Genomic DNA, 218,512 nt, shown 5'->3' with positions numbered 1-218,512 from the left:
CACCTCTTCCCATTCCGCACAGAGCAGTTAAGCCCTACCGCGCCGATGGTACTGCCGTAACAGGTGGGAGAGTAGGTCATTGCCAACCTTATTAATGTAGCAAATGCTTTAGCAGAAGCTATAAACAAAAGCTCAGTTAGCACATGATGTTAACTGAGCTTTTTTTTATACCCAATATTTAGCCTTTCTAACTTATCTTTCGTTTACTTTTGTAATAAGAAGCTGTTCTTCATGAACTTAGAAATAGATAGATTTTTATATATAAAGATATTCTCTTAAATTATTAGTAGGATTTTATCTTATTTAAATAAAGACTGATCGAGTTATGTGGAAAGTGCCTTTTCCATTAAAAACTCATGAACTGTAAAATACTCGATTAGTTATAGGAATAACCCACTTCGAAACCACAAATACTATCTATACATAACGACCGATAAACATTAATAACATGGTAACACAACAACAAGAAACCCAGCAAATGATCGCTCAAATGGTGCGTGATTTTGCAGAACTACACATTACTCCCTATCGTGATGAGTGGGATGAAAAAGAACATTTTCCTAAATCAGTTTTTCAGAAAATTGGAGAGTTAGGCCTCATGGGAGTTTTAGTACCTTCGGAGTATGGCGGCTCTGACTTTGGCTATCATGAATATGTAACTGCCATTGTAGAACTTTCGAAGGCTGATCCTGGAGTAGGACTTTCAATGGCTGCTCATAATTCATTGTGCACGGGCCATATTCTAAATTTTGGCTCTGAAGAACAGAAAAAAAAGTGGCTGCCAAAGTTAGCTTCAGGTGAATGGATTGGAGCTTGGGGACTAACAGAACCTAACACAGGCTCTGATGCAGGTAATATGCTTACAACAGCTAAACAAGATGGAGACTATTGGATCTTAAATGGTGCTAAGAATTTCATTACTCACGGTATAAGTGCTGAAGTAGCTGTTGTCATCGCAAGAACGGGAGAGAAAGGTGATGCGCATGGAATGACTGCTTTTGTAGTTGAAAGAGGAATGGAAGGTTTCAGAGGGGGAAGAAAAGAAACAAAGTTAGGCATGAGGTCTTCGGAAACATCAGAAATGATTTTTGAAGATTGTAGAATTCCTAATGAAAATGTTTTAGGAAGTGTTGGAGCTGGTTTTGTTCAAGCTTTAAAAATTCTTGATGGAGGACGTATTTCAATTGCGGCTCTAAGTTTAGGAATAGCTCAAGGTGCTTATGAGGCTGCTTTAGCTTATTCTCAAGAGCGAAAGCAATTCAATAAACCAATATCTTCATTTCAAGGAATCTCTTTTAAATTAGCAGATATGGCTACTGAGATTGAAGCGGCAAGGCTATTAATTAAAAATGCTGCAGAGTTAAAAAATCAAGGTGTATCAGTTAATAGGGAATCAGCTATGGCGAAGTATTATGCTTCTGAAGTTGCTGTGAAGGTCTCTAATGATGCAGTTCAGATTTTTGGAGGATATGGCTATACGAAAGATTACCCTGTAGAGAAGTATTATAGGGATAGTAAATTGTGTACGATTGGAGAAGGAACGTCTGAAATTCAAAAGCTGGTTATTGCAAGGTCAATTTTAAAAGGATAAAAAGAGTAATCTTGATATAGTAAAAGAGTAAGTCATTAGGCTTACTCTTTTTTTTTGAGACAAAATGACACTAAAATAGCTTTTTAAAAATACAAACAAGACAAAATGACACTTTATGATTAAGCGTTATGACAAATAATCTATCAAATACATAAAAAAATCTGTTGGTATGGCTCTTGTCTATTCCTATTCGAATTCACGAAGTACTTCAGTAATCAAATTAATTAAGAACGAAAAACAGATAATTATTATGTATACTTTAAATGCCAATTTCCCTCAGTTTGTAAACGAAGTTTTAGCAACAGAAAAAAGAGTTTTAAATGCTAGACCAGCAGTAAATATTCGTGAAAATGATACTGCATTTTTCTTAGAACTAGCGGCTCCTGGTTTACTAAAAGAAGATTTTGATATTCAATCTGAGAATGGAGTTTTATCAATTTCAGTTGACAAAAAGCAAGAAGAAGAAGTAAAATACTTCAAGCAAGAATTTGAATTCAATACTTTCAAAAGATCATTTAAACTTCCTAATAATGTAGATCTAGTAAAGATTCAGGCTTCTTATAAAGATGGTATCCTCGTGGTAAATTTGCCAAAGCGTGAAGAACTAAAAGCGAAAAAAGTAGAAGTATTAGTCGGATAATTATTTCTATTAAAATATAGGTAACCCAGTAAATCGTATTAATCAGTTAGTGTCAAAAAATATAATAAATCATGTATACTTCAACAATTCCAACATTTATAGATGAAATATTTAATACAGGAAAGAAATATGTAAGCAACCCATTTCCTGCGGTAAATATAAAAGAAAGTGAGACTGGCTTTACATTAGAAATTGCCGCTCCTGGTCTAGAAAAAGAAGACTTCAATATTAAGGTTGAAGAGAATACACTTCAAGTTTCTACTGAAAAGAAAGAAGAAGCTGATGTGAAGTTTTATAGAAAAGAATTCTCATATGATGCTTTTAAAAGATCATTTAAGCTACCAAGAAATGTAGATACTGAACAAATTAGTGCGAGCTACATAAACGGTATTCTTACTTTAGAACTACCTAAGAAAGAAGAAATGAAAGCTCGTAAAGTTGAAGTTCAAGTAGACTAAGTATAGTTTTTAAGTTTTAAAGATTCATTGCCCCATTAGATATCGTCTAATGGGGCTTTTTTTATTCTTCAAACCCTTTAAGAATGATATCAGGAGTTTCAACAATGTTACTAACATTCTTAGCTCGATCTGCTATCTGAATTTCAAATTTTAATGTATCCCCACTGATAAAAGGCGAGTCAAATACTCCAATGTCAAGTCGAAGTCTTCGCGTAAGGTTTCCTTCTACAGGGCTTTCACTTCCTTCTCCAACCCTTGGGAAGCGAGCGTCAAATTCAACGCCATCGGGTAGCTCAATCTTTGAATAAGTTTCTCCTTCTTTTTTCATCATTCTGATGTAAAAGTTGTTGAAAAAAGGATTCGGAGTACCATCTGTATTTTCAGCTCCAAAGTCTGGTTCACTATCAGAATTATCTAGCCCTAAATTTCCATCACCATCTTGAAAGCTCACTGTGATGATGACAGAGTCTAAAGAATTGAAAGATTTGTGTACAATACTTTCAAATTTGATGGCAGGCTCTTTGGCAAATTCGGGTTCTCCTACACACGAACTTCCGAAGAATGGTATAAAAAAGAATGCAAGTAAGGACAAAGGATGGAAGCGCATATTATGAACAGTTTTATATCTCTATATTTGTGACCGTAAAAGTAGAATATGGGAGTATCTAGTCTGATAGACTTTGTTTAGAAGTTAGATAAATCCTTGAAGGGAGTACAGTTAAAGTACAAAAAGCTGTATTGGATTCATGTAAGATCACAATTTTGAATTCTTTATGCCTAATCGTACAAAACTGCAACTCGAAAAATGGAGAGTGTATGAGATTTCAAGAGCGTATAAAGGAATATATTTTTAGCATTTCAACAGAGGAAGAATTTGAGAGCTGTGCCTTAGAAGTTTTTAAATTTCAAGCAGAACATAATAAGGTTTATAGTGATTATCTGAAATATCTTAAAGTTGATCCTTTGAGCGTTCAATCTATTTCTGAGATACCTTTTTTGCCTATCCGATTTTTCAAAAGTCAGGAAGTAGTTTCTACAGTTGAACCCACTCAAGTCATTTTTAGGAGTAGTGGAACAACAGGGAGTATAACAAGTAAGCATTTGGTTTCTGATCCTGTATTTTATCAGAAAGCATCGAAATATATTTTTGAATCTTTTTATGGAGATTTGAAGGATTTTGAGATTTTAGCTCTTTTACCTTCATATTTAGAAAGAGGCAACTCTTCGCTAGTTTATATGGTAGAGCATTTTCTTCCTTATTCGGGAGAGTACTCGGGCTTTTATCTAGATAATGTAAAAGAATTACAACAACGATTAGAATACTTACTTTCAAATAGTAATAAGAAAATCCTCTTGATTGGAGTAACTTTTGCTTTATTGGATTTGGCTGAAGAAATGAAAATCAGTCTTGATGATCGAGTAATTGTGATGGAAACTGGAGGAATGAAAGGTCGAAGAAAGGAAATGCTTCGATCTGAAGTTCATGAAGTTTTACAAAATGCTTGGGACTTACGTAATGTTCACTCTGAATATGGCATGACTGAATTACTTTCTCAGGCCTATTCGAAAGGTAATGAAGTGTTTGACCTGCCTCCTTGGATGCGTATTAGATTTAGAGAAATCAATGACCCCTTCAGCTTTTGGGATGGAAATACGAAGATGAGAAGTGGTGGAATTAATGTAATCGACCTAGCAAACGTAGATAGTTGTTCTTTTATTGAGACGCAAGATATTGGTCAACCAGTTGGAATTAAGAGCTTTAAAGTTTTGGGTAGATTCGATAATTCAGATATTAGAGGGTGCAACTTATTGGTAAATTAATCCAACATTTAACGTAAAATATAAATACAATTCCTTAATTTAGGAAAATTGACATTTTTAAAGTTTTCTACAGAAAAAACTATAAAGAAATGAAATTAAAATTGTTAGTAGGTTTACTTTGCTTATTGTTTTTTGGGGCTTGTCGTACAACATATAGAACGTGCCCTACTTACTCAAAAAACACTGTAGAAAAGAATGCAGATAACAAAGTTTCTAATACCACTTATAGAAATCAATTCTAAGTTACCGATTTTTAGGTACAGAAAAGCCCTCCAATTATATTGATATATAATGAAGGGCTTTTGTATTTTTAGAACTTTTTGAATTCTATTTATCCCTTTTTATGAGCCAATTTGCAAAAGAAATGATGAGTTCACGCTTTTCTGATGGAAGGTTTAATTCATCTAACTTTTGGAATGCCAATTGGTAATATTCTTCCATTTTTTGACCAGCAAGCTGACGAATACCAAGGTTTTCATAAATAGCAGTTACAGCTTTTACCTTTTCATCCTTGTCATATTCTTTTTGCTCAAGCCAAAACTGTAAATCCTCTTTGTCTTTTCCTTCGGCAAGTTCGATCGCTTTTAGGAGCATATACGTTTTCTTGTTTTCAAGAATATCTCCACCAATCTGCTTTCCTACTTTTGCTTGCTCTCCAAAAACATCTAAAAGATCATCTTGAAGCTGGAAACCAATACCAAGGTTTACACCAAAATCTCTTAATGTTTTAGCTTCTTGTTCTGTAGCATTCCCGATCAATGCGCCAAGTTCGAAAGCAAAACCTACTAGAACAGCTGTTTTAAGCTTAATCATCTCAATGTATTCAGCTTCAGAGACAGTTTCTCTATCTTCAAAGTTCATGTCGAGTTGTTGACCTTCACAAACTTCGGCTGCACAAGTATTGAAAAGTTTGATAATTTCCTTCAGTTTGTCAGAAGGGCTTTCTAGGAGTAAATCGTAAGCTCTTACAAGCATTACATCTCCCGAAAGGATCGCAATATTCGGATTCCATTTTTCGTGTACTGTAGCTTTTCCTCTACGAAGAGGAGCATTGTCCATAATATCATCATGAATCAGACTGAAATTATGGAAAATTTCTACAGCCAAAGCAGGCATGGTAGCCTTTTTATAATCATCATCAAAGGCATAGCAGCCCAATAATGCTACCAAAGGTCTTAGTCTTTTCCCTCCTAAAGAGAGAATATAGTAAAGCGGATCATAAAGCTCGGCAGGACGGTTTCCTAGTTCAAGCTTCGCTATCTCTTCGTTAAGTCGATTTATCTCTGACTTTATTTCAAACATTCTGATTCCGTTTATCTTCTTGTTAGTCTAAAGTTTCTTCTTCTATTTTTCCCATTTTCTACTACCAAGTGTAAGGGCAGTAAGTGAAAGCATCACTGTGATTACACTCAAGAAATATAGGATGTTACGTGAATCAATCAGTCCTTTACTGACTGATTGGTAATGGTGGTCGATACCCCATTGGCTGATTGTGTAGGAGTAGCCAGACCATATATTGATAGATGCTAAAGAAGAAATCCCGTCATAAATGGCAAAACAAGCAAATACAGCCAAAAGAAAGGCGATGATTTGATTGTTGGTAATTGCTGACGAGAATATTCCGATAGCTGTAAAAGTTGCAGATAGAAAAACAAGTCCGATGTAAGAGCCGATGATGGCTGCCGTGTCTAAATTTCCTTGTGGCATCCCTAATTGATAAACTGTGTAGTAGTAGATCAGTGTAGGAAGTAAGGCAAAAAGTACAAGGATAAGCGCAGCCCAATATTTTCCTAAAATGATATGGAAATCTGCCAACGGACGAGTGAAAAGTAACTCCATAGTTCCTGCTTTTTTCTCTTCTGCAAATGAGCGCATGGTGATGGCAGGAATAAGAAACATGAAAATATAAGGAGAAATAGAAAACAGCGGGTCAAGATTGGCATAAGCAGACCCTAGAATACTTGTTTGAGGAAATACCCAACAAAATAAGCCCATAGTCACTAAAAATACGACCATAACCACATAGGCGATCAAAGAGCTAAAATATGTACTTAATTCTTTTCGAAAGATTTGAATCACTTTAGAAGTAAGTTTTAACCAGAAATCTATTTCTAAGTGCCAATTTCAACTAAAAATAACGCAAATCCAATTTTGACTTTATTGTTAATGTTTTTTGTAGTTCAAGAGTTTTTTCTACATTTGTAATGGGTCGGTTGGACACGTATTTGAAAAATTCAACACTAAATAAAATAAGGCGTACTATCGTTTGAAGAGCAGGCCTCAACCTTGCAAAAGGTCATCCATACGGATGTTAACAGTGGAAGGTCGACATGTGATAGGAAACCTAAACTTGTCTTTTAAAAGGAGTTTTTCTTTTTCTTCCGACCCTTCTTTTTTCGCAACAATTTGAAACAGACATCGGCGGTCTGTTTTTTTTGTTTTAGGCTTCCTAACACTTCCAATATTCTATTTTACAACTCCCTTAAAATACTGCATACTTACACAGTGCAATGATCCGTGCTGTCTGATAAGTGCTTCGCAGTTGATCGCCACAATTTCATGTTCAGGAAAACAATCTTCCAAAGCAGTTATTGCTTTTTGGTCAAGTTCCTCATCTCCATAAACAGGCAAGAGTACAGCTCCATTTATAATAAGGAAATTGGCATAGGTAGAAGGTAATCGGTAGCCTTCTTCAGGTTTAAATCTTTTAGGAGCCATAGGCAAAGCAACCAATCGGTAAGCTTCTCCATTCAAGTTTTTGAATGTTTTCAGTTCAGCTTCCATTTTTTGTAATGCCTCAAAATGTTCATCTGTTTCGTCAGTACATTGTACATAGGCTATGGTGTTATTGGGGCAGAAACGGGCTAAGGTGTCTATGTGAGAGTCTGTGTCGTCTCCTGCCAAATAACCGTTTTCTAAAACTAATATTTGCTCAGAGCCAAAGTATTCTTTCATCATAGAAAGAATTTCTTCTTCTGTTTTTCCAGCATTTCTATTGTAGGAATAAATACAGTGGGCTGTGGTCATTAGGGTGTCTTCTCCGTCAGATTCTATTCCTCCACCTTCCAATACAAATCCTGTAGTGTGCATCGGGACATTGAAAACTCCATTATCCAAAAGCTGTTGACTAATTTGGTTGTCTTTATCGGAAGCAAACTTGAGTCCCCAGCCATTAAATGTGAAATCTAGGAGTTTAAGTTCTCCATTTTCTTGAATAGTAATAGCTCCATGATCTCTAGCCCAACTATCATTTGACGGAATGTGCTGATAGATAATATTTTCTTGTGGGCATTCTTTAAGCCATTCTTTCGCTTCATCTAAATCTGTACAAACCGCAATCAGTTTTTGTCTTGAACTGATTTCGTAAGCTATTTTCTGAAAACAGGCTTTGACATTTTCCATATCATCAGCCCAGTCTGTATCTGCATGAGGGAGTGTGAGCTGTACCGCATCTTGGGCTTCCCACTCTGCAGGGAGTCTTCTTTTTATGTTCATAGATGTACCTCAAAATTTGAGCGCGCAATATTACATAAAGCTATAACAAGTTTGACGCTGGAAAACTTAATTTTTTGAGGCAATTTCTAATAGTTTTTTAACGGTCTTCCAATTACGAGTAGTGGCTTCTACTTTTAGCTTCTTTTCAAAGAACTGATTGCTCAACTTGCTCTGACTGTATTTGCCTTCGAGAAGTAAGAAAACATCTTTACCAACAATACTGAGTTGGTCATTCCCTCTTTCAAAAGCTTCAGCTAGTTCGATATTTTCTTGTTTTGGAGTTTCTTTCAAGAAAGTAAGATGCATACGCTCGATACCTTCATTTTCTGAAGATAAAAATGGATTTGTTGAAATGCTTTTTTCCCATTCATTCAGACTACGAACAATGGTAGGAACTTCAAAGCCGTATTTTTCTTGAATAGCTTTCTTTATTAGATGTTCTAATTTGTCTGATGTTGGGGCTTTAAAAACGACATTCCCACTTTGGATATAAGTCTCGATGTCTGCAAATCCTAAGTCTTGGAAGAGGAGCTTTAAGTCAGCCATCAATATTTTTCTTTTTCCACCAACATTAATTCCTCTGAGAATAGCAATATGAGTTTTCATGTTCTAAAAAATGAAGATTAAATGCTTAAAAATAACATTGGAAGTTAGTCTAAATAAGTTCATCAACCAATCCGATGTAGAACTTGTTATGGCATTTAGAAAATGTATTTCTTGATTCAAATCAATGGGAAAGGAATACCGCTGATCTAGTTTTGTAGAAATACATAAATCATTCATCGACTATGAAATTCCAACACTTCAGAAATGCAACGCTCGTTATAGAAGCGGGAGATAAAGTTATTTTGGTAGATCCTATGCTTGGAGATAAGGGGACTCAGCCTACTTTTACTTTATTCAGATTTAAGGCTCAGAAAAATCCAATAGTACCGCTTCCTGAAAACTGCTTTCCCGTTTTGGAGCGGGTGACACACTGTTTGATTACGCATCAGCATCCAGATCATATTGATAAGGCAGCAGAAGAATGGCTCATCCGAAAGAATATTCCTGTGATCTGTTCTGAAAAAGATGAGAAACATTTTAGGAAGAAAGGTTTGGCTGTTTCTCAAGTGATCAAGTATTGGGAAACTGCGGATTTCTTAGGTGGTTCAATTATGGGTATTCCAGCTACGCACGGTTATGGTTTTGTGGCAAAGCCAATGGGAAATGTGATGGGCTATTTTATAGAACTTCCTGATCAGCCATCAATTTACATCAGTGCAGATACTGTTTATACGCCAGATGTGGATAAGGCTTTAAGAGAGTTTCAGCCCGATATTACAGTGGCAGCTTGTGGAACGGCTCAGTTAGATCTTTTCAAACCTCTTTTAATGACGCCAGATGAGATTGTGAAGTTTATCCAAAACTCACCTAAGAAAGTGATCTGTAATCATATGGAAGCCGTAAATCACTGTCCTACCACAAGAGCAAAGCTTAAAGCTCGATTGGAAAAAGAAGGCCTTTTAGATAAGGTGTATATTCCAGAGGATGGAGATACTTTTGAAGTGACTTTTTAGAAAAATACTTTCTTATAAATAAAGGCTTGTAAAGGATGGATTCTTAATGGATTTCAACTTTACAAGCTTTTTCTTTTTGAGTAAAAAAGGCATAAAAAAATGAGCCATTAAAATGACTCATCTTTAATATCACAACCAAATAAACTTTTCCTCATGGCCTTTGACACAATTTTGTTTAAAGGACACATTTCAAAAGTAGCAACTTGCAATTTTAAAAGCGTTCAACTCGTAAAACCGCACTAGAAATACGTACAAATGGCTCTTTTTAAGTTTAATCTGTACGTTTTGATTTATGTTCATTTATAAAAGGTAAGGGAGTCAAGAGAGATTATTTAAGTACTAGGACAAAAGAAAATGAGTAATACTATCCTTAGAGTTAGCGGAGCGATCTAAGGATTTATCTATGAAAGCAAGAGTCTTTTAGACTCTAAATGGTATAAAAAAGAGTCTGAAGAACTGCGTCCGCCTCTGTATCCATTTATGAGTTCTTAGAGTAACTCTAAGAACAGTAAAGTTTTATATCAAAAATATATGTCCTACTACTTTAGAATGATCAATTAAGATAAATGAAGCTTTGGAGAGTAGAGCTTAAGAAGACTGTGGTTTAAAACTATGGGAAATGGCTATCTGATAAAGAGAAATAAAAAAAGTGGGTCTCATAAAAAATGACCCACTAGAAAAATTTTTTCGCTAAAAAAATAACAAGCAAATAAACGTATATCATTGTCTTCTGAGTACGCCTATTCAGAAGACAATACGAAAGTAGTGGATCGGTTTGAGGAATGCGTTCGAATAATGAATCCGCACCAAATAGACGTTTAACTCCGTTTTTTTAGGACTAAAAAGGCTTAAATTGAACGTGTTTTATCTAATATTAGATAAAGTGAAGTGTGGAAATGGTAATTGGTAAAAAGGAAAGCAATAAAAAAGGCAAACCGTAAAATTACAGTTTGCCCAAATGGGGAAAAGTATCTTTTCTATTTGTAAAAGCCGTAATCCATATTATCAGGCTCGATGAACAATCTTGTCCCATCATTTACCCAACGTAGTTCGGCCATATCTTCATCACTCAATTCAAAATCGAAAACTTGAATGTTCTCTTCAATTCTTGAAGGAGTTACTGATTTTGGAAGCACGATAATATCTCTTTGGATCAACCAACGCAATGCAATCTGAGTTGGTGTTTTTCCATACTTTTCAGCCAATTTGCTCACAACATCTATGTTGGCAAGTTCACCGACTTTCCAACTCATCATTGGAGCATATGCTTGTAGTGTAATGTTGTGTGAGTTACAGAATTCGTTAAGGAATTGATTCTGATATTTCACGTGACATTCTACTTGATTGACAACAGGAGTGACTTTACAGTCTTTCATCAACTCATTAAGGTGGTGAACATTGAAGTTAGAAACCCCAATTGCTTTTACTTTTCCTTGCTCATAAAGCTCTTCCATAGCTCTGTAGACTTCCTTGAATCTTGCGTAAGGGCCAGGCCAGTGGATAAGATAAAGGTCGAGATAGCTTGTTTGTAATTTCTGAATAGAATCTTCAAAAGCTTTCAGTGTGCCTTCGTAGGTAGAAACGTCGTTCCATACTTTAGACGTTAAGAAAATATCTTCTCTTGCAACGCCACTTTCAATGATGCCATCACCTACTTCTTTTTCATTTTCGTAAACGGCAGCTGTATCAATATGCGTATAGCCATTTTGTAAGGCATGAACTACTGCTTTTTGTACCGCATCTTCTTTTGATTGCCATGTACCTAAGCCAAGTACAGGAATTTCAAGTCCGTTGTTTAATTTAATAGTATGCATAGAATTCTATGAGATTAATAAATCTGAAACCTTAATATGCTAACAAAGATTTCGGGTGAAATTACTAAACTCCTTTCAGTCTTTGTTGGTATAATCTCACTTTTATGAAGGTATTTTGATTACTCTAGAGGGAGTTTTATAACACTTTTTCCTCTAAAGTATTTGCTAAGAACTGCTTAGTGTATTCTATCAATTCCTCAAATTTTGCAATTCCATTGATGACTTTTTTTGAGGTTTTGATCTGCTTTCCTTTTTTAAAGAATTTTTGCTTGAGTTCTTCTACATTATGATTAACTAAAATAGACGCGAGTGTTTCTCCAGCTTCTTCAGCCTCAATCATTCCAAACATGCTAGATAAAAATTGTACGAATCGGGATTGAGATTTGACCAAACCTGTATTTACAATACCAGGAAGCCAATGCAAACGGGCAACTCCTTCTCCAAAAAGCTGATCTCCAAACTGAACAAGATATGCATTGGCCGTAGACTGTTGCCAAGTTGCAAACATCTTGTTGTATTTAGGGGCTGTAAGCTGATCGTATTTGATGTTTACAATGGCTGAAGTCCCGACATAAACCACTTTGCCTTCTCCAGAAGCAATAAGTAAGGGGTGTAAGGCTTCCGAAAAAAGGTATCTTGACATATAACCTAGTGCAAAAATCACATCTATTCCATCTGCTGAAACCATCATTTCTTTAGGGAAAATTCCTGCATTTAATACCAAAATATCTAAAGTGTTATGACTGTTGGTATAGGCTTTCAGAAAATGTTGAACTTCATTCATGTTTGACAGATCAAGAGAAAAGAAAAGGTGTTTTCCTTCTGAGTTTACCTGTTCCAATGTTGAAATCACTTCTGCCCCTTTTGTTTTATTTCTTCCGATCACATGAATAGCATATCCTTTTTGAGCCAATGCAATAGCGGTAGCTTTCCCGATTCCGTCTGTGGCTCCTGTGACCAATGCAATTTTACTTTTTTCCATACTGTTTTCTTTTTAAATGATTTAGATTGCAAAAGTAAACCGTGGTCTTAGGTCAACGGTCAAATGAAAAGACAGCTTTTTTACAAACAAGTATGAAGATTGGTGAATTGGCAAAAGTGACAGGGCTAACAAGAGATACGATCAGACTCTATGAAAATATGGGAATGCTCGTTGGTGTTACGCGCCCCAATGCATACAATAATTATAAAGATTACCCTACGGAAAACCTAGATCGTATCCATCTGATTATTCGCTTGAAAAATTTGGGTTTGAAGCTAAAAGAATGCAAAAGTGTGATTCAAAGCTTGGAGTCTGGGACTTACGATGAGGCCTTTCAAGAGCAGTTTCTGAGTGAAAAGCTCAAGGAAATAGATGAGAAAATTGCAGAATTGAATTTTTTAAAAGACACCTTATCACAATTTGTTGGTAAAGTTTGTAAGGAAGCCGAAATTTTGAAGCAATTGAAAAAGCAAGCTGAATAATGAGTATCACCCAAAAAGAATATATTTTAAGAATCACTGAAGTTGTTCAGTACATAGAAGAGCATTTGGAAGCCGATCTTTCGCTAAATATTCTTGCCGAACAGGCTCATTATTCTCCGTTTCATTTTCATCGAATTTTTTCTGCCATCGTTGGAGAAACACCAAATGAGTATATCATTCGGAAAAGAATTGAGAAATCGGCCTCTATTTTTCTAAAAGATAAAGAGTCCCCGATCGCAGATATTGTATTTGATTTGGGCTTTAGTAGCAATTCTGCATTTACGAAGTCATTCAAGAAGTTTTATGGAATGAGTCCTACCGCATTTCGAAAGATGACAGATCCTTTTAGCAAGATTGGAAAAACGGAGCGCAAGATCGGACAAAAGTCACTGGAGATCGATAACTACATTTGTAACATCAATCAACTCAAAAAATGGATGATTATGAATGCTAAATTTGAAGTAAAAGAAATCCCCCAAATGCCACTAGCCTATGTTTCTCATGTTGGAAACTATGAAGAAATTGAAGGTGCTTACGGCCAACTCATGGCTTGGGCAGGACCAAAAGGCTTGTTGAATGAGAATTCAAAAATGCTAACAGTCTATCACGATGACCCAAATGTAACTGCGCTTTCAAAAGTGAGGCAAAGTGCGTCTCTACTTTTGGAAAATGAAGTAGACACCCAAGGGACAATCAATTTCATGACACTAGACCCTAAAAAGTGTGTTTGTGGCATGTTTGAGATCAATTTCAGCGAATTTGAAGATGCATGGAAGAGTGTATTTGTTTGGATGCACGAAAATGGTTTTGATGAAAATGATAAAGCTCCTTTCGAAATCTACCATAACGATTTCAATACGCATCCTGAGAAAAAGTGTATTGTAGAGATTTGTGTGCCTGTGGAGTAGTTTCGTGATAAGTTAGGCATAGAAAGGACAACAAATGTATAATTTCAGATGATTATAAAAGATTTTAAGCCATTTAACGGACAACATTGTGAAACTACCGCTACAGGAAGTTTACTTAATCAACTTGGTATCGAATTCTCTGAACCCATGCTCTTTGGAATTGGGGAAGGTCTGGGGTATATATTTTGGAATATGAAAATCATGGATTTTCCGTTCATCGGAGGTCGAGTGAAACCAGATATTTTGACAGAAAATATTTGCAAAAACTTGAACTTAGAGCTTGAAGTCAAAGAAACTTCTTCCGTTAAAAGAGCATGGGAAAATGTAAAATATCATATTGATCACGGAAAAGCAGTTGGACTCAAATTGGATTGCTATCATCTTGACTATTTTACCAACAAAATTCACTTCGCAGGTCATTATGTTTCTATATATGGCTACGATGATGAAGTAGCTTATCTCAATGATACCAATCAGCAAGGTCGAGATGCCCGAACAAGCCTAAGAAGTTTAGCGTTAGCCAGAAATGAAAGAGGTCCTATGTCGTCTCGAAACCGTTCTTATACGATTAGTAGGAGCGGGGAAATGCCTAACTTAAAAGATATCATAAAGAAAGCAGTCTTAAATAATGCAACAGACTTTTTGAACCCTCCAATTAAAAACATTGGGTATAAAGGAATTTCAAAAACAAGTACAGAAATTAAGAAATGGTTTGAAACAAGTACCAATATCAGCAAAGATTTTCAAACCTCCGCTTCACTCATGGAACGTGGCGGAACAGGAGGTGCTTTATTCCGAAATATTTATCGTGATTTCCTAAAGGAAAGTGCCATCATATTAGAATCTGCTGAATTAGAAAGTGCTAGTGAAGATTATAATGAAATTGCGAAGATGTGGAAACAACTATCAGGTCTGTTTGAATCTATCGGTGAAACAGAAAATATAGTTTATGTCAATCAAGCATCTGAAGTTTTGAAGGAATTATCTGAGAAGGAAAAAAGTACAATGGAAAAACTAAGGGAAGCTTGTCTTTAGCTATTTCGTATCAATTGTACACCTTGTATTCTATACCATTTTAATGATAGAAGAAACCCACTCATGCGTTTTGTTTGAGTGGGTTTTTTATTTGAGTTTGTGTAAATAATCAGAGCTTGAGTCCAACAAATAAAATATCATCGGTTTGTTCACGTCCGCCTTTCCAGTCGGTCAAGGCTTTTTTAAGTTTAGTAGCCTCTTCTTTCATGCTTTCAGTATTTGAATTGTGAAGTAGCTTGTACAATTGCCTTTTTTGGAAACGGGTATCACGCACTCCTCCAAATTGATCTTGAAAACCATCACTGAAAAGGTAGAGTTGATCTCCTTTCTTATATGAAATAGACTTTTGTACAAACTCCTTTTTGGCTTCCCAAGGAGCATAACCAATGGTTACCAATGAGCCTTTAAATTCAAGGATTTTGTTATTTATATTTCTGAGGAGCATTGGACGTTTAGCTCCGCTGAAACGTAGTTTTTGACTACCTTCATCAATTCTCACGATTGCAATGTCCATCCCGTCGCGAATCGATTTAGACTTGGTGATGTTCAGAAAATCATGAAGACGTTGGTCTAGGTATTTAAGAATGAGGTCAGGTTCGTGCACACCATTATTGATAATTACTTCATGTAAAATAGCATTTCCGATCACAGTCATAAAAGCAGCAGGAACACCGTGTCCAGTGCAATCAGATAGGATAATAAATTTATATTGTTCCGTTTTATAAAACCAATAGAAATCACCAGAAATGATGTCTTTGGGCATATTAATGATGAAGCCATCAGAAAATTCATTGACAAGCGTATCGGGAGAGACAAGGATCGCTTTTTGAATTTCCCTTGCATAGTTGATACTCTTGGTCATCTTTTGGTAGATTTTTTCGAGTTGTTCGTTTTGGCTAGAAATTTTTTCATTCTGAACCCTTAGCTCTTCTGATTTTAATAAGATTTCTTGATGTTGTTCACGGATTTGTTGTGTTCGTTTTTCTACCTCTTCTTCTAAACGTTGATTGGCATGAAGCTGAATCTGATGACTCTCTTTTAAAGTCTGAAGTAGATCATCTTGGGTTTCTTGTTTTTGATCAAGTGTTATTTTTAAGGCATTATGCGCATCTTCAAGTTTGAGATTCTGTTCCTTTAGCATTTTCATATAAACAGAAATGGCATTTACTGCAGGCCTGAAAATGATCAAAGCTTCTAAAATCAGAGAAATGATCGTGATAAAAAGGGGTACACGTTCTAGGGTTTCTACCCTGTGCAAACGTAAAGCAGCTTCTTTTTCATACTGAAAGGTAATGGTATTCATCAGCTCTAGAAACTCTTTTTCATGTGCTAAAATCTGATTAAGTGGAAGTTTAATATCATCGCTAAATGCACTTTCAATGATGTTTTGTATTGCATTATCCATTTCCAAAAAATGGGGCTGCAGTCTTAAAAAGTACTTTTGAGTTTTTGCACTATTGTCTCCATTCATATGTGCGGCATCATCTCTATAGCAAAGACTGATATGTGCTTTTCTCCATTCAGCGGTTGTTTTTTGGAAAAGTTGTAGAAGGTCTAGATACTCCTTTTCATGTTCAGAATAAGTCAGTTGGAGTGCCATTTTACTGATTTTCTGACTCAACATCCGTTGTCTACCCGAAAGATTGATAATCCCTGCATCGTCTTTATGATCCCCAATTACATCTCGTATGATGTACTGAGAGCCAATACTGAGTAGCGCAACCAAACTCAATGCTACAACATAAGAGATTGTTAATTTCCTTTTGGGATTACTATACAGGTTGTTCATAAAAAGTAATAGGGTATTTTAAAGGCTAAAGTTAGGAGCTGTATAGTAAAGATGTCCTTCGTATCTGTTTATAGACTTACAATGACAGTTTTGAGCAGTTTGTGTTGAAAAGTAAAAAGTGTTTAATCTGAGAAGACAGTAACTGTTTATTAGCTTCTTTCTCAAATTAAACACTCAAAGTTTAGGTCTATCTAAAGTATTTAGAATTAGAAGGTTTGGATGTCGTCGTATTGTGTCTGATTATCTAGTACCGTATTTTCACCGTTTGATAAATCATAAACACCTGTGATTGGTGTACCCATATTATCTTCTGCCAAATAATAAACAAGCGTTCCTTCTAAGCTTATATTTGTTACGTTCAGGCCGTCAAGGATTGATGTAACTATATTGTTATTGTTACGATCAACTACAGAAACTTTATTTAATTCTCTGATTACTAAGAATTGTTCTGCTCCATAAAGTACTGTGTTTGGGTCTCCACAGTTTGAACAGGTAGTAGAACCTGGTTGGAAAATGTCATCGGTAAGGAAGGTTCTATTTCCTTCTGCTGTAACAAGGCTTAAACCGTAAAAGTTAGAGCCACCACGACCTTGTGTCAGTACAATAATACCTTCTTCGAGCGGAAGTGTTTCATGGTTCCATTGAGAAAATTCTTCTATACCTGTTCTGCTGCCATCAGTCATATCCATGATAGCCTCATTTGTACAATCATTTACCAAGGCTTTTTCATTACCCATGAAAGCCTCTACTTGAGGACCGTTACAACCTTGAATATTATATCTGACGTTTGAGACTGTATTGAAAACTTGGAAAATAGAATAATCAGTAATAACTGCAAGGTTACGAGAAAGAGATTGAACAGACGGATCGCTCAATGTAGTTTGTGGTTTTTCAATCGTCTTGGAGTCAAAACGGAAGATTGAAAAGTCTGAAAAGACCAAGTCACCATTTTCATTGGCACCAAGGAAGTAGTTTCCTACTTTCTCTTTTATTTCAGTAAAAGAATTGTCAAAAAGGGCATAAAATCTTTTTCTGTTAGATCCTACATATATTTCAATGTATAACCCTTTTGGTAAAGTTCTGACAAGATATACACTTACATCATCGACTACAGGGCTTACATTTCCTTCAGTATCTACTTTAAAAAGATTTGTTGTAGTACCTGAAACTCTTCCATTTGAGCTTGAGTTTTGAAGCATAATTGCTTGAGCTCCTGAAAGGTCAAATTCTAAATCTAGTTGAACATCATCTTCGCTGCTCTCTAGTAGGTCACAGCTTGTAAAAAATGCAGTTAGCAGTAAAAAACTGATTAAAGCTAAATTTTTCATTTGTCTATTTTAGTTATTTAGTGAATAATGCTCTCTAGCTTTTGAGAGCTGGGATTCATTACATTTGGTTTTGAGTTTGGCAAGCTAGTTAAATGGTTTAAAGTAAACCACTTTGGTTTTAAGTATTTTTTTAGTTCTTATTTAAAACAAGTACAGCTATTTACCATCTTGGATTTTAGTGAGTGGTACCTATTTATGGAAGAGTCATATATTTTTTTTCGTATAAAGCTGGCTCGGATTCTAAGGATTAACGATCAACTTTAAAGGATAGAAGTAAAAGAGAAACCCCAACCAAAATACAATTTGATTGGGGCTTGTTTTGAAGATCAAATATGAGAACCCGGAGGTATCTATTTAACCACTGAAAACTATATGTCCATCACCATTTATAGGCTATTACTATTATTTTCTGACTTCATAGTTTGCTGTAAGTGCATTAATTTTAAGTTGTTTTTTAATTCTTCTAAAGATTGATTTCCTAAATATTTTACTGTTTTAGTTTCGTTAGGTAGAAGCTCAAAATAATTCTCTGAGAAGTGAGCATCTTCAGTACTATTTGAATAAAGGAAAACATCCTTGGCTATAACATCTGCTTTCAATTCTACAAATATGTCACCTGACTGATGATAGACTTCGAATGAAATATCCGGTTTTGGAAGAATCAAGTTTTTAGGATTGACAAAGAAATAGGTTCTTTCAGCTCTGTGAATTTCATTCTCATAAGAAAGCTTTAAGACAGCCTTTTCAAGCGGTATTTCTTCTTTAATTTCAGATAGACTGATTTTCATAATGACTTCTTTTGAAATACTAGCAATACTACTATTTCCTTTTTTCTTCCAAAGTGAATTTCCTTCAAAGTCCATTAACTCTATATACCATTGCCCCCTGTCTTTATTAGGCAAATCATTAACTAAGGCCAATTCGAGTATATCACCTTCTTGACTGCTAGTCCAAAGTATAGGTTCGTACATTTGTTTTACTTTGTAGTGCATAGCTTTCCAGTTGCCATAACTGTCTATGCTAGACCAAGAAGCTACAGGCCAACAATCATTGATTTGCCAATATAATGTTCCCATGCAATAAGGCATTGCGTTTCGGTGTGCTTCAATGGCAATTTCTGTGGCTTTGGCTTGAAGTACTTGCCCGACATAAAGCAGTTGCTCAAAATCTATTGGTACTTGATAATATTGCTCCATGTAGCTACGAATACGCAAGTTTCCGATACCACTTCTTTGGTGTGAAGCCATCACTTCGCTCTCGATATCCCAATCTTCTGGCAACGTAAATCTTTTGACTGCATTGAAAGATGGGAAAGACTGAAATCCGTATTCACTCATAAAACGAGGGATGTATTTTCGGAAATCTTCAAACGGATGCTCTCCGTGCCAAACACCCCAATAGTGCATATCTCCAGAGTTGGATTCATAATTTGAAATTTTTTCAAAGCCAGCCGAAGGAGAAGAATGCCAATAGAATGTGTTGTCAGTGTGTTGATCAACAACTTGTGGGAGTATTTGGTGGAAAATGGTATCATAAGCTGCCCAAATCTCTTTTCGCTGTTGGCTATTGTATTTCTGTTTCCATCCCCAACCCGAATTTTCATCCCATTCAGACCAAGCCGCTTCTATTTCATTATTCCCGCACCAAAGAACAATAGAAGGATGGTTTCTTAGACGTTTTACATTGTCAATAGCTTCCTGTCTTACATTCTCTAAGAAAGCATGATGACCTGGATACATACTACATGCAAACATGAAATCTTGCCAAACCATTATACCATGCTTATCACAGAGATCGTAGAACGTTTTGTTTTCATAGATACCACCACCCCATACGCGAAGCATATTCATATTAGCTTTCTTAGCAGAAAGTACAATGTGTTCGTATTTTTCTTCACTTACTTCAGGTAAAAAAAGATCATTTGGAATGTAATTCGCTCCTTTAGAAAATACCGCTTGTCCATTGACTTTAAGGTAGAAGCTTGTGCCATCTCCCTTTTTATCCTTTTCCAAGACCCATTCTATATCACGTAAACCAATTTGTTCTTGCCAAGTATCTAAAAGTAGCTCTGACCAAATCTCAACCCTAACATTATATAAATAGGCTTCACCCATTCCATTCGGATACCAGAAGTTAGGATTTTCAATTTCGAAGTCGATTTCATTTTCAGTGGAAGAAATACTTTGGGAGCTTACCAAATGGTTGTTGACAAATACTTTTGCTTCTAAATTTTGCTTGTTTTCTACAGATATTTTTGCCTTAAGAAATGCTTTTTTAGAAGTGATTTTTTCTTGTTTTATAAAGACTTCTTTTAATTGATTACTATTCCAAGAAATCAAATTTACACTTCGCCAAATACCCGATGTTACAAATCTTGGTCCCCAATCCCAACCGTAATGATAACCAGCTTTTCTAGTAAAAATACTCACCGCATGTTCTCCTAATCCACCTAGTTCAGATTGATCATTGATGGCTGGTAATGGATAGCCATGATCAGCTAATAATGAAAGTCCTTTTCTTATCGGAGATGTAAAAACAACCCTAAGAATATTTTCCTTTTTAACCTTTTGTGAAAGATCTATATGGTATCTTCTGAACATATTATCTGAAGAAAGTACTTCCTCTTCATTCCAGAAAACCGTGGCGTAGGTATCCAAACCCTCAAAAAGTAATTCGATATGATCTTTGGAAAGCTCCTCTTCAGTCAGGAATATTTCTTTCTGATACTCCCAATCTACTTTATCTACCCATTGTTGGTTGTGTTCGTTTAGTCTGTAATATGGATCTTCAATTTTTCCTAGATTTTTTAAGTCTGTATGAACAGTCCCCGGAACTTTGGCATTCATCCAGTTTTGTTGCCCGACTTGCTTGAAAGTCCACTGACCGTCTAGACTTCTTGATTCTTTCTGTGCCATAACTGATGAAGTGAATGATAGTGTTAAGATTGCTACAATAAAAAAATGCCATTTCATAGCGCTAAAGTTTTGAATGATTAGAATTGGAGAGCGGATAGAAAATAGATATTCTATAATTTCTGCCTTACAGAAATGGATAAGGCAATTTTTATAGGACAAAGCTGAAAAATAAGTGATACGACTTGAGGGGAGGAATCTTTCAATTAAGATAAAGAATCAGCTATCATAAGTATATAAAGGGGGAGTTTTGAGCTGTATGGGTTATCTGAATTTTAGTAGGCTTAATTCTTAGGAGGAAATGTCTTAGTTACTTTCTTACAGTTTATTCCCCTTATGTTTTCTGATTTGCTAAATCTTGTCAGACTAGGAATTTGATAGCAAAAAAGTAAAATGTCGGAACATAGTCGGAACACTAAAAACAAAAACCGCTCAAACGGAATGTTTAAGCGGTTTTTTACGCGTTTCTGTGGAGTCGCAGGGATTCGAATCTATGATTTTTGAGCAAATACATAAATCCAAAATATAGCCTTAATACTACTTTAAGGTGATTATTTTACTTTAATCAATACATTAAGGCACATTAAAGTATAAAAATGTTATCCCTTATGTTTTCCCCAATAAAGAATTGACTATATTAGACCTTAGTAAATTAAAAGGTCAAAATATGGCAACCGCTAAACTATACTTGAAAGATAAGAATGCTCCAAATGTCACTCGAATTATATGTGCCATCTCAGATGGTCGGGGTGTGTTGTTGCGAGTTTCTACGGACTTATCCATAAAGCCAAAACATTGGAGTGTTAAGAATCAGAAAATACTTTCTGCAAATTCCAATGCGGTGGAGTTGAATAAACAATTGGAGATATTTAGAGATAAGGCACTAACGATTTACATTGAAGCCAAAAACAAAGGCTTAGAGGTGGATTCAAAATATTTAAAAGAGCAATTAGCCCCAACGGAAAAAGCTAAAACGAAAAATGTTGAGTTTTGGGAAGTGTGGTCGGGTTATTTAGAAATTCAGAAAAGAACCCATAAAACAGCAAGTTTTAAAAAGTATCGAAGTATTGAAAATCACTTAAAGAAGTTTGAAGTATTAGACAAACTACCTATTTCCTTTGATTCGATTAAGCCTAATACTTTGGAACGTTTGCAGGAATACATGAATACCAAAGGCGAACTCAATAATAAAACGGCATCTACATACTTAAAGCATTTAAAAACCTTCCTTTCATGGGCTGTGGATAATGGGTATTCAAAGAATACTGCTTACAAAAAGTTTTCCCCAATTAAACCGCCCGAAACTTTAAAGGTGATCTTAACAGAAGAAGATATAAATAAGATTAAGTCTGTTGAACTTGGGACAAAGGAGTATTTAAAAAATACTAGGGAGTGGCTTTTGCTGTCTGTAAATACGGGGCTTAGATATTCTGATTATGGACGTATTAGCCAAGAACACATTAAAGAAAGTCTAAAAGGGAGATTGATCGAAATAAGACAACGTAAAACGGGGGGCTTTGTCACTTTGCCATTAGTGGGGGAAACTGAGAAAATAATAGATCGAATATTAAGCGGTGAAACTCATAAAATAGCCAATCAGAACTTTAATAAATACGTGAAAGAGTTGTGCAAATTGGCAGGAATAGATGAACCTTTTGAAGTGCATGAGTTTAAAGGGAAATTAAGTATTTCTAAGTCAGTGCCTAAATATGAGCTTGTTACCTCCCATACTGGGCGTAGAACTTTTGCAACAAATATGATATTAAGAGGTGTTCCTGCTGAAACAGTTATGAAATATACGGGGCATAAAACATTAGCTTCATTTTGGCAGTACATCAATATACCTGAAGAGAAAGAGCATGATTTGATAAGGGTTGCTTTAGGGGGATAAATCCCCCTCTTTTGGTACTAAACTCTTACCAACTCCATCATTGGTTCAAAAGAATAAAGTGTTGCTTTTCTTCCTGCTCCTTCTTCAATTACTTTTAATAATCCATTTTCATATAATGCTCTCGTAAATCTCGAAGCTGTAGCTTGTGGTATTCCACTATGTGACTTGAATTTATTATTTCTAAATATTGGATTAGTAAAAATATAATCTAGTGCTAAGACACTATATTTAGATAGTAGTATATTTGTAAACTTTATCTTCATATCTTCATATAGTGTTTGTATTTTTTCAGCTACTTGTAAGTTTCTGTTAGCTTGCTGTTCAACAGCAGTAAAGAAGAAATCACACCACGTTTCCCAATCTCCATTTTCTGAAACATTTCGCATAATATCAATATATGCATCTTTATGCTCTTCGAAATATCCACTAATATAAAAATGAGGTTCAGAAATTGAGCCACTAGTCCATAATAATAACGTGATCAACATCCGCCCAATTCTCCCATTACCATCTTGAAAAGGATGCAAAGCTTCAAATTCTAAGTGCATTAAAGCTGTTTTAATTAGAATTGAATCATTACTATCCTTTAAATAGTTAAATAAGTTCTCTAAACCATCATTTAGTTTTTCAGGGCTTATTGGTATAAATAATATCTCTTGCTTTAGTCTATCTGCTAAATAATTTTGTTCTGTTTTGTATTTACCGGGTGATTTATTTGCTCCTCGACCAATAGATAATAATTGCTGATGTATTCCTCTGATTAGATGGTCAGATATAGTATACCCATCTTTCATTGCTTGTTGAGCATTGTTTAGGGCTATGTGATATAAGTAGGTTTCAAAAACATCATTACGATATTTCCCCCCCTCTTTTTCTTCTGTTTCGCTGTTACTATCAGCTTTAAGTTTTAATATTTCATCCATTGTACTTATAGTACCTTCCATACGAGATGATATTACAGCCTCTTGACTTCTTAAAGGTGCTAAAAGTATTTCACTATTGTGTAAACTCTTTAACATTTGATCATATCTAGCTAAAGCGTCAGTAGCCTTTAATAAAGAGTCTAACATTTTTCCAAGCTCTAAATTTTGAGGAGGAAATTGGTTATAATGATAATTGACAGCGTTTTCTAAGTTCATGTTTTTTTTTGACGTTAATATATTGCTTTATTTCCACAACAAACATCTTTGTGAGTCAAAAAGTATAAAAAATGATCAGCAACAGCTTTTGATAATCACCAATGAACAACAAACATCTTTGTGAATCAAAAAGTATGGAAAGTGATCAGCAACAGCTTTTGACAATCACCAATGAACAACAAACATCTTTGTGAGTCAAAAAGTATGGAAAGTGATCAGCAACAGCTTTTGATAATCACCAATGAACAACAAACATCTTTGTGAATCAAAAAGTATGGAAAGTGATCAGCAACAGCTTTTGACAATCACCAATGAACAACAAACATCTTTGTGAATCAAAAAGTATGGAAAATGATCAGCAACAGCTTTTGACAATCACCAATGAACAACAAACATCTTTGTGAATCAAAAAGTATGGAAAATGATCAGCAACAGCTTTTGACAATCACCAATGAACAACAAACATCTTTGTGAATCAAAAAGTATGGAAAATGATCAGCAACAGCTTTTGACAATCACCAATGAACAACAAACATCTTTGTGAATCAAAAAGTATGGAAAATGATCAGCAACAGCTTTTGACAATCACCAATGAACAACAAACACCTTTGTGAATCAAAAAGTATGGAAAATGATCAGCAACAGCTTTTGATAATCACCAATGAACAATAAACATCTTTGTGAATCAAAAACTATGGTGAAACTCATAAAATAGCCAATCAGAACTTTAATAAGTACGTGAAAGAGTTATGCAAATTGGTAGGAATAGATGAACACTTTTGAAGTGCATGAGTTCATTACCTCTTTTGTGGCCGTAGAACTTTTGCGACAAATATGATATTAAGGGATGTTCCTGCTGAAACCGTTATGAAATACACAGGGCATAGAACATTAGCTTCATTTTGGCAATACATCAACATTTCAGAAGAAAAAGAACATGATTTGATAAGGGATGCTTTGGGTGGGTAATCAACTAATAAATCAATTGAATCAGATATGAGTGAAAAACTACCAAATAGTGAAGAATTAATAAAGTCGTCATAACAAAGGTTTAAGGAATTAGAACATAAGAGTTTTGATTACCAATCTTTCTATAACGGATTTTTAGAAGGCTTTGCTTCTTATGCTAAAGGTGAGCAGGGAAATGAAGATTTAAGAGCTAAGTTGAAAGAACTTATTAGCTTGATTGAGTGCAATTATGAAGATCAATTTTTTATACAGATTGTGAGTAAAGCAAATGAGATAAAGAAAATACTTTAGGTAGTCTTGTTGGGATTGATTTTGTATAAAAAAATAGACCGCAATTATTTACAGTCTACTTTTTTAAGGGTAAAATACCCTAGCATTATCTTTTACCATACTTTTCTTGTAGTGCTAGTTACTTTCTAGCTTCCTACTTTGCCTTCTGCCACTTTCTTTACAATAGCACTATATTTAGGTGATAATTGTATTGTTTTTGACATGGCTTTATGATTTAATTTGCGATGGTATTTTTTGTACTACTGTAGACTCCTATGTATGCTTTATGTGGTACATAATGCTATCTTGTGGCGTAGCCTTTAGTGCAAGATAGCATTATGTACCTAAAAATACGCTCCATTTATATCATAAATATGAGATATGTATATCAAAAATTATATATCATCTTGAAATAATAATAATAGCTAAGACATTTTTGTATTCAAGCAATGAAGTAAAAATATCAAATTAGGCTCTATTGTAGTGTCTCTCACTATTAGTCCTCTTTTGGATTTTTTATTTGATAGTTTTTTATCCCTCAAAAAATTTAGTCCGTACTTTATTTATGGTTTAGTCTCTTAAAATTGTATTGTAATAGTTTACCAAAGTCAACTTTTTCCGTAAATATATATAGTAAGGTTTGTTACAAAGTAACTAATGAGCTACATTAGTTTACTAGGTATAAAATTTGATACCTAGTAGATTAGGAATAAACACTATTTGTTTATCTCCGTTTATTATCTATCACTGTAGTACTAAAACTAAATATACACGCCCACATTATGACTAAAGAAAAATTTTATAGTCCATTTAAATACCTTTTAGAGGGGATGAATGAGGGGGTAAGAGGAAGTATTGAAAAGGTTAAAAAAATACCCTCCATTTTTGATATGGAAGAAAGTCATGTTAGCGATGAAGGACTAAAAATCTTAGCTGACCCTAAAGCAAGAGAAATGCTAAACCAAGGGTTAGAGGAAGGAAAAGACGAAATTCAGATTCAGTTTAGTAACAGCAAAGAAACGATAACTCTTATTTAGATCGTTAATGAACATCGCATTTAATACCATTTTTTTATTTATCTTCTTTGCCTTCCCAGGTATTATTTTTAGGAGATTTTATTACCAACATGAGTTCTCAAAACAGTTTGCTTCCAAAGATTGGGGGCAAACTTTTTTATATTCGATACTATTAGGTATTCCTTTACAGTACATCACATTGATGTTGTACACTTTATTTTCACCTATATCCTATGCCACAATTTATGGAGATTATAAAGCACTTATAATTGACTCTGATTTCTGTATAGTAGAATCAATATTAAGTAAGGAGTTTGTATATAGCTTACTGTCTTATGTTAGCTTATTATTTTTTATATCTGTTTTCCCTTCATTTCTTTTATATAAGATTATACGCTATTCAAATGCCGATAAGTATTTTAACTTTTTACGGTTTGCTAATCATTGGCACTACTATTTGACTGGTGAATTTTCTCAGTTTAAGGAGTTTAAAAAAGATTTTAAAGGTAATGGACGTGTTCTTTTTGTCTATGCGGATGTACTTACACAAAATGGGGATGATACATGTATGTACACTGGTGTGATAAAACAACACACATTTAACCCTTCTACTAGAGGGATAGATAGTATTTACCTTTCGAATGTGAAAAGATATAAAAAATTAAAAGATAGCAATTTTAAGGAAGTAAAAGAAGGGGAAACAGAGCCTAATAAAGGTTCAAAAGGCTTTGTAATTAAAGACGTGCCCACTGATTGTTTTATAATTCCATATAGGTCAATCATAAATATTAATCTGAGGTTGTTCTTTGAAAAGAAAGTGAATAATAGATGGATATATAAAGATTCGACTAAACGTGTAATTGAAAACCTTTCATTAATGTTGATTCCATTGGTCTGGACTGAATTAGCTTTTGACTTTGGGGGGTATATTAAAAGTTCTTTAGGTGAGTACTCAACCTATGTTAGATTCTTTTTGTCTATTGCGACTCCAATTGTGGGGAATATCCCCTCAATTATGTTAGATAAGAATAAGAAAAGAAAGCAAATCATAGGAGGGCTATTAACTCTTTTACTAATGATAGGATTATTGTTGTGGGTAATATTTAAATCTATTGCATTCTTTCAGTCATTATTCTAAATGTTTTCATTATAAAAAAAAGGATAAAACCCCATTGCACATGGCATAAGGTTTTATCCTTTTTTTATGCTCAGGACTTTTTCATAACTCCCAATTCTTAGCGGTGGTGATCGGTGGGGCTTGTGTTCTTATAGGTATAAAAAAGCAAAAACCCAACGCTTAAAAATAAACATTGGGTCTTGCCGTCAACGAATCCGTAGAATCGTTACTTAAATATACGTTATTTATTTGGTATTAGTTTCGGTACTGTCTTTTAAGTGCAATAGCCGTTTAGTAATTCGGGAAAATGGACTAAAAGAGCAAGCCATGTGATAGAGCATACAAAACGAGTTTGCACATAAATACACTCACTTGATTTTATAATACGCTACGCTATAAAATGGGGGAAATGCTACGCTTTGAATAGAGATTTAAAACCCATTTAAAAAGCTTTTAAATACTGCTTAAAAGCCATTTTTTTACACCTTCTGTTTAGTGATTTCTTTTGATTGGGCTTTAAAAGCAAAGAGTTCTTTTAGTTTAAGCAAAAAAAGCCCGTAATTATTTACGGTCTTCTTTTTCTTTCACATTGGTTTCGTAATAATGGAGTATATAGCCCCACATATCTAAATCTGTTCTGTCATGAAGTTCTTTAACTGGAAGGTAGTCATTGAGCAGTTTAACCGTTGTTGAAAGTTGGTCTATCGTATTTTCTAGTGCAATATTTGATGTATTTACTTTATATATATTCAAAGCTTTCTTTACAATTTCACTGTAATTGACATTGTTTAAATCATCGGGGTAAAGTTGTGTCTCTAAATATAGATACTCCATATCTAAGCAATGTATATATTCATTAAGAGCACTTACAATACTCGCAATAAATGACTTATGGTCATATAGCTCTCTAAGTTTTGGGGTGTTTCGTATTAATTGTTGAATGAAAGAATTCTTTTTTTCAAAAGTTTCAGATGAAAGACTTTCTTCAATATATCTATCTATTTGACTTTGGATATACTCATCTTGCTCATTAGAAGGTAGCGTAGTAGCAACCATTAAGATTTCATCTCTATGTAGTTCAAATATTTTGTCTCTATATTTTCTACGTTCTTCTTCAATTCGTGAATCAAATTCTTTCGCATTCTCATCTTTTCGTTTTTTTACATCCTCTTCTAATATGGGTTCAACTCCATGTAATATATAATCAGAGGTAACACCTATGTTAAATAATTCATGAATTAAATCTAATGGGGGAACTCGTTCTCCTTTTTCAATTAGTGAAATATTAGACTGCGAAGTATTAAGTTTTTTAGCGAAGTCAGTTTGATTAATCTTTATTCTCTTCCTTATTGCTTTGAATCTATCTCCATAAATATTACCTAGGTTCATAATAAATATTTTAAATGTTGGTAATTATTAGAATATCTAATATATTTAAATGTTTATTAGATATAAGAGTAGTTTATCCCACTCTAATAAACTAAAGTATGAAAATTATATAACTAAATTGGTTATCAATACCATGAATTACGAACAAAGACAAGAGTTAAAAAATCAACTCCCTCATGGGGCTTTGAAGGATATTGGAGAAACTAATAATCTTCAATACCAAAACATTGTCCGCTTCTTCAATGGCTATCGGTCTAAAGAAGATGCTAAGATTATTAATGCCGTAGTTGACTATGTGGAAAAATGGAAAGAAGAACAAAGGCAAGCAACAGAACGCCTAATTAAAGTTTTACAAGCTTAAAACAGTAAATCAATGGACGTAAATACAAACCAAATGCAAAACCCTTTTGAAGCTCTTCACGCTGAAATCAGAGGGTTAAGAGGTGTCATTTCTGAGCTAAAAGAAGAAGTTCGAAACGTACAAAAACAAAAGCCCGTAAGCCCCTCAGAACGTCTGAGCCGTAAAGAGGTAGCTAAAGAGTATAGCTTATCACTCGGAACGCTACATACGCTAATGAAAAAGGGTGAAATTCCTTTTGAAAAAGTAGGGCGCAAAACGGTTTTTAAGCGTGCCGATGTAGAAAAATTCTTTGAAAGTAAGAAAAAGAACTTAAAACAATGAGTATAGGTAGTGGTGAAAAATCTATGCTTCATTCTCTAAGTGTAGAGATAAGGGAGCAAAATAAAGCAGTCTTACAGTCTGTACTGGATGGATTAGCCATTTATGAGCAAGGGGTAGAAGACTCCCAAGAACTTATAAATCTATTATTAGACTCTATTTGTAATTCTTATAAATGGGGTGGTTACAAGGTGGCTTTGGGACTAAAAAATGACCGTTTTTATACCTCAGATTTAAGCGTTATAGATGCTTATACGGATATTGCGAAATCATTGCTTTTACTTGCTGTAAAAGGCGTAGAAAAAGAAACTGACATCATGCCACGCTTTAGGCATTGCATAGAATCTGCTTTGTCTGAATTGGTAGAAGGTCGGGCGGAATAATCACAAATAGAGCTTAAAGCAGTGCTTTAGGCTATGCAAATCTTTTTTTCTTATTAATCACTATTGGCGGTCTACCTTTTTTGGACGGCATGGAAAAGAACACCCTTTTTTATTGGTGGTGGACTGCCTTTTTAAACTCAAAATTTAGCGATGGAACAATTAAAACAAGCTAATACAACACATGATTTTATACCAACTCATATGGTTAAAATCGTGAATCACAATGCAAGCGGACAAAAGAAAACGGCTTATGTAATGGTGAATATCCATGAACATTGGTTTTGTAATGATTCGGATAGTACTGGAACGGTGGGAGGTATGAAAATAGAGGAGTGGATAAGAGCTTGTAACCAGTTTTACAAGAATGACAGTACAGCCGTTAAAAGTGAATTAGCGGTGTATTCTATGAGTGATTTATCAAGACCAGTAATGAAGCAAGGTGACTTATTTAAAGGGGCTTAAATGCTCAATTTGTGGCTTTTTGTAAAGTGTAAGAATAGTTTTTTAAGACGGTTCGTAATGGTAGACGGGGTAACATTAAAGTTTAAAGACGGTGGGGAAATCGCTAATTATTGGCGGTCTTGTTTGCGTCTACCATTTAATGTCATAACTAACTGGAACACTGGGGAAATCTACCCTTATATGTGGGGTGAATACAAAGGCTTAAGACTTGGGATATTTGAGCATTCAGACGGGGTATTTAAGTATGTTATTCGTGGGAGTCTCCATGTATTTTGGAATAATGGAGGGGCTAATGATACGCTTTATACCTTTCAGGACTTTTTAAAAACACTGGATAAACTAGAAAAAGAATTATGTGTTAATGCTCAATCTGTGAGGGTTCATAGTGTCGAATTTGGGTTAAATGTCTCAACGTCATTAGATGCTAGTTTTGTCCTTACTGGGCTTAAATCATGGGGTAAAGACTTATTTTCTTTAGAAAAAGAAGATGCTGAAAAGAAGACAATAAAAGCCATAAAGAAAGATGATTATGAGGTGAAAATATATGATAAAGGCGGTTGTGTTGCAAACCAACAAAATCAACGTTTAAACAACAAAAAACAACGAAAACAAGACAAGAGAAACAACAAGGACAAGACAAGAGAAACAAGGGATTATAATAAAAAGCTGTTACGTGTAGAGATTCGTTATAAGAAAATGAAAAAGCTAAATTCAGTCTTAAAAGGAACGGGTTTAAAGGTCGTTACTTTGGCGGATTTAACCCGTATAGAAGTTTTTCAATTGGTATCTTCTGAGCTTTTAAAAGTTTGGAGCGATGCCATTTATTTTAATTCCTTGGATGAATACGCCCGTGATTCAATGACTTCGCAACAGTTAGAAAGATTTAAATATTTATTAATTACTGAAACATGGAATTTGGGTAATGCTGAAACTGAAAAAGAAAAAGCTCAAATAAGATCATTACGTCAAAACAAAAAAAATACTTGGTGGGCAATGCTTTTAAAGTTTGGGGGGCATAATACACAAGCTGAGATAAGAGCTAATATGATAGGTGTTTTAGACCAAATTTTAGGGCAAAAAACAGCCTTTGAACCCCATGTTTTAGACCAAATTTTAGACAAGCAAAAAACACCAGTTGAAAATGAAAAATTGGTACGTTTTACCACTTTAAAGATAAGGGGGGAAAAGTTGTATTTAGAAAACTCAATAAAGGAGGATTCAGAAGTGAAAACCATTGGGGGTGGAGCATTGAAAAAAAGTGGTACGTTTTACCCTCGTAAAGCTGACCCCAAAAAACATAAATGTTCCCAGTGTGGGGGCGATATGAGTCATAAAAAACCTAATGCAAAATATTGTTCTAAAAGATGCAGTAATAAGCAAAGCCACGAAAACCGAAAAAGAAGAATGAAAGAAGCTAAAACCAAAGAAATACCAATACTTGAAAACCTTCTAAAGAAAATGGAACGGGGGCGTTTGAACCTATTGATAACTTACACCCATAATCGAAAAAGGTATAGTGATTTACTAGAGCAAAAAGAAATTAAAGCCAGTTCGGACTGGATAAAGAGAATTAAAGAGGTGCAAGTATTGAAGGGGGGCGGACGTTCAAAGCGAGTATTAACTGGAACAAGGGCAAAGAAGTTAATTCGAGAAATAACTAAACGGAATAATTAAAACCAATTTTACTATGACAACTCAAAAAGAAACATTCAGATTTGACAGAAAAGGGGAATGTATTAACCCTCTAATCTTATACAGGTCATCCCCAACCAAGAGGGGGCGGATTATTTTAAAAGTAGGTGAGTTTGTAACTAAAAATAAAGAGGTACGCTTTTGTATTGGTTACACCGTGTTTGATGTCTGCGAAATAAAACCACTGAAAGAAGGGATTACAACAAGCAATATTTTTGAGGGTTTAGCCAGTGTAAGCGAAGAAATTGTAAAAGTAATTAGGGAGGGAGGGGATTTTGATAAAAAAGCCATTCGGGGGTTTTGGAGGTATGTAAAACCCTTTAGACAATATAGCTTATTCCCAAGCTTATGCCCTTCCAATTTGGAAGAACTACAATATAGACAAGGACGAAAATAAAGAAGCAATGAAAAAAGAAGTTCAGAAGATTAATTCTCATACTCTCAAAATTTTACCTAAATACTTTGATGAGGTAGTGAAGAAACGTAAAGCCTGCGAATTGAGGAAAAATGATCGAGATTTTAGAGTGGGGGATGCTTTACATCTGCGAGAGTTTAATAATGGAGAATTTACAGGTCGAGAATGTTCAAGAGTGATTACCCATATTCTCAGAGATTGCGAGCAATACGGATTAAAAAGAGGGTTTGTAATCTTGTCAATGACACCCCATTTAGGGCGGTTTAAAAAGTAAGTAGATCCTTAAATAAAGAAGCAATGAAAGAAGAGACAAGAAAGAAAATCGCAGAAACGAAGCGTTTGAACATGATAAGACGTTATAAAAAGATTAAAGAACGCTTTAATGAAATTTACAGGCAAGCCCCTAAACCTTTGCAATATGAATTTGACGCAATTGTTATGAAACTAGCCAATGAATTTGGGGTGTCTATTCATACGATAAAGCACGCTTTGAAAAGTGATATTGAAAACCTTTAGAGCAGTTGGGAAAAATTGAACCGATTAATGAAGTTTTAAAAATGAAAGGGGGGAGGGGGTGTGTGAAAATGAAAGTTTTGAAACTCTAATATATACTTGCATCGTTTTGACTGTCAATTACTTGAGAGGTGTTATTCAAATTATTCCATGTAATAATAACTTTCATTTACTTACATTTTACCTTTATTTTTAACCTCGTTTTGGGGCGTAATAGGGATTTGTAAGGATTGTAGATGTAGAACTTGAAGGATTAAAAGCCTTTTAAAGTGGGTTTAAGTAAAGTTTAAAGCTTTATCCATTGGTTATGGATAGGGCTTTTTTGATTCGAATAGTTCTTAATTGGGGTTATAGTTTTGGTTTTACTAAGCCTCGTTAAATAAAGCCTGTCTTATTGATTATGGTTTCTGTTTTGTCTTTTTGGGGCTAAAATGAATCCGTTTTGAAAATGTTTTCCCCAATGCTTTCCCTAAATGATATAAAAAAAGCCCTTACAATACTGTAAGGGCTAACTTCTGTGGAGTCGCAGGGATTCGAACCCTGGTCCAGAGAAGGACCTCGTCGTGCCTTCTACATGCTTAGTTCCACTTTAATTGTCGGGGAAAGCCAGGTCGGGAACAAACCCAGAGATTCCCGTATCTGCTTAAGGTTTCGCTATCGGATCGCAGCAGTCTTCAAGCTAGTTCCTTCTTTACAACACCCTAGAATCCACGCTGAAAGAACAGAGCACGGTAGGATGTAGCCCGGGAGTGCGTTAAGCTACTCAACCGTTTAAGCCCATAGATCTCAACTCAGAAGAGGAGATTAGGCAGCCATAGCGTATGAATCGCCATCTATAGTGTGGATGTATTTATTACGGATGTGACACCCACCACCCGACATGCTTATACACGCAAAATCTCAACCTGTCAATACCGGTCGACCCCAAAGGGATTGCAAATATAACGGATTATTTGCAATAAAGGATACAATTTAAAGCAAAAAAAATCTCCCCAAGATTTCTCAAGGGGAGTTGGAAAAAGTTTATGTGTTTTTGTCTCAAGCTTATCTTAATTCAACATCTTGTTCGTGTGCACCTTTTTCATCAGAATAAACAGTTACTGTGTACGCACCGTCTTTAAGGTTTTCAAGACAGAACGATCTAGCAAAAGTATCGACACCGTTTCCATCAAATTTGCTGTGGAATACTTCTTTTCCATCAGTATTGTGGATTCGAACCGTTACGTGGTCGATAGTATTAAAGAAAACACTCATTTTTTTGCCTTTAGCTCTACAGCGCAATGTGCTTTCTGTGTTTACAGGAGTTAAATTCTCGATAAGGTTCACACCTTCTTCAGAAACGTTGATTCTTGCAACCAAATTAAGTGTTCCGATATTTACGAACATCTTATATTCATCTTCTGCCAATTCGCTTAAGTTGAATACTTTTGACCACATCTCATCGTTTTTGAAACGCTCTCTGTACATCTCTTTGCCATCGCAGCTCATCACTCTTACCAAACCATTTGCACCCTCAAGTGAGCTTAAATCTAATTTTACTTTCTTCATTCCTTCCATTGGAAGCAAACTAAATGTGAATGAAGGATAACCTGAAGCTAAAACAGCTGTAGTCATCATCGTAAAGAAAGAAATCATAAAAAAGCGAGATACATATTGTTTTAAAGTTTTCATGGCTCTAAGTGTTTTTTGTTTTTCTGATGACACAAATGTAGAGGGAACACTTAACTAGAAAAGATAGCTTTGTCATACTAAAAAACTGACCCAAATCACCTTTTTTAGATTGTTGAAAAGTGTAAAAAATGGTCAAATGAGTGTCTTGCAGAATTATATTCTAAAAGTGTTATTCTGATACTTGTTGAAAATATATAAGTGTTTTGTGGACACTATAAGAGCTTTGGGTTTTGTAAAAAGAGCAAAAGAAATAGTAGTATTCCGAGTTTTTGAAAACTTTTAAAAATAGATAGGTTTTATTGAAAAGTTCGTAACAGTAATTTTCATAAAAATTCCATTATTCACTTTCGTTAACTATATTTTTTTACTTTTATTTTTTGGTGGCTAAAAAAAGTAATTTACCAACCGATATAGCGAGGTGGTTTTACGCCTGCAATACGCATTTGAAGGGTCAATCTGCCTCTGTGATGTGTCACATGATTTCTCATAAGGTAAAAAATATCTCTTTTTGTCATGTTTACATCTTTGGCAAAGAAATTTTCTACGCTTGTATTTTTTTGATCTTCCGAAAGACTGTCCCAAAGCGTATCGATATGTTGAAATCCTTTTTCATAAAGAGATGTGATTTCTTCTTTTGAGCTACTATTCTTGATTTGCTCGCCATAGCCCGTGATAGCACAGTCTTTACTTCCTGTAACGTAGTACTGCAACTTTTCAAAGTTGGTAATCGTGTGTGCAAGTTCTTCTTGAAAACTCATTACATCTTCGGCTACCTTCATATCGAATTTTTCGAAAGGCATTTCTTGAATAACTGCAATAGAGTAATTTTTTGAACGCTCCCACTTTTCTGGAAAGCTATCGCTATAACTTGATTCTTGTGCCATTACTGTGAATTGTGTGAAAAGAATGCTTAGAATGAAAAAAGTAATTTGTTTCATTAAGGTGAAGTTTTGTTTTTACATAAAAAAGAGAATACCCTTTAAGAGTATTCTCCTAGCTATAACTAAATAATAAATACGATTGTTGGAAACATTTAATGCTGGGATAGAAATCAGACTAGAAACCCAAAGCATCTAAAATCTTTTCATTCAATTTCCGATTTTTCCCAACAAAAGGGTGACAATGGATATGAATGGCAGGGTTGAAGTTCATTTCAATGATAGCATGATTGTTTTCATTGGCTTCTTCCTCTATATGATCAATCATCATATCAAGTCCTGTGATCTTTACCTTAAGTGCTTTAGCTGCATCTACAGCTATTTTTTTGTACGAATCAGGAATATCATCGGTATAGTCAATACTATCTCCACCCGTACTAATATTTGAGTTCTCTCGGAGGTAAATGATTTCACCTTCTTTTGGTACAGTCTCAAAGTTTAGTCCTTGTGTTTCTAGAAACATCTTTTCGGCTTCTCCTAGCGCAATTTTCTCTAATGGCGTTCGGTAACCTTTTCCTCTGAGTGGATCTTTATTTTTTTCTGAAACTAAATCTCTGATACTACTCACACCATCTCCTTTGACATTGGCAGGGACACGATGCAAAATGCCCACTACTTCATCATTAATAATGAAGATGCGGTATTCTTTTCCCGAAATAAATTCTTCAATCAGAATGCTTTTATCTTCTTTGAAAGCCATTTTGATTGCTTTACGATACCTTTTCTCCGAATCATTTTCTTTGAGAATAGTGATGCCTAGCCCAAAGTTGGTTGACTTGGGTTTAATCACGATAGCTTTCCCCTTGTAAATCTCAAAGTCTAGAATCGCTTTTTCTTTCTCTTCTTCGGTATAATGACCACCATGAGGTACTCTGATGTTTGCCTCTTCTAGCACTTTTTTGGTCAGCAGTTTATTTTCCATCAGAAGGATGCCACTGTAGGTATCAAGCGAGGTCTTTGTAGCTTGTTGGACATATTCGGTTTTATCTGCTTTTTTTAAACGGATAAAATTTTCAGCTCTGTCTAAGACTTCAAATTTTACTCCTCGCTTTACGGCTTCTCTCAGCACAAGCTGAGTTGAAAGCTCCATATCTTCTAGCCCAATAAAATTGAAGTTTTTGCTACGACTCTCCTTCAAATATTCTTTTGCTTTCTCCATATGGAATTGGATATAGCCGTCTTTCTGAATACCAGCCATAAGGGTATGTACAATTCTCCCTTTCGGAGATGTAACTAGTCTGCTGAGGTATTCAAGTGCTTCTTGGTAATCTGAATTGTTGGAGGTATAGTCCGCTAATAGCGTTACCATTTCTTCAATAATTTCGTCAGCCCATAGCTGTATACCTTTTTTAGCACCAGCATAAGTTATAAGCTCTACGTCTTTTCGTAAGCCAAAAGTAGAAGCAAGGTCGTTGTTGGTGTAAGCAACCTGCTGTTGATCTTTATCTAAAGTCCCCTCTTCCTCTTTAAATAGACAATACAATAGGAAAAGGTGAATAGCATGGAGTGTTCGTTTGGAAATACCTGTTTTCTTAAGCGGATTGAGGTCTAGTGTACGTACTTCCAGATATGAAACATTCTCTTCGTCTCCCAATGATTTGAGACGTAGTGGAGTGTATAGTTCTTTTTTAGCCTTTAGAGAACCATCAGTCACTAAGTCATCAACACTTTTTTGATATTGTTCCCAAGAGTCAAAATTGAGAATCGGGTTTACCTTATTGCGATAGCCACATACCCCAGAACGAACAGAGGTTCCTTCCATAAATGAGTAAGCATCTTTTTCTAGTGCAGGCAAACGGTCAATGCAATCTTTGATATATGTTTTATGAACAGCAGGGCTTTTCCCGAATAGCCAAATCAGTAACCAACGATAGCGGAAGAAATTACGGCTCAATTTCATGTAGAGCCTATTTCTGAACTCGTTCAGTGAAGTTTCTTCGCCAGATGCTTTATACAATCGTTCCATCCACTCTTCGGTAAAAGAGAAGTTGAAATGTACTCCAGAAATCAGTTGTACTTTTCTTCCGTAGATGGTTGAAAGCATTTCACGGTATTCTTCTGCGGAAGTATCGCTATCGCCATAACGTGCAATCGGGATTTCTTCATCTTTAGGTAGAATAGGAGGGGCGCTCTGAGGCCATAGGTATTCTCCTTTATCTAGTTCAAGACTTACGATATCATGTATTGTTTGCAAAAAGCCCATCGCCTCATTGATAGAAGGCATAGGAGGGGTAATCATTTCGATTTGGCTTTCTGAAAAATCGGTTGTGATAAAAGGGTGTTTTGCCTTATCCCCAAATACACTAGGGTGAGGAGTAAGGGCTAATTTTCCGTTTTTATCTACTCTTGCATTTTCTTTTTCAATTCCGAAGTTGCCTTCCAATAGCTTGTGTTTCAGAATTGGGTCTTGATCTATGTAGTGTTTATAATTGTGTTTCATTATTTGAGTGGGCTAAGTTGAAATTCTTTCATGCTTTTGATTAGGTAGTAGAATGCAACTACGGACACAAGCCCCTTAGCAATACTACTCAAACTAATACTCCACCAAACGCCATCCAAACCTAATGCAGGCATAGCAGACAACCATAAGGCTAAAGGAATACGTGCTCCTGTCAAAATCACACTGAGGGTTGCAGGGATGTGTGTTTTTCCCAATCCGTTCATGGCTCCTCCTGTGACCATTTCCATACACATGAAAATTTGAGAAAGTCCGATGATGCGTAGGTACTGTGCTCCCATTGCAATACTATCAGCTTCTTTCAAGAAAATAGAGATCAGTAGTTCTGGAATAAGCATAAAAAGTAAACTGACTAAAAAGCCAACCATCACTCCAATTCCGACGGCTACATTGTAACCTTTCTTGAGTTGAATCCAGTCTTTTGCTCCGTATTTCTGACCTACAAAAGTGGTGATTGCTTGGTGTAAACCTCCAACAGTCATGAAAGTCACAGACTCCAATTGCAGTCCGACTTTTTGAACGGCAATTGCTGTAGCTCCCCATTGCGCAATAATTCTTGCCATCATGATCGCAATGAAAGTGAAAATGACTCTCTGAGCTGCGGTAGGGAAACCAAGTCTGAGTACTTCCCACATTCGGTCAAGGTGTACTCGACCAGGGAACGTTTTCATGTCTTTTTCTCGAAGGAATCTTCTCCAATAAATGATTACGGTAACAAGCTGTGCAATTACAGTGGCTATAGCCGCACCTTCTACGCCCCATTTCAATACAAAAATGAAAAGAGGGTCGAGTACCATATTTACCCCAAGTCCAACCATATTGGTTTTGAAAGGGATTTTGGTATAACCGAAAGCATTAAAAATGGCGGCAAAAAGGTAATTGGTATAACTGATAAGTATACCAAGTGCTGAAATGATAAGGTAATTCTCAGCCATGCCTTCTACAACTGTATTGTTCAACTTGAAGAAGGCGATCAGAGGGCTAGAACCTAAAATCAGAAATAGCATAAAGATAAGCCCCAATACCCATGTGGTAAGGAAGCCATTCTTTATAAAAGCACGAGCATCGGTGAAATCTTGACGACCGACCGCATGCGAAATTTTTACACCTGTACCCACTAAGGCGAGAGATGAAAAAGCCCAAGCCATATGCGTGAAGAATCCTGCTGTACCTACAGCGGCTACCGCATCACTTCCGAGTTTACCCACCCATATCATATCGGTGAAATTGTAGGTCATTTGAAGAAACGAACCTCCGACAATAGGCAGGGTAAGTTTCATCAAAACTCGGAAAATGGACTTATATGAATTTTGATCTTGAGAAGCGTCTGGCTTCATAGTCTTGAATTATTCTTTTGGATGAAGTTGAAATATGTGCTCTACATCTTCTCCACAAAGAAGATAAAGCTAACTTTAAAGTGTGTGCGTTATTCTCGTTTTAGAAAGTGCTATTTCCTCAAATCCTTCTCTAAAACGATCATATGTTTACATTGAATCCCATTCTCAAAAATAGGCTCATCGTAATTATCCAAAAAGAAGTTCTTCTTGATGTTTTTGATTTCAAAGCCTTCTTTTTGATAAAGTGCCAATTGCCCAATACTAGAATTGCCAGTGCCTATAATCAGTTTATGATCTCCTTTTGTTTGGCAAATATTGGTAGCATATCGTAATAGAACTTTTCCGAATCCTTTTCCTTGAGCAGACTCACTGACAGCAATGTTTTTAATCTCGGTAGAGGTTTGATCTATTTTGGTTAAAACCAAGACACCCACAACTTCTGAGGCTAATATTGCGACATAGCAATGTCCTGTCTTCAGATAAGACATAATTTGTTCTCTAGAAGGATCAGCCAATTCAAGTAGCTCAAAAGGAGCTTCTGAAAGGTCCTCGAGTAGTTCTATATGTAAATTTTGCTTGCTCACTTTATATGATCTTAGATAAATTAATGATGATCATATACACACTTTAAGGTATACCGAATTGTCATTTCCCAAAATGTAAGGAAATGCTTTCGAGTTTATACAAAGAATAAAGGAACTATATACGGTAGCAACAGAGCCAAGCTTGCCGTTGCTTGAAGGGGAAAAATGGTTTGGAAGAGTCGTTTATCGGGGAAAAGAAAGGTACAAATCCCGATGAGTGTATTTCTTTGATTGCAAATGAAAAAGTGGAGAATACGGCTGTCTGACTTCGTTGGACACTGTAATGATCAATCTCTTGAACGGGAGCAATCGGGATACAGCAAAATTGAGGTTCAACAGGTTCTTCTTTCGGACAGCAAGAACCACCTTCTCTGAATGAAGAATTACACTGAGATTTAGGCTGTGAAGTTTCAGCACCCAAAGTCAAATTTACTTGACCAAAGGCTAAAATTCCTTGTAGTAAACAGATTACTAAACAGGAAAAGCTGACATATAACTTCTCAATAGATTTCATCTTCTGACAAAAGTAAGATAAACATATGAAGAAATAAATATATGTTTGAATGAATTAGATAAAAAATTAGGCTGCAAAAAAGTAAAAGAACTTGCAGCTCTGTTTGAGAAAAAAATCAGCCTGAATGAAAAAGAAAATACCCTGTCCTTTTTAGAAAAGAATACAGGGCTTTCTTTCTTGTATGAGTTAGCGAATGACGCTTAGTGTTTCTCGTGACCATTACAGATTTGCATGTTCGGGTGAAGCGAAATATTTCCGTTATCATCTAAAACGATTTTACTTCTTTCCATCAAGAAAGGAACGACATCTTGTGGAGGGAAAGGTACGCCTGAACAAGCCATGAAATTGACTTCTGCACCCCATTTTCCTTTGATATCTTCAATCAATGAAGCATTGTTATAGTGTCCGCCTTTTTGGTCTCCGATCATAAAGATCACTTCGTGAACATGAACTGTATTTTCCATGATTATATATTTTTCTCTCTTAGATGCTTATGTTTATGATACAAAAAACCGAATCTTCGATCTCAAAAGTTTATGAGTGAGATCATAAAGGAGAAATATTCACAAGTTTTTACGAATGATAGCTGAAGACTTACTCGAAAAATACGGAGCGATATTAAAGCATTATGAAAAAAATGAAACGCTTTTTTCAGAAGAAGAAGTACCTCATTTTTATATGCAGATTATGAAAGGACAAGTGAAAATGTCCAATTATAATGATGAAGGAAAAGAGTTTGTTCAAGGCGTTTTTACTGACGGAGAGAGTTTTGGTGAACCACCTTTATTCGGGAATTTTCCATATCCGAGCAATGCCATAGCGGTGAAGAGTACTAAGGTTTGGGCTTTGCCTCAAGATATTTTTCTCAAACTGCTAGAAGAAAATCCTAAAGTTCACCTTGAATTTACAGCTACACTTGCCAAAAGACTTCGTTACAAAGCCATTATGCAAGCCGAGATTTCTTCAAACCCGCCCGAAAAACGAGTACTCCGTCTGATCGATTATCTGAAAGAAGAAAAGGAAATAACAGATGAATATTTAGTTCCTCTGACAAGGCAACAAATTGCAGATATGACAGGTTTGCGAGTAGAGACAGTAATCAGAACAATCAAGAAATTGGAGGAAGAAGGTGAGCTGAAAATCAAGGACAAAAAGGTGTATAGGTAGTTTCTTTCGAGAAGATTTTAAAATTTGCTCTAGGAGCTTTTTTCTATAAAGTCATTTAGCACTATGGAGATGGTGGGATTTCAATCACTTTTTGGTATATTCTTGCTAGAATAACCCATATTTTTTACCCACATACTTTTCTCATGAAAGAAGACTTTCTGCATTTTTTATGGATGCACCAACAGTTTGACCTTAAAGACCTAAAAACAACCCAAGAAGAATCCATTACACTTTTAGATAGAGGTTACCCTCACGAAGATGAAGGCCCCGATTTCAGACAAGCGAGGATATTACTCAATGAAATGGAATGGGTTGGGCATATCGAGATTCATATCAAATCATCGGATTGGGAAAAACATAAACATCATACGCAAGAAAGATATCAGAATGTCATCCTTCATGTTGTGTGGGAAGACGATCAAGAAGTGTTCAGAAAGGATGGTTCAGTTATTCCAACGCTAGTATTACGAGATAGAATAAAGGAGGATTGCCTTTCATTTTATGAGAAAGTAAGTCAAGCATCGTCCCAGATAGCCTGTGCCAATAGTTTTGATACTGTTTCTGACTTTGAGAAATTTCAGATGCTAGATAAAGCTGTAACTCAAAGGCTGTTCAGAAAAGGAGAAACGGTTTTGAAGTTATTGGAGGAGAGCGGAAATAATTGGGAAGAATGTGCTTATCAGTTACTCGCAGAGAATTTCGGATTTAAGAAGAATAAAGTTTCCTTTCTGAAACTAGCGAAACGTTTGCCATTGAAAATCTTGAAACTGCATTCGGATAATATACTTCAGATTGAGGCGCTACTTTTTGGGCTTTCGGGGCTACTTCCTCAAGAAAGTGTAGATGATTATTCTGAAAGCTTGAAAAAAGAGTATGCATTTTTAGCCCATAAATATCAACTTCAAGAAAAACAGTTATCTGTTGTAGAATGGGATTTTTTAAGACTTCGCCCTGCTAATTTTCCTACGCTAAGACTTGCTCAGTTTGCACAATTCATTACAAAAAATACGTATTTCTTTTCCAATTTTGTATTCCAAAATGAGGTTGAAAAATATGAATCCTTATTTGAAATTGAGGTTTCTTCTTACTGGAAAAAGCATTATCATTTCGGAAAATTGAGTAAGAAAGAAAGTGATCGCTCATTAGGAAAAAGTAGTCTTCAGAATATCATGATAAATACTATTGCTCCTCTGAAGGTTGCTTACGGGCTTTACCATAAAGAAGATCGATTCTTTGAGACAGCATTAAGTCTTTTGGAAAATATACCTGCCGAAAAAAATAAGCTGATTGATCAGTGGAAAGAACTAGGTTCCACTATCAAATCAGCTTATGATTCACAGGCATATTTAGAGCTTTTCAATTCCTACTGTACTAATCGGAAATGTTTTTCTTGTACTATTGGCTGCCGATTGCTTCAGAAAGAAATCCAATTGAAAGAGCCCTTTTTTATTATTTCTTAAGCTCTCAATTCTTCCATATCCGCTAATAAGTCTTTGAGTTTATCCATCTGTGATTTATAAATAAGATTCATGTCAAGCTCATATAAACGTTTTGCCAAAAAGATCAGAAGGATTGCAATGGAGAAAACGACAATTGTGGGGTATAATGGTAGCCCCAAAACAGTTTGTAGATCGGGAAACTTTTGCATAACCTTTTCTCCAATTGGTGAAAACCAAACACCTCCAGCGATAGCCAAGAAGAATACAGGATAAAAGATTTGATACAAGAGTGTATATCCTTTTAAAGTGGCTTGCAACCAATCGTCAAACGATTTAAGATACTTGTAACTGTTATCGTTATAATCAAGCTTATTGATAATATCGAGTCTCTTTTTCCCATATACAAGTAGTGAAATGAGAAGCAAGAAAATCACGATTCCGCTATATACGGCATTTAGGAAAATACCCGCTCCTAAAAAGAACAAGGATAGAAAAATGATATAGATAAGGTTTAGCTTGAAATCTCTACGAAATTTATCGACGAGATGAATCGATTTCTGATTGTACAGATCATTAATTTTTGGGGCCGTCAACTTCTCGTTATTGATAAAACCCTCTTTCCAAATATCTTCAATAGACTTTTTCATGTAATAATTTCTTTAAACGTTGTTTGATACGTTGAATTCTCACCCCAATATTGTTGGGATTGGTTCCGATAACCTCCGCGATTTCTTGATAAGAGCGTTCTTCTAAATAGAGTAGAATTACGGCTCTGTCAATTTCTTTCAATTGTCGAATCGCAATGTAGAGTTGATTCAAGTCTTCATCCGAGAATGCTTTACTATCTTCTGAAGCTTCGGGTGGCAAGCTATCAGAAGCAAAGTGCTGTGGATTGTTCTTCTGTTTTTTCAGAAGTGTTAAGCACACATTCAGCGACAGTCTATACACCCAAGTAGACCATTCCGAATGTTCTTTAAAGCGTTCTCTACTATGCCAAATCTGTAAGCAAACTTCTTGGTAGTAATCCTCAAAGTCTTCTTGTGAGTTGGTATATGCCCGACAGATTTTAATAATGATTGGGGCATGTGGTAGAATGAATAAGTTGTAAAAATCGCTGCTCACGGTTTCGGTTTTTATTTACTTGGTTAGTGTCTTGAGAAGGAAGATTATTACAGTTGGTCTAAATTTTTTTTTCAAAAAAGTAAAAATAAATCCCCAATCACCTCTTTTGAAAAAGTAATTGGGGACGAATATGAATGAATTTTAATGCTATTGAATAGGCTTCAATTCTAGTGAAAGCATCGCTTCAGCAAATCTTTTTCCTAAATCGATGTAGCCTTCGCTATTGTAATGAAAAGGGTCTGAATATTTATAATAGCGTGTATGTCTAACGATCACAGCATTTGGGTCTTCTATACAGAATTTCTCTTGAGCATATTGCACCATATCTCCGTACTTCCAAACTTTCCCCGAAGGCTTATTCCATGAGTCTGAAATTTTGCCCATCACAATTGGTAAATCATTGTCTCTGAAAACAGCTCTGATTCTACCCATGAGCATCGTCAGATTTGAATGATAACGCAAGGCTACTTCTTCTTTCACCGCATCACTTTCGCCTTGCATCCAAAAAATACCAGTCGGAATTAATTCTTCTTCCACACCATCTCCGTCGATATCTGTATTTCTGAAAGCATTATTTACAGTAGCTAAAAAGTGATCATATTGGTTTGTACTTTCTTGGAAGGCAGGGTCCCAAGTTCCGTATTCAAAGGCTAGGGTGTCAATTGAAGAACCACCTTTTGCGTATTTGATAAAGGCAATTTTCTCATTCGGGTATTTTTCTTTTAGCGCTTCTGCCAATGTCAGTTCCAAGCCGAAACGTTCAGATAGTTTATTCTCTTTTCCATCAGAATTAAAGCCATAACCATGTCCGGCTTTTAGTACTTCCCAAATACCTAAGCCGCCATTCTCAGCTCCGTCTGCTACATCATTTCCATTGAAAATATAAACATCATCAATTTGCTTTAGCTTTTTGGGTAAGTCTTTATTGTAGCCTAAGCCTTCCATATTAGATTGTCCTCCCAAGAAAAATAATCTCACTTTTTCTTTTTGGGCTTTTTGTGCTGAAAGTTGGAGTGGTAAAAGAAATGATAAAAGCATCAGTTGGAAAAAAGCGTGTTTCATAGGACTAAAGGTTCTTTAAAATAGATATGAATTGATTTATTTAAAGATCAGAAATCATTCCTTTTGTACTTCTTGAGGACTGTTAAAAGTTCGTATTGGAAGAGTAAATGTGATTTTATCAAGAAGTCTGATAATCAGATGAAGTTTGAGGTTTTTTGGTCAATTTTTATACGGTATTATTTATGGATTTTTCTGACAATAAAATATATTAGGATAGTATTAAATTGAATTGTAATAGAAGTATATCATTATACTCAATACAGTTGGCAGTGAAATTGTACTGTCCATGGAAACACACTCAAACATAATTATTATTAAATCATTTTTTTTCGCCATGAAAAAACTACTTAGAACTGCCTTGATAGGGCTAATTTCAGTATCTGTTTTTACCGCTTGCCAACAAAAAGCAGAAGAGAAAAAAGAAGAATCTACTGAAGAAACAACAGTAGAAACACCTGCTGCAGAAGAGTCAACAGAAGAAGTACGTGATGGTATTGTTTGGACTGGATCAAAAGTAACTGGAAGCCATACAGGTACTGTAGAGTTCAAAGAAAGTGCTTTGAAATTTGAAGGAGAGAAGTTAGTAGGTGGTAGCTTTGTTGTAGATATGACATCATTGGTTGATACAGACCTTGATGGTGAGTACAAGCAAAAGTTGGAAGGTCACTTGAAGTCAGATGATTTCTTTAGTGTAGAAAAACACCCAACTAGTAAGTTCATGATCACTTCTGTGAAAGATGGAGCAGCAGCAAATGAGTATGAGGTATCTGGAGATTTGACAATCAAAGGAATCACGAAACCAGTTACTTTCCCTGCTAAAGTTGAAATCAAAGACAAAGAGGCTGTAGCTACAGCAAATGTAGTAGTTGACCGTACGCTTTATGATATTAAGTATGGCTCAAATAGCTTCTTCGATAATTTAGGAGATAAAGCAATTGACAATGACTTTAAGTTAGAAGTAAGGCTTTCAACTGTGATGCAGTAGAATAAGTCTACCAGCTTGAAATTCGAAAAAAGGTAACCTTTTCAAGGGTTACCTTTTTTTGTTCCCAAAAAAAAGTTTGAAAACCATTTAAACCTTACAACTTTCCTTAATTACTATCATAGTTGTTACATCATACTTACATCGGGACAAAAGCTTCATAGAGAATAACTAATTTCTGATTAGTTAAAATATGACCCGAAATCTCATGAGAGAAACACTATTACTTTTACTAATTTTATTGTCTAGTCCTTTATTTGTATATGCTCAAGAGTATAAGGTAGATGCAGATATTCGTCCGCGTTATGAATACCGTAGAGGATTTGGACAACCTCGCCCTGTTGACGATAATATAGATATGGCTGACAACTTTATCTCGCAACGTACTCGTCTAAAATTCTATTATAAAGACAAAGAGGAATTGATTGAGGTGAAGTTTGCTTTTCAAGATGTTCGAACTTGGGGTGCAACACCAACACTAAACAATACTGATAATGGAAATCTTCATCTTTATGAAGGTTGGGCAAAGTTTGCTTTTGGCGAAACTACAGCTTTGAAAATAGGGCGTCAAGAACTCAAGTATGATGATGATCGTATCTTGGGTAATGTAGACTGGGCACAGCAAGGTTTGGTGCATGATGCTGCAATATTCATGTACGATGGTTTATTCAAACTTCATGCTGGAGGAACTTACCAATCAGACCGTGAAAATTTATTCAGACAACCTTATGCCTTGAGTCCGAATTATAAGACTTTACAGTTTTTATGGCTGAATAAAAGCTTTGAGAACTTTAAGCTAAGTCTTTTATTCCTCAACAACGGACTTGAACAAATCGATACAGATGACCCTGATTTCACTGCTGATGACTTAAAAATCCGTTATAGCCAAACAATGGGAGGTAGAGCCGTATTTTCAATTGCTGTTCTTGATGTAGCACTTAATGGTTATTATCAAACTGGTCAAGATGGCTCAAACAGAGATATCAATGCCTACAATGTGATGTTGGAGGTGAAAGGAAAAATACAAGGCTTAGTAGATTTGACATTGGGTGCAGAACTTCTTTCGGGTAATGATGATGATACCGCCGCAGATGAGAATGAAGCTTTCAACCCATTCTATGGTACAAACCACAAATTCAATGGTTTTATGGATTACTTCTATGTAGGAGGAAGACACCAAGGAAGTGTAGGTTTACAAGACTATTATGCAAAACTAGGGTTTAATATTGGTAAAAACTGGAGAGTAAATGCCGACTACCACTTCTTTAGCTCAATGGGACGTCAAGTGTTGAACTTGGTAGGGGATTTATCTGATCGATCTTTAGGTCAAGAATTAGACTTGACAGCAAGTTTTAAATTGTATGATCATGTGAAGTTTGATGGAGGTTTCTCATTCTTATTCCCTCAGGATGGTATCATAGACCTAAGAGATTTGAGTACTGGAACTGCTAGAGATAGAGATAAAATAAACCAATGGGGTTGGGTACGTGTGATTATCAATCCTACAATTTTCTCTAAGAAAGGCGAGCAAAACTAAGCGTATTCATTACTTCGTGTAAAGCAAATATAAGTAGTGTGTCTTCCCCAAAGACACACTATTTTTTTACTTGATACTGAGATAGTATGAAAATAAGAAAGGTTTGAAATACTCTGTGAATGTCGCATCTTTGAATCATGGAAAAACAATCCCGATTCAATTTACCTCTGGAAGCAGGACTTGCACTGATTAGCTTTAGTCTTACCCCTATTTTTATAAAGGGAGTTTCCGCAAATTCAGTCACAATTGGTGTGATCCGATTGGGTTTTGCAGTTTTATTGACTTACCTATTCTTGGTAAAAAAGAATGAGTTGAAAAGCTTAAATAAAAAAGACATTTATGCGCTAGTCGGAATGGGCTTATTATTTGGGGTGCATTGGCTGACTTATTTTTTGAGTATTAAGATTGGTACAGCAGTAATGGCTTTCATGGGATTGTGTACCTATGGAATTTGGCTTACATTTTTAGGTTGGATATTCGGACTAAGAAAACCAACAGGTTTAGATCTTCTTTCTCTAGTTGTTGTTACCGTCGGGAGTTTGATTGCCGTACCTGAGTTTAGCTTTGAAAATGAAGAGACATTAGGTTTGGGAATTGCTATTTTTAGTGCGTTATTTTTTGCAGGCTTACCCATTTTACAACAACAGAACACACACATTTCTTCGGGGGTACGAGCTTTAGGACAATATACTTTTGCAATACCTATTTTTGCATTTGGCTTATTCTTTATGGAATGGAATGCTGTCTGGGAAGATTGGTATTACTTTTTGGTACTTATAGCAGTTTGTACATTTTTAGCCCATACGCTTTGGCTTAGAGTAACGACTCATGTTCCGACTACGGTTTCAAGTATTCTTTATTACTTGTCCATGCCCGCTACAATGATGTTTTCCTATTTAATTTTGAGCGAAGCGATAACTTTCGAGAAAGTAACAGGTGCATTATTGATCATTTTGGCCAATGTAATGAAGTTTTTACCCGAACTTCGTAAGCGAAAACGAATGAGTAAAACAGAATCGGTTCAATAGCAAGTATGTTATCAAAAGAGGATATTAAAGTAGCTATATTAAAAGAGTGTCAAATTTGTAGACGACTTTTTGAGGAAGTAGATCAAGAACAATTGCAAAATAGCTTGGGAGAAAACATGTGGAATCTTCAAGAGCTATTGGCTACATTATCATTTATCGGAATTTATACGGCAGAGGCTTTAAAAGAAAACGACTTTATCGATAAAGAACATAGCCGTTATGAGAAGATGAAGTCAGAAGCATTTGCTGCAGACTGGAATAGTTTTCCAAGTTTGATGGAAAAGCAAGAGAAAGCTTTAAGTCTATTTTTTGAAAACCTATCAGAAGACGATTTGAAAAAAGAAGCTTATCATCCACTGATAAATCATTTACCACTCAATCAAGCACTTTTAGAAATCACCCTAAAATTTATGGTAGGTTACCGAATGCAGCTTTTCTTGTATTTGAAAGCCAACGGAAAGTCCGAACTCAATGGAGCTTTGTGCTGGTCGGGTATAGAAGAGCCTTATTATAGCTACAGATAAACTATATCTTACATTGTACCATGATTGGGCTTTAGTGAAGAAAAATTGCGTAGTTTTTAGTGTAAAGTAGGAGTAAGAAAAGAGTTTTTTGAGATAAAGAAAGAGAATTGAGTTTTGAGGAACAGCAAGTAGTACTTCGCTGTTCACATTATCGAATTAACCTTCGTAAGAATTTCCAATTTCCAAAAATCTAATTCTTAAAATTAACCTTAACCTATTTTACCCTAACTAACGTATGAATATTTTATTTTTAGCTCAATTGGCAGCTGTTCTGATCATGGTAGGTGTTGTAAGCCTCGGAACATCTCTGCTTATGATTCCTCTAAACTTTGCTTTCTCCTTAGGTTTCTTATCATTTGGTTTGCTAACAGTTATGTTTGCAGCATTTGGTCTGATCCCTGAGCTAATTATTGCTAAAAACTTTTGGAAAGAGTTTAAAAATTGGGCTGAAACGCAAGACAACTGGCTTGTAGAAGCTGATAACGTACTATACTCTGGCAACTGGTACTCTATTTTAGTAGAGTTAACATCATTTAAAAAGACATTGATCAACAAAGGATTGATAGCTTCTTCTATCGGGCTTGTGAACTGTTTTACAGGTTTCGGAAAAGTAAATATGAATCCTCAAGTAGCTACTTCGGAAGTGGTAAACGAACCACAATTAGAAGAGGTCGCTTAAGCTAAAAAGAATTGTAAGAATTCTTTCCTTCCACCAAAAAGCCCTAAATGTGTTGTTCACATTTAGGGCTTTTTATTTTCATATCAACTTTGATTTTTTAACTCACAGGCTGAAAATTCGTTTCTACATGAATGGAAGAAAGAATTTTGTCGCAAATCTTTTCGCCATACTCATCACCATCTTTGTGGCTAAAAATTAGCTGCCAGATATGATTTTCTTCCGTAAAAATGATTTGGGTAAAAGCATATTTTGTAGCATTTTTCTCAAAGTAACCATTTTGTTTAACGCCTATCATTCCTTGAGTAGGAAAAGGCTGTTGTGTGAATTCAAGATTCTGAAATTCTGTCTTATTTTTAAGTGTTGTGATACTGCCTTCTGCAGCGCCTAGCAAATCTGCTGTGATGTATTCGGCATAAGTTGCCTGTGTAATAAGACACATGATTTGATCTGTCTGCTCAAAACCTAAAATATTCATTTCCTGAATCACTTCTTTTAGTTCTTCAGGAATATACTTACTCATCTCCGCGTCTTTTACTTTCAGTTGAAAAGGCAGTTCTACAGTAAGCTGAGGAGATTGGAAGGTTTGGGCTTTCCATTCAGCTTCAAAAACATGTTTGGTTGTAGGGAGTAAGTTACAGCTTGCCCACATATAGAAGGAAGTCCAGAATATGATCCCTACGGTATAATATGATATTTTCTTGAAATCCATGTAGTGTTATTTGTACGCTTAAAAAATCTCTTAAAGTTAACAGAGAAAATGGATAAATCAATAGATGAGAGTGTTAAAGGCCTGTTGCTGAATGTGTATATTTGTAGAAAATTTCCGTATTGATGAAGATTAAAAGATATACAGCCGAAAAAATACCTACGATTAATAGATCTGTACTAATCGTAGAAAATAAAGCCATATTTTGGGAATGGGCAGATTCGCTTGAAGAGGGAGATATTCCTGCTGATCAGAAAAAGGAGAGAAGTGCTTACCTGATAGATGAGCTTTTGAGTGTAGATGAATATGAGGATTATATCAAAAAGCATTTCGATACTATTTTCCAGTCACAGCTGATAGAATGGGATGCAGAAATGGAAAATATCCCCAAAGAAAGAAGTTTAGAGTTATTCCATGAGTGGTTCCATTGTGAATTTGCGTCTATGGCTATGGACACTTTACAAGAACCTCTCAATAAAATTTTTTAATTAAATGTTTGCAGCGCAGAAGGCGGAACTCCGTAAAGAAATTCTTAAGCAGCGTAAGGAATTGAGTACGGAAGAGGTGAATGCTCAAGCGGAAAAGCTTACCGTTCAGTTGATTGATTTTGTAGAAAAGGAGAACGTAAGTTGTGTACACACTTATCTTCCGATTCAGAATGAATTAAATACGCTTCCTTTTGTGGAGTATTGCCTTTCAAAAGGAATAAAAATAATTGTGCCTAAGACTTTGGGTGAACGCCAAATGAAAAACTTGGATTTGGAAAGTCTGGAAGATTTGGTAGAAGGAAAGTATAAAACCTTATATCCGAAGTCCGAGAAAGTGTTCGAAGGGAATTATGATATGATCATAGTGCCTGCCCTCGCATACGATACTAATGGCGGCAGACTCGGGTACGGGGCTGGCTACTATGACACATTTCTTAAACAACATCCCCATGCTGTCAAAATAGGTTTGGCATATCCGTTTCAGGTAGTAGAAAGTGTACCAATGGAAGAGCATGACGTGCCGCTCGACATGCTTTTTGCCTAAAAGTTCCCTCAAACTTTTGCTACAATAATAAAAGAGCAGACCGTAAATGAATTACGGTCTGCTCAGTTTATTTCATAAAAATCAAAAGAAAACCTCATTCCAAAAGAACAAGGTTTAATCAATATGTTAAGCAACAGAAGTAGTCTGATCATTTGATGCAGACCCTTCATTATTTTTTTTCTTCTTTTCTTTTTCCTTATCAGCAATTTCAACCCACTCACCTTGTGGCTTTTCTTGCTCAATTGCATTCTTAATGATTTCCGTGATGTCTTCTACAGATGCATTTTCGTCAATTTGAATTGGCGCTTTAAATCTGACAGAAAGTTCAGTATGTTTCTTTTTGAAGAAAAGACCTTTTTTATCAAACGCTCTTCTGAAACCATCAATCACAACAGGAATAACAATCGGGTTATTCTCTTTGATGATGTGAGCCGTACCTTTACGGATAGGCGCATATGGACTTGTAGTTCCTTGTGGGAAACTAACCAACCAACCGTCATCTAGTGCAGTTTTAATTTTATCTCCTGCAGAAGTATCCAATTGTCCTTTTACATTTTGTCCTTTCGATCTCCATGAACGGTTTACAGTCACTGCACCCGCCAATTTGAAGATTTTAGGGAGTAATCCAGCTTCCATAGTCTCTGCTGCGGCCACGTAATACACTCTAGCACGAGGAGCCAACAAGTAAATTGGATTTGCAATTGTATTTTTGAATCCCCATTTCACACTACAGAAAATGTGATAGAATGCCATCACATCAGCAAAGTAAGTTTGGTGATTTGACAAAAACAGGACATTTCTATTTGGCAACCCTTTTAAGTATTCTGTTCCTTCAATTTTTGTGTGGTTAGAAATCGCTAACCTTCCGAAGGAGAAAATACCCAGAACAGATACTAAAATTCTTTTAATAAATAGCGGATTTCCGAAAGCATCTTTAATGAAAATGCGGTCAGTAATCTTCTTAATCATATTTTTCATTGTACTTTTTTCTAGCTGAAACTTCTAAGGTTTCTGAATACACCCTTAACGGAAACGAAAGCATGAATATTGAATTCCTTTTAATTCATTAACAGTCAATTTTAGCTTTCAATTTTTTCTTCCGATTGGATTTCAGTGATCTACAAATTTAGGTACTTTCTATTTAAAATATAATTTTTTTTAGAAATGATTGGTTTATACTCAGTTAGCTTAACAACGAAAGTACAGAATCCCTTCCAAATAGCAGGATATAATGAAGAGAAAAAGGTAAAAAAGCGGATTCCATGATGTGCTCTGAGAGGCGGGAGGCAAATAGTTCTGAAAATTATTGTAAATTTCGAAACCGAAAGGAGACAAACTCTTTTCTGCAGTGCGAAACCAAAAGTAAGAGGAATAGGTGAAGTTTTCAGAAATTTCTGGTTTAGAAGAGATTAAACAAACACTGGTTCAGGCAGTTCAAAAGGAGCATATTGCTCATGCTCAGCTTTTCTTAGGGAAAGAAGGTAGTGGGCATTTGGCTATGGCTTTAGCTTTTGCGACTTATGTGAATTGTACGAACAAGCAAGGAAATGATTCTTGTGGAGAGTGTGCTTCTTGCCGAAAGTTTGCGAAACTTGTCCATCCTGACTTACACTTTATCGTTCCTACAGCCACTACTTCTAAAGTAACTAAGCGTACAGATGCCACAACAGAACGTTTTCTTCCTGAGTGGAGAGAATTTTTGTTGGAAAATCCTTATGCAGATGTAAAGCAGTGGGGAGATGCTTTTGGAGCTGAAAACAAACAGTGTATTATTCCGAAAGAAGAAAGTAAAACGGTGATTCGTTCGCTTTCTTTGAAAGCTTTTGAAGCCGAGTATAAAGTCATGCTGATTTGGCTTCCGGAGTTGATGCACGATGCTGCGGCCAATGCACTTCTTAAAATCTTGGAAGAGCCACCAACAAAGACACTTTTCTTGTTGGTAAGTAATAAAGGTGATGCTATTCTTCCAACTATTCTTTCCCGTACTCAAATCATTCAAGTTCGTAAATTCTCAGACCAAGAGATTACAGATTATTTAGTAAAACGTGAAATACCACAAGAACAAGCTACACATGCGGCTTACTTGGCTGATGGTGATTTGAATGAAGCATTAAAAATCTGTACCGAGGTTGATAACGAAAGCGAAGAAGCTTTTCAAGAATGGATGAGAGCTTGTTTTAGAGCTGATTTTACAGGAATGGTCAAACAATGTGAGGTTTTCAATAAGTTAGGACGAGAAGCACAAAAAGGACTATTCATGTATGGCTTGAATATGTTCAGAGAATCTTTGATCTGGATTTATTCTGGAAATGATTTAGTCCGTTTGGAAGGTAAACAAATGGACTTTGTCCAAAACTTCTCTAAAGTTCTTCATGAAGATAACCTCCCGATGTTAGCAGAGCTGTTGAATGATGCCATCTATCATATCGAGCGAAACGCGAATCCGAAGATTACCTTCTTGAACCTGTCCATTAAAATTGCAAGAATTTTTAGAATGCCTTAATCTTGTAGTAAGACTGCATCGAGAATAACCCTAGGGCTATCTCTGACGATGAAATAGTTTTTATAACGATATTCTTCTTCTTGTTTTCCCAAATGATAATTATAGGTATACCCAATTCCTTTTGGGAGGTACATTATGAGTGTACTCTTTGGGGCTATCGCAACTTTTTTTAGCGTACCTCTACTGTATTCATTTGTGACTAAATCTCCTACAACCCATTCACTATATGGGTTCTTAAGTCTTACGACTTGTACTCTCATTTCTTCAAGACTTTTTTCATTATAATACCTAGCATTGGAATCTAGTAACTCAAGAGTTCTAAATTCTGCCTGTGCCGGATAACTTCTTTGAGGAGGTGAAAATGAGCGTGTAGATGAGTTTTGATCAGAATCAGGTATGGTCGAGTAAAAGTTAATATTGATGTCGTTGTCATTATCACAAGAACGTGACCTCTGATTGTAGTAATTGCGACGATTGTAGTTTCGAGAAGATTCTGCTGTTTTACTTTTTTTCTTTTTCTTTTGTTCTTTATTGTGGACAGCGACAGCTCCAACAATAAGCGCAGCACTAGCTAAAATGATAAGTCCTGTGGTAGCATTACTTTTATCTTGTCTTTCTTTCTGTCGGACAAATGCTTGGTAGCGATTTTGTGATTCTAGGTCTAAAATATAACCATCTTGTCCCATTGAGTGAGATGAAGATGCACAGCTTGTTAGGGAAATACTAAATGCTAAAAGGAGAACAACAAGGTTTTTCATAATTGGAATGTAGTTTTAAGCGTTACCACATTGACAGCTTATGAATTTGTGTTGCCATTCCTTTTAACAGACAAAAAGATTTTTAGCAAGGCTTAACATGTTGACTTCTAGAGTCTGAAAAGCAATCCTGCCTTGATTCCTTCATTATCATGTGCATAAGGTACATCCTTATACGTGACTCTATGCCAATATTGGATAAATGCAATTTTGAAGATGTTATTTAATCCATAACCAAAAGCCACATAAGGTTCATTTGGGTCTAGTGTCGGTATTTCTGTACGTTCTTCACCAAGGAAACCTCCCGATTGGAAAAGCTCTAAATTATAGTCTTTATTTTGTTGTGTCATACCTCCCCAAGCTACAGAAGCATCAAACATAAAGTTGATTCCTGTCTTTTGATGAATGGTACGGAGTCCTGGAATTCTGCCCATAATTGTCCCTTTAAAAAGGTGTCTTACAAAAAGCTCTGCATAGTAATCACTGACAAACTCAGATGAATTCATGAGTGAGTGAGCCCCGTATGCAGTAATAGGTCCTTCCATTCCTTGATGATGTTTTAGATGGGTATATGGTACTTTTGAAGGTACCATTCCTGCTTGTAAACGGTATGAAGTTTCACCTCCCCACGGCAAGAGGGGTGCGAATTTGTGATCTAAGGAAACAAATACTTTTTGGTATGGAAGTACTTCAGAATCTATACTGTTATGAACTCTCCCGATGGTATAGCCAACTTTAAATTCGGGGAATCGTTGTCCTCCTTTTCGGAGTAATCTATAGTTTCTATTGTAAGTACTTCTATCTTGGAATGACCAACGAAGAATAAATGAGCCTTCTTCAGAATAAAAACTCGGATGACTTTCTGTAGCTAGAGGATTGGCATTTTCGAAATCCTTACGACTGACAAATGTAGAAATCATCCAATCTCTATGTAAACCTTTGGTATAAGAAAGCTCTGCAACTTTATAATAAAATGGAGCCCTTTCAGACAACTTTCCAAATTGTTGTAGTTTGGTCATATTCAAGTCTGTTCTTTCAAAACCAACCATAGAAAGAGGTAGCAAGTCATAAGAGTAATTGACACCCAAAATATGCCTTTTCTCTGGATTGATAAGCCATTTCAATTCGGCATTATACTTCAACGTTTCATCCTTTTGACCATAGCCTACATATCCGTTGGCATAGAGTTTATTTTGAAAAAACTCATCACTCATTACACCAATCCCCGTTCTTATACCTTCCAAGTCATTGACCATTAAAAAGTTTAGAAGGTGTCCGTAATCGCCATATTTAGTAGAGATATAGCCAGAACTTAGAATATCTCCGAATTTTGCGAAAAGACCAATTTTACTCTTTTTCTCTAAGATTTTAATTGTCTCAATCGCATTATTTTCCCACGTAGCAATCGGATGATTCGGATTGATATTCATAAACTCAGAATCTGTACTCTGATTGATAATTGGTTGCGCTTCATGATCTATAATCTCGTAAACGGCATTTACCTCAGGTATAAGTGGTAGGTTGGTCAGACGTTGTTCGTATTTAGTATGGGCAGTCTGATAGATGTCCATATCATTTTTGAAGCGAGTTTGTTCAAAATCAAAACCTGTAAGGAAATTTAGTGTCGCTCCTTTTGCAAGACTAAATTTTGCTTTTACCAATGAAGAATCTTGGAGGTTGATCCATAACTCTCCTTCAAAAGAAAGTTTTGATGAAATGATCGGTTCAAAAGTAATATGATGACATTCTTGCTCATTAAGAAGTACAGGAACATCGGTGAGATAAGCGATATAGTTTTGTTCCCAAAATCTTGAAAGAGGAGATGGGATATTTTTATCCATCACCATCAGATTATTGGCAAAAAGATCGTCAACAACACGTTTAGGATCACCTATAATATCAGCAAAAACACCATCAGCATCAAAGCCTAAACCTTGTTTTTGCTCTGATAAATAGGTGGTTTCGATAGGCCCATTTGAAGGAGCTGTACGTACAGAACTATGTTGTGATACGAAAATAGGTACATCTGTAAGACTACTGTCAGTGGCGGCAAGGGTTTTACGAGCATCTTCAAGAAGCGCTTCATATTTCTTAGGGAATTTACGGAGTTGCCATGCTACTTGACTGTCTCTTCTCGCTTTCCATCCTTTTTGTTTTCGAGCTTCACGTTCGTTGTCAATTGTTGCGTTTAGAAGCGCAATAGCAGGATTTTTTCCAGCCATTACAGTGACTTCTTCTAGCTCTTCAGCAGATAATTCAAGTCCTATTTTAAGCTTATGAAGTTTCCCTTTTACGGGTAAAAGGAGTGATTCGTAACCTACGTAGGTGACGATTAGTGAGTCTTTTTTAGATTCTTTTCTAGGTAAATCAGGAATGTGAAATGAGAAGTTTCCTTCTACATCTGTATTTGTACCAATATTTTTGTCAGATTTCAAATAGATGGTCGCAAAAGGAAGTGTCTCTCCTGTTTTTTTATCAAAAACTTTTCCCGAGCAGACTCTCTCTTGTGCTATTGCTGTAGTCGATAAAATAACACTGTAGCAAAAACCAATAAATAGAATAGTAAGAAGGATACGGTTATTCTTTGTATTCATGATAGTTGGGGATTCTCTCCCTGTTAATTTCATAAAAAGTCATTCCTATGGTATAGGAATAATACACGCACATTTTATGTGAAATAGGTTTTATAGACTTTTATCCCTTTTTCGAATATTAGTTACTCATCGGTATCAAAACCCTTATTTAGAAAATGTTTTTTAACATTTTTTACTAACTAAAAGCTATTCTTTGTACCGTATTTTTAATGTGTTTGAAGAACAAAATAATGTTTTTGCACTCTAAAAAATCTTCAAGTTCAGTCGTTAGCTTTTCCCCTTCGAACATTTTAAGCTTCTAATATAAATATTTTATCTGCTAAAAGGTATGATGATTCCGACATTGTTATTTGAAAACCAAAAGTTAATCCTGAAGAGGAGTATAGAATAAGGCGATTTAATGTGAGGAAATAAAAAGCCCCAAAGGTTAGCAATTCCTTTGGGGACAGCACACATACCTACATCATCATTTGAAGTCTTATATGAACGATAAGACAGTGCAAAAATGAATGAAGTGTTTTTTTATAGCTTGGTAAAAAACGATTTTTCAGTTGTAAAAAGAGATTAGATTTTAAATACCCAATTCATATTTTTCAAATGGAATATCATGAGCAAAAATGGGTAACTGTTTGTCTGAAATGATAAGGAAGTTATTTTTTATGTAGAAACTTTTAAGCTTATCATCAGAGAGTTCGTATGTAAGTTGAATACTTTTTCGCTCTCCTTTTTTTAATTGAATCAGAGTATCTTTTTCAATTTGTAATGTAGGCTTAATGATAGTCTGAGCTGTTTTCAGTTCAATATCCAAAGGGTGAAAATCTAGCTCTTCAACACTATGGTTAATACAACGATATTTCATTTTTAAAGTATTTTCATCTTGATGAATTTCCCAACGACTTACAACTCCATTAATCATAATTTCTTGTTCAGAATAATGGATAGAGTTTTCAATATTTTGTTGATCTTTTGAAAACAACTGATTGTCATTTAGATAATCATTCTGTTGTTTTTTCAACTCATTATCAGAGTGAATTAGAAATGTTCGAGCCTGTATTGATTGTGGAATTCGACTTTCTTGTGTTTCCATTGTCTCTTTTTTTCCACAGGAAATACATAGAAGAAAAAGAGGTATTAATAGTAAAAGTTGTGTTCTCATAATTAGAGTATAAAAAGACAGCCCCTTTCCGAAGAAAGGAGCTGATATTCTAATTTTAATTTATCTTCCTACTACCGACCACACAGAGTAACTATGAGGTGGAGCTTGTATTTTTACCCATTTTCCAGACTGCGTCCAAGGTTGCCATCCAGAATGTCCTGTGTAATCCTTGATTTGCGTATTACTCCAATTGGTTTCAATCCAACGCTCTTGCCAATAATCAGAGTCATTTAGATATACGACTAAACCAGGGTTTCCATTAGAACCATTTCTACGAGCAACATATTCGTCATTATCTGCATGAAGAATAGAGGTATTACCTGTCGCTAAATTGCCATGAATCCACATCAGATTATTGAGCTTGTTTTTGTTTAGCCATTCTTCATAATCTCTGTAGAAGATACAAGGGTAACCTTCATGTGTCAAGATGTATGCATAAGCTAACATTTTGTCCCAAATAATATCAGTGTCGTGGTTTGCTACAAAGGTTACAGCTTGATAAGGATCTCTTTTCCAAAGCATATCTTGTGTTAGCTTTGTCATGTCATTTCCATCGAAAGCTTCATCCATTTTGTAGTAACAGGCAAAGTCAAAAGCAGAACTATTGGCTTCATTTGTCCACCAGTCTAGGTATCCAACATTGGCATCCCAAAGTTCTCCCACAGAAAAACCACCTACGTGATTGTTCCATTCACGAACTACCCAAGGTCCAAAACCTTTCACGTAGTCAAATCGCCAACCATCAAAGCCCAAGGTGTTTTTGTAATATTTACCAACACCATCACTTCTTTTCCATAACCAATCTTGTACATAAGTTTGACTGTGACTCAAGTCAGGGAAACCTCCGAATATACCTTCGTCATTGTTGACGGTAGCATTGGGGTGAAAATCATTGTAAGAACGATAGAACTTTCCAGATGCGGGATTAAAATCAGTCCATGTGTTAGTTCCTGTGAAAGGGTTTGCTTCTAATGCCCCTCCACTGTTGTGGTTTAAGACAATGTCTGCAATTACATCGATCTGATTACTGTGTGCAGTTTGAATTAGACTTTCTAATTCTTGACGAGACCCAAAACGTGTTTCTGTAGAACCCATTTGATTGTAATCTCCAAAATCAAAATAGTCAAAAGGATCATATCCCATAGAGAATGTGCCGTTTTGAGCTTTTGAAACAGGAGGTAGCCAAACAGAGGTGATTCCAGCAGATGACCAACTACTCATTTTTCCTTTTACGGTATTCCACCAGTTTCCACCAGCAGGAACGTCCCAATAAAAGCCTTGCATCATGATTCCTCCTCCCGGAGGTAAAGGTGCAGTACGAGCGTTTGAAGAGTTGGGTTGTAGTGATGCTTCAGGTTGCAAGTCAACATCCTGATTACAGTTTGTTAGCATTAAGGCAGACATGCCCAATGCATAACATAGACTTTTCATTTTCATTTAGAAAGTTGAATTAAAGTAAATAGTAAAGAATCTATTCTGATCGCCTGGTACCAAGGGCGATGAATATTCATTGTGTTGTATAGTATTGATGCGCTAAGTTGTACTAATGCTCTAACTTTCTGAGGGCAATCTATTTAATAAGTGTTGTTTAAACAATATATTTTGTAAATATTTCAGCGATAAATATTTATATATCTTTAATGTCCTATTTGAGTATAAGAAAAGTCTAATATTATATACTATAAAAGCAAAAAGGCACTATGATTTTATACCATAGTGCCTTTTAAAAATTAAGTATCTTAAATTTTATTTCTTTCTATAAACTTCAATCTCTTCTATCTCCTCTACCATAGAAAGTAATTCTATATTCTCATCAAACTCTGCATTGAATGAAAAGTGTCTTTCTTCAAGAATATATTTATAAATAAACCAATCGGTTTTAGGTGTTGGAACTGAAAGAACTTCACTAAAGTCAATCCATTTGAGCGTTCCTTCATTACATGGAGGAGGTGCCATCATATCGATTTCCGCCAAATAGACGTAGTTTGTCCAGTTATATTTTGTAGGAGAACTTTCTGTAAGCAATCCACAATATTTCATGTGTTTCACCTCAATCCCAGTTTCTTCAAATGTTTCACGAATCGCCGCTTTTAACGGACTTTCGAAAGGATCGAGTTTTCCCCCAACTGGGGTATACATATCTTTATTTGGTTCTTTGAGTCTTTTTAAAAGTAAAAACTTCTGACCATGTTTTAACACACACAGGGTAGCTGTTCGCTTCAGTCCAACAGGAATTTTCATTGACTAATTCATTATTGCCTTTTCCATAATAACATAGTCAACGCCGTCTTTTTCGTAAGTCTCGTTGGTCAATTCTAGACCAAAATCTTTGTAGAAAGAGATCTTATCTAATCGGGCATTACACCATATTTTTTTCACACCATTTGCTTGAGCTTGCTCCATCGCAAAAGAGAGTAAAGAAGATCCAAAGCCATTGCCTTGCTCTATTACTTCAGTAGCAAGTTTACGAAATTGTGCTTCATGTCCATTGATAAAAAGAGAAACAACAGACACAAGGTTATCATTTTGCCAAAGGCCGTAGTGCTTTCCATGCTGGTCTGCTGAAAGCTTCACATAATCAAGAGGCTTGTTAGGCCACATTACACGCTGTCTTAATCCCCACGTCTGTTCAGGGGTAATTTCAGTGATAGATGTTGACATAATTGTAGAGGAAAATTGTAATATTCTAAGAATAAATGAAATATATAAGATATTTGGTACTCTATTATACAAACAAGTGTCCTAATGTCCAATTACAGCTAACTGAGTTTTAAGATTTTGTGTGATTGTTTACCTTATGTTAAATAATCAGGGCAAAATGAGCTATTATTTAAGACATAGACTCATACTTCCATTCTTTGTAAAATGGGTTTATAGCTCTCTCAACTCCAATAGTACTACTTCTGCCATGCCCCGGATGTATGATTATATGGTCAGGTTGGGAGTCAATCAATTTTATAACAGAAGTCTTCAAATCATCTAAATTTGCAGTAGGTCTATCCCATCGCCCAACGGAGCCTTCAAAGAGCGTGTCGCCCACATACATATCGTGTTCTATCTTATAACAAACGCCACCTTTTGTATGACCAGGGGTTAGCATTACTGTTATTTGATGACCAGCTAAATCAAATACAGTATCTTCTGTAATCTTGATAACTTCCATTTTACTAAGGTCATAAGTCTTCTGTTTTCCGAAGTATCCGAAGCCATTAAGTTCATCATCAAAGAGAATTTCATACTCCAATTCATGAACGTAGATCGGAACATCAAAACAGTCTAATGCCTCAATATGATCGATATGTGCATGGGTCAATAAAATCCCGATTACTTCTAGTTTATGCTCTTCCACATAAGCTCTGATCGTCTCTTTCTGATAGCCAGGATCAACTACAAAACATTTCCCTTCGCGTTCAATAAAATAACAGTTCATCGGGATATCTCCATCAAGGAATAATTTTCGGACTTGGTACATTTGATTGTCAGTTTTAATGATTCGATTACAAAAATACCTTTAATCAGACTTTAGTCCATTGATTCAAATCAAGAAATACGTTTGCGGATTCTGCTCAGTGTTTCGGGTGTAACTCCTAAGTAAGAGGCTATATGATATTGAGGAATTTTATGGAGCCAATTAGGATGATTTTTCAGAATATCTTGATAAAGTTCGTCTGCCGATTTGGTTAGGCGATCAAATTCATGTTGTTCTTTTTGCTCCAATAAACGTTGGAAGGTGAGGTCAATAAAAGATTTTCCACACTGATATTTTTCCAACAGATTTAAGAATACTTCTTTGTCCAATATTTTCAATTCGACTTCTGAAAGACACTCTTGATATTTTTTAGTTTTTGTATTGTTATTGAATGCAGAAAAGTCAGTGATAAACTGAGGGGAAGTATAGAAATTGATATTCGTTTCTTTATCAGTAGTCGCATAATACTCTCGTATATTTCCACTATTCAAAAAACGAAGCTGGCGTTCAGAGTCTCCATTTCTCAAAATCAATTCATTTTTAGTATAAATCTCTGTTTGAAAAGCTGTAAAAAGCTCCTCTAGTCCTTCTTTGTTAAGAGGGAAATCTGTTTCAAAAAATGCTCTAAGTTTAGCCGAATTAGCCATAATCTTTTCTACAATTTATTCGTAAAGCTAAGAATATTCTAAAACTCAAAGAACCGTTTCTATACGCCATCTTATATCCTTGAAATGAGTTGTGAAAAATATCAGTATTTTTTGTGATATTTGATTGCCTTACCCCAGATAAGACAGAACCAATGAAGATTTTACATACTGCAGATTTACACCTCGGACACCGTTTTATAGAGCTGTCTCAACAAGAAGAACAGCAAGCTTTTTTAGACTGGTTAGTACAATATGTTGACAATCAAAAGATAGATCTCCTACTCATTTCGGGAGATGTATTTGACACACCACATCCTTCAAATGCAACGACAAGAATGTATTATAAATTCTTGATTGATATCCACCGAACGCATTGTAAGAAAGTTGTGATTACAGCAGGAAACCATGATGCAGCGAGTACAATTAATGCCCCAAAAGAAATTTTAGAAATGCTTGATATCTATGTGGTTGGTAAAGCACCATCTTCAGAAGCTATCAATGAAGAAGTTTTTTCAATCACGGTGGAAGATGAAGAAGTAATTGTAGCGGCAGTACCCTTTCTTCGAGATCAAGATATCCGAAAAGCAATGGCAGGACAGCAGTTTGAGGAGATTGGAGATAAATACAAAAAAGCACTTATTGAGCATTATGATGCCGTAGCTGAATACTGTCAAAGTATAAATACCAATCAAGTTCCTGTAATTGCGATGGGACACCTTTTTTCTATTGGTGGGTCTACTTCAACTTCTGATAGCGAGCGTAATGTGTATGTAGGAGGCTTGGGCGATATTGGTTCGGACGATTTCTCAACGGTATTTGATTATGTAGCACTAGGGCATTTACACCGTTGTCAGAAAATTGATAAAGAGCACATTCGCTATTCGGGTTCTCCTTATGTTTTGAGTTTTAGTGAAGTTCATCACGATAAAAAAGTCATCGTATTACATCTAGAAGACAAGCAGATAAAAGAAATTGAAGAGGTAGCTGTACCTACTTTTCGTAATATCTCAGTCGTTAGAGGTAACTTAGAAGAATGCTTGGAAGCGCTCGAACAGATTCCTTCAACTACAGATACACTCAAACCTTGGGTAGAAGTAGTCGTCAAAACCGAGAACAATAACTATACACTTTCTTCAGCCATCAATGAAAAAGCGGAGACTTTGCCTTTAGAAGTCCTCAAAGTTTCGTTGAGCAGAAGTAAAAAAGAAAAGAAAATCAGTCGTGAAATGAGCCTTCAAGAGGTGAAAGAATTGAAAGTTGAAGATGCTTTCCAATTGCTATGCGAGCAACAAGACATTGATCTCCAAAGCAGATCAGATCTCAATGATGCCTTCCTAGAAATTTACCGTTCCATTCAAGAATAACTAACAGTAATGAAAATCCTAAAAATCGAACTTCAAAATATTAATTCTCTGAAATCAAATAAGCCTATCGAGATTGATTTCAGAGAAGAAGCTTTTAGTGATACCAATCTTTTTGCAATTACAGGACGAACAGGAGCGGGAAAATCTACATTGCTAGATGCGATCACGATTGCTCTGTACGGAAAAGTGCCTCGTCTGACTGCTCAAGAAAAACTTGTAGATGTAGTGAGTAGAGGGGCTGGAAATGCTTTTTCAGCGGTTACATTCGAGAATGAAGGCAAAGAATATCGGGCATATTGGTCTATCCGTCTTACCACAAAAACAGGAAAAGCCCTTACCACTCCCAAAGAAGAAGTACAACTTTCTTGCGGAGAAGAAATCTTGGAAAGTCAAAAACTAACGTCTTACTACAACAAAATAAAAGAAGTCGTTAAGCTCGAATATCCGCAATTCTTAAAGTCGATGCTTTTGGCGCAAGGCGATTTTGATGCTTTTTTGAGTGCCAATGAAAATACAAGAGGAGAATTACTCCAAAAGATTACAGGAAATGATATTTACCTCAAAATTGGGGAAAAAGTGGGTGCGAGAATCTCAGAAGAGAAAAAGAAACTTGATGAACTAGAGCAAGGCATCAATACAGAAGATTTACTTTCTGAAGAAGACCTACTGAAAAATCAGAATCGCTTGAAGCAGATTCCTGAAGACCAAAATGTACTCAAAGAGAAAATCCAACATATAGATAAGCAGCTTCAAGTTTTCAAGCGTCAAGACGAACAAAAACAGAAGCGAATCGCGCTAGAAAATGACGAGCAAAAGCTTGAAGAAAAACGTCTAGAAATTTTGCCAATCATCGGCAAACTTTCAAAACATCAGAAAGCGTTTCCTTTTTCTAGTCTAATTGATTTATCGGAAAGACATACAAAAGATAAGGCAGAGAAAACGCTTTTAACTGCTAAAAAAAATAAAAGTATTCAGACAAAAAAAGAGTTACAAGAGCGTTTGAATACTGAATTTCAAGAAGCACAACAAAAACTGAAGGATGCTGAAGTACAAGCCGAAGAGTGGCAGCCTAAGTACAAAGAAATTTCTGAGCTTGAAGTTCAAATCAAAGAGAAAAGAACTGTCGTAATTGCACTACGAGAGAAAAAGGATAAACTCAATTCGGAGCATCAAAAAGAAGCAAATCAACTTTCAGAAAATCAGAAAAATGAGCAATCAACACTGAAAAAGATTGAGGAATTAGAAGGTTTTATCAAGACTCATCAGTCGCTTGAAGCTGTTGAAAAAGAGCTTCCGCATTGGGTAAATCAAATCAAAAATTTTGAAGCAGAAGAGGATTCTTTTAAGGCTACCCAAAACTTACTTTTAGATGCTGAAAAGAAAACCAAAAACACTCAAACCCTAGTAACAGAGGTTGAGCAAAAAATCACAGCCCTAGCCGCTAAAAGAGTATTAAATCAGCAAGAAGAAACAAGTCTTAAAGAAAAAATTGGAGATCAAAATTCGGCTGATTTATCCCAAAAGAATAGCAAGTTGACTCAGCAGTTTCAAGTGCTAAATACCTTAGAAACTCATGCAAAGGATTTCCAAAAGCATAGCGCAGAAATTCAACTTTTGACTGAGAAGCAAACTGAAAAGATAGCTCAGATCAAGCAATTTGAAGTTGACTTAAACAAGGCTAGAGCTGAAAAGGAAAATGCGAAAGAGCATTTGGAAGACAAAAAGAAAATCTATGAGCTGAAACGTCAAGTTCTCAATTATGAAGATGAACGAAAGAAGCTAAAAGTAGGTGAAGCTTGTTTTGTTTGTGGTTCAAAAGAACATCCTTTTGTAGATCATAACGAAGAAAAAGAAGCTTTTTCAGCAACTGAACTTGATAAGATTTCAGCTGAAATAGCAGAGTGGGAAAAGAAATACGATCAGTTTTACAAGGCTGAAAATAGCTTAGACAAAGACTTAGGAATTGCTCAGAATGATTTAAAAAATCAGCAAAATTCAGTACTAGAGTTCGAGGCTAGAATCAATGAACTGAGAAGCTATTTTACCGAAAATACAGCTTTTAAAATTGAAGAACTCGACAGAATACAAGCGGAAAAGACTAAGATTTCTTCAGAGCTTCAGCAAATCAAAACAAGGCTAGATCAGCTCACAGAACTTGAGAAAAAGCTAAAATCTATTTTGGATACCAAAGAACAATTCCAAAATGAAGAAAATAAATATTTGAGTGAAAAAGGAGTAGCAGAACAACAATTAGCAACATCAAAAGCTGAGTTTGCACACCTCAACACTCAGTTAAAGACGCTTGAAAATAAAAAGCAGAAGATTTTCCAAACGCTAATAGAAAACTGTCAACAATATCAGATTGCATTCACGACAGTAAATGAACTTTCTGATTTGGTGAAGGAAAAGCAAAATGCACTTTCATGCTATACTGAGAAAAAAGAAAAGCTACGCAAAAAACAAGAAGACATCCGAAATTTCCATACGGAAAAACAAGGTATTCAGAAGCAAATAGAAAGTATAAAAAAGCAACTTCAAGAGGAAGAGGAAAAAGAGCAAAGTACAGTAAAGGAAGGGAAAAAATTAGCGAGTCAGCGTAATAGCTTGTTGGCAAAGGAAATCACCTTGGAAAATGAAAATCGACGAATCAATTTACAAGTAACGAATGTCAAAGCTACTTTTGAAGAGAAACGAACGACAAGCGAAAAGAATAAGACAGAAATCGAAAATGAGAAGTCTGCTTTAGTCGTTTTGGAACAAGAGCTTAAAAAACATACCACGGACTTGGAAGATGTAGAAAAGCAGTTGACGCAACTTTTACAAGAGTCAGAATTTAGTGCAATCTCAGAAGTAAAAGAGCATTTGTTGAGCATTCAGCAAGCTGAAGATTTCCGAAGTCAGAAAGAAACTTTTACCGAATTTGAGACTGCGACAAAAACGAAAAAGAAGCAGTTAGAAGAGGAAGAAGAAAATCTAAATGCCTTATTAGAAGCGATAAAAGAAGATAAAGAGACTCTTGAAGAGAGTAAAAAGCATCATGAAGAGACGCAAGATGATTTACTGACTGAAAAAGGTAAGATTGAAGAGCAAATCAGAAAAGATCAAGAACTGAAAAAACGAAACGAAAGTCTTTTCAAGAAAATTGAGACACAGAAAACAGTTCATAAAAAATGGCTAGAATTGAGAGCTGTTCTTGGTGGTTCAAAAGACTCTTTCAATAAGTATGTACAACATCTGACTTTGAAAAATCTCTTACAGTTGGCTAATATTCATCTCGAACAAATGAATGATAGATATACTTTAGAGATCAATGAAATCGAATTTTCTACAACTACAAAAGGAGAGATTACATTGAAAAACTACCTTAATTTCTCTGTTATCGATCACCATCAAGCGGATACAGTCCGAAAGGTAAATACAGCTAGTGGAGGTGAGAAATTCATGATCAGTTTGTCATTGGCATTAGGACTTTCCGATTTGTCGAGTAAAAATGTCCAAATAGATTCACTCTTTATCGATGAAGGATTTGGAACTCTTGATGACAAATCGTTGGATGAAGTTCTTACGGCTTTGGATGCACTTCAAACGCAAGGGAAAACCATTGGCGTGATTTCCCATGTTGGTAATCTACACGATAGAATCACTACCCAAATTCAAGTAATCAAGGAAGGAAATGGCGTGAGTCGTGTTGAGATTAAGGCTTGATTTTAACTTTTGTAGCCTTGTTGTAAATACAAATATTACCTATCATAAACTTAAATGTTCAGCTTGTATATGATAACATATATAAGTTGGACATTTTTTTCATCCCCAATATTCTAGTTTCATCCCCCATTTTTCGGGTTTCGTCACCTCTTAATTTATATCGCGCGAAGGAAGTGAGATGTTTGTGATGTCATTGTACAACAGCAAATTTTTCAAAAGTGATGAAACGCAAATATTTATACCTTATTCTTAGTCCGCTAGTAATTGCAGCGGCATTCTTTGCAGTAAGTGCCCTGCCAGATAAACCAAAGGCAAAACCAATTGACGATAAAAGCATTCTTGCTGTGGAGGTCGAATATGCAAAGCCTCAAACCCTACAAAACAATATTGAGGTTACAGGTAAGCTAAAAGCCAAAGACCGATACGAAATTTATGCAGAGGTAGAAGGACGTTTATTGCCATCTGCAAAAAAGTTTAGAGAAGGAAATTACTACAAGAAAGGGCAAGTTTTACTTCAGATCGATAAGCAAGAACGTTATATGACATTGCTTGCCGACAAAAGTAATTTTATGACAAGCCTTACCGCTATTCTTCCTGACTTGAAAGAAGATTTTAAGGAAAGTTACCTGTCGTGGAATCAGTATTTGAAAGACTTGGATATCAAGAAGTCTTTGAAGGCACTTCCAGAACCAAAAACGGAGAAAGAGAAATATTTTATTGCTGGAAAAGGAATCTATAGTTCGTATTACTCGATCAAATCAGCGGAAGAAAAATTAAGCAAATATACGCTTTATGCCCCTTTCAGTGGATCAATTTCTAAGAGTAATGTAGAGGCAGGGACAGCCGTAAGAGCAGGTCAAGAGTTAGGAGAAATGGTGAATCTTTCATCTTATGAATTAGAAGTAACTGCTCCACTAAAAGATATTGAGCATTTCAAAATTGGAAATGAAGTAAAACTTTTCTCTTCTGAGTTAAAAGGAGAATGGACAGGTAAAGTGATCAGAGTAGGGAATACTTTGGATGCCAATTCTCAAAGTGTGAAAGTATATATCCAGACTTCGGGCAAAAACTTGAAAGAAGGAATGTTCCTAACCGCTCAAGTGAATAGCGAATCGTATGATGAAGCCATTCAAATCCCTCGTAAACTTATTTTCGATAACAATCAGATTTACATCATCAAAGACAGTAAGCTAGCACTACAATCTATTGAAGTGATGGAAACTTTCAAGTCTGATGCAATCGTGAAAGGTGTGCCTGCAAAGTCAGCGGTATTGATGACCAACATCAAGAATCCATACACAGGAATGAAAGTACAAGTCTTGAACGCCCAATAAGCGACTACTCATGAAGAAATTAATATCCTATTTTATCAAATTTCCAGTAGCCGTCAATTTGGTGATGGTACTGACATTGGTGCTAGGATTTATGGCCTCATCCAACATGGTGAGTACATTTTTCCCAAATGCTCCCAAACGCTTCATTTATGTCAATGTAGTTTACCCGGGTTCATCGGCTGAAGAAGTTGAAGAAGGGGTAATTCTTAAGATTGAAGAAGAGCTGAAAGGCTTGGAAGGTCTTGACCAAATCACTTCTTATGCACAAGAAAATGTGGGTAAAATAACACTTGAAATGTTCAAAGGAACGGATATGGACGAGGCGCTTACTCGTGTGAAAAACGTGGTAGAAGGAATTCCATCTTTCCCGACGGGTGTTGAGTCTGTGGTTTCCTCAAAGCACGAAGATGCCAACTTCAGTTTTATGTTTGGTATCACAGGCGATGGTGTTTCTTTGAAATCATTGAAAGAAACCGCTCGAAAAGTGGAGAAAGATCTTCTATCGAAAAAAGGAATCTCTAAAATTGATATTGCAGGTTTTCCAGACGAAGAAATCGCAATCCTTCTTCAAGAAGAGGCTTTAGAAAGCTATAACATGACTTTTGAGGAAGTTGCGATGGCTGTGAAAGGTGCAAACCTCGATATGACAGGGGGTAGTATCAAAGATGGAGAGGAAGAGTTCTTTATTCGTGCAAAAAACAAAGGATATTCATCAGATGAATTAGACCATATCATTATCCGTCAGACTGAAAATGGTGGTGTAATTCGTTTGAAAGATGTTGCAAAAGTAGCCGATCAGTGGGCGGATTCTCCTGCAAGAGCTACGCTGAATGGCAAAAGAGCCGTAACAGTTACGATCAATAATACATTTTCAGAAGATATTTTAGAAACAGCGGAACAGCTTCATGCCTATATCAAAGAATTCAATGCGCAGAATGATGTATTGCATATCGATGTGATTCGTGATCAGTCCGACCTTTTAGATCAGCGTCTTAATCTTTTGATTGACAATGGTGTGATGGGTATTGTGCTTGTATTGATTTTCCTTTCGCTTTTCCTAAATCCAAGAATTGCATTTTGGGTGGCAGTGGGTATTCCATTCTCAATCTTCGGGATGTTTATCCTCATTTCATTCACAAGTGTAACGATCAATATGATTTCGCTTTTCGCCTTGATCGTTGTACTCGGTATTCTGGTAGATGATGCGATTGTTGTAGCTGAGAACATTTATCAGCATTATGAAAAAGGGAAACCAGCCATTCAAGCAGCAATTGACGGTACAATGGAAGTTCTTCCTGCTGTAATTTCAGCGGTATTGACCACCATTGTAGCTTTCTCTACCTTCATTTTCTTGGATGGAACTATGGGAGATTTCTTCAAGGATATGTCTTGGATTGTTGGTCTGATTTTGTTCGTATCACTGATCGAAGGTCTAATCATTCTTCCAGCCCATTTGGCTTTCTCAAAAGCATTTAAGAAAAACGGAAAAGCAGAAGCGAATAAGGTAACCAAGTTTGTCGATAAATACCTTTTCAAATTCAGAGATGGTGTTTACAAACCTGTTCTAGAATTTACGCTAAGAAATAAAGCATTTACGTTCAGTATTGCGACAGCACTGTTCATTTTCTCTATCGGGATGATGGTAAAGAAAGTAGTTCCGGGTACATTCTTCCCATCTATTGAAGGAGATGATATTTCGATTTCATTGGTTATGCCAAACGGTACACAACAAGAAGTGACGGAAAAAGGTGTTCAGCAGATTGAAAGAGCGATTGATCTAGTAAATGAAGATTGGAAAGATGCACAAGTAGACCAAAAAGATATCATCAAGAAGGTGAATATGGTTTATATGGGTTCTGGACATCAAGTTCAGTTCAATCTGACGCTTCTAGGAGCAGAGCAACGTACAGGTTCTACTGCCGAAGTTAGTAATGCTTTACAAGACCATATCGGTAAAATTCCGGGGGCAGAGTCGATCAGTTTTGCTTCATTCTCTCCATTTGGTGATCCTGTAGTGGTTTCACTTCGTGGAGATAATTTAGAAGAGTTGGCTGCCGTGAAAAAGGAGCTTAAACTACGCATGGAAAAAATGCCTGAGCTTCGAAATGTGAAAGATAACAACCCAATTGGTAACCGTGAAATTCATATCGTTCTAAAAGATAAAGCATATCAGCTAGGTTTGACAGAACAACAAGTGATTTCACAAATTCGTCAAGGTTTCTTTGGTTACGAAATTCAACGTATTCAAAGAGGGCAAGATGAGGTGAAAGTTTGGGTACGTTATGAAATGGACAACCGTAACAGTTTCGGGGATTTGGAGAAAATGAAAATCCGTATGGGAAATGGTGCAGCATATCCGTTCTCTGAAATAGCAACCTTTAGTATTGAAGACGGGTACTCATCTATTAACCATATCGATTTCAATCGTGAGATGAAGCTGACTTCTCAGCTAAAAAATCCAGATGATGCACTTCCAGATATTCTGAACAAGATTAAAACGGAATTGCTACCTGATTTGCTAAAAGAACATCCAACCGTTTCTGCTGATTTTGATGGTCAGAAGCGTGAGCAAGAGAAAGTATCGAGTTCTGCGGCTAAAGTGATTCCAATTGTATTCATTCTGATGTTCACGATTGTGGTATTTACACTGCGCTCATTCAGCCAAGCCTTCATTGTTTTTGCACTTATTCCACTAAGTTTCATTTGGGTAGTTCTAGCACACTTCCTACATGGCTTTGCAATTAGTATGATGTCTTTCATGGGTATTATAGCCTTGCTCGGAGTGATGGTGAATGATGCCTTAGTTCTCATCAATGCATTCAACCTCAACTTGAAGGCAGGGATGAGTTTCGACGAAGCACTTACGGATGCCTGTGTTTCTCGTTTCCGACCAATCTTACTAACGACAGTAACGACTGTAGCAGGTATGGGGCCAATGGTTTTCGAGACAAGTTTACAAGCTCAGTTCCTTATCCCGATGGTGATTACCATTTCATACGGTATTGCAGGAGCTACACTTATTACATTGATCATTTTGCCTGTTTGTATCAAAATTTTCAACCAAATCAAGGTGAAAATTCAAGAGATCAAGAGTGGTAAGAAAGTAAATCAAGAATCGGTAGAAGCGGCAATTAAAGAACTAGCATACGACTACGAATATGAAGAAGCTTAAAATTATCTATATATCTTGTTTCCTGCTTTTGGCAGGGAACACTTTTGCCCAAGAGGTAGAGGTCATGACTATTGAAGAGGCGATCCAATTGGCGCTTACAAATAACCATAACCTTAAGGCTGTAGCTGTAAATAAGGAGAAAGCATCGAACAGTGCTACGGCAGGAAATGCAGGTTTACTTCCTTCGGTATCGGCTACGGCAGGAGCGGAGTATAGTAATAACAATACAGAAATTGAATTTATCAGTGCTGGACAACCTTCTGAAGGAGGAGATCCAGGAGATTCAAACTTAGGTTCAAATCGTCAGACGATAAATGGCGCAGCTTCTGATTCCTACAATGCAAATATTCGTATGGATTATGTGCTCTTCAATGGTAATGGCAATCGTTTTACGCTGAAACAACTTCGTGAAAGTGCCACTTTGGAAGAAATCAAATTCAAGCAACAAGTAGAAAATACGGTGCTTCAAGTCGTAGAAGGCTATTATGATATTTCGCGTCAGCAAGAAAATTTGGCTACGGTAAAAGAAACGATAGTAACTTCAAATAAGCGTTTGAATCGTTTGAAAGAACGTTACCTACTCGGACAAGCAAGTAAACTAGAAGTACTAAATGCCGAAGTAGATTTGAATAGCGATAGCACTTCTTACCTACAGTCGGAACAGGCATTTTTTAATGCTGTCAGAAAGTTGAATGTGATTTTAGGAAATGAAGTAAGTGCATCTTATTCGGTTGATCCAAATTTTGAGTTTGTGGGCGGTTTATCAGCAGATGTTATCATTGAAAAGGCAATGACTGAAAACCTTTCAATTTTAGCACAGCACAAGCAAGAGGAAATCTCTGAATTGGATTTGAAGATCACAAAAGCTCAAAAGTCTCCAGAATTTTCAACTTATGCACAATACGGCTACAATCGCATGAATAATGAAGCGAGTCAAGTAGTCTACAATGAGAGTCTTGGATTTACTGCGGGTGTTTCTATGAGATTCAATGTCTTTAACGGACATCAGCAACGCACAAGAGAGCAAAATGCAAAATTGAATGTATTGGCTCAACAAGAAAATACATTACAACTGACCAAAGAATTGGAAAGAGATGTGATGAACGCTTGGTCTGATTACGACTACAAACGCAGAATTGCGGATATGGAGACTAAAAGCATGGAGCAAGCAGAATTGAACTTTAGACAAACAAAAGAACAATACGAGTTGGGGCAAGTAACAAGTATCGATTTCCGTACAGCACAGACAAATCTTCAACTTGCAAAGAACCGTTTGAATGATGCCTTGTATAAAGCTAAAGTAGCAGAATACAGCATCCTTCAGTTGGCTGGGGATTTATTAGATTCGATAGAAGAATAAAGAATAGAAGAAAAGCTTTGTACTTAATGATAACAGACCAATTAGCATTCGGGGATTCTCTGAATGCTAATTCTTATCTTTAAGATGTTACTGATATACTATGAAACAGAAGAATAAGAATTTACTGAGGTTATTTTTTGTGCCCATAACGGTGTTTTGTATCATCCTAATTCCGATGGTGACACTCGCTTTAAGTGGCTTTATTTCTGAAGAAAAAATAAGAATCTTCTTTACGAAAATGTTGCCTTTGATCTTTTCTTCTTCAATCGTTTCGGTATTCTGTTATCATTTTATAGTTAGAAAACTCAACGAAGTTCTCCCATGGAAAAATAACCTTATTGTTAGGGGATTAGTAGATATAGCTGTCGTCATGTTTGTGACCTCAATTGTGTTGAGCATTATGTATATGTCGTTCGGAGAACAAACGTTGGTACAGAAAGTATTGAGTGTACGTAAGATTGGAGTGCCTATAGAAGGACTTTTTGTTTTGCCTTTAGTGGAGCATATTTTGTTTATGGTTGCTACTGAATTTTTGGAAGTAATTGACGAACGAAATGAATTGGAGTTGAATTTAGAACGAATGGAAAAAGCCCAACTCCAAACAAAATATTCAGCTTTAAAAAATCAGTTAGATAACCATTTTCTGTTTAATAATCTTAGTGTACTTTCTTCTCTGATTTATGAAGATGTAGAAAAGTCAGACCGTTTTATTCAAGAATTTGCCAAAGTCTATCGCTATGTCCTTAGCATTAGTGAAGAAATGCTAGTTCCTGTAGAGAAAGAACTCGATTTTATAGAAGCTTACCTTTTCTTGCTCAAAATCCGATTTGAAGAAGGATTTCAAGTACGAAATGATTTAGATGAAGATGTAAGTGAGAAGAAACTCCCACCGCTTTCGTTACAAGTACTAATTGAAAATGCTATCAAACACAATTGTATTTCCAAAAGGCATCCATTACACATTCACATCTACGAAGAAAATGACGAGATCATCGTTACAAACAATTATCAGCCAAGAGATAGACCAGATACAAGGTCAACACATACAGGTTTGAAGAACCTTACAGAGAAATATAAGCTCATATCCGAGAAAGTTCCTAGCTTTGGTGTACAGGAAGAAAATTATGTAGCTGTATTACCTCTTATTGATTCTCATATAAATGTATAAAGTACTGATCGTAGAAGACGAAGCACCGAGTGCAAGAAAGTTGAAAATGCTTTTGGGTAAGCTATCAGATGAGTTTGAAGTCGTAGAACTGCTCGAATCTATTGAAGAATGTGTCGAGTTTTTTGAGACAGGCTCAACGATAGATCTCATCTTTATGGATATTCATCTATCTGATGGGAATAGCTTTGAAATCTTCGAGAAGATGGATATCGAAACCCCGATTATTTTCACTACAGCCTTCGATCAGTATGCGATAAAAGCCTTCAAACAAAATAGCGTAGACTATTTACTCAAGCCAATCAATCTTGGAGAACTAGAAGAAAGCGTAAGTAAATTCAAAAAGCTTTACGGTAAAAGAGATACATCTACAGAAATAGATTACAATTTGCTCGGACAGATTGTAGCCAAGCAAGTTTCTCCCGAAGAATACAAAGAGCGATTTATGGTTAGTTATCGTGATGAACTAAAGTCGATCTCGGTGAATGAAATAGCCTTTGTTTTTGCAGAAAGTAAAGCCGTTTTTATTCAAGTGAAAGATGGCAAATGCTATGATATCAACTATACGATGGATCAAGTGGAGAAAAATCTGAACCCGAAAGATTTCTTCCGAATCAATCGAAAATACATTGTCCATATTTCAGCAATCCAAAGTGTATCGTGGTACTCCAAAACGAAACTAAAGGTTTTTACAGACCCCGAAACACCATCTGAATTATTTGTCCCTGCAGACAAAATGAGCAAATTCAAGGATTGGCTGAATAAGTAATTGTTGTGGAATGTTTGTACTGTTCTTAGAGTAACTCTAAGAATCTATAGAGAAAAAATATCCTCTGTGGTAGGTTTTTATTAAACTACAACAGAAGATATTTCAGTAAATAGGTATTCTTAAAAAGTAAGACTTCCTTCCAAATAAACATCTTCAGCACCTTCTTTTCGAAACTCGAAAACAGCAGACAACTCTTCTTTTTTAGCTATAATAGCTACTTTTCGAGGAATGACAATCGCCTTTTTGAAAACGATTTCAATCGATTTGATGGGCTTCTGATATTCTTTTTCCAAACTAGCAGTAGCCTTGCTCGCAGAACACCAACCATGAATAATCATAGAAGGAAAACCGAATAGTTTAGCCCCTATTTTTGAAGTGTGGATTGGGTTTTTATCACCTGAAATTTCAGCATACTCTTTTCCTGCATTGGCATGAAGAATCCATTGTTTTGAGAAATCTTCGCGAAGGAGAGGTTTAGCTTCAGCTTCTTTTTTCTTTTTCTTCCCTTTACTTTTTCGCTTTGAAAGGTACAGACTTTCAGAATCAGCGATTAATACATTATCTTGGTAAATTTTAACGATAGAAACAGGTAACAGAGAACCTTCTTTCGCTTTGATTTCCATCGTTGTCTCAAGTACAAAAGCTTGATTTGTGTTTGGTTCGGCGTAGTAGTGCATTTTATTTTCTAGATGCACCATTCCCGGAATCGCCAAAGGGAAATCTTGCTCCACCATGAGCTTGATTTGTGCCTTTTGAGCCATCAAATACAAAAAAGGAAGTGGAACTTCTGCTTGTTCAAATCCGAAATAGGCTTTGTAAGCAGACAATTGGAAATCATCAATTTTGGCTTGGTAGCTAGCTGAAAGAAAGACATCTTTCTTGATTTGTTTCTTAGCTGTAAATAATGATTTGAATACGGGAAAAAGTAAGTTTTGGTCGTTTCTTAGTTCTGAGATGTGCGCTGACATAGCTGACATTTTTATTTAGATATGGGCTAAAACTAAGTGATAGCTTGCAGCAATGAAAGAATTCGAATAGAAAAAAGACTTAACTAATTCCCTAAAGAACTGTTATCTTAAGACAACGTTGAAAAATTCATCAACCAATTATATCAAAATGGCAAACTATTATACGCTGAAAATAAAGGAAGTTGTTCAAGAGACTTCAGATACAATAACGATACATTTCAAACAACCTATTTTCAAGAAAGTAAAATATAAGGCAGGGCAATACCTTACGCTTCTTACGCCAATTAATGGTAATACAGAACGCAGAAGTTATTCAATGTCTTCGAATCCCGATACAGACTCCACTGTTGCAATTACAGTGAAAAGAGTTGAGGGTGGACTTGTTTCAAATCATCTAAATGATCAAGTGAAACAAGGTGATTCTTTGGAGATAATGGAGCCAATGGGGAATTTCCTTTTTGAGCCAGATGCAGATGCAACAAGACATGTTGTACTTTTTGGGGCAGGTAGCGGAATCACGCCACTAATGTCTATTCTGAAAAGTGTCTTATATAAAGAACCTAATAGCCGAGTGTCATTGATCTATGGTAGCCGAAATGAGGAAAGTATCATTTTCAAAGCGCAATTAGATAAGTTACAAGCGGAGTTTTCAGATCGTTTTACTTTAGTAAATGTATTGAGTCAACCGTCGGCAGATTGGGGTGGTTATCACGGACGAGTTGATAGCATTAAGACGATTAACATCATGAATCTTCTACCTAAGTTCGACAAGTCATTATACTACTTGTGTGGCCCTGAAGGAATGATGGAGGAAGTACAAAATGGCTTAAAAAGACTGCAAGTAAGTACTTCAGATATTCATTACGAAAGATTTGTAGCTGCTGAAGAGCAAGAGAGTACAGAGGGTGAATTCAAAGATCAAGTAGTTAAGATTAATCTAGATGATGAAATCTATGAAGTGAATGTACCTGCAGGAACTTCAATCTTAGATGCCGCTTTGGATGAAGGTGTTGACCTTCCATATTCTTGTCAAAGTGGTGTTTGTACAGCTTGTATGGGTAGATGTAAAACAGGTGAAATCCATATGCAAGATGGCGGACAAGGATTAACAGATGCCGAAAAAGCGGAAGGTTATGTATTGACTTGTGTGAGTCATCCGCTAGGAGAAGATATCGAGATAGAGTTTGACTGATAAATACATGATTTTGTGAGTCCGAAGACTCTTGCTATCATTACTGAGTTCGTAGATCGCTACGCTAACTCTACGAACAGTAATTACTTTTGGTGATTCACTATCCTTAGAATTAGAGCGAAGCGTTCTAAGGATTAAAAATGAAAGCAAGAGTCTTCTGACTCAATATTAGTCTATTTAGACAAACCCTCTACTTTCGAAAATAAGCACATTTAAATATTGTAAACAGCCCAAACTTCTCTATTTCAATAAAAGTTATAATTTTGCAGAATTATGGAAAAGCAAAGAGGCTCGCTGTCTTTTTGCTTTTCTATTTCAAATATCATTGAAGGGGACCTTTACTCCCTCTAAATAGTAAATTATGACAAAAAAACGTGTAGTAGTCGGAATCTCTGGAGGAGTAGACTCTAGTGTTTCTGCTTACTTGCTACAAAAGCAAGGCTATGAAGTGATCGGTTTATTCATGAAAAACTGGCACGACGAGAGTGTAACAATCAGTAACGAATGTCCTTGGTTGGACGACAGTCGTGATGCTTTGCTAGTTGCTCAGAAATTGGGCATTCCTTTCCAAACCATTGACCTAAGTGCAGAGTACAAAGAGCGTATTGTAGATTATATGTTTGCCGAATACGAGGCAGGACGTACGCCAAATCCTGATGTACTTTGTAACCGCGAAATCAAATTTGATGTATTCTTGGAAGCTGCAATGAAGCTAAAAGCTGATTATGTAGCTACAGGACATTATTGTCGTAGAGCAGAAACTACAGACGAAAATGGCAATACAGTATATCAATTGTTGGCGGGTGTAGATGGCAATAAAGATCAATCTTATTTCTTATGTCAGTTGAACCAAGAGCAACTTTCAAAGGCACTTTTCCCAATTGGTGAATTGACAAAGCCCGAAGTAAGAGAAATTGCTCGTGAACTTGATTTGGTAACAGCTGAGAAGAAGGATTCACAAGGCTTATGTTTTGTTGGTAAAATCAAATTACCAGACTTCTTGAAGCAACAATTACTTCCTAAAACAGGTAAAGTAGTTGAGATTCCAAAAGAAGAAGAGATGTATAACATGGATGCTTCTGCTATCCCGTTTGAGAATGAAGAGCAAAAGTTGAAATTCTTGACAGCTCCTTATTCTTATGACGATGTAGAAGGAATTGTGAAAGGAGATCATCAAGGGGCGCATTTTTATACTATTGGTCAGCGAAAAGGCTTAAATATCGGAGGTACTCCAGAGCCACTTTTCGTGATAGCGACAGATGTAAAGAAAAATATCGTTTATACAGGACAAGGAGGAAATCACCCAGGTTTGCTTCGTCCGGGGCTTTTTGTGGCTAATGACGATGTGCATTGGATTCGTGAAGACTTAGAAATTGAAGTAGGAGAGTCTGTGAGATATATGTCTCGTATTCGTTACCGTCAAGATTTGGTGGGGGCTACAATTTACCGTAAAGAAGATGGTTTGTATATCATTTTTGATGAGCCAGAACGTGGTGTAGCATCAGGTCAGTTTGTGGCTTGGTATGATGGTGATGAACTTATCGGTTCGGGTGTGATTGCCTAACTTCGAATCAAAAATAAATTATCAATCCCTTCTGCTTTATGTAGAAGGGATTTTTTTATTATTCTGCCTACAATACATCAGAGAATTAAGATAACTACATGAGATTTTTTTGAGTTCTGATAAGATGTTTTTGAAGCTATTTCAATTTTATCTAGATATTATTTTGCCTTTATCCTATGAAGCTTTATTCTTCAAAGCTCAACTTTAACCCAACCTAATCAACATGAATACCCTAACTGATTTATTTTCCAAAGAATTATCTGGACTGATGTTTATTGATATCGAAACTGTTCCTTTAGTCTCAGATTTTAATCTGCTTTCTGAAAGAATGCAAGAGCACTGGATAAAGAAAGCTCATCGAGTGATGCCCAATGAGGATTTTGAAATAGAAGATAGTTGGCAAACAAAGGCAGGGATTTATGCTGAATTTGCTAAAGTAGTATGTATTTCTGTTGGGCGTTTTTTCTTAGATGAAGAAGGAGAATGTCGTTTTAAGGTTAAATCATTTATGAATGAAGAAGAAAGCGTTTTACTTCATGAATTTTCCGAAATGCTTCACTTGATCAAGAAAAAAGATTTCAGATTTGTCGGGCATAATATTAAAGAATTTGATTTACCCTTTCTTTGTCGCAGGATGCTTGTACAGCAAGTCGCTATCCCAAAATGTTTGCAGTTAAGTTCTTTTAAACCATGGTCAAATCCGAATATTGATACAATGGAACTATGGAAGTTTGGTGATTATAAATCATTTACTTCATTGGATTTACTTGCGACCATTTTTGATATACCAACAAGCAAAGACGATATCGATGGAACAAAAGTGGCAGAAGTCTATTATAAAGAAAGAAACCTTGACCGAATTACGCAGTATTGTGCAAAGGATGTTGTTCTTACTGCCAAAGTGTTTTTAAGACTAAAATGCTTTCCACCATTATTTGATGAGGAAATCGTTATACTCTAACTTTTATTCATTATATTTTCAGAAACGATCACAGAAAACAAAACGAAGACTAACATGCATATTTGGGATAAATTGAAAGAGCGTTGGGAAGTAAAAAGTGGCTGGCAGGTATTACTCATTCTAATCACTTTTGCTTGTACAGGCTTTTCAATTCTTGAAGTCAAAAAGTGGATTTATGGACTCATCGGTTTTCCTACAGATGCTTCCGTATGGCTAAAAATCTTAGGCTTTATTTTTATTGTTTTCCCAATTTATCAAATCGTACTCTTGTTCTACGGGACTATTTTTGGGCAGTTTAAGTTCTTTTGGAACTTTGAGAAAAAGATGGTTTACCGTATGATTGGTCGTAAACCTCCTAAGAAAGAGGATTAATTAAAGGTGCAAAAGCAGAGGTATATAGTTGGTGTTAAAGCCGAAGCGGATTTACAAATTAGTTTGTGGTCAGTTGCTGCTAACAAAGTAGAGCTAATTACAGAAGAAGTTTTAGCATTCCCTAATTACCTCTCAAGATCATTAGCTATTTCTCAGGATTTAGAGGCAAAGGAGAAAGAAACTTTATCAGATAATTTTAGTAATTTTTTATCGAATAGAATTCAATCGTTTTTAATCAGAAATAAGACTGACATAGAAGTAGTTTCTATTTTATCCTCAAATTCCGAGATGCTTCATTTCTCATTAATAGCGAATGAACTTCGTTCTCCTGTAGTTTATTCTCCCAATCCTTCGATTCTTAGTTTAGATGAATTTTTAAAGTTCATGCTATCAATATTAGTAGGAGAGGATGCTAAAGACTTAATAGTAGTTGAACCTTCTCAAAAAGAGCAAAGAAATTTTGATAAAGGGCAGCCTCCTAGAGGATTCCAAGGTTTAATGGGATGTGGAGGTTAAATCTGATAGCGGAAAATACTTAGAGCAGTGTAGTTGAGTGTATGAAAAAAGAGATACCTATATATAGTATAGATCAGTTTAGTTCACACCTTAGTGAAGGTAAGCCGTATCAGGTAGAAGTATTTGATGCCAATCGTCACTTTGAAGTGCAGTATCCTCACCGACATGATTTTTTTGAAGTACTCTTTCTTACTCATGGTTCAGGGCTTCATATTATTGATAATAATGAATACGAAGTAAAACCGCCTTGTATCTTTTTTCTAAGCCCGGGGCAAGCCCACAAAGTAGAATTGTCCAAAGACATAGCAGGCTATATCTTCCTTTTTACAGAGGAATTCTACCTACTTCACAAACAGAATAAGAATAAACTTCTGGAACTTCCATTCTTTTTTAGTGTAAACAGAAAGAATGACCCTTTATATATAAAAGAAAAAGCTGATTTAGATTTTCTAGTCAATTTATTTGAGAGAGGTTGTCAACTTATGTCATATCCAACAGATCAGTTTGAGATAATGAATTCATTGCTAGACCTTGTTTTGAATTACTGTCATCAGCTTTATCCTCAAGAGGTTCAGTCGGATGGGAAGGGTAAAGGACACCTGCTCGTAAAACGATTTCGTCAATTGATCGAGGAAAAGTACCAAGAAAATCCATCAATCCAACAATATGCTGATCTGCTTAATGTATCGCCCAATCATCTTACACAAGTAGTAAAGTCAGTGACAGGAAAGACTTCAAATGATTTGTTGAAAGATCGTAATGTGTTGGAAATAAAGCGTTTGTTACTGCATACTGACATGACAGCTACAGAGATTGCAGATCATTTAAATTATAATGATCAGTCCTATCTAACCAAGTTTTTTAAGAAGACTACGGGTTATACTCCATTGGAGTACCGAAGAAAGCATTGAAAAGTACCTAAATTTCCATATTTTGAACCTGTCATATCGCAGTTCTCTTTCTGATATTTGTATTACACACACAGAAAGATAAAATATTATAGATATGGCAAATTATTTTAACTCACTGCCTCTAAGAGAGCAGCTAAATCAACTAGGTACTTGCGAATTCATGGATCAATCTGAATTTGCAGAAGGCGTACAAGCACTTACAGGTAAAAAAGTAGTTATCGTAGGATGTGGAGCTCAAGGTTTGAACCAAGGTTTGAACATGAGAGACTCTGGTTTAGATGTTTCTTTCGCTCTACGTTCATCAGCTATTGAAGAAAAGAGAGCTTCATGGAAAAATGCTACTGACAATGGTTTTGCAGTAGGTACTTATGAAGAACTTATTCCATCTGCTGATTTAGTTATCAATCTAACTCCAGATAAACAACATTCAAATGTAGTTTCAGCAGTAATGCCACTGATGAAACAAAATTCTGCACTTTCATATTCTCACGGATTCAACATTGTTGAAGAAGGAATGCAAATTCGTGAAGATATCACAGTAATCATGGTCGCGCCAAAATGTCCAGGTACTGAGGTTCGTGAAGAATATAAAAGAGGTTTTGGGGTACCGACTCTCATCGCTGTACACCCAGAAAATGACCCAGAAGGAAAAGGTTGGGATTATGCAAAAGCATATGCTGCTGCTACAGGTGGACACCGCGCAGGTGTATTGAAATCATCATTTGTAGCAGAAGTAAAATCTGACTTGATGGGTGAGCAAACTATTCTTTGTGGTTTGTTACAAACAGGTTCGATCTTGAGCTTTGACAAAATGGTCGAGAAAGGAATCGACGCTGCTTATGCTGCTAAATTGATCCAATACGGTTGGGAAACTGTAACTGAAGCCTTGAAACACGGAGGTATTACAGGTATGATGGATCGCCTTTCTAATCCTGCAAAAATAAAAGCATTCGAACTTGCTGAAGAACTTAAGACAATCATGCGTCCGTTGTTCCAAAAGCATCAAGATGATATCATGAGTGGAGAATTCTCTTCTACAATGATGGCAGATTGGGCTAATGACGATGTGAAACTTCTAACATGGAGAGCTGAAACTGGCGAAACAAACTTCGAAAAAACAGAAGTTACTGCACAAGAAATTTCTGAACAAGAATACTTTGACAACGGACTTTTGATGGTCGCTTTTGTGAAGTCAGGTGTAGAGCTTGCTTTTGAAACTATGGTAGAAGCAGGAATCAAAGATGCATCTGCATATTATGAGTCACTTCATGAAACTCCATTGATCGCTAACACGATTGCTCGTAAGAAACTATTCGAAATGAACCGAGTAATTTCTGATACAGCAGAATACGGATGTTACTTGTTCGATCATGCATGTAAGCCACTTTTGGCTGAGTTTATGACTAAAGTGGATACTGATATCATTGGTAAAGACTTTAATGCAGGAAAAGACAACGGAGTGGATAACCAAAAACTGATTGCTGTAAACGATAGCATCAGAAACCACCCAGTAGAAGCAATTGGTAAAGAATTGCGTTCTGCGATGACAGCTATGAAAGCCATCAACACAAAATAAATATTATCAACATTACTGAAAGACAAACGCAAATACCTTTCTTTCTTGTGTGAAAAAAGCCCCAAACCAATTCTATCCTTGGTTGGGGCTGTCTTTTCAAGTAATACATTCAATTCATTGCATTTTACGACTCTACTTATCGGTGAATAGGTAGAGTTTTTTTATAGGATAAAAGAAAACCCCAACACTCAGTCTGAATAACTAGCGTTGGGGTTTTCTTGCTCTATGAACAAAAATTATTTTTTGTACGTATCGTCGTCTTCATCCTCTTCTGGAGCAGGAGGGATATCTAAGTCTTCAAAAAGCTTATCAACCTGAGCAGATACCTCAAGTGTATCATCGTAATAAAATACCAAATCAGGAATGATACGAGCTTGCTTACGGATACGTTGTGCCAAAGTACTTCTAATTTCTTTCGTCAGCATCTTCACTTCTTGTAGCATCGCCTTGTTGTCTTTTACCATCAAGAAGCTCAAATATACTTTAGCCATAGCAAGGTCTGGTGTTACGCTCACTTGTGTAACCGTAATGAAAGCACCGTTGAACCATTTGTTGGCATTCTGTTGGAAGATCTCTCCAAGATCTTTTTGGATGAGACGAGAGAATTTTTGCTGTCTTTTACTATCCATTATATATTAATGATATCGATTTTATACTTAATAATTTTTTTCGTCTGAAGGTTCTTCTAACCAAATTCCTTCAGGATAATGAACTTCTTGCAAATACAAGCCTTGAGCAGGTACTAAGAATCGTCCATGGACACGTTTCTTTTGTATAATAATAGAACGCATTTCTTCGGCAGTTAGATTGCCTAGCCCTATCTGAAGTAGATTTCCTACTATTATACGTACCATTCCTCTTAAGAATCGGTTTGCTTTTATTCTAAAGATATACTTCCCAGGTTCAGACTCTTTGAAGTAAGCTTCTGTAATATCACATTCAAAGGTTTTTACACTCATCTTGCTCTTACTAAATGCTTCATAGTCTGTAAGCTCCAATAAGACTTTACAAGCCTCATTCATCTTTGGTAAGTCTAATGGCTTCGGACATAAATATTCTTGTCCTGTACCAAAAGGATCTTTAAAAGAAGTAATGTGATAATGGTAAACACGATCTGTAGCCGTAAAACGAGCATGGACGTCAGGCTTAACTTCATGAATACTTTTAATCACTATATCATCTGGCAAAAATACATTTGCCTTGTGTAATAAATCTTTTTTGGAAAAAGGAAGGGGTTTATCCAAATCAAAATGGGCAAACTGTTGCCTACAGTGTACACCTGTATCGGTACGACCACTTCCCATTATTGCAATTTCCGCACGAATAAGCTTACTCAAAACGTAATTTAGCTTTCCTTGTACGGTTTCTCCTTCTGGCTGAATCTGCCATCCATTATAATTAGCCCCATGATAGGCTACCTCAATAAAATACCTCAATCTAACTATGGATTTTTTTAGGGAAGAAAATCAATATTGGTCTGCAAAAATACGGAAGATCAATTGATAAAAGTACTATGGATGTTTTTTTTATGTAGAACATTATCCTTTTAGAGTATAAAAAATATGATTATTGAGTTAATAAATGTCAATAAATAGGTGTTGAGATCTATTTATTGACTGCAGGGACTAAAAAACTATAATCAAGTAGTGATTTGCTAAAGAGCTTTAACAGCCTAATAAAATTTTTTTATATCAATACTCGCTTGAAAATTAAAGTGACTTAAATACACTTATAGAATATAATTTGGTGTTAGAGCTGATTGTTGTAGTGAATAATTCAAGGATGAAGCTAAAAGTTGATATTTGTCACTTTAAAGGGGTGATCAATCCATATTTCTATTATAAACGTATCATATACCTTTGTTATCAAGATATGAGACGAGAGCTTCAATACACAAGATTGAGGCTGCTAGTTATAGATCGCATAGTTTGTTGTTGTGTATGAAAAGCCTTGAGGATTTTGCCTTAAGGCTTTTTTGTTTGCTCTACTTTTTAAATGAATCAAGAAATATGGAGCCTATTAGAAGAAAAATATTTCTACAAGTTCTTATACAAACATCAACTCACAACTAAAAAATGAGTCAATAGATATGAAATCTATTGTAAATAGATTTTAAAGAAGAAAGGGGGAGAAAATAATGAAAGGCGATCAAATAGCTTAAATCATCAGAATAGCTTTTAAGTAATGAAAAAATAATGAAATTTTTCTCGCTTAAAATGAGACTGTTGCAAGAAAGTGTCTAAAAAACTTTGTAGAAAGCTTTGCAGATTAGCTCCGACCCTATACCTTTGCACTCGCAATTCGGGAATGACGCACAGCGCTTCAGAAACGAAATATTGCTCTGGGGAGGTTCCAGAGCGGTCAAATGGGACGGACTGTAAATCCGTTGCTTCGGCTTCGCAGGTTCGAATCCTGCCCTCCCCACCAAATAAACGCCAAGCGGGCGTAGCTCAGTTGGTAGAGCGGCAGCCTTCCAAGCTGCAGGTCGCGGGTTCGAGCCTCGTCGCCCGCTCAAGTTTATTGAAGAATATATAAATGCTTTGGGGAGGTTCCAGAGCGGTCAAATGGGACGGACTGTAAATCCGTTGCTTCGGCTTCGCAGGTTCGAATCCTGCCCTCCCCACGAAATTTTAAGTGAAAACTTAAAACGTCAAGCGGGCGTAGCTCAGTTGGTAGAGCGGCAGCCTTCCAAGCTGCAGGTCGCGGGTTCGAGCCTCGTCGCCCGCTCATCATAAAAAGAAAGCCTATCCCAAAAGGATTGGCTTTTTTTTATAAATAATATTCGATAAATGTGCATATTTAACTACTTCGGAATTTTCTTTGAAAAAGAACTATTCGAGAAAAGTTAAATGTTAGAAGGTAAGGACTTTTGAGTGCCATTTTAGATCTGTAATATTTCCGTAAAATCAAGCGGGAATGAAAAAAAATCTAAAATTGAGCTAAAAGTTTGAACTTTTTAAAATTCAATATACATTTGCACTCCGAATCCCTCTCCAAAGGTACTTGGAGTGGGTTTTGAAAAACTCTGGGGAGGTTCCAGAGCGGTCAAATGGGACGGACTGTAAATCCGTTGCTTCGGCTTCGCAGGTTCGAATCCTGCCCTCCCCACATTTATATAAGAAACGCTTATATATAATAAGCGGGCGTAGCTCAGTTGGTAGAGCGGCAGCCTTCCAAGCTGCAGGTCGCGGGTTCGAGCCTCGTCGCCCGCTCTGATTCGAACGGAGATCTTTTCCATAAGCTGACGTAGCTCAGGGGTAGAGCACTTCCTTGGTAAGGAAGAGGTCGTGGGTTCAAATCCCATCGTTAGCTCGATCATCTAAGTTCGAATCTTCATTCATTCACTTAAATCTAATATTTTCAGAAGATGGCTAAAGAAACCTTTGACCGCTCGAAACCGCACTTGAACATCGGTACTATCGGTCACGTTGACCACGGTAAGACTACTTTGACTGCTGCGATTTCATCAGTATTGGCTTCAAAAGGTCTTGCAGAGCAAAGAGATTTCTCTACAATTGACAATGCTCCAGAAGAAAAAGAGCGTGGTATTACTATCAACACTTCTCACGTTGAGTACCAAACTGAAAACCGTCACTATGCACACGTTGACTGTCCAGGTCACGCCGATTACGTGAAAAACATGGTAACTGGTGCTGCTCAGATGGACGGTGCTATCCTAGTAGTTGCTGCTACTGACGGATGTATGCCTCAAACTAAAGAGCACATCCTTTTGGCTCGTCAGGTTGGTGTACCTAAGATTGTTGTTTTCTTGAACAAAGCCGATATGGTTGATGACGAGGAAATGCTAGAGCTAGTTGAAATGGAAGTTGCTGAAGAGCTTGAAGATAAAGGCTACGATGACTGTCCAATCATTAAAGGTTCTGCTCTTGGTGCATTGAACGGTGAAGAGAAGTGGGTAGAAACTGTAATGGAGCTTATGAACAACGTTGATGAGCACATTCCACTTCCTGAGCGTGATGTAGATAAAGACTTCTTGATGCCAGTTGAGGACGTATTCTCAATTACTGGTCGTGGTACTGTTGCTACAGGACGTATCGAGAAAGGTGTTGCTAACACTGGTGACGAAGTTCAAATCTTGGGTCTTGGTGGTGAGTTGAAATCAACTATCACTGGAGTTGAGATGTTCCGTAAGATCCTAGATAGAGGTGAGGCTGGTGATAACGTAGGTCTACTTCTTCGTGGTATCGACAAAGAGCAAATCAAGCGTGGTATGGTAATCTGTAAACCAGGTTCTGTAACTCCTCACAAACAATTCAAAGGTGAGATCTACGTACTTTCTAAAGAAGAAGGTGGACGTCACACTCCATTCTTCAAAGGTTACAACCCTCAGTTCTACTTCCGTACAACTGACGTAACAGGTACTATCTCTCTTCCTGACGGAGTTGAAATGGTAATGCCAGGTGATAACATCACTATTACTGTTGATCTTCTTAAGGAAATTGCAATGGAAGTTGGTCTTCGTTTTGCAATCCGTGAAGGTGGTAGAACAGTTGGTGCTGGTCAGGTTACTGAAATCCTTGACTAATCATATTCCAATTGAATATATAAGACGCTCAGCCGAAAGGTTGAGCGTTTTTTTTATGCCTAATTTTTTTGCCTAAATCTTATTAAGAATTGCTTACGTTTTTTTCACGTATTTTTGCATCTGGTTACAAAAAGTAACACTTGATTCTAACAAATACTTAACTTCATGACTAAGGATACAACCTCACTAAGCAATCCTAAAAAGCTTGCGTTGGGCGTACAATTTATGTTTGTAGCATTTGGAGCTACAGTACTCGTTCCTCTTCTTACAGGTATTGACCCTGCAGTAGCCCTCTTTACGGCTGGTATTGGTACACTTCTTTTTCATTTGATTACTAAAGGCAATGTTCCTGTTTTCTTAGGCAGTAGCTTTGCCTTTATTGCTCCTATACAAAAGGGTGCTGAACTATACGGAATGTCTGGAGCCATGGCAGGTATTATAGCTGTTGGTGCTGTTTATACCGTAATGTCTGCTGTGATTCGTTTTGGAGGTTCAAAAATTATTGAGAAACTCTTCCCTCCTGTAGTTGTGGGACCTGTAATTATGGTTATTGGTCTAGGATTAGCTCCTGTAGGAGTTGGTATGGCAAAGGATAACTGGGTAATGGCACTTGTGGCACTTTTTTCAGCTATGATTAGTGTTTTGTATGGAAAAGGATTCTTGAAGCTTGTACCTGTATTTATCGGTATTGTCGTAGGGTTCTTGTACGGACTTGTTACGGGTAATGTTGATTTTACTCCTGTGGTAGAAGCTGCTTGGTTCCAATTGCCAAAATTTGTGATGCCTACATTCGACTTGAATGCTATTTGGTTTATGCTTCCTGTGGCTGTAGCTCCATTGATTGAACACATCGGGGATATGCATGCAATTAGTGCTGTAGCAAAGAAAGATTTTGTGAAAAAGCCAGGGCTTCACCGTACATTGTTAGGTGATGGTATTGCAACTATGTTTGCTGGGTTTATGGGAGGACCTCCAAATACTACATATTCTGAAGTAACAGGAGCGATTTCATTGACTAAAATGACAAATCCTGCTATCCTTCGTATTTCAGCTGTTACGGCTATTCTATTCTCACTTTGTGGGAAATTGAGTGCTTTCTTGAAAGTCATCCCTACACCTGTATTGGGTGGTATCATGCTTTTATTATTCCAAATGATTGCTACTGTAGGTATCAAGACTTTGGCTGATAAAAAAGGTTTGATGAGTAGTACAAGAAATCAGATCATTGTAGGTATGATCTTGACTGCTGGTATTGGTGGTGCTGTTTTAGAAATTGGAGAAACTCACCTTTCTGGTATTGGATTGGCAAGTATTGTAGGTATTGTTCTAAACCTAATCCTTCCAGAACCAAGAGAAGAGAAGGAAGAAAGAATGAAAGAAGAGAAAAAAGAAGAAGCAGCTGTAATTGCTTAATTTCTTTTTCAGAATATAAAATGAAGTCACTCAGCATTCGTTGGGTGACTTTTTTATTAGTACAAAAAAAAAGACTTTCCCATTGCTGAGAAAGTCTCTATATTTTATTAAAACTCTAAAGCTTAGCTATACATTTCTGCACGTTGCTTTTGAATTTCTTCATCTCTCAAGTAAGTATCGAAGTCTACTAGTTTATCGATAATTCCGTTTGGAGTAATCTCGATAATACGGTTCGCTACTGTTTGCAAGATTTGGTGGTCATGAGAAGCTAAAAGCATTGTACCAGGGTAAGCCTCTAAAGCTTTGTTCAATGCTTGAATAGATTCCAAGTCCAAGTGGTTAGTAGGTTCGTCTAATAGCATGAAGTTAGGTTCTTCCAACATCAATTTAGAGAACATACATCTTACTTTTTCACCCCCAGAAAGAACTGAAGACTTCTTCAACGACTCTTCACCAGAGAATAACATTTTACCCAAGAATCCACGGATAAATGCTTCGTCTTTCTCTTTTGGAGAATATTGACGTAACCAGTCAACCAAGTTCAAGTCATTTGTGAAGTACTCCGTATTGTCGTTTGGCAGATACGAGTTCTTAATTGTAACACCCCACTCAAACTCACCTGAAGCTGGTTTCATTTCACCTGCTAAAGTTTTGAAGAATGTAGTGATTGCTAAACTGTCTTTAGAAACAACCGCAATTTTATCTCCTCTAAGTACGTTCAAGTCGATGTTACCGAAAAGCTTTTTACCGTCAGCTTCAGCACTTAGGTTATGTACATGAAGAATTTGATCTCCAGCTTCACGCTCTTGGTTAATGATGATACCAGGATAACGACGGCTTGAAGGCTTAATCTCATCCAAGTTGATTTTATCCAAAAGCTTCTTACGAGAAGTTGCCTGCTTAGATTTTGAAGCGTTGGCAGAGAAACGAGCCACGAATTGCTCCAATTCTTTTTTCTTCTCTTCTGCTTTCTTGTTTTGTTGAGCTCTCTGTCTTGAAGCTAATTGACTAGACTCATACCAGAATGAGTAGTTACCTGTGAATAGGTTCAATTTAGCGTAGTCAATATCTACGATTTGTGTACAAACCGTATCTAAGAAGTGACGGTCGTGAGAGACAACGATTACAGTGTTCTTGAAATCAAGCAAGAAGTCTTCCAACCACATGATTGTATGTGCATCCAAGTCGTTGGTAGGCTCATCAAGAATCAAGATGTCTGGGTTACCAAATAGTGCTTGTGCCAAAAGCACACGTACTTTCTGGCTACCATTAAGTTCACTTACTAAGCTGTAGTGATAATCTTCATGAATACCCAAACCACTCAATAATGCCGCAGCATCACTTTCAGCGTTCCAGCCATCCATCTCTGCAAATTCAGCTTCTAGTTCAGAGGCTTTAATACCATCTTCTTCAGAAAAATCTGGTTTTGCATAGATCGCATCCTTTTCTTTCATGATGCCATACAGTTGCTTGTGTCCCATAATTACTGTATCCAATACAGTAAATTCGTCGAACGCAAAGTGGTTCTGACTCAAAACAGCCATACGAGCACCCGGAGAGATATCAACCGAACCTGTATTAGGATCAATTTCGCCTGAAAGGATTTTTAGGAAAGTGGATTTCCCGGCTCCATTGGCTCCGATTACTCCATAACAGTTACCTGACGTGAATTTTATATTTACCTCATCGAAAAGTGTTCTTTTGCCGTAGCTTAAAGAAACATTGGTGGTTGAGATCATTTTTTACCTTTTAATTTGATTATGAGTAGAATATGACTTTTTCTAGAAAATACTCCCCTTTACAAGGGAATGATGCAAATGTACAAAAAATCATTTTTTTTAGGAAAGGTATTGTTTTATTAAAAATATTACCTACATTTGTACCCGCAAGCTGATACGATCAGCTCCTATTAAATCCCCCAGGTGCGGAAGCAAGCAAGGGTAGATAGTTGAGCAGATGCGTTATCAGCTTGTTTTTTTATACCCTCCTTCCAAATTGTATAATCCTAAGATTTCTTAATAGACAGAAACATCAGTGATGAAGAATAATAATCTTCACGACTGAAGGAATTTTTCTGTGTCTTTCTCAAATATTAGGATAGCCCTCCAATAATCTCTAAATTATTCGATTGTCAGAATTAGATAACATCAAAAACTAACTTAACTTTTTACATTTATGGAAAAGAGCTTTTTATCAGAGGTCTTCTTACCTCTATCACTCTTTATCATTATGCTAGGGATGGGACTGTCCTTAGTTCCGTCAGATTTTAGGAGAGTATTAGTCTATCCAAAGGCTGTACTCATCGGAATGCTCAATCAGATGGTTTTATTACCGCTAATTGGCTTTGGACTAGCCATTGCTTTTAATCTTCCAGCAGCATTGGCTGTAGGTTTGGTATTATTGGCGGTTTGTCCTGGAGGAGTAACATCTAATCTTTTCTCACATCTTTCAAAAGGAGATACAGCACTATCCATCACGCTTACGGCAATTAGTAGTATCATGACTATTTTCACGATTCCGTTGGTGATGAATTTCGCATTGGATTATTTCCAATTGGTTGAAGGAGGTAAAGTAATTGAAATGGATATCCCTAAGACTTTATTACAGCTTGTTGTGATTACGATCGTGCCTGTAAGCTTAGGAATGGTCATCCGAAATTATAAAGCCGAATTTGCGCTTAAAATGGAGAAACCTGTCAAAATTCTTTCAGCAGCCTTTCTAGCTTTGATCGTAATTGGGCTTTTGGTGAAGGAAAGAGAAAATGTACTGGGTTTCTTCCAACAGGTAGGGCTTTCAGCTTTGATTCTAAATGCAGGGACAATGTTCTTAGGTTTTGCGATTGCTTTTTTATTCAAGTTAAGCCGTAAGCAATCTGTGACAATTTCCATTGAAACAGGAATTCAGAATGGAACAATGGCTATTGTGATTGCAACTTCTATTTTGAATAGCTCAGAAATGGCAATTACACCAGCAGTTTACAGTTTGATTATGTTTGCGACCGGAGCTGTTGCCGTTTTCTTATTTAATAAAGGAAGAAATACAGATGATGTAGTTGCTGAAGAAAAATCAGAGGCTGTACTCTAAGTGAACGTTTCTACATTGAATAAAAAATAAACCCAATTCTTATGTACTTCTTTATAAGGGAAATAAGAATTGGGTTCTTTCATTTTTTAGTTTGATGATTAAACTTAATTAGCTATCTTATTTTTGGTAAGACAATCTTCTAACTATAAAGTTATTATGTATGGGATTCCAAGATAGCGCAGTCAAGTCCTTAGAACGGAACAGAAGTATTGGGCATAGTATAAGCTACTTTGAAAGAGATCATGGGAAAGCTAAAAGAAGAAAATCATTGCTCTCTGAACAAAAAGCTGACCCGAAAAGACTTAAAGAAATTAGACGAAAGATTCTTTTTAAAAATAGATTGCAAGTAGTACTCTACATTGGGATAAGCTTTGCTCTTGCTATGGTTTTCTACAGTTATGTATTAAGTCTATAGTTTGATTTTTTATTGTGAAAAATAAAGCCTTCAGATTCTGATATGCTAAAAGAATCTGAAGGCTTTATATTTTTAGAAAGTGGCAATAGCTATTTTTCTAGCTTTCTGCTTAATTCCAAATACTTATTGATCACAATGCTGAATCCTACGACAGTCAGACAGCCAATTACATTGTACCAAAGGAATGGTACGTCTGTAAAGAAGAAACAGTAAATGATAATAGCTTCTGAAAGTACAGCTCCAATCAATACTTCTTTACTACCAATATGTTTTAGGAAGAAAGCTACAGTAAAGATTCCTAGAATTGTACCGTAAACCAACGAACCTAATACATTTACAGCCTCAATAAGAGAGCCCAATCGGTTGGCATAGAAGGTGAAAATAATGGCTAGAACACCCCATGCAATTGTGAAAAATCTTGAGGCATTCAAGTAATGCTTTTCAGATGCTTCTGGCTTGAATAATCTTTTGTATAAATCAACCACAGTTGTTGAGGCAAGTGCATTCAATTCAGACGAAGTTGATGACATAGATGCTGAGATGATTACAGCAATCAACAAACCTACCAGACCTGCAGGAAGATTTTCTGTCACAAAATTCAAGAAGATATAATTGGTATCGTTCGTGTCTAGGCTAGGCAAATTTTCATTGATCATTGCTTTCGCTTCCTTACGGATATCTTCTGCTTTTTGGTTGCTTTCTTTTAGCTGTGCTGAAGCATTTTCTTTAGCCGCCAAATCATTTCCTTCCAAAGCATCGACAAATGCGATTGCTTGTAGTTGTCTTTCTCCTAAAGCTTCTTGGTACTCCAACTCTTTAGCTTGGTAATCGGCTCCAATCTCAGAGCTTTTCACCTCATTTACCAAAGTCTTATTGAAGTTTAATGGAGCTGGTTGGAAGATATAGAACACATACAACATCGCTCCGATAAAGAGAATCAAGAACTGCATAGGGATTTTAATCATACCGTTGAAAAGTAATCCCAAACGGCTTTGCCCAATTGATTTAGCAGTCAAGTAACGTTGTACTTGCGATTGGTCTGTTCCGAAATAAGACATTGCAAGAAAGAAGCCTCCAATAATTCCCGACCAAATGTTGTATTTGCTAGAAGGGTCAAATTCCAATTCTACCGCATTTAATCTGCCTAAATGACCTGCCAAATGCATAGCATTATTGAAACTCACACTTTCAGGAATCATCTGTACAACCATCACACCAGCAATCGTCATCCCGACAAAGATCACAAACATCTGAAGCTTTTGTGTCTGACTCACTGCCTTTGTACCTCCCGATACGGTATAGACAATCACAATAATCCCGATAATGAGATTGGTCAGATTGATATCCCATCCTAACAGCGATGAAAGAATCAGTGATGGAGCGAAAATGGTAAAACCTGCGGCTAATCCTCTTTGGATCAAAAACAGAAATGCTGTTCCGACCCTTGCCGATACACTGAATCGTTTTTCGAGGTATTCGTAAGCCGTAAAGACATTTAATTTATGATAAATCGGCACGACAAAAGCCGAAAGAACAATCATGGCCAATGGCAAACCAAAGTAAAATTGTACGAATCGCATTCCGTCTGTAAAGGCTTGACCTGGCGCAGACAGAAATGTGATGGCACTGGCTTGCGTAGCCATGATGGAAAGGGCTACCGTAAACCATTTGGCATCTTTGTCACCAAGCAAATAGCTTTTCATGTCTTTTTGCTTGCGTGTTTTCCAAATCCCATAGACTACGATAAAAAGTAAGGTGCTGGAAAGCACAATCCAATCAAGGGCTTTCATAGTTTCTATTTTGTGTTGGTATTTTTAGTTTAAAGTATTTTGGTACAAAAGATATGAACTTCAAGCTTATCACATTTATGCACCAAACTACTTGATTTCTTATTCCTTAGATCTTTGTACTTTTTCCTTGATGAAAAAGTACCAAAAAATCAAGGCCGTAGATTCTCGGGTCTAAATTCACTTTCATTCCCACTAAAAATTCTAAACTCGCTTCGCTCAAACATGAGAATTTTCTTAACGTTCTCATTTCAGTAAATTTTACGACTTCGAATCTAATGCCATCTGTTATTTTTAGAAGTGGGGAGATTGCCACAAAAGCGGAGACGCGAAGGCTAGTGGGCTGACCGTTTTTTATGTGGCTTGATTTTTTTTGCTTCGTTTTTTGTATCAAGACAAAAAATGAAGACCGAAATACCTTAAAAGAACGAGTGTCCCCACAGTGAAAGGGTATTTAGAATGAAATACTATTAATAAAATAAACCTCTAAAACAGGGGCTAAAATCTTCAATCTAAAACCCACTAAAGGACGCCGTAAATTGATAAAAGAGAATGATTAGTAAAATCAATTCGCCGAAAACAAAGGCATAAAGCTGATTCCAAGATTTGAAAAGGGAAGGGAGTTGTGGATCCCTTCCTTCCTTTTTTTCTATTTCTTTCATTTCAGATTTTTATTTTCTGTATCTACTGATGCTTCAAATGAAATCATATTTATGAATAATCGGATTGCACCCGATACTCCTGCAGGCAATTCTCTAAACCAAGAAATCCCTGAGTAGATATATGAACCTTGTCCGTATGTAGTGACTAATAAACTTCCTTCTTTAGGCGTTTCCCCAGGGTCATTCATTGATAAAATCGGTGTGAAGTTTTCATCCCATTTGTTCGGGAAATACAAGCCTCTTTCTTGTACCCAATTTTCAAAATCTACGGCTGTGATCTTGTTCGGGTAATTAAGTACAGGATGTTCTGGAGCCAAGAATGTCACCGGAGCTTCTTCTACTGTTACACGATCACGAGAAAGTTGAAGAGCATAAGGAGCAAGTTCTTTTGTCTTCAGACGGTGAGAAGTGTTGTACTGTACAATCATGTGTCCACCATCTTTCACAAATTCCATTAGAGCAGATTGTGCAAATTTCAATTGTTCGTTGGTATTGTAAGCACGAATACCGACCATAACAACATCATATTTTCTCAATACCTCAGCTCTCAATTCGCTGTTGTCTAGCTCATCTACTTTGTAGCCAATTTCTCTTAAGGTTTCAGGTACTTTATCTCCTGCTCCCATGATGTAAGCAATTGATTTCTGAGGAATTTGAGCATCTAAGTGTACAACTTTAGCTTTTGACTGTGGGAAATGTACTAAAACAGGAATGTGCTCATATTCGATAGTTTTCATATCGGTTTCGTACACTTTACCATTCATTTCAGCGATTACACCTAGTTCCCCTTCCGAAGATTCTGATGGAGGAGTAAGCGTGAAATTCAGCCATTTTTCATTGTAAGTACCTTTAATGTCTACTGCTTGATAAGCTGGCTTTACTGTCCAACCTTTTGGAGCAGACAAAGCAATATTTGCTTTCAATTCTTTCTGTAAAGATTTCACTTTAATCTTCACTGTTTTGCCCTCTTCACTTGGGAAGAAGAAAACTTCTTTCTCCATAGTTAGCGCAACAGGAGGAGTGATTGCAAGTGGTCTGTATTTTTCGCCGTAGGCAGGATCAACCCATTTATAAAGGACAGGACGCTTTACGATTATTTCAGTATCGTTGATTTTCAGTTTGGCACTGACCGTGATCGCTGGAAGGTTTTCTGGAAGTCCGCGTAGTAATTGATTTTCTACTTTGTACATTCCTAAATCCGCTTTTTCCGTTAACCAATATGGCTGAGTTGTATTGTGTGATTCGGGAATCAATACGGTCGTTTCGAAAGTCTGTGTTCTATTTTCGATGAGTACCGTATCAGATGTATAAGGTTTGAATGTGCCAAAGGCAATTTCATCTATTTCTACTTTCACACCTTTCGCACGAGGTGTAAAACTCGCTTCAATTTTCAAAGAATCGCCAGCAGCTACGCTATAGACTGGGCTATTTGCTTCTACCCAAAGTCCTGCGCATTGCAAGAGTAATTCTTCTACTTCAAGCTCTTTTCTGTTGACCCAAACATTCTGTTGGTCTAATGCTCTAAGGTCAGAAAGGATTTCTTCTAAAGCGGGTATTGATTTTTCGGGAGCTGAAATGTTATAATCGTCTTTTAGTTTCTTGATTTTAGAAGCAACTTTTTTTCCACCTTCAATTCTTTCCCAAGAGATATCGATGTTATCCATGATATCTGCAAATGCACTCTTACCGTCTAGTAGTTCTAGATACTCTGTGTTTGTACCACGTTGCATCGCACTACCAAAGCCTTGGCTACGGTGTTGTGAGCGACTAGTTGAGGCTATTTCACCATAAGATTTACCAAGAATAGGATCAAATTCACCTACAGGAATTGGAAGGTAATCTTCGGCTTTGAATTCTTTCTTGGCAGCTCTGAAAAACCAAGGTGAAGTATTCCAGAAAATACGCTTAGTTTCCCAAGCTTCTACATATTTCAGTTGCTCAGGATATTGTTTTGGATCGGCAGCAGCAGTGAAAGCTTCCTGTGCCAATAATGCAGAAGTGGTATGATGTCCGTGTGTTCTTCCTGCAGAATTTGGAGAAAAACGCGTAATGATCACGTCGGGCTGAAATTTACGGATAGCCCAAACTACATCTGCTAAAATTTCTTCTTTTTCCCAGATGTTTAAAGTCTCATCTGGATGTTTTGAGTAACCAAAATCGTTGGCTCTTGAGAACATTTGAGAACCACCATCGGTACGACGAGCCGCTAAAAGTTCTTGTGTACGGATCATTCCAAGTTCTTCACGAACTTCTTTTCCGATCAAGTTTTGTCCACCATCACCACGAGTCAGTGAAAGGTAAGTGGTTTCGTATTTTTTACCTTGAGCAAGGTAAGCGATGAGTCTTGTGTTTTCGTCGTCGGGGTGAGCCGCAATATACATCACACTTCCGAGTACTTCTAGTTTGTCAATTTTGTGCTTAATCTCAGCAGTACTTAGCGAACGGAATGGCTGATATTGTGCCCAAGCCATTATACTTGTGAGGATAAGGCTGAGTGTAAAAAACGTTTTCATACTTAAAAATAAGATATTCTTTGGACTGAATATAAAGATCAATGTAAGGAGAGTCTTTGAGAAGAGAGACGATTTTAGAAATTATAACAGTAGAATAATCAAACTATTGCCATCCAAATAAAAAGGCGACAGGTTTTTGCAATTGCTTTTCCTGTCGCCTAATGTTTAGGGATTAATGCCCAAATCTATTGGATAAGTTTCTTGTTTTTCTTTTTCCAAGTTTTAGAAACTTTAGACATCCACTCTTCTTTAGAAGCATCCATTTGAGGCTTCAAGTAGTTGAACCATCCTTTTTGAGTGTCCAAAGAAAGCGCTACTAGCAATTGAGCCATTGCAGCGTCAAAGTTTTCTTGTTTAGCCAAGAATTGCGCTTTAGTGAATGCTGGAGCTACATGAGCTTTGTCAGCTTCGATAGACTTGTCAATGAATGAAAGTGCTTTTTCAAGATCGCTAGCTGCATAGTAGTTCGCGATGTCAAAATACTTTCTCCAAGTTCCGTTAAGTTCTTTGATTGTTTTTTCAACATTAGCTTCAGCTAGTGCTGTTGTAGGTGTCTCTACTGAGAAAGAAACCATTGTTTTGTCCCACCACAAAGTAACTTTACCTTCAGAGTCAGAAACACTCTCGATAAGGTAAACCAAACGCTCACGCATTGGAGCTGCTTCAGCTTTTACTTTTGTACTAGCCACATCGTCAGCTTCGATAGCAGCGTAATCTTGTCCTTCAGCAGTGTTGTAAGCGAAGATGCTTTTACCTGCTCCGTTGAAGTGGAAAGTCCAGTCTTGTCCTTCAGCTTGAGGAGTTAGGAAGATGTTGTAAGAACCTGCTTTCACATCTTTACCACCAATCTTTACATCTGAGCTGAAAGTGATTTTAGTAGGCGCATTTGCACCTGCTCTCCAAGCTTTACCGAAAGGCTCTAATTCACCAAATACTGTACGTCCTTTTACGGCAGGAGATGAGTAATCAATCGTAATTTCTGTAAGACCTACTGTCTGAGAAACAGAAGCAGCAGGGCTAGGCGCTGGCAATTGTTGTGCTTGTGTTCCGAATGCAAAAAATACCAAACCGATCAATCCGATCAGTGTAGAGAATTTTGTTCTCATTTTCTAACGTGTTTTATAAAAAGTAAAAAGATTAATTTTCGTGTTTATTATTTTCTGAGGCTTTGTACGTATTTAGCAACCTCATTGATTTCATCTTTTGTCAGTAAGTTTCCATAAGAAGCCATACGTCCTTTACCATTATTGATGATATGGATGATGTCTTCTTGATTCAATTCACTTTCTTGAAGGTTTGCAGCACCACTTAGTTGCTTTGCACCGTCTTTTCCATGACAAACATTACAACGTTGTTTATAAACTCTGTACCCTACTTCCAATTCTGCAGAAACAGTTTCAGAAGATGCTTCTTCAATAGCTGAAGATACTTCTCCACGAGCTACTTTCTTCTTGTGAACTTCAGCCATTCCGTATGCTCCGAAAATCAACAATACAGAAAGTACCGCTAAAGCTTTATTCTGCTTTTTGAATCCAATGATAGCAAGTGGAATTGATGCAAAAACAGCTGCTAATTTAAAGGCAAAAAGGTTTGTGTAAGCTACTCCTGAATACAGCATATATCCTCCTGTAGCAAGGAAAAGGAAGCTGATGATCATTTCAGGGACTTTGAATCTCTTTGTGAAATTTGCGAGGGCATCCTTCTTATTTGTGAGAAGAAGTACGAGTTTGATTAAGTAAATCAACAAAAACAATGTAACCACAAGCTTGTGCGTGTGGGTAATTCCAGTCATCATAAGTTTATTCAGTTTTATTGACAAGTTACTAGAAAAACTTAAATAGTGACGATATGTTTGAATAATGTTCTAACATATTGTTAGGGTAAAGACATAGAAAAAAGGTGATAATCTGACTTCTTATGAAAGCTCTATCTCAAAAGCTTGGATAAGTGGGTAAAAACCATATATTTTTATAGGATTTGCTTTATGCGAAGCAGACCTAATGAAAAGGAAATACATGCAACAACTTTCTACGCTACGACTAACTATATTCTTTTATTTACTACTCTTTTTCTCCTTTCCCAATGCCATTTCAGCAATGGATGAAGAGCCAAAAGAGTTTCCCAAAATCTTGAAAGTAGGAGTTCAAGAAGACCCACCTTTTGTGATGAAAGATGAGGATGGGTCGTTCTATGGCTTGAGTATTGATCTTTGGTACATGCTTGCCGAAGAGTTACATCTGCTTTATGAGTTTGAGGAATATGAACATACTTCTGCAATGCTTTTAGGTTTGAGCAGAAAAAAAATAGACTTGTCGATAAACCCAATGCCTGTGAGTGGAACACGTATCCGACAATTAGGAGTTACGCATCCATTTTTTACTTCTAGTATTGGTGTTGCTGTTCGAAATGCCGAAGATTCTCAAATACAGATATTTGTTTCCAATATTTTCTCATACGGATTTATCAAGCTCGTCATGCTCTTGATGATGATCGTATTTGGTTTTGGAGTCTTGGTTTGGTTGGCAGAACGTAAGATTAACCAACATGAATTTAGAGATGGAATAGTTGGAATTATGGATGGGATTTGGTGGTCAACAGTGACTATTACAACTGTCGGTTATGGTGATAAAACTCCGAAAACTCCGCTAGGAAGGTTTATTTCTATGTTGTGGATGTTTGCAGCTATTAGTTTGATTTCCAGTTTTACAGCGACGATTACGTCTCGTCTTACAGTAAATCAATTGGAATATCAGATTGAGAATCTTGAAGACTTGAAAAAGGTTAAAAAAATTGGGACAGTCAACTTTTCAAGCAGCCACGATTTCTTAGATAATTATAATATTTCGACCTATAAGGTTTATGAAACACCTAAGGATGGTATGATTGCCTTATCTAAAAAAGAAATAGATGTATTTGTCTATGAAAAACCAGTGATGAAATATCTCACGAATGTAGAACAGCTTTCCAATAAATTGAAGATAATGCCAGTTACATTTAATCGTCATTACTTCAGTCTTCTGATGCCAAAACAAAGTAAACTGCTAGATAAAATAAACCCTGAACTTGCTGATAAAACCTCAAAATCAGCATGGAAACGTGTATTAGAAAAGTATAATCTCCATCAATAATTGAGGGTTTTAACAAGTGAGTTAACCGCTGTTAAAGTATTGACTACTTAGAAAAGGTAATTGTGTTATTAGGTAAATGGTAAACCTTTTTCTAAGACGATAACTATGAACTCAAAAAAAATCATCCTCTCAATTTTTTTCAGTTTTTTTACACTGTTTGCTTTTGCCCAAGAATTTCAAATTGGTATTTCTCAAGGTTTTAATACTCTGAGAACAAGTCAACAAGGGCAGAACATAAATTCGACATCTGTAAATGGTAAGAAAGGAATGGGTACATCTTTAGTAGCTGAAATGTACCTATCTGAACATGTCGGGTTTTCTACAGGCTTTATATTTGAAAACAGGTCATATGCCATAGATGATGGTGTTGTATTTCAGTCTGAGGTTGATAACCTAAACCCGTATCTTATTCCAGCAACTCACGATCTTTTTTATAAAACAGTACCTATTCTAATCAAATTCAGATCAAAAGGTGATAAGGGGAAATTCTATATTGAAGGTGGAAGTTATGTGTCCTGGCTTCAAGGTTCTAGTGTCCAAGATGTATCCTATGATTTTGGTTCAGTATTGGAAAACGAAAATCTTTTTAATGATTTTGATATGGGATTTTCATTTGGTACTGGGGTTGATCTTTACATTGTGGAAAATATTATTTTAGGATTTAACGCTCGACTCAATTTAGGACTTGTTGATATGAATGCTAAAGAATGGCCTGAAGATGTGTTCAAAGAAGAATCTTTAAAGAACAATACCCTTCAATTTTCTGCATCTCTCAAATATGTTTTAGGAAAAGGCTAAGATTTTTTGTCGAAGTAGCTTTCTCAATTGTAGAAATACTAAAGACCTTTAACCTAAATATCTATGATGCGCGTTTTGATCTTATTTCTTGTACTAGCACTTTTCTTTTTCTTAAAACTAAGCAATGCTAAACAAATATCTTCAGGGCCTACTGTGCAAAAAGCAAGTACAGAAAAGGTTCATGTTTTGAAAAATGAAGCTCCTTAAGTTGTGTTACAAAAGTGGCAATAACAATTCGGGACATTTGGTAGTTTTGTAGTACATTCAGTGTAATACAAAAGTTAAGAAGAAGTAATGAGTAAGTTCCAGAAGTTAATTAGTGATCCGAATACTCCAGTTTTAGTAGATTTCTATGCAGATTGGTGTCAGCCTTGTCATGCACTCGCACCAGTATTAAAAGAGGTTGCAGGAAATATGGGAGATGCCATCAAAATTATAAAGGTCAATGTAGACAAGAATCAAGCGGTATCGCAGAAATATCAAGTGCGTAGTATTCCGACAATGATTCTTTTCAAAGGAGGGGTGATGCAATGGAGAGGTACAGGAGTTAAATCGGCTACAGAGTTAGAAGGAATTTTAAAACAGCATATTTAAGATTGGGAAATAACCATCTTCAGAAAGGAAAAAAAGGAGAGTTGATCGCTCGAGAATATCTGACTGAAAAAGGCTATGAGATATTAGCCCAAAACTATCGTTACAAACGTAGTGAAGTCGATATTATAGCGTTCAAGTCTCCTTTTTTAGTATTTATAGAGGTGAAATACAGAAGCTCAGATCGTTTTGGATTTCCAGAAGCAGCGGTAAGTTCCCACAAAGAAAAAATGCTAAAACAAGCTGCTGAATTTTACCTAGAAAACTTTGAGAAAGAAGCATTTCTTCGTTTTGATATTGTCGCTATCCTAGAGAGAAATACTAAGATCGATGTTCAGCATTTTGAAGATGCATTCTTTTAGCTTTGTATTTATCAAGCCAGTGTTTAATAGCAGTTGTAGCTTGTTCCCATTCAGAGGATAACATGATGTTATGCCCAGAATTAACAACCACAAAGAAGTCCGCATCATAGAAGTCGGCAGTCTCTTTTTGTTGACTAGGACTGAAAAAATAGTCATTTTCTGAAGCCATGATCAAAGCGGGTATTTTATGATCGATTTTTCGAATAGGAATAGCCGTATCCATAACTACTCGTAAAGATTCTTTGTCTAGGCGTTTGAGGTTTTGTTGAAGCGTAGCTTCATCTTCATCCATTCCTGTATAAAATAGACTTTTCACCTTGTCAGGGGTATTCATCAAAAGTTTTGAATTTCTTCTCAAAACACTTTTCCAAGCGCCAATATTTTCTTTGAAAATGGTCTTTGTAGTATTCCAAGTACCTTGAATAGGAATACTATTCATCAAAATCATGGCAGGGATGTTCGGTGTTTTTTGTAAGTACTTTTGAATGACCCAGCCACCTAATGAGTGCCCGATAAGAATAGGGTTTATTTTCATATTCGTGATGATTTCTTTCAAGTCTGTGACATAATCACTGATCGAAGTCCCTAGAATGTGTTTTCGTTCTAGGCTATTGCCATGTCCTTGAAAACTGATCGCATGACATTCCCAACCTTCTTGAGCAAAGAATGGTAAGAAGTGTTTCTCCCAACACCATGCGCCATGCCAAGCGCCATGAAGAAATAACAATGGGTGAGGTTGAGTTACTTTATCGGGGATTAGGCTAATACACTCGTATTTTCCTCGTACAAAACTATAATCTGTAGTAAATGATGCTGCTTGAGTTAGCATTGTATTCGCTTATTTTATCATGCCTAAACAAAGGCTCATTTGTGAAAGTATATCAGTTTTAGCTCAGTACTAGTATAAAGAGGCTTTATCTAAAAAGCTTTCTAATGGGATTGCAGTTAAATAGTATTGAGTTTTTTCGAAATTTAAAAAAGCCTTTACTTTTAGACAAGTAAGTTATAATTCAAAATAGAGATTCTCCTATTTTATTCAGACAGTTTAGCTTGAAAGTCTGACACTTATCAAGCCTAGTAAAAGTGAAAGAGTGGTAATCAATTGGTTGTCTTAAGCCTATTTTGTATTTTTGCGAGTCTTTTTGGAGGCTAAGAGGCCTCTAAAAAGTGTTACACATATAAATTGATTTTACTAGAAGCATGAGGGAGACTGAAAATCTACCTTCTGTCTTATACTTCATCTTGTAATGAGCGACTTGATTAAAGATCTTGATATTCTTCCTAAGAAAGAGGAAAAGGATATCAGCTGTGAGGCACGTATCTCTCAGGATAATGCCAAGGATGGGCAGCGAAAGTTATACATTGAAAGCTACGGATGTCAAATGAACTTCTCAGATTCTGAGATTGTGGCATCGGTTATGGAAGAAAATAATTTTGGAACAACTTCTAATGTAGAAGAAGCTGATCTTATTTTCTTGAACACTTGTTCAATCCGTGATAAAGCTGAGCAAACCGTTCGTAAGCGTCTTCAACATTATAACAATGTGAAGAAAAATAAGCCAGGACTTCTTATTGGAGTACTAGGTTGTATGGCTGAGCGTTTGAAGACAAAACTTCTTGAAGAAGAAAAAATTGTTGATATCGTAGCAGGGCCAGATGCTTACCGTGACCTTCCTAAATTGGTAGCGGAAGTAGATGAGGGAGGAAAAGGAGTAAACGTATTCCTTTCTCGTGAGGAAACTTATGCAGATATTTCTCCAGTGCGTTTGAACTCGAATGGAATTACAGCTTTTATCTCAATTATGAGAGGTTGTGACAACATGTGTTCATTCTGTGTAGTGCCTTTCACTAGAGGTAGAGAGCGTAGCCGTGATCCTAAATCGGTAGTAGCTGAAGCACAAGAATTATTCGATCAAGGATATAGAGAAGTAACACTACTTGGTCAGAACGTAGATTCTTACAAGTGGTCAGATGACGAGAACAATAAGGCTCGTTTGGAAAAGAAAGAGAAAGCAGAAGACATGGAAATTACAAACTTTGCCAACCTTCTTGAGATGGTGGCAAAAGTTTCTCCAGAGCTTCGCGTTCGTTTCTCGACTTCTCATCCTAAAGATATCACAGACGAAGTGCTTCATACCATGGCGAAGTACGAGAACATCTGTAACTATATTCACTTGCCTGTGCAATCAGGAAATAGCCGTGTACTTGATATCATGAACCGTACTTACGATCGTGAGTGGTACTTGAATAGAGTTGAGGCTATCCGTCGTATTTTGGGCGAAGAGTGTGGTATTTCTTCAGATATGATTACAGGTTTCTGTACTGAAACAGAAGAAGAACACCAAGATACATTGAGCTTGATGGATATCGTGAAATACGATTTGAGCTACATGTTCTATTACTCAGAGCGTCCGGGTACTTTGGCTGAGAAGAAGTTTGAAGATGATATTCCATTGGATGTAAAGAAACGTCGTTTGGCTGAAATCATCGAGAAACAAGGAGTGCATTCTTTAGAAAGATATAAGATGTGTGTAGGTAATACTTACAAAGTCTTGATCGAAGGATACTCGAAACGTTCGAAAGAGCACCTTCAAGGACGTACTTCTTCAAATAAAGTAGTCGTATTCCCTAAGAAAGATTTCAAATTGGGAGAGTACGCAGAAGTGAAAATTCATGACTGTACAGCAGCTACACTTATTGGTGAGTCAATCTAAGAACCAATTCATTTATTTAAATATAAAGCCCTTATTTCCTAGTTGGAAGTAAGGGCTTATTTATTCATTATGAGTTTAAGAAACTACTTTCGAAAAGTTTGAATTTCTGATCTAAAGCTTTCAGCGTTTCATTCTTTTCCTTTTCTGATAAGAACGAATATTTGATACCATTATAGACCAATTCTTTCACTTCAGAATAAGTGATTTCGGGAAGGTATTTGGTCAATAAAATATATTGATTGATTAGGTTTGTACGTAGTACGCCTTCATCATCGGTAGAAATACAGATAGGTACGCCACTTTCCCAGTAAGTTTTGATAGGATGAGCACTTTTATCTGTTTCTAAAATTACTTCATTGCTTTCCAAGTTGATCTCGACTGCTAAGCCATTTTCTTTCATGAATTTCAGAATTTCATCTTTTCTATCTTCGCTCGAAATATCAACTCCATGTCCAATGCGTTTTGCTTTTGCAATTGTCAGAGCTTCATCAATATGAAAAGTAAGGTCATTGGGTTGTGCTTCTCCTTTGCCTAGTACTAATTCTCCTGCATGAAGAGCAACATTTACAAAAGGATATTTCTTTTTTAAGAATCCGAACATCTGCATGTGAAGCTTATAGTTTTTTAAGGCTAAGGCATTGTCTTCGGGAGCTACAAAGTTTACTCCAACCAAATTATCGGTGAGCAAAGCAGTTTTAAAAGACAAAATTGTATGCCCAAAAATGAGTGATTGATCTTCAAAAATACGAAGTCCGAAAGTCTGAAATTTGAGTTTAATTCCGTGTGTATTTGTTCTCGAAAGGAAAGCATCTAAAGAATCTGCATTAGCTTTAGCCCATTTATCGATGCCTTTTTCTTCAAAATAAGTAAGCCAAGCTTCTAGTTTTTCTTCTGTAGGTCTATTGTCTTTTTCCCAAGAGTTCTGATCAGCCAAAAGCTTTACACTGTCTTGCACATTTGGAACATTGATGATGGTTTCAATATACTGAATATTATCGTTGGCGGCTTTTTCACAAATCTGACTCAGTAGTTCTGATTCGTGACCGACAAAAGCTGCATCAAATTTTGGAAAACTTTCAAAGAACCAATCATGTCCACTTCTTCCATTAGATTTATGATTTCTGACTGACCACTGATCAATAATAGAATCCTTCTGAGACGGATGACTTTTTAAGAATTCATGGATTGGAATCGCATCTTTATCAGCTAATTTACTTTTGGATAATTTGTAGGTTTTCGGATTGATAAAGGCACTATCAGCAAGGGCATTTTCTATAAACTGTTCTGCGTATGGAGTTCCACTTGCATGATGGTGAAGATCACCTCCTTTAGGCATTTCAGTGAAAAAACTTAATAATTGACGATCATCTTTTTTCGCTAGTTCAAATATATGATCTAGCGTCGCTGTTTTTGATGTTGTTGTATTTGAAGATGATTTACAACTACTAACGTATATAAGAATGAAAAAAGTAAAGGAGAGTTGTTTAAGCATAAATTGAAGTTTGTCTAGTTTGATAGGAGAAGGAAATCTCCACTGAAAATTGAATATTGTAGGAGAAAACGAGAATTAGCCGAAATTGTTATTTCTTTTTTAAATATTGTCCGCTCTTTTAACTTTTTGATTTGATTTTCAGAAATAAACAACTCTTTTTGAAGATCGACGTAAACTCTCGCTAAACTATTTTTTTAATTAAAAATCTAACAAGTATGATTAGAGGAGAAAATATCAATCTCAGGCATATCAGACCCGATGAGATTGAGCTTTTTATTCAGAATACAAATGACCTTGATATTCGAGGTAACCATTTGAATGGGATGTTGAAAAATCCAGCACAAATCAGAAAAGGTTTTATGGAAACGGGTTTTGCAACAGAAGATTGGTCTGTCTTTTTGATTGTGGATAAGTTTGACAAGCCACTTGGAGGAATCAGCTACTTTACCGTAGGTCCTTATGCTCCTATCCGAGAGTTTGGTTACAGTCTTTGGGATAAAGAACAGAGAGGAAAAGGCTACATGACAGAAGCAGTGAAAATGTTGAGTGATTATCTTTTTCTCAATTCAACTCTAAATCGAATTGAAATTAAGATGAGTGTAGAAAATCGTCCGTCTGAAAAAGTAGCGATTAATGCAGGCTTTACAAAAGAAGGAATTTCTCGTGAGGTAATCTTCAATAATGGGAAATACGATGATTTATTCAACTATGCTTTATTGAGAAAAGAATGGCTCGAAATGAGAAAGCGATAAATCGTGTACGTTGATTAGATTAGCTCCAAATGTTTGATATTGAATAAGTATTCATTTTTTACGAATTAAAATTCGATAAAAAAAGATTTGGAGAAATACTATTTTATAACTTACCTTCGTAACGAAAGCTTTAGGGGTGTTCTCTTAAAAAGAGAACTGAGAAAGACCCTTTGAACCTGATACAGTTTGCACTGACGTAGGGAAAAGCTGAGCGAAACACTTGCTAAAAAACTAATCTTATTCAACCTCGAATAAGGAACATTAGCTAAAACCATTTTACTCAGTCAATCCAAAAGTCTTTTCTCACCCACAAGGTTTTCACTTCAAAATTCATCTTGAATCGTATTCAACTTGTACGGTATGATTGTATTTATCAACAAAGAGAAAAAAGAAGTCGAACAGCCAAGTACACTAGCAGATTTAGTTTCTGCTCAAGGCATTCCAACACAAGGAACCGCAGTAGCTGTCAATCAACAGATTGTTCCTAAAAACAATTGGTCTGAATTACAGATCAATGAAAATGATCAGTTGACCATAATCAGAGCTACACAAGGCGGTTAATTCCATAAATCACTTGATATTTTATAGATCGAGAAAGACACATTCTTGGTCAGTAACCATATTTTTAGCTACGAACGCCTTATAAGTATAAGGTTGATCTTAGCCTTAACTTCAAACATCCACAAACGTGAGAAAAGATAGAATCCCTTCACAACAGACGATCACTCGTGATCCGTTTCCAGCATCTAAGAAAGTTTATGTAAAAGGTGAAATTCATGACATCGAAGTAGCGATGCGTGAAATCTCTCAAGAGGACACTGTTATCAAATTTGGTCCTAACAAAGAGAAGAGAGATCAAAATCCTCCAATCACTGTTTACGATACTTCAGGACCTTTCACTGATCCTAACATTGAGATCGATGTTCGTAAAGGATTGAAGAAGCTTCGTGAAGACTGGATTATCGGAAGAGAAGACACTGAACTTTTGGAAGAAATTTCTTCTGATTACGGTAAGGAGCGTTTGAATGATGAGAAGCTTGACGAGTTGCGTTTCGAGCACTTGGCTCAGCCAAGAAAAGCAAAAGCGGGCAAGAACGTAACGCAAATGCACTATGCTAGAAAAGGGATCATCACACCAGAGATGGAGTACATCGCTATTCGTGAGAACCAAAAACTAGAAGAAGTAAAAGGACAATTGGCTGCTCAGCACGGAGGAAATAACTTCGGAGCTTACCAACACAGAGGTCCAATTACAGCAGAATTCGTAAGAGAAGAAGTTGCAGCAGGTAGAGCTGTAATTCCTAATAATATCAACCACCCAGAGTCTGAACCAATGATTATTGGTCGTAACTTCTTGGTGAAAATCAATGCTAACATCGGTAACTCAGCTACAACTTCATCTATCGAAGAAGAAGTAGAAAAAGCAGTTTGGGCTTGTCGTTGGGGTGCAGATACTATCATGGACTTGTCAACAGGTAAGAACATCCATGAGACAAGAGAGTGGATCATCCGTAACTCTCCAGTGCCGATCGGTACAGTGCCAATCTACCAAGCACTAGAGAAAGTAAACGGTAAAGCTGAAGACCTTACTTGGGAAATCTTCCGTGATACTTTGATCGAGCAAGCTGAGCAAGGAGTTGACTACTTCACAATTCACGCAGGTGTATTGTTGCGTTACGTTCCTATGACGGCTAAACGTGTAACAGGTATCGTATCTCGTGGTGGTTCTATCATGGCGAAATGGTGTTTGGCTCACCATAAAGAAAACTTCTTGTACACGCACTTCGAAGATATTTGTGAGATCATGAAGGCTTATGACGTAGGGTTCTCATTAGGTGATGGTCTTCGTCCGGGGTCTATTGCAGATGCAAATGACGAAGCACAATTCGCCGAATTGGAAACACTAGGTGAGTTGACAAAAATTGCTTGGGAGCATGACGTACAAGTAATGATTGAAGGTCCTGGTCACGTACCAATGCACATGATCAAAGAAAACATGGACAAAGAATTGAGAGACTGTTTCGAAGCTCCATTTTACACATTAGGTCCATTGACTACTGATATTGCTCCGGGTTATGACCATATCACGTCTGCAATTGGTGCTGCTCAGATCGGATGGTACGGTACTGCAATGCTTTGCTACGTAACACCAAAAGAGCACCTTGGTCTTCCAAACCGTGATGACGTAAAAGAAGGTGTAATCACTTATAAACTTGCCGCTCACGCAGCAGATTTGGCAAAAGGACATCCGGGTTCTCAAATCCGTGACAATGCCCTTTCAAAAGCTCGTTTCGAATTCCGTTGGGTAGATCAATTCAACTTGTCTCTTGACCCAGACAGAGCTCGTGAATTCCATGATGAAACACTTCCTGCTGAAGGAGCAAAAGTAGCTCACTTCTGTTCGATGTGTGGACCTCACTTCTGTTCAATGAAAATCACGCAAGACGTTCGTGACTATGCTGAGAAAATCGGTAAAGAAGGCGAAGATGCGTTGACTGATGGAATGGAAGAGAAATCGAAAGAATTCTTGAACCAAGGCGGAGAGATTTATTCATAATAAAGTATTGTAGAACATGATATATGTAGAGACAAGGCATGCCTTGTCTCTACGTCTGTCTAGTTTCCGCATATTTCAATCTATGGAAATAGCTAAACTACATTTCATCACACAAGCTTTACCCAACCTTAGCCATGCCGAGCAGACAAAACTTGCTTGTGAAGGTGGAGCAGAATGGGTACAAGTCAGAGTGAAAGATACAGACTACGATACATGGAAGAGCATCGCAAAAGAATGTTTGGAAGTGTGTCACCAATATGGCGCTAAGTTGTGTGTGAATGACAATGCTCAGATTGCAAAAGAAATTGGAGCAGATAGTCTACATTTGGGTAAAACGGATATGTCTCCTGTAGAAGCAAGAGCATTAGTTGGAGAAGGTGTAGTAATTGGAGGAACAGCCAATGATTATGAAGATGTCCAACGTTTGGCTGCTGCAAAGGTAGATTATATTGGTTTAGGACCTTTCCGTTTTACAACTACAAAGAAAAACTTAAGTCCTATTCTAGGATTGGAAGGCTATCAAGAATTATTGGAGAAAGCAAAAGCTGAAGGCATCCAAATACCTATAGTTGGAATCGGAGGAATAGAACTCGAAGACATTCCTTCATTATTAGGTACAGGTTTACATGGAGTAGCTCTTTCTTCTTTGATTAGTAAAGCTGAAAATCCTGTTTTAGCTACACAGCAAATTCTAGCAAAGCTTAATTAGGTGAAGCATCTTAGCCTTGACTTTTTGATTCTTTTGTGTCAAGACAAAAGAATAGGATAAAAGGAATATGTAATCAAGAAGACTACAGCAAAGCTATAGTTTATTGATCTCAACAATAAAAGATCTTAATCATTAAAAAATAATCAGTATGCTTGAAGTAGGAGGTGTACAATTTGGTTCTCGTTTATTTACAGGAACTGGAAAATTTAGCAGTAGTGAACTTATGGAAGAGGCATTAGTCGCTTCTGAAAGTGAGTTAGTCACTGTGGCTTTAAAAAGAGTTGATGCTCACAGTCAAGATGATGACATCTTAAAGCATCTGAAACACCCGCGTATCAAACTGCTTCCAAATACTTCGGGAGTGAGAGATGCCAAAGAAGCTGTATTTGCAGCACAACTAGCACGTGAAGCGCTAGAAACAGACCTATTGAAATTGGAGATTCATCCAGACCCAAAATATTTAATGCCAGACCCGATTGAGACGCTGAAAGCAACGGAAGAATTGGCAAAACTAGGTTTCAAAGTTTTCCCTTACATCCATGCAGATCCTGTTTTGTGTAAAAGATTGGAAGATGTGGGAACGGCAGCTGTAATGCCTTTGGGTGCACCAATTGGAAGTAATAAAGGATTAGCAACAAGGGATTTCTTGGAAATTATCATTGAGCAGAGTTCTGTACCTGTTATTGTAGATGCAGGAATTGGAGCACCATCACATGCCGCAGAAGCAATGGAAATGGGAGCTGATGCAGTACTTGTAAATACGGCAATTGCAGTTTCTGACAACCCAGTGAAAATGGCTGAAGCATTCAAGTTGGCTGTGCAGGCAGGGCGAATGGCCTATGAAGCAAGATTGGCTGCAAGATCACAAAATGCGATTGCAAGTAGTCCATTGACTTCTTTCCTAGACTAAATATAGTTTAGCTATTGATCTAGTATTTTTTTTGAATAAAAGAATACGGTTTCAATTGAAAAGATACAAAAAGCCACCAATTAGTTAGTAAACGGGAGGCTAGCCACAAAAGCGGAGTAGTAAAGAGTTGTGGGATGACCGTTTTTTATGTGGCTTGATTTTCTTTGGTTCGTTTCTTTTATCAAGAAAAGAAATGAACAATACAGATCGAACAAAATAAGAAGTCTCATCTGTGGTTGAGTAGGTGTAAATGGAGTACGAAACAAATTTGTATCAGCACCTATGGATATGTTTTAATAGATTAAATTATGCATACTTTTTCTGACACCTTCGAGCAATATAATTGGGATGACATCAAGCAAAGCATTTATGCAAAAACAGCGGTAGATGTTGAGCGAGCATTGGCAAAACAGAAAAGAGACTTAGAAGATTTTAAAGCCTTAATCTCTCCTGCTGCCGCTCCATATTTGGAACAAATGGCTCAGTTGAGTCATCAGCTTACTCAAAAACGATTTGGGAAGACCATTCAAATGTATATTCCACTTTACCTGTCCAACGAATGTCAGAATATTTGTACCTATTGTGGTTTTAGTCTAGATAATAAAATCCGCAGGGTTACACTTACTGACGAACAGATTTTGAAAGAAGTGGAAGCCATCAAGAAAATGGGTTTTGATCATGTCTTGTTGGTAACAGGAGAAGCGAATAAGACCGTAGGAGTAGATTACATCAAAAATGCCATCAAGCTAATTCGTCCGCACTTCTCTCATATTTCTATGGAGGTACAGCCAATGGATCAGGCGGATTATGAAGAACTAATAGCAGAAGGCTTAGATACGGTATTGGTTTACCAAGAAACGTATCATAAGGAAGATTATAAAAAGCATCACCCGAAAGGGAAAAAGTCGAACTTTGATTACCGAATTCAAACGCCAGATCGTTTGGGAAATGCAGGTATTCATAAAATAGGTATTGGTGTGTTGATTGGGCTGGAAGATTGGCGAACTGATTGTTTCCATGTAGCGGCTCATCTTCGCTATTTGGAAAGAACGTATTGGCAAACCAAATATTCAATTTCATTCCCTCGTTTGCGTCCATTCTCTGGCGGATTGGAGCCTAAAGTGGAAATGACAGATCGAGAGTTGGTACAATTGATTTGTGCGTATCGTTTATTGGATGAAGAGGTCGAGCTTTCGTTGTCAACAAGAGAGACAGAAACATTCAGAAATAATGTAATCAAATTGGGAATTACTTCAGTAAGTGCGGCTTCCAAAACTAATCCTGGGGGCTATGCAGTTTATGAAGAATCTTTAGAGCAATTTGAAATCTCTGACGAAAGAAATGCACAGTCGATTGCCGATATGATCAAAGAAAATGGATATGAGGCAGTATGGAAAGATTGGGAAATGGGATACTCTATTGGCTAATTTATTTAATATTAAAAATTAGAATAATCCTATTTTTCGCTTATTAACAATATTATTCTAAAAATAGTTTGCTTAATTCTTAAATAAAGCTAATTTTACAATTGTAAAACAAACACTACTTGGGTGCGAGACATTTCAGAAAGTGTATTTTTTAGGCTTAGTTTTATTTTTTGATTGTTTACGGATTTTTTGAGCTTTGAGCGAATTATTTTTAGTCTTTATTTTTTGATCTTTTTTAGGGGAATATACAGTGACTAATAATTTGGATTAGTCACTGTATTTTAAAATTTGAATAACCAATAAACAATACATACAACACATTAATTGCTGATTTAAGAGAACATCAGTAAGAAAATTTTTATAAGAGGCTAGTGATGAAATATCATTATCCTCTTTTTTATGCTTCATTTTTTTAAAGAAACCTATCTATTGATTTAAATAATCAGAGTGAAATTAATAGGTGTTTTAGGTACAATAAACTTAATAGATAACCATCTTTTATTTTAGAGAGTATAAAAAAAAGGCTACTTTTTGTGAGGTAATCAGCTCTCTAATTATAGCTATAGTGCAATTATGTTGTCTGAAAGTTTAGGAATTCATTTGCTCTTTCTTATTATTTTTATTCTAAATCCTTAGAAGAAAAACATTAACTTTTGTCTTTCAAAAGAGTTTATTATTGCGAGTATTTCGAAATGGAAAAGCTAGGTTTTTTAGCTCAATAAAAATATACAAATGCTACTTAGTCAGGAAGAAAAAAATAGATATAGCAGACATATATTGCTTTCAGAAATTGGAGAAGAAGGACAGTTGAAGTTGAAATCTGCAAAGGTTTTAGTAATTGGTGCAGGAGGTTTAGGATGTCCTGTTCTTCAATATTTGAGTGCGGCAGGGGTTGGTACTATCGGAATTGTAGACGGAGATCAAGTAGGTTTAAGTAATCTCCAGCGTCAGATTTTATATACTACTCAAGATATCGGGTTCTCAAAGGCAGAGAAGGCTATGGAAAAGCTTAAAGCTATGAATCCGTTGTTGGACTATAAAATATATACGTCACATCTTTCTAAAGATAATGTCTTTGAGATATTTGAACAGTATGATGTTGTAGTAGATTGTACTGATAATTTTCCGACTCGTTATATGATTAACGATGCTTGTGTTATTCTTAAAAAGCCTCTTGTTTTTGGTGCAATATTCAAGTTTGATGGTCAAGTAACAGTACTGAACTATAAAGGAGGCCCAACTTATCGCTGCTTGTTCCCAGAAGCTCCTGGTGCAGGCGAGATGCCAAACTGTTCAGAGATTGGAGTGATAGGTGTTTTACCTGGTATTATCGGTAGTTTACAAGCCAATGAGGTGATTAAGATGATTACAGGTATTGGTGATGTGTTGTCTGGGAAGTTCTTTGTTTTCGATGCCCTAACGATGCAAAGCTCTAATTTTGAATTTGCTTTGAATCCTCAGAATTTGGAGAGAGAAGAGTTAGAAGAAAATTATGTGGCATTTTGTGGATTAGAGCAAGAAGTTACTGCTGAAGAAATAACTGCAGAAACTTTAAAAGAATGGCAAAGTAGTCAGAAAGACTTTCAATTGTTGGATGTGCGAGAAGCTTGGGAAAGAGAAGAGTTTAATATTGGTGGTCAGCATATTCCATTGTCCTTTATACCTCATAGATTCAGTGAGGTAGACTTCTCAAAACCTACGGTTATTTATTGTCAGAAAGGAGGGAGAAGCATGCAAGCACTACGTTTTCTGAAGCAAAAAAGTATTGCTTCAGAACAGTTACATAGCCTCTCTGGTGGAATGGATTATTGGCAAGATTTTATTAATTCCTGATACGCTCTTAAAGGGTTTTCTGATGCCCATACATAACCCAATACAGCAACCCCATCAAATCCTAAATCTTTACAGGTTTGGATTTGGTAGGGTGTTATTCCCCCAAGAGCTACAACAGGGTATCTTGATGTCTGTATTTTTGACTTTAATTCTTTTGGTTTGAAATAAGATTTGTAACCTACTTTCGAAATGCTGTCAAAAATAGGACTGAGAAATACATAGTTATAGCTTCCCCAATCTTGCTCTAATTGTTCTAGCTGATGGAAAGATGTAGAACAATGCAAGTCTAATTCTTGACGTTCGGGTCTTGTCTTTTCTGAGTAATGAATCCCTCCTAAGTCAAACTCATCTAACAGCTCATGAAACTGATGTAATATGATGTGTGGATGGTAGTTTGGTGAAATTTTTTCGATAAATCTACGATACTCCTCTTTATTCCATTTCGGTTTTCTTAAATGTAATTTTGTTAAGCCTGATTTAAACAATTCTGTTGTTTTCTCTAGCTCTTTTTTCTCCTCTTCAGGGCTTGAAATTAGGATTATATTCATATGGACTTTTTGAGTATATACTGTAGTGTATTGTATCTGACTCTTTTTATTAAGTGTTGATTTACCGTTTATTAAGTTGAATATTAAGTGTTTTAAGTATTACCATTTATTCACAAAATAAAGCCATTTTCATGCGAAAATACCATTTTTTTAAGTTCCGATAACATTCGTCCTTCTTAATTTTTTGTCTAAACATTTTTGCGTGAATATTTAACTTAAAATATGACAAAAGTCATTAATAAGTCGTTTAACATTGTGAATGATAAATTTCAACAATGACAAAGGTCACTTATTTGCATTAAGCACGATCATCAGAGAAGGCTATATATGGAGGATATATTTGTGAATATATTTTAAATATCAGAAAAGCTAAAACACATGAGTGCTATAATCATTTTGATCGGGATTAGTTTGACGGTAGCTATCGTTTTTCTCACAGTCTTTATTTGGTCTGTGAAGTCTGATCAATATGAGGATACGTACACACCTAGTGTGAGGATTTTATTTGAAGAATATGATCACAGCAGTAGAAACTCCGACCAAGCAGCAGCAGACGTCGGTGGGAAATCTTGAACATTTCTCATACGACAATCAGGTTGTGCGGAACTTTGCTTTCGCCACCGTTTTTTGGGGTATTGCAGGTATGTTGGTAGGTTTAATAGTAGCCCTCCAGCTAACCAACCCTATTTTTAACTTAGATACGTCCTTCCTTACGTTCGGACGTTTGAGACCTTTACATACAAATGCCGTTATTTTTGCCTTTGTAGGAAATGGTATGTTCGCCGGAATATACTATTCATTACCACGTTTGGCAAAAGCCCCGATGTTTAGCAAGGTATTGTCAAAAATCCATTTTTGGGGTTGGCAAGCTATCATCCTTTCGGCATTGATTACACTTCCTTTGGGTATTACATCTTCTAAAGAGTATGCCGAGCTAGAGTGGCCTATTGATATTGCCATTGCCGTTATTTGGGTTGTGTTTGGTCTTAACATGATTATGACACTGGTAAAAAGACGCGAAAAGCATATGTATGTAGCCATTTGGTTCTACCTAGCAACTTTCGTGACTGTAGCAGTTCTTCATATCGTGAATAACTTGGAATTGCCTGTAACACTTACAAAGTCTTATCCAGTGTTTGCAGGGGTACAAGATGCCTTAGTTCAGTGGTGGTACGGACACAATGCGGTAGCATTCTTCCTAACTACTCCTTACTTAGGTCTGATGTATTACTTCATTCCAAAAGCTGCTAATCGTCCTGTATATTCTTACCGCTTGTCGATTATCCACTTCTGGGCACTCATCTTTATTTATATCTGGGCAGGACCACACCACTTGCTTTATACTTCACTTCCTGACTGGGCACAGTCATTGGGTACTGTATTCTCAATCATGCTTATTGCTCCATCTTGGGGTGGTATGTTGAACGGTCTTTTGACATTGAGAGGTGCATGGGATAAAGTAAGACAAGATCCTGTATTGAAGTTTATGGTAGTAGCCGTTACAGCATACGGTATGGCTACGTTTGAAGGCCCAATGATGTCTTTGAAATCTGTAAACGCAATTTCTCACTATACTGACTGGACTATTGGTCACGTACACATTGGTGGTCTTGGTTGGAACGGATTCTTAACATTCGGTATGCTTTACTGGATGCTTCCAAGAATCTACAGCACGAAATTACACTCTGTTAAGTTAGCAAATATCCACTTCTGGTTAGGTACACTAGGTATTGTATTCTACGCTGTTCCGTTGTATTGGGCAGGTTGGACACAAGCGCTAATGTGGAAAGAATTTAACCTAGATGGAACACTAGTTTATGACAACTTCCTAGACACAGTTACTCAAATTATCCCAATGTATAAACTAAGAGCATTTGGCGGAGCAATCTACTTGGCAGGTGCATTAGTTGGGGTTTATAACTTAGTGAAAACTGTAGCTAGCGGAACATTAGTAAAAGAGGAAGAAGCATCAGCTCCTCCTTTAGAAGCATCAAAAGCACACGGAAATAACTTCCAATCTTGGATTGAAAGAAAGCCAGTTCAATTGACAATTGCATCTGTTTTGGCCATCTCGATTGGTAGTATGGTAGAGTTGATCCCTACTTATATGGTAGAAGAAAACGTACCAACTATTTCTTCAGTAAAACCTTATACACCACTTGAGCTAGAAGGTAGAGATATTTACCTGAGAGAAGGATGTTACTTGTGTCACTCACAAATGATTCGTCCATTCCGTTCGGAAGTAGCTCGTTATGGTGAATACTCTAAAGCTGGAGAATTCATTTATGATCGTCCATTCCAGTGGGGATCAAAACGTACAGGCCCAGACTTGCACCGTGTAGGTGGTAAGTACAACGACTCGTGGCACTACAACCACATGTACGATCCAGAATCTACTTCTCCTGGCTCAATCATGCCAAAATATCCATGGTTGTTCGAGAATGATTTAGATATCGCTAATACTGAGAAGAAGATTGAAGTAATGCAAGCGCTTGGCGTACCATATCCAGAAGGTTATGCACAAAAAGCAGTAGCTGACTTGAAAGCTCAAGCATTACAAGTGAAGAATAGATTAGAAAGCGAATTGACAAGAGCTGATGGCTCATCTGAGCAAGTAAATGAAAATGCTGAAATCATTGCATTGATTGCTTATCTGCAACGTATTGGTACTGATATCAAGAACGCAGAAGCTGTACCTGTCAAATAATTTACTCAAGTAACATAAGAGCTGCCGGCTTCGGTTGGCAGCTTCTCAAAAAAGAATAAGCCATGTATAAAGATGTTCTCAGGTCAATCGAAGGAGTGGATATCTATCCAGTAATCGGGATCATTATCTTTTTTACCTTCTTTCTCGCTTGGCTCTTTTATGTCATTAAGATGAAAAAAGAGAGCGTAGATTCTTATTCTATGCTTCCGCTCGATCTAGAACAAGATGAACAACATGAGGCTAATAACACAAATCAGATTTGAGGGCCAAAAATTTTCTATGAGATGAAATTCAATCGAATATATAAACCCGTTTTGGCTATGCTGAGCTTGCTTGTTACAGGGCATTCGGCAATGGCTGCAAGCACAGAAAGCTTGTTTGATGGCATCGGGAATTTGGAAGTACTGATAGGTGCAATGCTTGGTGTCATTGTGATCTTGTTTATTGCTGTACTTTTAGTTTCTCTGACTCTATACAAGATTGTTTCTAAAGAGCTAAAAGCAAACCTTTCAGAAGAAGAGCTTGCATACGAAGAAGAAGGCGGTTACCAATGGTTCTGGCAGCGATTTAATGCTGCAAAACCAATCGCTTTGGAAAAAGAAATTTTACTAGCACACGAATACGATGGAATTAGAGAGTTAGACAATGACTTACCACCTTGGTGGAAATATTTGTTCTACGTAAGTATCGTTTTTGCGGGTGTTTACATCTACATCTATCACACAGGAGTTGATACACCAGTTTCTGTGAGTGAGTATCAAACAGAAGTAGCAGAAGCTGAAGCTGAAATTGATGCATACTTGGCAGCTTTGGGTGCAGCTATCGATGAATCGAATGTAGAGCGTTCGTTAGAGGAAAAAGACTTAGCGAATGGTAAAGCTATTTTCACCAAACGTTGTGTGGCTTGTCACGCAGCTGATGGTGGTGGAGGTATCGGTCCTAACCTAACAGATGAGTACTGGTTGTATGGAAATGATGTGAAAAACATCTTCAAAACAATCAAATACGGTACGTCTAAAGGTATGACTGCTTGGGATAAGAAAATCTCACCTCCAGATATGAAAGATGTGGCAAGTTATGTAATGAGCTTGCAAGGTACGACTCCTGAAGCAGGTAAAGCACCTCAGGGAGAGCATATGCCAATGTAATATCCTTTTGAAATAGAAGTCTCCTCAGGGGACTTCTATTTTCTCTAGCAAGGAAAACTAACACACTACTGAATACACAAGAATACATTTCACAGCATCTAAGCCTATGGCAGCTCAACAAGACAATAGGTATAAAGAAGATTTTAGAGAAGCCATTTCTACCGTAGATTCTAGCGGTAAAAGAATATGGGTTTATCCTAAAAAACCAAATGGAAAATACTACAACAGTAGAAAGAAATTAAGTTATGTGCTTTTGGTATTTCTGTTTGTAGGTCCATTTATAAAAATTGGAGGGCAACCTCTACTCATGCTGAATGTTCTCGAAAGAAAGTTTGTAATCTTCGGGCAATTATTCCTTCCGCACGACTTCTTCATTTTCGTGCTTACCATGATCTTCGGGATCATTTTTATAGTGTTGTTTACCGTTGTCTACGGACGGTTATTTTGTGGGTGGGTTTGTCCACAAACCATTTTTATGGAGATGGTTTTCCGTAGAATTGAATATTGGATAGAAGGAGATCATAACCAACAAAGAAAGTTAGATAAAGCTCCTTGGAATTCAGATAAGATATTTAAGCGATCAGCAAAATACAGTTTGTTCTTCATTGTGTCTTTTGCGATAGCAAATACATTTTTAGGCTATATAGTTGGAGGTGATAAGCTTATTGAAATGGTTACTCTTCCACCAACGCAGAACCTAACAACTTTTACAGCCTTATTTATTTTCACTGTGGTCTTCTATTGGGTCTTTGCTTACCTAAGAGAACAAGCTTGTACGACAATCTGCCCATACGGAAGATTGCAAGGAGTGCTTTTAGATAAAGACTCGATCAATGTCAGCTATGACTTCTTAAGAGGAGAGCCAAGAGGAAAGAAAAGAAAAAAGGAAGAAAATGAAGCTCCAAAAGGAGATTGTATTGACTGTAATCTTTGTGTACAGGTTTGTCCGACAGGAATTGATATCAGAAACGGAACACAACTAGAGTGTGTAAACTGTACAGCCTGTATTGATGCTTGTGATGCTGTCATGACCAAGATCGATAAACCTACAGGTCTGATCAGATATGCAACACACAATGAGATAGAAAACAATAAGCCGTTTGAGTTCAATGTAAGGATGAAGGCATATACTGGGGTTCTTACACTCTTAGCTTCAGTGATATTGTTTATGCTATTTTCAAGGTCAACTACCGAAACTACGCTTTTGAGAGCACCAGGTCAGTTGTATTACAAAACGAAAGAAGGCAGTTTCAGAAATCTGTATAAGCTGAAAATTGTCAATAAAAGTCATAGAGATATACCTATCAAATTGGTGCTTACTTCACACCAAGATGGAGAAATCATTATTGTAGGAGAACCAGAAATGGTATTAGAAGGAGAAAGCAATATTGAAGAAATGGTTTTCATAGATCTTCCGCCAAATGCTCTTGATGGTGCGAAGACTAAAATAGAAGTAGATATATATGAAAATGAAAATAAGATCGACCATGTTTCAACAAGTTTCTTAGGGCCACGGTCATAAAAGAGCAGCTACGCTAACGACTAACTTCAAAATATATGGGAGAAAAGCCCTTTTTAGGGCTTCCCATTTTTACTAGAGAATAGAATACGATCACAGACATTTAAAAAAAGAATTGCTATGAAATTCAAGTTTCATTTTGGGCACGGTATCATTATAACATTCATATTATTTGCAGGCATGATCCTCAACTTTGTATTCAAATCATTTGATGTACCAATCAATATGGTGACAAAGGACTATTATCAGGACGACGGAGCTGTAAATACTAGAGCAAAGAAAATAAGTAATACCGAACCATATTTGGAAGAAATAGATATTGCTTTGGCAGAAGAAAAGCAACTTGCTGTTTTGAGTATGCCAACTCAGATGACTGGAGCAGAGGGAATTGTTCACTTCTACAGACCATCAGATGAGCATCAAGATGTAAAGTATGAGTTAGTGTTGAACGAGAAAGGACATCAAGTATTCCAGATCAAAGACCTTTCAAAAGGGCATTGGGTTGTGATCTTGGAATGGTCGAAAGATGAGTTGGACTACTATACTCAAAACAACATTTTTATTCCATAAAAGTGTATTGTGAAACTTAAAGAGATTGAAGATAACATTTTTATAATGTTGTGATGTATTCTCTGAAGGAAGGAGAGGTCTCAGACCTCTTCCCTCCTTATACATTCAAATAAAAAAAGATACGAACCAACTACCTGTTGAAAATATGCTATGGTCAGCTTTTATATTGGGGTTATTTGGAAGCTTCCACTGTGTCGGAATGTGTGCGCCTATTGCTTTGGCAATTAGGGGGAAAAACCGTCAACCATTTTTCCTTTTTACAGATAAACTTCTTTACAATCTAGGAAGGATTACAACCTATGCATTCTTAGGAAATATAGCAGGTATATTAGGGCAGAGTTTAGTTTGGATTGTAGGGTATCAGGTTTACATCAGTGCTCTATTAGGTGTTGGGTTTATTCTGATGGGAGTTTTTTCATCAAACCCAGATCAGATAATTAATAAAGTGCCGTTTTTCAAGTCCTTTGTAAAAACGATCCAAAATACAATGGCGCTCAAACTTCAAGGAGCAAGTTGGGATACACACTTCTTCTTGGGAGTCTTAAGTGGTTTTCTGCCTTGCGGATTGGTTTATGCTGCATTGGCCGCAGCGCTTACAACAAGTACGGCATTAGAAGGAATGGCTTATATGGCTTTATTTGGTTTAGGTACTTTACCTCTAATGCTATTGGTAAGTGTGGCGGGACAACTGATAAGTGTTCAGTGGCGAAATCGAATTAGAAAAATTTATCCATTTCTGTTTATCCTTATTGGCTTTGTCATGATATGGAGAGCATACGCCATCGGGATTGCTCCAGAAGTAACATTGGATGCAGGTAGCCAACCTGCCTTATTTTGTCATTAAGATTTGAAAAAATATATAAATGAAAAAGGAATGGTTCTATACCATTCCTTTTTTATTATTCAGTACTGAGCGTGATATCCTTTTCTTTAAGTGCTTGAGAGACGATCTCTTTTAGCAAATCCATATCATCTTCAGGAACATGGAAATCTTCAACAATGCCTTCAATAAACAAGTCAAAAGTAACGAGTTGTTTATCAATCTGACCATGTTTCAACATCCATTGCAATTGTTTGACTTCTCGGTCAACAATATTTTTGATTTTACCTTCTTTCATGCCTTTGCTATTTCCTACAAAGATACATTCAATTTTTCAGAGGACAAGCAATTAAATCTTGAAGGCAAGCCAAGCTTTTAGAGAAATATGAATTATTTCACAGTGTATCCTTTTCCTTCCATACAAGCAGAGAAAGCTTTGATGAAATTGTCTTTTAATTCTTGCTCTTGAGCTTTTGCAGTTTCAATGTTTTGTTGCTGCTCTACATGATCTCCAACAACTTTCGCTCTTCTTCCACGAAGTCCTCCTACTACAGAGCCAATAGCTGCACCTTTTCCTGCGTCTCCAGCTATTGCACCAATTGCGGCTCCAGTGGCAGCTCCGCCTGCTGCTCCTACTATGGTAGAGCCTTTTCTTTTTGAAGAATCAACTTCTTGTGCTGCTACTTTAGTTGGATTAATCGGATCATAAGCGGTCTGTTCCATAGCCCAATGGTAACAAGCCATTTCATCTGCATTAAGTGTTTCCTGAGATTGATTGTTTGAAGGGAAAATATAGATACCTAAACTTTTAGCGATACCCGTATTTACTTCTGTGTTTTGATTTTGAGCATACGACAGAAGTGTCAGACCCATTAAAATGGATGTGATAAAAGGTTTAATAAATTCCATAGGTTAATAAAGTACTTGTTAGTAAATAATGTGTATCAAAGGTACTGTCTCAAACTTTAAAGAATATTTATATTCTCTCAACAACGCTTAATAGTGATGTTTGAAAATGATGGTTTATTTTAATCAGAAGGTCAAACTAAAAAAACAGATATGGGAAATAGCAGACATCACAAGTCATATAAATGATTGTATTTCTCAATTATATGCGTTCAAAAAAATAGGGTTAAAGAACTTTTAAACCTTAAAAAAAATTGAGTAGGTAAAGTAAGGTAAATATGAAAATGAACTTCGTTACATCGAGTTCAAACAACCAACAAACTAACGATTAGAAAGAAAACTGGAACCAACTCTGTTCCTGTTCCCAACTCATCATCAATCGCCTTTCAAAACTAAACTGGACACAACAAATGAAAAGGCTATTGACAGTAACTTACTCGATACTAACTGTGATTCTTCTTCAGGAAGTTTTAGCTGAAGATGATCTGAAAAATGAGACCACATACAAGTACCCAGATAAGGTAAAGAATGTCTACGAAATTGTAGAAGAACAAATACAAACTTATAATCCGCCATTGCGGTATACCGTTGATACAACAATAATCTACGGAAGAAATATGAAAGAAGAAGCGATCTATCTAAAAGTAAAGCCCGAAGCTAACAATGGTGCTGTCCCTCACCAACTCACATTAAAAGACGTTCCTGTTGATGGATTTTGGTCTGTGGGGGTGTATGACGAGCAAGGGAAAATGCTGCGAAATTCTTCTGGTTTGTATGCCTACAATAATTCTTCAGTAGATAAAAACCCCGATGGTTCTGTAACCATAAATTTTGGCAATGAGGAAGGGACAATTAATAATTTATCCATTAAAGATGGTTGGATTTGTATGATTCGCCTCTACAAGCCTAGAAAAGAATTATTGATGGGGGCTTGGCAGTTTCCTTTACCAACACCAATTGATAATTCAGTAATGTATAGTAGATGAAGAGTGTGATCGCTTCTGTTTTAGAAAACGGAAGCGATTTTTTTATAAACAGTTTTGAGTAGAATTAAAAACATAAATCAATATGGTAGTCAAATATAAAATGAGTTAAAGAAAGAAAAATAATGCAACTATAAAGTGTTAATGCGTGTAATTAATTTTGTTGTATTATTCTAAGAATGAGTATTTTTTGTTAACCGAATTTAAGAGTCGAACCAAACAAAAGCCTAATTATGATAACATCCACACTTTTGCATCATAAATATGAAGAGATAGAAGAGAATGGCTTAAATGCTATATCTGTGAAGCAAGAAGTGATTGATAATTATCTTCTGGACCCACGAACAGATAATAGAAAGGGCTTGAGCTTAGTTGTGAACTTAGATTATGAACTACTTGAGAATATTTACAGGGTTTTAGAAATCCTTAAACCTGTTATGCCAAATCAGTATTTTTACCCTCTTAGTGATATTCATTTGACTGTTTTGTCGGTGGTGACAGTAAATGATGATTTTAGATATAAAGAGAATTTGGTTGAAGAATACGATAAAATATTTTGTGATGTCATTCCACAAATACCAGAGTTTTTGGTCAATTTTGAAGGCTTAACGATCAGTAATGGAGCTATAATTATGAAAGGCTTCTATGAGTTTCCATTGGCAGAATTGAGAGAAGCTTTAAGAAACCAGATAACAGTAAATGGAATAGATTTCCAGGAGCGATATAAATTGATGACAGCTCATTCTACAGTTGTGAGATTTAAAGAAGTGATTAGCAATAGAAAGCTACTTTTAGAGTATATGAATCTCTTTAAGAATCTTTATTTGGGAAGTATGGTGGTTAAGAGTATCGATTTTGTATGCCATGATTGGTATAATTCTTTAAGTAAAAAAACAGTACTCAAAAGGTATTATCTTAACCAAGACCACAAGGCTTTAGCTCTGATTTAAAAAACAAAAAGCCAACCATAGTTTATGATTGACTTTTTATTAGAATCGTAAGTTTGATAATTACAATCCCAATGTTTTCACACCTTGTTGGAAAACGATATCGGTAGGAATACCAGCATCACCCAATTTCTCTAAATCAGCTTGAAGTTCATCATCCACTATTCCTAAATTTTGGATCATTTCAGTTGCTTCTTCATAGCTTCCATCACCTTGTACCTGCAAAATCTTTCTCGAAAGAGCATTCATAGCTTCTTCCATTTTTTCATAATTTACTTTGTACAATCCCGTATCTGCATTTCGTTCAAAAGCACCATTATTCTTGAAGAAATTGAAACGAATCATGTTGGCAACACCATGGGCACTAGCTGCACCAAATCGAACAGAGCGGAAGATACCTGCAAGGAATGTCGTGTAATAATCTTTCATATCTCCAGCTACTTCTCCTTTCTGATGCAGTTGTTGAACCATATAAAGTCCTAAGATATCAGCCTTTCCTTCTTCAAGAGCGGAAGAGTGTTCTTTCAGAGCATCTCTTACGGTACCTTTTCCTGTAATTGTATTTTTGATTCCAAGTCCGTGTGCTACTTCGTGGAACATGGTATTGGCAAAAAATGCATCGAAGGTTACATGCTGACGTTGCGAAGGGTCGATAAGTACTTCTGAAATTGGAGCCATAATCTTCTCAAATTTCGCTTGCATCGCATTTTTCAACTGAACACGACGAGTACCTTTCTGTTGTTGTACTTTTTCATCATTTGGAAGGTTGATGGCTATCGTTTTACTACCAGCATTACAGTCTCCTGCATAGTAGACTATATCATAAGCTCCAAGATCAGAGTCTGTACCGATTTCATCTTGTTTGTATTTTTCATCGGCAGGAAGTCCTTTTTGTAACTCAGGAAGGAAGCTCGCATATTTCTCAAGCTTCTTAGACCATTCCATATCTTTGATCAATACGTATGCTTCAAAAGCCGCTTTAGCACCATAAAGTTTATCTTCATAGTTTTCGATAGGACCGATAACCAAATCCATTTTGTTATCTCTCATGCTCATCCAAGCCATATCAGACTCAAAATACTCGTTGGAAAGTAAGGCATCAGCACGTAGAGAAAGGTAAGTTTTGAAGCTTTCAGATTCAGCTAGTTCGGCTGCCTGACGAAGTAATTCAGCTGTTTTTTGTAACTCCGCTTCATAGAATTTCGAATAAGGAATACTTTCCAATAAACCTTGATCATTTCGATTGATGATGGTGTAAAGACTCAACTTATCTTCAGCAACAAAAGCATCAAACTCTGATTTTGTCATATCTAATGGGTAGAACTTGGCTCCTTTTGGTTTAGGACCAACACCTTCCAAGAAAGGTTCATTTCCATTCAAACGATCCCAAGGACCATAGTTTATTTCTGCATATTGCTTTAGTACAGGATCTTTAATTTCTCCTAGTAAAGTTTCTTTGTCTCCGTATGCTTGTCTCCAAAATAATTCATCCATGATTTTTGCGGCATCAATCATCAGAGGAATCATTTTTTTCTGATTGTCTGAAAGCTGCGATAGATTGGCTTTCAAGGTGAAATCAGCATAGGTAGCGAGTTCTTCGTATTTAGCGTCCATGTTTTCGGTCTGTTTGGTATCTTTTTTTGAATTACTACAGGCAGAGAACATGAGTCCACAAGCTGCCATTAAGGCGAATATGATATTAGGTTTCATCTTGTGTATATCTATGTTGTGAAAAGTGATTTATGGGAAGTTACATTTCAACCAAGAAAATTCAAACCTTCTATCTTGTGAATTTAAGCTTCTACTTCAAGCTGTTGGCGTTGTTCTTTCAGTTTGATCAGAGATTCCTTAGTATCCTTATTTTTTTTGAATGCTTTTTGATAATCAGAAGGTGCATTGGGACAAACTTCGGCCTCTTTATTAATTTTGAAATACTTCTGAATGAGCTTATCGTGTGAATTCTGTATACTTTTTTCACTGGTAAGTCCATCGTAAAAAGAAGCAATCAATCGGTCAATTTCTCTTACAACTTCAAGATATCCGTTTCCAATTTTCCGATGGTTTTCTACATCTTTGGAGAAGTTGAAAAAGGTTTGGATAGCAGCAAAAGAAGCTGCAAAGAATGAAATTGCACTGATGAAAAGCTGCTTACCAAAACCCTCAGGGAAGTATTCGATAAGTGTAGAGCCAATCAAAACATTGATAAGAATGACTGAAACACCAAGTTTTTTGTTGTAACTGCTTTTTCGTTCGGCAGCAGTGAAGTGTTTGTCTTTGCTGATTTTAGCATCACATTGTAGCAGCTGTAGGTCTAGTAAGGTATTTTTCAAAGTCTTTGAGGTCTTGTGGTAAAAAAATTGTATTCTTACTATAATTTTAAACGTTGTGATTGTATATTTCTTATGATTATCAACGAATGAAAATGAAAACAAACCGACCTGTTGAAATCCGATTGCGTAGGCTGAATGAGCGGGATATGAAGCCGCTACAAGAGATAGCTGACAACAAGAAGATTTTTGATAACTTACCTGATTTTTTTCCTTTTCCATACACATTGGACGATGCAAAACGCTTTTTGACTTTAACAGAGTCAGAAGAGAAGACTTGTACATTTGCCATAGAATGGGAGGGAGTATTGGTAGGTATTATATCCCTAATTCCACAAGCCGATATTTATGCAAAATCAATGAAAGTAGGTTATTGGTTAGGCGAAGCTTATTGGGGAAAAGGCATTGCTACGGCCGCTTTGCGAAAAATTTGTGCTTATGCATGGCAAAATTTTGATATAAATCGCTTATTTTCATCGGTTATAGCCTACAATAAATCATCTGTAAAGGTGATGGAGAAAGCAGGTTTTACATTTGAAGGAATCGGAAGAAAAGCCATTTTTAAGAATGGACAATTTTATGATGATCATTATTATGGTCTTCTAAAAGACGACTAATATCAACACACACTAACATTTTTTATGAGATTATCGACACTAACATCACTATTACTTTTTTGTGCAGTGAGCAGTATCACACATGCGCAATCTTATCGTGTAAATGAAACTTTGTCAAGATTAGTAGTCTCTGATGAAGTAAAGCCAATCATGGTTTTATTCCCTGGTTACTCCGTTGAACAAAATTGGGCAGAAACGTGGGCAATGGAAATGCTAAAAGATGAAGAAGTAAAGGATACTTTTTCCAATATTTTTGTCTTTAAAGGTCCTAAAGAAGTTTTTTACAATAGCCAAGAGCTTACTATTTCAGCATTATTTGATGAATTTAAGGAGGTTGGAAATGTGTCTGAGTTAGTGGTTGTAGCTCATTCGAGTGGTTCATTTCCTGCACATATCTTTTTCAGACATCTTCAAGTCTCTGATTTGAATGAGCAGCTAAAAGAGAAAGTACTCTATGTCAATTTAGATGGAGGAATAGGAGAAAATGAGAATGCTTTCTCAGATGCTTCGTTGGATTATCTTAAAAAGGGATACAGTATTTCGGCATTGGATACGCTTACCAACACCTATTCTGCAAATCATGAGAGTATGATTGCTTTTGCAGAACATTATCCAGAAAAATTTGAGCATATTTTATTGAGAGTAGAAAGTCCTTGTGAGGCTGAAGCTCAATGGTGTTTGCATGATGTATTTATCAATCAACAACCGCACAATAAAGCAGCCTTTGATCTTGAAAAAGACTACAGTCAGTATGATACAAAGCATCCCATCAATTTGACTTGGTTGCATCCTATTCTAGATCAGTTGAAAGGTAATTGATCATTTGAGATGGGGTATAGGTCAGAACTTTGATTTATACCTCATTTTTTATTTTCTTTATAAGCTAAATTGATTTGAAGTTCAATTTTCCTTTCTAGAGAATAATTCCTACTTTAAACCCAAGAAGACTATTTTTTCATAATAATCATTGTAATAATACCCAAATAAAAAATGGCATCACTCTATGCAGATCACATCGGGCTGGTTCATCTGGTCGCTGCATGTTTCTCATTATTCTACGGTACGTTAATTCTTATCTTAAAAAAAGGAACTAAACTCCATAAGGTTTCAGGCTACATTTACGTGCTGGGCATGCTAACTGTGATTGCTACTGCATTTATGATTTACCGTCTTTTTGGTGGTTTTGGACCATTTCACGTAACAACCATAATAAGTTTGGTTACCCTTTCGGTAGGTATGCTGCCAATATTCTTGAAAAAATATATCAAGAATTGGAAATATCTTCACTTCTCATTTATGTATTGGTCAGTGATTGGCCTGTATGCGGCTTTTGTGGCCGAATTATTTGTTAGAGTAAAGGTTGCTGGGGTTTCAATTTGGGAAGGAATGACATTTGCAACAACAGCTGTAATGCTTGTCGGGATTATATTTTTTGCTTACCGAAAAGAGCATTGGAAGAAAGTCTTTGAAACTCAAATAGAGAAAACTAATTCTGACTTTGTAGAAGAAATTGACCCAACAACAGGCTTTCCTAAAGACTTTTTCTCTCGTTAAATTCATTCATTTTCAAGTCTTTCATTATTTATTTTACTTTTTTCAAAACCTTTTCCGTCTGTTTTCTGTATTATATATAAATCGCGCACGATATAATCTTGAAAAATATAAATAGATAAGGAAATGGCATTTAAAACATTGTACACAGCAAACGCTAAAGCAGTAGGAGGAAGAGATGGTAAAGTAGTCACTAGTGACGGAGTAATTGATACGCCACTGAGCATGCCTAAATCTTTGGGTGGTGCGGAGAAAGAAGGAGCTACAAATCCAGAACAACTATTTGCAGCAGGCTATTCAGCATGTTTTGATTCTGCATTGAACTTGGTGATCAGAAATCAGAAGGTGAAGACAGGCACTACTACGGTAGAAGCTGACGTACATTTGGGACAAGATGAGTCGGGTTTTGGCTTGGCGGTAGACTTAAAAGTGAATATTCCAGAAGTAGATTTGGAAACAGCTCAAGCTTTGGCAGAAGCTGCTCACCAAGTATGTCCTTACTCTAAAGCAACTAGAGGAAATATTGAAGTGAAAGTAACAGCAACGAACAACTAATAACCTGCATATATTTCAGTCTTGAAACTGATGAGAGTTTGGCGTAAAGAAGATGTTTCTTTACGCCTTTTTTGTATGATTTTACTATTTTGTAAAAATCACTTTTTCACTGAATAATGCAGAAATTACTTCTTCCCGATACAAACTTGGTCAATGAGGCAAATGAAATAGTTTCACAGGCACTCACAAAAAATGTATATAACCACTCGCTTCGTACTTATTTCTTAGGGAATAAATATGCGAAAAGTAAGTCTATTTCGTATGATGATGAAGAGTTGGCTTTAGTAGCTCTTTTCCATGATATTGGCTTTCATGAGCTATATGCAGATGCAAATCGGGCTTTTCAAGTCAGTAGTTCTTTGGCTATAAAAGACTATTTGAGTGTGATGGGGGTGGAAAAAGGCAGAGTAAATGTAATGATGGAGGCAATTGATTTCCATATGCAGTTACTACCTCGTTGGGATAAAAGTGAAGTAGCAGGTTTATTGCAAGTAGGTGCACATATGGATGTGCTAGGAACTCGAAAATTTGCTGTTCAAAAAGATGACCGCAAAGCCATTTCAAATGCTTTTCCGAAAGGTGGATTTGTACTAGAGTTTGGAACTTGTTTATGTAAGTCGATGAAAAGCTTAAACGCAGTGACAGGATTGTTCGCTCCTTTAACTTGTCAAGCAAAAGACCATTATTACGATTTAGAGAAAGAAGAAGTTATACTATAAAGTAAAACCTCATGATTCATATAGAATAGAGTCATGAGGGGGATATTTTATAAGTACTAGGACAAATGATTTCTGGTAAAATAATAGTATTCTGTTCGAAGAGTTAGCGGAGCGATCTTCGAACTAAAAATGGAAGCTAGAGTCTTCAGGCTCGATTTTATACATATTTTTCGAGTCTGAAGACTCTTACTTTCATATCTAAATCCTTAGATCACTTCGTTAACTCTAAGGATAGTTTTACCTATTTTCTTATGTCCTAGTACTTAAGAACTTTAGTATTTATTTCAGCTCTTTAATCATTTTGCCACAACGAAGCATCATATCTCCAAAATACGGATTATAAACTTCCTTTTGAGCACTAACCCAAGCCGCTCCTGTATTTTCGAATGCCATAGGACAGTATTGTTTATATAATGGCTTTCCTGCAATAGGGCTAGCTTCTAGTTCTGTTAGTAACTGATCTGATAATGATTTGAAAGCAGTACGTTGAGTTTCCAAGTCGCTCGCTTCAGCCATTGCCGTAGCTTGTGTTTTGATGACTTCCGAAGCTTCTCCATTCAATTTTGCCGCAAGTGTTTTTGTCGTTTCAAAGTCCGATTTTACCAATGCATCTTTGATGGCTAAATAAGTATCGACTTCCGCAGCATTTACTTTATTTTCAGTTTGTGCTTGTGTACAACTTGTAAAAACAATAGCCAAGAATAAGCTTGAAACAATAAGTTTGAATGTTTTCTTCATGATTTTATAGAATTATTATTTTGATAAATATGTAAACAAATCTGTGCCAATTACACTGAGAACGATTCCGATGGCTAAGACATAGAACAGAACTTTGAGGTAGTTTGGACTTTTCTTTTTCTCTTCACAATTGCAGTCTTCACAGCAGTTTTTCATGATTGTACTTGTTTAGACCTTTAAGTTTATTTTTCAATAACCTCTTCTACATTGCCACAGTTTAGCATCATGTCTCCAAAATACGGATTTACGATTTCTTCTTCGGTACTGAGCCAATGTCCGCCACTATCTTGATTAGCCATTGGGCAAAACTGATGATAGAGTGTCCGTACCGAACCAAAGCTTTTATTGGTCGCAATCAAGATATCTGAAAGCTGAGTGAAAGTCTTACGTTGCTTCTCCAAATCTTTTTCGGTACTAAGCGTTTCTAACTGCTTTTGGATGCGTTTAGCATCTTTCATCCATACCATATGTGCCTCGCCCTTTAGTAATTTCATATCAATATTTGAGAAAGCAGTTTGCATAGCTTCAACTTTTGAGAAAGCTAACTGAGCATCTGATTTGACAAGTGCATCTTTGAATTGGAGATAAGCATTTGTTAAGGTCGAAAGCTGTGTTTTGAATGTATTCGAAACCTTGAAGTTTTGGACTGTAGTATTTTTAGCTTCTTCTTTTGTGGTAGAGAGACGGTTCATCATGCTGTTTTTATTGCTCAATTGAGCGGCTGCGTCTATGGTGAATGTTCCGTTTGTCACGACAGCGTCGCCTTCTTTTAAGCCTCCTTTTACCACATACGATTTCCCAAGTGAAGCGCCCAAAAGAACTTCTCTCATCTCAAATGAAGGAACATTTGTATTCGGGGTTTGCACATAAGCCACAGATCGCTCACCTGTCCACATGATTGCAGACTGTGGTACGGTCAATTGATTTTCTCTGAAATACTGTTCGGCATAGATAATTCCTTCAGCAAACATTTCGGGCTTTAAGCGTTTGTCTTGATTCTTAATTTCTACCCGAACTTGAGCAATTCTGCTTTTGGCATCTACCACAGGATCGATATAACTGATTTTTGCTTTTATAGTATCAGATGGATATGCCGAGACGGTAAAGGCAATTTTATCTCCCTCTTTGACCCAAGGCAAATCTTGCTCGTAGGCTTCAAACATTCCCCATAATTCACCCAAATCAGCGATTTCCATCAATACGTTTCCTTCCATGACATGATCGCCATTGGCAATTGCTAGTTTAGTGACAACACCATTTCTATCGGCATAAATAGGGAAGTTGGTCATTACTTTTCCGCTTTCTTCAATCTGCTTGATTTGCTGTTCGGAAAGCTTCCAGCGCTTCAGTTTTTCTCTTGAGGCATTGAGAAGGTAAGGTTGTTTATCTTTTACTTTGAGTGCTTCAAATAACTCTTTTTGTGCCGTCACTAACTGTGGTGAATAGATACTAGCCAAACGTTGTCCTTTTCTTACTTTTTCACCCGTAAAATTGATATACAGATTTTCAATTCTTCCTGAAAAGTGTGCGGTCTGACTAAATTTACGACGCTCATCCATTTTGATTTTCCCATTCAGACGAAGTGTTTTGCTTGCTTTTCCTTTCTGAAGGATTGTTGTTTGTACTTGTGCAAGTTTGATGGCATTTTCTGAAAGTTGAATCGTACTTTGGTCTTCATGTACTAATTCATCTTCGAGAGGAATTAGATCCATACCGCAAAGCGGACAGCTTCCGGGTTCATTCTGACGAATTTGAGGATGCATGGAACAAGTCCAAATTTGAGATTTCTCAGTGGCTTTATGTTGGTGAGAATCCGATTTTTCTTCTTGAAAATTTCTGTTTAGAAACCATCCGATTAGAATTCCAACAAACATGTAAGGTAAAGGAGATTTCAGTATTCGGATTATATATTTATTGTTACTTTTTTTCATTATTTCAATGTTTTGAAGTCAGCCATCAATTATTTTATTTTTGAATTTGACTTGGAATTAACCTTCACCGATCAAGTATAAAAGTCCTGCATAAGCCATGACTTCTGCTGTAAAAGCCTTGTTGTATTTGAGCTGATAGTTTAGAAGTTGCTGCTGAAGTCTTAGAATTTCTTCAAAATCCTTTCCGTCATTGGCGTAGCTTTCTAAAAGGAGATTAAGTGTTCGTTCACTCAATTCGATTTGCTCTTTAAGGACTTCCATACTTCTTTTCGCATCAGCCCTTTGTCCTTGGTATTTGCTCAATTCGGCATAAAGTTGATTGCTGATGTTTTCTTCCGAATAACTTAATGATTCTAATTGTAGGGCTAATTCTCTGTTTTTTGCCTTGGTCTTTTTCGCAGAGAAAATGGGAAGACTGATACCAACCATAGGCATCAACACATCTTTACCATTGTCGGTGACTTGTGAGCTTTCAATCGGACTGACTAAAACGTAATCTAGCCCTACGGAGAACTTAGGCGTCCCTGCTTTATGAACAGCATTTTTTTGACTATTGATACTATTTCTTTTCTGCTCGATCAATTGTAATGAAGGGTTGTGCAAAAACATAGAATCTGCGAGTATGCTAAGCTCTGAAGCTAAAATTCGGTATTCAGCAGGTAAAGCCATAGGAAGTTGAATTGGAGCCGTTTTACTTCTTCCGAGCTGAGCATTGAGCTGTACCAAGAGTACGCTGTCTTCTACTTCAAGATTTTGCAAATGATTGTATTCATCTTTGAGTTGAATCTGCGTTCTAAAAATATCTGTGAGAGGTGCGGTATTGCTTTCGTAACGTTGAAGAGTCAGTTGTTCATAACTTTCTAAAAGCTGGATATTTTCTTTGACCAAAGCCTCATCTTTTCTAAGCTGATACAAACGGTAATAGCTCTTTCTTACTTCGAAATAAATCTGATTTTTCAAGATTTGTAGCTCGCTTAACTGTTCTAAGGCTTGTTGTGCTGCTACTTCCTTTCTTGCTTTCAGCGTACCGAACCAAGGAAATTGTTGACTGATTCCCAATTTAAGTCTTTGTGTACCGACACGAGTTTCTACAGGTAAAATAAATGGTGCTATGCCCAACATCGGATCGGGAAGTGCACTTACCTGCGGCAGTTTTTCTAGCGAAGCCAAATATTGTTTGTATTTGCTCTCTAGTGCAGGATGATTTTCACCAGCTTCTATCAACAATTCTTCTAAACTTTGAGCTTGGAGAAAGTGTGTACAGAAGAGTGAAATATATAGAATGATATATGTTTTCATTAGCTTAATTCCATTTTCAAGTTTGAAGATACTGTGCTCGCTTGTTTCACTAGCTTTTCAAACAGTTTAATTGTCCTTCTTTAGACGTTTTAGCTTCAATTCTTCCCAAGCTGAATAAAGCACTGGAACGACGAATAAAGTCATGAGTGCAATGGTCATTCCTCCGAAAGAAGGGATTGCCATCGGAATCATGATATCAGAGCCTTTTCCTGTTGAGGTAAGAACGGGAAGCAGTGCTAAGAGTGTCGTTGCCGAAGTCATCAGAGCAGGACGAACGCGTCTCATGCCACTTTCTAATACCGTTTGTCTGATTTGATCGACAGATGTTGGTTTTTCTTTCTCAAAATTCTGGGTGAGATAGGTGGCAATCAGAACGCCATCGTCTGTGGCAATTCCGAACAAGGCGATAAATCCAACCCAAACCGCTACACTCAGATTGATTTCATGGATTTGGAAAAGATTTCTGAAATCAATGTTGAAAAGCTCGATGTTCATAAATCCAGACCAACTGTAAGCCCAAAGCATTAAGAAACCACCAGCAAAAGCAACCGCAATTCCCGAAAAGACCATGAATGTAGTGGGTATAGATCTGAATTGGAGATAGAGAATTAAGAAAATAACCAGCAAGACAATCGGAACAACAATGCTGAGTCGTTGTTCTGCTCTGACTTGATTTTCGTAGTTTCCAGAGAATCGGTAACTGACTCCCGAAGGAACTTTCAGCTCACCCGAATCAATTTTTTCTTGAATGAAAGCCTGTGCCTCACTGACTACTTCTCCTTCCGCAAATCCATCTTTACGATCAAACAAGACATAACCCACTAAGAAAGTGTCTTCACTCTTAATCATTTGTGCCCCTTGTGTATATTCAAGTTCAGCTACTTCTTCTAAAGGAATTTGGATACCTGTAGGTGTAGAGATGAGAATTTGACCGATTTTATCGGGGCTGTCTCTGAGCTCTCTCGGGTAGCGAACACGAATAGGATAACGCTCCCTGCCCTCTACTGTATTTTCAATGGTCATTCCACCTACAGAAGTCTCAATGGCCATCTGTACCGCTTGAACACTGAGTCCGTAACGAGCAATTTTCTGACGGTTGATATTGATTTCCAAGTAAGGCTTCCCGACCATTCTGTCCGCAAAAACAGCTTCTGTTTTTACTGAAGGAACTTCTTTCAAGTATTTTTCCAGTTCAAAACCAAAAGCTTCAATTGTAGCAAGATCAGGCCCTTTTACTTTTATCCCCATAGGTGCTCGCATCCCTGTTTGGAGCATGACGAGTCTTGTTTCGATGGGTTGAAGTTTCGGTGCTGAAGTTACTCCCGGAAGTTTGGTGGCTTTTACAATTTCAGCCCAAATATCATCGGGAGATAAAATGTGCTCTCTCCATTGTCTGAAATATGCGCCATCAGTATCGGGAATGAGTCTTTTGGTGTCAATAAGAAGACGTTCGTTTTCTTTTAGAGAAACTTCTTTCTGATGTTGGTCTAAAATGATGAATTCACCATCCGAATTGACTTTAAAGCGTTGAGGATTTCCATCTTCATCAAGCACATATTCTGTTTTGTAATTGATGATATTTTCATACATCGAAATAGGAGCAGGGTCTAATGCCGAGTTTGCTCGTCCCATTTTCCCCAAAACATTTTCTACTTCTGGAATTCCTGTCACTCGAATGTCAAGCATGCGGAGTACGTCAAGGTTTTCTGCAAAACCCGCATGAGGCATAGACGTGGGCATGAGTAGAAAACTACCTTCATTGAGCGCAGGCATAAATTCTGACCCAAGTTTTGTCCAAGCTACGCCACCAAAGAAAATAGTAGCTATAGGTAGACTCAGAAAAGTCAATTTATGTGCTAATGCCCAAGTTAAGAGCTTTGGGTAGAATTTTTGGAACAATTGAAAGCCTCCTAATACCAACCCGAGAAGAATAGCTGTAAAAAGGAAGTTCCAAAAAATGTGTGTATCAAAACCAAGAGGCATCCATGCTTTACTCAGCCACCAAGCAACTGCACCAACAAATAATACATTGATTGAAATTTTCGAATAGATTTTCCAACTACTCTTTTTATCTGAATCTGATTGGCTTGACTGATCTGATTTGTAGTTTCTAAATACCCAAAGTGAGAAAGTCGGGATAATGCAAAGCGCTATAATGACAGCAGAAAGCAATGCAAAAGTTTTGGTAAAAGCCAATGGACTGAAAAGCTTTCCTTCGGCAGCTTGAAGACTAAATACAGGAATAAAACTTACGATCGTAGTTGCTACGGCCGTCACGATGGCACTACCTACTTCGGTAGATGCGTTGTAAACCGTATCGAAAATACTGTCTTCAGCTTTCTTGATTTTAAGATGCTTGAGAAGATTTTCTGTCAGTACAATTCCGACATCAACCATTGTCCCGATTGCAATTGCAATTCCCGATAAGGAAACAATATTGGCGGTGATGTTAAAGGCTTTCATCGCAATAAAAGTCATCAGAACACCGAGTGGAAGTAAGGCTGAAATCAGTAATGAAGAACGAAGGTTATACACCATTACAACGATAACGATTAGCGTGACTAAGATTTCGAGGGAAATGGCTTCTTTGAGTGTCGAAAGTGTTTCTTGAATTAGTCCACTTCTGTCATAGGAAGTGATAATTTTCAGTTGGCTTGTCGTTCCGTCTGCAAGAGTTTTCGCTGGTAATCCTTTTTCTAATTCTTTGATCTTGGCTTTTACATTTCCAATCACAGCCATCGGGTTAGAGTTGTAACGAGCAACTACGACTCCGCCGACGACTTCAGCACCCGATTTGTCAAGAGCTCCTCTTCGTGTAGCAGGGCCTAAAGAAACTTTAGCAATATCTTTAATCCGAATGGGAGTGTTTTGGTTTACAGCTATCACTGCACTTTCTAAGTCTTCCAACTTTTTGACATAGCCTAATCCTCTGACAAAATATTCTGCTCGGTTGATTTCGATGGTTTTTGCGCCTACATCCAAATTACTATTCCGAACGGCTTGTACAATTTGAGGTAATGAAACGCCGAAAGCTTTCATCGCTTCTGGTCGTAAGTCAATCTGATATTCTTTGATATATCCTCCAATAGAAGCAACCTCAGAAACACCTTCAGCAGACATTAGTCCGTATTTGACATAATAATCTTGTACCGAACGTAACTCTTGCAAATCCCAACCACCTGTAGGATTATCGTCTTGGTCTCTGCCTTCAAGGGTGTACCAAAAGATTTGACCTAAGCCTGTGGCATCGGGGCCGAGTGTAGGTTGAACTTCTTTAGGAAGTGTATTTGGAGGCAGGGCATTGAGCTTTTCGAGAATTCGTGATCTGCTCCAATAAAAGTCCACTTCTTCATCGAAAATGATATAGATGCTTGAAAGCCCAAACATGGAACTACTACGGATGGTTTTTACACCCGGAATGCCCATAAGAGCCGTAGTGAGCGGATATGAAATTTGATCTTCGATATCTTGAGGAGAACGCCCCATCCATTCGGTCATAACAATCTGTTGGTTCTCTCCGATATCGGGTATGGCATCAACGGACACAGGCGATTTCGGGATAAAATCTAATCCGAAATCAAAAGGGGCAACGGCTATTCCCCAAAACAAAAAGGCTAATGTCATCAATGCAGTGATGAGCCTATTGCTGAGAAAAAATTTAATAATATGATTTAGCATTGTTTGTGAGTCTGCTATTATTTCTTCTATAAATTATGAAGCAGGAGAAAATGTGTTTTCACTTATGAAATTCATTCAATGTGGAGGTATCTGAACTTATTAACTCTTCTTTTTTGTATGAAGAAAGAAATGAAGGTGACAATCAAGTAAAGAATATTTCCACCGTGAAGGAAGATGCATAAATGAAAAACAGAAATAGACCATGTCCTTATTAGTGTCTCATTATGAGCACGATAAGAATGGTGAATTTTAAGTAAAAAAGGCAGACTACAATCGGAATTGTTGGATAATGATATGAATACTCCGAACAAGAGGTGGCGGAATATAAGAAGTGAAATATTTATACACTTTGTTGAATTGCAGTTCTTTTACCTTAAGATAATGATCTGAAAAAGGTAATTCCATCCATAAGATAGGAGGGAAGTCTAAGGCAATATCAACTTGTTGTAAGGCTTCTTCAATTTGGAAAAGCTTGCTTTCATTTTTGCAGCAATCAGATTTTTTATCCTCACTTCCACAGCAAGAATGAGATTCTTCTGCATAAGCTTCTACAGATACAAGCATATGCCCACAGTAATGCAGACTAAGCTGTAGCCCCGAAGCCATAAACAAAATGGCAAAAGCAAAAACGATATGGAAAAATGGCTTTCTCAAAAAAGAAAATCTATACATGTTCTAACTACAAATATGCAAAGTTTTGCAGAAGAAAATGTATAGAATTCAAATATTGATGTATAAAATCTTTAAGTCTATTTAAAAACAATTCTAAGCATTGAAAGTATTTTTCAAAGAAAGCTTTATCGTAACTTTTGTGCAATTGTCAATTTCTTCAAAGGAGATTTGACCATTCATGATCTCGATAATTTTCTTGATCAAGGTGAGTCCTAAACCTAAACCTTGTTGCTCGTTTTTATCTCTACCGAACTGAGTGAAAGGAGCAATTTGATTCATCTGTGATTGAGGGAAATCAGAACCTTCATTGACTACTGAAATATGGTAATAATCTTCTTCTATTTCTCCCGAGATTTTGATAGCATCACCGTTTTTAGAAAACTTGAGTGCATTGTCAAGTACTTCTTCCAAAAGTAGCGTTGGGTAGTAAAGTGATGAAGGGAATTCTATTTCTGTAAAGTTGAATTCAACATCATTATTTCGATTATATTTTTTAGCTAAGTCTTCAGTGGTTTGTGTAAGAATTTTTGAGATAGAACTAACGCAATCTGCCTTGAATAATTTTACGGCATCTTGAGGACTCGGGTATGTAGAAATGGTGTGATGAAGAAATAAGTTTCTGAAAGAACGTTCGAGTAGTTGCCCCGATTTTTTGATCTCGATAAGGTATTCTTTGACTTCGTCTTTGCTCAAATTATGATAGAACTGCAAGAGCATATTTGTAAGCCCCATAATTCCATTAAGAGGGGTATTAAACTCGTGTGAAGCCGTGTCGGGAGGTAAAAGTAGGGAATTGTTAGTTAATTGTTGTTCTATATCTTTTTGCAGACGATCATGTTTCTTGATTTTACTCTCTATCGCTGAAAGTAAATCATCCATTCTGAACGGTTTTGAAAGGTAGTCATCAGCTCCCAAGTCCATGCCTTTTCGTAGATCACTTTTATCTGAAAGAGCAGATAGAAAGATAAAAGGAGGCATGCCATAGTCATTTTTTTCTCGAAGGGTTTCTATCACTTCATAGCCATCCACTTCAGGCATCATGATGTCACAGATAATGAGATCAGGATTGAATTGAAAGACCTTTTCAATACCTACTCTTCCGTTTTCAGCTGTTTCAGTTTCGTAATTGTGTACTTCAAGAATCTCCGAAATGTTTTCTCTTACGCTTTCTTCGTCTTCTACGATTAGTATTTTCTTCATGGGTGTTATTTTATTCGCTGTCTGAAGATACTAAGCCTTAGAATGAGGAAGCTTTAGAATAAAATGAAAGATCTTACTTTGTAAGTTTTAGCCAATTATAGGCATCTTGTTCAGTGTTGAAGTAAGAAGTCTGGATATAGGTTCTGGGGTCTTCGTCAACGGCTTGTTCAATTGAAAACTGTTCGATTAGACCCGAAGATTTCAGATAAGCCATTTTTTTTAAATCTACAGGAGTATATTTTCCAGATAGTTCTCCGTACCATTCTTGAAGTTCGCTGTCAATGATGAAGTTGAAAAGACGAGTGTCTGAGAGGATGCAAATCGGATTATGCTCACAGACTAGTTCCCAAAAATTATACATGCACTCCTTGAATTCATCATCGCTCATCCATTCAGACTGTAAATGCCAAAATGTACGCACAAGCCTTTGAGATTTATCTAAGTAAATCTCAAAGTAAGGAGCGTAGCTATACAAAGCCTTTTGAGGTTGATAAATATGATTCATTAGTTTTGAGTTGCAGGTAAATCTTGAAGAAGTGGCAATTTGACTGTGAAGCAAGTGCCTTCATTTACTGCACTCTCAAAAGTGAGTTCGCCATTGTGCATCTGTACAAATTCTCTTGCGATAACTAAACCGAGCCCTGTACCTTCAATATTACCTACGTTTGAAGCCCTAAAGAATGACTGAAAGAGGTTGGCTTGATCTTCTTTCGGTATCCCTATGCCTTTGTCTACTACATTAAATTCTAGCATATCGGGACTAAAGTGGATATTCAATTCAGGAGGAGTGTCTTTAGGTGAATATTTTATGGCATTGCTGATGAGATTATTAAATACATGAGTCATTAGATTAGTATCAAAAGCCACATTTTTAGTATCTCCATCTGTATTCAATTTTATCTTATCCCCTTCGGTAGGTGAAGTGAAGGATTGATGAATAAGGTTTTCTATAAACTCAACAGGATTATTTTTAGTAGGGGTAAAAGGAGTCCGATCAGCCTCAATTCTACCTATCAGCAATATGTCATTCATTAGGCTAACAAGTCTGTCGCCTGCATTGGCTATTCTGTCTAAATGTTTATTGAATTTAGGTATTAAATCGTCAGGAACTTTATTTATGAAGAGAGATAGAATACCTACACTAGAAGAGATCGTAGTTAATGGAGTTCGAAACTCATGCGATGCAATAGAAATAAATCTTTTTTGAAGCTCACTGACTTGTTTCTCTCTTTCTAAGGCTTTCATGATATTGTCTTCAGCCTTTTTGCGTTCTTCAATATTCCGAATGGAATAAAGTGTTCCTGTAACTTTGGTCAAGTTGAAGACAGGGCTAACTATAATTTCAACCCATACCGTTTTATTTTCTGAATTAACCAAGCGGCATTCGAAGGTATGAGGTTGCATCGTTCTGAAAGTCTTTTTGGCAAGATCATAGGCTAAAGGTAAATCTTCAGCGTATACGATATGTCTAGGGGACTTCAGGTGATAAATTTTCTCTGGGCTATAGTTCAGTAAACCCTTTATAGACGGAGTGACAAATGAAATTACGTCTGGTTCGTAAGACATGATAACAACGTCTGAAGTATTATCGGCTAGTAAGCGATATCGTTCTTCACTTTCTCTTAGACGTTGCTGACTCAGTTTTAGCTTTTCTTCTGTTTTTACTTGTTCAGTGATGTTTCTACTGACCACAATTACGAAAGTTTTGTTGCGGTTTTGAACAAGGTTTAAAGTAGAGTTGAACCAAATTACACTACCGTTTTTATGTATATTTCTAAATTTGAAATCGGTGACTTTTTGCTCTTTCAGAAGACGTTGATGTGTGGTTTGTGCATGCTCAAAATCATCAGGATGCATAAGATGAAGCATATCTTTCCCCATAAGTTCAGAGGTCGAATATCCTAACATTTCAGCACAAGAAGGCGAGACATACGTACAATTTCCTTCTTGATCAAAAAGAACTACTAGGTCTCCTGTATTTTCTGTAAGTAGTCTAAACTTTTCTTCACTGGTTTTGAGCATTAATTCATTTTCAAACCTTTTAGTGATGTCTCTGATATTAGCCAAGATCATATGCTGACCTTGCATATCTAAGAGGTTCATGGCTACTTCTGCAGTGAAACCTTTGGAAGAGTTGCTTCCGAATTTCCAATTAAATGAAACTGACTTTTGCTTTGTTACTTCTTTAAAATATTGATTTAGGAGAGATTGAGAAGTATTGTTTTCTGCTTGAACTTCGGGGCTAAAAAGAAGTAAATTTTTCCCTATTAAATCTATTTTGCTGTCGAATTTGAAAAGAGAAAGTGCTTTTTGGTTTATTTCAGCGATATTAAAATCCTTGTCTAGCAATAGAATACCATCACTAGCACTTTCAAACAGTAGTTTGAACTTTTCTTCACTTTCAGAATACTTTTTACTCTTGTGGTGTACTATTTCTTCAAGTCTACCATTTAGTTTCTGAAGTTCAATTTTAGACTTTTGAGTGTTAGAAATATCTCTAACGACAGTTAAGAATAGGTCTGTAGAGAAACAAACAATACGTGCATGAAAGTAACGATTTTGGTTGTCTGTGGTCGTTAATTCGTATTCTACATCTATAACTTTCTTTGTCTTTTTTGCTTTTTGAAAGCCGGCAAGTACTTTTTTAGAGATACTCGGCGGTAGGATATCACTAGTGTTTTTTCCTATAAAATTCTCTTTTACAAATAATTGATCAGAGTCGTTGTAATAGTACTCTTTGAAGGTGCCTTTTGCATCGTTTACAAAAACAAGGTCAGGAATAGCCTCCAAAATAGATTGGAAGTGCTTATTATCAGATTCATTGAAAGCAGTAACAGGGCTGTCCGAAATACGGAAAATACACTTTTCAATTTCCATATTGGCATCGAGTACAGGACGCATCTGTATTTGAAGAGTGACCCCGTCTTCTAAAGTTATAATAGATGTATGCCTTTTTTTATTTGCCCAAGCAACTTTTAAGTCTTCTACAGCTTGGTTGAAGGCTAGATCATTGGGCAGTAAGTGCCATAGTTTATAGTGCTTGATTTCGTAAGCACTTTTTTCTGTAAATGCCTTAAATCTATTATTTGCCCAAACAATTTTAGTATGCTTATCACATATAAAAACAACATCGGAGCTATTCTGATCAATAAATTGTGAGGGAAGCATCTCATTGATCAGCTTTTGTTTTCTTAACTGAAGAAAAGCAATCACAATCAGAATAAATACACCAAGTGAAATACAAAAGGAAATAGCCTCGTAAAGTGCTGTATAGTTATGAAATCGGGTATTTGCCTTATCTAAAAGTTTGAAAACAGCACCCATCGCTTTTAGATATGCGAATTCATGTTTTTCAAGCTGATGGAAATAACGATTAATAACTTGTTGTCTGCTTTGGTCTAGGTCACTTTCGATAAAGTAAAGCACCTGTTTTGCGATATGGGCAATCTGATAGCTATGCTTGTCCACATTCAGAAAAGCTCTATGAATTACTTCTACATCAGTATGCTTAAAAAGGATAAAGTCCCTTTCAATTTCTTCAAGCTCGGCTTGTAAGACTTCAATCTCATTAGAGGCTGAAATGATATCAGCTTTAAGTGTGTCCAATTTTATTGGATCAGGATATTGATGGAGAAAGAGCAATTCTTGAGAAATCATCTGACAACTCACTCTTTGTTTTTCTGCTACGGTATTTATGTGTGTGTAGACCTCATGGTTTTGTTCATGGACTCGCCAAACTCCTTGTATACATATTAGTACAAAGATATTAACCCCTAAAAAGGTGAGTGTTTTTTTGAATTGCTTAATATGTAGATTTTGTGTGTTCATGGGTAATCAGTCAGAAGCGACTGAATATACAGCAAATCGTAAATAGATATGAAATTCAACAAAGTGAGTAGATGTAAGAAAAATGATAAAAATGAAAAAAAACGCTTCCTCTTTGATTCCCAAAACCAGTAAATCGTGTCATCTAACACGTTGTTTGGCTTTAATGAATAAAGAGAAAGCGTTTGTATTTACTTTGGAGGATAAACTTACTTCAGTTTAATACCCAAGTCTTTTAATTGATCGTTGTTTACAGGAGATGGTGCATCGATCATTACATCGCGTCCTGAAGTGTTTTTCGGGAATGCAATGAAGTCACGGATAGAATCAACACCACCGAATAGCGCACAAAGACGGTCGAAACCAAATGCAATACCGCCATGAGGAGGTGCACCATATTGGAATGCATCTAATAGGAAGCCAAACTGTGCTTGAGCCTCTTCTTTTGTAAAGCCAAGAGCGTCAAACATTTGTGATTGGTCGCCTTTATCGTGAATACGAATAGAACCACCACCAACTTCTACGCCATTGATAACCATGTCGTAAGCATTAGCACGTGCTTTCCAAGGCTCTGTTTTCACCAATTCAGCATCTTCTTTTAGTGCTGAAGTAAATGGATGGTGCATTGCGTGGTAGTGACCTGTTTCCTCATCTTTCTCTAATAGAGGGAAGTTTACAACCCAAAGAGGAGAGAATACATTACGATCTCTAAGACCAAGACGTTCACCCATTTCCAGACGAAGCTCTCCTAATTGTTTACGAACAGTGTCTAATTCACCAGAAAGTACAAGTAATAAATCACCTGCTTTTGCACCAGCTTTTTCAGCCCATGCAGCTAAAGCTTCCTGGTCAAAGAATTTATCTACTGAAGACTTGAATGTGCCGTCTTCGTTACATTTTACATAAACAAGTCCTTTTGCTCCTATCTGTGGTCTTTTCACCCAGTTTGTAAGCTCATCCAATTGTTTACGTGTATAGCTTGCACAACCTTCAGCACAAATACCCAATACAGCTTCAGCATCATCAAATACTTTGAAGCCTTTGTTTTGAGCAACCTCGTTCAATTCTACAAACTTCATCTCAAAACGAGTATCAGGTTTGTCAGAACCATAGAAGCGCATTGCGTCAGCATATTCCATGTGAGGAAAGGCTGGCAATTCATAGTTTCTTAGGTTCTTGAACAAATACTTCATCATTTCTTCGAAGATGTTCAAAATATCGTCACGTTCAACGAAAGCCATTTCGCAGTCAATCTGAGTAAATTCAGGCTGACGGTCAGCACGAAGGTCTTCGTCACGGAAACATTTAACGATTTGGAAGTAGCGATCCATACCACCAACCATCAAAAGTTGTTTAAACGTCTGAGGTGATTGTGGAAGAGCATAGAATTGGCCTTCGTTCATACGAGAAGGTACCAAGAAGTCTCTAGCGCCTTCTGGCGTAGATTTGATAAGAACAGGTGTTTCTACCTCAATAAATTCTTGCTCGCTTAAGTAAGAACGAACAGCTTGCGCTACTTTATGACGCAAAACTAATTTTTCACGAACATCATTTCTACGGATATCCAAGTAACGGTATCTCATACGAAGATCTTCACCGCCGTCAGTTTCATCCTCAATTTTGAAAGGAGGAGTTAAAGACTCATTTAGGATCGAAAGTTCTTCTAAACGGATTTCAATTTCACCTGTAGGGATATTTGGATTGGCCGCATTTCTAGCGATAACCGTACCTTTTGCTTGAATAACAAACTCTCTACCCAACTTACGTGCAGTCTCGATGATCTGAGCAGTTTTCTCTCCTTCATCTTCAACTACAAGCTGAGTTAAACCGTAACGGTCACGAATATCAATCCATATCAAACCACCTTTATCACGAATGGTTTGCACCCAGCCGCTAAGCGTTACCACTTCGTTGATATGGCTGCTTCGAAGCTCTCCGCATGAATGTGTTCTTAACATTTTATTTTGATTTTGAATTAGTGCACAATTTCTTTTTTATCAAAAGCGGCGTAAAGGTAGGTATTTATTGCGAAACAGGCAGAAAAATAGTGGATTACATGAAAGAATCGAGGAATTATCAATGGAATCTTTCTTTATAGGTATTTAAGATCATCTATAAACACCTTATTCATTTGGTCTGAACATAACTTGGAGTTGACCTCGAAGTTTTTTTTTCATGATTTGAGGTGGATATTTATCGTGTGACCTATTCGTTAATCATTTTGTGAATAAATGTAAATAAGTACATTTAAATATTTATATATTATATAACATTTAATAACATCTAAAGTAAATGCATGTAACACAGATTAGGTTGCTTCTTTAAGGCAGTGAAAATATTTTTTAAATCTTATGATTATCTAAAAGCATGTTAATGAATTTGCGTATTTCAAAATGTTGATAATTAAGTGTTTGTGATGATTTTTGTAATTGCAAAATTTTAACCTTTACTGTGTTTTTTTTAAAAATATATTAAAATATTATTGATTCAATTGAGTGTATTCATTAATATTGCTTTGTGTTAAATTAAAATATTGTAAAAGTTCAATTTTATCAAGCAGCAAACATCTTTGTTAGATCTATTGAGTTGACAAAATAATTCCATGTCAAATCACTTTTTGTGCGTATTAAATTTTTAAGAAACACACTCATTTTTTAGGTCTATTCACGATAAACATAATTAAGTATATCACTCCCTTGCATTGAGGGATTTTTATAAAACCAATTTTACTAGCAATCTCAATTTGATGATGAGAAGAACACTTTTAATGTTGTCCATGATCATGGGGGTATTCTCTATGGCCCTTGGACAAGAAAGACAGGTAACAGGAACTGTTACTGATGTATCAGGAGAACCTTTACCGGGTGTCTCAGTACTAGTAGTAGGAACAACTACTGGTTCAATAACAAGCTTCGAAGGTACTTACACTTTAAAACTTCCAGAAGAGGCAATTAGCCTTGAGTTTAGAAGTGTAGGGTATAAAACACAACAAATTACTATTGGCACAAAAACTAAAGTAGATGTTACTTTAGAAGAAGATGCAGAACAATTGGAAGAAGTAGTGGTAACTGCACTAGGTTTTACGAAATCAGAGAAATCTATTGGTTATGCATCTACTACAGTTTCTGGGGATGATATTGCTTTGTCTCAAGCAGTAAACCCAATGAGTTCATTACAAGGTAAAGTAGCAGGTCTTCAAATTACAGGTGCTGCTGACCCAGGTTCATCACAAAATATTATGATTCGTGGTGCTAACTCATTTGGAAATAGCCAGCCTCTTATTGTAATTGATGGTGTACCATTGGTAAATGAGCAAAACAATAGTGGAGACAATCTTAATGCTTATGTTGATTTTGGTTCTGGTTTGAATGCTTTGAACCCAGATGATATTGAGAGTCAAACAATCTTGAAAGGTGCGGCAGCAACAGCATTGTACGGTTCTCGTGCAGCAAATGGTGCGATTATTATCGTGACTAAGTCTGGTAAAAATTCAGGAGGGAAAATGAGAGTTACTTACAATGGTAACGTTAGTGTCTCTTCAATTGGTCGTATTCCTAGTCGTCAGAATGAGTTTGGACAAGGTTGGTCTGGATTACATGCTCTAGATGAAAATGGAAACTGGGGACCTCGTTATGATGGTCAACTTCGTCCTTGGGGTAACGTTGTAGATGGTCAACAACAAGTAGCTCCATTTGCATTCCAAGAAAGCAGATACAATGATTATTTTGACTTAGGTATTAATTATAAAAATGCTATCTCAGCTTCAGGAGGAAATGAAAATACAAACTATTTTGTTTCATTCTCTCAAACAAGTCAAGACGGTATCTTCCCTGAAGATGTAGATACATATAAGCGTAGTACTATTTCAGCTAGAGGTAGCCATAAAGTAGATCGTTTTACAGTTTCTTCTTCTGTTAACTTTAGTACAGAGAAGACTCGTTCGGTACCTACAGGACAAGGAGCTTCAGCTTATAACTCTATTTTTGAGATTGCAGAGAACCTTTCAATTGTAGACTTGAAAGACTATAATTCTAAGTTTAATAACTTAGATAACTACTTTACACCATATGGTATAAATCCTTATTACTCTCTATTCGAGAATGGTGCAGAGCAAGAAAAGCACAAATTATTCGGTAAAGTAGAAATGTCTTACAATTTAAGAGACAACTTGAGCGTAAAGTACCGTTTTGGTGGTGACGTAGAGTCATCAACAGAAGAGTACTGGACAGCTAAGATCAAGTTTACTCCAGGTGCTCCTAATGAAGGAAGTTCTGCAGAAACTGATGGTAACTACAGAATGGTTACAAAGTCTCGTTACGAAGTTAACCACGATGCTTTCTTAAACTTCAACCCTACTATTTCAGATGACTTCACGTTGTCTGCAATTGTTGGTACGAACATCAATGATAGATTCTATACTAGATTAACAGGTGAGGTTCAAGCATTAGATGTTGATGGTTTCTATAACTTAGGAAATGGATTAGCAGATGCACTTGCATCCCAGTACCAACGTAGACGTCGTTTGATTGGTGCTTTTGCAACAGTTGATATGTCTTACAAAAACTACTTGTTCTTGAACGTAGTAGCACGTAATGACTGGTCTTCAACTCTTCCAAAAGAGAATAATTCGTTCTTCTACCCGGGTGCAACGCTTGGATTTGTATTCACGGATTTCTTGGAAGAGAAAAATGTGATGGGAACAGACTTCTTGAACTTTGGTAAGTTGCGTGTAGCTTACGGTATGACGGGTAACGATGCTGCTCCATATCAAGTTAATCCTGCTTTTGTGACAGGTAATGTTTATATGCCTGGTTACTCAAATGTAGACAACTTAACATTACCTCTAGGTGGTGTAAACTCTTATATGGTTTCTAACCAATTAGGTAGTCTTGATCTACAACCAGAGCTTACAAAAGAGCTTGAATTTGGTATTGATCTTCGTTTCTTCAATGAAAGATTTAATATCGATGCATCTTATTACGACAGAACTACAGAAGGTATGATTGCTGTATTACCTCTAGATCCAACTACAGGTTACACAAGTCAAATCGCCAACTTAGCAGATGTGAATAACAAAGGTATCGAGTTGATGTTGGATATGACTCCAATCAAAACAAATGACCTTTCATTGAACTTTGTATATACTTTCACTAAGAATGAAAGTGAAGTACTTGAGGTACCAACAAGTGAAGTATTCTTAAGTGGATTTGGTGGTGCAGGTATTTACGCAGTACCAGGTATGCCAATGGGGGTATTCAAAACAAGTAGAGCTCGTACTGTAATGTTGGATGCTGAAGGACGTGAAGTTTCAGAAGGAGGAACACTTCATACAGTTGTAGATGGTAATGGTAATGTTTTGCCTACTACTGAAGAAGAGTTTACGAACAAAGACGTAAACGAAGACTTTGCAATGGGATTGAAATCTACATTGACGTATAAAGGATTCTCGATTGGAGCTACACTAGATTGGAGACATGGTGGTCATATGTATTCTAGAACAAAAGACTACATGCACTGGACTGGTAGTGCAGTTGAATCTACTTATAATGACCGTAACCCATTTATCGTACCTAATTCAGTAGTTGATAATGGTAACGGAACATATAGTGAAAATACTACTCCAGTAACAGCAAATACATTCCACAACTTCTATAACGATTATGGTGCATTCGAATCTTCAGAATATGCAATCATTGATCGTTCATTCCTTAAACTTCGTGAAGTAGTTTTAAGCTACAATGTACCAAGTAAAGTTGTACAAAAATACGGAATGCAAGCTTTACGCTTAGGTTTCAATGTAGGTAACATTTTGTTATGGACACCTGCAGACAACCCATATATTGATCCTGAAGCTACGTCATTTGGTAGCAATGTGGGAGCGAGATTTGGTGAGTTTATGTCTAACCCTCCTCGTGAGTCTTATACTTTCAGTTTGTCAGCAACATTCTAAGAGTAGACACCTTAAGCGTTTAGAATTTTAATATTAGAAATTATGAAGAAATCAATCATATTAGCATCCTTATTATCGGCATCGCTTGTATTTACAAGTTGTGAAGATTGGTTGGATGTAAATACTGATCCAAACAAATTGAGTGAGTTGGATCAACCAGAAGTTGTTATTCCTACTGCACAAGTAAGTATCGCCAATACAATGATGGGTTGGGATATGGGACTTACTGGAGCTATCTGGAGTCAATATTATACGCAATCTCATAATGCATCTCAATTCCGTGGTATTGAGCAATATCAAGAAGTATCGTTTGCGGGTTCTTATACGGAACTTACAGCAGGTGCTTTGAATGATTTGAAAGCCGTAAAAAATATGGCTTTAGCTAAAGAAGACAAGGGTAGCTATCTAATTGGAGAAGCGCTTTCAATCTTTACTTGGCAATTGCTCTCAGATACTTGGGGTACAGTACCTTATTTTGAAGCATTGAGAGGTGATGAAGGAATTTATTCTCCTAATTTTGATAATGGTGATGCTATTTATGCAGATCTTATCGCAAGATGTGATGCTCTATTGGCTGAAGATTTTTCTGATGCAACTATTGTAGAGAAAAATGACTTTGTTTTTGGTCATGACCATGGACATGCCGTAGAACATTGGATTCACTTTGTAAAATCATTGAAGTTGAAATTGATGCTTCGTCAATCAGAGACATCAAGCTTCAATTTGTCAGAAACGGTAGCTTACGTAGATGCTAATGCGGCTGATTTCCTAGCGGAGTCTGCAAAAATTGATGGATCAACATACTTTATTGATAAAGACGGTTCTCGTCATCCACAAGCAGAGCTTCAAGTAGGAGGTGCAAACTTTTACTCTACAAACGTACTAGCAAGTAAGACATTCTTGGATTACTTGAGAGTAAATGCAGACCCTCGTTTGGCTTCTATTTACGTAGAAGGTGATAACGGACAACTTGGAGCATTCCAAGGTGACTTCTTCTCAACAGAAGATTCAGATGGTAATGGTACATTAGATAGTGATGAATCATACTCAACTGTAGAGTTCGCATACAATGATGATCTATTCATCATGTCTATGTGGGAAGTTTACTTTAACGTAGCTGAAGTTTATGCGCGTAATAACGATGCCGTTTCTGCAAAAATGTATTATGATGCAGGTGTGGAGGCTTCATTAGTTCACCACGGATTTGGTGATGTAGCAATCATTGAAGCAGGTGGATATGCTGAATTTATGGCAGGTTCTGTAGAGGAAATGGTAAAACAAATCTCGATGCAAAGATGGGTTGCTTTCGCGAAAACTCAACATTGGGAGGCATTCTTGGAGCGTAACAGAACAAAGTATCCTGCTGTAAATGATATTGATATTGCAGCGAATCGTCAAGATGCATTTATCAATTTCCCTGTAGGTGATCTTACAATTTCTGTAAACGGTAGAGCGAAATTGAACGGAAATCTTCCAGCTTCTCCAATCTATCCACAAAGCTTGTTGCAACGTAATAATAGTGCAACTAAGCCAGGTCAAAAGTCAGATGTTGGAGAGAAAATCTGGTGGGATCAAAAAGCAGGAAAATAATTTTTTGAAGGAGAGCAATTCCTACAGCTAGTAGGAACTGCTTTTTACTAAAATAATTAAGAAATGAGAAAATTAACTTTATATATAGCTGCTTGTTTACTCATGGCATTGACTGCTTGTGAGGATAAAGCAACAGAGGGTTTATCTTATGCTTCTCCAGTTCCTCAGTTTGTAATGTTGGGAGAGTCAATTGAATTGCTTCAACAAGGTGAGTCGTATGAAGACGCTGGTGTTAAGGCATTTGAAGTGGTAGATGGAGATACTACAGAGTTATCAGGTGTTGAGGTACTTACTACTTTGGAAGAGTCTTTACCTGGTACTTATGTTGTGAATTACAGTGTGAAAAACTCGATGGGAGATACTTTCCATGCACCAGTTTCTCGTAAGGTTGTAGTTTATAACGATGATATTACTGGAGTATACCATTCAACAGTAGTAAGAGACGGTAGTGTGATGGATATGACTGGAGTTGTTCTTATCGTGAAAGTTGATGAGGGAGTTTATTCTCATTCAGACTGGATCGGTGGATGGTATGATCAATACTACGGTTATGGTTCACGCTATGCATTCGGTGGGTTTATGGGAATTGATGAAGCAGGCGTTGTAACACATAAAAACTCTAGTGATCCATGGGGGTATGCAGGTTCTATTAATGCAGATGCTAGTTTTGATGCATCTACAGGGACTATCCACTATGTATATTCATGGACTGCAGGTTATAATTTTGATGTAACATTGATTAAGCAATAAACCATATTATCATGAAAAAATTATTTTTAGGATTAGCTTTAATGTTTAGCTTAACAAGCTGTTTTGAAGATCCAGAAATCTGGGATAGTTCAGTAGTTGAGCTTGCTGGGGATTGGAATGTTCGTACTTACGATAGTGCAACAGGAGACCTTGTAGCGGATTATGGTCAATTATTAACATACAATACAGCAGCCAATAATGGTGATATGTGGTTGGATTTTGTGACTGTATTGAAAATTGGTGGTAAATCTAAAGTTTCTACGAACGGGTTGACTTTTAATGGAGATGATGCTGTATCTGTTACAGGTGGTCAAGTATTCAAGAATGAAGGTAGATCTAAAACAGGTATTGAAACAGATAGTATTTATATGGAAGTTGTAAAAGGAGCTGATACATTTATCGTTTCAGGTCATAAACGTACAGGATTCCAAGAGGATGAGTATTAATACTTGATTCTTCTTTAATAATATTAGACGGGCACAAAAATGTGTCCGTCTTTTTTTTATTCAAGGTGTTTTAGATGTAAATAAGGTCATGTAACATTGTGGAAGTGTTTTCACTAAAGGTATAGAGGTGAAGACAGTAGTGAATCAAATTATACTTATAAGTAAAAGACTTTTAGATTTAATTAATTATCAAATGAAATAGAATATTATTAATATTTAATTGATCACGTAACACTGTTGATTCACCTTTGAGTGCTTGTAAATTCTTTAATAAAGGCTTCCTTTTTGTTAAGTGCTTGATGTTTAGATTGTTATTAATGATGTTGTTAACAACAATTATTATCAATATTTTTAACACAATTGTATTGTGTTGTGAAACTTATAAAAAACATCGTGTAACATTGTGAATTGTTAATATTAATTGAGGTAAATTGTTAAAAATGAACTTTTTTAGGGTTTTGGGTATGGAATTTTAAAATCTGTTTGGAATAAACGTTATCATTAGTTAATATTGTCATATAATATATTTGAAAAACACAACAACAAACTTTAAAATGACTCAAGTAAAATGAGTCAATGACCAGTGGAGAAGGATTGAAAATAGATACACTGAAATAACAACAAACAAATCAGTTTCTCACCTTCATTTTCAAATAAGATTAGTTGCGAAAATAGTGTAGCCAGTAAGGCTAATATATACCAAGCTTTTGCAACAATCTAAGTATAAACATTAGATAGAATTACAAATTCACTCCTAAAAGGAGTGCTGGAATTATACAACCAAATTTCAACTAGCAGTCTCAAATTTTATGATGAGGAAATCACTTTTTACCATGTTCATGCTAATAGGAGCTTTTTCTATGGCATTGGCACAAGAAAGACAAGTGACAGGTGCTGTCACTGACGCAAGCGGAGAGCCATTACCGGGTGTAGCCGTACAAGTAGTAGGTACAACAACAGGTAGTATTACAAGCTTTGAAGGTATTTACACTGTAAACGTTCCTGAGGGAGGAGAGCAATTAGCTTTTAGTAGTGTAGGTTTTGTAACAAAAACAGTAGCAATTGGTGCTCAATCGAAAATCGATGTTACGCTAGAGGAAGACGCAGAGCAATTAGAAGAAGTAGTAGTAACTGCTTTGGGTATCTCTAGAGATAAAGCTTCATTAGGTTATGCAGTTCAATCTGTAGATGGAGCAAAATTACAAGAGTCTCAACCATCAAGTGCGATGTCAGCACTTTCAGGTAACGTAGCCGGTGTGCAAGTATCTGGTGGTGGAGGTATGATGGGTGGTTCTACACGTGTATTGGTACGTGGAGCTTCATCAATCTCAGGAAACAACGAACCTCTATATGTAGTAGATGGTGTGCCATTAGATAACTCTAACTTCAACTCTGGCGATGCAGCAAGAGGTGCGGGTGGATATGACTATGGTAACATGGCGCTAGATATTAACCCAGATGACATTGAGTCAATGTCAGTATTGAAAGGTCCAGCGGCAGCAGCATTGTACGGTTCACGTGCGGCTAATGGTGTCGTTATGATCACTACTAAAAAAGGATCAGCAGGTCAAAAAGGTATTGGAGTTGAAATCAACTCGTCGGTAGCATTCGAGAAAATTACAAGAATGGCTAACCTACAAAGACAATATGGTGGTGGTTTCGGTGATTTCTCTGAAACTTATAACTATAATGGAACAGATTATCCAGTTGCATTCTTCGCAATGGATGAAAGCTGGGGACCAAAATATGAAGGTCAACAGGTTGTACAATGGCACAACATCGACATGAACGGTAATGTGACAGGAACTTCAGCTTGGGAAGCACCAAAGAATGATGTAGAAGATTTCTTCGAATTAGGTGTAGGATTCAAAAACTCGGTAGCAGTAGTAGGTAACAATGAGAAAGGTTCTTTCCGTTTGTCATACACTAACCAAACTGCTTCTGGTACTATGCCAAACCACGAGCTTTCTAAAAATGGTATTAGCTTGAATAGCTCATACAAATTGACTGATAAATTGTCAGCACAAGCAGTTATCAACTTCATGAATACAGAGACAACTGCTCGTCCAATGACAGGTTATGATGGTGGTAACGTGATGCAACAATTCACGCAGTGGGGACAACGTCAGTTGGATATGGAAAGACTATCTAACTACAAAAACGAAGATGGAACACAAAGAACTTGGAACAGAAAGTCATTGACTGATGCATCTCCAAAGTATTCTGATAACCCTTACTGGACTCGTTACGAGAACTACCAAAATGATGAGCGTGATAGATACTACGGTAACGTAGGTTTCACATATAAATTGACTGACTGGTTAACAGCTTCTGGTAAAGTATATGGAGATATGTATACTTTTACAGTAAACGAAAGAACAGCAGTAGGTTCACAAGGACAATCAGGTTTCTCTCAATTGATTGAGAACTTTAAAGAATTCAACTACGAAGGTATGTTGGCATTCAACAAAGACCTAGGTTCTGATTTCAACTTGTCAGGTAACATTGGTATCAACCAAAGACACATGGTAAGAGAGAACATGTATGGTACTACAGTAGGTGGTCTTCAATTACCAGGTGTATATACTTTGACAAACTCAATTGATCCTTCAATTGTAACAAACTCAAAGTACGAGAAGAAAGTAAACTCTGTATTGGGTAGTGCTTCATTAGGATGGAGAAACATGTTATACCTAGACTTAGGTGCTCGTAATGACTGGTCTTCTACACTTCCTACAGAAAACAATTCATTCTTCTACCCTTCAGTAACAACTTCATTTGTATTCTCTGAATTGGCAGCATTGCAAAACCTATCTTGGTTAGACTTCGGTAAAGTACGTTTAGGTGCTGCGCAAGTAGGTAACGATACTGACCCATACATGTTGAGAGAAACTTATGTAAACACTGACGGTGTAGGTTTCGATTACTCAGTTCCAAATACACTTTTGGCAGAAGACTTGAAACCAGAGATTACTCAATCATGGGAAGTTGGTTTGGAAGGATCGTTGTTCGATAATCGTTTGACTTTCGATGCAACTTACTACGAGAACAAAACAAAAGACTTGATTACAACAGTAGCATTGTCAGGTGCTTCAGGGTACTACTTCCAAATGATGAATGCTGGTGTGATGGAGAATAAAGGTATTGAATTGCAATTGGGTGGTGATATCGTAAGAACTAGCGACTTCAACTGGAATGTAAGTGTGAACTTCTCTAAGAACATGAACACATTGCTTGAGCTAGCGGACGGTATTGATAACTACCGTATGGCAAACGGACCATTCGCAGTATCAGTTAACGCATTCGTTGGACAGTCTTACGGAGCAATCATGGGTACTAACTATGTATTCCACGAAGAAACTGGTAAACCAATTGTAGGAGAAGACGGACGTTACGAAGTGTCAGGTACTGAAGTATTAGGAACAGTAGTTCCAGATTACAACTTGGGTATTAGAAACACATTTAGCTACAAAAACCTTGACTTTAGCTTCTTGATCGATAAGCAAGAAGGTGGTAGCTATCACTCAGTAACGCATATGTTCGGTATGTACTCAGGTATGTTGGAAGAAACTGCTGCAAATGGTGTTCGTGAAAACGGAATTGTATTGGATGCAGTTTATGCTGACGGAACTCCTAATACTACTGCAATAGATGCAACTAGATGGGGTGCTGACCACTACGCTGGTCCTCAAGCACAAAACGTATTCGATGCATCATATGTAAAACTTCGTGATGTAACTATCGGATATACTTTCCCATCGTCATTATTTGACGGATATGTACAATCATTGAGAATTTCAGCTTACGGACGTAACCTTGCAATGTGGGGATTAGCTAATGACCACATCGACCCAGAAATGGCAGTTACTTCAAGTGGTAACGTACAAGGTCTAGAAGGAGCAGCGCTTCCATCGACAGCTACATTCGGTATGAGCTTGTCAGCAAAATTCTAAACTAAACTATCCGCTAACTTTTAATTAAGATATCAATGAGACTATTCAATAAATTCGTAATGGGTGTCGGGACTGCAGCAATGTTGCTGACGTCCTGCACCGAGAAGTTCGAGGAAATTAACCAAAACCCTAACGATCCAGAAAATGTACCAACAGTATCTCTTGCTTTGAGTGCTTCAAGAACATTGATGGATGATCTAAGAGATGAATGGGCGGCTGGTCGTATGGTTTTACCTTGGGTTCAGTACTGGGCACAAGTAAACTATACTGAAGAAGATAGATTCCAGTATAGACAAAACTCAAACAACTCAATGTTCAAGAGTATCTATACAAAGTTGATGGATATTGAGCGTATCATTGAGATTGCTGAAGATGAGACTTTGAGTGGATCATACAGCTTGGCATACGGAGATCCTAATAACCAAGTTCAAGCTGCTCGTATCATGAAAGCATGGGTATTCCAATTGCTTACAGATATGTACGGTCCGATTCCTTACTCTTCTTACGGAGCACAAGATGAAGACTTCAACGCTTTGATGGCACATATCGGAGTTTCTAACCCTAGTTATGTTTCTCAAGAACGTATCTATGCAGATCTTTTGAATGAGTTGAAAGAAGCAGCAGCTTTAATTGATGAGTCTAAAGATGTATTTGATCGTGATATCATCTTCAAGAGTGAGTCAGCTACAAAATGGAAGCAATTTGCAAACTCTCTTCGTTTGAGAATTGCTGTTCAAGCAGGAGATGCAGCAGCGATTGCTGAAGCAGCAAGTGCTGATTTGATCATGGATAATGGTGATAATGCAGCTTGGTACTACGATGGAACTACTACAAAAGGTGCTCCAATGTATAAAGCTTACTTTGTAAGTAACCGTACTGACTTTGCAGTATCAAAACCATTCATCGATCTATTGAAAGGTAAAGATGCTACAAATGGAGTAGTTAACCCATTCTCAGGAATGACTGACCCTCGTTTGTTTAAGTATGCTGTAACTGTAGGAACTGATGAAGCTGCGTTTATTGGAAATAAAGTAGAAGAGTCTACTGATCCTGCAGACTACGAAGGTATCCCTTACGGAGTATCAAACTCAGTAGCTGGTGCAATTGCAATGTCAAGAGTATCTATGCCAGGTGAGCAAGTATTGGCGGCTGATGCATCTGAAATTTATATGGAAGCAGCAGAGGTTTATTTCTTGTTATCTGAAATCAACGGATATGATCAAGCAAACTACGAAGCAGGTGTAAGAGCTTCTATGGAAAAATGGGGTGTAGCACAAGCAGATATCGATGCTTATGTAGCAGCACTTCCTGCAGCATCTATGGAAACTGTACTTACTCAAAAGTATATCGCTTTGTATATGCAACCTCATCAAGCATGGTCTGAGTACAGAAGAACAGGATATCCAATGCACTTGATTAAGCCAGGACAATTCACTGGTGCTAACTATGCAGACGGTACTGCTGTAATTTCAGATGTTGCTTTAGGAGATGGAAATGATGTAATGTTCACTCCATTGGTAGATATTTCAGATGTTCCTGCAAGACTTGCTTTCCCTCAAGAAGAAGAATTGTTAAACCCTGCTGGGTTCTCTCAAGGTCTTGAGTTGTTAGGTGGCGATGATGCAATGGATACTGTATTGCCAATCTTTAAGAAGTAATAAAACAAAAATAGGGAAACTGTCAGGTGTATATCTGGCAGTTTTCGTATATATTAAAGCTAAATTTTTTAACCAATTAAAAGAATGAAAAAGTTAACAACTTTTGTAACTCTTGGGGCTGCATTGTTTGCAACCACTAGTTTAACTTCTTGTGAAGAAGAAACAGAATTGCCAGGAAGAGTACCAGATGTACCTAGAGTATTTTCTTCGGCTTATGACTTTACTGAATTAGATCAAGTGCAGTTGGCAATTGAAGTTGGTTCAGGGGTTGAGTCTATTGCATTAGAGATTGCTGGAGAATCTTTACCGATGAATTTTGAGGCAGGGAAAGCTTCTTTTAATGCATCATTGAGTGAAGTAGGTTTGGGTGAAGAATCAGTAGCTTCATCAGCTTTTACTTTTGTAATTAAAGAGCTTTCAGGAGAGACTCTAACTTACGATAGTAAGTTTACGCGTTCAACACCATTTGCTTTTACAGTACCTAGTCTTATTCAGAAGAACAACATGGATACACTTTGGGTAGAAGTTGCGACAAAGAATGCAGCAATCGACACAAAGGAAGTCCTTTATAAGGTTGTTAAAAAGGGAGAAGAAGCTGAGGGGATCAGCTATATGCCTACTACTGCTGAGTGGAATGAAGGTAAATTAGGTTTAGTCTTGGATGGTTCTTCGTACGATGTAGCTGATACGATTATGGTAAAAGCTATGGCCGAGGCTGGCGATTTATCAGCTGAAGCTGAGACATCAACTGTTGTAGATTATTATACATTCGGTAGCGAAGTGACTGGGAAAGTATTTGATAAAATGAATACGGAATTCTCACTTTGGTTGAATGATACTTCAGCGATGGCACAAGATGTAAAATTTGTTCAAGAAGGATTCATGACAAACCTTGTAGGAATGGATGTTTCTTATGAAGAAGGTGAAGAAGATGTATATGTTGTTAGTAGAGCTATTGAGTTTGTAGTAGCAGATGCTAATTATGAGTTGGGTGATATAGTTGCTACAAAGTCCTTATTTGATCAAGGAACTTCTGTTAGCACACTAAATGATCTAAGAGAAGGCGATGTATTTATTTTCAAAATCAGTGAGACTAAAATGAATAAAGCTGATGAAGAAGATAAGATGATGGCTGAAAAGTGGGGTGTAGTAAAAGTTACTTCTGAAGAGAGACCTTCAGACGCTAATGGAATGCCTACAGGAAATAATAAATTGGTTGTAGACTATCGTTACGTCGTAGAGATGTAATCAAACATATTTTCTTATCATAGACTAGAAGGCCTACCTTTTTTAAGGTAGGTCTTTTTTATTATTTATATCCAAAGTGAATTCTTGAGTTTATTCACGTAACACAGATAACTCGATAAGTGATCTCAAAGTCTCTATCTAGATTTTAATAAATGAAATGGAACAGAAAATGATGACTAAAATCCATCATTTAAAAGTGTTTGCATTTATTGTAAAAACATTTACAATTGTAAATATTATTTAGTGAGTGTGGGCTATAATTCGGTTATTTGATTAATAGTCGAAATATTATTCTGTATTGGCGTTGTTGTGCTGATGTAATCAGAATATTATTGTCTATTTAGGTTTCAATTTTTTATTGCTTAACAGCATTTTTAATAAACGTCATCAAGACGTTAATTTTAACTTTTTTTCAAAACCTATTATACTTGTATCACTTCAAAACAATAAATCAACTGAAAATCATGATACAGAGAAAGAGATAGTTAAATAGTAATAATGATTCACATAACATAGATTACACGATATGTAAATAGAAAAATGAAAATAGTTCTAACAATCGTGAATAAAGTGATAGAAAAAATATCATGAGTGGTTATAAGACCGTGTTTGAAATAAAGAGTGTGAATTTAAGGCGACTATCTGGTAATCATGTACAGTGTTTAGATTAAATAAAAATGCAACAAAACTGAAGTTTCATTAAGAATAACGTAAAGTAGAGTTCGTTTTTTTGTGAATAAAGAAAAACACGTTTGATGTAAAGTTGATTTTTAGTTAATATTGGAGACGAAAATTAAGAAAATACAACAAACAAGCTTATTCTCTCTAAACAGAAACAGACAGGTCTTCGGGCGCTGTCGAAATAATCAACACAGATAGAATAGCATAAAACTTCACGCTTTATATAAGTAATGAAGTATGGATTAGAAACAACTAAACTAGCAGTCTCAATTTAATGTCTATGATGAGAAGAACACTTTTTGCCCTGTCTATGTTGTTGGGAACAATCTCAATAGCTATAGGACAAGAAAGACAAGTAACAGGTACTGTTACTGACGCAAATGGAGAGCCATTACCAGGTGTTGCAGTCCTTGTAGTAGGAACAACTACTGGTAGTATTACAAGCTTCGAAGGTATTTACACTGTTGACGTTCCAGAGGAAGGAGCAGAACTCCAGTTCAGTAGTGTAGGTTATGCAACGCAAACTGTAGCAGTCGGATCAAAATCGGAAGTTAATATTTCATTGGTCGAAGATGCTGAGCAATTAGAGGAAGTAGTCGTTACTGCCTTGGGTATTTCAAGAGATAAAGCATCTCTAGGTTATTCAGTTCAAGCAGTGGATGGAGCACAACTCGCAGAATCTCAGCCATCAAGTGCCATGTCAGCGCTTTCAGGTAACGTAGCCGGTGTACAAGTATCTGGTGGTGGAGGTATGATGGGTGGTTCTACACGTGTATTGGTACGTGGAGCTTCATCAATCTCAGGAAACAACGAACCTCTATATGTAGTAGACGGTGTGCCTTTAGATAACTCTAACTTCAACTCTGCTAATGCAGCAAGGGGTGCAGGTGGTTATGACTATGGTAACATGGCGCTAGATATTAACCCAGATGACATTGAAACAATGTCAGTATTGAAAGGTCCAGCGGCAGCAGCATTGTACGGTTCACGTGCGGCTAATGGTGTCGTTATGATTACTACGAAAAAAGGAAATAACGGTCAAAAAGGTATCGGTGTTGAGTGGAATTCTACAGTAGCTTTTGAAAAAGTGAACAGAATGGCAAGCTTACAAAGACAATACGGTGGTGGTTTCGGAGATTTCTCTGAGTATTACACGATGTCTGATGGTACTAAAGTTCCTGTAGCAAACTTTGCAATGGACCAAAGTTGGGGTCCTAAATACGGTGGACAACAAGTTGTACAATGGCACAATATCGATATGAACGGCCAAGTAACAGGAGCTTCTCCTTGGACAGCGCCAACAAATGATGTAGAAGACTTCTTTGAATTAGGAGTTGGGTTCAAAAACTCGGTAGCAGTAGTAGGTAACAATGATAAAGGTTCTTTCCGTTTGTCATACACTAACCAAACTGCTTCTGGTACAATGCCGAATCACGAAATGCAAAAGAACGGATTCAGCTTGAACAGTAACTACAAATTGACTGATAAGTTAACAGCACAAGCAGCAGTTAACTATATGAATACACAAACTACTGCTCGTCCTATGACTGGATACGATGGTGGTAACGTAATGCAACAATTCACGCAGTGGGGACAACGTCAGTTGGATATGGAAAGACTATCTGACTATAAATATGCTGATGGTTCTCAAAGAACTTGGAACAGAACGTCACTTACTAATCCAAATCCACAATATACGGATAACCCATATTGGGTTCGTTACGAGAACTACCAAGATGACCAAAGAGATAGATTCTATGGTAACATTGGTTTGACTTACCAAATCAATGACTGGTTAACAGCTTCTGGTAAGGTATACGGAGATATGTATAATTTCGTAGTAAACGAAAGAACAGCAGTAGGTTCTCAAGCGCAATCAGGTTTCTCTCAATTGATTGAGAACTTTAAAGAATTCAACTATGAAGGTATGGTTGCATTCAATAAAGATCTAGGTTCTGACTTCAACTTGTCAGGTAACGTTGGTGTGAACCAAAGACATATGGTAAGAGATAACATGTACGGTACTACTGTAGGTGGTCTTCAATTGCCAGGTGTATATACTTTGACTAACTCAATTGACCCAGCGCTTGTTGAGAATGGAAAATATGAGAAGAAAGTAAACTCAGTATTCGGAAGTGCTTCATTAGGTTGGAGAAGCATGTTGTACTTAGATGTTACAGCTCGTAACGACTGGTCTTCAACACTTCCAGAAGGTAATAACTCTTACTTCTACCCATCAATCACAGGTTCATTTGTATTCACTGAACTTCCAGCAGTACAAAATGTATCATGGTTAGACTTCGGTAAGGTTCGTGCAGGTTTCGCTCAAGTAGGTAACGATACTGACCCTTACATGTTGAGAGAGACGTATGTAAACACGGATGGTGTAGGTTTCGATTATACTGTTCCAAATACACTTTTGGCAGAAGACTTGAGACCAGAGCGTACAAACTCTTGGGAAGTTGGTTTGGAAGCAGCAATGTTTGATAGTCGAATCACTATTGATGCGACTTACTACGAGAACAAAACTGAAGACTTGATTACTACTGTAGCATTGTCAGGTTCGTCAGGGTACTACTACCAAATGATGAACGCAGGTACAATGGAGAACAAAGGGGTTGAATTGATGTTAGGAGCTGACGTGATCAGAACAAAAGATTTCTCTTGGAATGTGAACGTGAACTTCTCGAAAAACATCAACCAGTTAACAGAACTTGCTCCTGGTATCGACAACTACCGTATGGCAAATGCACCTTTCGCAGTATCAGTTAACGCATTCGTTGGACAATCTTACGGAGCAATCATGGGTACGAACTATGTATACCACGAAGAAACTGGTAAGCCAATTGTAGGTGAAGACGGACGTTACTTAACTTCAGGTACAGAAGTATTGGGTTCAGTAGTTCCAGATTATAACTTGGGTATTAGAAACACATTCAGATACAAGAATCTTGATTTCAGTTTCTTGATCGATAAGCAACAAGGTGGTAGCTATCACTCGACTACTTACATGTGGGGTATGTACTCAGGTATGTTAGAAGAGACAGCTGCAAATGGTGTTCGTGAGAATGGAATCGTATTGGATGCAGTTTATGCAGATGGTACTCCAAACACAACAGCAATTTCAGCGCAACAATGGGGATCGGATCACTATTCAGGACCACAAGCACAAAACGTATTCGATGCTTCTTATGTGAAGCTACGTGATGTGAACATTGGTTATACATTCCCTCAAGCATTGTTCGGCGGTCATGTTCAGAAGTTGAGACTTTCAGCATACGGACGTAACCTAGCAATGTGGGGATTGGCAAACAAACATATCGATCCTGAGATGGCAGTTACTTCAAGTGGTAACGTACAAGGTCTAGAAGGTGGTGCATTACCATCAACAGCGACATTTGGTTTCAACCTGTCAGCAAAATTCTAAACTAAACTACCAACTTACTTAAATTCGATTTATACATGAGATTATTCAATAAAATAGTTATGGGTATCGGGACGGCAGCAGTATTGCTGACGTCTTGTACCAAGAACTTTGAGGAGATCAATACTAACCCTAACGATCCAGAAAATGTACCAACAGTATCTCTAGCTTTGAGTGGCTCAAGAGTCTTGATGGATAACATTCGTGATGAATGGTTTGCTGGTCGTATGGTAACACCATGGGTTCAGTACTGGGCACAAGTAAACTATACTGAAGAAGATAGATTCCAGTACAGAGAGAACTCAAATAACTCGACTTTCAAAGCATTGTATGGTACTGTAATGGACTTCGAGCGTATCATCGAGATTGCTGAAGATCCAGAATTGTCAGGAGCGTATAGCTTGGCTTACGGAAACCCTAACAACCAAATTCAAGCGGCTCGTATCATGAAAGCTTGGGCATTCCAATTAATCACTGATACTTACGGTCCAGTTCCTTACTCTACTTACGGATCAAAAGAGGAGAATCCTGACTTTAATGCTTTGATGGCGCATGAAGGTGTTACAAACCCTGATTATGTTTCTCAAGAGCGTATTTATGCAGATCTTTTGAACGAGTTGAGCGAAGCTGTTGCTGCAATTGACGAAGGAGAAAGAGTATTTGATAGAAATATTATTTTCGAAAGAGAAACAGCAGCAAGCTGGAAAAAATTTGGTAACTCTTTACGTTTAAGAATTGCTGTTCAAGCACAAAAACAAGGAGTACCAGGTGCAGCAGAAACAATTGCTGAGCTTGCAAACGGTGAGAATTTGATTACTTCAAATGACGATAACGCAGCATGGTTCTACGATGGTTCTACTTTGAAAGGAGCGCCAATGTATAAAGCATACTTCGTAAATAACCGTACTGACTTTGCAGTAGCAAAACCATTAATCGACTTGTTGAAAGGTAAAACTTCTACAAACGGTACTGCTAACCCATTTGCAGATCTTACTGACCCTCGTTTATTCAGATATGCAGTTTCTGTAAATGTTGATGAAACTCACTTTAGAGGTGGAACAGTTGAAGACGCTCAGTCTTTAGACCCTGCAGATTACGAAGGTATCCCTTACGGTGTACCAAGTGAAGTAGCTGGTGCATTTGCAATGTCAAGAGTATCTATGCCAGGTGAGCCTGTATTGGCAGCAGATGCAGCTGAAATTTATATTGAAGCAGCAGAAGTTTACTTCTTGCTTTCAGAAATCAACGGATTTGATCAAGCAAACTACGAAGCTGGTGTAAGAGCTTCTATGGAAAGATGGGGTGTTGAGTCAGCAGACATCGACGCTTATATCGCTAATCTTCCAGCGGCTTCTGAAGAAACAGTACTTACTCAAAAGTACATTGCGTTGTACGGACAGCCTCACCAAGCATGGTCTGAGTACCGTAGAACGGGTTACCCTAAACACCTAATCAAGAAAGGTGACTTTACAGGTGCAAACTACCTTGACGGTAATGCAATTATCGCTGATGCTCCTATGGGAGATGCAAACGATGTATTCTTTGCTCCTTTGGTAGATATCGATGATCTTCCAGCTCGTGTTAACTTCGCTCAAGAAGAGGAGTTGTTGAACCCAGCTGGTTACAATCAAGGTAAAGCTTTGATTGGAGAAGATCACCAGTCAACTACACTTTGGATTTTCAAATAAGAAAATTCATTTAGGATAGTCATTATAGACACCAAAAATATAAGCGGTACAGCCTAGTGTTGTATCGCTTTCTTTATTTTAGAGCTTTAGTTATCAAGGAACTAAAGCTCTATTTTACTCTTCTAATTTTGAATCATAAAAGTTTCAGAAGAAGACTGATTATCGATAGACCATTGCAAGATGTAGAGACCATTATTTAAGCCCATATTTTGAAGGTTAATCTTGAATACACCACCTTCAAATGAAATATCATTAAAAGATACAGGGTATATATTTGAGTTAATGTCAAAAATGATGACTTCATCGGGAAGTTGTGGGATCATTGGTACAAAAATATGTGTATTTGCAGGCTGTGGATATATACTTGTTTCTGGTATTTCGGGTGAACTTGGTAAGTTGTCATAAATAAACGCACAACCACTTACCGCCATAGTCTGATCGAGTGTTTTTACTCCATTAGTATCAAAAGTTCTGAATCGATAGTTTCCCTCAATCAATTCTATTCCCTCTTCGGGAAGGTCATACCATTCTCCTCCAGCTTTAAATTGCACTAATCCATCATTAAGGAATTGTGTTTTTGAAAGTGGAAAATGAGCAAAAGGTGTAGTTAAGTCTACATGTACTTTCGAAAACTTGATTGTTTTGTCATTTGCGGTTACCCAAAAGTTATACACATCGGGTAGGAGTTCTGTGTAAACTTCTCCATTTGAATCAGTATAAAGAGGGGTTGTACTTTTATCAAAGCCTTTGTAAATGACCGCCGCTTGAGGAGCTATTCTCGTTTCATCTTCACAACGATCAAGGGCTAATTGTGTGTTTACAGTTTGGAAAATCACATTCTGATTCCCTTCTTTTATTTTGATACTATTTTTTTGTTCACTCCCATGAGCGTAGGTCATTCTGAATTTGTATGTAGCAGGAAGCAGTTCTAGACTAGATGTACCATTGGTATCTGTTGCTGCAAATACTTCATCGAAAGCAGTTTCTCCACCAGCATGTTGAATGCGACCTCCTTCGAGTGGGATACTATCGGAGTTCAAGAGAGAAACACTGACAGGAATCGTTTGGAAAAACCGCCCATCTTCATTTTTAAATGGATTTGAGATGGTTTTTTGACCGTTATTGACGATTAACCTCACCTTTGAATACGTTTGAGTTTTTGGTAAAATCCATTTCCCAGTCAGTGGGCTTTCATAGGTTTGGTACGTACTTCCATCGTAAATTTTGAGTGTACCTTCAATGGCTTCTCCCAAACTATTTTCGACCTCAACATAATACTGTTGCAGTTCGATTGCTCCAGCATCAGCAGCAGAACCACTGATTCGTTCTTCTCCATTAATATCAACATTTGGGGCTAAACTGACTGTAGGGCATATATCCATTGCAGGTGACCCGATCTGAAGACTAAAATCTCCGTTTAAAGTATCTGTGAAAAGGATTGTACGCGCTTCTACGTGGTTACAGTTACCGAGTGTATCTACATTGAATGGGCGGGCGGTATAGATATAATCCTTATTGATAAAAGGAATAGAAAGGGTAGAAAATGTAGATTTAGACTGTATTTCTTCAATGTCGGTCGTCATCCGCTGCGTTTTGTATTTATCTAACATTTCTGTAAAGTAAACTTGGGTTTGTGGATCTATTTCATTTTCCATTTCAATTTTTACCCAGTTTTTCCAATGTGCTTTATTATCTATGAGCCATTTCTTAAATTCTTTCCACTCTTGTTTAGCTTCTTTTCGGTCTTCCTTTTCTTGCTCTTTTTCCTCTTTTCGTGTTTCTTTCTCACTGCTCTTTGACTTGGTATCAGAGCTTGTGCTAAAAGAACGAATAACAGAAGGAGAAATACTTGAAGTACTAGTAGACAAAGAAACAGAACTAGGTGTGATTTCAGTAATCAGATTGTTGGCAATAAGGTCAAGGCTATTAGGGGCTTGATTATCTGTTTGGAAGTTTTCAAGTCTGATACCGTAACGACCTGTTTTTACTATGGTATTGTGTGTAAATCGGTAGGCTAGTCGACCCACTTCGGTATCCACATCATTGGCATAAATACCATCAAAGCCAGCGTTGCTTATCTGATTATTGAATACTTCAATTCCGCCTTGGGCTTTTATCTCGATTCCTATTCCAGAACCTCTATTTACTTTGTTGTTGTAGATTCGGGCAGAGGTTTTCCATCCGATATCAATTCCTGTATTCTGAAATAACTCGTTGAAGAAGCCGTAATCTTCAACTACATTTTCATAGATATCACAATTACTTGTTTGGTAGACTTGAAGCGCATCCCAACCTGTTCGTTGGATTAGGTTTTTGTAAATCTGAACATTCTCAATTTTATGAGGGAAGATGGTATTTTCAGCATCACAGTCAATTGGGCCTCCTGTATATCCGATATAGAGACCTTCACTTCCTGTATCATAAATCCAGTTGTCATGCACACGAATACCTTGCATGAGGTAATTTCTTTGCCAAGAGTCTTCTAAAAAGCACTTAGGATCATACTTGATGATTATACCCGCAAAAGGTGTATTGTGGATTTCGAGGTGATCTAATTCTAAGCCTTGACACTGACCTTCGGTGATGATTCCGCTAGGAGCAATGACTTCTCTGTAAGTAAGAAATGTGACTTCAATACCGTAGGTGAGTCCTTCTACTCCTGTACCTGAAAAACGGAGATGCTCGGTATTATTGATTTTGACCGCATGTGTCCAAGGTGATGTGCCAATTCTGACTTTTCCACCACAATTGATAATCGTGATAGGATTTTCAGCTGTACCTTTTAAGTTTTTGATGTTAAGGTCGGGGTAATCTCCTGCCGAAAGACAAATGGTTTCTCCTCCAGAAACTTGTACTGCAAATTCGGAAGAAAGAGCATTTTCAAAATCCCCATTGATGGTAGTTGTACCCGCTGGGACGATGATATCACAATTACAAGCTAGTTCATCTTGGGCAATTAGGGAATAGGTTGAGCTTAGAAGGCACAACAATAGAGTGAGAGTTAGTAGGTATTTCAAGGTTAATAGTTAGGTTAGTTATTTTCTTGTATTTACAAATCCCTAAATGGAATTTGAGAAGGCAATGTTCCGATAGAGATAAGAAAAAAGTGGAGATGTAAGTTTAATGAAACTTAGGTAGGAAAAGAGCAATAAAAAAAGCCTATTCTCTTACTGAAATAAAGAATAGACTCTTGAAAATTATGTAGTTACATGATCTTTTTCGTAATGCGATTTGGCACTTTGGTAGCCAATATCTATAATTTCGTCTAAGATTTCATTGCGTGTGTCGAAAGTGGTGTATCCGAGTAATTCATCCATATAAAACATATCATGGCAGAGGTCAAACTTTTTTCTTTCAGCTTCAACACCCATGAGTTCCATGGCTCTAATTACAATCTGACGCACATTTTTGAGATCTTCCTCTGTCTTTTGTTCATCGGGAGATACATATACTCCAATTAGCTTTTTACAATCTTTATGGATGAGGTCAGCCGGAAAATGATTCAGAATTCCGCCATCACTATAAATTGTATTACCAATTTTCATTGGGGCAAACACAAAAGGATAGGCAATGGAAGCGAGTACACTATCAATCACAGAGCCTTCTTCAAAGACCTTTACCTTCCCTTGTAGCATATCTGTGGCAACTATTTTCACAGGGATTTGTAAGGCTTCAAAATTATCTTCGGGGAAGTAAGGCTCTAGGAGTTTACGCAATTTAGCGGGGTCTATAAGTCCAGCTTGATTTGTTGAGAAATAGCTCCAAGAAAATAAAGAGTTAGAGTAGAAGAAGTCTTGAATTTTTTCAATGGAATTACCCGCAGCAAAGAGTGTCCCGACCAATGAACCAGCACTTGTCCCTGCTATAATTTCGGGTATGCGCTCGGTTTCTACAAGGTATTTGATGATTCCGATGTGCGCCAAACCTTTGGCTCCACCACCAGAAAGCGCCAATCCAAGCTTATATTTCTTTCCCCTCATAAGTCTTGATAACATCATCGATCAGGCTTAAAACTTTATTGCGTTGTACTTCTATTTGTTTGTAGACATTCGGGTGTCTTAGTCTTAACCATAGTCTACGCCATTGAATTCCTCGAGTTTTGTAATAATACCAAAGATGACCAGCGGTGTAGGCAGAAATTGGAAGACTTAATAAATATACGATAAGTCCTTGGTTAAAAAAGTGTTGGTAAATACTCGCATAAACCCAATAACTCAGAGGTAAAGCGATGGAGGCAAGTATAAGCATGACAGGTGCCCAAGATTCTACAGGCTGAGCGAGTTTCTTTGCAATTTTCTGAACCGATTTATAAATAGGATAATGGTGAAAAACACCCCACAAGAAAATAGGGGAGATGATAAAGCCCAAAATCATAGCTAAACTAATTCTGAGCTGATTCTGATTTTTGTACCAAAAAGCGTAGTCTTTCAAACCGAAAATATTGATGGAAGCTTGGTACATATCGATTTGCTTACGAATAAATTTGAGTCTTTCGGGATCCTCTTCTTTTAGTCTTTGAATGTAATGCCCTACATTTTTTTGCCAATCCAAATGGTCTTTGAGTTGATAGCCGACTTTAAGGTTGTGAAAAGAGCTTTCGAAATACATACCCGAAATCATTTCAATCTCTATTTCTTGGCTTCGTCCATCTGTGAGGTAAAGGTTTTCAGTCAGTCGATCTTCTAGGAGTTTGGTTACTTTTCGCGTGGTCGCGGAAGAATTTTCTTCATAATCTATTTGATAGTCTCTGATTCTGATCGGTTCACCAGCAACCATCATAACACTAGAAAAAGGACGAGTAATGTCTGTATAGTTTAAAGAAATCGGGACGATGTAAACATCTAAATCATAATTGTTTTCGAGTTCTGCCCCAAAGGCGATACGGGCAGTTCCACTTTTTAATTTCTTGAGTTGTCTTCCCCAAATCGAAACTCCTTCTGAGAAAATCACAATGCCTTCATTTTGCTTTAGTACCTCGTAGCAATGTTGAAAACTATCGCTGTTCTTTGCTCCAATCTTGTTTCCTTCTCCTTTGTCCATCGCTCGTACGACAGGAATCATATGTAAAGATCGGAATAACTTGTTTTTCCAATTGCTATTGAAAAGTGAGGCTTTTGCGAGATAATGGACGTTTTTTTCTGCATAACTTCCCAATAGGGTTGGGTCAAGTAAGGTCGCAGGATGATTTGCAGCCAAGATCAGAGGCTTGTCCCAAGGGATTTTATCCCAGTTTACTCTTTTAACTCGATGAAGATATACTTTTAGAAAGACATATCTCGAAATATACTTTATGAGATGATACAACATATCACTTAAAACAAATAACTAAAAAAAGGTAGGTTAATTAGGTTGTCAATTTTATTGTTAACAAAAATATTTACCAACAGAGCTTTATGAAAGAAGGATTTGCAAAAGAATCTAAATTGAATGATTCACCTACTGAATAACTCAATTTTAAAATCCGTTTAAATTATACCATTCAAAGATGTTTTTTAATGAAATGAAAATAATCCGCATAATTATAAAAGAGAATTATCTTCTTACTGTTTAAAAAACTTAGTTGTGTGTCAATCTCCGCTATTTTATATCCTTATATATGAATTTCGATAATCAAGAAGAAGAAGGGCAATACAAACTGATATACTCTTATTTTGGTCTGGCAATTTACCTTGGTCAAGGCTTGGAAGATACCATTGCGAATATGGTGTGGATAGATCGTTTGATAAAGAAAACGGCAAGAAGAGATGATTTGCCTAAGTTGATAGAAGCGATTGAGCAGTCGCCTGTAGAAACCAAAATACTCACGGAAGAAGTAGGCTTAAGTTATTTTATACCCGACGCCAAAGTAGAATTAATCAATGTCGTTCTGAATAAGAAGAAGTACATAGGCAGTAAGCTTTTTAAAGTAGAGCAAGATAAACTGTATTCGGAAGAAGGGCGAAAAGAGGTATTGGAGTTTCTGAGCAGTTATATAGAAGAAATAGATGGATTGAACGATCCGCTGGAAAGTTATTATGATAATTACAAAGACCTTTACGGAGTCACACAAGAAAAAATAGCACAGCTAAGCGATGAGCTAGATATAGAATAACACGGAGATGCTGTAATCCAATTTTTACCCTTCTTCGCCATTTTTTTACCTTTATGAGCGTCACTTTTTTCAAGTCCTTTGTAGTGTACAATAAGTCAAACAAGCACTAAATATTTAAGCTTGAATGATTTCTTAAAAGCTATAAAGGAAACAGAAATAAAATCTAAAAACTACAATCATGAAAAAAGTGACAACATTCTCAAAATCGCTATTCGTATTCATTTTTCTTTTGGTAGGCTTGAGTGCCAATGCACAGAAAATTGGAGAGAATTTCATTCCAAAAGATCCTAAAACAGACAATCTGCTTACATCTGAAAATACTGTTTTGTTAGTCATCGACTTTCAAGATGAGATGTTAGGTGTAGTTAAAAACATCGACCAAAAGGTATTGGTGAATAATACACAGGCAATCATTAAAACAGCCAATGTATTTGACATTCCTGTCATTGAGTCAACGATTGGAGTGGAGCTTGGGGCAAACAAACCTACAGTTGCAGACATCAAGCAAGAAATTGATACTGAAGTTGAAAACATCGACCGTATTTCGTTGAATGCGTGGCAAAACAAAGCGGTCATTGATGCGGTGAAGAAAACAGGAAGAAAGAAGCTTCTAATTACAGGGCTTTGGACTTCGGGCTGTCCGACTTACACGGCACTAGATGCAATAGCAGATGGTTATGAGGTGTATATTTTAACGGATGTAATGGGAGATGCTACTACAGATGCACACAATAGAGCGATCCAAAGAATGGTACAAGCAGGTGCAATACCGTTTACTTGGGAAGGTGCAGGTGCTGAAATCTTAAGAGCATATACAAACCCGAAAGCAATGCAAGATGATAAAGTAGAAGGTGGTTTTGTTCAAATCATGAAAGAGCACTTCTATAACTTTGCTGGAATGTATTAATCCAAAAGTTTTACTTGAGATTGCCTCATTACTTTTAGCAAAAGTGATGAGGCTTTTTTGTGTTTAAAAACCCTTCTCTAGTTGGTATATTCAAAAGGAAATGTTAGCATTTCAAACTACGTATCTGAAAAATACATTCTTAACTTGTCCTTATTTGCAAATAGGGTTGTTTATAGAATTGTAGAAATTGATATACAATGGAGAAAAAGGATCTTATCGAAAAATATAATATCTCAGAAAAAGAACTTGAGCAGACAGGTTTGACTTGGGATGAATTGATGGCGATCAAAGAAGATTATATCGAGTTTAAAGAAGAACTATATGCCCCAGCAGAATACATTGTATCACGTTTTCTAAAAGCGGATAAAGTTCATTCGGTTCGTTACAGAATCAAGGACACGGCACACTTGATGGATAAGATTATCCGAAAACGTCTTCTTCATCCCGACCGAGAGATTAATCTTCAAAATTATAGAACCCAAATCACGGATTTGATAGGCATCCGAATGCTTCATTTATTCAAGGAAGACATTCTCCCGATCAATGATTTTCTGACTTCAACTTGGGAATTGCATGAATCTCCTGTAGCTTATGTGCGAGAAGGCGATCCTAAAACTTACCGTGAAGGCTTGGAAAGTTTTGGGTGTAACATTCAAGAACACCCTTATGGCTATAGATCAGTACACTATTTACTCAAGACAAAACCTACAAAAACGGAGTATTTGGCAGAGATACAGGTAAGAACAATCTATGAAGAAGCTTGGAGTGAAATAGATCATAAAGTGAGGTATCCGCATACTTCCCGAAGTCAATTATTAGATCAGTATTTAAGCATCTTGAATAATCTTTCTGGAAATGCAGATTTGATGAGTTCTCATGTAAAGCAACTCCAAAATGATTTGACGAATCGAAAAATAGAAGAGAAAAATTTGGCAGGTGAGATTCAGAAATTAAAAACTCAATTGGAAACGGCTCAACGCAAACATTCTATTCCTGACTATGAGCATATTTTCAGACAGATTTCTAAAATCTACGATATCACAAAAGAAAAATAGCCTGGTGAAATATGTAGTTTGAGTGGAATTATTCCTTTATCTTCAGTAGTATCTGATTTCTACAACATACTCTCTACAAATAAGATGGAAAAATTTAATCTCAAAAACTTCCCCAATCAGAAAGGGCGTATTGCCATTGTAACAGGAGCAAATATTGGTTTAGGCTATGAAACAGCAAGAGCTTTAGTCAAAAAGGAGGCAACCGTAATTATGGCTTGTCGAAATGAAAAAAAAGCCCAAAATGCCATAGCTGAACTCAAGAAAGAAATTCCCAATGCAGATTTAGTATTTATCCCATTAAATCTTAGTTCGGCTATTTCTGTACGTGCATTTGTTCGTACGTATTTAGAACGTTACTCAAAACTAGACCTTCTGATCAACAATGCAGGAATTATGGTTCCGCCATTTTCACTTACAGAAGATGGTTACGAAAGTCAGATGGGAGTGAATTACTTCAATCATTTTTTACTGACCATGCTTTTGTTACCTACACTTAATCAGACAGAAGGAGCAAGAGTGGTTACTTTGAGTAGTATTGCCCACAGAAAAGCAACGATTGATTTTGAGAATTTGAATAGTGAACGAGATTATCAGAAAATGAAGGCTTATGGACAAAGTAAGTTGGCTTGTCTGATGTTTGCTTATGAGTTGGATCGGAAACTGAAGCAGTCTAATAGCAAAGTTTTATCAGTGGCTGCTCATCCTGGGGTGTCAACAACGAATTTAGCACAGCATTTACCGTCAGTGATGGTTTCAATCTTTTCAGTGATTTCTCCATTATTTGCTCATAATCCAGAAGAAGGTGCAAGACCAACATTGTTAGCAGCTTTGGGGCAAGATGTAAAAGGTGGGGAATATTTTGGTCCAACAGGATTTCGAGAAATGAAGGGTGAGGCAGGGAAAGTTAGTTCTACGGACTATTCTCATGATAAGAAAATAGCAGCAAGGCTTTGGGAGGTATCGGAAGAATTGACCAAAGAAAGCTTTAGTTTGGAAAAGGTCAACTAGCTATAAAACAGTTAAGTAATTTAGCGAATGAAGCTTTGGATTGTACTAGTTTCAGTAGGTGGGCATATGACTTCTGTTTTAAAAAAATACTGTACTTAGAGTTTCTCTAAGAACTCACAAATGGATACAGAGGCGGACGCAGTTCTTCATATCTAAATCACTCACTTCGTTAACTCTAAGGATAGTAATACCAGTATTCTTATGTCTTACTACCTAAAAATAAAATGCCATCAGTTTATCTGATGGCATTTTATTTTTCACCTGTACAAGAATTATTGAAGTCCGATTTGGATAGCTATCACCAAAGCAATAACACCAAGACCGATGAGGATGCCATACATTTTTAAGGCAAAATTCAGCCAAGTTTTGTAGTTAACACCTGCTGCTACCAAGATGGCCATAAGTGAGCCATTGGTCGGTAAAATGAGTTCTGCAAGACCAGCACCATACTGATAAGCCAAGACGACAACTTGTCTTGAAATTCCTAAAAGATCACCGAGTGGTGTGAACAATGGCATTGTAAGTGCCGCTTGTCCCGAAACACTAGGTACAGGAATATGAATAATGGACTGAATTCCCATCATTCCGATCGCCGTAACTTGGGCAGGGAGTCCGTTGAGTGGTTGAGAAAGGTAGTAAACCAAAGTATCAACAATTTGTCCTTCATCCATAACGACAAAAATGGCTTTTGCAACACCAACTAATAACGCAGAAGAGGCAATGTCATTGAAACCTTCGGTAAAAGCATTGACTGTTCCCGAAACCCCCATTCTTCCTAAAATACCTGATACAACACCTAAGGCTAGAAATAGAGCTGTGATATGATTGAATTCCCAATCGAACTTGGTAACGCCTATTGAAATTACTACAAAAGTAGAGAGGATTAAACCTAGAATAATCCCATGTTGCCATTTGAAATCATCTGGAGTATTTTCAGTAACTTTTTCCTTTTTGATCGGATGCTTTTTTGCGTAATAAATGACTCCTAAAGTCCAAAGAGTATAGGCTAAAAGGAGAAATGCAATTCTAAATTCCCATGCGCTATTGATAGGTAGTCCTGCAATTTTTTGAGCAACTACAGCTTGAAATGGGTTGATTGGTGAAAATGAAGCTCCGACAGCCGCCGCACCTAAACTGATAGCCACAGCAACCAAATTACTAAAGCCCAGACTTCTTGTCATGATCACAAGGATTGGTACTACGGCAATAATTTCTTCTTGCATATTCTGCAAAGCCCCTCCCGTAAAAAAGAGTAAGCTGACCACAGGAATTGCAAAGAGTTCTTTCCCCTCAAACTTGTGAACAAGTCGATCAATAGCAGCTTTTAAAGCACCTGTTTTTTCGATGACCATAAAAGCACCACCCGCTACAATGATCAAGAAAATAATATCAGCAGCTTTTTCCATTCCTTGAGGAATTGCGACAAGCGCATCTAAAAAATTGATATTAATGTCTTCTACTTGATGAAAAGAGGTCGGGTCAACTAATTCTCTCCCTGTGTTTGGGTCTAAAGACCTATTGTAAATTCCAGATGGAAGAAGGTAAGTTAATCCGGCAGCCAAAAAAACAAAGACTGTGAGAATGGTTAGTGGATGTGGAAATTTAGGAGTTTTCATTTGTGTTTAGTCTATTCTCTACACGCTTATAAATGCGTATTCTGTTAAAATCATTTAAAGCGTGAATTTCAAAAAATCAGTGATAAATACGGGAATGCAGTTTGTCATTAATTGCTAATAAAAGTAAAGCCTTACACAATTTAAATATTGGTAAGGCTTGTCTAATTTTTAGAGGAAAACTTATTTCTGATTGGCATCAATTTCCATAAAAATCTTACTGATAATGGAAGATTGCTTTTCCCACTTACTCGCTTTTATACAAAGGTCAATATGCTCACTTTCACAGACCAAAGCCAATTTTGGTTGTAGCTCGTGTTGTTTGAATAATGCCTTTATATCTGCATAAGGGATGAGTGCGGTGTAACGATGATGCCATTTTTCATCTTCGCTTTCTACAAATATTTTTTTGGTTTTGAAGGATTTAGACCCTTCTTCAGTTTTTAGCGATAGCTTTTCAATTTCTATCTGTGAAGCATCCAGATAAGAAAAATTGAGGGTAACGGTATCTTTGGACACCAAATAGGTGATGTCGTATGTGAAAGGATTTTTGTTGGACTCATTTACAAACCCATCCTGTGGGAAAATAAAGTAGAGCGAACCACCTTCTTGATAGTGTGATGTAAAGTATTTCGAAATGTCTTGTGCTTGAACGGACACACTTAGAAGCAGAAAGAAAAACAGGGATATACTTTTGTATATCCCTGCCGTATATTTTTTATTCACCATATACCATTACTTTAAATGTAGCAACAATACCAATGATGTTGTGCGCATGATAATCTACGTGATGAATTTTTGTAATTCCCGCAGACTTTGCAGCTTTCTCGATACTAGCATCTCCTTGTGCTACAATACCTAGAATACTTTTTACTTCAGCAGTACCTACTTTTGAAGACTGTGAGTTGTCAGTAACAGCAAAAGGAGCCTTCAAGTCAGTGTAAATAAAGCCTGAAACAGGACTTTGAACAATAGCACAGCTAGAAAGGAACAATGACATGCCTACTGCAATAAGAATTTTCTTCATTTTCATGATTTTCTGATTTTAACTAAAGAGAGCATATGGTCTTTTTTAGTGACCATCTATTCTCAAAGTTTTAGTTTAAAGGATTTAAGCCTTGTCAAGTGATAGAACATATACTCTTTATAAATCAGTACAATGAAGTAAGGTGGGGGGTAATTTTGTTCTAAAAAGGGTGTAGATTGATTTGGTATTTCTTGTTTTTTGTAAAATTTTCATAAACTCTAGCATTTTACGCCAATATCTTCTATTTAGTAGGCTGTTTTTAATTGAGGAATGCCAAAGAGGTCTAGTAGCCAAGGTGTTTCATATTTTAATCGACTGAAGTTTTTTATTCATAGCTAAAAACAATACAACTAACTATCTAACTAATATTATGGATTTTTCAACCATAGACATCGTAGTCTTTGTCGCATACTGTTTACTTATCATTGGAGTCGGATTATGGGTATCGAGAGATAAAAAAGGTGAAGAGAAAAATACCGAAGATTATTTTCTTGCCAGTAAATCACTTCCTTGGTGGGCTATCGGAGCGTCACTTATCGCATCAAACATTTCTGCAGAACAGTTTATCGGAATGTCAGGTTCTGGTTTTGCAATCGGTTTTGGAATTGCCAGTTACGAACTTATGGCTGCAATTACCTTACTGGTTGTCGCAAAGTATTTTCTACCGATTTTCTTGAAAGAGAAAATTTTCACAATGCCACAATTTTTGGAGCACCGTTATGATGGGCGTGTTCGTACAAGTTTAGCCGTATTCTGGATTTTCTTATATGTATTCGTAAACCTAGCGTCTATTCTTTATTTGGGTGCTTTGGCTCTTGAAGAAATCATGGGAGTAGAATTGCTTTACGGAATTATTGGATTGGCGGTCTTTTCGGGAGTATACTCTATTTATGGAGGATTAAAAGCTGTAGCATGGACAGACGTAGTACAAGTTGTCTTCCTAATTGGTGGAGGTTTGATTACTACTTATTTGGCTTTAGATGCCGTAGGAGAATCAAACGGTTTTGTGGCAGGGATGTCAACACTTATTGAAAAGGCACCAGAAAAGTTTGACCTAATCTTTAGTGAGAACCACCCTGCATATGAATATTTGCCAGGAGTGTCAGTTCTAGTAGGAGGAATGTGGATTGCCAACTTAGGCTATTGGGGGTGTAACCAATATATTATCCAAAGAGCTTTGGCAGCTAAAACATTAGAAGAAGGGCAAAGAGGAATTGTATTCGCAGGATTCTTGAAAGTAGTTTTACCACTAATCGTAGTGATTCCAGGTATTGCAGCTTATGCATTACAAGCAGATATTTCTAAACCAGATGAAGCATACCCTTGGTTGTTGAATACTTTTGTGCCTACAGGAGTAAAAGGTTTGGCATTTGCAGCTTTGATTGCCGCAGTTGTTTCTTCATTGAGTTCAATGATAAATAGTATTTCAACTATTTTTACATTAGATATTTATAAAAACTTGATTGACTCTAAAGCTTCTGAAGGGAAGTTGGTAACGATTGGTCGTATCACAAGTTTCTTTGCTTTAGTAATTGCAGTTTTGGTAGGCCCTCAGCTAGCAAACTTAGATCAAGCATTCCAATTTATCCAAAAGTATTCAGGTTATGTAAGCCCAGGAGTTGTCGTTATTTTCTTGTTCGGTCTTTTCTGGAAAAAAGCAACGGCAAATGCAGCATTGACAACGGCACTAGCATCTATTCCTTTCTCTGTTGCAGTAGATGCGTTTTTATTCCCAGATATGCCATTTATCGATCAGATGGGAGTCGTTTTCGTGACTCTTTGTACTCTAATGGTAGGAATTAGCTTATTGGAAAGTAAAAAAGAAAGCAAAGGCTTTGAGCTTACAAAAGGCTTGTTCGGAACGAGTATGGTATTCAATATTACTTCAATTGCATTGTTTGCTGCAGTTTCGGCAATCTACGCAATGTGGTGGTAGAGTACTGGTTTATAATTAGTACAAAGAAGAGCGATATGAGTTAATTCATATCGCTCTTTTCATATACTTTATTCGTTATTTAGCGATACAGTGAACACACTTTCATTTGCTTCTTCTACATAAATGTGAAGTTCCAAAGGTCTATTCAAAAACGTATTAGCTTCATCAGATTGAAGTTGTACTTGCTCACGAACTGAATATGCTTCATCAAAGTTAGTATTGATGCCATCTACTAAGTTTAAGAAGACTTCTCTTTCACTGCCATCTATATTTTTGAACATCACAGCTTTTGAAAGGGTAACACCTTCTGGCATACCGTTAAATGAAAGCTCATAAGCTAAAATATAGTCACTAGTGAGTGTTAGTTTTGCAGAGCCTGTAAAATCTTCAAAATTCGTATTGTCACTACTGAGGTTTAAGAATGTTTGATTCAATGTAGAGACTTGACTAGATGAAGTATTAGGTAGTATACTTCTTTCATCTTCGCATGAAGTGAAGAAGAATAAACTAAACAGACAAAAGATTAGGAATGATGATTTCATGGGTTATGAGATTGATGAGTTCTTAGCTTTTACGTCCAAATTATAAAAAAGTCTGTAGTGAGGGTATATAGAAATGGTACAAGGTAATTTCTATTGAAAAATTAAAACTTCAGAGGAGCCTCTTTTCTTCTCAATGTCTTTTTAGACAGGCACCGAAGGAAATAGTACAAAAAAATCATTTAAGCTTTAATTTCAAGTGATGTGAGAAAAGATGACGGAAGCTCTTCAGATTGCTTAAATTATTCTTTTTTCGCTAAGAAGATAACAAACTGTACACTATTTCAGTGTATAATGTTCGTATTCAAACCATTCAATTATAAGGAAGTATTTAAGTAGAGGGAATAAAAGCAAACTTTGAGTATTAATATATTTAGAATTTATAGTGACTTTATTATATTTAAGTACTTAATTAATATTTGTAATTCAATCACATCTTCGCGACTAACTGTATATGAGATTTTTTTGGGGGGTACTAATTGTCTTTTTACCATCATGGGTATTAGGAGCAGAACAAAGCACAGAGGAGACTATACTGAAGATGGACAGTTTAGAAGCTCAATTGGAAGGAGTAGAGTCAGATTCTATCAGAATGAATCATCTATTTCAATTGACGGGTTTCTATTTGAACAGAGATATTGACAAAGCCCATCTTTTCATTAAGCAAGCAAGTTTACTCACCGAAAAGATGTCACCATCCTTAGAATTATCTAAGTATTATCATCAATATGGGAATGTATTCTATATGCAAGGTTTCTTTTTGAAGGCCGCTGATTATTATATGAGAGCTGCTAACATTGCACAGAAGATTGGTGATGTAGAAAGGATGGTAAATGCCTACAACAACATAGGAATGGTCTATGTAGAAGAAGGAAATATAGAGAAAGCAGAACATTACCTTGAAAAAGCCCTTAAACTTTCAGAAGAGATTGATCCCGAGATCATAAAACGAGTAAAGTTTTATATGACTATGAATCTTGGAATTATCAGTCATCAAAAACAAAAAAATAATGCAGCCTTATTACACTACGAAAGAGCCCTTTCTGAAGCCCAAGAGTATGGAGATAAAGCCATAGAGGCCAGTATCCTTCACAATATTGGGAAAGTGTTTGTAGATGAAGATAAGTATGATCAAGCTTTAGTTTATTTCGAAAAAGCCTATGAACTCAAGCAAAGTATCGGTGACTTGAAAGGAACAATAACTCCCTTGCTTGAAATAAGTACAATTTATTCGAAGGGTGGAAAATACAAAGATGCGCTAAAAGCGATTAAGGAAGCAGATGCTGTAGCTGAACATTATGGCTCTACCGATATGAAAACCTACGTAGATTCTGGTTACTATGAGGTTTACTCACAAATGAATGAGACAGCAAAAGCTTTAAGCTATTTAGAGGCTTATGTTACAAAAAAATCGCAGATAGATACAGAGCAAAAGGCACAAGATATTTCCCGATTGATCAATCAGCATAAGATTGAGATCAATAATTTGGAATATGAAGCAGAAAAGCAAAAGCAAAGGGCACAGACTAGGATGATTGTAGGAACACTTGTTTTTCTACTCGTCATTTTTCTGATGTTGTATCTTTTGCAAAGGTCGAAGACCAAACAGGCTTTCTTGGCTAAAGAAAAAGCAAGGTTAGCAGAAGATCAGCTCCGCTTAGAAAATGATGCACTCAATCAAAGTTTAGAGTACAAAAACAAAGAACTTACTACTAACATTATGAACTTGATTCAGAAAAATCAACTGATTAATCAAGTTTCAAATGATTTGATAGGCATACAGTCTGATTTAAAAGAAGCTAATAAACGTCCGATTCGTAAGATGATTTATTCTTTACAATCTTCTTCTTCAGACGAAATTTGGAAGGAATTCGAAATACAATTTCAACAAGTTCATACAGAGTTTTACCAAAGGCTTCATGAGCGTTATCCAGACCTGTCAGCTAACGAACGAAAGCTTTGTGCTTTTCTATTGCTAAATATGAGTACAAAAGATATTTCCTCAATTACTCAACAGCAGCCCCGAACCATTAATGTAGCCCGTTTTAGACTTCGTAAAAAGCTAGGTTTAACAGGATCAGATACCGATCTTCATGCATTCTTAGCAAGTATATAACTAAGAATATTACTAATTTTCATTTTCCTATCTTACCTCCATTTTTGATATTCATACTTCTTATTTAAAGTAAGTATGAGGTGGTATGTTTTGCCATTTTTATTTACCTATTTTTTTAAAGCTGATTCATAAATTCGGATAGATAAAGGAGACTGATTATCCATGTGGAAAACAATGGATTTACACCTTTATTAGATGATGAGATTACATTTTTTTTAGTGTGTAATTATACTAAATGCTTGTATGTGGATTTAGTTTTGTTATGAAGTGATTGATTTTTAAGTGTTGGTAATTAGTGTTTTATGTTTTGTGTATACTCAATGTATACTACTTTTTTAGCTGGTGTATGCTATAAGTAATCCAATAAAATTCATGAATATTCTAAATATGGTTAAGCTTGGAAAAGGCTTTAACGATTGTATGTCATGAGTTCAAAAAGTAGAAAGAAAGTGAGAGAAGAATTTGAGGGGAAAAGCAAGAGTGAAATTGAAGAACAAGAGCTAAGAGAACTGATCGATCAGAAGAAAGCAGAAACAGAGGCTTTAAAGAAATTACTCGATGCACTCAATAAGAAACAACAAAACTAATTACTCTATATATTTAAATAATACCAATTCAATTTTATGAATCATTTTTTATCTAAAACTGTAAAGGCAATGGCTTGCGCGGTGGGACTGTATGTGTTCGCAGGAGCGAATGTACAGGCTCAACACACGCCAATTGCAGCAACCTTTGAAAAAGGGGTGCAGCAAGGGGTGATCCGTGTAAAGTTTAAGCCTGAAATGGAGACAACTTTAATGCGATCTCCAAAAGGATTAAATCCTTCGATAGGTACTCTTTCACTAGGTGTTTCTACATTTGATGCATTAGCTGTAAAACATAATGTGAGAGGCATGAGACGAGTTTTCCCATATGATGCTCGTTATGAAGATAGAATGCGTGCACACGGACTACATCTATGGTATGAAGTATCAGTAAATGCATCAGCTAGTGAAGCTGTAGCAGCATTGGACTTCAATAACATTGCAGAAGTAGAGCGTGCTGAGCAAATCTATCAGAAAACAAATGCTCCATATCAAGTAATGGAGATGTCTGAGGCTGCTCAAGAAGCTGAAAATAGCTTTGATGATGAGTTGCTAGGAAATCAATGGCACTATAATAACACAGGTCAGACAGAGATTGCAACAGAAGGTTCTGATATCAATGCTTTCAAGGCATGGGAAATTGAAGCTGGTAAATCAAACGTTGTAGTTGCGGTTCATGATAACGGTTTTGATGTAGACCACGAAGACCTTGTGCGTAATATGTGGGTAAACGAAGCCGAATTGAATGGAGAAGACGGTGTAGATGATGATGGCAACGGATACATCGATGACGTTCATGGTTATTCATTCTCATACGACCAAGGTACTTTGGTGGTCGGAGACCATGGTACTCACGTAGCTGGTACAGTGGCGGCAACAAACAACAATGGTGTTGGTGTAGCAGGTGTAGCTGGTGGTACAGGTATTGGAGATGGTGTACGTATCATGGGACTTCAAACTCTAGGAGGTTTTGTGAGCAATACTGCAGCATCTTTTGTGTACGCAGCAAATAACGGAGCTGTTATTTCTCAAAACTCTTGGGGATATACAAGACCTGGAGCTTATGAGCAAGCGGTATTAGATGCCATCAGATATTTTATTGCTGAAGCAGGTAATTTCCCTGGCTCGCCAATGAAAGGTGGAGTTGTCATCTTTGCTGCAGGTAATGATAACAACGACGATAAGTACTACCCAGGTTATATGGAAGAGGTAATTTCAGTATCTTCTTTAGGTGCAGATTACACTCGTTCATATTTCTCTAACTACGGTGAGTGGGTAGACATTGCGGCACCAGGTGGTGATATGGCTATTGACGGTGCTAATGGTGTTCTTTCTACTTGGCCAAATGACAAATATGCTTTTATTCATGGTACATCAATGGCTTGTCCGCATGTATCTGGTGTAGCAGGACTTGTTGTTTCTAAGTTTGGAGGACCAAATTATACGGCAGAAGATTTGAAGAAGCAATTGCTTTCTTCAACGGTAAGTATTGATGAGAAAAACCCTGAGTTTGTAGGTAAACTAGGTATTGGTGCAATTGATGCTTATTTGGCTCTTCAGCCAGATCAAGGAATTGCTCCATTGGCTGTTACAGACCTTGTAGCAACAGGAGCTTCAGTAGACTTTGTTACTTTAGAGTGGACTACGACAACTGATGAGGATGATGTACGAGCATTTAACTATGATGTATACTATTCTACAAGTGAGATTACAGCTGAAAACTTTGCTTCAGCTAGTATGGTTTCTACTCGTTTGTCAGCAGATACTGGAGCTGTAAATAACTTCAAGGTAACAGAATTAGTACCTGAGACAAACTACTTCATTACTGTTGTTGCAAAAGATCGTTTCGGAAATCCTTCAGGTATTTCTAACGTAATTGAAGCGATGACAAATGCAGGTCCAGATATCGATACTGATGCTTCTATCGCATTTGATTTGACTGATGGTGAACTTAAAGGAACTGGTTCTTTTGAAATTAGAAACTTGGATGAAGGTGTATTAGAGTGGAATGCTTCAGTAAAGCATAAGTCAACTAATATTGCTACTTCGGGTGTAAATGATGTATTCTTACCTTCTGAAGGAACTGCGACAATTATTGCAGAAGAATTACCAGCAGTGACATCTGTTGGAGATGACCTTCCTGCATTTGAGGAAAGAACAATGTCTTACATTGATTTCCAAAAGAACCAAACATTGGGTATTGGTAATGGAGATGGTGAAAAGCCAAACTCAGGAGCTACTCGTTTTTATGTAGATAACACATATCCAAATGGTTTTAACTTGACTGACTTAAAAGTTCGTATGCGTGTACCTTTCGGAACTACAGCTACGATTGAGGTTAAGAAAGGTAGAGATATTGAAACAGCTAATACAGTTCATACACAAGAGTTTAGTGGGAAATCTGATTACCATTTAGATTGGAGTATCAAGCTAGAAGATCAAGTTTATATTTCTACATATGACTATTTCTGGGTTGTGGTTCACTTGCCAGCCGATGAGGAGAACTTAATACCATTATCAATTGGTAGAGTTGCAGATGTAGACAATGCTATTTTGCATCAGAAGTTCTCAGACTCTAATGGAGAGTCTTGGGCTGACTTGCACCCATTGTTGGTAAATGAATTAGGTATTGTAGATGGTGGATGGCGTATGTCTGCTATTTCAAAGAATGACTATTTAGGTGAGTATATTTCATTGTCTCCTTCTGAAGGCGATGTATTAGGATTGGATACAACTGATGTAGCTTTCAATGTAAATGCAGATAACCTGATTAACGGTTCTTATACTTCAAATATCCGTATTCGTTCAAACGATCCAGATGAGAAAGAAGTAGTAGTTCCTGTTACGATTAATGTAGAAGGACGTGAGTATGAGTTGGCGTCTATGCCAATCTACGATTTTGGTTCTGTATTAGTTGGTGCTTCAAGAGAAATGGAATTGAACATTGCTAACTATGGTTACGGGTTGTTCCCTGTAGAATCTATTGAAGTCTCAAATGCTCACTTTGAATTGTTGGAAACGCCTAGAACAGTTCCTGCACGTTCAAAGCAAGCATTACGATTCCGTTTCACGCCTTCAGTAGCAGGTAACGAAAATGGCGTAGTTAGTTTGAAAGACACAGAAGGAAATAAGTTTGCATTTAATATTTTTGGTGCAGCAGTAGCTCCTTCAGAAATTACGATTGACCAAACTTCACATGACTTTGCAAGCATTGCTCTTGGTGATACATTGAATGGCGCATTCACGCTTACAAATACTGGAGACTATCCATTGAATTTCTTCATGCCTCGTTATGCTCCTGATTATAGCATTGAAGGTGTAAATCATGGAAGTAGCTATGGTTATGTGGCTGATTTTGATACTGTAAAAGCGAATTTCAACTGGACAGATATTTCTGCTTCTGGAGAAAGCTTAACTGAATATTTTAAAGTTACTGAGAACTACTATTACGAAGTAGATTTAGGTTTTGCATTCCCTTATTTTGGTAAGCCTGTAAACAAACTTTATATCACTGACCGAGGTGTATTGACTTTATTTGATGATGAGAAAGCATTCGGTAAAGGTTCTACATTAGATTATGGTTCTTCTCGTATTACAGGTGGTTATTTCTCTGCAATTGGTAGCCCTATGGACCTTATCAAAGGTGGTGAAGTATTCTTCCAACGTAATGCTGGTGAATTAATCGTTTCTTATAACAATGTTGTTTTTGGAAACTACGGTTCAGGTTCTATTCAGTTTGTAGTGAAAGAGAATGGTGATATCACGATGAGCTACAAAGATTGGAATACGACAACTAGACAGTTCATAGCGATGGAGAGTCCGTCTCAGGATGATGGTATTCTTATTTATCAGAAATACACAGATAACGATATTTTAGAAGTTACTGAAGATAGTACTACTATTACGCTTGCGAGCCCAGGAGTATCTTTGGTTAACGATATTTCACTAACAAGTGGTTTATTACAGGTAGGTGAGTCAGTTACAATTGACTATGAGTTGACAACAGATGATCTAACAGCAGGTAACCAATTCCAGAAATTAGTTATTGCGTCAAATGATCCAGCAGCTCCAACTTCTCACGTAACGTTTAATGTAGACATAACAGAAGGAGGAAATCCTTCATTGATGGCGAGTACTTCTGCTATCGATATGGGTAATGTATACAAGGGAGCAACTAAGCAAGATGTTGTGGTTGTAATGAATGAAGGAACTGGTTCAATCAATGTGACAGATGTTTCCCTTCGTCATGGAAACTTCAGTATTGAAGTTGATGCTCTACCAATTAGCCTGAATCCTAAGTATTCTTCGTACATAAAGGTAAATGCGAATACTGATGCGATAGCTGAATTAATGGATACATTAGATATCGTTTCTGCTGATACAACTATTTCAGTAGCATTGAGCGCAAACGTTATTGAACCTCCAGTAGCAATTATTCCAACGGATGTGATTTCAGCGACTATTGAATATGGTGAGCAAGTTACAGAATCGTTCTCTATCTCTAATGATGGATTGGGTGATCTACAGGTATCATTCTCAGGTGAGCAATGGGCTTATGTAAGAGAGGCAGTTTCTCCAGCTGTTTCAGCAATGGAACTTCCTGAATATACTTACTCATATAAGACGAATTTTGAAGTATTGAATGGTGGAACAGACCCTTCTGCTCCTACTTTCGTGTGGACAGATCTTAAATCTGCAGGTGGAACAAAATTAGATCATTATGCAGGTTGGAATGAAGTAGAGTTAGGGTTTGACTTTATGTTCTACGGAGAGTCTTACAGCAAAGCATATATGGCTTATAATGGTTTGGTTTCATTTACTGGTGGTCAAGCTTTAGGTGGATTTGCAGGTTCGCCACTTACACTAGGAGAAAATGACGCTGTAAATAACATTATTGCTCCACTTTGGGCAAGACAAAAGGTATTTGATATCAATGAAGACGCAGGTATTTATTTCCTAGCTGAAGATGATAAAGTAACGTTCCAATGGGATACAATGCTTGATTTCTTTGGTACTTCATTTACAATGGCTGAATACCAATTGATTCTATTCAAGTCAGGAGAAATCAAGATTCAGTATAAAACTGTAGAAGGTTCTAGAATTTTGGGTGGTGAAGTTGTAGGTACGGAAAATGCAGATGGTACTTTAGGAACTGAAGTATTCCGTTTCTCTAGTTCATCATACAAAAATGGAATGGTAGTGACAATGTCTCCTTCAGAGCGTTTCACTATCCCAGCTGGTACGTCGAAAGATTTCGACATGGTATTTGAGGGTAATGTATTTGCGGGTAACTATACTTCAAATATCGTAGTTACTACAAATGATCCAGCGAATGCATCCGTAAATATTCCAGTGGAGCTAAACGTAAATGGTGCTCCAGAATTAGTAGCTGTTGAGGATAGTATTGATTTCGGACCAATTGTAGCTGTTGGAGGAGCTTCTTATGAAGCAGAGTTCTCATTTGTAAACGAAGGTGTTGGTACTGCAAAAATTGAAGGATTTGCTTCAAGGTCAGGTAATACTGATGTTGCTGTTGAGATTTGGGGCACAATCCCTGGCTTCAGATGGTTCCCTCCTCAGACAGGTTGGTTCCCAGAGAGTCAATTGGCTAAACTAACAATTGCAGGACAAGATGTTGTACCTACAGCTTCTTCGATGTACAAAGTAATCATTACGCCTTCAGTAGGAGAGTACGATGTAATGTATGATACAATTGATGTGACTTACAGTGATGGCAAGGTGGTAAGTATGCCAATCACTTGGAATGCAATTCCTTCGCCTACATTAGTTGTAACTTCAGATGATATGAACGTAGTCACAAACTATGCAGATCAAACTGAAACACGTCGTATTTTAATTGACAATAGAGAAGGTGAAGCTGTAATTCACTTCTCAATGGAAGTTGAACATAGTCGTGGAGAAGCATTAGAAGAAGTAGTCGCAGTAGAGCAAAGAGTATCTTCAAATGTCATATCTACATTGGCAGCTACAGAAGCTCCTGTATTTGTAGAAACAAAATCTGATTCAGAGTTAGAGCTTAATAATGAGTTGAAATACTTCAATGCTGAAATGGATACTGTTCCTACAGAAATGGTAGGATTTGGTGCAAGTCAGCAATTTGTATCAGGAACAGGGTTTACAGCACCGCAACAAGGTTTCAACTTATCACATGTGAGAACTTGGTACCGTCCTAAAGGAGCCGATAATCAAGATATCGCAGTGACAATCCGTGTAGGTTCAGATGTGTGGACTGCTGAGACACTTCACTTTGAAGAGTTTACGACAGAAACATCTAGCGAGGATGCAGCGGGTAGTTTTATGACCTTCGAATTGTCTGAGGCAATTAAAATACTTCCTAACGAGAAGTTCTGGGTGATTTTTGAATATGGTTTCGGAGTAGAGTATCCGCAAGGAACAATTTCTCAAGATGAAGCAATTGAAAATAGATTTATGTTCTGGGGCGGAGATCAGTGGTATGATATCACAACTCAAGGTGCTCCATTAGCAACAGAAGGTTGGATGGTAGCTGCAGGAGAGGAAACAGCAGTTTCTAACATGTGGTTGTCATTCTCAACGCAAGAAGGTGAAGTAGCTGTAGGTGATTCCCTAGAGATCATTGCTACTTTTGATGCTTCTTATGCATTAGATGCAGATATGTTTGCTAAAGCTGTAGTTACATCAAACGATGTAAATAATACGGGTGAAGTGATCGACATTCATATGCATGCTAACCAAGCACCAGTATTTGTTGATAAGCCAAATTCAATTTCTGTAACTGAAAACGAGGTAATCGAGTTTACAGTAGTTGCGGAGGATAAGGAAATGAATGCATACACTTGGGCATTTGAAGGTGAAGAATTCGTTACTTTCTCTACAGAAGGTGATACCGCATTCTTCTCAATGGCACCAGGTTTCTACGATGCAGGTGAGTACGTTATGAACTTAACGGTTACAGACGAGTATGGAATGGAGAATGTACTTCCAATGGAAGTGATTGTGAAAAACAACAATAACATTCCAGTTGTAGTAGTAGAAGAGATCGTATCATTGAATATGAGAGATGGAAATGAGCTTGAAGCAATTTCTTCTTTTGTAACAGATGTAGATGAAGACGATGAGGTGATCATCACTTTTGAAGTAGCTGATCATTCTGTAGCAGCATTTACTCAAGCGGGTAATGAAGTAGTAATGATTCCTCTTCAGATCGGAGAAACTGTTGTAAACTTCACAGCAGATGATCAAAAAGGTGGAGTAGTTACTGGAACATTTACGGCTGTAGTAGATGAGTATGATCCAGCAACGGTTCTTTCATCAGACGAATCAGCATCTTCATTCGTTCAGTATCCAAATCCAGTAGCAGGAACAACTTACTTTGAGTATACATTAAGTGAAAGATCAGAAGTATCAATCGCTTTGTATAATCTACAAGGAAGTCTTGTTTCAGAAGTACTATCAGAGACTCAGTCAGCAGGTGCTCAAAAAGTTGCTTTCGATGCAACTAGGCTACACGCTGGAGTTTATGTTTACACTGTAAGTGTAGATGGAGTTGTGATCAGAACTGAGAAGATGATCAAACAATAAGTCCACGTAATGAGTGAAGGGAGCATTCCTTAGGGAATGTTTCTCTTCAATATTTCGTCCAAAATCCACAAAAAGAGGTGATTTCGATCGTTGAAATCACCTCTTTTTTCATTTACCAAATCACTGAATTCGGTCATATATACCACAAGATTAATCTAGATATTTGGATACATTACTTTTTAGATCAATCTATTATGAACCGTATAGCTCAATTCGCTATTTTATTTTTGCTTACTTTTTTAAGCACTTCCTATCCACTTTTAGCACAAACTTCTTTTCAAGAAAATCTGCAAAAAACACTTCAAGCCTCTTGGGAGAAAACAGGCGTACCAGGAGTGGCTTTGGCTGTAAACACTCCAGAAGGAGAGAATATCTTTGCAGCAGTAGGAAAAGGGAATACACAAGTGTCACCACAAACGGAGATGGATACCCTTTCTCAGTTTTACATTGCGAGTATTTCGAAGACATTTACAGCAGCTTTGGTTTTGCATTTGCAAGACAAAAAACTGTTGAATATTGATGATAAATTATCAGATTACCTGACAATAGAAGGACTGCCCAATGCTGATCTTATTACAATAAGACAGTTGTTAAACCATTCGGCAGGGGTTTATGATCATTTTGATAATTCAGCTTTTTGGGATGAAGCCGTAGATAATCCGTCTCATGTTTGGACTGCCGAAGAAGTTCTTTCTTACAGTAATGCTAATGGTCCAGCACATCAGCCAAATGCATCTTACAATTATTCAAATACAGGTTATTATTTACTAGGGTTATTAGTCGAAGAAATAACGGGAAAGAGTCTAAGAGAAGCTTTTTCTGATTTTATAACTATGCCTCTTGAGTTGGATGATACATTTTTAGATGATAGTAGCAGTCCTACAGATAAAATCTCAAATTTGGCTGAAAATTATAGAGCTTACGAATATCACAAAAGTCCTGTTGGAGCTGCGGGAGCAATGGTTTCTACGCCATCAGATGTAGCCAAGTTTGTAAAAACAATTTACGGCAAAGACTTCTTGAGTGAAGCATCGCTTGCTGAAATGATAAAGCCTTCTGCAAACTCATCTGATTATGGCTTAGGAACAAGACTTTGGATTCAAGATAATATTGTACATCATGGACATACAGGTACACTGACAGGATACAAAAGTATTACATTTTATATCCCTTCAATAGATGTGTCGGTGGCTATTCATGCAAATGGCTATGCTGCAAATGGTGATACTTGGTGGGAATTGGTAGACGATATTTTTTATGCAGTAGTCGCTGAATATAATGGTCAATGTATTGATGGAGACTGTCCTGAACCAAATGCTCCTACACTACATTATGTTGGCGATAATGAAGAAGGCGAACTATCGATTTCTTGGGCGGAAAGTCCAGATTCGTTTGTGACAGGGTATCGATTATTACAAAGTTCTGCTGCACAACCGACAGAGTGGGAGGTTGTTGAAGATGAATCTACCTTAGTCCAAGGTGTCGATTCATACAGTTTCTCAATGGCAGCAAGAGAGAATAATGAGAGTACTTCACAGTTTTTTAAGTTGCAGGCAGTCAGTGCTGACGGAGATATTAGCCAAGAAACAGACACTTATGCTTATAGTCCTTTGGGAAATAATCAACGCAAACTATTAATTGTTGATGGTTTTGACCGCTATGGAGGAAGTGGTTCATGGGGAAAAGCATATCATGATTTTGTGGCAGATTACAGTACTATTTTTGAAAAAGTACTAGATCGAGATTATAGTATTTCTTCAGTAGCCAACGAGGTTATTGTAGATAGAAAAATCCAATTGGAAGATTATGAAATTGTGATTTGGTTTACAGGAGATGAATCAACGACTTTTTCTACTTTTAGTCCGAGTGAACAGAATTTAGTAAAAGCCTACTTAAATAGCGGCGGACAGTTGTTTGTTTGTGGTTCTGAAATTGGTTGGGATTTATCTGTCAAAGGTTCGGCCACAGACAAGGTGTTTTATAATCAGTACTTAAAAGCTGATTTTGTAGATGACGGAGAGTCGGCTTATTCGCCAGCAAAATCGGTAAATGAATATTTTACAGGAACAACACTGGCTTTTGGGGAGGTTTATCCCGAAGACTATCCTGATGCTATTCAACCTTTAGGCGGAGCGATAAAAATCTTTGAATTTGATCAACCTAATAAAGTAGCAGGAATTGCATATAAAGGACATTTTGGAAGTGGTGAAGAAGAAGGCGCTGTTGTTTATCTCTCTTTCCCTGTAGAAAGTGTGTCCAATCAGCAAATGAAGGAGCAATTTGCAAATCAGTTGATCACTTATTTTGATATGGAAAAAGACGAAGATAAAGATGATAATTTGGTAACAGGCTTTGATTCCGCTCTTCAGCAGAAAATTTTGGTTTACCCCAATCCATTCAGTGATTACCTTATCTGTAAACTCGATGAAAGCTTTCTTGTGACGGATTCACAAGGTATAACTTTGAGTGTATCTAATGTATTAGGAAAGAAATTTTACCGAGCAGAATCTTTGCCGCAAAGTGGAAGTACAGAGTTCAGGATAGATACACATAAATGGAATTCTGGTGTCTATATCTTAAATGTGACTAAGGGAACAGAGAAAGTTATATTTAAACTGATTAAATAATTACTAGGGCATATATTTTCGAGATAAAACTTTACTGTTCTTAGAGTTATTCTAAGAACTCATAAATGGATACAGAGGCGGACGCAGTTCTTCAGACTCGAAAAATTTGCTAAAATGTCGAGTCTGAAGACTCTAATTCCCATTCTTAATTCGAAGATCACTTCGTTAACTCTTCGAATAGAATACCCGTAATCATTTGTCCACCTACTTAATTTTGATAATATGAAAAAACGATGATTTCGCTACTTGAAATCATCGTTTTTTATTTATGTATCAGATTTAACTATTTCTTTTTAATTCACTGAAAATGGGGATGTATTTTCATGGAAAAATGAAGAAATTTGGAATAGATCATAATTAGATCAATCTATTGTTAATCACAAATATAAAACACTGACTGAATCAGTTTTTGTACTTTTTGCACAATTGGAATTTTACTTTTTGCATTTTTATTTTTTAAACTACTCCAATGTGCATAACCGCATCTCCTTGATGAAGAATAGGGTCATTGTTTAAACCAATCACAAAACCATCTGAAGGCGATTTTATACTTTTCTTGTAGTCGCCAAATGGATCAGTAATGTACCCTACAGTTTGTTTCTTGGTAACACGATCACCTTGGTTGACTTCGCTTTGGAAAATTCCCGAAACTTGTGCTCTAATCCAAGATGATTTGCGGATAAACTGATTTTTATATTTGGGTTTAGATACTTTTCTTTTTGACATCCCTAAATGGTTCATGAGGCGAATAGTACCATCAATTCCTAATTGGATAGCATGTTCATCAAACCTTGAAGATTCCCCAGCTTCATAAACCAATATTTTTTTACCGAGTTTAGCTGCCGACTGACGTAATGACTTTGATCGGTATGCAGAATGCATGGTAAATGGCGCACAAAATGCATCGGCTAGTTCCGCATTTACAGAGTCATTGTACATACATCTGATTTGTGGATAATTGGTTCTGTCTGCACCTCCTGTATGAAAATCTACCCCATAATCAATCTGAGGGATAATATCTTTCATCATGAAATGTGCGACTCTAGATGCCAATGATCCATTCTTGTTACCCGGAAAAGAACGGTTAATATCTTTTCCATCGGGTACGTATCTAGTGAAATGGATAAATCCGTAAATATTCAGAATTGGAATACAGATTACAGTTCCTTTTGAAGGAATATGTAAGTCTTTTTCAATGATTCGACGAACGATTTCAATTCCATTAATCTCATCACCATGTAATCCTCCCATCAACAATAACACTGGACCAGGCTTTTTGCCTCTTGCAATTGTGATTGGAATATCGATAGGAGTATGAGAAGGAAGTTTCGCAATATTTACATCTATTCTTTTTACTTCTCCTAATCCAATTTCTATGTTTTTGATACGCATATTCTACGCCTTAATTTTACCTTTTTTCTTCTTTTTCTTTTTAGAAGCTGACTTCTCGATAAACTCTATGATTTTACCAGCGATATCAACTCCTGTAGCCGCCTCAATTCCTTCCAAACCCGGTGAAGAGTTAACCTCCATCACTACAGGTCCTCTTTTAGATTGAAGCATGTCTACTCCAGCAATAGAAAGTCCCATTGCTTTTGCTGCTTTTATTGCCGTAGATTTCTCTTTACGACTTAGCTTAATCAACTTAGCACTACCACCTCGGTGTAGATTTGAACGAAATTCTCCTTCAGCACCTTGGCGCTTCATTGCACCTACAATCTCTCCATCCACTACAAAAGCTCTGATATCTGCTCCACCCGCTTCTTCAATGAATTCTTGTAGAATTACACGTGTGTTTAACTTCTCGAATGCTTCTACTACAGATATTGCGGCTTTATTCGTTTCTGCCAAAATAACCCCTAAGCCTTGTGTACCTTCCAAAAGCTTGATTACGACAGGGGCATCACCGATATGTTCTAAAACTTTCTTTTCTCCTTTACTATAATTAGTGAATGCTGTATTGGGAAGTCCGACTCCCTGTTGTGAAAGAATTTGAAGACTTCTAAGTTTATCTCGAGATCTTGTTATGGCTAAAGAACTAACTGCGGCAAAGACATCCATCATTTCGAACTGTCTTACCACTGCTGTTCCATAGAAAGTAACAGAGGCTCCTATTCTTGGAATAATGGCATCAATATCTTTCAAACGAGAACCACGATAATAAATAGAAGGTCCTTCTTGATCCATAATGATATCACACTTCAGAAAGTCGATAACAAGGCTTTCATGTCCATTTTTTTCTATGGCTTCTACTAGTCTTCTAGTAGAGTAAAGATTAGGGTTACGAGATAGTACAGCTATTTTCATTATTTTTTCTTTGTTTTAGTTTTATAAGACAGATCTTTCAACTGTACATTTACGACGTAATGCCCAGCTAAAAACTTTCTACCCATCAGCACAGGATATTTCATCTCTTGGCGGTTAGTCAGAGAAAACTCTACGGTTCTTTGTTCATGGAATAATTCAACCACAGTTTGAATAACAAAACGGTGTTCTGATTCGCCACTAGAGCTTTTTACATCTTTTTCAGTAAAATGTTCGGTGTAGAAAACCTTATCATCGTATTCGGGATGTGAGGGATCGAGTACCATAAATGAGAGTACTTTCTTATTGTCTTTCTCAACAACTTCAATATGGTGGCAATGCAAGGCACAGCCGTATGCACCTGTATCTATTTTCGTCTCGATATCGAAAAGACCCAATGTTGGTAAATCAATTTTATCTGTCCGTCCTATGACTTCCATACCTCTATTTTATTTGATTTGTCAGACACATTTTTTGTGAATTTGGTTTATCGTTCCCTAAAAAATATTCTCCATTTTGAGAGAACCGAGATAAGCCAATGCCACAAAGGAGGAAGGTTACTGTAAATCAAAAAGTTTCTTTTTGGAAGGACTTACTTAATAATCCCTAATAATGAAGTGGTTTCGTCCTTCTTTTCTACTTAAAAACCATCTATAAATTACACTTTTTTAGCTAGTTTTTTCTTTGAAGAAATATGGAAATTCTATTTATTTTTTAATATTTACTGAATCAAATAATTCTTATAAGTTCTCGAAGAAATAAGGCAAAGTAGTTTTTACCTTTTAAAGGCTAGCTGTGTCTTTATTATTGGCTCTTTCTTTATTCATATTTTTAGGCTGATGATGAAAATAAGAGAGCAGAATAATTTCACCATTATATACTAACGGTAGATTAGTTTCATTCATGACAATTTATCAAACCTTACTGATTATGGGGGCTTTCCAAGCACTCATGATGACAGTCTTTTTATTATTGAGTAAAAGTAATAGAACGCCTAACAGCGTATTGGCAGTAATGTCTTTCTCATGGGCGGTTTGTTGTTTAAGTTTTGCCCTACAATCCAATAAAGTGTGGTGGGATTATCCCCATCTGTTCAGGGTGACATCGGTCTTTCTGTATAGCTTTTTCCCTCCGATTTATCTATATACAAAGTACGTAACAACGTCTGCTAAAAGCTTCTCCAACAAAGATTTACTTCATTTTTTACCAAGTTTGGGCTTTTTGTTGAGTGGTATTCCGTTTTACATTCTATCTGCGGAAGAAAAACGACAAGCCATATTCGATCATCATCCAGAGTGGATGGGTTCTTTGTTGGATGTAGGTAGCCAGGTGACCAGCTTAGTGATTGTTATACAAGGTTTGTTGTATTCATTTCTGAGTATAAAGCACTTACGCAGATTTAATATGAAGCTCAAAGATGTAGTTTCAGAAAATGATACGATGACATTTCATTGGTTGAGAAACTTGATCATTGCAGTGGTAATTATTTGGTTATTAGGGAGTGTTGGTACGTTTTGGGATTGGATATTAGCCGAAGATAGTTTAGTGTTTTTCCAGCTCACCTATTTGTCTATAGTAGTTCTTATTTACTTTATCAGTTATAACGCACTCCGTCAGCCCGAGATTTTCAAAGAAATACAGCTTAGTGAAGGTGAAGAGTTAGTAGATGTCATCATAGAGGATGAAAAAGAGGAAGTTATCCAAGAAGAGAATGAGGAAATGTTGGCAAATTCAAAGAAATTGAGCGTATATATAGAAAATAAAAAGCCTTATTTAAAGACAAAACTCACGCTACAAGAGCTTGTGGATGACCTTGGTTTTACTCGAAATCAACTATCAGCATTGATATTTTATACTTACAAAGCCCATTTCTATGATGTCATGAATGAATATAGATTGGAAGAGGCTATTGCTTTGTTGAAAGGGGATGAATACCAAGATTTGAAATTAGAAATTATAGCTTATAAAGCAGGTTTTAATACGAAAGCTACTTTCAATAGACTCTTCAAACAAAAAATGGGTATAACTCCGAGTGAGTTTAGGAAGAAGCAGCGAGAATTGCATGTAGAGTTAAGCTAACAGAAAAAAATAGCCTAATGATAAAACGTATAACTAAGCTTAGTTATACGTTTTTTTGTTTAAATATTTCGTTAGGTGAAAGTGTGAAAATCAATATTATCTACGTGTTTTATCAATATTCAGAGGTAGAGACGGCTTTTTCAAGAATTGAGATTACAGATAATGTTCATGAAGGCACACATAAAACTAAAATTTGGGATTGTTAGCTAATATTCATTCATATTATTATTGATTATTAAAAATTTATTAAAATCACAAAGTGTTGATTTGTAGTTTCTTGTGTGTTCATATGGTACTAGATTTATGTATAAGTAGTATTTAGTCGTTTTCCTGTTTTTAAAGATTCAAATTGTGTGAATAAAATCAAACACTCTTGAGTTATGGAGCAGAGAGAGAAGAAGAAAATGGGAATACATGTCAAGTTTAATATCGTGATGCTACTGACTACAGCAGTCACGATATTAGTTCTACTTGCTGAATATATAACGAACAAAATTTAGTATAGAAACCAATTCAAAACCATGCATTTGAAACGACTGCTTTTTTTACTCTTTTTGGTAGTGAGCAGCTTAAATGTTTTTGCCCAATCCTTCGTAGTGAAAGGAACGGTCAAAGACGCTGCAAGCAACGAGAGTTTACCAGGTGTAAACATTTTTGTGAAAGGCACCACCTTAGGGACAACGACAAACTTAGACGGGGCATATAGCCTTGAGGTACCCAGTTCAGAAACCGTATTGGTCTTTTCATTTATCGGAATGAAAGAACAAGAAGTTGTAGTGGGGAATCAGACGATCATCAATATGAATTTGGAGACAGATGCCAAAGAACTTGAAGAAGTAATGGTTGTCGCTTACGGTGAAACTACAAAAGAATCTTTTACAGGTTCGGCAGGAGTTGTAAGTGCAGAATCTATCGAGAAAAGACCTTTGGCTTCAGCGACTCAAGCTCTACAAGGAGCAATGTCGGGCTTGAAAGTAACAAGTAGTTCTGGTCAGCCAGGAGCAGAGCCAAGTGTAAATATTCGTGGTATTGGATCAATGACAGCAGGGACAGGACCGCTTTATGTGGTCGATGGAGTTCCTTTGAATGGAGGTGTTTCTGATATCAACCCAAATGATATTGCTTCTACTACAGTATTGAAAGATGCGAGTGCATCTGCATTGTATGGTTCTCGTGCAGCCAATGGTGTAATCATTATTACAACCAAAAAAGGTTCTAAAGGAAATACTAAGATTAGCTTAGATGCTTCGACAGGTATTTCAGGAATTGCAACAAACGGATACGACCTTATGAATTCTGCTCAGTATTATCAGCAGACATGGGTGGGTTTGTACAACAGTGTTTTCTACGATGAAAACGCTCAAATGACAGGACAAGAAGCTTTTGCATATGCCAATAAAAACGTAGCGGCTCGTTCGGGTTGGAATCCTTATTCACCGTATGATGAATACAATCCTTATGTTGGTTTCAATACGCAAACTTGGACTCCAGAGCTTGATGAGTTTGCAAGTATTGTAGTCGATGAAAATTGGAGAGATGCCGTTTACCAAACAGGATTGACGCAGGCTTACAATTTGAGTATCAGCAAAGGTTCAGAGACAGGTTCAATTTTGGTTTCAGCAGGTTACTTCAATGAAAAAGGAGTTGTGATCGGAACAGACTTCGAACGTTTTACTTTCCGTTTCAATGGGGTAGAAAAGATGAACTCTTGGTTAGAAATGGGGGTGAATACATCTTTCACTTACTCAATTGGAAATGGTGTACCTGGTGGCGGGGCTGCAGCTAACCCTGTGCGTTCAGCAGAGCTATTTAACCCTGCAACACCAATCTACTTGAATAATGGCGATTACAATTGGTCTAACGAGGTGAGCTTTGACTTTAATCCTGTTGGTCTAGCAGAAAAAGATATTTACCGTTCTTGGTCGAAAAGAGCGATTGTAAATGCTTATGCAGAATTGAGTTTGCCTCTTGACATTAAGTTCAGATCTACCAATGGAGTAGATTATACAGACTCAGATGGCTTTACCTATTACAACCCAGAACATGGAAATGGTGCAGCGGTAAACGGTAGAGGTTCAGCTTCGGCATCAAGTGTTTATACCTTGAATACAACGAATCTTCTTTCATGGAATAAAAATATTGGAGAGGGTTTCTTAGATGTGATGTTAGGTCAAGAAGCGAATGCTTGGGAGTCTAAAAGTCAATCTACAGAAGCAACGAATTATGCATTTGACGGAAGTTATGAGTTATCGGGTGCTTCTACGCCAACGGCGGCAAGTACAGGCGCTTCTTTTGGTGCTATGGCTTCATTCTTTTCAAGAGTAAACTACGAATACAAGGGCAGATATAATTTGAGTGCTTCAGTGAGAGCTGATGGGAGTTCTAATTTTTCGGTAGGAAATAAATGGGGAACATTTGGTTCTGTTGGTTTAGGTTGGAGAATCTCAGAAGAGTCATTCTTATTAAATTCAGAATGGGTGAATTTCTTGAAACTGAGAGCTAGTTATGGTACTTCAGGTAACAAGAACTTTGGGGCTTATACAAGTTTGCCAATCTATGCTTTAGGAGCAAATTACGGAGGTATGCCGGGTATGGTTCCTTCTCAATTAGAAAATACAGATTTACGTTGGGAGAAAAACCAATCATTAGATCTTGGTTTGGACTTTACAGTATTCCAAAGAGTGAGTGGTACATTGGGTTACTATCGCAGACAGTCTGATGATCTATTGTATGCGGTTCCAAAATCGCCAACTACAGGATTTAATAGCTTATTCCAAAATGCTGGAGAGATTACCAACCAAGGTATCGAGCTAGAAATCACAACTACGAATATCAAGACAAATGATTTCTCATGGTCTACAAGCTTCAACATCACGCATAACCAAAATGAGTTGACCGCTTTGGCAGATGGACATGATGAAATTCAGTCGGGTAATTATATCTTAAAACCAGGGAGTGATCTTTTCCAATTCTACATGGTAGAATGGGCAGGGGTAGACCCATCGAACGGTAAACCAATGTGGTTCACAAATACGGGGTCTACAGATGCAGAAGACGCAAGAATGGATCCTCATGGAACAGGTCGTGAAGTAACAAGTGATTACAGCAAGGCAGAAAGAGTGATGGTAGGTTCTGCTCTTCCTAAATTCTATGGAGGTCTGACCAATATGTTCACTTACAAAAACTTTGATTTATCCTTCCTATTGTATTTCAATTACGGAAATAAGATTTACAACAGCGACTATGCGCAAAACATGCATGATGGTTCTAACCCAGGTGCAAACTTGGCTACAGATGCATTAGACGCTTGGACAAAAGAAGGTGATATCACAGATGTACCTCGTTATATGGCAAACAATACCGATAACGGTCATCAAACTTCAACGAGATTCTTGGAAGACGGTTCTTACTTGAGGTTACAAAACATCACGTTGGGCTATACTTTACCAAAGCATCTAACCAACAAAATGGGAATGCAAAACTTCAGAGTGTATGCAGTAGGAGAGAACCTTCTGACTTTTACAGATTACAAAGGCTATGATCCTGAAGTAGGTGTAGGTGGTAGTACAGGTTTAGGAATTCCTGGAGTAGCAAAGCTTACACTAGGTGTAAACGTTGAATTTTAATCACTCACTATAGAATATAAAGCAATGAAAATAAATAGATTACTTTTAGTTTTCTTGACACTCTTCTCATTGAGTTCTTGTGAGAAGTTTTTGGAAGAAGATCCTTCTCGTGCAGGAGGTGTCTTACCAGAAGACACATTTTTAGCCTTTGATAAAGCCTATGCAGCTTTGGTCGGAAATTACGATATGTTGAGTCATTATTATTTTGATGGCTTAAGCTCTGTGATTTGTGCCGATATAATTGGTGATGACGTTCTGATCAACTCTGAAGGAAATTACAATTGGTTTGTACCTACTTATCAGTTGAATGTACTTCCAAATTATAACGATGCCTACAATCCTTGGAGAAGAGGATATGTGGTTATCAATAATGCGAATAATTTAATTGCATATGCTGGTGGAATTCCAGATGCCACAGATGAGCAAAAAGAATTTCTGACAGGTCAAGGTTATGCTTTGCGTGCCTATACTTATTTGAGATTGGTACAGATGTATGCACCAGCTTATAGTGCTGGCGATGCTACTTCAAATCCAGGTTTGATACTAAGAACTCAACCAACAGATTCAGACTCGCCTGATTTGCCAAGAAGTACTGTAGAAGAAACCTACGAGCTTATTTTAGAAGATTTGGATGAGGCTGAAAAACTATTGCCTTATGACAACTATAAAGGATTCTTAGATAAAAGAGGAGTTCACGCACTTAAAGCAAGAACACACCTTATTTTGGGTGATTGGGAAAATGCTTCAAAATATGCTGAAATGGCAATTAATGGAGCAGGAGGAGATGATGAACAAATAGAATTAATGACAATAAATGAATGGTTAGGTGGTTTTTCACACCAAACCTCAGAGGCAATCTTTGTTTTAGATTACCAATTGGCGGATAATAATACTTATCTGACAATTCCGTCTTTTTACTTCCCTGTCTATGGTTACAGTAGTGTTAGGGCAAATGACAAGTTTGTTGAGATGTTCAATGATAATGATGATCGCAAATGGGTCTTAACAAATGAGTTGACTTGGGACGATGGTACTCCAATTGACCCTGACAACTACTGTATCATGAAGTTTGTACACGATACACAGGTCGGTAATGCAAAATCCAATAAAATCAGAGCATCAGAAATGTATTTGATTTGGGCGGAAGCAGAAGCAGAACTTGGTAACTACAACAAGGCACAAGATTTAGTATCAAAAATAATCCGTCGTGCAAATAGTCTTGCACCACTTCCTTCAGAAACAGGAGCGGATTTGGTACAATTGATCTTGGATGAACGCAGACGAGAGCTGTTCGGAGAAGGATTCCGTTGGTTTGATATCAAGAGACGTCAAGAGCGATTCACAAGAACGGGAGACCATTGGGTGAAGTTTGATTTTGGTCCGAATGACACAGACTATTATCGTTTGACTTATCCGATTCCTCAATACGAAATCGATGCAAACAAAGCCCTAACTGAAGACGATCAGAATAGAGGCTATTAAAAATACCACCATCAATTTTTAGGAGAAAGGAGTTCGCTAGTTGTTGGCTACTCCTTCCTCTCCTAATGCAACTAATCCAAGAGAAATGATGCGTTATCAAAAATATGTAGGAATCCTATTCGCTATTTTAGGCGGCTTGGTCTATTCCTGTACAGAACAAGAAGATGCTATCCCTAGAATCGTTGTCTCGATTGGTGATAGCCAGTTAGATATAGAAAATTTTGGTTATCAGGTAGAGCTTGACGCTTCTACACCAAAAGAAGGACAAGTAGGGCTATGGTCTACTTTGAGAGGAGCAAATGGTATTTTTGAAGATGTAAATGATCCTAACACAATGTTCAAAGGAGAGCCAGGAGAGATTTACACACTTCAATGGACGGTATCAGAAAATGGACATAGCGTTAGTGATGTTTTGGATGTTTCCTTCAAAGCCCTTGATGCAAGTTTGAATGTTTTTTTTCCAGATACGGTAAAAACAAGCTTTACACTTCACCTAGATGCCAATGGTACAAAGTATGGCGGACAAGGTACGTGGTCTTATGAAGGTGCTGAAGGAGCTACTTTTGAAGTACTAGATAGCTGTGTAACTAAGTTCATTGGTTTACCAAACGAAACATATACGATCAACTGGGATGTGACTTATGGTTCGCAAACCGTCAACACAAGTTTTGAAGTGACTTTCGATTCTTTGAGAGCAGATGCTGGAGAAGACCAATTGTACAATATTGCTTATGGCGAAAAATTATACGGAACGCTTTATCCTAATCATCAAGAAGGAGCTACGGTAAAGTGGACTTTACTGGAAGGAAATGGAGGAATTGTTCATAATCCGACCCTTGCAAATTCATTATTTGAAGGTTTAGAAAATGAAGTGTATAAGCTTCGTTATGAGATAAGTCACGGAGGTCAGACGGATGCGGATACATTGTTATATTCTTTCAATAGACATAGCATTTGGACAGATCCAGAAGATAATCAAGAATACAAGACCGTAAAGATAAATGGCTTGGAATGGATGGCTGAAAACTACAACAGAGCTATCCCAGGAGATAATCCAGATTTTCCACATTCGTGGTATTATGGTGCTGACAAAAAAGCAAATATCCACGACGGAGAAGCAGTAGACACACCAGAAGAACGCAAGCATTACGGTCGTCTATATACTTACATCGGAGCAGAAGCGATGGCACCCGAAGGATGGAGATTACCAACAGGTGAAGAAGTTCAAGCCTTAGTAGATGCTTATGGTGGTAATAACTATGCAGGGACTGAGCTGAAAGAAGGTGGACGCTCAGGAATGGAAATGCGAATGAGTGGTGCTTTTGTAGCTTACGATCATCCAAATACAGGACCAGCACATAGTTTCGGGCAAGGCAAAAGTGCCTATATGTGGTACCAGCATAGCGGTGAAGATCCGTGGAATGAGTACATCAGTATGTGGGTATTATTAGCTGACAATGAAGGCTCATACGGTAATGTCATTACTTGGGCTGTAGGTTGTGGTGTACGCTATGTAAGAGAGGTTGAATAAGAGGGCTTTAAAATCCTAATAACAATGAGATTAAGAAATTCAATATATAGCATAATTGCATTTCTGTTTCTGAGTATCTCTTGGGCAGGAGCACAAGATTTAGCAGATATAGAAGCAGGGAAAGTGCGAATTAAGTTTACCGAAGAGTTCGAAGCAGCGAACTTATCGATGACAAGTAATTCATCGGTGTCATCTTCGGCAAGAATGGCAAACATTGCAGCAATTGATTTACAATCGGTCAATCAGCAATTCAATATTACAGTTTTTACAAGGGTCTTCCCATTCTCAGAAAAATATGAGGCAAGACACCGTAAACACGGATTACACTTGTGGTATGAAGTTCAGTTTGGTGCAAACCAAGACCCAAGAGAAGTAGTAGAGGCTTATGCCTCAGTGAGTGGCGTAGAGATCGCAAAACCTATTTATAAAAAGATAGGGTCTTTTGAGAATGCAAAGCCAGTTTACCTGTCTGAAGCTGAAATTGTAAGAGCAACAGCGGCAGCACCATTGGCATCGACCTATTTCAATGATCCGTTGTTGGTAGATCAGTGGCATTATGAAAATGACGGTTCTCGTGTCGGTTCAAATGATGCAGATATTGATATGGAAGCAGGTTGGGATATCACAACAGGTACTCCAAATGTAATCATTGCAATTGTTGATGGAGGTATTGATACCGTTCACCCAGATTTACAAGCCAACCTTTGGAGAAATGAAGCTGAATTAAATGGTGAATTAGGAGTTGATGATGATGGAAATGGATATGTAGATGATTTTCATGGCTATAGCTTTCATTCCAACGGACAAGTTACTGCCACTACACACGGTACTCACGTAGCAGGGACAGTGGCAGCTGTGTCTAACAATGGTATTGGTGTTGCAGGTGTCGCAGGTGGCGACGGTACAGAAGGTAGTGGTGTTCGTTTGATGTCTTGTCAGATTTTCGGAGAAGGAGGCGCTAGTGCGGGTTCTGCAGCGGCTTATGTTTATGCAGCAGATAATGGCGCTGTCATCGCACAAAGTTCTTGGGGATATACTTCTGCAGGTGTTTACGAGCAAGATGTTCAAGATGCAATTGCTTATTTCAGAGAAGAAGCTGGTAATCTAGCAGATTATCCAGATTCACCAATGGTAGGTGGTCTTCCAATTTTTGCAGCAGGTAATAACGGACAAGAAGGATTTTTCTATCCAGGAGCAGATGATAATTGTTTTGCAGTATCATCGGTAGGTCCTGAGGATTTACCAGCACCTTATACAAACCACGGCGATTGGGTTGATATTGCAGCTCCAGGTGGAGATTTATCTTATGGCGATATCGGAGCGGTACTCAGTACATTCCCAGGAAATAGATATGGATATCTTCAAGGTACATCAATGGCTTGTCCACATGTATCGGGGGTAGCAGGTTTGGTATTAAGTGAACTATCTGATTTGATTTCGTCACCAGCAGAATTGCAAGCAGCAGTAATGCAAGGTGCGTCCGCTTTCCCATCAGATTTGAATAGTTATTATGATGGTAAGTTGGGTGTCGGTTTATTGAATGCTAGAGGAGCACTTCAGTCGGATGGAAAAATTCCTCCAGCAAATTTCAAAGACCTCAGAATTGAAAATACAACACATACAGCCTTAGATTTGGTATGGACAGTTCCTGCCGATGAGGATGACGAAAGTCCGTTCGCTTATTATTTATGGTTGAGTGCTGGAGAAGAAATTACGGAGGATTATATGAATAATTTCAATCCGTACTTCTTGAGCAATACCATTATAGCAGGAGATACAGCAACTTTAAGTATTGGAGGTCTTCGTAAGAAATCAACGTATTATTTTGCATTGCAAGCAGTTGACCGTTGGGGAAATGCCAATGATATTGCTTATGTACATACGACTACTTTGGATGAGCCTTTCTTCTCATTCTCACCGAAAAACATCTCTTTAGAAATTGATGTAACTACGCAAAAAGTAGTAGAAGAATATGTGACTTTGAGCAATGATGGAGAAGCGACATTGTATTGGGAGGGTTCTGTAGAAAATGAAGGGCCAGTCTTCGATGAAGATGATGAGGAGGAAGAAGAAGCGGCTGCTTCAGCATTGAGTTCTTTATTCAAAAATGGACCGCAGATTCAAATGCTTTCTGATGGTCATGCAACATTGAACTTCGGTGAAGTATTTGATGTGAACGGGCAAATGGGCTATGCTTCAACAGCTTCTGTGGAAGAGCATGCAGAGGCAGAGTTTGTAGCCAAGGCATTCAACAATGAGGAGATCAAAACAGATACACTAGTTGATAGAACGCAATACATTGCCGGGCTTCAGCACGAATTCAATGACAATTCTTTTGATTTCGGTTTTGGAGTAGGCTCTCGCAACATTGGTTATGTAACAGCAACACGTTATGAAATCCCTGTAGATTATCGTCTTCCGCTTACACATATGGAAACATTGATGTGGATGGAAAAAGGGCTAGATGATCCATTTATTATAGAAATCTGTAGAGGAAGTGAGTATATCACAGATGAAATGGAAGTGCTTTACGCACATGCATATTACCCAAGAGAAGATTTGACAGGAGGTTGGGCTTGGCATAAAATCGCTTTTCCTCGTACTATTGAAACTTCTGGAGGAGATATCATTTGGGTAAAAATTTACCATCCAAAAGTACAAGCTTCTTACCAAGGAACAGATTATACATCAGAGTTCCAAGGGTGGAATTTCTTTGTGAGTAGAAATGAAGGACGAACCTTCTTCTTCGGTGCTGAAGAACTGCCATACTCTGGTTATGCCATTCCGAAAGTACGTTTATTCTCTGCAGGAGAAGACCCTGCACACGCTTATTTCGACCCTGTTAGTGGAGAAGTAAAAGGTGGAAAAGAAGAGAAAGTAAGAGTTGTAGTAGATGGTTCAAACTTGACTGAAGGAAAGCACTCAACCTCTGCAGTACTCTATACAAACGATGAAAACTACCCAATCGCAACAGTAGCTTTAGACATTAATATTGTTGGTCAAGAAGCTATCGCAGATTATGAAGCAAAACAGTCTTTAGGAGTTGTTTATGCGGGTGCGAAAAATGATGTGAAGTTCGCGATCAGAAATGCAGGTCTTGCAGATTTGGAAATCACAGGTATCGAAAGTGATAACCCCGATTTGGAATATACAGGAGTAGATACATTGATCCTTGGACCAAACTTTGAGAGTACACTTTCAATGCGTGTGACACCATCAACTCCAGGAGAATTTGTGGGAGAAGGTAGGATTAAGACGAATATTGGAGACTTAAAAGTAGAGTTTTACGCTTCTGTATCGGCTCCAGCAGTTGCTGAATATCCAGCAGAGATAGAAGGGACTACAAATTCAGGAGAAGCTGTAGAGGTAAACTTTACCGTTAAGAATACAAGTGACGATGAAGTATTGTATGTAAAGACGCCCTTGGCTTTCAAAGAGAAACACCCAGATATTCATTATGTGGAAGACCCAGCTAATGCAGGCGAATTTGAAGATATCGCAGATTTCGGTACTTCTATCGCTGAGTATGTATTGAATGGTTATGCTTGGGAAGTACCGATCGGTTTCAAATTCCCATACTTCGATACAGAATATGAATACATTGGAGTACATGCAGATGGTTTCATGTGGTTCTTGGAAACGCCAGTACCTGATTATGGAAGTTCGGGAGTAATGTATGATATGAATGAATTCCCTAATCAAGAAGGCTTATTGAGTACAATTTCTCTTCTGTTCCATGAGTTATCCATTGTAGATGATGTGTTCAGAAAAATCCCTAGTGAGGCAGACCTTGTTTATGCTAATATGGGAGATCACTTTATCGTACAATATGACAATGTAAAGGATGACTTGACGGATGAGGATGAAGGTCGCATGACGATGCAATTAGCCTTATTCCAAGATGGTGCGATTGAGTTTAGATATGCAGATATTGATGAAAATGCAGTAGCAGACAGTAGTGCTTTAGTTGGTTTCCAGAATATGGAAGGAACGGTTGGTTACACGATTCAGAAAAGAAGTGATGACCAAGTAGTGCAAGCAAATACGACTTACCGTTTTGTGAGAGAAGATGGTTTTGGAACTAGATACGTTTCTTCACTTTCAGAAACAGATTTCCAAGTTCAACCAAATCAAGAAAAAGAGATCACTGCAGTGTTAGACCCTCGTTTGGCAGATTTGACAGCAGGAACTTACAAAGATGTTATCTATCTAGATGCTAATACAGAAAATTTGAGAGACACAATCAGAGTGACTCTAAATGTTGAAGGATATGGACAAATGGAAGTCGATACCGCTGAATTAGCCTTTGAATCCATTATGATTGGTTTGTCTGATACGGTAGGTTTCTTTATTGAAAATATGGGTACGGCACCAATGGAAGTGACACAATTATTTGATGCTCCTTCTGCATTTACGGTAAATCACGAAGTACCATTTACGGTACAAGCTAGAACGAAAAAACATATTGTTCTGGAATATGCACCAACAAACTTGGACGAAGAGTTTACAGAGCAAATGGTGATTATTGCCGATGGTGTAGGGCTTAAAACAGTAGAGGTGACAGCAAGTTCACACTTGTCACCTGAGCCTACAGCAGCACTTAGTCAGTCAAACTTTAGCTTAGCAACTTTCGAAGAAGGAAAGGTAACGCTGACCGTAGAAAATACAGTAGATTCTGATTTGGAATATACACTTCACCCAGCGTCTACAATGTTGGTGGATACAAAAGCTGGAACGGTAAATTCGTATACATATAGTGACTCACACTATGATGCTCAAGTACGTTATGATTGGGTCGAAATTGCCGAAGAAGAAAATCGTTTGACCATTCCGACGGATGGTTATTTACCAGTGAAATTGCCATTTACGTATAACTTCTATGGCGAAAACTTTGACTCTATCTATGTTTGTGAAAACGGGTATATCACCGCAGTAAGACCGCAAGTAGCTACAGACCCGAAATATGGTCCATATTTGCCAAATGATGGGGTTACAGCAGTCATTTCTCCAATGCGTTCTTCATGGAAAGTAAATGAAGTAGATGAACTTTCAGGAATTTACTTATCTGCAGAAGATGACCATGTAGTTGTCGAGTTCAAGAAATTAATTGCAAGTGTTTGGGGATTCCCAGGCTATGCTACTTTTGAATTGATCTTGGAAGCCGATGGTACGATCAAATTTCAGTATGAAGAAGTAGATAACTTCAATGGTGAATTCTGGTATGGTTTGAAGCACTTGAACGGTGAAGATTTTGTTGATCTTGGTCGCACAGGTCATGATTATCCAGATGTATTTAATACACGTTTTGAAGACTATCAAGCGATCATTTTACAGCCAGCTCTATCAACAAAAATTGAGGGTGAAGGAACGAACACACACGAATTTGCTCTAAAACCAGACTTATTATTGGAAGGAGTTTATGAAGATACACTAGTAATTACTTCAAATAGTTTCATTACGCCAGAATTGAAGTTACCAATAAGCTATGCGGTATCGGGGAATTTATCTTATGAAATTTCAACAGATACCCTAGACTTTGGAAATGTATTTTATGTAGAGGGCGAAGATGAAGCTTACACAGCAAGTTTTACGATTCTGAATACAGGAACAAAAGATATAGAGTTCAATAGCATTGATTTACCAAATCTTCCTGAGACTACATTATTTGCAGATGGTTCAGAGTTGTATTTCAAAGGAGAAGGAGAGTTGATTTCTAATTTGGTGTTAGCGCCAGGAGTAACAAAAGAGCTTACATTAGAATTTGAGGCAACAGAAGAGAAGGCTTATACGACAAACTTAGTATTGCATACAGCGTCTGTTTCAGAAACGGTAGTAGTAACTGCAGCAACAATATTACCACCAGTATTTGAATTGGAAGCAGAAGATTTTACCGCTCAAATGAATTCAATCGATACATTGGCACATTCATTTGTTGTGAAAAATACAGGTGATTCAGACTTGAGCTTTATTGCAAAGGCAGGTTATGAGTTCCTTACTTCAGAAGCTAAACAAGCTACTGCGTCAATGTTCGGAATGACAGAGGAAGAGATTGAGGCAGATTCAAAAGCTAGTTTCGATTCGCTTCACTATGACCACAGCAAAGCAACTTCAGATGGTTTTCATGGTAATAACTCTACTTACCCAATTACAACGGCGGTAAGAATGACTGCACCAGCCGAAGGTTTTGTGATCAGCCACATGCGATTAATGACCTATGTCGCTACTGCAGGACAAATGAGAATAAGTATCTATGAAGGATTGACAAATATACCAGATAACAATGAAGTGATCTACGAGGAAGATTTCACCATAAATGAAGGACTTGGCTCAGAAATGTGGAGACTTTTTGAGTTTGAAAAAGCAGTTGCTATCAATGGTGGAGAAGATTTCTACGTCGTTATTTCTCACCCAGAAGGAGGGAAGCATTCTTTTGACAGTAGCGATAGTCATGGAAATAATCCTTCGGTAACTTATCGTCAGTTCTTTAAACCAGCACCATTATCAGAAAAGGATAGAGACTGGTTCTCTGGAGACCCTGATAATACATCTGGACCGAAAGACCCTGAAACGGGAGAGTTAAGAGATGCTGAGTTGTTAGAGTTCGTATGGAAAATTAGAGCATTATCATTCCAAGCCAACTGGATTGAGTTAGATGCGGTAGAAGGTGTGATTGAAGCAGGAGAAAGCCTTGAAATCAATTCTGATATTATCGGAAAGAACCTTGCTCAAGGTGTAAATGTGGGATATGTCACAGTAACGACAAATGATCCTGTAAATACAAAACCTCAAAAAATCAATTATGAGGTAACATCTAACGTTGGTCCGATCGTGACTTATTCACCAGATCAATATGGAGAGCCTATCAAGGTGAAAGAGGGAGAAACGAAGGTGGTTAATATGCTCGCTTCAGACCCTGAAGGAGATGTATTGAGTTTTGAAATGGCAAATGATTCTTCTTTTGCGACTGTGGAAAAAGTAGCTGACCTTCAAGCTCAAGTTACTTTAGCACCAAGCCATGACGACCAAGGAGTTCAGGACATTGAAGTGAAAGTTCTAGATCAACATGGAAACTACGTAATTCATCCGATTTCAATTCTTGTAGAAGATATCAACAGAACACCTGTAGGAGCAGAGCCTTGGGCTGTAAATCTTCTTTTGGAACAGCCAATTGGTTATACCATTGACATTGCAGAAGTATTTGAAGATGCAGATGAAGATGTTCTTCAGTATGGAGCGATCAATGACACACCAGATGTCATAGACGTTGCTTACGGTTCTGAAGACTTAGTCATCATTCCAAAGCAAAAAGGAGTAGGTGTGGTTTACATTCTCGCAGACGATGGTAGAGAAAATGGCTTCACTTACACTTACGTGGTCGTCTATGTTTATTCTCAAGAAGACTTAGGAGAAGCAAGTGTCACAGCAGAGCTATCCGTTTATCCTAATCCAATGATTGATGAAGTACAATTGAGCTTTGAAACAGAAGCGAGAGGTACGGCTTTGATTGAGGTGATAAACATGGATGGAACCACAATGAATACTTATGAGCAAGTATTGAAGGATGAAGATCAGCAGCAGATTGAATACCATGTAGACGGTTTACCTGCAGGAGTTTACATGATCCGTATCAGTACAGCCAATGAGTTGATTGGAGTGGAACGAATTATCGTGCAATAAATCAAGCATTTTACACAAGAGGGAAGCAAGTACTCTTTCTTCCCTCTATCTCATATTTTTTTCATTTTTTTATTTTAAACCAATACAATTATGCGCTTTAAGAATTATGTTATCGGAGCTGCTTTATTGTCTTTAGTAGCTTGTAACACCGATGAGCTAGACCAACTAAGACTAGACTTGGAAGAACAACAACAAGAGTTGACTGATCTTCAAGGTGAGCTAGAAAAATTAAAAGAGAGTCAAGAAGCAGCTATTGCAGCAGCAATTGCTAGCCTTGAACAACAAATGGCGGACTTGGAAGGAGAAAGTTCTGCAAAATTAGCAGAGTTAACTCAACGTTTGGAGTCTGAAGAAAATGCGATATTCTGGGGTAGTTTATCTACAGATGAAGCATATGCTAAATTGACAGAAGACAATCTTGTTGTGATGGGTAATGTAGTTGTTCGTTCAGCTGATGACTTGGCTAAATTGAGCAATGTTCAAGTCGTTAGTGGCAATTTGGAAGTGATGTACACAGACGTTACTGAAGTTAGTATTGAAGGTTTGGTAACTGTTGGAGGTGGATTGTTTGTAGAGGGTAACTCTATGTTGGAAAATCTATCTCTGCCTATGCTTTTGGGTGTTACAGGAAATATTGAGCTTGTGAATAATATGAGCTTAACAGAGCTTTCATTTGCTAGCTTAGGAGTTGCTGAGAAGGGCGTATTAATCTACAATGACTTGAGCCAATTTGATCAAGCAAATCCTGTAAATGAAAATGCAGGAACATTTAATTTCCCTAAACTAAAGAGCATTGCGAATGACTTATTTGTTCAGAATAGTTTTGTCGCAGACTTTGATGCTGAAATGTTGGAAATGATTGGAGGTAGACTATACTTCCGTGAAAATGCTTCATTGGAAAGTGTTGACTTTAGTGCGTTAACAGAAGTATCAGGTATCCAAAAAACAATGGAGCTAGAAGATATTGTTGGTGTAAATGTTGAGTGGGGAGAGTCATTGAAAGGGGCACTAGTATTTGACTACAATACTTCAGATAATGAGGCTGTACTAGCAGATTTTAGCTTCTTCAATAGCCTTAAAACAGTAGATGGGGATATCTATGTGAACTATCCATCTGTAAATAACTTCAATGCATTTAATGCTTTGGAAACAGTAACTTATTCTGGTGGAGGTGTAGGAAACGGTTTGGGTAATGTATCTCCTAACTTTGGTATTGGATTACCTGGCGGATCAACAGATGGTTCTCATAATGTAACTTTGATGGGCTTTACTGATATTGCTTCTATTAGCGGATTCGCTAAAGCTGAAAACTTCAATAAGTTTGACCTTAATATCGGTAAATTAGCTGCACAAGGTGTTTTAGATGTTTTACCAGTGTTGAAAAAAGGTCATGTAAGAGTGAAAATTTCAAATGGAAATGATTTTGCTTATTCATCATCTTTGTCGATCAACCATTTTACAGAATTGGAGAATGGTACTTTCACAGTAGACTCATTCAACTCATCTGTAGTATTTACAGAAAGTGAAGTATTCACTAAGATCATGGATATCTATGATAACCCATATACATATAATGCCATTGTAGATATCTCAATCATTAGATATGTAGATACAGTAAGCGAATTAAGTCTATGTCCGTTTAAGACATACGTTACTCCATTCGAGAATTTCTCAGATTGGATGAAAAATATGGCCTTTAGTTATCAATTTACTGATAGCAGTGATGATACTGCTAGCCCAATTTATGGCGGAGGTAATATGGATGATGTATTGTCTGACGATACATGTAACTAAGTATATCATTTAACTGAAAGCTACCCACTGTTTTTTAGTGGGTAGTTTATTAACCTGTTCAATCAATCATATCAAGAAATAGAATTGAGAATAATAAAGTGTTTTTCATATAAGTCTTGTCGACTTGTAACTTTTTAAAATTGAATTGGTAAAACGTGATGAAAATAAATGAGGGGGCTTTTAGTCCCCTCTTTTTATAAAGAAATGTTACGTTTTATACTTATTCAAAGTATGATACTATTTGACTTCATAGGATTAAATCAGATTGATTCAAAAAAAATGTAGGGATTAAGGCTTTTATATTCAGTTGTTTACATGTGTTTTTAGTACTGCTAAGATGTATAAGTACTACTTAGTTGGTCTAAAGCTATTTGCTAAAGTATTATGCAATTAATATGGGATACAGAATGATGGTATTTCCATGAAACCTTAAGAAGCTAATGAGCACTTATTTCTACTATAAAGCTGTATGGGTATACAATTTTTAAAGGTGAGATAAGTGAAATAATACATAGAAACCAATTCGAAACTACACAATAACAGACCACTCTAATTGCTAGGTGTGTAACACTGAAAATTCTTTTGTATAAGAGGTCTATAACTTTTTCAATGATGAACTTTAGAAATGTCATATATAGCATAATTGCTCTTCTATACTTGAGTATAAATTTGGGCACAGCTCAAGAATTATCAGATATAGAAGCAGGTAAAATTCGTGTGAAATTCACGGAAGAATTTGAAGCTGTAAATTTATCAATGAGTAGTACAGCTTCAGTTTCGTCTTCTGCAAGAATGTCGAGTATGGGTTCCGTTGAGTTAAAGTCTGTAAATGAACAGCACAATGTTACAATATTCAGAAGAGTATTCCCTTTCTCAGAAAAACATGAAGCAAGACATCGAAAACATGGTTTACATTTGTGGTATGAGGTGCAATTTAGTTCAACTCAAGATCCTAGAGAAGTTGTAGAATCTTACAATAGTATAAATGGGGTTACTTTGGCAAAACCTGTTTATAAAAAAGTGGGGACTTTTGAAAACACTAAACCTATTTATGTATCAGCAGCGAGGATGGCTTCGGCTTCTACGCAATCTTCTTTGTCATCAACTTTTTTTGATGACCCTTTATTGGTTGATCAATGGCATTATGAAAATGATGGATTAAGAGTCGGAACAGCAGATTCGGATATTGATTTGGAGGCTGCTTGGGAAATAAATACAGGTTCACCCGAAGTAATTATAGCTATTGTTGATGGAGGAATTGATGTAGCGCATGAAGATTTAGCAGCCAATCTTTGGGTAAATGAAATCGAGAAGAATGGAGAAATAGGAGTAGATGATGATGGAAACGGCTATATAGATGATATACACGGTTATAATTTTCATTCCAATGGACAAGTTACAGCCGTGACACATGGTACACATGTAGCAGGTACAGTAGCTGCAGTATCAAATAATGGTGTAGGAGTAGCAGGTGTAGCAGGAGGAGATGGAAGTGAAGGCAGTGGTATTCGAATGATGTCTTGTCAGATTTTCCAAGAAACAGGTTCTAGTCACGGAGCAGCAGCCGCTTATATTTATGCCGCAGATAATGGAGCCGTTATCGCGCAAAGTTCATGGGGGTACACTTCTCCAGGAGTGTATGAGCAAGATGTTCAAGATGCATTACGCTATTTTGTAGAGGAAGCAGGAAATACAGATGAGTTTCCGAACTCACCAATTGTAGGAGGTTTACCGATTTTTACAACGGGTAATAACGGTATGGAAGATGTCTTTTATCCTGCAGCAGATCAGCGTTGCCTATCAGTAAATGCAGTAGGGCCTACAAACTTACCAACATCTTATACTAATCACGGAACATGGACAAACATTTCAGCACCTGGAGGAGATATGTCTTTTGGTGAAATAGGGCAAGTGTTGAGTACATTTCCAGGCAATAAATACGGTTACTTACAAGGTACTTCAATGGCTTGTCCGCATGTATCGGGCGTGGCAGGGCTTGTATTGAGTGAATTGGGAAATGAAATATCGACAGCAGACGAACTGAAGGCTAGAATTATGCAAGGAGCAGCAGATTTTCCTGCAGAAATGCATAGTTACTATAATGGTAAAATGGGAGTCGGAATATTGAATGCACGAGCAGCTCTTCAGTCAGATGGTAAATTACCCCCAGAAAATATCACAGATTTACGTGTTGATAACTTGACACATACCGCTTTAGATTTGATATGGACAGTACCTTCCGATGAAGACGATGAAAGTCCTTACTTGTTTTATTTGTGGTTAAGTACCGAGGAAATCACTGAGGATTACTTAGAAAATTTTTCACCTTATATCATCCCAAATACTTTAGCTGCGGGCGATACAGCCCAATTAAATATTGAAGGTTTACGTAAGCAGACTTCATATTATTTTGCTTTGCAAGCTGTAGACCGTTGGGGAAATACGAATGAGGTAGCTTATACCTCTAAACAAACATTAGATGAACCTCTTTTTTCATTCTCACCTAAAAATATAAGTGTAGAAATTGATGTCACCGAAGAGAAAGTTGTAGAAGAATATGTTCACTTGAGAAATGATGGTGAGTCTCCATTATTATGGGAAGGATTTGTAGAAAATAATGGGCCAATTTTCAATGAAGAAGATGAAAGCGAAGAAGGTTCTATTTCTTCTTTGAGTTCATTATTTAAGACTGGACCAAAAATTCAAATGCTATCTGATGGACGTGCACGTCTTAACTTTGGCGGAGTATATGATGTAAATGGACAGATGGGTTTTGCTTCTGTAATGTCTTCAAATACTGGAGATGGAACGTTTGAAGTGAAGTCATTTTATGACGAAGAAATCCGAACAGATACATTGACCGATAGAACTAGATACATTGCAGGGCTTCAGCATGAATTCAATGACAATTCTTTTGACTTTGGGTTTACAGAACCCTCAGCAAACATGGGCTATGTTTCTGCGGTACGTTATGAAATTCCGCTAGATTATCGATTGCCTCTTACGCATATGGAAGCCTTATGGTGGCTAGAAGAAGGTATGAAAGACCCTTTCGTCATTGAAATTTGTAAAGGAGGACAGACGGTTTTTGAAGAAATGGAGGTACTTCATGCACAAACTTTTTACCCTCGAGAAGAAAGTTTAGGCTTTTGGACTTGGAATAGAGTTCCATTTTCTCGTGCAATAGAAACTTCTGGAGGAGATATTATTTGGGTCAAGATATATCATCCTAAAGCACCACTTACGTATCAAGCAGTAGATTATTCACCACAGTTTCCTGGTTGGGATTATTTCATAAGTCATGATGAAGGACGTAGTTTTCAAACTGCTTCAGTTGAGCTTCCTTACGGCGGATATGCGATTCCTAAAGTTCGATTATTTAGTGCGGGTGAAGATCCTGCTCATGTGTATTTTGACCCAATCAGTGGGCAAGTAGCTGGAGGAACAGAAGAGCAAGTGAGATTAGTGATAGATGGTAGCCATTTGACAGAAGGAAAGCATGAAACTGCTGCTGTAATTTATACAAATGATACGAATTACCCGATAGGAACAGTAGCTGTTGATATGAACATTTTAGGGCAAAAAGCTATTGCAGATTATGAACGAGATTTGTCTTTAGGAGTGACTTATGCAGGGGCAGCAAAAGATGTGAAATTTAAAATTAAAAATACAGGTTTTGCCAATTTAGAAATTACAGGAATCGAATTAGATAACCCAGAAATTGAATATACAGGAGCTGATACCTTGATTATTGAGCCTAATTTTGAAGGAGAATTAGCTGTTCGAGTTACTCCAACTACAATGGGGGTATTTTCAGAGGAAACAGTTATAAAATCTAATATTGGTGATCTAGAAATTAACTTTTATGGGACAGTAAAAGAACCTGCTGTAGCTCAATTTTCAGCTAAAACACTGACAGCAGAAACGAGAGTTGGAGAAAAAGTGGAGGTTTCTTTTGAAGTAGAAAATACGAGTGATCAAGTACTCGACATTCAAATACCTTTAGCTTTTGATGAAAAACATGGAAACTCTGTTTATCTAGAAGACCATGCAAATGCGAGTGATTTTGAAGATATTTCTACTTTCGGGATTTCAGTAAGAGATGATGTTTTAAACGCTTATGCAACTGAAGTATCCTTAGGATTCAAGTTTCCATTTTTCAATGAAGAATTTGAGAACATCACACTATTTGCCGATGGTTTGGTGTGGTTGCCTGCCCGAATTAGCCCTTGGTTGGGTTCTGTATCAGCTTACAGAACATTAAATGAATTTCCATCAGAAGAAGGTCTGTTAGGTACGTTTGCCGTGATGGGAAATGAAATGATTATTGTTGACGATGTATTTTGGAAAATCCCAAGTGAATCAGATTTACTTTATGCCGATCTTGGTGACCGTTTTATTGTACAATATGACAATGTAAAGTCTAATTTGAAAGATGAGGAAGAAGGGCGACTTACAGCACAGTTAGTTTTATTTCAAGATGGAGCCATAGAGTTTAGATATGAAAATATTGATGCAAATTCTATAGCTGATAATGCGTTGGTGGGTTTCCAAAATTTGGAAGGAACAGTAGGTTATACGCTTCAAAAAAGGGATGCAGGGCGGATAGTAAAAGCCAATACGTCTTATCGTTTTGTACGAGAACATGGGGCTAACTTTGTCTCTGCAGTATCCGAGAAAAATTTTAGTCTAAAGCCTTCAGAAACAAAGACTATAACTGTAGAACTAGACCCTGAAATGGCAGGACTTACTGATGGTACTCATCATGATATGGTCTTTATGAATACAAATACAGCTGATGGTTATGAGAAAGTAGATATTGAGTTGCAAGTAAATGGTTATGCACAGTTAGAATTAGCAAAAGGTGAATTAAACTTTGAGCCTGTAATGGTCGGTTTGTCCGATACGGCAAGTTTCTTCATTGAGAATATTGGTACAGCACCTATGACGGTTTCTCAACTATTTGAAGGAAGCAGTATTTTCACGATAAATCAAGAAGTGCCTTTCACGGT

General features: G+C 36.9%; 166 protein-coding genes, 7 tRNA genes, 1 rRNA gene, 2 other RNA genes and 1 riboswitch (1 of these 177 cut by a window edge). Of the genes, 109 read left to right on the top strand and 67 right to left on the bottom strand.

The genetic code is table 11. From position 1 onward, the window contains the following. From rrf to BC781_RS17490, 4 genes are all read left to right on the top strand, one after another. Nucleotides 1-88 (top strand): 5S ribosomal RNA (rrf, locus tag BC781_RS17505); the annotation flags it as partial. Nucleotides 89-448: 360 nt separating this feature from the next. After that, the gene (locus tag BC781_RS17500) at nucleotides 449-1,591 is read left to right on the top strand and encodes an acyl-CoA dehydrogenase family protein (RefSeq protein ID WP_109620184.1); all 1,143 of its coding nucleotides are present in this window, start codon (nucleotides 449-451) and stop codon (nucleotides 1,589-1,591) included. Between the two features lie 250 nt (nucleotides 1,592-1,841). Further along, nucleotides 1,842-2,231, top strand: coding sequence for an Hsp20/alpha crystallin family protein (locus BC781_RS17495; protein WP_109620182.1), 390 nt, complete (start codon nucleotides 1,842-1,844; stop codon nucleotides 2,229-2,231). A gap of 71 nt (nucleotides 2,232-2,302) precedes the next feature. Then, complete coding sequence (locus BC781_RS17490) at nucleotides 2,303-2,689, top strand: Hsp20/alpha crystallin family protein (RefSeq protein ID WP_109620180.1); 387 nt, start codon at nucleotides 2,303-2,305, stop codon at nucleotides 2,687-2,689. Between the two features lie 61 nt (nucleotides 2,690-2,750). Here BC781_RS17490 and BC781_RS17485 read toward each other — a convergent pair whose 3' ends face one another. Further along, a complete protein-coding gene (locus BC781_RS17485) occupies nucleotides 2,751-3,296 on the bottom strand; it encodes a hypothetical protein (protein WP_109620177.1) in 546 nt (181 codons plus the stop codon). A gap of 209 nt (nucleotides 3,297-3,505) precedes the next feature. Between BC781_RS17485 and BC781_RS17480 the strand changes: the two genes are divergently transcribed. Continuing rightward, the gene (locus BC781_RS17480; protein WP_109620175.1) at nucleotides 3,506-4,510 is read left to right on the top strand and encodes a LuxE/PaaK family acyltransferase; all 1,005 of its coding nucleotides are present in this window, start codon (nucleotides 3,506-3,508) and stop codon (nucleotides 4,508-4,510) included. A 327-nt stretch (nucleotides 4,511-4,837) separates the two neighbouring features. Here the strand turns inward: BC781_RS17480 and BC781_RS17475 are convergent, their stop codons facing one another. The 4 genes from BC781_RS17475 to BC781_RS17460 form a co-directional block, all read right to left on the bottom strand. Beyond that, a complete protein-coding gene (locus BC781_RS17475) occupies nucleotides 4,838-5,812 on the bottom strand; it encodes a polyprenyl synthetase family protein (protein ID WP_109620173.1) in 975 nt (324 codons plus the stop codon). Between the two features lie 42 nt (nucleotides 5,813-5,854). Further along, nucleotides 5,855-6,589 carry a gliding motility-associated ABC transporter permease subunit GldF gene (gldF, locus tag BC781_RS17470; RefSeq protein ID WP_109620171.1) on the bottom strand — a complete coding sequence of 245 codons (735 nt, stop codon included), beginning with the start codon at nucleotides 6,587-6,589 and terminating at the stop codon, nucleotides 5,855-5,857. Between the two features lie 387 nt (nucleotides 6,590-6,976). Next, nucleotides 6,977-8,005, bottom strand: a complete 1,029-nt coding sequence (locus tag BC781_RS17465) for an agmatine deiminase family protein (protein ID WP_109620168.1) — start codon at nucleotides 8,003-8,005, stop codon at nucleotides 6,977-6,979. A gap of 66 nt (nucleotides 8,006-8,071) precedes the next feature. Next, nucleotides 8,072-8,611: a DUF1697 domain-containing protein gene (locus BC781_RS17460; protein ID WP_109620166.1), complete on the bottom strand. Its 540-nt coding sequence runs from the start codon at nucleotides 8,609-8,611 to the stop codon at nucleotides 8,072-8,074. 182 nt (nucleotides 8,612-8,793) lie between these two features. Between BC781_RS17460 and BC781_RS17455 the strand changes: the two genes are divergently transcribed. Next, complete coding sequence (locus tag BC781_RS17455) at nucleotides 8,794-9,564, top strand: MBL fold metallo-hydrolase (protein ID WP_109620164.1); 771 nt, start codon at nucleotides 8,794-8,796, stop codon at nucleotides 9,562-9,564. 977 nt (nucleotides 9,565-10,541) lie between these two features. On the opposite strand, the gene BC781_RS17450 is transcribed toward BC781_RS17455, so the two are convergent. Continuing rightward, nucleotides 10,542-11,378, bottom strand: a complete 837-nt coding sequence (locus tag BC781_RS17450; protein ID WP_109620161.1) for an aldo/keto reductase — start codon at nucleotides 11,376-11,378, stop codon at nucleotides 10,542-10,544. 136 nt (nucleotides 11,379-11,514) lie between these two features. After that, the gene (locus BC781_RS17445; RefSeq protein WP_109620160.1) at nucleotides 11,515-12,360 is read right to left on the bottom strand and encodes an SDR family NAD(P)-dependent oxidoreductase; all 846 of its coding nucleotides are present in this window, start codon (nucleotides 12,358-12,360) and stop codon (nucleotides 11,515-11,517) included. A 92-nt stretch (nucleotides 12,361-12,452) separates the two neighbouring features. Here BC781_RS17445 and BC781_RS17440 point away from each other — a divergent pair, with 92 nt between their 5' ends. From BC781_RS17440 to BC781_RS17430, 3 genes are read left to right on the top strand one after another with little or no spacing between them, the layout of a single operon-like run. Next, nucleotides 12,453-12,842: a MerR family transcriptional regulator gene (locus BC781_RS17440; protein ID WP_109620158.1), complete on the top strand. Its 390-nt coding sequence runs from the start codon at nucleotides 12,453-12,455 to the stop codon at nucleotides 12,840-12,842. After that, on the top strand, nucleotides 12,842-13,750 hold the full coding sequence (locus BC781_RS17435) for an AraC family transcriptional regulator (protein ID WP_109620156.1): 909 nt from the start codon (nucleotides 12,842-12,844) through the stop codon (nucleotides 13,748-13,750). The genes BC781_RS17440 and BC781_RS17435 overlap by 1 nt, the downstream gene beginning before the upstream one ends. A 48-nt stretch (nucleotides 13,751-13,798) precedes the next feature. Beyond that, nucleotides 13,799-14,785 (top strand): BtrH N-terminal domain-containing protein, encoded by a 987-nt coding sequence (locus BC781_RS17430; RefSeq protein WP_109620154.1) that lies wholly within the window; start codon nucleotides 13,799-13,801, stop codon nucleotides 14,783-14,785. Between the two features lie 109 nt (nucleotides 14,786-14,894). Here BC781_RS17430 and BC781_RS17425 read toward each other — a convergent pair whose 3' ends face one another. The 3 genes from BC781_RS17425 to BC781_RS17415 all read right to left on the bottom strand — a co-directional run bounded on the left by BC781_RS17425 (nucleotide 14,895) and on the right by BC781_RS17415 (nucleotide 20,874). After that, on the bottom strand, nucleotides 14,895-16,574 hold the full coding sequence (locus BC781_RS17425) for a SpoIIE family protein phosphatase (RefSeq protein WP_109620151.1): 1,680 nt from the start codon (nucleotides 16,572-16,574) through the stop codon (nucleotides 14,895-14,897). A gap of 206 nt (nucleotides 16,575-16,780) precedes the next feature. Continuing rightward, nucleotides 16,781-17,902, bottom strand: coding sequence for a hypothetical protein (locus tag BC781_RS17420; protein WP_109620149.1), 1,122 nt, complete (start codon nucleotides 17,900-17,902; stop codon nucleotides 16,781-16,783). A gap of 386 nt (nucleotides 17,903-18,288) precedes the next feature. Then, nucleotides 18,289-20,874 (bottom strand): beta-mannosidase, encoded by a 2,586-nt coding sequence (locus BC781_RS17415; protein ID WP_109620146.1) that lies wholly within the window; start codon nucleotides 20,872-20,874, stop codon nucleotides 18,289-18,291. Nucleotides 20,875-21,481: 607 nt separating this feature from the next. On the opposite strand from BC781_RS17415, the gene BC781_RS17410 reads away from it, so the two are divergent. After that, on the top strand, nucleotides 21,482-22,705 hold the full coding sequence (locus tag BC781_RS17410; protein ID WP_146201722.1) for a site-specific integrase: 1,224 nt from the start codon (nucleotides 21,482-21,484) through the stop codon (nucleotides 22,703-22,705). A 17-nt stretch (nucleotides 22,706-22,722) separates the two neighbouring features. On the opposite strand, the gene BC781_RS17405 is transcribed toward BC781_RS17410, so the two are convergent. Continuing rightward, nucleotides 22,723-23,844: a Fic family protein gene (locus BC781_RS17405; protein ID WP_109620142.1), complete on the bottom strand. Its 1,122-nt coding sequence runs from the start codon at nucleotides 23,842-23,844 to the stop codon at nucleotides 22,723-22,725. A gap of 834 nt (nucleotides 23,845-24,678) precedes the next feature. Here BC781_RS17405 and BC781_RS25805 point away from each other — a divergent pair. The 3 genes from BC781_RS25805 (at nucleotide 24,679) to BC781_RS17395 (ending at nucleotide 27,237) form a co-directional block, all read left to right on the top strand. Beyond that, nucleotides 24,679-24,813, top strand: a complete 135-nt coding sequence (locus tag BC781_RS25805; RefSeq protein WP_262510267.1) for a hypothetical protein — start codon at nucleotides 24,679-24,681, stop codon at nucleotides 24,811-24,813. A gap of 1,052 nt (nucleotides 24,814-25,865) precedes the next feature. Continuing rightward, nucleotides 25,866-26,120: a hypothetical protein gene (locus BC781_RS17400; RefSeq protein ID WP_109620140.1), complete on the top strand. Its 255-nt coding sequence runs from the start codon at nucleotides 25,866-25,868 to the stop codon at nucleotides 26,118-26,120. 181 nt (nucleotides 26,121-26,301) lie between these two features. Continuing rightward, the gene (locus BC781_RS17395) at nucleotides 26,302-27,237 is read left to right on the top strand and encodes a hypothetical protein (RefSeq protein ID WP_146201721.1); all 936 of its coding nucleotides are present in this window, start codon (nucleotides 26,302-26,304) and stop codon (nucleotides 27,235-27,237) included. A gap of 540 nt (nucleotides 27,238-27,777) precedes the next feature. Here the strand turns inward: BC781_RS17395 and BC781_RS17385 are convergent. Further along, complete coding sequence (locus BC781_RS17385) at nucleotides 27,778-28,605, bottom strand: helix-turn-helix domain-containing protein (RefSeq protein ID WP_109620136.1); 828 nt, start codon at nucleotides 28,603-28,605, stop codon at nucleotides 27,778-27,780. Between the two features lie 133 nt (nucleotides 28,606-28,738). Here BC781_RS17385 and BC781_RS17380 point away from each other — a divergent pair, with 133 nt between their 5' ends. The 8 genes from BC781_RS17380 (at nucleotide 28,739) to BC781_RS17345 (ending at nucleotide 32,752) form a co-directional block, all read left to right on the top strand. After that, complete coding sequence (locus BC781_RS17380; protein WP_109620134.1) at nucleotides 28,739-28,966, top strand: hypothetical protein; 228 nt, start codon at nucleotides 28,739-28,741, stop codon at nucleotides 28,964-28,966. Between the two features lie 12 nt (nucleotides 28,967-28,978). Continuing rightward, complete coding sequence (locus BC781_RS17375; protein WP_109620132.1) at nucleotides 28,979-29,287, top strand: helix-turn-helix domain-containing protein; 309 nt, start codon at nucleotides 28,979-28,981, stop codon at nucleotides 29,285-29,287. After that, the gene (locus BC781_RS17370; RefSeq protein ID WP_109620130.1) at nucleotides 29,284-29,667 is read left to right on the top strand and encodes a hypothetical protein; all 384 of its coding nucleotides are present in this window, start codon (nucleotides 29,284-29,286) and stop codon (nucleotides 29,665-29,667) included. Before BC781_RS17375 ends, BC781_RS17370 begins: the two co-directional genes overlap by 4 nt. Before the next feature lie 201 nt (nucleotides 29,668-29,868). Then, nucleotides 29,869-30,129, top strand: coding sequence for a hypothetical protein (locus tag BC781_RS17365; protein WP_146201720.1), 261 nt, complete (start codon nucleotides 29,869-29,871; stop codon nucleotides 30,127-30,129). A 57-nt stretch (nucleotides 30,130-30,186) separates the two neighbouring features. After that, nucleotides 30,187-31,803 carry a hypothetical protein gene (locus tag BC781_RS17360; protein WP_146201719.1) on the top strand — a complete coding sequence of 539 codons (1,617 nt, stop codon included), beginning with the start codon at nucleotides 30,187-30,189 and terminating at the stop codon, nucleotides 31,801-31,803. Between the two features lie 13 nt (nucleotides 31,804-31,816). Continuing rightward, complete coding sequence (locus BC781_RS17355) at nucleotides 31,817-32,218, top strand: hypothetical protein (RefSeq protein ID WP_109620123.1); 402 nt, start codon at nucleotides 31,817-31,819, stop codon at nucleotides 32,216-32,218. Between the two features lie 7 nt (nucleotides 32,219-32,225). Then, nucleotides 32,226-32,510, top strand: a complete 285-nt coding sequence (locus BC781_RS17350) for a DUF3850 domain-containing protein (RefSeq protein ID WP_109620121.1) — start codon at nucleotides 32,226-32,228, stop codon at nucleotides 32,508-32,510. 23 nt (nucleotides 32,511-32,533) lie between these two features. Next, nucleotides 32,534-32,752 (top strand): hypothetical protein, encoded by a 219-nt coding sequence (locus tag BC781_RS17345; RefSeq protein WP_109620118.1) that lies wholly within the window; start codon nucleotides 32,534-32,536, stop codon nucleotides 32,750-32,752. 512 nt (nucleotides 32,753-33,264) lie between these two features. On the opposite strand, the gene ssrA is transcribed toward BC781_RS17345, so the two are convergent. The 7 genes from ssrA to BC781_RS25425 all read right to left on the bottom strand — a co-directional run bounded on the left by ssrA (nucleotide 33,265) and on the right by BC781_RS25425 (nucleotide 40,251). Further along, nucleotides 33,265-33,675, bottom strand: a transfer-messenger RNA (tmRNA) gene (ssrA, locus tag BC781_RS17340). 118 nt (nucleotides 33,676-33,793) lie between these two features. Further along, complete coding sequence (locus tag BC781_RS17335) at nucleotides 33,794-34,420, bottom strand: hypothetical protein (protein ID WP_109620116.1); 627 nt, start codon at nucleotides 34,418-34,420, stop codon at nucleotides 33,794-33,796. Nucleotides 34,421-34,818: 398 nt separating this feature from the next. Continuing rightward, nucleotides 34,819-35,358: a DinB family protein gene (locus BC781_RS17330; protein WP_109620114.1), complete on the bottom strand. Its 540-nt coding sequence runs from the start codon at nucleotides 35,356-35,358 to the stop codon at nucleotides 34,819-34,821. A 118-nt stretch (nucleotides 35,359-35,476) separates the two neighbouring features. After that, nucleotides 35,477-37,798, bottom strand: a complete 2,322-nt coding sequence (gshAB, locus tag BC781_RS17325; protein ID WP_109620111.1) for a bifunctional glutamate--cysteine ligase GshA/glutathione synthetase GshB — start codon at nucleotides 37,796-37,798, stop codon at nucleotides 35,477-35,479. Continuing rightward, nucleotides 37,798-39,153: an MATE family efflux transporter gene (locus BC781_RS17320; RefSeq protein WP_109620109.1), complete on the bottom strand. Its 1,356-nt coding sequence runs from the start codon at nucleotides 39,151-39,153 to the stop codon at nucleotides 37,798-37,800. Before BC781_RS17320 ends, gshAB begins: the two co-directional genes overlap by 1 nt. A 110-nt stretch (nucleotides 39,154-39,263) precedes the next feature. Next, nucleotides 39,264-39,737 carry a GNAT family N-acetyltransferase gene (locus BC781_RS17315; RefSeq protein WP_109620107.1) on the bottom strand — a complete coding sequence of 158 codons (474 nt, stop codon included), beginning with the start codon at nucleotides 39,735-39,737 and terminating at the stop codon, nucleotides 39,264-39,266. 115 nt (nucleotides 39,738-39,852) lie between these two features. After that, the gene (locus tag BC781_RS25425) at nucleotides 39,853-40,251 is read right to left on the bottom strand and encodes a hypothetical protein (RefSeq protein ID WP_146201718.1); all 399 of its coding nucleotides are present in this window, start codon (nucleotides 40,249-40,251) and stop codon (nucleotides 39,853-39,855) included. Nucleotides 40,252-40,296: 45 nt separating this feature from the next. Between BC781_RS25425 and BC781_RS25535 the strand changes: the two genes are divergently transcribed. After that, a complete protein-coding gene (locus BC781_RS25535) occupies nucleotides 40,297-40,455 on the top strand; it encodes a hypothetical protein (RefSeq protein ID WP_158281513.1) in 159 nt (52 codons plus the stop codon). On the opposite strand, the gene BC781_RS17310 is transcribed toward BC781_RS25535, so the two are convergent. Beyond that, nucleotides 40,452-40,715 (bottom strand): DUF2492 family protein, encoded by a 264-nt coding sequence (locus BC781_RS17310; protein WP_109620105.1) that lies wholly within the window; start codon nucleotides 40,713-40,715, stop codon nucleotides 40,452-40,454. The genes BC781_RS25535 and BC781_RS17310 overlap by 4 nt on opposite strands. A gap of 115 nt (nucleotides 40,716-40,830) precedes the next feature. Here BC781_RS17310 and BC781_RS17305 point away from each other — a divergent pair, with 115 nt between their 5' ends. Together BC781_RS17305 and BC781_RS17300 are read left to right on the top strand one after the other, a co-directional pair. After that, nucleotides 40,831-41,418, top strand: a complete 588-nt coding sequence (locus BC781_RS17305) for a Crp/Fnr family transcriptional regulator (RefSeq protein ID WP_109620103.1) — start codon at nucleotides 40,831-40,833, stop codon at nucleotides 41,416-41,418. Between the two features lie 143 nt (nucleotides 41,419-41,561). Next, complete coding sequence (locus BC781_RS17300; RefSeq protein WP_109620101.1) at nucleotides 41,562-42,878, top strand: DUF2851 family protein; 1,317 nt, start codon at nucleotides 41,562-41,564, stop codon at nucleotides 42,876-42,878. On the opposite strand, the gene BC781_RS17295 is transcribed toward BC781_RS17300, so the two are convergent. The 3 genes from BC781_RS17295 to BC781_RS17285 all read right to left on the bottom strand — a co-directional run bounded on the left by BC781_RS17295 (nucleotide 42,875) and on the right by BC781_RS17285 (nucleotide 45,041). Next, complete coding sequence (locus BC781_RS17295) at nucleotides 42,875-43,504, bottom strand: hypothetical protein (RefSeq protein WP_109620099.1); 630 nt, start codon at nucleotides 43,502-43,504, stop codon at nucleotides 42,875-42,877. The two genes, BC781_RS17300 and BC781_RS17295, sit on opposite strands and share 4 nt — an antisense overlap. Then, nucleotides 43,488-43,979 carry an RNA polymerase sigma factor gene (locus tag BC781_RS17290; RefSeq protein WP_109620097.1) on the bottom strand — a complete coding sequence of 164 codons (492 nt, stop codon included), beginning with the start codon at nucleotides 43,977-43,979 and terminating at the stop codon, nucleotides 43,488-43,490. The genes BC781_RS17295 and BC781_RS17290 overlap by 17 nt, the downstream gene beginning before the upstream one ends. A gap of 147 nt (nucleotides 43,980-44,126) precedes the next feature. After that, nucleotides 44,127-45,041 (bottom strand): sialate O-acetylesterase, encoded by a 915-nt coding sequence (locus BC781_RS17285; RefSeq protein ID WP_211323861.1) that lies wholly within the window; start codon nucleotides 45,039-45,041, stop codon nucleotides 44,127-44,129. Between the two features lie 334 nt (nucleotides 45,042-45,375). Between BC781_RS17285 and BC781_RS17280 the strand changes: the two genes are divergently transcribed. The 5 genes from BC781_RS17280 to BC781_RS17260 all read left to right on the top strand — a co-directional run bounded on the left by BC781_RS17280 (nucleotide 45,376) and on the right by BC781_RS17260 (nucleotide 49,791). Further along, the gene (locus tag BC781_RS17280; RefSeq protein WP_109620095.1) at nucleotides 45,376-46,026 is read left to right on the top strand and encodes a YceI family protein; all 651 of its coding nucleotides are present in this window, start codon (nucleotides 45,376-45,378) and stop codon (nucleotides 46,024-46,026) included. A 205-nt stretch (nucleotides 46,027-46,231) separates the two neighbouring features. Then, on the top strand, nucleotides 46,232-47,560 hold the full coding sequence (locus BC781_RS17275; RefSeq protein ID WP_158281512.1) for an alginate export family protein: 1,329 nt from the start codon (nucleotides 46,232-46,234) through the stop codon (nucleotides 47,558-47,560). Nucleotides 47,561-47,697: 137 nt separating this feature from the next. Continuing rightward, a complete protein-coding gene (locus BC781_RS17270) occupies nucleotides 47,698-48,588 on the top strand; it encodes a DMT family transporter (RefSeq protein ID WP_109620091.1) in 891 nt (296 codons plus the stop codon). Nucleotides 48,589-48,593: 5 nt separating this feature from the next. After that, complete coding sequence (locus BC781_RS17265) at nucleotides 48,594-49,112, top strand: hypothetical protein (protein ID WP_109620089.1); 519 nt, start codon at nucleotides 48,594-48,596, stop codon at nucleotides 49,110-49,112. A 235-nt stretch (nucleotides 49,113-49,347) separates the two neighbouring features. Next, nucleotides 49,348-49,791 (top strand): hypothetical protein, encoded by a 444-nt coding sequence (locus BC781_RS17260; protein ID WP_109620087.1) that lies wholly within the window; start codon nucleotides 49,348-49,350, stop codon nucleotides 49,789-49,791. A 97-nt stretch (nucleotides 49,792-49,888) separates the two neighbouring features. On the opposite strand, the gene BC781_RS17255 is transcribed toward BC781_RS17260, so the two are convergent. Beyond that, entirely contained in the window at nucleotides 49,889-50,500 is a 612-nt protein-coding gene (locus BC781_RS17255; RefSeq protein WP_109620085.1) for a hypothetical protein, read from the bottom strand. Nucleotides 50,501-50,622: 122 nt separating this feature from the next. Between BC781_RS17255 and BC781_RS17250 the strand changes: the two genes are divergently transcribed. Together BC781_RS17250 and BC781_RS17245 are read left to right on the top strand one after the other, a co-directional pair. Next, complete coding sequence (locus BC781_RS17250; RefSeq protein ID WP_109620082.1) at nucleotides 50,623-50,985, top strand: hypothetical protein; 363 nt, start codon at nucleotides 50,623-50,625, stop codon at nucleotides 50,983-50,985. A gap of 4 nt (nucleotides 50,986-50,989) precedes the next feature. Next, complete coding sequence (locus BC781_RS17245) at nucleotides 50,990-51,529, top strand: 5-formyltetrahydrofolate cyclo-ligase (RefSeq protein ID WP_109620080.1); 540 nt, start codon at nucleotides 50,990-50,992, stop codon at nucleotides 51,527-51,529. Between the two features lie 126 nt (nucleotides 51,530-51,655). Here the strand turns inward: BC781_RS17245 and BC781_RS17240 are convergent, their stop codons facing one another. Further along, entirely contained in the window at nucleotides 51,656-52,507 is an 852-nt protein-coding gene (locus tag BC781_RS17240) for a lysophospholipid acyltransferase family protein (protein ID WP_211323859.1), read from the bottom strand. A 397-nt stretch (nucleotides 52,508-52,904) separates the two neighbouring features. On the opposite strand from BC781_RS17240, the gene holB reads away from it, so the two are divergent. Then, nucleotides 52,905-54,032, top strand: coding sequence for a DNA polymerase III subunit delta' (gene holB, locus BC781_RS17235; RefSeq protein ID WP_109620078.1), 1,128 nt, complete (start codon nucleotides 52,905-52,907; stop codon nucleotides 54,030-54,032). On the opposite strand, the gene BC781_RS17230 is transcribed toward holB, so the two are convergent. The 8 genes from BC781_RS17230 to BC781_RS17195 all read right to left on the bottom strand — a co-directional run bounded on the left by BC781_RS17230 (nucleotide 54,029) and on the right by BC781_RS17195 (nucleotide 62,653). After that, complete coding sequence (locus BC781_RS17230; RefSeq protein ID WP_109620076.1) at nucleotides 54,029-54,790, bottom strand: hypothetical protein; 762 nt, start codon at nucleotides 54,788-54,790, stop codon at nucleotides 54,029-54,031. The two genes, holB and BC781_RS17230, sit on opposite strands and share 4 nt — an antisense overlap. Before the next feature lie 107 nt (nucleotides 54,791-54,897). Next, complete coding sequence (locus BC781_RS17225) at nucleotides 54,898-57,381, bottom strand: DUF5686 and carboxypeptidase-like regulatory domain-containing protein (protein ID WP_158281511.1); 2,484 nt, start codon at nucleotides 57,379-57,381, stop codon at nucleotides 54,898-54,900. 571 nt (nucleotides 57,382-57,952) lie between these two features. Then, the gene (locus BC781_RS17220; RefSeq protein WP_109620072.1) at nucleotides 57,953-58,468 is read right to left on the bottom strand and encodes a hypothetical protein; all 516 of its coding nucleotides are present in this window, start codon (nucleotides 58,466-58,468) and stop codon (nucleotides 57,953-57,955) included. A gap of 129 nt (nucleotides 58,469-58,597) precedes the next feature. Then, a complete protein-coding gene (locus BC781_RS17215; RefSeq protein ID WP_245935629.1) occupies nucleotides 58,598-59,974 on the bottom strand; it encodes an alpha-amylase in 1,377 nt (458 codons plus the stop codon). Between the two features lie 309 nt (nucleotides 59,975-60,283). Beyond that, nucleotides 60,284-60,778 (bottom strand): NUDIX hydrolase, encoded by a 495-nt coding sequence (locus BC781_RS17210; RefSeq protein ID WP_109620068.1) that lies wholly within the window; start codon nucleotides 60,776-60,778, stop codon nucleotides 60,284-60,286. 3 nt (nucleotides 60,779-60,781) lie between these two features. Continuing rightward, nucleotides 60,782-61,198 (bottom strand): GNAT family N-acetyltransferase, encoded by a 417-nt coding sequence (locus tag BC781_RS17205; protein ID WP_109620066.1) that lies wholly within the window; start codon nucleotides 61,196-61,198, stop codon nucleotides 60,782-60,784. A 169-nt stretch (nucleotides 61,199-61,367) separates the two neighbouring features. Beyond that, nucleotides 61,368-62,009, bottom strand: a complete 642-nt coding sequence (locus tag BC781_RS17200; RefSeq protein ID WP_109620064.1) for an MBL fold metallo-hydrolase — start codon at nucleotides 62,007-62,009, stop codon at nucleotides 61,368-61,370. Nucleotides 62,010-62,077: 68 nt separating this feature from the next. Beyond that, the gene (locus BC781_RS17195) at nucleotides 62,078-62,653 is read right to left on the bottom strand and encodes a Crp/Fnr family transcriptional regulator (protein ID WP_109620062.1); all 576 of its coding nucleotides are present in this window, start codon (nucleotides 62,651-62,653) and stop codon (nucleotides 62,078-62,080) included. 152 nt (nucleotides 62,654-62,805) lie between these two features. Here BC781_RS17195 and BC781_RS17190 point away from each other — a divergent pair, with 152 nt between their 5' ends. The 7 genes from BC781_RS17190 (at nucleotide 62,806) to BC781_RS17160 (ending at nucleotide 75,522) form a co-directional block, all read left to right on the top strand. Continuing rightward, a complete protein-coding gene (locus BC781_RS17190; protein WP_109620059.1) occupies nucleotides 62,806-64,017 on the top strand; it encodes an exonuclease SbcCD subunit D C-terminal domain-containing protein in 1,212 nt (403 codons plus the stop codon). 9 nt (nucleotides 64,018-64,026) lie between these two features. After that, on the top strand, nucleotides 64,027-67,722 hold the full coding sequence (locus tag BC781_RS17185; RefSeq protein WP_109620057.1) for an AAA family ATPase: 3,696 nt from the start codon (nucleotides 64,027-64,029) through the stop codon (nucleotides 67,720-67,722). 221 nt (nucleotides 67,723-67,943) lie between these two features. Then, nucleotides 67,944-69,056, top strand: coding sequence for an efflux RND transporter periplasmic adaptor subunit (locus BC781_RS17180; protein WP_109620054.1), 1,113 nt, complete (start codon nucleotides 67,944-67,946; stop codon nucleotides 69,054-69,056). Nucleotides 69,057-69,066: 10 nt separating this feature from the next. Continuing rightward, complete coding sequence (locus tag BC781_RS17175) at nucleotides 69,067-72,228, top strand: efflux RND transporter permease subunit (RefSeq protein WP_109620052.1); 3,162 nt, start codon at nucleotides 69,067-69,069, stop codon at nucleotides 72,226-72,228. After that, nucleotides 72,215-73,588, top strand: coding sequence for a TolC family protein (locus tag BC781_RS17170; RefSeq protein ID WP_109620050.1), 1,374 nt, complete (start codon nucleotides 72,215-72,217; stop codon nucleotides 73,586-73,588). The genes BC781_RS17175 and BC781_RS17170 overlap by 14 nt, the downstream gene beginning before the upstream one ends. 100 nt (nucleotides 73,589-73,688) lie before the next feature. Continuing rightward, a complete protein-coding gene (locus BC781_RS17165; protein WP_109620048.1) occupies nucleotides 73,689-74,756 on the top strand; it encodes a sensor histidine kinase in 1,068 nt (355 codons plus the stop codon). Beyond that, a complete protein-coding gene (locus BC781_RS17160) occupies nucleotides 74,749-75,522 on the top strand; it encodes a LytR/AlgR family response regulator transcription factor (RefSeq protein ID WP_109620046.1) in 774 nt (257 codons plus the stop codon). Before BC781_RS17165 ends, BC781_RS17160 begins: the two co-directional genes overlap by 8 nt. A gap of 119 nt (nucleotides 75,523-75,641) precedes the next feature. Here BC781_RS17160 and BC781_RS17155 read toward each other — a convergent pair whose 3' ends face one another. Next, nucleotides 75,642-76,490, bottom strand: a complete 849-nt coding sequence (locus BC781_RS17155; RefSeq protein ID WP_158281510.1) for a MaoC/PaaZ C-terminal domain-containing protein — start codon at nucleotides 76,488-76,490, stop codon at nucleotides 75,642-75,644. Between the two features lie 148 nt (nucleotides 76,491-76,638). Here BC781_RS17155 and BC781_RS17150 point away from each other — a divergent pair, with 148 nt between their 5' ends. The 7 genes from BC781_RS17150 (at nucleotide 76,639) to ilvC (ending at nucleotide 83,582) form a co-directional block, all read left to right on the top strand. Continuing rightward, the gene (locus BC781_RS17150) at nucleotides 76,639-77,682 is read left to right on the top strand and encodes a ferredoxin--NADP reductase (protein ID WP_109620041.1); all 1,044 of its coding nucleotides are present in this window, start codon (nucleotides 76,639-76,641) and stop codon (nucleotides 77,680-77,682) included. Nucleotides 77,683-78,040: 358 nt separating this feature from the next. Beyond that, nucleotides 78,041-79,246, top strand: coding sequence for a tRNA 2-thiouridine(34) synthase MnmA (gene mnmA / locus BC781_RS17145; protein WP_211323865.1), 1,206 nt, complete (start codon nucleotides 78,041-78,043; stop codon nucleotides 79,244-79,246). 223 nt (nucleotides 79,247-79,469) lie between these two features. Further along, a complete protein-coding gene (locus tag BC781_RS17140; RefSeq protein WP_109620037.1) occupies nucleotides 79,470-80,207 on the top strand; it encodes a 3'-5' exonuclease in 738 nt (245 codons plus the stop codon). A 54-nt stretch (nucleotides 80,208-80,261) separates the two neighbouring features. Next, on the top strand, nucleotides 80,262-80,579 hold the full coding sequence (locus BC781_RS17135; RefSeq protein WP_109620035.1) for a DUF6787 family protein: 318 nt from the start codon (nucleotides 80,262-80,264) through the stop codon (nucleotides 80,577-80,579). 6 nt (nucleotides 80,580-80,585) lie between these two features. Beyond that, nucleotides 80,586-81,095 (top strand): hypothetical protein, encoded by a 510-nt coding sequence (locus tag BC781_RS17130; protein WP_109620033.1) that lies wholly within the window; start codon nucleotides 80,586-80,588, stop codon nucleotides 81,093-81,095. A gap of 41 nt (nucleotides 81,096-81,136) precedes the next feature. Beyond that, nucleotides 81,137-82,006 carry an AraC family transcriptional regulator gene (locus tag BC781_RS17125; protein ID WP_109620031.1) on the top strand — a complete coding sequence of 290 codons (870 nt, stop codon included), beginning with the start codon at nucleotides 81,137-81,139 and terminating at the stop codon, nucleotides 82,004-82,006. 94 nt (nucleotides 82,007-82,100) lie between these two features. Beyond that, nucleotides 82,101-83,582, top strand: a complete 1,482-nt coding sequence (gene ilvC, locus BC781_RS17120; protein WP_109620029.1) for a ketol-acid reductoisomerase — start codon at nucleotides 82,101-82,103, stop codon at nucleotides 83,580-83,582. Between the two features lie 236 nt (nucleotides 83,583-83,818). On the opposite strand, the gene rbfA is transcribed toward ilvC, so the two are convergent. Together rbfA and truA are read right to left on the bottom strand one after the other, a co-directional pair. After that, nucleotides 83,819-84,211 (bottom strand): 30S ribosome-binding factor RbfA, encoded by a 393-nt coding sequence (gene rbfA / locus BC781_RS17115; protein ID WP_109620027.1) that lies wholly within the window; start codon nucleotides 84,209-84,211, stop codon nucleotides 83,819-83,821. 27 nt (nucleotides 84,212-84,238) lie between these two features. Next, nucleotides 84,239-85,018 (bottom strand): tRNA pseudouridine(38-40) synthase TruA, encoded by a 780-nt coding sequence (truA, locus tag BC781_RS17110; RefSeq protein ID WP_109620025.1) that lies wholly within the window; start codon nucleotides 85,016-85,018, stop codon nucleotides 84,239-84,241. 907 nt (nucleotides 85,019-85,925) lie between these two features. Here truA and BC781_RS17105 point away from each other — a divergent pair. From BC781_RS17105 to BC781_RS17065, 9 genes are all read left to right on the top strand, one after another. Further along, nucleotides 85,926-86,009 (top strand) — tRNA-Tyr (locus BC781_RS17105). A 12-nt stretch (nucleotides 86,010-86,021) separates the two neighbouring features. Continuing rightward, nucleotides 86,022-86,094, top strand: a tRNA-Gly gene (locus BC781_RS17100). Nucleotides 86,095-86,124: 30 nt separating this feature from the next. Further along, a tRNA-Tyr gene (locus BC781_RS17095) sits at nucleotides 86,125-86,205 on the top strand. A gap of 31 nt (nucleotides 86,206-86,236) precedes the next feature. Further along, nucleotides 86,237-86,309, top strand: a tRNA-Gly gene (locus BC781_RS17090). Between the two features lie 300 nt (nucleotides 86,310-86,609). Next, nucleotides 86,610-86,690 (top strand) — tRNA-Tyr (locus BC781_RS17085). 31 nt (nucleotides 86,691-86,721) lie between these two features. Continuing rightward, nucleotides 86,722-86,794: transfer RNA gene (locus BC781_RS17080), tRNA-Gly, on the top strand. Nucleotides 86,795-86,822: 28 nt separating this feature from the next. Next, nucleotides 86,823-86,894, top strand: a tRNA-Thr gene (locus BC781_RS17075). 55 nt (nucleotides 86,895-86,949) lie between these two features. Next, nucleotides 86,950-88,128, top strand: a complete 1,179-nt coding sequence (gene tuf / locus BC781_RS17070; RefSeq protein ID WP_109620023.1) for an elongation factor Tu — start codon at nucleotides 86,950-86,952, stop codon at nucleotides 88,126-88,128. 165 nt (nucleotides 88,129-88,293) lie between these two features. Then, a complete protein-coding gene (locus BC781_RS17065) occupies nucleotides 88,294-89,541 on the top strand; it encodes a uracil-xanthine permease family protein (RefSeq protein ID WP_109620021.1) in 1,248 nt (415 codons plus the stop codon). A gap of 122 nt (nucleotides 89,542-89,663) precedes the next feature. Here the strand turns inward: BC781_RS17065 and BC781_RS17060 are convergent, their stop codons facing one another. After that, nucleotides 89,664-91,280: an ABC-F family ATP-binding cassette domain-containing protein gene (locus tag BC781_RS17060; protein ID WP_109620018.1), complete on the bottom strand. Its 1,617-nt coding sequence runs from the start codon at nucleotides 91,278-91,280 to the stop codon at nucleotides 89,664-89,666. Nucleotides 91,281-91,424: 144 nt separating this feature from the next. Between BC781_RS17060 and ffs the strand changes: the two genes are divergently transcribed. The 3 genes from ffs (at nucleotide 91,425) to BC781_RS17045 (ending at nucleotide 93,040) form a co-directional block, all read left to right on the top strand. After that, an RNA gene (gene ffs, locus BC781_RS17055) (signal recognition particle sRNA small type) lies at nucleotides 91,425-91,519 on the top strand. 197 nt (nucleotides 91,520-91,716) lie between these two features. Beyond that, on the top strand, nucleotides 91,717-92,625 hold the full coding sequence (locus tag BC781_RS17050) for a bile acid:sodium symporter family protein (protein ID WP_109620016.1): 909 nt from the start codon (nucleotides 91,717-91,719) through the stop codon (nucleotides 92,623-92,625). A 160-nt stretch (nucleotides 92,626-92,785) separates the two neighbouring features. Then, the gene (locus BC781_RS17045; protein ID WP_109620014.1) at nucleotides 92,786-93,040 is read left to right on the top strand and encodes a hypothetical protein; all 255 of its coding nucleotides are present in this window, start codon (nucleotides 92,786-92,788) and stop codon (nucleotides 93,038-93,040) included. Nucleotides 93,041-93,129: 89 nt separating this feature from the next. On the opposite strand, the gene BC781_RS17040 is transcribed toward BC781_RS17045, so the two are convergent. From BC781_RS17040 to BC781_RS17020, 4 genes are all read right to left on the bottom strand, one after another. Next, nucleotides 93,130-94,830 (bottom strand): sodium:solute symporter, encoded by a 1,701-nt coding sequence (locus BC781_RS17040; RefSeq protein WP_109620012.1) that lies wholly within the window; start codon nucleotides 94,828-94,830, stop codon nucleotides 93,130-93,132. 655 nt (nucleotides 94,831-95,485) lie between these two features. Further along, nucleotides 95,486-98,002 (bottom strand): PIG-L family deacetylase, encoded by a 2,517-nt coding sequence (locus BC781_RS17030; RefSeq protein ID WP_109620009.1) that lies wholly within the window; start codon nucleotides 98,000-98,002, stop codon nucleotides 95,486-95,488. Nucleotides 98,003-98,187: 185 nt separating this feature from the next. After that, entirely contained in the window at nucleotides 98,188-99,108 is a 921-nt protein-coding gene (locus BC781_RS17025; protein WP_109620006.1) for a DUF2911 domain-containing protein, read from the bottom strand. Nucleotides 99,109-99,155: 47 nt separating this feature from the next. Beyond that, nucleotides 99,156-99,797 (bottom strand): c-type cytochrome, encoded by a 642-nt coding sequence (locus tag BC781_RS17020; RefSeq protein ID WP_109620004.1) that lies wholly within the window; start codon nucleotides 99,795-99,797, stop codon nucleotides 99,156-99,158. Between the two features lie 205 nt (nucleotides 99,798-100,002). Here BC781_RS17020 and BC781_RS17015 point away from each other — a divergent pair, with 205 nt between their 5' ends. The 4 genes from BC781_RS17015 (at nucleotide 100,003) to BC781_RS17000 (ending at nucleotide 102,881) form a co-directional block, all read left to right on the top strand. Next, on the top strand, nucleotides 100,003-101,130 hold the full coding sequence (locus tag BC781_RS17015; RefSeq protein ID WP_109620002.1) for a transporter substrate-binding domain-containing protein: 1,128 nt from the start codon (nucleotides 100,003-100,005) through the stop codon (nucleotides 101,128-101,130). 105 nt (nucleotides 101,131-101,235) lie between these two features. Further along, entirely contained in the window at nucleotides 101,236-101,928 is a 693-nt protein-coding gene (locus BC781_RS17010; RefSeq protein WP_109620000.1) for a porin family protein, read from the top strand. A gap of 294 nt (nucleotides 101,929-102,222) precedes the next feature. Continuing rightward, a complete protein-coding gene (trxA, locus tag BC781_RS17005; protein ID WP_109619998.1) occupies nucleotides 102,223-102,522 on the top strand; it encodes a thioredoxin in 300 nt (99 codons plus the stop codon). Between the two features lie 2 nt (nucleotides 102,523-102,524). After that, a complete protein-coding gene (locus BC781_RS17000; RefSeq protein ID WP_158281508.1) occupies nucleotides 102,525-102,881 on the top strand; it encodes a YraN family protein in 357 nt (118 codons plus the stop codon). Here the strand turns inward: BC781_RS17000 and BC781_RS16995 are convergent. Then, entirely contained in the window at nucleotides 102,841-103,710 is an 870-nt protein-coding gene (locus BC781_RS16995; RefSeq protein ID WP_109619994.1) for an alpha/beta hydrolase, read from the bottom strand. The two genes, BC781_RS17000 and BC781_RS16995, sit on opposite strands and share 41 nt — an antisense overlap. Nucleotides 103,711-104,128: 418 nt before the next feature. On the opposite strand from BC781_RS16995, the gene miaB reads away from it, so the two are divergent. Further along, complete coding sequence (gene miaB, locus BC781_RS16990; RefSeq protein WP_109619992.1) at nucleotides 104,129-105,595, top strand: tRNA (N6-isopentenyl adenosine(37)-C2)-methylthiotransferase MiaB; 1,467 nt, start codon at nucleotides 104,129-104,131, stop codon at nucleotides 105,593-105,595. A gap of 67 nt (nucleotides 105,596-105,662) precedes the next feature. On the opposite strand, the gene BC781_RS16985 is transcribed toward miaB, so the two are convergent. Continuing rightward, complete coding sequence (locus BC781_RS16985) at nucleotides 105,663-107,087, bottom strand: amidohydrolase family protein (protein ID WP_109619990.1); 1,425 nt, start codon at nucleotides 107,085-107,087, stop codon at nucleotides 105,663-105,665. Nucleotides 107,088-107,302: 215 nt separating this feature from the next. Here BC781_RS16985 and BC781_RS16980 point away from each other — a divergent pair, with 215 nt between their 5' ends. The 7 genes from BC781_RS16980 to moeB all read left to right on the top strand — a co-directional run bounded on the left by BC781_RS16980 (nucleotide 107,303) and on the right by moeB (nucleotide 115,275). After that, nucleotides 107,303-107,839 carry a GNAT family N-acetyltransferase gene (locus tag BC781_RS16980; RefSeq protein ID WP_109619988.1) on the top strand — a complete coding sequence of 179 codons (537 nt, stop codon included), beginning with the start codon at nucleotides 107,303-107,305 and terminating at the stop codon, nucleotides 107,837-107,839. A gap of 122 nt (nucleotides 107,840-107,961) precedes the next feature. Next, nucleotides 107,962-108,059: riboswitch (TPP riboswitch) on the top strand. A 140-nt stretch (nucleotides 108,060-108,199) separates the two neighbouring features. Continuing rightward, nucleotides 108,200-108,400: a sulfur carrier protein ThiS gene (gene thiS, locus BC781_RS16975; protein WP_109619986.1), complete on the top strand. Its 201-nt coding sequence runs from the start codon at nucleotides 108,200-108,202 to the stop codon at nucleotides 108,398-108,400. 127 nt (nucleotides 108,401-108,527) lie between these two features. Further along, the gene (thiC, locus tag BC781_RS16970) at nucleotides 108,528-110,396 is read left to right on the top strand and encodes a phosphomethylpyrimidine synthase ThiC (RefSeq protein ID WP_109619984.1); all 1,869 of its coding nucleotides are present in this window, start codon (nucleotides 108,528-108,530) and stop codon (nucleotides 110,394-110,396) included. 16 nt (nucleotides 110,397-110,412) lie between these two features. Continuing rightward, nucleotides 110,413-111,105 (top strand): thiamine phosphate synthase, encoded by a 693-nt coding sequence (locus BC781_RS16965; RefSeq protein ID WP_245935628.1) that lies wholly within the window; start codon nucleotides 110,413-110,415, stop codon nucleotides 111,103-111,105. Between the two features lie 148 nt (nucleotides 111,106-111,253). Then, nucleotides 111,254-112,015, top strand: coding sequence for a thiazole synthase (locus BC781_RS16960; RefSeq protein WP_109619980.1), 762 nt, complete (start codon nucleotides 111,254-111,256; stop codon nucleotides 112,013-112,015). A gap of 308 nt (nucleotides 112,016-112,323) precedes the next feature. Next, a complete protein-coding gene (gene thiH / locus BC781_RS16955; protein ID WP_109619978.1) occupies nucleotides 112,324-113,442 on the top strand; it encodes a 2-iminoacetate synthase ThiH in 1,119 nt (372 codons plus the stop codon). Between the two features lie 732 nt (nucleotides 113,443-114,174). Next, entirely contained in the window at nucleotides 114,175-115,275 is a 1,101-nt protein-coding gene (gene moeB / locus BC781_RS16950; protein ID WP_109619976.1) for a HesA/MoeB/ThiF family protein, read from the top strand. Here moeB and BC781_RS16945 read toward each other — a convergent pair. Beyond that, entirely contained in the window at nucleotides 115,248-115,823 is a 576-nt protein-coding gene (locus BC781_RS16945; RefSeq protein ID WP_109619973.1) for a thiamine phosphate synthase, read from the bottom strand. The two genes, moeB and BC781_RS16945, sit on opposite strands and share 28 nt — an antisense overlap. A 378-nt stretch (nucleotides 115,824-116,201) precedes the next feature. On the opposite strand from BC781_RS16945, the gene ccoS reads away from it, so the two are divergent. The 7 genes from ccoS (at nucleotide 116,202) to BC781_RS16910 (ending at nucleotide 122,611) form a co-directional block, all read left to right on the top strand. Continuing rightward, complete coding sequence (ccoS, locus tag BC781_RS16940) at nucleotides 116,202-116,396, top strand: cbb3-type cytochrome oxidase assembly protein CcoS (RefSeq protein ID WP_109619971.1); 195 nt, start codon at nucleotides 116,202-116,204, stop codon at nucleotides 116,394-116,396. Next, nucleotides 116,338-118,530, top strand: a complete 2,193-nt coding sequence (ccoN, locus tag BC781_RS16935; protein ID WP_109619969.1) for a cytochrome-c oxidase, cbb3-type subunit I — start codon at nucleotides 116,338-116,340, stop codon at nucleotides 118,528-118,530. Before ccoS ends, ccoN begins: the two co-directional genes overlap by 59 nt. Nucleotides 118,531-118,592: 62 nt before the next feature. Further along, nucleotides 118,593-118,793 carry a CcoQ/FixQ family Cbb3-type cytochrome c oxidase assembly chaperone gene (locus tag BC781_RS16930; protein WP_109619967.1) on the top strand — a complete coding sequence of 67 codons (201 nt, stop codon included), beginning with the start codon at nucleotides 118,593-118,595 and terminating at the stop codon, nucleotides 118,791-118,793. Nucleotides 118,794-118,814: 21 nt separating this feature from the next. Further along, nucleotides 118,815-119,678, top strand: a complete 864-nt coding sequence (locus BC781_RS16925) for a cbb3-type cytochrome c oxidase N-terminal domain-containing protein (RefSeq protein ID WP_109619965.1) — start codon at nucleotides 118,815-118,817, stop codon at nucleotides 119,676-119,678. Between the two features lie 106 nt (nucleotides 119,679-119,784). After that, nucleotides 119,785-121,200 carry a cytochrome c oxidase accessory protein CcoG gene (ccoG, locus tag BC781_RS16920; RefSeq protein ID WP_109619962.1) on the top strand — a complete coding sequence of 472 codons (1,416 nt, stop codon included), beginning with the start codon at nucleotides 119,785-119,787 and terminating at the stop codon, nucleotides 121,198-121,200. Nucleotides 121,201-121,317: 117 nt separating this feature from the next. Then, complete coding sequence (locus tag BC781_RS16915) at nucleotides 121,318-121,767, top strand: FixH family protein (RefSeq protein ID WP_109619961.1); 450 nt, start codon at nucleotides 121,318-121,320, stop codon at nucleotides 121,765-121,767. 145 nt (nucleotides 121,768-121,912) lie between these two features. Further along, complete coding sequence (locus BC781_RS16910; protein ID WP_109619959.1) at nucleotides 121,913-122,611, top strand: sulfite exporter TauE/SafE family protein; 699 nt, start codon at nucleotides 121,913-121,915, stop codon at nucleotides 122,609-122,611. A 55-nt stretch (nucleotides 122,612-122,666) separates the two neighbouring features. On the opposite strand, the gene BC781_RS16905 is transcribed toward BC781_RS16910, so the two are convergent. Both BC781_RS16905 and BC781_RS16900 read right to left on the bottom strand, forming a co-directional pair. After that, nucleotides 122,667-122,885, bottom strand: coding sequence for a hypothetical protein (locus BC781_RS16905; protein ID WP_109619957.1), 219 nt, complete (start codon nucleotides 122,883-122,885; stop codon nucleotides 122,667-122,669). Between the two features lie 92 nt (nucleotides 122,886-122,977). Continuing rightward, nucleotides 122,978-123,496 (bottom strand): glycine zipper domain-containing protein, encoded by a 519-nt coding sequence (locus BC781_RS16900; protein WP_245935627.1) that lies wholly within the window; start codon nucleotides 123,494-123,496, stop codon nucleotides 122,978-122,980. A 407-nt stretch (nucleotides 123,497-123,903) separates the two neighbouring features. Between BC781_RS16900 and BC781_RS16895 the strand changes: the two genes are divergently transcribed. Both BC781_RS16895 and BC781_RS16890 read left to right on the top strand, forming a co-directional pair. Continuing rightward, nucleotides 123,904-124,479: a DUF1214 domain-containing protein gene (locus BC781_RS16895; protein ID WP_109619953.1), complete on the top strand. Its 576-nt coding sequence runs from the start codon at nucleotides 123,904-123,906 to the stop codon at nucleotides 124,477-124,479. A 230-nt stretch (nucleotides 124,480-124,709) separates the two neighbouring features. Next, nucleotides 124,710-125,426, top strand: a complete 717-nt coding sequence (locus BC781_RS16890) for a hypothetical protein (RefSeq protein ID WP_109619951.1) — start codon at nucleotides 124,710-124,712, stop codon at nucleotides 125,424-125,426. A gap of 60 nt (nucleotides 125,427-125,486) precedes the next feature. On the opposite strand, the gene BC781_RS16885 is transcribed toward BC781_RS16890, so the two are convergent. Beyond that, nucleotides 125,487-127,133 (bottom strand): dipeptidyl-peptidase 3 family protein, encoded by a 1,647-nt coding sequence (locus tag BC781_RS16885; RefSeq protein ID WP_109619949.1) that lies wholly within the window; start codon nucleotides 127,131-127,133, stop codon nucleotides 125,487-125,489. Between the two features lie 83 nt (nucleotides 127,134-127,216). Next, nucleotides 127,217-127,753, bottom strand: coding sequence for an SLATT domain-containing protein (locus BC781_RS16880; RefSeq protein WP_158281507.1), 537 nt, complete (start codon nucleotides 127,751-127,753; stop codon nucleotides 127,217-127,219). 86 nt (nucleotides 127,754-127,839) lie between these two features. On the opposite strand from BC781_RS16880, the gene BC781_RS16875 reads away from it, so the two are divergent. From BC781_RS16875 to BC781_RS16855, 5 genes are all read left to right on the top strand, one after another. Then, on the top strand, nucleotides 127,840-128,367 hold the full coding sequence (locus BC781_RS16875) for a GNAT family N-acetyltransferase (protein WP_109619945.1): 528 nt from the start codon (nucleotides 127,840-127,842) through the stop codon (nucleotides 128,365-128,367). A gap of 24 nt (nucleotides 128,368-128,391) precedes the next feature. Then, the gene (locus BC781_RS16870; RefSeq protein WP_109619942.1) at nucleotides 128,392-129,186 is read left to right on the top strand and encodes a hypothetical protein; all 795 of its coding nucleotides are present in this window, start codon (nucleotides 128,392-128,394) and stop codon (nucleotides 129,184-129,186) included. A 171-nt stretch (nucleotides 129,187-129,357) separates the two neighbouring features. Further along, nucleotides 129,358-129,921 (top strand): DUF2306 domain-containing protein, encoded by a 564-nt coding sequence (locus BC781_RS16865; RefSeq protein WP_146201717.1) that lies wholly within the window; start codon nucleotides 129,358-129,360, stop codon nucleotides 129,919-129,921. Between the two features lie 123 nt (nucleotides 129,922-130,044). Further along, complete coding sequence (locus BC781_RS16860) at nucleotides 130,045-130,473, top strand: organic hydroperoxide resistance protein (RefSeq protein ID WP_109619938.1); 429 nt, start codon at nucleotides 130,045-130,047, stop codon at nucleotides 130,471-130,473. 116 nt (nucleotides 130,474-130,589) lie between these two features. Continuing rightward, nucleotides 130,590-131,192: an HD domain-containing protein gene (locus BC781_RS16855; protein WP_109619936.1), complete on the top strand. Its 603-nt coding sequence runs from the start codon at nucleotides 130,590-130,592 to the stop codon at nucleotides 131,190-131,192. Between the two features lie 279 nt (nucleotides 131,193-131,471). Here BC781_RS16855 and BC781_RS16850 read toward each other — a convergent pair whose 3' ends face one another. From BC781_RS16850 to aspS, 9 genes are all read right to left on the bottom strand, one after another. Further along, entirely contained in the window at nucleotides 131,472-131,930 is a 459-nt protein-coding gene (locus BC781_RS16850) for a DUF3347 domain-containing protein (RefSeq protein ID WP_109619935.1), read from the bottom strand. A gap of 182 nt (nucleotides 131,931-132,112) precedes the next feature. Then, nucleotides 132,113-133,861, bottom strand: a complete 1,749-nt coding sequence (locus BC781_RS16845; RefSeq protein WP_109619933.1) for an efflux RND transporter periplasmic adaptor subunit — start codon at nucleotides 133,859-133,861, stop codon at nucleotides 132,113-132,115. 57 nt (nucleotides 133,862-133,918) lie between these two features. Further along, nucleotides 133,919-135,160, bottom strand: a complete 1,242-nt coding sequence (locus BC781_RS16840) for a TolC family protein (RefSeq protein ID WP_109619931.1) — start codon at nucleotides 135,158-135,160, stop codon at nucleotides 133,919-133,921. Nucleotides 135,161-135,226: 66 nt separating this feature from the next. Next, on the bottom strand, nucleotides 135,227-138,838 hold the full coding sequence (locus tag BC781_RS16835) for an efflux RND transporter permease subunit (RefSeq protein WP_109619929.1): 3,612 nt from the start codon (nucleotides 138,836-138,838) through the stop codon (nucleotides 135,227-135,229). A gap of 267 nt (nucleotides 138,839-139,105) precedes the next feature. Continuing rightward, a complete protein-coding gene (locus tag BC781_RS16830) occupies nucleotides 139,106-139,510 on the bottom strand; it encodes an HYC_CC_PP family protein (protein WP_109619926.1) in 405 nt (134 codons plus the stop codon). A 93-nt stretch (nucleotides 139,511-139,603) separates the two neighbouring features. Next, nucleotides 139,604-140,710, bottom strand: a complete 1,107-nt coding sequence (locus tag BC781_RS16825) for a hybrid sensor histidine kinase/response regulator (protein WP_109619924.1) — start codon at nucleotides 140,708-140,710, stop codon at nucleotides 139,604-139,606. A 73-nt stretch (nucleotides 140,711-140,783) separates the two neighbouring features. Continuing rightward, nucleotides 140,784-141,215: a hypothetical protein gene (locus tag BC781_RS16820; protein ID WP_109619922.1), complete on the bottom strand. Its 432-nt coding sequence runs from the start codon at nucleotides 141,213-141,215 to the stop codon at nucleotides 140,784-140,786. Further along, nucleotides 141,215-144,538, bottom strand: coding sequence for a sensor histidine kinase (locus BC781_RS16815; protein WP_109619920.1), 3,324 nt, complete (start codon nucleotides 144,536-144,538; stop codon nucleotides 141,215-141,217). Before BC781_RS16815 ends, BC781_RS16820 begins: the two co-directional genes overlap by 1 nt. A 206-nt stretch (nucleotides 144,539-144,744) precedes the next feature. Beyond that, nucleotides 144,745-146,493, bottom strand: a complete 1,749-nt coding sequence (aspS, locus tag BC781_RS16810; RefSeq protein WP_109619917.1) for an aspartate--tRNA ligase — start codon at nucleotides 146,491-146,493, stop codon at nucleotides 144,745-144,747. A 788-nt stretch (nucleotides 146,494-147,281) separates the two neighbouring features. On the opposite strand from aspS, the gene BC781_RS16805 reads away from it, so the two are divergent. The 9 genes from BC781_RS16805 (at nucleotide 147,282) to BC781_RS16765 (ending at nucleotide 165,923) form a co-directional block, all read left to right on the top strand. Next, nucleotides 147,282-150,485 (top strand): SusC/RagA family TonB-linked outer membrane protein, encoded by a 3,204-nt coding sequence (locus BC781_RS16805; protein WP_211323856.1) that lies wholly within the window; start codon nucleotides 147,282-147,284, stop codon nucleotides 150,483-150,485. Between the two features lie 42 nt (nucleotides 150,486-150,527). Further along, complete coding sequence (locus BC781_RS16800) at nucleotides 150,528-152,075, top strand: SusD/RagB family nutrient-binding outer membrane lipoprotein (RefSeq protein WP_109619915.1); 1,548 nt, start codon at nucleotides 150,528-150,530, stop codon at nucleotides 152,073-152,075. 63 nt (nucleotides 152,076-152,138) lie between these two features. After that, a complete protein-coding gene (locus BC781_RS16795) occupies nucleotides 152,139-152,825 on the top strand; it encodes a BT_2262 family domain-containing protein (protein WP_109619913.1) in 687 nt (228 codons plus the stop codon). Nucleotides 152,826-152,836: 11 nt separating this feature from the next. Then, a complete protein-coding gene (locus BC781_RS16790; RefSeq protein ID WP_109619911.1) occupies nucleotides 152,837-153,271 on the top strand; it encodes a lipid-binding protein in 435 nt (144 codons plus the stop codon). A gap of 809 nt (nucleotides 153,272-154,080) precedes the next feature. After that, nucleotides 154,081-157,224, top strand: a complete 3,144-nt coding sequence (locus BC781_RS16785) for a SusC/RagA family TonB-linked outer membrane protein (protein WP_109619909.1) — start codon at nucleotides 154,081-154,083, stop codon at nucleotides 157,222-157,224. Nucleotides 157,225-157,259: 35 nt separating this feature from the next. Further along, entirely contained in the window at nucleotides 157,260-158,882 is a 1,623-nt protein-coding gene (locus BC781_RS16780; RefSeq protein ID WP_109619907.1) for a SusD/RagB family nutrient-binding outer membrane lipoprotein, read from the top strand. Nucleotides 158,883-158,966: 84 nt separating this feature from the next. Continuing rightward, nucleotides 158,967-160,130, top strand: coding sequence for a hypothetical protein (locus BC781_RS16775; protein ID WP_109619905.1), 1,164 nt, complete (start codon nucleotides 158,967-158,969; stop codon nucleotides 160,128-160,130). A gap of 961 nt (nucleotides 160,131-161,091) precedes the next feature. After that, nucleotides 161,092-164,238: a SusC/RagA family TonB-linked outer membrane protein gene (locus tag BC781_RS16770; RefSeq protein WP_158281506.1), complete on the top strand. Its 3,147-nt coding sequence runs from the start codon at nucleotides 161,092-161,094 to the stop codon at nucleotides 164,236-164,238. A 35-nt stretch (nucleotides 164,239-164,273) separates the two neighbouring features. Continuing rightward, a complete protein-coding gene (locus BC781_RS16765) occupies nucleotides 164,274-165,923 on the top strand; it encodes a SusD/RagB family nutrient-binding outer membrane lipoprotein (protein ID WP_109619901.1) in 1,650 nt (549 codons plus the stop codon). 122 nt (nucleotides 165,924-166,045) lie between these two features. Here the strand turns inward: BC781_RS16765 and BC781_RS16760 are convergent, their stop codons facing one another. The 3 genes from BC781_RS16760 to BC781_RS16750 all read right to left on the bottom strand — a co-directional run bounded on the left by BC781_RS16760 (nucleotide 166,046) and on the right by BC781_RS16750 (nucleotide 171,230). Then, nucleotides 166,046-168,940, bottom strand: a complete 2,895-nt coding sequence (locus tag BC781_RS16760) for a right-handed parallel beta-helix repeat-containing protein (RefSeq protein WP_109619899.1) — start codon at nucleotides 168,938-168,940, stop codon at nucleotides 166,046-166,048. Nucleotides 168,941-169,120: 180 nt separating this feature from the next. After that, nucleotides 169,121-169,903: a patatin-like phospholipase family protein gene (locus BC781_RS16755; protein ID WP_158281505.1), complete on the bottom strand. Its 783-nt coding sequence runs from the start codon at nucleotides 169,901-169,903 to the stop codon at nucleotides 169,121-169,123. Next, nucleotides 169,884-171,230 (bottom strand): 1-acyl-sn-glycerol-3-phosphate acyltransferase, encoded by a 1,347-nt coding sequence (locus BC781_RS16750; protein ID WP_109619889.1) that lies wholly within the window; start codon nucleotides 171,228-171,230, stop codon nucleotides 169,884-169,886. Before BC781_RS16750 ends, BC781_RS16755 begins: the two co-directional genes overlap by 20 nt. A gap of 289 nt (nucleotides 171,231-171,519) precedes the next feature. On the opposite strand from BC781_RS16750, the gene BC781_RS16745 reads away from it, so the two are divergent. The 4 genes from BC781_RS16745 to BC781_RS16730 all read left to right on the top strand — a co-directional run bounded on the left by BC781_RS16745 (nucleotide 171,520) and on the right by BC781_RS16730 (nucleotide 174,984). Continuing rightward, nucleotides 171,520-172,014 carry a hypothetical protein gene (locus BC781_RS16745; RefSeq protein ID WP_109619887.1) on the top strand — a complete coding sequence of 165 codons (495 nt, stop codon included), beginning with the start codon at nucleotides 171,520-171,522 and terminating at the stop codon, nucleotides 172,012-172,014. Nucleotides 172,015-172,192: 178 nt separating this feature from the next. Continuing rightward, nucleotides 172,193-172,921 carry an isochorismatase family protein gene (locus BC781_RS16740; RefSeq protein WP_109619885.1) on the top strand — a complete coding sequence of 243 codons (729 nt, stop codon included), beginning with the start codon at nucleotides 172,193-172,195 and terminating at the stop codon, nucleotides 172,919-172,921. Nucleotides 172,922-173,118: 197 nt separating this feature from the next. Beyond that, nucleotides 173,119-173,976, top strand: a complete 858-nt coding sequence (locus tag BC781_RS16735) for a RelA/SpoT domain-containing protein (protein WP_109619883.1) — start codon at nucleotides 173,119-173,121, stop codon at nucleotides 173,974-173,976. 84 nt (nucleotides 173,977-174,060) lie between these two features. Continuing rightward, a complete protein-coding gene (locus tag BC781_RS16730) occupies nucleotides 174,061-174,984 on the top strand; it encodes an oxidoreductase (RefSeq protein ID WP_109620205.1) in 924 nt (307 codons plus the stop codon). A 272-nt stretch (nucleotides 174,985-175,256) separates the two neighbouring features. On the opposite strand, the gene BC781_RS16725 is transcribed toward BC781_RS16730, so the two are convergent. The 3 genes from BC781_RS16725 to BC781_RS16715 all read right to left on the bottom strand — a co-directional run bounded on the left by BC781_RS16725 (nucleotide 175,257) and on the right by BC781_RS16715 (nucleotide 177,630). Continuing rightward, nucleotides 175,257-176,600 (bottom strand): YfcC family protein, encoded by a 1,344-nt coding sequence (locus tag BC781_RS16725; RefSeq protein WP_109619881.1) that lies wholly within the window; start codon nucleotides 176,598-176,600, stop codon nucleotides 175,257-175,259. Nucleotides 176,601-176,780: 180 nt separating this feature from the next. Then, complete coding sequence (locus BC781_RS16720; protein WP_109619879.1) at nucleotides 176,781-177,326, bottom strand: hypothetical protein; 546 nt, start codon at nucleotides 177,324-177,326, stop codon at nucleotides 176,781-176,783. Next, nucleotides 177,316-177,630 carry a TRL-like family protein gene (locus BC781_RS16715; protein ID WP_211323854.1) on the bottom strand — a complete coding sequence of 105 codons (315 nt, stop codon included), beginning with the start codon at nucleotides 177,628-177,630 and terminating at the stop codon, nucleotides 177,316-177,318. Before BC781_RS16715 ends, BC781_RS16720 begins: the two co-directional genes overlap by 11 nt. A 364-nt stretch (nucleotides 177,631-177,994) precedes the next feature. Between BC781_RS16715 and BC781_RS16710 the strand changes: the two genes are divergently transcribed. Further along, complete coding sequence (locus BC781_RS16710) at nucleotides 177,995-179,560, top strand: sodium/sugar symporter (RefSeq protein ID WP_109619877.1); 1,566 nt, start codon at nucleotides 177,995-177,997, stop codon at nucleotides 179,558-179,560. A gap of 68 nt (nucleotides 179,561-179,628) precedes the next feature. On the opposite strand, the gene BC781_RS16705 is transcribed toward BC781_RS16710, so the two are convergent. Continuing rightward, entirely contained in the window at nucleotides 179,629-180,102 is a 474-nt protein-coding gene (locus BC781_RS16705; protein WP_109619875.1) for a hypothetical protein, read from the bottom strand. A 451-nt stretch (nucleotides 180,103-180,553) separates the two neighbouring features. Here BC781_RS16705 and BC781_RS16700 point away from each other — a divergent pair, with 451 nt between their 5' ends. The 4 genes from BC781_RS16700 to BC781_RS16690 all read left to right on the top strand — a co-directional run bounded on the left by BC781_RS16700 (nucleotide 180,554) and on the right by BC781_RS16690 (nucleotide 193,007). Next, entirely contained in the window at nucleotides 180,554-182,215 is a 1,662-nt protein-coding gene (locus BC781_RS16700) for a tetratricopeptide repeat protein (protein ID WP_109619873.1), read from the top strand. A gap of 425 nt (nucleotides 182,216-182,640) precedes the next feature. Next, the gene (locus BC781_RS25530) at nucleotides 182,641-182,802 is read left to right on the top strand and encodes a hypothetical protein (RefSeq protein ID WP_158281504.1); all 162 of its coding nucleotides are present in this window, start codon (nucleotides 182,641-182,643) and stop codon (nucleotides 182,800-182,802) included. 36 nt (nucleotides 182,803-182,838) lie between these two features. After that, a complete protein-coding gene (locus BC781_RS16695; protein ID WP_109619871.1) occupies nucleotides 182,839-190,380 on the top strand; it encodes a S8 family serine peptidase in 7,542 nt (2,513 codons plus the stop codon). Nucleotides 190,381-190,574: 194 nt separating this feature from the next. Further along, the gene (locus BC781_RS16690; RefSeq protein ID WP_146201716.1) at nucleotides 190,575-193,007 is read left to right on the top strand and encodes a serine hydrolase; all 2,433 of its coding nucleotides are present in this window, start codon (nucleotides 190,575-190,577) and stop codon (nucleotides 193,005-193,007) included. 456 nt (nucleotides 193,008-193,463) lie between these two features. Here the strand turns inward: BC781_RS16690 and BC781_RS16685 are convergent, their stop codons facing one another. The 3 genes from BC781_RS16685 to BC781_RS16675 are packed head-to-tail and all read right to left on the bottom strand — an operon-like array spanning nucleotide 193,464 to nucleotide 195,751. After that, on the bottom strand, nucleotides 193,464-194,399 hold the full coding sequence (locus BC781_RS16685; RefSeq protein ID WP_109619868.1) for a succinylglutamate desuccinylase/aspartoacylase family protein: 936 nt from the start codon (nucleotides 194,397-194,399) through the stop codon (nucleotides 193,464-193,466). A gap of 3 nt (nucleotides 194,400-194,402) precedes the next feature. After that, nucleotides 194,403-195,314 (bottom strand): 30S ribosomal protein S6--L-glutamate ligase, encoded by a 912-nt coding sequence (gene rimK, locus BC781_RS16680; protein ID WP_109619865.1) that lies wholly within the window; start codon nucleotides 195,312-195,314, stop codon nucleotides 194,403-194,405. Further along, nucleotides 195,314-195,751, bottom strand: a complete 438-nt coding sequence (locus tag BC781_RS16675; RefSeq protein ID WP_109619863.1) for an ATP-dependent zinc protease family protein — start codon at nucleotides 195,749-195,751, stop codon at nucleotides 195,314-195,316. Before BC781_RS16675 ends, rimK begins: the two co-directional genes overlap by 1 nt. A 463-nt stretch (nucleotides 195,752-196,214) precedes the next feature. Between BC781_RS16675 and BC781_RS16670 the strand changes: the two genes are divergently transcribed. The 7 genes from BC781_RS16670 to BC781_RS16635 all read left to right on the top strand — a co-directional run. Continuing rightward, on the top strand, nucleotides 196,215-197,390 hold the full coding sequence (locus tag BC781_RS16670; protein WP_109619861.1) for a helix-turn-helix domain-containing protein: 1,176 nt from the start codon (nucleotides 196,215-196,217) through the stop codon (nucleotides 197,388-197,390). Nucleotides 197,391-197,911: 521 nt separating this feature from the next. Next, nucleotides 197,912-201,016 carry a SusC/RagA family TonB-linked outer membrane protein gene (locus tag BC781_RS16660; protein WP_109619858.1) on the top strand — a complete coding sequence of 1,035 codons (3,105 nt, stop codon included), beginning with the start codon at nucleotides 197,912-197,914 and terminating at the stop codon, nucleotides 201,014-201,016. 24 nt (nucleotides 201,017-201,040) lie between these two features. After that, nucleotides 201,041-202,498 (top strand): RagB/SusD family nutrient uptake outer membrane protein, encoded by a 1,458-nt coding sequence (locus BC781_RS16655; protein ID WP_109619856.1) that lies wholly within the window; start codon nucleotides 201,041-201,043, stop codon nucleotides 202,496-202,498. A gap of 85 nt (nucleotides 202,499-202,583) precedes the next feature. Continuing rightward, complete coding sequence (locus BC781_RS16650) at nucleotides 202,584-204,029, top strand: FISUMP domain-containing protein (protein ID WP_146201715.1); 1,446 nt, start codon at nucleotides 202,584-202,586, stop codon at nucleotides 204,027-204,029. A 24-nt stretch (nucleotides 204,030-204,053) separates the two neighbouring features. Continuing rightward, nucleotides 204,054-211,706, top strand: a complete 7,653-nt coding sequence (locus BC781_RS16645) for a S8 family serine peptidase (protein WP_109619852.1) — start codon at nucleotides 204,054-204,056, stop codon at nucleotides 211,704-211,706. 90 nt (nucleotides 211,707-211,796) lie between these two features. Next, nucleotides 211,797-213,500 carry an ABC transporter C-terminal domain-containing protein gene (locus tag BC781_RS16640; protein WP_109619850.1) on the top strand — a complete coding sequence of 568 codons (1,704 nt, stop codon included), beginning with the start codon at nucleotides 211,797-211,799 and terminating at the stop codon, nucleotides 213,498-213,500. A gap of 609 nt (nucleotides 213,501-214,109) precedes the next feature. Further along, nucleotides 214,110-218,512: the 5' portion of a S8 family serine peptidase gene (locus tag BC781_RS16635; protein ID WP_109619848.1), read on the top strand. 3,190 nt of this gene lie beyond the right edge of the window; 4,403 of the gene's 7,593 nt are visible here — the first part of the coding sequence; the start codon lies at nucleotides 214,110-214,112; its stop codon lies off the right edge, out of view.

The sequence above is a fragment of the Sediminitomix flava genome (assembly GCF_003149185.1).
In the GTDB taxonomy this organism is placed as follows: Bacteria; Bacteroidota; Bacteroidia; order Cytophagales; family Flammeovirgaceae; genus Sediminitomix; species Sediminitomix flava.
This window is presented reverse-complemented; position numbering and strand designations above follow the sequence as displayed.

Excerpts from the sequence above, each read along its gene's own strand:
- BC781_RS16745 (WP_109619887.1), top strand. The coding sequence starts at position 171,520 with ATGAATTTCGATAATCAAGAAGAAGAAGGGCAATACAAACTGATATAC.
- BC781_RS16700 (WP_109619873.1), top strand. The coding sequence starts at position 180,554 with ATGAGATTTTTTTGGGGGGTACTAATTGTCTTTTTACCATCATGGGTA.
- BC781_RS16870 (WP_109619942.1), top strand. The coding sequence starts at position 128,392 with ATGAGATTATCGACACTAACATCACTATTACTTTTTTGTGCAGTGAGC.
- BC781_RS17380 (WP_109620134.1), top strand. The coding sequence starts at position 28,739 with ATGAATTACGAACAAAGACAAGAGTTAAAAAATCAACTCCCTCATGGG.
- BC781_RS16980 (WP_109619988.1), top strand. The coding sequence starts at position 107,303 with ATGATTAGAGGAGAAAATATCAATCTCAGGCATATCAGACCCGATGAG.
- BC781_RS17420 (WP_109620149.1), bottom strand. The coding sequence starts at position 17,902 with ATGAAAAATTTAGCTTTAATCAGTTTTTTACTGCTAACTGCATTTTTT.
- BC781_RS16730 (WP_109620205.1), top strand. The coding sequence starts at position 174,061 with ATGGAAAAATTTAATCTCAAAAACTTCCCCAATCAGAAAGGGCGTATT.
- BC781_RS17300 (WP_109620101.1), top strand. The coding sequence starts at position 41,562 with ATGAAAGAAGACTTTCTGCATTTTTTATGGATGCACCAACAGTTTGAC.
- BC781_RS17135 (WP_109620035.1), top strand. The coding sequence starts at position 80,262 with ATGCATATTTGGGATAAATTGAAAGAGCGTTGGGAAGTAAAAAGTGGC.
- BC781_RS25530 (WP_158281504.1), top strand. The coding sequence starts at position 182,641 with ATGAGTTCAAAAAGTAGAAAGAAAGTGAGAGAAGAATTTGAGGGGAAA.
- BC781_RS16740 (WP_109619885.1), top strand. The coding sequence starts at position 172,193 with ATGAAAAAAGTGACAACATTCTCAAAATCGCTATTCGTATTCATTTTT.
- BC781_RS17455 (WP_109620164.1), top strand. The coding sequence starts at position 8,794 with ATGAAATTCCAACACTTCAGAAATGCAACGCTCGTTATAGAAGCGGGA.
- BC781_RS17275 (WP_158281512.1), top strand. The coding sequence starts at position 46,232 with ATGAGAGAAACACTATTACTTTTACTAATTTTATTGTCTAGTCCTTTA.
- BC781_RS17350 (WP_109620121.1), top strand. The coding sequence starts at position 32,226 with ATGAAAAAAGAAGTTCAGAAGATTAATTCTCATACTCTCAAAATTTTA.
- BC781_RS17030 (WP_109620009.1), bottom strand. The coding sequence starts at position 98,002 with ATGAAAACGTTTTTTACACTCAGCCTTATCCTCACAAGTATAATGGCT.
- BC781_RS17305 (WP_109620103.1), top strand. The coding sequence starts at position 40,831 with ATGATAGCTGAAGACTTACTCGAAAAATACGGAGCGATATTAAAGCAT.
- BC781_RS17495 (WP_109620182.1), top strand. The coding sequence starts at position 1,842 with ATGTATACTTTAAATGCCAATTTCCCTCAGTTTGTAAACGAAGTTTTA.
- BC781_RS17285 (WP_211323861.1), bottom strand. The coding sequence starts at position 45,041 with ATGAAACACGCTTTTTTCCAACTGATGCTTTTATCATTTCTTTTACCA.
- ilvC (WP_109620029.1), top strand. The coding sequence starts at position 82,101 with ATGGCAAATTATTTTAACTCACTGCCTCTAAGAGAGCAGCTAAATCAA.
- BC781_RS16795 (WP_109619913.1), top strand. The coding sequence starts at position 152,139 with ATGAGAAAATTAACTTTATATATAGCTGCTTGTTTACTCATGGCATTG.
- BC781_RS16690 (WP_146201716.1), top strand. The coding sequence starts at position 190,575 with ATGAACCGTATAGCTCAATTCGCTATTTTATTTTTGCTTACTTTTTTA.
- BC781_RS16985 (WP_109619990.1), bottom strand. The coding sequence starts at position 107,087 with ATGCTTAAACAACTCTCCTTTACTTTTTTCATTCTTATATACGTTAGT.
- BC781_RS16770 (WP_158281506.1), top strand. The coding sequence starts at position 161,092 with ATGATGAGAAGAACACTTTTTGCCCTGTCTATGTTGTTGGGAACAATC.
- BC781_RS16900 (WP_245935627.1), bottom strand. The coding sequence starts at position 123,496 with ATGGAATTTATTAAACCTTTTATCACATCCATTTTAATGGGTCTGACA.
- BC781_RS16695 (WP_109619871.1), top strand. The coding sequence starts at position 182,839 with ATGAATCATTTTTTATCTAAAACTGTAAAGGCAATGGCTTGCGCGGTG.
- BC781_RS17445 (WP_109620160.1), bottom strand. The coding sequence starts at position 12,360 with ATGGAAAAAAGTAAAATTGCATTGGTCACAGGAGCCACAGACGGAATC.
- rbfA (WP_109620027.1), bottom strand. The coding sequence starts at position 84,211 with ATGGATAGTAAAAGACAGCAAAAATTCTCTCGTCTCATCCAAAAAGAT.
- BC781_RS17155 (WP_158281510.1), bottom strand. The coding sequence starts at position 76,490 with ATGTCAGCGCACATCTCAGAACTAAGAAACGACCAAAACTTACTTTTT.
- BC781_RS17400 (WP_109620140.1), top strand. The coding sequence starts at position 25,866 with ATGACTAAAGAAAAATTTTATAGTCCATTTAAATACCTTTTAGAGGGG.
- BC781_RS17410 (WP_146201722.1), top strand. The coding sequence starts at position 21,482 with ATGGCAACCGCTAAACTATACTTGAAAGATAAGAATGCTCCAAATGTC.
- BC781_RS16785 (WP_109619909.1), top strand. The coding sequence starts at position 154,081 with ATGATGAGGAAATCACTTTTTACCATGTTCATGCTAATAGGAGCTTTT.
- BC781_RS16815 (WP_109619920.1), bottom strand. The coding sequence starts at position 144,538 with ATGAACACACAAAATCTACATATTAAGCAATTCAAAAAAACACTCACC.
- BC781_RS17480 (WP_109620175.1), top strand. The coding sequence starts at position 3,506 with ATGAGATTTCAAGAGCGTATAAAGGAATATATTTTTAGCATTTCAACA.
- aspS (WP_109619917.1), bottom strand. The coding sequence starts at position 146,493 with ATGTTAAGAACACATTCATGCGGAGAGCTTCGAAGCAGCCATATCAAC.
- BC781_RS17045 (WP_109620014.1), top strand. The coding sequence starts at position 92,786 with ATGGGATTCCAAGATAGCGCAGTCAAGTCCTTAGAACGGAACAGAAGT.
- BC781_RS16685 (WP_109619868.1), bottom strand. The coding sequence starts at position 194,399 with ATGCGTATCAAAAACATAGAAATTGGATTAGGAGAAGTAAAAAGAATA.
- BC781_RS17050 (WP_109620016.1), top strand. The coding sequence starts at position 91,717 with ATGGAAAAGAGCTTTTTATCAGAGGTCTTCTTACCTCTATCACTCTTT.
- BC781_RS16750 (WP_109619889.1), bottom strand. The coding sequence starts at position 171,230 with ATGTTGTATCATCTCATAAAGTATATTTCGAGATATGTCTTTCTAAAA.
- BC781_RS16845 (WP_109619933.1), bottom strand. The coding sequence starts at position 133,861 with ATGAAAAAAAGTAACAATAAATATATAATCCGAATACTGAAATCTCCT.
- BC781_RS17195 (WP_109620062.1), bottom strand. The coding sequence starts at position 62,653 with ATGGCTAATTCGGCTAAACTTAGAGCATTTTTTGAAACAGATTTCCCT.
- BC781_RS17260 (WP_109620087.1), top strand. The coding sequence starts at position 49,348 with ATGAATATTTTATTTTTAGCTCAATTGGCAGCTGTTCTGATCATGGTA.
- BC781_RS17430 (WP_109620154.1), top strand. The coding sequence starts at position 13,799 with ATGATTATAAAAGATTTTAAGCCATTTAACGGACAACATTGTGAAACT.
- BC781_RS16895 (WP_109619953.1), top strand. The coding sequence starts at position 123,904 with ATGAAAAGGCTATTGACAGTAACTTACTCGATACTAACTGTGATTCTT.
- BC781_RS17370 (WP_109620130.1), top strand. The coding sequence starts at position 29,284 with ATGAGTATAGGTAGTGGTGAAAAATCTATGCTTCATTCTCTAAGTGTA.
- BC781_RS17330 (WP_109620114.1), bottom strand. The coding sequence starts at position 35,358 with ATGAAACAAATTACTTTTTTCATTCTAAGCATTCTTTTCACACAATTC.
- BC781_RS17185 (WP_109620057.1), top strand. The coding sequence starts at position 64,027 with ATGAAAATCCTAAAAATCGAACTTCAAAATATTAATTCTCTGAAATCA.
- BC781_RS17415 (WP_109620146.1), bottom strand. The coding sequence starts at position 20,874 with ATGAAATGGCATTTTTTTATTGTAGCAATCTTAACACTATCATTCACT.
- ccoN (WP_109619969.1), top strand. The coding sequence starts at position 116,338 with ATGATCACAGCAGTAGAAACTCCGACCAAGCAGCAGCAGACGTCGGTG.
- BC781_RS17230 (WP_109620076.1), bottom strand. The coding sequence starts at position 54,790 with ATGAAAAACCTTGTTGTTCTCCTTTTAGCATTTAGTATTTCCCTAACA.
- BC781_RS17200 (WP_109620064.1), bottom strand. The coding sequence starts at position 62,009 with ATGTACCAAGTCCGAAAATTATTCCTTGATGGAGATATCCCGATGAAC.
- BC781_RS17125 (WP_109620031.1), top strand. The coding sequence starts at position 81,137 with ATGAAAAAAGAGATACCTATATATAGTATAGATCAGTTTAGTTCACAC.
- BC781_RS17280 (WP_109620095.1), top strand. The coding sequence starts at position 45,376 with ATGAAAAAACTACTTAGAACTGCCTTGATAGGGCTAATTTCAGTATCT.
- BC781_RS16840 (WP_109619931.1), bottom strand. The coding sequence starts at position 135,160 with ATGAAAACATATATCATTCTATATATTTCACTCTTCTGTACACACTTT.
- BC781_RS17255 (WP_109620085.1), bottom strand. The coding sequence starts at position 50,500 with ATGGATTTCAAGAAAATATCATATTATACCGTAGGGATCATATTCTGG.
- BC781_RS17010 (WP_109620000.1), top strand. The coding sequence starts at position 101,236 with ATGAACTCAAAAAAAATCATCCTCTCAATTTTTTTCAGTTTTTTTACA.
- BC781_RS17165 (WP_109620048.1), top strand. The coding sequence starts at position 73,689 with ATGAAACAGAAGAATAAGAATTTACTGAGGTTATTTTTTGTGCCCATA.
- BC781_RS17240 (WP_211323859.1), bottom strand. The coding sequence starts at position 52,507 with ATGAAAAATATGATTAAGAAGATTACTGACCGCATTTTCATTAAAGAT.
- BC781_RS16885 (WP_109619949.1), bottom strand. The coding sequence starts at position 127,133 with ATGAAACCTAATATCATATTCGCCTTAATGGCAGCTTGTGGACTCATG.
- BC781_RS16780 (WP_109619907.1), top strand. The coding sequence starts at position 157,260 with ATGAGACTATTCAATAAATTCGTAATGGGTGTCGGGACTGCAGCAATG.
- gshAB (WP_109620111.1), bottom strand. The coding sequence starts at position 37,798 with ATGAAACACAATTATAAACACTACATAGATCAAGACCCAATTCTGAAA.
- BC781_RS16645 (WP_109619852.1), top strand. The coding sequence starts at position 204,054 with ATGAGATTAAGAAATTCAATATATAGCATAATTGCATTTCTGTTTCTG.
- BC781_RS17210 (WP_109620068.1), bottom strand. The coding sequence starts at position 60,778 with ATGAAAATTCCTGTTGGACTGAAGCGAACAGCTACCCTGTGTGTGTTA.
- BC781_RS17025 (WP_109620006.1), bottom strand. The coding sequence starts at position 99,108 with ATGAGAACAAAATTCTCTACACTGATCGGATTGATCGGTTTGGTATTT.
- BC781_RS16835 (WP_109619929.1), bottom strand. The coding sequence starts at position 138,838 with ATGCTAAATCATATTATTAAATTTTTTCTCAGCAATAGGCTCATCACT.
- trxA (WP_109619998.1), top strand. The coding sequence starts at position 102,223 with ATGAGTAAGTTCCAGAAGTTAATTAGTGATCCGAATACTCCAGTTTTA.
- BC781_RS16650 (WP_146201715.1), top strand. The coding sequence starts at position 202,584 with ATGATGCGTTATCAAAAATATGTAGGAATCCTATTCGCTATTTTAGGC.
- BC781_RS17160 (WP_109620046.1), top strand. The coding sequence starts at position 74,749 with ATGTATAAAGTACTGATCGTAGAAGACGAAGCACCGAGTGCAAGAAAG.
- BC781_RS17060 (WP_109620018.1), bottom strand. The coding sequence starts at position 91,280 with ATGATCTCAACCACCAATGTTTCTTTAAGCTACGGCAAAAGAACACTT.
- BC781_RS16755 (WP_158281505.1), bottom strand. The coding sequence starts at position 169,903 with ATGAGGGGAAAGAAATATAAGCTTGGATTGGCGCTTTCTGGTGGTGGA.
- BC781_RS17405 (WP_109620142.1), bottom strand. The coding sequence starts at position 23,844 with ATGAACTTAGAAAACGCTGTCAATTATCATTATAACCAATTTCCTCCT.
- rimK (WP_109619865.1), bottom strand. The coding sequence starts at position 195,314 with ATGAAAATAGCTGTACTATCTCGTAACCCTAATCTTTACTCTACTAGA.
- BC781_RS16705 (WP_109619875.1), bottom strand. The coding sequence starts at position 180,102 with ATGAAATCATCATTCCTAATCTTTTGTCTGTTTAGTTTATTCTTCTTC.
- BC781_RS17395 (WP_146201721.1), top strand. The coding sequence starts at position 26,302 with ATGTTGTACACTTTATTTTCACCTATATCCTATGCCACAATTTATGGA.
- moeB (WP_109619976.1), top strand. The coding sequence starts at position 114,175 with ATGCTACTTAGTCAGGAAGAAAAAAATAGATATAGCAGACATATATTG.
- BC781_RS25425 (WP_146201718.1), bottom strand. The coding sequence starts at position 40,251 with ATGAAATCTATTGAGAAGTTATATGTCAGCTTTTCCTGTTTAGTAATC.
- BC781_RS17015 (WP_109620002.1), top strand. The coding sequence starts at position 100,003 with ATGAAAAGGAAATACATGCAACAACTTTCTACGCTACGACTAACTATA.
- BC781_RS16830 (WP_109619926.1), bottom strand. The coding sequence starts at position 139,510 with ATGTATAGATTTTCTTTTTTGAGAAAGCCATTTTTCCATATCGTTTTT.
- BC781_RS17310 (WP_109620105.1), bottom strand. The coding sequence starts at position 40,715 with ATGGAAAATACAGTTCATGTTCACGAAGTGATCTTTATGATCGGAGAC.
- BC781_RS17460 (WP_109620166.1), bottom strand. The coding sequence starts at position 8,611 with ATGAAAACTCATATTGCTATTCTCAGAGGAATTAATGTTGGTGGAAAA.
- BC781_RS17250 (WP_109620082.1), top strand. The coding sequence starts at position 50,623 with ATGAAGATTAAAAGATATACAGCCGAAAAAATACCTACGATTAATAGA.
- BC781_RS17435 (WP_109620156.1), top strand. The coding sequence starts at position 12,842 with ATGAGTATCACCCAAAAAGAATATATTTTAAGAATCACTGAAGTTGTT.
- BC781_RS17065 (WP_109620021.1), top strand. The coding sequence starts at position 88,294 with ATGACTAAGGATACAACCTCACTAAGCAATCCTAAAAAGCTTGCGTTG.
- BC781_RS16640 (WP_109619850.1), top strand. The coding sequence starts at position 211,797 with ATGCGCTTTAAGAATTATGTTATCGGAGCTGCTTTATTGTCTTTAGTA.
- BC781_RS16930 (WP_109619967.1), top strand. The coding sequence starts at position 118,593 with ATGTATAAAGATGTTCTCAGGTCAATCGAAGGAGTGGATATCTATCCA.
- BC781_RS16890 (WP_109619951.1), top strand. The coding sequence starts at position 124,710 with ATGATAACATCCACACTTTTGCATCATAAATATGAAGAGATAGAAGAG.
- BC781_RS16670 (WP_109619861.1), top strand. The coding sequence starts at position 196,215 with ATGACAATTTATCAAACCTTACTGATTATGGGGGCTTTCCAAGCACTC.
- BC781_RS17205 (WP_109620066.1), bottom strand. The coding sequence starts at position 61,198 with ATGTCAACATCTATCACTGAAATTACCCCTGAACAGACGTGGGGATTA.
- BC781_RS17215 (WP_245935629.1), bottom strand. The coding sequence starts at position 59,974 with ATGAAAATGAAAAGTCTATGTTATGCATTGGGCATGTCTGCCTTAATG.
- BC781_RS25805 (WP_262510267.1), top strand. The coding sequence starts at position 24,679 with ATGATATTAAGGGATGTTCCTGCTGAAACCGTTATGAAATACACAGGG.
- BC781_RS17475 (WP_109620173.1), bottom strand. The coding sequence starts at position 5,812 with ATGTTTGAAATAAAGTCAGAGATAAATCGACTTAACGAAGAGATAGCG.
- BC781_RS16675 (WP_109619863.1), bottom strand. The coding sequence starts at position 195,751 with ATGGAAGTCATAGGACGGACAGATAAAATTGATTTACCAACATTGGGT.
- BC781_RS16790 (WP_109619911.1), top strand. The coding sequence starts at position 152,837 with ATGAAAAAATTATTTTTAGGATTAGCTTTAATGTTTAGCTTAACAAGC.
- BC781_RS16875 (WP_109619945.1), top strand. The coding sequence starts at position 127,840 with ATGAAAATGAAAACAAACCGACCTGTTGAAATCCGATTGCGTAGGCTG.
- BC781_RS17265 (WP_109620089.1), top strand. The coding sequence starts at position 48,594 with ATGTTATCAAAAGAGGATATTAAAGTAGCTATATTAAAAGAGTGTCAA.
- BC781_RS16825 (WP_109619924.1), bottom strand. The coding sequence starts at position 140,710 with ATGAAGAAAATACTAATCGTAGAAGACGAAGAAAGCGTAAGAGAAAAC.
- BC781_RS16765 (WP_109619901.1), top strand. The coding sequence starts at position 164,274 with ATGAGATTATTCAATAAAATAGTTATGGGTATCGGGACGGCAGCAGTA.
- BC781_RS17245 (WP_109620080.1), top strand. The coding sequence starts at position 50,990 with ATGTTTGCAGCGCAGAAGGCGGAACTCCGTAAAGAAATTCTTAAGCAG.
- BC781_RS17485 (WP_109620177.1), bottom strand. The coding sequence starts at position 3,296 with ATGCGCTTCCATCCTTTGTCCTTACTTGCATTCTTTTTTATACCATTC.
- BC781_RS17365 (WP_146201720.1), top strand. The coding sequence starts at position 29,869 with ATGGTTAAAATCGTGAATCACAATGCAAGCGGACAAAAGAAAACGGCT.
- BC781_RS17225 (WP_158281511.1), bottom strand. The coding sequence starts at position 57,381 with ATGAATACAAAGAATAACCGTATCCTTCTTACTATTCTATTTATTGGT.
- BC781_RS16850 (WP_109619935.1), bottom strand. The coding sequence starts at position 131,930 with ATGAAGAAAACATTCAAACTTATTGTTTCAAGCTTATTCTTGGCTATT.
- BC781_RS17375 (WP_109620132.1), top strand. The coding sequence starts at position 28,979 with ATGGACGTAAATACAAACCAAATGCAAAACCCTTTTGAAGCTCTTCAC.
- BC781_RS17385 (WP_109620136.1), bottom strand. The coding sequence starts at position 28,605 with ATGAACCTAGGTAATATTTATGGAGATAGATTCAAAGCAATAAGGAAG.
- ccoG (WP_109619962.1), top strand. The coding sequence starts at position 119,785 with ATGGCAGCTCAACAAGACAATAGGTATAAAGAAGATTTTAGAGAAGCC.
- BC781_RS16735 (WP_109619883.1), top strand. The coding sequence starts at position 173,119 with ATGGAGAAAAAGGATCTTATCGAAAAATATAATATCTCAGAAAAAGAA.
- BC781_RS17360 (WP_146201719.1), top strand. The coding sequence starts at position 30,187 with ATGGTAGACGGGGTAACATTAAAGTTTAAAGACGGTGGGGAAATCGCT.
- BC781_RS17220 (WP_109620072.1), bottom strand. The coding sequence starts at position 58,468 with ATGGAAACACAAGAAAGTCGAATTCCACAATCAATACAGGCTCGAACA.
- BC781_RS17440 (WP_109620158.1), top strand. The coding sequence starts at position 12,453 with ATGAAGATTGGTGAATTGGCAAAAGTGACAGGGCTAACAAGAGATACG.
- BC781_RS16855 (WP_109619936.1), top strand. The coding sequence starts at position 130,590 with ATGCAGAAATTACTTCTTCCCGATACAAACTTGGTCAATGAGGCAAAT.
- BC781_RS16715 (WP_211323854.1), bottom strand. The coding sequence starts at position 177,630 with ATGAAAATGAAGAAAATTCTTATTGCAGTAGGCATGTCATTGTTCCTT.
- BC781_RS16905 (WP_109619957.1), bottom strand. The coding sequence starts at position 122,885 with ATGAAAGAAGGTAAAATCAAAAATATTGTTGACCGAGAAGTCAAACAA.
- BC781_RS16775 (WP_109619905.1), top strand. The coding sequence starts at position 158,967 with ATGAAAAAGTTAACAACTTTTGTAACTCTTGGGGCTGCATTGTTTGCA.
- BC781_RS17040 (WP_109620012.1), bottom strand. The coding sequence starts at position 94,830 with ATGAAAGCCCTTGATTGGATTGTGCTTTCCAGCACCTTACTTTTTATC.
- BC781_RS16720 (WP_109619879.1), bottom strand. The coding sequence starts at position 177,326 with ATGGTGAATAAAAAATATACGGCAGGGATATACAAAAGTATATCCCTG.
- BC781_RS16910 (WP_109619959.1), top strand. The coding sequence starts at position 121,913 with ATGCTATGGTCAGCTTTTATATTGGGGTTATTTGGAAGCTTCCACTGT.
- BC781_RS16710 (WP_109619877.1), top strand. The coding sequence starts at position 177,995 with ATGGATTTTTCAACCATAGACATCGTAGTCTTTGTCGCATACTGTTTA.
- BC781_RS17320 (WP_109620109.1), bottom strand. The coding sequence starts at position 39,153 with ATGAAGCCAGACGCTTCTCAAGATCAAAATTCATATAAGTCCATTTTC.
- BC781_RS16860 (WP_109619938.1), top strand. The coding sequence starts at position 130,045 with ATGGCATTTAAAACATTGTACACAGCAAACGCTAAAGCAGTAGGAGGA.
- BC781_RS17140 (WP_109620037.1), top strand. The coding sequence starts at position 79,470 with ATGAATACCCTAACTGATTTATTTTCCAAAGAATTATCTGGACTGATG.
- BC781_RS17175 (WP_109620052.1), top strand. The coding sequence starts at position 69,067 with ATGAAGAAATTAATATCCTATTTTATCAAATTTCCAGTAGCCGTCAAT.
- BC781_RS17345 (WP_109620118.1), top strand. The coding sequence starts at position 32,534 with ATGAAAGAAGAGACAAGAAAGAAAATCGCAGAAACGAAGCGTTTGAAC.
- thiH (WP_109619978.1), top strand. The coding sequence starts at position 112,324 with ATGCATACTTTTTCTGACACCTTCGAGCAATATAATTGGGATGACATC.
- BC781_RS17180 (WP_109620054.1), top strand. The coding sequence starts at position 67,944 with ATGAAACGCAAATATTTATACCTTATTCTTAGTCCGCTAGTAATTGCA.
- ccoS (WP_109619971.1), top strand. The coding sequence starts at position 116,202 with ATGAGTGCTATAATCATTTTGATCGGGATTAGTTTGACGGTAGCTATC.
- BC781_RS16655 (WP_109619856.1), top strand. The coding sequence starts at position 201,041 with ATGAAAATAAATAGATTACTTTTAGTTTTCTTGACACTCTTCTCATTG.
- BC781_RS17190 (WP_109620059.1), top strand. The coding sequence starts at position 62,806 with ATGAAGATTTTACATACTGCAGATTTACACCTCGGACACCGTTTTATA.
- BC781_RS17335 (WP_109620116.1), bottom strand. The coding sequence starts at position 34,420 with ATGAAAACTTTAAAACAATATGTATCTCGCTTTTTTATGATTTCTTTC.
- BC781_RS16800 (WP_109619915.1), top strand. The coding sequence starts at position 150,528 with ATGAAGAAATCAATCATATTAGCATCCTTATTATCGGCATCGCTTGTA.
- BC781_RS17020 (WP_109620004.1), bottom strand. The coding sequence starts at position 99,797 with ATGATGACTGGAATTACCCACACGCACAAGCTTGTGGTTACATTGTTT.
- BC781_RS17500 (WP_109620184.1), top strand. The coding sequence starts at position 449 with ATGGTAACACAACAACAAGAAACCCAGCAAATGATCGCTCAAATGGTG.
- BC781_RS16660 (WP_109619858.1), top strand. The coding sequence starts at position 197,912 with ATGCATTTGAAACGACTGCTTTTTTTACTCTTTTTGGTAGTGAGCAGC.
- miaB (WP_109619992.1), top strand. The coding sequence starts at position 104,129 with ATGAGCGACTTGATTAAAGATCTTGATATTCTTCCTAAGAAAGAGGAA.
- BC781_RS16960 (WP_109619980.1), top strand. The coding sequence starts at position 111,254 with ATGCTTGAAGTAGGAGGTGTACAATTTGGTTCTCGTTTATTTACAGGA.
- BC781_RS16915 (WP_109619961.1), top strand. The coding sequence starts at position 121,318 with ATGAAATTCAAGTTTCATTTTGGGCACGGTATCATTATAACATTCATA.
- BC781_RS16865 (WP_146201717.1), top strand. The coding sequence starts at position 129,358 with ATGGCATCACTCTATGCAGATCACATCGGGCTGGTTCATCTGGTCGCT.
- BC781_RS17450 (WP_109620161.1), bottom strand. The coding sequence starts at position 11,378 with ATGCATACTATTAAATTAAACAACGGACTTGAAATTCCTGTACTTGGC.
- BC781_RS16820 (WP_109619922.1), bottom strand. The coding sequence starts at position 141,215 with ATGAATCATATTTATCAACCTCAAAAGGCTTTGTATAGCTACGCTCCT.
- BC781_RS16725 (WP_109619881.1), bottom strand. The coding sequence starts at position 176,600 with ATGAAAACTCCTAAATTTCCACATCCACTAACCATTCTCACAGTCTTT.
- BC781_RS16995 (WP_109619994.1), bottom strand. The coding sequence starts at position 103,710 with ATGCTAACTCAAGCAGCATCATTTACTACAGATTATAGTTTTGTACGA.
- BC781_RS16965 (WP_245935628.1), top strand. The coding sequence starts at position 110,413 with ATGATATATGTAGAGACAAGGCATGCCTTGTCTCTACGTCTGTCTAGT.
- BC781_RS16925 (WP_109619965.1), top strand. The coding sequence starts at position 118,815 with ATGAAATTCAATCGAATATATAAACCCGTTTTGGCTATGCTGAGCTTG.
- BC781_RS17490 (WP_109620180.1), top strand. The coding sequence starts at position 2,303 with ATGTATACTTCAACAATTCCAACATTTATAGATGAAATATTTAATACA.
- BC781_RS17425 (WP_109620151.1), bottom strand. The coding sequence starts at position 16,574 with ATGAACAACCTGTATAGTAATCCCAAAAGGAAATTAACAATCTCTTAT.
- BC781_RS17150 (WP_109620041.1), top strand. The coding sequence starts at position 76,639 with ATGGCAAACTATTATACGCTGAAAATAAAGGAAGTTGTTCAAGAGACT.
- thiS (WP_109619986.1), top strand. The coding sequence starts at position 108,200 with ATGATTGTATTTATCAACAAAGAGAAAAAAGAAGTCGAACAGCCAAGT.
- BC781_RS17295 (WP_109620099.1), bottom strand. The coding sequence starts at position 43,504 with ATGAAAAAGTCTATTGAAGATATTTGGAAAGAGGGTTTTATCAATAAC.
- BC781_RS17270 (WP_109620091.1), top strand. The coding sequence starts at position 47,698 with ATGGAAAAACAATCCCGATTCAATTTACCTCTGGAAGCAGGACTTGCA.
- BC781_RS16805 (WP_211323856.1), top strand. The coding sequence starts at position 147,282 with ATGATGAGAAGAACACTTTTAATGTTGTCCATGATCATGGGGGTATTC.
- BC781_RS17355 (WP_109620123.1), top strand. The coding sequence starts at position 31,817 with ATGACAACTCAAAAAGAAACATTCAGATTTGACAGAAAAGGGGAATGT.
- tuf (WP_109620023.1), top strand. The coding sequence starts at position 86,950 with ATGGCTAAAGAAACCTTTGACCGCTCGAAACCGCACTTGAACATCGGT.
- BC781_RS16945 (WP_109619973.1), bottom strand. The coding sequence starts at position 115,823 with ATGAATATAATCCTAATTTCAAGCCCTGAAGAGGAGAAAAAAGAGCTA.
- BC781_RS17170 (WP_109620050.1), top strand. The coding sequence starts at position 72,215 with ATGAAGAAGCTTAAAATTATCTATATATCTTGTTTCCTGCTTTTGGCA.
- BC781_RS17465 (WP_109620168.1), bottom strand. The coding sequence starts at position 8,005 with ATGAACATAAAAAGAAGACTCCCTGCAGAGTGGGAAGCCCAAGATGCG.